Below are 230686 nucleotides of genomic sequence, written 5' to 3'. Positions count from 1 at the left end.
CCAATAATCATTAATGATCGATGGCATTCCTTTTCTTCCTGTTATCCAGCCACTTCTTCCTAAACGTTGAAGCGCCTCACGAATAGTTGGGCGACCAACACCAAATTCTTTCGCAAGCTCTCTTTCCGGCGGTAAAGTGCTTCCTATAGAATAAACACCGGCCAATATGGATTTAATTAATTCGTTCACAATTTTATCTGAGGTGCGTTCCTTTTCTTTCAAGTCATCGTCTCCTTTATTTAATGGTAATACATGTTCAAGACATTGGTAATACCAAAATTATATATTGAATTTGAATTTTCTGTCAATGATAAAGGAGTGAATTTTTATAATTAGGATTGTCGAACTTTCTATATATTTCTATGAAAAGAATAGTTTATTTTCATTGCTTTCGCACTCAACTTCTTTAATTTTAAGAAAATTTATTTATCAATCCGCTATTTTAGAAAAAGGAAAAAACCATCACTATAGAACGAGGAGAAGATCCATTTTATTTATGATTAATGACAATGACAAGATAGAAAATTATGAACTGGAAGGAATATAAAGGGGATGAAAATGATTGTTCCTGCAAAAGGAAAGGACAATGCCTATCAAGTTGTAATTATTGAGGATGTTTTAAATAAAGCTGAATTAGAAAAGATTATACTTTCCATGCTAAATCAAAAAATAGGGTTCTTAAGATAAGTATCTTAAGAACCCTATTTTTTGAAAAGAACTTCTAAATTGGACTGAGGAAATTTAGGATTCCTAAAATAACTAAGATCTAATTAACCATAGAAATATAAAATTCCCATTTTGGGCGTACTTCAGAATATTAGCTTGATAGCGATGGGGGAGCACCCCATCACCATCAAGCTAATATTTTCATATCCCCCTAATTAAAATTTTCTTTCTCTACAGATAGCTATTCTGAGAAGCCGCTCATTTTTTTATTTTGGGGGCATTTCTTTTTCTTAAGTTGATGGGTATGTATTGCAACCTCTATTAGACGATAGTGAATTAACAATTTCGGGGTTCAGTTCAACTTTATTCAAAATAAGATTTTTTTGCAGTAAAATCAATGTTAGTGGAAATTTTTTATCAAATTTTTTTCTAAATTAACATAAATACTTGCAATGTTTAAATTAGTACTATATAGTTCTAGTTATGACAAAGGTAAAATTAATGAATCAAAAACGTGTGATTGAAGTAGCTGCAACATTATTTTTAGAAAAAGGGTTTGCTTATACAAGTATGGATGAATTAGTACGTGTAAGCAAAGTTTCAAAGTCTAATGTGTATTATCACTTTTCTAATAAGGAAGTATTATTAGAAGGGGTCGTTGATTATTGGATTGAAATGTATCAATCTGCAATTGATGACGTACTTTCTCAGAACCAATTTTTAGTTGAAGATCGTATCCAACTGTTTTTAAAGCAATTATCACAAGGAGTTCAATCGAGAGAGTATAAGGGGAGCTGTCCATTTATTACTCTTTATATTCAAAGTCCTAAACAGGCCACGCAAATAAAAGAAAAAATAGTTCTTTTTTTTACAGGATTACAAAAGAAAGTTTCTCTATTACTTAAACAAGGGGTAGAGAATGGAGAATTCAGAAATACGATTCATATTGATGAGGTTGCATCACTGTTTATTACAAATCTTGAAGGAGCGTTATTTATTTCAGAAACATTGAAAGATGCAACTGTAATCACGAAAACAGCAGATCATTTTTTAAAATTGCTTCGATAAAAGAAGCATTTTTTTTACATCAAATTAGTACTGAGTAGTACTAAAAAGGGGGGATTTTATATGAGAACAGTATTTTTAACTGGTGGAACAGGCTTTATTGGAAAGCAATTAGTAAAAGAATTAGCCAAAGAGGATGTTAAAATTCTTCTTTTAGTAAGGTCGAAAAGTAAAGCAATACGCATTTTTCAAGAAAGAGGCATCTTAAAAAAGGCAGTTATGCACTTTATTGAAGGTGATTTGACGAAAATAGATTTAGGTCTAAGTGCTGAAGATAAGGAGAGGGTATTGAAAACGGATGTGATTATTCACGCAGGAGGCCCCATGGATATTCAAGCGACAAGTAAAGAGGCAGCTTCCGTATTTTTAAATGGCGCCAAACATATTAGTGAATTAGCTAAAAGTATTCATCAATTGAAGGGCTTGCAACAATTTATTCATGTTGTAGGTTATATGAGCCCCTTTGATGATAAAAATAGCAAGATTGCAATTGATGTGTTTAAAGAAGGAAACAATTATTTGAAAATAAAAAATCCATATGAGAGAACAAAATTTTTAGCAGATCTTTATATCCGTCACCAGGCATCAGCAGTAGGTTATCCGCTTTCTGTAATTAATCCGCCAACTGTAGTCGGTAGTAGTAAAACAGGGAGTACAGAGCAGATAGCAGGATTAGGTTTGCTTGTGATGAGCATGCGAAGAGGGCTCATGCCAGTGATTCCTGGGGATAAGGGATATAGGTTACCACTTATTTCAAACGATGAGCTTGCGAAGTTTATTGTGCAGGTTTTCAGATTGGAACAACCGACTATTCAAACATATACACTTGTTGAAGACAAACAGCACGATCAGAACATTGCTGAATTATTAAGTATTATGTCGGAAAGTATGAATATGAGGGCACCAAAAATCTCTGTCCCAATGCCACTTATGAAAGCAATTATGAATAGTGGAGTAAGTAAAATAACAAAAATCCCTTCGGATGGACTGAATTTTATTACAAGACGAAAATTTTCAAATGTTCCAGCGAAAAAAATTATGGGAGGAGATTGGTTTAAGAAGACGAGTGTAACGAAATTTTTCCCTGCCGTAGTAGCTGATTTGGATTATCGAATGATGCATCAAAATGGCCAGCATAATCATTTATTTGAACGAACATTATGCGATAACACTACCCTTTATCAATTACAAGGAGAGGGTAAACCGTTTATTTTATTACATGGTTTATTGAGTGATGGAGAGGATTTATTTCCTTTAGCACAAGAGCTTCATGAAAAAACTGGTCAACCTGTATGGATCTTGGATCTTCCAGGTTTGGGACGTTCTCCTTTTAAACAAGAGAAAAATCTTCTAGATATCTATTTGAATGTAGTGAAAAAGTTATTGGAGAAAGCTACTAATGGTGCACATCTAATTGGCCATTCATTCGGTGCGTTTATTCTTCTGGAAGCATTGGTACAAAAGTACATAGATAAGAAGTATTCAATCACTTTACTTCAGCCACCTGTTGCTAAAAAAAATGCTACATCGCTAAATGTTCCCCAATTTATGAACAAATGGACATTAAAATTGGCAACTACTAATTTGATAGGGCGTTATTTATTAAGTAATGGTTTGTTTGAAAGTATGGAGAGCATCCCTGAACATTATATCGAAAAAATAAGTAACAGTTTTACTTCTCCTAGAATTTTAAATACTACGGTTCAGCTTAATAGTTTACTACTGAAAAACAATCAAGGTGATTTCAGTGAAGTAACAAAGTATAATCTTCACATTATTTGGGGGGATTATGACAGAGGCTATTCTGCTCCATCGCATCTTGGTAAGGTTGATTTTGTTCCATATGGCCATCATTTTCCTCTTAGCCATCCGAGTGAAACGGCAACATTAGTAATAAAAAATAGTAATACTAGCAGATGAGAGTGTGGGATAAATAAAAAGTGTGTAGTAAGATCGTTGTGTCTTTGAAATAAAATTGTACTGTTTAGGGCCCCACCCCATCACCATCAGACTAAGAAACGCAAATACCTCAAAACGAAAAAATGAGCATTTTGTTACAAGATAGTACAAAATTTCGTTCTGGGGGTGCTATAAAATTTTAGCTTGATGGCGATGTGGTGCTACCCCATGCCCATCAACTTAAGAATTTAGAACTCCCCAAAAAATTATGATTTTTTTGTTACAAGTTATCACAAAGTTTCGTTTTTGGGGTAGTTTTATTTTCTTGGCTTGATTGCGATGAGCGGTACCCCATAAAGGCCCCTGATACATAATTGATGTTCTGCCATTTGTAGAAAACAATCCACTTATACCATTTTAACAAGAAGAAATATCTCGTCCATGTTGTAATATTGGCTTACGTTAAGCTTGTGAAAAAATCATATTCATGTATAATACAATTGATGTATGATACATTAGTTGTAGGAGGGTGACCTTTTTGAAAAGAGAAGATGCCTTAAAACTAAGGACAGATATTAAGAAAATGATTATAATAACTGGGGTTTTTGAATCTCAAAATTTGCCCAATGGACCATTTGAAAAACCTTTACCAACTTCTCAAATGATGGCGTTAGAGGAACTAGAGGTGGAAAAACTAACTGTTTGGCAACTATCCAATAAACTTAGATTAGAGACTTCAACTGTAAGTAGATTGGTAGATAAGTTAGTAAAAAAGGGGCTTATTTATCGTGAAGTAAATGAAAAAAATAGAAGAGAACTTTTTCTGCACCTCACAGAAAAAGGTCACATAACTGTTAATTGCTTAAGAGAGCAATCCATTACATTTTATCAAAGTATTCTCAATAATTTATCAGAATCAGAACAAAAAATAGTTGTGGATGGTTTTGAATTATTTATTGATTCTATTTCTAAGCCTTTTGATTAGAGTGAGGTAAGTCATAACATTTGGAGGATAAAATGAGTTTGCATTTTGAACGTCCTATTATTGAATTAAAAGAGAAATTTGATGAATTAAAGAAAATTATGAAAGAAAATAATGTAGATTTATCGTCAGAAATTCATGAATTAGAAAAACGTTTAAATAAAATGCAAGATAAAATTTATTCTAATATTACACCTTTTCAACGAGTTCAAATTGCAAGGCTACGTAACCGACCCACGACATTGGACTATATACCTTTATTGTTTACAAACTTTCTCGAACTTCATGGTGATCGATTATATGGTGATGATAAAGCAATGATGGGTGGTATTGCAAAATTTAAAGGAATGCCCGTTACGGTTATTGGTCATCAAAGAGGTAGAAATACAAAGGAAAGTATAGAAAGAAATTTTGGAATGGCACATCCAGAAGGTTATAGAAAAGCGCTAAGACTTATGAAACAAGCTGATAAATTTAATCGCCCTATTATTACATTTATTGATACAATAGGCGCCTATCCAGGGATAGGGTCTGAAGAACGTGGAATTTCTGAAGCGATAGCTCGAAATCTATTTGAAATGACTACACTTAAAGTGCCGATTGTTTGTATTGTAATTGGAGAGGCATCAAGTGGTGGAGCTCTTGGCATTAGTGTCGGTAACCATATCCATATGTTAGAGTATTCATGGTACTCGGTAATTTCGCCAGAAGGAGCAGCATCTATCCTATGGAAGGACGCTAAGTATGCTCCAGAAGCTGCTGAACATATGAAAATTTCAGCAAAAGATTTAAAACATTTAGGAATTATTGATGAAATCATTCCTGAAATTAAAGGTGGAGCACAAAATGATATAAAATCACAGGCAAAAATGATTGAATCTGTAATCGAATCATCTCTAAAAAAATTGATACTATTATCCTCGGAAGAGCTTATACAACAGCGGTATGAAAAGTATAGACAAATAGAGAATTATAAATGAAAATATTTAAAGTCCGTATTACATTTCGGAGGATTCTCGCAAAAAAATTTCGAATATTTTGTAAGTAACCTCTTAAACTGGGATATGCTGATACTATTACTCTACAAAAGATGTGTGATCGGTATGGAAAAGGAAAATTTGTTCAAATGGAAGCATTATCACATACCCATCAACTTAAGAAATTGATTGTTCCCCAAAACGAAAAAATGAGCTGAATTCTCATAAATAACTGTAAAAAGGTGGAAATTTCGTTATAGGGGGTATCTCAAAAGCTTAGGTTGATGGCAATGTGGTACCGCCAACAAGACACGAATTTTGCATGCTAAGCAAAAAAACAATAAGCTGTCCACATGGACAGCTTATTTACATAATTCTCGTTATTGGAAGTAGAATAGGGGTCCTAAAATAATGTATAAGAGATAAAGCCCAAGAAGAACGGCAGTAATTACACGTGATGTTGCCATCAATTTTTGGTTCTCGTATAACTTATTCAAGAAAAAGAAGAAGAGGACTATCCAAATTCCTTTTGAAAAAAACGTATACAGCATATTAAATGTAACATCAAAAAATTGTATGAAATTCATTGAGATTCTCCTTCCGTCTTTCCTTATTATACCATTAGCGAGGAGTAATACATCGTGTGATTTTTTTGTATATGATATACATATTCGGTTAACATAACGTCTCATTATCGGTAGCAAGTTTTTCATAGAATCCTTGTTTTTACTAAATCTTTTGTCTCTATGTCTATCTATCACTTATACAAGATTTTATACATCATTGATATAGCGGAGATTCTAGGGATCTTCGCTATTCTTTTTTGCATAAAATCTTGTATAAAAAAGTAGTTATACTAGTGTGTTTTACTCCGATTCATTTCAAAATATAATTGAAAATCCACCTTTAAATTAAAAAAGAAGGTGTTACCTTTATATATAAATAACTTCGAAATATTGTATAACAGATAATTTTTATCCCGCTTTAATGGGCAGTAAGACCCCCACCTCAAAATGCAGCGAAAGCAAAGAAGTTAGGTGGGGGATCAACTGCCCATAAAAGTCCGATTGGTGAGGGCTAATAATCAGTGGGGGATGAAGAAAACCCCCACTGATTAAAGTTTCACTTTATGCATTATTGATTAGCATTGCTTATGGTGCTAACGAATCAGGATAGTGTGGCGACCGACAAACTAAATAGTTGCTTATCCTCAATTATTAGAAGGAAAGCTCTATCATTTCGAGAATTTATTAGACATAGACGAGTGCTATAATTTTCTATATATACATAAAGAGGTGACTACGCATGAATCAAAGACCGTCAGAAGAAGAGTACGCCGGGAACTCTGGCGAATATATCCGTTTGGTACCGGACGGTAACATCATCGATATTCTGCTCGCCCAGGAAAAGCAAATGACCGAGCTCCTGGCATCGTTGACCGAAAGCCAGGCCGCATATCGGTATGCGGAAGGAAAATGGACGCTGAAAGAAGTCGTGGGCCACATTGCAGACGCGGAACGCGTCATGACCTACCGCCTGCTCCGGTTCGCAAGAGGGGACCAGACGCCTCTGACCGGTTTCGATCAGGAATTGTTCATACCTCCTTTCGGAAGCTGGACAACCGAGCAATTGGCCGAAGACTACCGGGCCGTACGGCAATCAACGATCACATTGCTGCGCGGGCTACCGGCGGAGGAGTGGACCCGCAAGGGCACAGCCAACAACCTAAGCATTACGGTGCGCGCCCTCGCGTACGGCATCGCAGGACACGAACTTCATCACATGGGGGTCATCCGAAATCGGTACTTGAGTTAATCATCGGCTGAGGCCTTTGGAATGGAACTAACACCTCTCATACAACCTTAGATACCGTTCTTATTGGGGGCCCGCCCCACAACCATCAACTTAAGGATTTAGACTATTTTTGAAATTAAAAGCACATTACTATTCTCTTATGTTAATGAGAATAGTAATGTGCTTTTTATGAATATGCAACAAAAACAAGAGTTATCTTTATTTGCCGAAGCGTTATATCGATTTTTTTCATTTGGGGGTATTTGTTTTTCTTAGCTTGATAGTGATGAAGCACTACTCTATAATGGTCAAATTAAAATTTAAAACGGTTATAGAGACTCCATTCCTCGGAAATATTGTAACTATTAAGTTGTAAAAAGAACCGTAGTTTTTTATTTTTGAAAAGGCTATGGTCCTTTTTAGTTGTAGCAAAGATATGACGTGAGGAAGTTTTTATAAATCGAAAAAATTTGATTAATTAGTTGCATAATAAATTAATCAGCATATATACTATAAACATCAAAAAAAATTGATGAAGAGAGAGTGAACTACAGTGGCGCAAGATTTTCAGCTCTATGAGAAAAAGTTTAAAGCGTTGGCGGATCAAAAGCGTTTAGAGATTATGTATGAGCTTTGTCAGCGAGGCCAGACGTGTGTATGTGATTTAACGGAGGTTTTTGAAATGACGCAATCTAAGTTGTCCTATCATTTAAAGATTTTATTAGATGCAGGTTTAATTATAAAAGAAACAAAAGGTACGTGGAGTTATTATGATTTAAATGATGTGGAAGTAAATAATTTATTATCAGAAGAATTGTGCTGTATCTTTAGAAAAACAGGCAAAGGTAGTTGCTGTTAAAATTTTGCGTTATTAATCAAAAAAAATTGATTAATAATATATAAGAGGAGGAATAAGCTATGAGATATGTTCACGTCGGTATAAATGTTACGGATTTAGAGAAGTCTATCGAATTCTACGAAAAGGTATTTGGTGTGTCACCAGTTAAGGTGAAAGTGGATTATGCAAAATTTTTATTAGAGACGCCAGGACTTAATTTTACACTGAACGTAAGAGATGAAGTGAAGGGAAATCAAGTAAATCATTTCGGTTTCCAAGTGGATACAGCTGAAGAAATTACATTGCATAAAGAAAGATTAGAAAAAGAAGGTTTCTTTGCGCGTGATGAGATGGATACGACTTGTTGCTATGCGGTTCAGGATAAGTTTTGGGTAACAGATCCTGATGGGAACGAGTGGGAATTCTTTTATACGAAAGCACAGAGTGATGTTCATACAATAGAAGAGGCATCTTGTTGCACGACTTCAAATGAGGTAGCTAAAAATTCTTGTTGTTAATAGGAGATGGAAAATAAAATGAAACGTTTATCTTTTCTAGATCGATATTTAACACTATGGATTTTTCTAGCTATGGCTGTTGGGATTGGTTTAGGGTTTGTGTTTCCTAGTGTAGTAGACGGACTGAATACATTACAAGTTGGAACAACGTCTATCCCGCTTGCTGTTGGTTTAATTGTCATGATGTATCCACCATTAGCGAAAGTTCGTTACGAGAAAATGGGCCGAGTGTTTAAAGACGTAAAAGTATTGGTTTTATCTTTAGTACAAAACTGGATTATTGGACCTGTACTTATGTTTGTTTTAGCAATTATTTTTCTTCCTGATAAGCCAGAGTATATGGTCGGGCTCATTATGATTGGTTTAGCACGTTGTATTGCAATGGTGATTGTTTGGAACGATCTTGCAGATGGGGATAAAGAGTATGCGGCAGGTTTAGTGGCTTTTAATTCAGTATTCCAAATGTTATTCTTCTCCGTTTATGCATACGTGTTTGTAACAGTCATTCCAGAATGGTTAGGGATTGAAGGAGCTATTGTCGATATTACAATGATAGAAGTAGCGAAATCAGTATTTATCTACTTAGGAATTCCTTTTATAGCAGGCATGTTGACACGCTTTGTACTCGTTAAGTTAAAAGGAAGACAGTGGTATGAAAAGGTGTTTATACCTAAAATTAGTCCACTTACATTGATTGCATTGCTATTTACGATTATCATTATGTTCTCTTTAAAAGGGGAAATGATTGTTAGCGTACCATTAGATGTGGTAAGAATAGCAATTCCGTTATTAATCTATTTTATTGTGATGTTTTTTGTTTCTTTCTTTATGGGAAGAAAAATTGGTGCAAACTATCCGGTAACGACAACGTTAGCATTTACAGCAGGTAGTAATAACTTTGAGTTAGCGATTGCTGTAGCAGTTGGTGTGTTTGGTATTCATTCAGGCGCAGCATTTGCAGCTGTTATCGGGCCGTTAGTGGAAGTACCTGTAATGATTGCACTTGTAAACGTCGCTTTTTGGTTTAAGAGAAAATATTTTAGTGATCAGCCAGTATAATTTAAAAACAAAGGCGGAAAACAACATGGAAAACAAAAAGACAATTTATTTCTTATGCACAGGAAATTCATGCCGAAGCCAAATGGCAGAAGCATGGGGCAAACAATATGTAGGTGATAAGTGGAATGTATATTCTGCAGGTATTGAAGCACACGGAGTAAATCCAAATGCTATTAAAGCGATGAAAGAAGTAAATATCGACATAACAAATCAAACTTCGGATATAATTGATGTAAATATTTTAAATAACGCTGATTTAGTCGTTACCCTTTGTAGTCATGCAGATTCTGTTTGTCCTTCGACACCTCCGCACGTAAATCGTGTTCACTGGGGATTCGATGATCCAGCAGGAAAAGAGTGGTCTGAATTTCAACGTGTTCGCGATGAAATTGGAGAACGTATAAAGCGATTTTCTGATACAGGGGAGTAAATAAAGGAAAGAGCCAATCTTCTATTTTATAGGGATTGGCTCTTTTTTATTGATTTAAACAACTGTTAAAATGAATAGAGAATATTCTGTCATGGTGGTAAAGTTAGAATAGAGCGGTTTCAGGAAGGTGGTTTAACATATGATTTCTGAATTAAACATGAATGATTTTTATAAATGTAACGGTTTAGTAAATGAAAAAGGTCAATTAGAAGTAAAGGCTGTAATTGCAGGGGTGAACCCTGGTCGTATATTTGTAGATAACATCTATTCTCCTAATTCAGGACTTATCTGGTTAGGGAATAATGATGGCTTCTTTTTATAGGAAGTGCAGAAAATGAAAAGTTTAATAATGAAATGAATAGTTTTATTGATAATGTGATAGAACCTGAGGCGAGAAAGGCTGGACTAGATTGCTTTGAAGCAATTGGTAATCATTCAAAGTGGAATAAAACAATCGAAAAAATATTTCAATATCGTAAATTAAAGAGTTGGAATCAAAGGGTGTATACGCTAAAGGAAGAGGATTATGAGGGTAATTATGAACCTAAAATTGAACAAGGGTATACAGTGATAAAAATGAGTAAAGCTCTCTATGAAAATCAGGGGAATGTATTGAAGAATATTGAATTTTTACAATCAAAAATTTTAGAGTTTTGGTCCTCGCTTGATGAATTTTTTAATGAGGGAATAGGCTATTGTATAGTTTTTGACAACCTGATTGTAAGTGTATGTTTTTCAGGGTTCGTTTTTGAAAATATACATTGCATAGATATTGAAACGATAGAAGGTCACCAAGGTAGAAAATTAGCGCAAACGATAGTTCATAGTTTCGTAAAAGAGTGTTTGGAGAATAAGATCATTCCATATTGGGACTGCATGGAATTAAATAAGCCTTCTGTGGCCGTTGTAGAAAATGTAGGTTTTACAAATGTGTTTAATTATGTAGGATATTATTTTCCTTTTGAGTAAATTAAGTGTATGTTACAAACCTATCATCAAAAGTTTTTACATGTAAGGAGAATAGGATGAAACATATAATAAAAGACGTAGTAATAAATTATTTTAAAGAAATTCATGCATTAGTAGTAGAAGAAGAACTACATAAGAACAGTTGGCATACAGATCTACACTATAAAATCATGGTGAATGGGAATCGGTATTCCGCACGGTTTATAAATAGCGATCGAATAATCAATTCGGCCTTTGGGGCGTTATCAAATGAACAATTGAAAGAGCAAGTACGGTTTACGTATTATTTACGAGAGCATGGAATTCCGTTTATGCAGATTAAGGAGAATATGGCGGGGGATTGCTTTACATTACTCACTTGGAATGAGGAACAGTACCGGTTTGTATTGTCTACTTGGATGGAAGGGGAGCATGTTACTTATTGTACAGAAACGATGGCAGAAGTCTTTGGAAAGGAAGCAAGAAAGATACATGATATTTCTAGTATGTTTCAAAGCTCGACTTTTCAAAAGAAATCACATTTAGATGGATATGGTGAGTTTATAAAGCTATTAGAAAATAAGGGTGGTACATGTAAGAAATTAAGAGGGTATATAGATCTCGCTAAGTACCATATAGAATGCGCACATACTAGCGATTTAGAGTTTATAGTACAAACAGATTTAAATCCTTTAAATGTCATATGGGATGCAAATCAATGTGTAAAAGGAATTATAGATTTTGAATCGATTGGATATGTTGATCGTATGGAAGGACTAGCCTTTTTAATAAAGTGGTATTCCCGGACAGAAGGAATAGGGTCACATGTAGTATGTTCGGAAGTTACTAGAGCATTTTTAAAAGGGTATGGAGATAATAACATTTTAACTATAAATGATTATAAAAGACTTTCTTCACTACTATGGTTATCCGGCAGTCTAAATTGGAACTTTGTTAAAAAGACAATGAGTCTATTAGGTGATGAGAGTGAATTAGAGAAACATTTGAGAGTTTATAAAATAAGAGGAGAAAATCTATCTGTATTAGTAAGTAGAGAAAGAGCCAATTCATATAAGTAGGTTTTTTTGTTATATACCAATTATTTTTTCGGGAATGTCTTTTGCACAAATGCATTCGTAATAACAGACTATTTTCGTAAAGGTTATAATTTATAGTATTATAGAGATAGGTTAATATAAAAAAGGGAGGATAACAATGACGAAATTATCTTATAGTGGCTTGAAATATGGAAATAGTGATATGGAAGTAAAATTATTGGTGGATATACAAAATGATAGTTTTGAAATAACACATACTAACGAAGTCTCTCTAGTAATGAATAAATCAAAAGGTGAATATATCGTAGTAAATCGAAACACATTGAAATTTGAGGTTGTTGCATAATACGAATTGAATATGAAACAAATAAACTTTATGTACCTGACTAGAGAAGTCTCTTTATCGTTTGGGAAAATAACAACAATCAATTACTAAAAAACAGCCATATTGATGGCTGTTTTTTAGTAATAAATAATTTTATTATGTTAAGCACTTGGCATCGGCGTTGGAGTAGCTTTTACACCGTCTTTTTTATATTGTTTATCGATGTTTTTTCGAATTTTTAAAGGAGACGCTCCGTTTTGTTTCATTAAAACAGCTTGGAAAGCGATATCTACACACTCTGCGTGATTCATAGCGTGTGAATTCCATGTAACTTGACCATTTTCTTTCATCTCCCGGATAAAACAATCTTTATTACTTGTATGTCCTGAGTTTTCAGCACACCCACAATAACAAGGAATCCATTGTAAGAGTTCGATATCTTTTCCTACCATTCCATAAATTTGTGAGACTTGTCCGTTTTTAGTTGATGATAAGAAAGAAGGAAGAGCTTCTACAGTAGCTGTCGTTTCTAGCGTATCACCTTTAAAATGTGTATCATTATTTTTTGTTTCTTGTAATTGATTTTGTGTGTTGTTGTTCTTAGTAGGTGATGAATCATTAATGGAAATACAGCCAATTAATAGACTTACTAATAAAAATATCGGTACGATCTTTGACATCATACGGTCTCCTCTCTGTAGAGCTACCTTTACATAATGTTTTTATTAATTCGATCTCGTTAACAACATAAACAAAGTAATGAAAGAAAAAGCAATTAACGCTAAGAAGGGGATCGTTATAAAACCTAACCAATTAATATAATCGACATTACAAGGGACACCTTGCACGCACGGGTTAATCTCTGAAATGCCAGGGATTTTTTGTATTGCATAGTGATAAAGTGAAATACTCCCGCCGATAATAGAAATTGGTAATACATATTTTTTCATATTCTTTTCATTATAGAACGTTGCAATGCCTAAAATAATACAGAGCGGATACATCATAATTCGTTGGTACCAGCACAATTCACACGGTATGAACCCAAGAATCTCACTGGAAAATAGACTACCTAGTGTCGCTATCATTGATACAATCCATGCAAAATATAAAGTGTAATTACGCCATTCAAAATGCTTATTTGTTGTATTCATCATTTCTTGTCCTTTAATGCTTTTTCAATTAAATTTTTGATTTGTTCATAATCATAAGGATCAGACAACATCGTTCCATTAATGACAATGCTGGGTGTTTGTTCTACACCGTAATCTTGCGTTAGCTTTTCATCTTTATTTACTTCTTCTTGCGCTGTTTGTTTTTTCAAATCTTCTTCAAGTTGAACGGTATTAATACTTGGTGTATATGTTTTCGCAATTTCTAATAGTTTTTCAGGAGTAATCCATGGATCATCGTGATTTGCTGGCTGTGCGTTAAATAATTCTTTATGGAAGCTCCAATAGGCTTGTGGGTCTTGTTTATAAACAGATTCAGCAGCTAAAGCAGACAATTTAGATTCCGTTCCGTGGAATAAAACATTTACATATGAAAATTTAACTTTCCCTGTATCGATATAGTCTTTTTGAAGCTGAGGGAAGATGCGCTCACCCCATGCTTTACAAGCAGGACACTTAAAGTCGCCAAACTCGATAATAGAGACTGGTGCATCTTCTTTTCCTAAAGTAGGTTGCTTGCCAATAGGGGGTAAATCTTTTATTACTTTATTTGTCGCAACTTTATCTTCTTTATTTAACACGACGAAAGCTGTAACAGCAGCGAAAATGATCAATGTGGCAACGAACAATAATTTGATGTGAGAACTTTGCTTTTTTTCATATAAACACCTCGGATTTTTTAAGTTTAATAGAAACATAATAAGTAGTTTTTAATTAGCGAATTCTTTTAATATCACGGATCATATCTTCATACGGTGTGTTTTGAAGACCTGAATACTTCTTTACAACTTTCCCATCTTTATCTACAAGATAAAAGCTTGTACCATGTATAACTTGTGTATTGTTTTCTGGTTTCGTTACAAGTGTTTGGAAGTTATCTTTTGCAAACTTTTCAATTTCTGGTCGTGTATACCCTATTAAAAAATGAGTTCGCTTCGCATCCATTTCATATACTTTCATAAACTCTGTTATTTTTTCAGGTGTGTCCACTTCAGGATCTACACTAAACGATACAAACTCTACATCTTTAATACCTTCTTTTTGCAACATGTTTTGAAGTTTTGCCATATTAGCTGTCATAGGAGGGCAAACGGTTTCACAACTTGTAAAAATAAAATCGGCTACCCAAACTTTATCCTTCAATTCAGATGAACCAAACTTTTTGCCATTTTGATCTGTAAATGTAAACTTTTCTACATCCCAATCGAGTGAATCTCTTAATTTACTATCACTACATGCTCCTAAAATCGTAATGATAGAAATAAGCATGAGTAATGTAATGACACGCATTTTTTTCATATGTACATCCTTTCAAAATTTATTTAAGGTACGGAGCTACTAGGTAGCCCCGCATCTTATTATTTGTTTCGTAATAAACGCATACTGTTTAGGATTACAATAAGCGCAGCGCCTGTATCACTTAGTACAGCCATCCAAAGAGTAAGCCAGCCTGGGAAGATAAAGGAAAGGGCAATAAATTTAATAATCAATGAGAACCATATATTTTGTTTAATAATGTACAATGCTTTCCGGCTAAGTTTCATCGTATACGGAAGTTTTTCAAGATTATCTGCCATTAATACAATATCTGCCGTTTCCATTGCTGTATCAGTTCCAGCACCGCCCATAGCAATTCCTAGATTTGCAGTAGCGAGGGCAGGGGCATCATTAATACCGTCCCCAATCATAGCTACTGTTTTTCCTTCAGATTGAAGTTGTTTTACAGCATGCACTTTGTCTTCTGGAAGTAAGTTAGCAAAATAACGATCTATTTTTGCTTTCTGTGCAATATGTTCAGCTGTTCCTTCGTTGTCTCCTGTTAACATAACAGTTTCCTGAATACCTGCTCGTTTTAATTCTTGAATCGTTTCATAAGTAGTAGAGCGAATGGAATCTGCTACTGAAATCATTCCTAAAATAACTTTGTTCGTTCCAACAAGTATCACGGTTTGACCAATTCTTTGCATCTCTCGAACTGGTTCATTCCACATTTGAAGCGAAATTCCAAACTCTTCATATAATGCTTTATTTCCAGCGTAGTATGTTTCGCCATCTATTGTGACTTGCGCACCTTTCCCTACAATAGCGCGGAAGTCCGTTCCACTTTGGATAGAAGTTTGATGCTCCTTAGCATATGCTGTAATGGCTTTTGCAATGGGATGATTAGAATATTCTTCAATTGTTGCGGCAATTGATAATAATTCATCTTCCGTACAATGTAAGCTTCGCACATGCATTACTTTTGGTTTTCCTTCAGTCAATGTACCTGTTTTATCAAACGCAATAGCATTTAATGCACCTGCAATTTCTAGTGCAGTACCACCTTTAATGAGTACACCGTTTCTTGCGGCATTTCCTATTGCAGATACGATTGCAACAGGAGTTGAGATAACTAAAGCACAAGGACACGCAACAACAAGAAGTTCTAACCCTTTATAAATCCATTCCATCCATTCGCCCATACCAAGAAGGGGAGGGATGATCATGACACCGATTGCTAATACAAAAACGATAGGTGTATAGATTTTTGCGAAACGATCCACAAATGCTTCTGTCGGTGCTTTCTTTTCCTGTGCTTCCTCTACAAGGTGGATAATTCGAGATAACGTAGTATCCTTAACGAGTTTAGTTACTGTAATCTCAAGTGAACCTTCTTCATTAATCGTCCCCGCATATACGGAATCACCAATTTGTTTATCAATTGGGATAGATTCACCAGTTATCGGAGCTTGGTTTACAGTAGAAGTACCGCCTGTAACTGTGCCGTCTAATGGGATCTTTTCACCAGGTTTTACAACAATTGTTGTACGCACTGCAATATCATCTACAGATTTTTTTATAAGTTCAGTTCCAACTTGTACCCAAGCTTCTGACGGTGCTAAATCAATTAATCCGCGAATAGATTCTCGTGTACGTTCAATTGATTTATTTTGCAAAGTTGCACCTAATGCAAATAACCAAACAACGGTTGCACCTTCTAGCCATTGACCAATTAATGCAGCACCAATTGTAGCTGATATCATAAGAACATTCATATCAAGTGATTTACTTCTAATTGCATAAAAGGCGCTTTTAGCAGGTTTATAACCACCGATACCGATACTCGCCGCATAGAGAAGTGTAATAAGAAGAGGTGATATGTTTGTAAAACTTCCTCCAAACCCTAAAGCTAAAAATAATCCTGAAAGAATTAAAGTTGTATTTTTAGCTTTTTGAACAGGAGCGGACCCTCTGCGGGCTCCTGCTAAGGAAGCCCCAAACCCTGCATTAGACACTTCTTTTATAATGTCATCCACATCGCGGTCATGACGAATATGCATTTTTCCAGTAGCAAAGTTTACTCGAACTTCTTCTACGCCTGAAACATTTTGTAGATGCTTTTCGATTGTTAAGGCACACGCACCGCAATCCATTCCGTCCACTACGTATGTTTGTACACCGTCTCCTACTATTTTCTGAGTAGCACGAGGAGGAGATGGATCTTCGCATGAGTTGTCACTACAGCAAGAAGACTTTGATGTCGTTTGTTCTTTTTCTAGAGCTAATTCAGATGAACAGCAGGAAGAGCTATTTTCTGTTTTTATAGAATCATTGTTACTACTACAACAAGAGGTTTCCTTCGTGATAGGGATAATTGGAATCTCTTTTTTAGAGGAGCAACATGACGAATCTTCTATTTCTTTTTCAGTACTACAACAAGAGGTTTCCTTAGCAATAGGAACAATCAGAATCTCTTTTTTTGAAGAACAACATGATGAAGTTTGTTTTTCCTTCCCGTTCTTATTTGTCATGACAGTTTTCTCCTTTTTGAGATAAACAAGCATCGTTTTTATCACATGACGCTACTTCATTTTGTACTTCATGAAAAACGACATCAAACATAGTGAGTAACTGTTCAATTTGCTTATTGCGTAAGGAATAGTGGACGTATTTTCCTTCCTGTCTACCTAGAATGATTCCGCATCCTTTTAAACAGTTTAAGTGCTGAGATATATTTGACTGATTTCCTTGCGTGATTTCCACAATTTCAGATACTGTTTTTTCACCATCCATCATACATTGAAGAATTTGTAATCTTGTTTTATCAGCAAAGCCACGGATGAACTTGGCTTTTACATCTGAATCATTTGAGTTGCACAATTGTATCCTCTCCATTCGTATTAGTAATTACTAATATGTTATTCTTTAATCATATTAGCATTGGCTAATATGTGTGTCAAAATGAATTGAGAAAAGTTTGATATTTTTGTTTTTTAGAGGCAAGTTTTCACGATATATTCATAAAGTAATAAAAAGCGGTTTACAAATTTGTGTACAGCTTATATAATTTGACTCGTATAAAAAAGTTTCCTTAAGGCAACTTAAGTGTGGATTTCCATTCGCATTATATTTTTTTGTTTAAAAGTTGCCTTAGTGCAAAATAATTATATAGATGAAAAAAATAAAGGGGAATGCATAAAAAATGGATGAGGCTATAATTGTCAAAGATTTGTTTGTATCTTATCAAGGGAATCAAGTAGTTCAAAATGTTTCCTTCGATATTGAAAAAGGGAAACTCGTTGGAATTATTGGTCCAAACGGAGCGGGAAAATCTACTTTAATGAAAGCTGTTCTAGATTTAATCCCAAATGATAAGGGATACGTTCAAGTTCTTGGAGAGGATATTCGGAGCGCTAGAAAACATGTTGCTTATGTACCACAAAGAAGTGATATAGATTGGGATTTCCCGATTACAGTTTTAGATGTGGTGCTAATCGGAACGTATCCATCTTTAGGGATGATGAAAAGACCGAAGAAAGAGCATCGAGATTGGGCTTTTGAATGTCTAAAAAAAGTCGGTATGGAGGAATTTAAGAATCGTCAAATTGGTGAGCTTTCAGGAGGGCAACAACAACGTGTCTTTTTAGCGAGAGCTTTAGCGCAAAAGGCGGAAATCTTCTTCTTAGATGAACCGTTTGTTGGAATTGATGTGACAAGTGAAGAGACAATTATTAAAATTCTTAGAGAATTACGCAAAGAAGGAAAAACGATTGTTGTTGTACATCACGACCTAAGTAAAGCAGAGTCCTATTTTGATAAATTACTATTATTGAATAAGAGCTTAATTCATTACGGAGAAGTAAGGCAAGTATTAGAACCAACTGTTATGTCAAAAGCATATGTGAATCACGGCATATTGTTTAATAATGCAGCGGAGGTACATTCATCATGAAGATTGTAGAATTTATAGATGCATTAATGCAGTACAGTTTTCTGCAGAAAGCGTTATTAACTTCCGTTATGGTAGGCGTTATTTGTGGCGTAATTGGCTGTTTTATTATTTTACGAGGTATGGCTTTAATGGGAGATGCTATTTCACATGCTGTTCTTCCCGGAGTAGCGCTTTCTTATATGATTGGGATGAACTATTTCATAGGGGCTGTTTTAACTGGTGTTATTACTGCAGTTGGAATTGGGTTTGTAAGTCAAAACAGTCGAATTAAACATGATATGGCAATAGGGATTATGTTTACATCTGTTTTTGCCGTAGGGATTATTTTAATTACTTTTATGAAGAGTAGTTCGGATTTGTATCATATTTTATTCGGCAATGTTCTATCAGTTCGCTCTTCCGATATGTGGATGACACTTATTATCGGAGTTGTCATTATTGGTCTTGTGATTTTGTTTTATAAAGAACTACTCGTATCCACTTTTGATCCAACGATGGCGCAAAGTTATGGGTTGCCAAATAAGTGGATTCATTACGGCTTAATGATTCTTCTTACAATGGTTACAGTTGCTTCACTTCAAACTGTAGGAATTATTCTAGTTGTCGCTATGCTTATTACACCGGCGGCTACAGCGTATTTATTAACAAACCGTTTATGGGTCATGATTTATTTAGCAGCAGGTATTGGTGCACTTTCATCTGTAGTAGGGCTATATTTTAGTTTCTCTTATAATCTTGCTTCAGGTGCAACAATTGTTCTCGTTGCAACATTCTTGTTCGCATTGGCATTCTTTTTCTCACCGTCACAAGGTTTGTTTTGGAGAGCTATCAAAATTAGAAAAAATAGAGCAAAGTTGTCATAATTGATTGGAGGATAAAAATGAAATTTAAAAATGTTATACTTTCAATACTTTGTATTTTCGTATTTGCATTAACAGCGTGTTCTAGTAACACAAATGGAAAAGAAGAGGGCAGTGAAAAATTAAAAGTTGTAACTACATACTCCATTATATATGATATGGTGAAGCAAATTGGCGGGGATAAAGTTGAGATTCATAGTCTTGTTCCAATTGGGGCTAACCCGCATGAATATGATCCACTACCAAAAGATGTTATGAAAATGACAGATGCAGATATGGTACTTTACAATGGATTAAACCTAGAAGAAGGTGGAGCGTGGTTTAAAAAGCTATTAAAAACGGCAAATAAATCAGAGAAAGATGCACCTGTGTATAAAGTAAGTGAAGGTGTAGAAGCTATTTATTTAGAGACAAAAGGATTAGAAAAAGAGCCAGATCCACATGCATGGATGAATATTAAAAATGGCATTTTATATGCTGAAAATGTGAAAAAGGCATTAATTAAAGAAGACCCTAAAAATAAAGAATTCTATACTAAAAATGCCGACAAGTATGTAGCAGAACTTCAAAAGTTACACGATGAGACAGTGAACAGAATTCATCAAATCCCTGAGGAAAAACGTTTCTTAATCTCTAGTGAAGGTGCTTTTAAATACTTTGGAAAAGCATATGATATTAAGACGGGATACATTTGGGAAATTAACTCAGAAAACCAAGGTACTCCAGATCAAATTAGAGATGTTGTAAGTGTAATTCAAACAAACAAAGTGCCAGCTTTATTTGTGGAAACAAGTGTAGATCGACGTAGCATGGAAACTGTTTCAAAAGAAACAAACGTACCGATTGCCGGTACAATTTTTACAGACTCACTAGGTAAATCAGGTGAGGATGGAGATACTTATTTAAAAATGATGAAATGGAATATAGATACAATTATTAATGGGTTACAAAAGTAAAATTTGTTTTTTTATGTAGCATAACTATTGAAGTTTTATAAAATAAGAAAAGAAAGAGCCAACTCATACGAGTAGGCTCTTTTATTCATCCCGCCCTTTGCTGCTGGATGATAAGAATCTCACCTTAAAATTAGGCGAATGCGAGGGAGTTAAGTGGAAATCGGGATGCACGAAAAAGCATGATTGGTGTGGGCTATTAATCAGTGGGGGATGGACTCCTACTGATTAAAGTTTTATTTCATAATCTTTCACTTTATTAATAGTAGAATTTATTAGAAAGGATAATCATTTGTTTGATATAATTAATGGATGTGAAGTAGGCAATAGATAGAAAGATACTTCTAGCAATTTTATACTTATAATGTAGGGAGATTGAACAGAGTTATGGGGACAGAAAAAGAAATTAGTTCCGCTAAATTAATATGGAAGATGACGCGCCCGCATACATTAACGGCGACGTTTTCTCCTGTAATTTTAGGGACGGTGGCATCACTTTATGTTGCCGAAATTGATTGGCTTTTATTTATTGCGATGATGGTTGCATGTTTAGCATTGCAAATCGCAACGAACTTATTTAATGAGTACTATGATTTCAAACGTGGATTAGATACAGCTGATTCTGTTGGAATTGGTGGCGGGATTGTCCGTCATGGATTGAAGCCGAAAAATGTTTTAACAGTTGCGCTTTTATTGTACGTAGTAGCAGCTTTTATTGGTATTTATATTTGTATGAATAGTAGCTGGTGGTTAGTGGTCATTGGTTTAATTGGGATGGCGGTTGGCTATTTATATACAGGTGGTCCATTACCTATTGCGTACACCCCGTTTGGAGAATTAGTTTCTGGGTTATTAATGGGGACATGTTTTGTACTCATTGCTTTCTTTATTCAAACGAATACTGTAACAGTTGAAAGTATATTGATTTCCATTCCAATTGGAATTTTAGTCGGTGCAATCAACATGTCGAATAACATCCGAGATATCGAAGAAGATATTAAAGGTGGAAGAAAGACATTAGTAATCCTCCTTGGGAGAGAAAAAGCAATAGTAACACTAGCGGTAGCCTTTTTCATTGCTTATTTATGGATCGCTATAATTGTATTGATGGGTTATATAAGCCCTTGGGCATTAGTGATGTTCTTAGGTTTGAGAAAGCCAATCTCTGCAATTCAAAGTTTCCAAAAAGGGGCAAAGGATCCCGGGTATATGCGCATCGCAATGAAATCAACAGCGGTGACAAATACGATTTTCGGCTTCTTATTATCAGCAGGATTATTAATTAGTTACTTGTTCTAAATAACTTAACCCCAATTTCTTAATTTTAATATGGAGAGATTGGGGTTTTATTTTGAGTTTGTTTAACGTTAAGAACATTTTCATTCGAAGTGAAAATACCAATAAATTGCAACTTCATCATTTGTCATATCCAAACCTTTATAAACAAGAAAATCAAACCCACCAATTACAAATCCGCATTTTTCATAAAATTTACATGCTGTAACATTATTATTTTGCGTTTCAAGCATGATCCCGGGCATGTTGCTTTCTTTTGCCCATTGCTTTGCTTGATCAACTAATCTTTTACCAACTCCGAGTGTACGATATTTTTTATCCACCGTTATATCTTCTATGTAAGCATAGTGATTCCAATTTTTTTTCAATACTATGAATCCGATGATTTGGTTATGTAACAGTGCTATGTAAATTACTTGATTAGGCTTATTTATATACTCATTGTACGCCAGTTCTTCATTATCATTTTGTAAATAACTTTTTTCATAACTCGGAACGTCTTCTATTGTATATTCTATGCGTCTATTTACTTTTGAAAGAGAAAGAATTAACCGAGCATTCACTATAAAACTGTCATCAATCTCTGGGAAATTGTCTAAATCATTTGTCTTTAACTCTCTAATTAAAAGGCTCATCGTGATACCTCCAAATTATATTATTTCTTCTGGTTCTTTATGTAATTCAAATTCATTCCAATTACAAAATTATAATAGAATTTCATTAGTAAGGCTATCATTACAAGTTCTTCCTGAAATCATTAAATTTTATAAAGAGAAAGGGTATGAATTTAGGGTATACAATGATGAGGGGCATTTTCGTTTTAACTTTCAGAAAAATCAACATCTATAGTATAAGCTTATTTCTTTTAAAAGTGTTTTTATTACTAAATCAATAACTAAGACAAAAGTCGATTTACTATTTTATAAAGAAATCGGCCCTTTCGTTTATGTATTACGTTACAAGAGATTTCTTATTTTCTCCGGAATGTTTTTTAGAAATCTGTGCAACAGAGCCTTTTTAGTAGGAGTAACTTGTTGAGGATAATTGAAAAATACTATATTAAAATTACACTATAATATTAAAGAATTCCTGACTACAATTCCTATAAATTCTTCTCAATAATTGAAAATAAAATCAATCCAGATTATTATATTGTTATTGTAATTATAAATGTAATTACATTTTATTGAAGGAGGATACATAGATGAAAAACTCAAAAGGCTCTATTGAATCAGAGATAAGCAAAGCAATTACTCATTGGGAAAAGGACTACCTAGGACGCGGGTCTATATCCGTTAAGACAGATATATTACGGGATATGATTATCGTAAATTTACAAGGTATTTTAACGCCAGCTGAATATACTGTTTGCGAAACAAAAGAAGGTATGCTAACGATAAAGAAAAATCGTTCGGAGCTAGTTGAATCTGGAATTGAAGATCTTAAAGAGATTATACTGGAATTAACTGGAGAAAAAGTGAAGAGTTTTCATACAGATATAAGCTCCCGTACAGGTGAACGAGTAATGATTTTTAAATTGTTTCATAATCTTGAGGAAAAGTTTTAAAAATTAAAACCACCGTAGTGTTAGTGGGAGATAATTAAGAAACCTAAAAGTTTTGCACTTTATTTATATTTATTAACATGATAATAATTAAAAACTTGAAATTATTTACGTATAATGAATTTTGATTGAAATAACGCTTGAAAAAATGGATAAATAAATTGACAACCTGCTTAATATAGTTTATCTTATAATTGTTTTAAAAAATTAATAGATGCTTATTTTAACTGTTTGCTATAATTAAGGCTTTAGCATTTTTTTAATATGTAATATTGACTAAATGAAAAAGTTTCTTAATTGAAAGATAGCGCATAACATAAATTGATATATTGATTGCATAATCTAAGAGATCAGAGATATACTGTTATTTTTAATAGGAGTAATACATACATTACTATCCTCTATAAAATGGGAGCTCTTCAAAAAACTTTATTGAAGTTAGTTGAAGTGAAACCGACAATCTCCATAATTCAATGATGATATAAAATCATTGAATTATGGAAGTTGTCGGTTTTTTTTATGGAAAAAACGATGTACTAAAAAGAGTGAATAAAAATTGAAATTAAAAAACTATCGTAATTAAAAGGAATTTTTATAGGTTATTTTCGTTTGGAAGGGAGTATTTTACATGTTAATTTCGCTAAGTTCATCAACACTGTTAACTTTATTTTTTATGGCACTTAGTGCTTCTTGGCTAAGTGGATTATTGTTTTTAAATGCAAGGATACCTTTACGTTTTGTTCATATCCATATTGGTATCGCTGCTTTGCCTTCATTGGTTTCTTTACTCGCACTTGTTAATAACAATGGAGATAGAGCTGTGGGGCCTTGGCATCTAGATACTTTAGCTTGGTTAATGGCTTTCTTTGTTCTTACAATTGGTTTAATCATTCAGCGTTTTTCTGTACGTTACTTAATGGGAGATCGCTCATATCGAAAATACTTTGCACTTTTTACATTTACTACAGGTGTATCTTCGGTTGCATGGTTAAGTGATGATCTTCGCTTCATGATTATTTGTTGGGGCGCAACTCTTATAGGATTGGTTCTACTCATAGGGCTAAATAAAGGGTGGAAAGTAGTTAGTGAAGCAACTAAAATCTCTGGCTATTTATTTACAATAAGTTGGATTGCTTTGCTATCAGCTATCATTTGGCTGTTTCAAATAACTGGACAGTGGCAGTTAACATCAGTTTTAGCGAATGAAAATGTAGTGCAACATGGAACATTGGAAAGAACAGCAATCAATTTATTAATTATATTGGCTGTGATGATTCCAGCAGCACAATGGCCTTTTCAAAGGTGGTTAATTGAGTCTGCTGTTGCTCCAACTCCTGTTTCTGCTATTATGCATGCGGGGTTAGTAAATGCTGGCGGTATCATGTTAACCAGATTTTCACCTCTTTTTCATGATGATATTGCACAAATCATTTTACTTATTTTCTCTAGTATTTCTGTTTTCATAGGAACAGGAATTAGCCTAGTTCAAGTTGATTATAAACGTCAGCTAGTGGGATCAACTATTGCCCAAATGGGTTTTATGCTTATTCAATGTGCATTAGGAGCCTATTTAGCGGCTGTTATTCATTTAATTTTACATGGTTTGTTTAAAGCTACACTGTTTTTACAAGCTGGTTCTTCAGTAGAACGTTTTGGGGTAGTGAAGCAGTCTAATGAAAAGATGTCCAATTTATGGATGATAGTCGGGCGTGGTTTAGGATTATTTATAGCAATTACTTTCTGGTTTATGACTTCTGGAGAGGGGTATCAACTAGTTAGTGCGTTAATCTTAGGATGGTCACTATACTTTTCGTGGAAACAACTTGTTGTTTTTGGAGAGGGAAGAATGGGACGAATTGCTGGCTTAATTGTTTTGATTGGATTTTCTCTCATTTACTTTACCGTTCATAATTCTCTTTATAAATGGTTGCATACTGATATTTATCAAAGTGTTCAACCTTCAGCTCCAGCCGTTATCTTTGTTATATGTATTTTACTATTTAGTAGTGCTATTAGTACTTTCGTTACTCGTAATCAATCTTCTACTTTATTCGCTGTACTTTATCTTTGGTTAGTTCGAGTAGGTGAGGCGAGAAGAAAGTCAGTAGAAAGTCACCCAAGCTATCTTAAACATTATGTATCAAAGGGAGGTAATTCGTGATGAGCATACCGTCAATATTAAAGAAAGATACAAACATTGATATGCAAGAAAATACTATAAATGATTTAGTTGCATCTGCTAGCCGTGTTATTGCGCCACTTTGGCCTATCTCTACGTTTGCAGCTCATCACCCTTGGATGGGACTTGAAAAGCAATCATTTGAACAAGTCGCAAATTGGTTAAAAGAAGCTCGTAATGTGGATATTTATCCTAGTGCCTCCATGATTCATTCGGCAAAAGCGAAAGGTGAGATTGAGGAATCATTTTTACAAATGAGTTTGTCTCGTTGGCTGGATTCACAATCTTTTCATATTCCGCGAGAGAAAGCAGAGCGATTTTGCCAAGCAGCTTTAAAGTTAGAAAAATTACCTTCTAGTCTATTATCATCGCCAGAATTAAATAAATTGGCAGAAGAAATGAGTTATATAAATACAGGAAGTATGAAAGCCTCTGTTATGCAGCCAATAAGTTTGCTTATAGAGAATCAAAATAGTGAAAACCTATCTGATATTCTTAATTATCATATCATTAAATGGTGTAAATTATATCTTGATGACTCCGGATCAAGTTGGACGATGCCAAATCGAGAGAAAGGTTTTTATCGTGCATGGCACCACCTTATTAAATTTGATCCAGCGCTCAGTAAAAATGAGCGTAAAGTTGTAAAAGATTGGCCACAAGATGCCGAAGTAGCTTTAGCGAGAGCATTATCTGAACTAGGAATTTCTGAATCTAATATACAAGCTTACCTTGAAGGGCACTTACTTTCTTTGCCTGGGTGGGCAGGAATGATACGATGGCGCTCACAACAATCAATTCAGGAACAGGAACTTCTCATAGAATATTTAGCAGTTCGAATTTCTATGGAGCTGGCTATTGCAAAACCTTATTTACCTTTAAAAAATCAAAAGGTTGAGAAAAAAGTTTCGATCGTCCCACTTATAGCTTCTTGGATCTATTGGGGGAATATTTCAATAGAGGAATGGTTACAAATGTCTGCTGCTGAACAAAGTGAATTATTAGTATTCGCTTATCGTTTTGATGAAAATATTCGCAGGAAACTTTGGCTCGAAGCTTGGGAACAGACGCATGCAGAGCAATTAAGGGAGAAGATTGCTTCTAAACAATGTGCAACTAATGATAAAAAGCGTGTATTAGCTCAATTAGCCTTCTGTATTGATGTACGTTCAGAACCGTTTCGTCGCCACCTTGAAAAATTAGGTCCGTTTGAAACATTTGGAATAGCTGGTTTCTTTGGATTACCAATTGCAACTAGTGAATTAGGTAGTAATAACAACCATCCTTCTTTGCCAGTTATACTCAAACCGAAACATCAAATAAAGGAGCTCACAAATGAAAATGAACTTAAATCTTATGAGCAACGTAAGAGGATAGGTAGTTCGGTGCGTTATACATTTAAAACGATGAAACAGAACGTACTAACAAGTATGGCGCTACCTGAGTTAAGTGGTCCATTACTTGGTCTACAGATGGTGACAAGAAGCTTTGTCCCAAGAGGAGTTGGTGGTTTCATTCGTAACCTTCGTAAAACTATGTTACAAAAACCTGATACAACATTCTCGCTTAATCATGTTCATGACACAAAAGGTGAGATACCTATCGGTTTTACGAAAGAAGAAAAAGTGAACTATGTGCGTCAAGCTTTAAAAATGGTGGGACTGACAGAAAAATTTGCTCCTTTAGTTGTAATGTGCGGACACAGTAGTCAAAGTACGAACAACCCTTATGCTGCAGCACTTGAGTGTGGTGCTTGTGGCGGAGCAGCAGGAGGATTCAATGCAAGAGTTTTTGCTACTTTATGCAATCTGCCAGAAGTGCGAGAGGCGTTGTTTGCTGAAGGTATTAAAATTCCTGAGGATACCATTTTTGCAGCAGCTGAACATAAAACAACAGTGGACGAATTGGAATGGATTTACGTCCCAGAACTTTCGGAAACTGCACAAGAAGCATTTGATTGTATCGAGTCGATTATGCCAAATGTGAGCCAACATGCAAATAGAGAGCGTTTAACACAATTACCAAATTTTAAAACGAAAATAAAAAATGCGAGTAAAGAGGCACATCGATTTGCAGAAGATTGGAGTGAAATACGTCCAGAATGGGGATTAGCCCGTAATGCATCTTTTATTATCGGGCAACGAGAATTAACTCAGGATTGTGATTTAGAAGGTAGGGCTTTCCTCCATAATTATGATTGGAAACAGGATGAAAGTGGCGATATATTAGCTAACATTATTGCAGGACCAGGAACAGTAGCTCAGTGGATAAATCTACAATATTACGCTTCAACTGTAGCTCCACATTATTATGGTAGTGGAAACAAAACAACACAAACCGTAACGGCAGGTCTCGGTGTTATGCAGGGAAATGCAAGTGATTTGTTGCCAGGCTTACCTTGGCAATCCGTTATGCAGTCAGATAGTGAGACGTATCATTCACCACTTCGTTTACTAATTGTAATTCAAGCGCCTATTGAATATATAGAGCGTTTGCTAAATAATGATTTCGCATTTCGAGAAAAAGTTCAAAATAGATGGGTTAGACTTGCAAGTATTGATCCAGAGGGACGCTGGAAAAACTGGTAACAATCATGCAATGCATAATCAACTATTGTTACTAGCTTAAAAATTTCATAAATACAATAATGAAGAAGGAGTGCTCCATATGAATTCAAAGAATAAAAAAGTTTTATGGTTAACAGACATTGAACATGGAATAGAGCCTATTATCCAACAAGTAACTAACATTCAACAAGAAAACATGTTGACTATACACAGCTACGATTCTGTAATTGTACATCCTTATGGAGATATAATGAGATCTATTATTATTGCTATTTATCAAGAAAATGTTGAAGAAATTTTTGTTGTAGGAATAGAGGATAAAGAAACTTCTTCAGTTAATCTACAAACTCAACATGATTTCATAAAAGATAATATAGAATTAGACTATCTCTTTAAACATTGCATGCCTGAATTTTCAAGTGGTAGCCTGAATGCATGGCTAAGTGGACAAGAAAATGTTAGTGAAAATATTAAGAAGAGTATAGATATGATTCGTCAGCATCCGTTAGTACCTTCTGATATTAAAGTTCATGGTTTCATGATTGATAGAACAGGTGGAAAAGAAACGGTTGCAAAAGTTTCTGCTAATAAAGTAGTTGAATACATTAACTAATCTATTAGGGACAAATAAATTCTTAGGTATAAATTACTGTTATATAATAAAATTTAATATGTTTTAAGAATTAGAAGGGATAGTTATGCAAAACAAAATTATTGTTATGTTTCAAAAAGATTTTCGCTTATATGATAACCCAGCTTTATTTGAAGCTGCTCAGTCCGGTGAGGTTGTTCCGGTATATGTACATGACGAAACTTTTTCAATGGGAAGTGCATCAAAGTGGTGGTTGCACCATGCTGTAATAGATGTAAAGAAGCAACTTGAGGCATTGGGCTCTACTTTAATAATTCGTAAAGGACGTACGGAGGAAGAAATACGTTCTCTCATAGAACAATTACGTATAACGGCTGTATATTGGAATATTTGCTATGATCCGGACAGATTACAATCTAATCAAAAAATGAAAATGATGTTAGAAGGTAAAGGCATTATTTGTAAGGAATTTAATTCGCATTTATTATTAGAACCGTGGATTATTAAAAAGAAAGATAACACTGAATATAAGGTGTTTACGCCTTTTTACAATGCATTTCAAAAGCAGATAATACCTAAACCTATTAGTAAAGTGCAGAGTATAAAGTGGGGAAACTCTTTACCAGCAAGCTTATCTGTTTCAGAATTACACTTGTTGCCGACTATACCGTGGACATCTCATATGGAAGCAATATGGGATCCGACAGAAGAAGGGGCATACAAAACATTCAAGAAATTTTTCTCTAGCAAATTAGTCTTTTATAGTGAAGGAAGAGATTTTCCAGATCAAAATGTACATTCGATGTTGGCACCGTATCTTTCATTTGGTCAAATATCAGTGAGGTTGATGTATCATTACTTAATAAATAAAAGTACCGAAAGACAATGTAGTCTTTTTGAAAAACAAGTGAATAGCTTTATACGTCAATTAATTTGGCGAGAGTTTTCTTATTATTTACTATATCATTATCCATTTACAGTATATAAACCTCTTAATAAGAGCTTTGAACATTTTCCGTGGAATAATGAAGAGGAGTTATTAACAGTATGGCAGAAAGGTGAAACTGGTTATCCGTTTATTGATGCGGGAATGCGGGAACTGTGGCAAACAGGTTTTATGCATAATCGAGCAAGAATGGCTGTAGCTTCTTTTCTTGTAAAGCATTTATTAATCCCATGGCAAGAAGGAGCAAAATGGTTTATGGATACACTATTAGATGCTGATATTGCAAATAATACAATGGGGTGGCAATGGGTTGCTGGAAGTGGAGCGGATGCATCACCATACTTTCGTATTTTTAACCCGATTACACAAGGAGAAAAGTTTGATAAAAATGGGGAGTATATAAGAAGATGGGTGCCAGAATTAAGAGATATACCGAATAAATATATACATAAGCCGTGGGAAGCACCTGAGCATATTTTACAAAAGGCCAATATACAGCTTGGTCATACATATCCTTTGCCAGTTGTTGATCATAAGGCAGCGCGGGAGAGAGCACTTTGTGCATATAAAAGTATGAAAGAATTTATATAAAATACACGAGTCAATATGAATTTGATATGTAAAGGGTATAATGAAAAGTATAAGAATGTCTATTTGTGTATTAAAGTTGTATTCATTGAAAGAACATACGAATCATATAGAGTTTCTAAAACCTTCTAGTAAAAAAGGAGAATGTTTATGAAAAAATCTAGTATTATAGTGTTCTTACTAACATATGGTTTGTTTTATGTTTCTAGTGTTTTATTCCCTATTGATCGTACTTGGTATAATGCGTTAGAAAAGCCGTCTTGGACACCTCCTGGTATGACAATCGGAATGATATGGGCTGTATTATTTGGACTTATTGCATTATCAGTTGCAATTATTTACAACAACTATGGATTCAAGCCAAAAACATTTTGGTTTTTATTCTTTTTAAATTATATATTCAATCAAGCGTTCAGCTACTTTCAATTTAGCCAAAAGAATTTGTTTTTAGCAACAGTAGATTGTTTACTAGTCGCTATTACTACGTTACTTCTCATTATGTTTTCTTCCAATTTATCTAAAGTATCGGCATGGTTGCTAATCCCATATTTTTTATGGGCTGCATTTGCTACATATTTATCTTGGACAATTTATAGTATAAATTAAAGACGTAAATGAAAACTTGAGCATAATAAAAATGCTCGAGTTTTTATGTTTATCCCGCATTAACGGGCAGTAAGACCTCCACCTCAAAATTCAGCGAAAGCAAAGAAGTTAGGTGGGGATCGGGCTGCCTGTAAAAGCCCGATTGGTGAGGGCTGATAATCAGTGGGGGATGAATAAAACCCCCACTGATTAAATTTTCACTTTATTAATGATAATCTAAAGTATAGAATATACACATCTTAGGGAGGTCATATATGTGAAGAAATGGATAAAAATTGTTCTGTACTCTGTATTAGGTATTTTAATTATCGGAAGTATTACTTTTTTGACTTGGTCTCAGTTTACTTATAAACCAACGAAAGAGGCTTTGTCTCTAGTAGATAATAAAAAAGATGAAGAGAATATAGTTTTTGGAGAGAAAGATGCTAAAATAGGAGTTATTTTTTATCAAGGAGCTAAAGTAGAAGCTGAAGCTTATAGTTATTTAGGAGAAGCTCTTGCAAAAGATGGGCATTTTGTAGTAATGCCTAAGTTACCATTAAATTTAGCGATACTTGGAATCAATGCAGTAGACAGTGTAATGGAACAGTATCCTGAAGTTCAGAAATGGTATGTTGCAGGGCATTCAATGGGCGGAGCTATGATTTCTAAATATGCTTTTCAGCATGAAGAAAAGGTAGACGGAATCATTTTCTTAGGTTCTTATCCCGCAGATGATTTCTCTACCAAATCGATTCCAATGTTATCTATTTATGGAGAAGTAGATGCTTTAGCAACTGTAGAAAAAATAGAGAACAATAAAAAGTTAATGTCAAAGAATACAACTATGCACATGATAAAAGGGGGGAATCATGCTAATTTCGGCATGTATGGCGAGCAAAAAGGTGATAATGCTAGCTTAATTACGTCAAAAGCACAACAAGATGAAACAGTTAAAGTAATGGAAGAATGGTTGTTAAAACAATGATAGACGGGAGAGGTAATAAAGAGCCAACTCATACGAGTGGGCTCTTTTATTTAACTTCTATCTCCAATTTCCCTCTTATTTTCTCCGGAATATCCTTGTCAGAAATAGCCTCGTACGAGTAAACATACCTACCTTTCACATGAATTTTCAAGTAAGTTTTTCTTATAAAATCATTAGGAGTATTCGTTCCTACTGTATACTCTTCTTCATTGCCAGATTCATCAATGCCTTTTAACGAGTACATAGCTCTACCGTTCGTATGATAATCGGGAACACCATACCCTTTCGCAACGGCATATACATGTTTTTCTTCAGCAAGTGGATTAAATCGGTCCACATCCCCGCGTAATATGAACAGTAGTAAGTATATAAGGAGGCCTATTCCTAATATGCAGAGTAAAAATTTCTTCATGATTGTTTCTCCTTTTGTTAATTTACTTATTTTTAAGTATAGGAAAAAATTCTTATGAATATAGAGGGAAATTCCTTAATATTTTCTTAATAAAGTTTGACCGTGTGAAAAAAGACTAACTTGAGCATTAAGCTTACGGAATGAATAACCAAATAACCTGTTTTCTTTATTTTTTGATGGTAGGTTATTTGGTTTTTTATTTTTCTTTTGATTTAATTACCGAAAAAAGTATCTTGTACTCCTTTTGTAACTTTTTCTATATAGAAATTTTCTATAAAATAAAGGGCTTGCCTTCCAAATAAATCGTTATTTGTAACACTTTTATCAAAGCAAAGTTCTCGTGACATCACTTTGATATTCAAAAACATTAATAACCTATTGTATGAAATTTTTCGAAAATTTAGGTTTAACATCTTTAAAATAGGTGTATTACATATTACATAACAACTAAATAAAAAAATAAAAATCTAAAGGAGGAAAAATACCATGCATAAGAATGAACGAAAACCGGTGGTTCATGAATTTGAAAATGAACAGGAAGTAGTTATGAAAGTAAAAGAGCTAGAATTGCAAGGGATTCGCCAAGATGATATTTACGTCTTAACACATGAAAAACATCTAACAAAAAAGATTGCGGATGATACAAACACAAATACGATTGGAGTAAAAGAACAAGGATTGGGCATAAGTATTATTAACTTTTTCTCCCAAAAAGGGGACGAACTCCGAAATCAAATGGAGGAAATAGGGTTGTCGAAGGAGGAAGTTAACTTATATGAAGAAAAACTAGATCAAGGGAGAATTTTACTCCTAGTAACAGCTGAAACACCAACGGCGAGTGATAGGCAGCCGCAAAACTATCATTCTCTCTAATAGATTGCAACATCTGATAAATAGGTAAGATAATTATTTTAGGTTGTAGCATTGAAAAAAATAAAAGTAGAGAAGGATGAGGAAAATGAAACATACGATATTTAAATATGCTGTGATTGGGATTACGACCGGAGTCATGGTCTCCCTATTAAAAAAAGAAAACCGGAAAGCTATACAAACAACAGGAAAAAGCGTAAAAGACAAACTACAAGAAGGAAACATAAAGGAAACATTAGAGAAGGTAACTGAGACAAGTAAAAAATTCTCTGTAACTGCAGCTAATGTTGCAAAACAAACATTACCACAACTGCTTACAGCCACACCGGTTGTCATTTCTACCATTAAAGATTTAACAGAAAACGAAAATAACAAAAAGAAAAAAGATGAGAAGGATTACGAAATAAATGAAAATAGTAAGGACATAGATGGAGAAAAAACGAAAAATGAAAAGAAATATATGAAAGAAGGGAAAGAAGAGAGTGCTTAGATTTAATTCTAAAAAGAGAAAGTGAGGAAAAAAGTATGAGATCTCTGTATGCGATTGATGTAGGAATTGGTTTTACCAAGCGGGCATATCGACAGGATGTAGATTCTGAGGTGACGATTAAGAGTGAAGCTTCCACACTAGCCCCTGTACCTAATCATGCTGAAAGTGAAGATTTAACAAAGGTAAGTTTTATAGACTTAGACTTTGCATACTACATGGGAAATGAAGCACATCAATCTGACGCATCATTTCTTCCTCCATTTGACGAAGAAATAGAAAATTATTATGAAAGCGAACGGTTTAAACAACAAATATTTGGTTGCATTGCAAAGGATTATAAAGAAAATGTCGTGTTACCTTTAGTTGTTACTGGGCTTCCCGTTACTTGTTTTGGTAGTCAGCATGAGCAATTACAACGTGCACTAAAAAAAGAAACTTCCGTGCAAATTGATGGGAAATTTATTAATATTACGGTGGAAAATGCTTTGATTCTTCAGCAACCAGTCGCTTTACATGCCTATTTCTTAAAAGAGGGAATCATTCAGGAACGAGATCGTATCTTAATTATTGATGGTGGATTTCGTACATTAGAAATGACAGATATGAAACAGAATGTCATTTTAAATCATTATGAGACAGAACTAGGATGTAGCAAGCCTTTGAAAAACATTAAGAATATCATGCAGAATCATGGGGGTGAAAGTAATCACTTGCATATTAACGACATGCCAAAAATATTAGAAAAAAGATATGAATGTCGAGAAGAAAATCCTCAGACAAAACAGGTTCATACTTTGATTCAAAAAGAGTTGGATGCACACTTCCAAGACGTCATGCGTGTATTACAAGAACAATTTAAGTTAGAACAGTACGATACTATTATTTGGACAGGAGGAATAGTAGATCTCCACAAAAAACGAATTGAAAAAATGCAAGGTGAAATTTCTTCTTTCCGTATGGTAGACGCTTCGAAAGAGGCTGCACTTCATGGATACTATATTATTGGAAGTCAAGTATTTGAGGACATCACCAATCAATCTGCATATGAATCTAAATTATAATAACGACCGAAATGGAGTTCGTTGAATGGACGTGCCAAATTATGTTGCTTCTTTTCCACATATAATAAATTCTTTATAAGAAAAGATAAAAAGTGCTTGTATAGAGGAAATGTTTAAAATTGAGAATAAAAATAGCTAATATATAGGGGGTCTTCCTTTTAACAGAATAAGACCTCCTATGCCATTTATTTTGTAATTTAGTTGATCAAAAAACTTTTCCTCCAAGACATGAATACCTACATACAAATTTCATATTACGGATATGATTCGATCAAACATAAAACTATTTAGAAAGGAAGAATAATATGGAATGCCTAAAAATGCCGAAATGGAGTTGGTATCATGTGAAAACTAGTGAGCTTGAAAATCTTTCTTCTATAATCCCTCGTGATGTAACATCTCATTTCTCTCAATTTGTAAAGAAAATAAGTTCTCCCTGTGAAAATGGATTATATGTTTATACGTTATCACCAAGTCAAACTTGTGTATATGGTTCATTTTTATATGATCAAGATAAAAAGGACGCCAAAATTCAAAACTTTCTTCATTATTTCGTAGCTCATGGAATACTGATAACGGTCCAAGAAAAAGAGGAAGAGGATTTTCAAAAATTAATACATAATTCCTCTTTTAGTGTAAAAAATTGTAATAGTTCCGCTGAAGGATTATGTGCTATCTTATCAATGTTTATATCTCACTACTTACGAAAGGTTGACTATTTCGAAAACAATTTCAGAAATGTATTATGGGATTTTTATCATTATAATAACATAGCAGTTTTAGAAAAAATTTATCATATTCGTCATGAATTATTTATGAACACACACGTGTTCCGCTTAATACAAGAAGTGTTACAAGGCCTGAAAGAAGCTTGGTTAGAAAACCTAACAAACACCCTTTGTTATAAACAAACACACGTAAAATTAGAGCGTGGATTACAACTTGTTAAAGAGTACCAAGAAGAATTAGACACGATGATTCATTTACAAGAAGTTGTTTCTTCTCATCGTGGGAATGAAATTATGAAAGCTCTTACTGTATTAACTGCTGTGAGTACGCCTTTGACAGCCTTAGGAGCATTGTGGGGGATGAATTTTAAATACATGCCTGAACTAGAATGGAAATATAGCTATTTAATCGCTCTCTTATTTATTATTTTCACAACAGGAGGTATGTATTTGTATATGCGAGTGAAGGGATGGACAGGTGATTTATTACGAGTAAAGAAAAAGAAATCTTTTTTTAAATCCAATTAATCCTTTTTATAAAAAATATGATAGATATTAACCTAGATATATGTTTAGTAATATTTATTAATTGAGGTAGTATCATATCCCCATCAAGTTAAAGTTTTGATGTTCACGCAATGATAAAAATGGTGAATATTTATATGAAAGATTAGAGCTCTTCTTCTTGTAGGAGGGCTCTAATCTTTGTTTAAAAACTATATCATACACATGGGCAGAATCATTATCTGAAATTTGTCCGGATTCAATTTAGAATATAACAAAAGAGAACTTGCGTTAGAAAACAAGCTCTCTTTAAAAGAAATAACGTAATTGAGATACTTATATAGTAACAATTGTTTTCTTCAAATTCCATATGTCTTATGTTGAGAAATAAATTATAAGTGGCTTGATATAGCTAAAATGAATTATTGACATAATATTTTGACGATAATATAATGAATCTCGAATTCAAGATAAGTTGTAAAGGATTGGTAATTACAAGCGTGATTAACGATGAGAGCTTATCTTTAAAGCTATTTGTTATATTATCAAGGGATTTACAGTCAATCACTAAGCGTATTGAAGAGGATATAAAAAGTTATGGACTTAATCCAACTGAATTTGCAGTGCTTAAGCTACTATACAGTAAAGGCGATCAGCCTATACAAAAAATTGGAGACAAAATATTACTTGCAAGTAGTAGTATCACGTATGTAGTGGATAGGTGGGAAAAGAAGAGATGAAAACTATGTCCTAAAGACCGCCGTGTCACGTATGCATCAATTACTTCAGAAGGTATTGGATTGATGGATACTATTTTTCCTCAGCATAAAGAGGGGATTCGGCAAATATTTGGTAGTTTGGACTATATTGAGAAAAAAATGATAATGAAACGGTTGAAAAAGTTAGGATATTACGCACAGAAATTGTAAGTTTGTAGAGGCTATTTCTGTTTAGTAATATCCTAATTACATATAAATTAAATAAATAGGAGGAAAAATTAATAAGTGGTAGTAAATGTATTATAATACAAAATGAATAAATCATATTATTTCAATCAGTACAGTATGGAATAAAGTTGTTATATTAACGTATACATATCGTCCTTTTCATTATAAATCTTTCATAAAGCGGAGAGTGGGTATCAAGAATGGAATTACGTCATTTAGAGTATTTTATTCAAGTTTGTAATAATAATAGTTTTACTAAAGCTGCGGAAGTTCTAGGTATTTCACAGCCGACTTTAAGTCAACAAATCCGTGTGTTAGAAGGTGAACTTGATACACCTTTGTTTCATCGAGTTGGAAGAGGTATCAAAATGACAGAAGCGGGTAAGCTGCTATTTGATAAAGGAAAATTTATCATGCAACAATTTGATGACGTTTATAATGAAATTTTTGAATTAAAGGGTGTACAAAGAGGTGTAATTACTATAGGAGGTTTATTAGAGGATCTCACCTATTTAACACCTTATATTATGAAGTTTCAACAACATTATCCCAACATCGTAGTAAAAATTATAGAATCTGAAGTTGCTGTAAATCAAATCGTTGATAAAAATATTGATATAGGCATCACGCGTAGTGCTCAAATTCCAGACACATTAACAAGCACCCTTTTGTATAGCGAAGAGCTTGTCCTTGCCATTCCAAAAAATCATCCTTTGAATGAAACATCATTTGTTTCTTTTCGAGAATTAGTAGGACTGAGTAGAATAATGGTTTCATGTAGTTGTCGTGAATCTATTAAAATATATTGTGAGAGTTTAGGGTTATCTTTATCTGAAGCAAATATAGAAACAAAATCTTCTATTTCTCTATTGAGTCTTGTATACAATGGACATGGGGTTGCCATAATACCTCTTTCACTGGTTAACTTCGTTAATAATGATACTTTGAGCATAGTTCGTATTATTGAACCAACACCAAGTCAAGATATTAATCTTATTCACTTTGATGATAAATTTTTAAGTTTTGCAGCACGTATCTTTATGCAGAAGTTAAATGAACCTAAAAAAGTATTAGTATAATAGAAATAATAATGATTATAGTGTGGGAATTAAAAATGATACATAATTCTTAGGATAAGACCTAAATTACAGTTAAAGGGCAAGTAGATTTATATGTGTGGTGTAGTCGCTTCAAAAGGGAATACCATGGAATTTTACTTAAGGGGAGAAGGCTGTTAAAAACAAGTCAAGTTAATCAATTAACTCTTCGGTCTTATCGCATAGTAATAGATTCCATTAGGGATATACTGCTATTTCTTTTTACATATTCTTATTGCATAAAGAAAACCACCGGGCATTATACCGGTGGTTTTGACTTAGAAAGCAAAGCAAGTACAACCAATACCCCATTTAGTTCCATCTTTTCCTATTATGGTATGAGTGTGTTGATGGAGAGGGTTACTGCAACTATGTAACTTGTGATCATGGGCATCGTGAGAAAGTAGAGTGTGGGCTAGGTTAGCACCACCATAACCATAAACTCCCGTCGGTGACCAATTAGGTGATGCTGGCGGCAATTCAGGTGATAGCCTTTTAAATTCATCATTTCCATAAACAACCTGCCCACCCATAATAGTGAGTAATGATTCAAGGTTCTTGATTTCTTCTTCTGGCACAGTAAAGTAGTCAGCAGACAATACAGCAATATCAGCAAATTGACCTACTGCAAGGATTCCCTTTTTACCTTCATCACCAGAGAACCACGCACTTCCTTTTGAATATAATTCCAGGGCTACTTTTCTATCAAGTTTATTTTTTTCGTCGTATATCGAAAGACCACCAATGGTTTTTCCGGCAACCATCCAGTAAAGAGCGACCCAAGGGTTATAGCTGGAAACCCTAGTTGCATCACTACCTGCGCCAACAGGTATACCTAGGTCTAACATACGATAAATCGGAGGAGTACGCTTTGCAGCTTCCTTTCCGTATAAATCAACAAAGTATTCACCTTGAAAAGCCATGCGGTCTTGGATAGCAATACCGCCATTTAAAGCCTTAACACGTTCCATACTACGATCTGAGATTGTTTCTGCATGGTCAAACCACCATCGTAGACCATTAAAAGGAATTTCTTTGTTGACTTCCTCAAATACATTTAAGAATCGTGTGATTGACTCGTCATAAGTTGCATGTAAACGGAATGGCCAACGGTTTTCTACCAATAGAGAAATTACTTTCTTTAAGTCAGCTTCCATCATCGTAGCTAGTTCGGGCTGTGGCATTTGAAATTTTTCAAAATCGGCTGCCGAGAATACTAACATTTCTCCGGCACCATTCATTTTATACTTATCATTTCCTTGACCTGGAGAAACAATTTTTGTCCATGAAGCAAAGTCTTCATATTCATGATTTGGATTTTGTGTAAATAGATTATAAGCAATACGCAAAGTTAATTGTTCCTTCTCGGCTAAATGTTCAACAACTTTGTAGTCATCAGGATAATTTTGGAAACCACCACCTGCGTCAATGGCACTTGTAATACCTAATCTATTTAATTCGCGCATAAAATGGCGAGTTGAATTAATCTGGTCGTCAAAATTAAGTATTGGAGCTTTACCCAAACTTGAATAAAGAATAGAAGCGTTAGGATTTGCAATTAAAAGGCCCGTTGGATTACCTCGTTTATCCCGTTCAATTAAACAACCTGGAGGGTCTGGGGTATCTTTTGTGTATCCCAGTGCACGCAGCCCTGCACGATTTACAAGTGCTCTATTGTAAAGATGTAGCACAAAGACAGGTGTGTCTTCAGAAACAGCATTAATCTCTTCCAAAGTTGGCATCCGTCTCTCTTTAAATTGAAATTCAGACCAACCTCCAACTACTCTTACCCACTGAGGAGCAGGTGTACGCCTTGCCTGTTCTTTGAGCATTTCGAGAGCAATGGCAATTGAAGGCACACCTTCCCATCGTAATTCCATATTATAATGAAGACCGCCACGAATAACGTGTATATGAGAGTCATTCAGACCTGGAATAGCTCTTTTTCTTTTAAGGTCTATTTTTTTTGTTTTTTCTGTGGCGCTATCAAGAAGCTCATCTCCACCTATTGCAGTTATTAAACCATCAGTTATGGCGATAGCAGATACCTTAGGTTGAGAGGGATCAAGGGTAGTAATTTTTCCGTTATATAAGATCATATCCGGTAAATTCATATTCACACCTCGTCTACTTCCTATTATTTTGTAACCATGGATGAAATAATTTACCGAAAATCGGCATAACTACCCATGATAGCAAGGACACTATACATACAGAAACAAAAAAAGCGGACATAATAGGGTTCATATGTTTTATGATAGGTCCTATCAATTTAGGAACTAACATGCTAAGAGGCCATACACCCAGAAGGGTAACGATAGACATTTTCCATTTTTGCGGTGGGACTGGCGTTTTCGGAGTAACAAACCAATAAGCCAAACTGCTTTCAGTTTTATAACTTGGATTAGTAACTTGAAATTGTTCTGCCGTTTTTAACAAATCTCGGCGAACATCTGATTCTTGCCAAGCACGTAGATGCTCATACGTATCAAAGCGAAAAATAACAGTATACTCTCTGAATTCGTTATTTGGGACTATTAGATTTACACCTAAATGCCCTGGAAATTTAGTAGCGGCAGCTTCGATTTCATGTCTCCATGTTTCAAACTGTTTTTCTTTACCCTGTTGAATTTCCCATGTAACAATCGTTGTTACTGGATCGGCAGCATCCATCGCGTTCCCTGTATAAGTCTCTTCGACAGCTACTCCTTCTTGTTTCATATTTTCCTGCTTGGAAGCGCACCATGCACCATAGTATATGCGTATTCTACACCTTGACCATAAGCACCAGTGTGTTCCTTTACAATCTCCATTACAGCATCATAAGTATCTTTGTGTGCCCAGTCGCGTTGGTATTCAAGTAAAACTTGAATTGCTGTCACTGGAATTGCACCAGCTTGTTCTACACGACGCATAGCAGCGTTATGTGCTGTCAAACTAGTACCACCTGAAGCATCATCAACTGCATACACCTCATAGCCAGCTTTAATTGCTTCAAGCACAGGGAATGCAAGGCAAACTTCAGTCCAAAGTGCTGCAAATATTAATTTCTTTCTACCTGTTGCTTTAACTGCTTCAACAAATTTTGGATCTTCCCAAGAGTTCATTGAACTGCGTTCTATAATTTCATGGTTTGGGAATATGTCAAGAATTTGTGGCCAAAAATAACCAGAAAAGCTACGTGTCTCAACTGTAGTAAGAATAGTAGGTACGTTAAAAGTTTTTGCTGATTTAGCAAGTAACATAACGTTATTAATCAATGTTTGTCTATCAATACTTGCAACTCCAAAAGTCATTTGAGGCTGAAAATCAATTAAAATTAAGGCACTGTTCTCTGGATTTAACAATTCTAAATTACTCATAATAAAACGCTCCTTTTTTTAATTGTTGAAAATAATATATTTTCAACAATTAAAACTGTAATCGTAAAAAAAAAATTGCTATACCTTTTAATTTAAAAGAGAGTGCTGATTTAATCAGCACTAAATGTATACTATCCATTTTTTTGAAAGTGATTTAAAGTCATTTCTTTGAAATACATTTATGCATTTTGTTTACTAAGATCTCGCTGCGCGCCCATATAGCTTCCAATTATATTTTGATAGCCTGGAAGATTACTAGCAAGCAAATTGCCAAAACCTTCGACATCGTTGCGCCAATCGCGTTGTAATTCGCAAGCTACGCTAAACCAGTTCATAAGTTGTACGCCACTATGTGCCATGCGAGTATTTGCAGCATCTGCAACTTGTTTACTGAAAGTTCCCGAAGCATCAGTAACAGCAAATACTTCATATCCAGCTTTTATAGCGGAAAGTGCTGGGAAAGTAACACAAACGTCCGTAACTACGCCCGCGATGATAAGTTGCTTCTTTCCAGTTTCTTCGATTGCTTTTACAAAATCATCATTATCCCATGCGTTAATTTGTCCAGGGCGAGCTATTTTTTGTGCGTGAGGAAAGAGATCAACCAATTCTTGCATTAAAGGTCCGTTAGGTCCGTTTTCAAAGCTTGTTGTTAAAATAACCGGTAAATCAAAAAACTTAGCAGTATGAGCAAGAGCTAAAACATTGTTCTTAAATTCATCAACACCATAGTCACGTACTAGTCCGGACATAAGACCAGTTTGATGATCTACTAAAAGCAAGACAGCATCATCTTTGTTAATACGAGAATAGAGATCAGTCATTATGTATTCCTCCTAAAAATTAAGTAATCGAAGAAAAGTTAAATAGTCGAATACTATCATAAGTTTCTTCGTTTGTTACGATTCGTTTATAACTAAGCTGACCAATAATATTAGTTATAGCAGCATTCACAGAACATGAAGTGCTATACAAATTTATAGTATTTGAAAACTGATTCGTTGATCAATTCTAAATTATCTATAATTCGTATAGGTCGTAACTATAGTTGTTTTCACTATAAAATAGATTGATTTTACCTATACATTCTATAGATAGAACGATATTGATAGTCACCTATTTTTGTTATTAGAATTGAATAGGAGGAATTTTCAGCAAATACTTCGTGATGAAAAAGGTAGGAGATGGGGAATTGTCCATAAACAGAAAATGAATTCATCGGAACAGTAGAGTTCACAACATAAACATGCATAAATAGGCTATGAGATTCATCCGGATTATTGAAGAAAAGGATATATATTAGAATATTTTTGGAGGTAGAAGAATGGCGAAAATTACTGTAGGAACCGAAAATCAAGCACCAATTGAGATATATTATGAGGATCATGGCACAGGAAAACCAGTTGTACTAATTCATGGTTGGCCGTTAAGCGGTCGATCTTGGGAATACCAAGTTCCCGCTCTTGTTGAGGCTGGATACAGAGTTATAACATATGATCGTCGGGGTTTTGGAAAATCATCTCAGCCGTGGGAAGGGTATGAATATGATACCTTTACTTCTGATTTACATCAACTATTAGAACAGTTAGAGCTTCAAAATGTCACACTTGTTGGTTTTTCTATGGGTGGAGGCGAGGTAGCCCGGTATATTGGGAAATATGGAACTAATAGAGTAGAGAAGGCTGTATTTGCAGGAGCTGTACCACCATTCCTTTACAAGTCAGCAGACCATCCTGAGGGTGTATTAGATGATGTAGCAATTCAAAGTTTTGAAAATGGAGTAAAAAGTGATCGCCTAGCATTCCTTGATGAGTTTACGAAAGGATTTTTTGCTGCTGGAGATCGAACTGACTTAGTTAGTGAACCATTTCGAATTTACAATAGGGATATCGCTGCGGGTGCATCGCCTAAAGGAACACTAGATTGTATCGCTGCTTTCAGCAAAACAGACTTCAGAGGCGATTTAGCTAAGGTTAATATACCTACCCTTATTATTCATGGTGATTCAGATGCAACTGTACCATTTGAATATAGTGGGAAATTAACACACGAAGCAATTCCTAATTCTAAAGTAACGTTAATAAAGGGTGGTCCACATGGGCTAAATGCAACGCATGCCAAAGAATTTAATGAAGCACTCCTATCATTTTTAAAGGACTGATTACAACTATATAATTGTTAATTGATAAATTATAAACAAGTTAAAATAAAGTTTTATAAAAGATGCTCTTGGATAAATCCAGGAGCATCTTTTTAAATGCGGGAGTAGTGCACCACTGTAAACATCCATTACGAAATTTCTACTTATTTTTAAATTTTGATATTGAGACGTTAGCATGAAAAATACTCATTAATTTCGAATTGAATAATCTTCTTAACAGCTAAAATGTATTGATTAGAGTTTTTTAGGTCTCTTAAATGCATTGATATATTACTATCAAGATAATATTTTGAATAATCCTCAAAACAAAGAAACGTACATTTTATTGTTTTGGGTAGTGAAGCCTCTTAAGTTGAGTGGGGGCCCCTATATCTTAATCAAAAAGTGTAGGCTTAAGCCTACAAATATTCATCTCCCACTTAAAATTGTCGTTTTACACCTTCACATTTTTGAGGAAGGAGTATTTTATCAGAAAACAATAAAATCTTATTATTTTTTATAATTAGTAGAATTTTATAGAAATAATCCTCTTAATATATTAAAATAACATCGTATTATGTCAGATTTTAATTAGGGGAGAGAAATTTTATGTTGAAAAAAATCATTCCAGTTGCTTTAGCATTAAGTACAGTTACTTTTACTAGTGTATTTGCTGCGCCTTCAGCCCAAGCAAGTACAGAACAAAACCGCTACATAGATGTGCAAATGCTCGGTATTAACGATTTTCATGGGCAACTAGACACTGTAAAAAAAATTAACAATAAAGATGCAGGGGGAATCGAGTACTTAGGGGCTTATTTACGTGATCGTGAAAAACAAAATCCGAATACATTAAAGGTACATGCTGGCGATGTTGTTGGAGCAAGTACTCCTGTTTCAGCATTATTACAAGACGAACCTACGATTGAATTTCTAAATGATTTGAAATTCGATGTTGGAACTATAGGAAATCATGAATTTGATGAAGGTGTTGAGGAAATGAACCGCCTTATTTATGGTGGATACCATGAGAAAACAGGCAATTTTAAAGGAGCAAAATTCCCATATGTTGCCGCAAATTTTTATAATAAATCCACTGGTCGTTTATTTTTACCACCATTCACTATAAAAAAGGTGCAAGGAGTTCCTGTTGGATTTATCGGAGTCGTAACAACGGATGTTCCTAACCTTGTTATGCCTACTATGCTAAAGAATGTTGAAATTACAGATGAAGTTGAAGCTATTAACAAATCCGTAAAGCAATTAAAAAAACTTGGCGTTAAATCTATCGTTGTTCTTGCGCATAACGGAGGTACAACAGATGGAAACGGCGTAACAAATGGTGATATCGTTCGATTAGCAAATGAGACTGATCCAGAAGTCGATGTTATTTTTGGTGGGCATAGCCACACCTATGTAAATGGAACTGTCAATAATAAACTTGTCGTACAAGCAAATTCTTATGGTATGGCTTTTGCTGATGTTGATGTAAAGATTGATCGTAAGACACAAGATATTGTTGAGAAAAAAGCAGAAATTGTTACAACTTACCATGAAGGCATGGAGCCTGATAAAAAAATAAAGAAGAAGATGGAGAAATATCAAGCAAAAATCGCACCTCTTGTTAATGAAGTTGTAGGTAAGTCTATTGCTCCACTAGATCGCAAACTCAATAAGGCTGGTGAATCTACTCTTGGAAATTTGGTTGCTGATGCCCAGCGTGCAACAATGCAATCCCAAATTGCACTTATGAATCCTGGTGGTATTCGTAATGACTTAGATGCTGGTGATATTACATGGGGAGAGATATATGGTATTCAACCATTCGGAAATCAATTAATAAAAGTAAATTTAACAGGTCAAGACATTCGTGATATTTTAAATCAACAATGGCAAAAAGATATAACAAGAATGCTTCAAATTTCAGGGATCCAATACACTTGGGATGCGAATAAGCCTAATGGAGAAAAAGTAAAAAGTATTCGCTTAACAAATGGAGAAGAAATCATTCCTTCTAAAACTTACAGCGTCGTTGCGAACGCATTTCTAGCTTCAGGTGGAGATGGATTTGTATCCTTTAAAAACGGTAAAGATGCTGAAACAGGACCAACCGATTTTGAAGCACTAGTAGATTATATAAAAAAATCAAAAGAACCAATTCAGTCTATTATTGATGGAAGAATTCAAAAAATAAATTAGTTTTTTATTAATCTCAAAAACAACTAGATTACCTGTGCGTTATACTTTTTAGTGTACAGGTAATCTATTTTTTTGATTTGAATAGTCTAACTGTGGCCAATGGGTATACCGTCTAGATGCAGAGTGCCGAAAAAAATTGAAATAAACAAAAGTTGATATCCTGGACGTACAGGGAGTCTTTTTTGAAAAAACGGGACATAGCGAACATCAAACAGGCTTAACGATGGATGTTAAAAGTATAAATAATGAACTAGAGTTATCATTTGCTAAGACGAAGGAAGGGAAATGGCTGAAAGAAAATGTGCATCGTGCAGGATTTATTATTCGCTATCCAAAGGAAAAAGAGAATGTAATTGGTTATGCGTATGAACCTTGGCACATTCGCTATGTAGGGGATGATGCTGAAAAAATATACAAGGAAAAACTAACTTTAGGGGAATATATGAGATAAGAAGGCTAAAGTGAATTGGAAATCTGTATTTTTTGTTTGGAGAATAGTATTTTATAAAATAGTAGGGTACTTTATTTTAATAGATTGAAAAACTGCCTATCTAAAAATTTGATAGGCAGTTTTTTCTTTTGAGCACTAAGTGAAATGAGTTTATTATGTTCGCACATATGAAAAGTGTAATGTGTAAATATATCCTAAACACCAATTATTGCCCCTCATTATTAGCGATAGGATAGCTACTTAAGGACAAAAAAGAATTGGCTAACTTTTGTGCAAAATGTAATGGAGGCTCTACAGATTGGATATGAATATACATAATTAAGGGATTCATGTAAAGCCAGTGATTATGTAAAGCACTTACAATAATTCCTTGTTGTACAATTGATTTCATAAATGCAGGAGTCTCTTCTTGTAGAATAGCGATTTCGCCTAAATTTAATGCATTACCATTTTGATCCAACGATTCAAAACTTACTCCGACGGGTACTACATAGGTACTCGGTTTTCCTTGAACAAGCACCCTAAAATCGCGGTGAAAAGACACCGAACAACCACCTTGACTTATTTTACTTTTCCCTTTAAGTATTGTAGCAAATTGTTCACAAATGAAATTAAAATTTTGCATAAATTCAATCCCTTTCTCGTACAAAATTATGTAATTAGAGATTTGATTGATGAAATACAGATAAACAATCTTTCTTCAACATTAAAAAAACAGGCTGTAATTTTAATTTATTCAATGTTTATTTTAAAAGAAATGCACGCTATATTATTTAAATATTTAGAATTTATTCGAAAATGATTAGTATATTCGAGTTATTAAATTTATGATTCATGATAGTCCGTTCGAGATATTGTTATAAAAAATCTATAAAGTATGTAATTATACGCTTTTAGTCTATGTAGGTAAGATAAATATGTGTCTAAATTTGAATGATAAAACTAGAAAAACAACGGTGAGAAAATAACCAATAATATTTTATTTTCTATAAAAAGTACTGCTAAATAGTATTTTTTTCGAAATAAGTCTTTCTTATATAAGTATATTGCTACTATGAACATATCTATTTAAAAACAAGACTTTTTTGAATACAAAAGAATGGGTTCTAAAATACCCTGCTTATACAAGAAGAATTCAGTTGTTTCTCCTTGTATCTATTTATATTTTTAAGTATAGAAAAAACCTCTTATGAATATAGAAGGGAATTCCTTATGTTTTTCTTAAACAAATTATTAAATTACGGTTATTTTAACCAAAATTTTCATAGAAATATCTTTTAAAAGAACATTAGTTCGTATATAATAAGAACAAATGTTCCTTATTAGGGGTGATAACCTTGTATGATTATTCTCTTTTACCGAATCGTATTATTCTTTGTGTAGACCTTCGTAGCTTCTATGCAAGTGTGTCATGTATTAAAAAAGGACTGGATCCACGTTATACAAAATTGGCTGTCGTAGGAGATGTAAATCGGAGTGGATCAATCGTATTAGCAGTAACACCGCCATTAAAAGCGTTAGGGATTAAGAAAATGGCAAGGTTGTACGAAATACCGAAGCGGCCAGATATTATTATTGCAAATCCGATTATGCATACGTATATGAAATGTTCAACTTTCATAACTAGTTTAGCTTTGCAATATGTTGCGCCGGAAGATTTTCATCAATATAGTATCGATGAGTTTTTCATGGATATGACTGCAAGTATTCATTTGTTTGCGAGTAATCCGCTCGAATTCGCATTAAAGCTCAAGCGAGAAATATATGAACGTACACGGATTGAAAGTACGATTGGTATAGGGCCTAATTTATTATTGAGTAAAGTAGCGATGGATATTGAAGCGAAAAAGAGTAAAGATGGAATAGCACACTGGACGTATGACGATATACCCGAGAAGTTATGGAGTATTAGACCAATCAGTAAATTTTGGGGTATATCGTACAAAACTGAAATGAAATTGAATCGAAAAGGTATACATACAATTGGAGAATTAGCTCAGTATCCTTTGAAATATTTAAAGCAATCTTTCGGTGTAATAGGGGAAGAATTGCATTTACATAGTAACGGGATTGATTTTAGCAGAATAGCAGAGAAATACGTTCCAGCGACAACATCTATAGCGAAAAGCCAAATATTATTACGGGATTATTCGATAGGAGAGTTCGTAGTTATTTTATTAGAGCATATAGAAGAAGTTTGTTATAGGTTGAGAAGAGAAGAGAAATATGCACAAACAATTCATTTTTCAATTGGGTATAGCAAGGAATACGGTGGGGGAATAAAAAAGGCGCATACGTTAAATCGGGCAACAAATGTAACGATGGATATTTACAATATTTGTACATATTTTTTATATGAGCGCTATACAGGAGAACCGATTAGATCGTTAAGTGTCTCATTAACAAACCTTATTAATGAAGGTGAAGAGCAAATTTCGCTTTTCGATAACATTGTACAAAGGGAAAAAGAAATCCGATTAACGAAAGTTATGGATGAAATTCGAACACGGTTTGGTAAGAACAGTATTTTACGTGGGATTTCCTACACAAGCGTCGCAACATCAAGATATAGAAACACATTATTAGGAGGACATAAATCGTGAAGAATGCTAATATGCCAAAAGGAAGAGGGATGGTAAAGTGGCAACCGTTCGCTAGTATGCCAGAGCAATTCGCAGTTATTAAAGAAATGATACATGTGAAAACGAAAGTCACGCGTCCGATCTTAACAGAGGATGCAAAAGAAGTGCTTGAAAATAAGTTGTTATGTTCCTATTTAGGTGAGGAAGAGATTTTACTTACATATTATAAAGGTGGCTACTTATATAAAAATTACATAACAGTAGTTGATATTAATCCATTAAATGAGACGATTATTTGTACAGATGCTTTTGGGCATAAACGTACTTTTAAATTCGGTGATTTAATTGAAATGGAATAGAATAGCTTTTTTAGCATGGAGGGTCACACTTTAAACACTCTAACGGTTTGTTTAAAGTGTGGACTTCAAGAAATAAAAAGAAAAAATCCCATTGACAATGATAATGAAAATCATTATCATTTATTTGAGAGATAATTTATTTGTATAAAGGGAGATATTGCTTTGAAAAAAAATAATATGAGAGCGTTAGTAGTAGCTACAACATTAGCTATTCCTTTTGCTGTTTATTCTAGCCCAGTGCAAGCAGCGGAAAAAATAGCAGAAAATAAAGCAGGAGTTATGGTAACAGATCGTGTATATAATGTTGAAATCAAAATATATAAAGATCAAAAAGATGAGCCATCCATGGTGTCTCAATACATAAAAGATCCCAAAGTTAAGATTGAAAATGGGAAAAAAGTTGTTACTGCAACAGTACAAGATAGCGATTATTTCCAATATCTTAGAATAGAAGATAGAAATCAACCAGGTGTATTTCACGATGTGAAAGTATTGTCAGAAGATAAGAGGAAAAATGGGACGAAAGTAGTTCAGTTTGAAATAGGAGAATTTTCGAAGAGATATAATATGCAAATGCATATTCGCATTCCTGCTATTGGATATGATCATAAATATCAAGTTCAATTTGAAATTTCAGATCCGACAGCAAATAACAAAGAAACTGAGAAACCAGATGATAATTCTAATGCAGGTGATAAGGAAACGGATCATCAAATTGATAGTCAAAATATGATAACGGACAAAAAATTAAGGGAACTTGTTAATAAAAAAGTATTTAATAGAAAAGATTTAAATACACCAATTACGAAAGAAGAGTTATTACAAGTAAAAAACTTATTTTTAAATACGAATGAGATCCTCGACTATAGTGGATTGAAATATATGCCTAATTTAAAGTCTTTAACAGTTGCTAATGCAAAGATAACAGATCCGTCGTTCTTTGCGAACTTAAAACAATTGAACCATTTAGCTTTGCGCGGTAATGAAATTGTAGATGTAACACCGCTTATTAAAATGGATAATTTAGAATCTCTTGATTTAAGCAATAATAAAATTACGAACGTTGCACCACTAACTGAAATGAAGAATGTGAAAAGTTTATATGTAGCAGGCAATCAAATTGAAGATGTAACAGCATTAGCAAAAATGGGACAATTAGATTACTTGAATTTAGCAAATAATAAAATTACGAACGTTGCTCCATTAAGCTCGTTAAAAAATGTAACATACTTAACTTTAGCGGGTAATCAAGTTGAAGATATTACACCGTTATATGCATTACCTTTAAAAGATTTAGTATTAACGCGTAATAAGGTTAAAGATGTATCGGGCATTGACCAATTGAATCAATTAGATGAATTATGGATTGGGAAAAATCAAATTGAAGACGTGACACCACTTACTAAAATGACTCATCTTAAAGTATTAGATGTACCTAATAATGAGTTAAAGGATATTACTCCATTATCAAATTTAGTAAACTTGCAAAAACTTGATTTAGAGGCAAATTATATTTCTGATTTATCACCAATTAGTCAGTTGAAAAAACTAACGTTTTTAAGCCTTGTAGCGAATGAAATTCGTGACGTTAGACCTGTTATCGAATTAAGTAAGCAAGCATACATTAATATTCAAAATCAAAAAGTCTTTTTAGAGGACGTAGAAGTACATAAAGAAGTGAAAGTACCTATTTATGAAAAAGACGGTGAAATCTCTACAAAAATCCGTTTAAAAAGTGATGGCGGCACTTACAATAATGGTGTAATTACATGGAATACGTTAGGTGAGAAAGTATATGAGTTTGGAGTAAAAGATCCATTTGCTGATACAGGCATCTTTTACACTGGTACAGTAATACAAAATGTTGTGGATAAAGTATCGGGAGAAGTAACAGATCCAAAAGGTGAAGGAACAGATCCAAAAGGAGAAGTAACAGATCCAAAAGGAGAAGTAACAGATCCAAAAGGAGAAGTAACAGATCCAAAAGGAGAAGTAACAGAACCAAAAGGAGAAGTGACAGAACCAAAAGGAGAAGTGACAGAACCAAAAGGAGAAGTGACAGAACCAAAAAGTGAAGTGACAGAACCAAAAGGAGAAGTGACAAAACCAAAAAGTGAAGTGACAGATCCAAAAGGTGAAGGAATAGATCGAGTGAATTCGCAAATTACTAAAAATAACGCATTGAATAAACAAATTGTTAAGAAGGAACAGATATTACCTGCTACAGGACATGATACGAATTGGTTATCCGTTTTTGGTGGGGGATTAATGTTGATAGGAGCTTATTTATATAGAAGGTTAAAGAGAGTTAACTAAAATAAAAACCTTTTTGCTAACTAATGAATTGAAAAATCGAAGTAATCTGTGCGATACAGTTATTTGAAGGGATTATCCTAAATATAGGATTCTTTCTTTGAGCAAAATTAGATGTGCTATCCTGAATTTTTAATAATGGTAACAAAAATAAGAACAGCCATTCAACGAAGAAGGCTGTTCTTATTTTTATTTCAATAGATATTTTTACATTATCAATCTGTCTGGATTGTCTTTTTTCTTTTAGTAACTTTATATTTTAATAAGAAGCTTCTTAAATAAATAATAGTAAGTCAGCTTAGGTGAATCCATTTTTATTTTCTATATCTCTTCCTAACTTAATTATATCATGTAATTAACGTTCGAAATAGACTGTTTATTCTTATTTACTACTGCTAAAATCAAGAACACATGACTAGTAAGGAGAGATGTTAAATGAGTTCTTTCGTTCTCGATTTTCAGGAAATAGAAAAAACGCAGCTTTTTCTCGTTGGTGGAAAAGGATTGAATTTAGGGGAGTTATCAAACATTCAAGGTATACAAGTGCCAGAAGGATTTTGTGTTACAACAGTAGGGTATGAAAAAGCCATTGAACAAATTGAAGTGTTTCATACTTTGTTGAATCAACTAGCCATACTAAAAATTGAGGACCGAGATCAAATTAGTGAAATTAGTAAGAAAATTAGAGAAGCCATTATGGCAGTGGAAATTCCAGTTGATGTAGTGGAATCAGTAGCTCATTATCTCTCGCGTTTTGGAAATGAACATGCATATGCAGTGCGTTCTAGTGCTACTGCTGAAGATTTACCGTATGCCTCGTTTGCTGGTCAGCAAGATACGTATTTAAATATCATCGGAAAAGAAGCGGTTTTGCAGCATGTAAGAAAGTGTTGGGCTTCTTTATTTACAGATCGAGCGGTTATATACCGAATGCAAAACGGCTTTGATCATAATCAAGTTTCTATAGGTGTTGTCGTTCAAAAAATGGTTTTCCCTGTGGCTTCAGGGATTTTATTTACTGCGGATCCGATTACTTCTAATAGGAAGGTGTTATCAATCGATGCCAGCTTTGGACTTGGCGAGGCGCTAGTATCTGGATTGGTTTCTGCCGATAATTATAAGGTAAAAGAAGACGAAATCGTCGAAAAGGTCATCGCAACGAAAAAATTAGCCATCTATGGACGAAAAGAAGGCGGAACAGAGACAAAGAAAATTGCTCCTAATCAGCAAAAAGTTCAAACACTTATTGAACAACAAATTTTACAATTAGCACGCATCGGAAGACAGATTGAAGCTTATTTTGGTTGTCCGCAAGATATTGAATGGTGTTTAGTTGATGATACATTTTATATTGTTCAAAGTAGGCCGATAACGACTTTGTATCCAATTCCAGAAGCGAATGATCAGGAAAATCATGTGTATGTATCGGTCGGTCACCAGCAAATGATGACGGATCCTTTGAAGCCATTAGGAATGTCTTTATTCCAGTTAACATCCTTTGGACCGAGGTTTCAAGCTGGGGGAAGGCTGTTTGTTGATGTTGCACAAAGATTGGCCTCACCTGCTAGTAGAGAATTTTTATTAAATACAATAGGAGAATCAGAGCCGCTTATTAAAGATGCATTAATGACTGTAATAGAGCGAGATAATTTTATTAAATTGTTACCGGATGAAGAAGAAAAAAGTCTTGGAAAAAGTATGCCACCTGCAAGCTCGCAACCACAAATCGAAAACGACCCAGCAATCGTTACGGATTTAATCAAGAACAGTCAAGCATCGATAGAAGAGTTAAAACAAAGTATTCAAACGAAATCAGGATCAGATGTACTTGATTTTATTTTAGAAGATATTCAGCAATTAAAGAAAATATTATTTCACCCGCAAAGTATGGCTGTCATTATGGCAGGTATGAATGCTTTATCATGGATCAATGAAAAGATGGAGCAATGGCTAGGAGAAAAAAATGCAGCAGACACACTTTCTCAATCTGTACAAAATAATATTACTTCAGAAATGGGTTTAGCATTATTGGATGTCGCAGATGTGATTCGTCCGTATCCAGAAGTCATTGCGTATTTACAGCATATAGAAGATGACAGCTTTTTAGATGAACTAGTTCAGTTTAAAGACGGGGAAAAAGTTCGAGATGCAATCGAGGCGTTTCTAAATAAATACGGAATGAGATGCAGCGGCGAAATCGATATTACGAAAACGCGCTGGAGTGAAAAACCAACTACAATTATCCCGATGATTTTAAATAATATAAGAGATTTTGAAGCTGGTGCTAGTAAGCGGAAGTTTGAAGAAGGGCTGCAGGAGGCTTTAAAAAGAGAAGAAGAGTTATTAGACAAATTGCAGTATTTAGCAGATGGCAAACAAAAAGTAGAAGAGACGAAGCGAATGATCAGTATAATTCGGAATTTCGCTGGCTATCGTGAATACCCAAAATACGGAATGATTAATCGCTATTTCATATATAAGCAGGCATTACTAAAAGAAGCCGAGCAACTCGTGCGAAATAACGTTATTACTGAAATAGAAGATATATACTATCTTACTTTTGAAGAACTTCACGAAGTCGTCCGCACGAATAAACTAGATTACAAAGTTATTCATAAACGAAAAAATGAGTACAAATTATATGAAAAACTAACACCTCCGCGTGTTATTACTTCTGATGGTGAAATTATTATAGGTAAATATAAACGAGAAAATCTCCCTACCGAAGCAATAGTAGGTTTGCCTGTTTCTTCTGGAGTGGTAGAAGGGAGAGCTCGTGTTATTTTAAACATGGAAGATGCAAGTTTAGAAGATGGAGATATATTAGTTACGGCATTTACTGATCCTGGCTGGACGCCATTGTTTGTGTCTATAAAAGGGTTAGTTACGGAAGTTGGCGGACTCATGACACACGGGGCAGTGATTGCGCGTGAATATGGATTACCAGCAGTCGTCGGGGTAGAGAATGCTACGAAACGAATAAAAGACGGGCAACGAATTCGGGTACATGGAACAGAAGGATATATTGAGATAGTGTAGTTATATTTTAAATAAAAAGATCGTCCACTAAATATAGCGGACGATCTTTTTATGATTGTAAGCTTGCTGCTATCACCCATCTGAAACTGAAAATTAAAATAAAAATGAGCATATGAATTGGATTTCTTTGAATGCCCCTGTCGTAGAAGGAGACATACATGCTACGATACTCATTCACATGCAAGAAGCAACCATGAAGATTGATGAATTAGAATGTACATCAATCTAAAACAAAGAATATTTTCAAAAATATTACAAATTCAGACAACATATTGTAAATTATCTGAATTTTCATTATTATATAAGCGTTATAACGTATTTAATATTGGGGAGGAATAGGGATGAAGAAAAAGCCTTTTAAAGTGCTGTCTACGCTTGCGGCGGCAGCAGTGCTTAGTTGCACATTTGGGGTAGGTAGTCAATCTGTTTATGCGGCAACGCCGTCTAATGTAGGATCTTTAAGTCCGATTGATGAAAATTTAATTCAAGAGGACCGTCTAGCAGATGCGCTCAAGAAACGCGGTGTAATTAATAATTCTGCGTCGAAAGAAGACACATTAAAAGCTGTTGAAAAATACGTAGAGAAGAAAAAAGGCGAAAATGCTGGGAAAGAACCAGCAACAGGGGATAGTGTCTCGAGAGAAGCGTTTGACTTTTTGAAAAAAGTGAAAGATGCAAAAGCAGATGCGAAAGAAAAAGCTGATCAACCTGCTAGTGGCCCGGTAGTTGGACAAGAGCCGGTTAAAGGGGGATTAAACGGCAAAGTACCAACTACTTCAGCAAAGCAAAAACAATATAATGGTGATGTCCGTAAAGATAAAGTGCTTGTATTGTTGGTGGAGTTTGCTGACTTTAAGCATAACAATATTGATCAAGTACCAGGTTATATGTATTCAAATGATTTTAATCCAGAACATTATCAAAAAATGTTATTTGGTAATGAGCCATTTACACTCTTTGATGGTTCAAAAGTACCAACATTTAAACAATATTATGAAGAGCAATCTGGTGGTAGTTATACAGTAGATGGCACAGTAACAAAGTGGTTGACAGTTCCTGGTAATGCGGCAGATTATGGCGCAGATGCAGGAGATGGCGGCCATGATAATAAAGGACCAAAAGGACCTCGTGATTTTGTAAAAGAAGCATTAAATGCGGCTGTAGAAAGTGGTATTGATTTATCTGAATTTGACGAATACGATCAATATGACAATAATGGTGATGGCAATAAAAATGAACCAGATGGTCTGATTGATCACTTAATGGTCATTCACGCTGGAGTTGGGCAAGATGGAGGCGGTGGTAGACTAGGTGATGATGCAATTTGGTCGCATCGTTGGCACCTTGGAACACCATATCCAATTGAAGGAACAAAAGCAAAAGTTGATAACTGGGGCGGTAAAATGGCAGCGTACGATTACACAATTGAGCCAGAAGACGGAGCAGTTGGTGTATTCGCACATGAATTTGGTCATGATTTAGGCCTTCCGGATGAGTATGATACGAAGTATTCAGGAGCAGGGGAGCCAATTAACTCTTGGTCTGTTATGAGTGGCGGCAGCTGGGCTGGTAAAATTGCAGGTACAACGCCACCAAGTTTCTCTCCGCAAAACAAAGAGTTCTTTCAAAAGAACATGGGTGGAAACTGGGCAAATATTGTAGAGGTAGACTATGATAAATTAAATCGTGGTATCGGTTTTGCAACGTACTTAGACCAAAGTGTAACGAAATCAGCTCGTCCTGGTCTAATTCGCGTTAACTTACCAGATAAAGAAGTGAAAGGTATTCAGCCTGCATTCGGTAAGAAATATTACTATAGTACAAAAGGCGATAATCTTCATACAACATTAGAAACACCAGTGTTTGATTTAACAAATGCAACACTGGCGAAGTTTGATTACAAGTCATTGTATGAAATTGAAACAGATTATGACTTCCTTGAAGTATATGCAGTGACAGAGGATAATAAGAAAACGTTAGTCGATCGAATTGGCGAAAAGAATGTGAAAAATGGTCTAGATACAACGGATGGTAAATGGGTAGATAAGTCATATGACTTAAGCAAATTTAAAGGTCAAAAAGTAAAACTAGTATTTGAATACATTACAGATGGTGGCTTAGCACCGAACGGTTTTACTTTTGATAACGCTACATTAACTGTAGATGGAAATGTTGTCTTCTCTGATGATGCAGAAGGCGAATCGAAATTAAAATTAAATGGTTTCGTTGTAGCAAACGGTTTTGATAAGAAGAAACATAACTACTATTTAGAGTGGAGAAACTACGCTGGTGCTGACCAAGCATTAAAATATAGCAGCGGTGTACCGTATAATACAGGTCTTGTTGTATGGTATGCAGACTCTAGCTTTACAGATAATTGGGTTGGTATTCATCCAGGCGAAGGTTTCTTAGGGGTTGTTGACTCTCACCCAGAGGCAATTGTTGGAACGCTAAACGGCAAACCAACTGTTCAAGGTAGTACACGATACCAAATCGCAGATGCTGCATTCTCCTTTAACCAGACGCCAGCATGGAAAGTTGTATCTCCAACACGCGGAACATATGATTACAAAGGATTACCAGGTGTAACGAAGTTTGATGATTCTAAATTGTATATAAATGATTTAATCCCAGATGCAGGACGTAAATTACCGAAGTTTGGATTGAAATTTGAAGTAGTTGGACAAGCAGATGATAATTCTGCAGGTGCAGTTCGTTTATATCGTTAATAATGGAGAAGCTGTTGAAGGGGATTCCTTTCAACAGCTTTTTTCATAGAAACATAAATTTCATTAAGCAATTAGTTGATGTCCAGATTGATTAAAATATATTTCTATACAGGTTGGCTTACTTCTTTAAACCAGCCGCATAAAACGGGCCGTGAACTGCGATAGTTGATAAAATACGAGCAATTTCCTTAGGTGTTTCTTTTTGGCCATTATTTAACCATTGCTGAATGACACCTATATGAGCAGATGCCATATAAGAAGTTAGGTATTCGCTTGGAACAAGCAAACTCTCTTTATCAATAAGAGCCCCATTCGTATCTTCAAATAGTGTTTTCCACATAAAGTCTTTCAGTTTTGTTTGGAAAGATAAATCTCCTTTTGGACTTAACACAGCTTTCATAAAATCACTATTTTCATTTAGAAATTCAAGAATAGAAGCGATAAGTACAAATGGCGTCGTTGGGGAAGGGTTTGAGCCAAGATCGGCAATCACTTCAGGGAATTTTTGTTTGGCAATGCTAGAAAACTCATGCATAATTTCTTCTTGGCATTTCGTCATTAAATCAAATTTATCTTGATAGTGTGCATAAAATGTACCGCGATTTATGTTCGCTTTCGTTGTAATATCTTTTACTGTAATGGCGTCAAAACCTTTTTCTTCAATAAGCTCCACTAGTGCATTTCGTATGGCCGTTTTCGTACGAATAACACGTAAATCTAAATTACTATCACGCAAAGCATGTCCCTCCTTAATTTTACTCAACACATTTAGAAAAAGTGTCTTATAACCGACACATTCACGATTTTTGATTATTGAATAAGATTTAGCTCAAACATATAATTCAAAATATAAATAAACAACACGTTGTTCATTTATTGTAACGAAAATTAAAGGAGGAGAAAAGAAAATGTTTAAAAACAAACTTTTATTGTTAGCACCAGTTATTGCACTACTTGTTGTTTTTATTTTTTCATTAACATTATTCCCAACTGTTCAACCAAAGCCAAAAAACTTGCCAATAGCAATTGTAAATGAGGATCAAGGTGTAGAAGTTCCAAATCAACCGAAAATGAATATGGGGCAAACAATTGTTGATAATATCAAAAAAACAGCGAAATCAGATGAAGAACCTGCGGTGAAGTGGGTAGAAGTGAAAAATAAGGAAGCAGTTCAAAAAGGTTTAAATAATCAAGAGTATTATGCCGCATTCGTCATTCCGAAAGAATTTAGTATGAAACAGGCTTCATTACGAACACCGCAGCCATCTTCACCAGAAGTAGAAATATTAATTAATCAAGGAATGAATATGGCTGCATCAACTATGGCAGGGCAAATGTTAAATGGTGTAGTGGATAATATGAGCAACAATGTTCGCACACAAATATTAGATGGATTGAAAGCAAGGGGAGCTACTTTAACAACAGATCAAGCTTCGAAATTAGTAACACCTATTGTAAAGCACGTGAAAAATGTGAATGAGGTCGGAAAAAACAGTGCGAACGGTAACTCACCAATGTCATTATTTCAGCCGTTATGGATTGCAAGTTTAGCTAACGCAGCAATTATTTTTATTGCGCTTAGTAAAATGCCGGTACGTACAAGAAAAGAAAACTTTGGATTAAAACTAAAACAAATAGTAGCTGGAGCAGTTGCGACACTTGTAATTGGTTTTGGCCTTACGTGGATTGCAGATGGGATGGTAGGATTAAATATTTCGAATTTCACGGAGACAGCGTTGTTCTTATCCATCACGTCTTTTAGCTTCTTCTTAATGATATCGGCGGTACTTTCATTAGTTGGGCTAAAAGGTATCGGTTTATTCGCACTCTTACTATTCTTCGGGGCACCGTTATTATCATTAGCACCTGAAATGTTGTCGCCATTTTATCAAAATTGGGTTTATTCTTGGTTACCAATGAAATTTATGATCGAAGGACTCAGGGAGATCTTCTTCTTCGGAAAAGGGTTAAGCTGGAATACACCTGTTACTGTGCTCGTTTGGATTGGTGTGGTAAGTATGGTTGTTATACTAGCAACTGCATTGAAGCGTAGTGCAGTAAAGGGACATAAAATGGAATTGAATGCTTAAAAGATAAAAAACGTTTCACTCGTAGTGAAGCGTTTTTTGATGAAATCATTAGGAATCGTTAAGGAAATTAAGCAGCGATAGATAGGGTTTTACAATATGTTATACGTGATTGAAGTATTCGTGTTTGCAGTAATTTTTTTGTATACATGCTCCTACTATTTCAAAGTGCATAAAATGTTATGCGAAATTATGGAGGGGATACGATGTATAATTCGAATTATCATGATTGGTATAGGCAAAATGATAAGTTGATAAGTGATATTGAAAAAGCTATAAACGGAGAATATAGCGCTATAAGCTGCTACGCAAAGTTAGCTAACATGGCTCCAAATCAAGTAGAACGAAATCAGATTCTTGAAATTCGTAATGATGAAATAAAGCATTTCCAAAACTTTGTCCAAATTTATACGAACTTAACTGGCAGGCAGCCTAAACCACAGATTACCGAAGAATGCCCGAATACGTACTTACAAGGATTAGAATTCGCTATACAGGATGAGCAAAGGACAGTAGATTTTTATTTGGAAATTTCAGATGAAACATCGGATGCATCTGTGAAAGATTTGTTACGGAGAATAGCTGCAGATGAACAAAATCATGCGGTTTGGTTTTTATATTATTTTGTGAAGTCGAAGTGAGTATAAAGAATGAGTGGCTGATGTGATGAATATATTAGAAATTGTTTTAAAGCGTAGTGCAACAATTGAATGAAAAACTTAAATATAAGCAGAAAGAAACCGTTTCATAAGTAGTGGGACGGTTTTTCGCGGTGAAATACAAGTTACATAGGTATCGACAAAATATAGTAGTTGAATTTGGTATATAATGTATGAAATGAAAGCGAAAATAAATAAGCTAGGAGCAAATAAATGAAAAGAGGAATTATTGTAGATATTCCAAATGAATATGATAATCTACTTTGGAAAGTGTTAAAGCCGATCGATATTACGTTATTTGATTGGCGAGTGGAAAATGAGGAATCTTATTTCAGATTACCTGATGGATTAGGATCAGAATTATTCTCAGAAGATAACAAGGTAATGAGTGGATTAGAATTGAAAAAATCAATAAAAGACAACATATATTATCTCATTTTTGCAGATTTAAAAGCGTATCCAAAAGGAGAAGTATTAGAAGAGATTGAAACATATGAAGAGTTCACAGAGAGCAAGTGTGAAGTAGTCGTATTAGTAGCGGACGGTGATTATATACACATTTACGCTAAAGACCCAAAAGCGATTGAATTGATGTATGAAAACGCACTGAATCAAGGTTTTTATGTTGAATACGTTACAGACGAAAATGACGGTAGAACGCGTTTGTCAGTATAGTAGTAATTTGAAAGGGGAACGGCAATATGGAGAGAAATACAGTTAAAGAATATACAATACGAACTGCTACTGAAGAGGAGAGCGATACTATTATTACTCTATTAAGAGAAGTAGCAGAGTGGTTACAACATAAAGAAGTAGATCAATGGCAGTATCTGTTAGGAGGAGAGGCTACAGCTGAAATATTAGAATGTATAAGAAATAAATATACGTATATTGTTATGAAAGAAGATGAAATTGTTGGTACGATTACAGCATCTCCTAAACAAAATGAATGGGATGAACATATTTTTGGTAAAGAGGAAGTTTCGGATTCAGTATATATTCATAGATTTGCGGTGAGACGGAAGTATAAGGGGAATGGAATAGGAGAATCGATTTTGCAGTGGGTAGAAGAAAATGTACAGTGTGATAAAGAGTACTTGAAGTTAGATTGTGTGGGACATAATCGTACGTTGAATGATTTTTATAAGAAAAATGATTTTGAGTATGTGGGCAGTACGGATGGGCTTAGTAAGTTTCAAAAGAAAAGGAGCAAATAAATGAATCCAATTAACGTAAGTTTAGTTAAGAAGTTAATACAGAAACAGTTTCCTGAATGGGCACATTTAGAAGTGAAACCTGTAAAGTTTAGTGGGCATGATAATAGAACGTTTCACTTAGGAGATCAGATGAGTGTTAGATTACCAAGTGATGCAGCATATGCACCGCAAGTAGAGAAAGAAAACAAGTGGCTTCCTATATTAAATAAGGAACTTTCTTTACCAATTTCTGCACCAATTGCAAAAGGGCATTCGTCTGAAGAGTATCCGTGGCCATGGTCTATTAATAAGTGGATAGAGGGAGAGACAGTTAAGAAAGAAAATGTTCGTGACTTACATGAATTCGCAGCGGACTTAGGATCATTTCTACTAGAATTGCAATCCATTGATTCTAGTAACGGACCAATAGCTGGAGCGCATAACTTTTACCGAGGCGGGTTTATATCTGTATACGATGAAGAAGCGAGAGTAGCTATTGAAAACAATAAAGACGCTTTTGATGAGTCATTGTTAAAGCACCTTTGGGATTTAGCGCTCCGATCAAAATGGGAACGCACACCAGTTTGGATTCATGGAGATGTTGCGCCAGGGAATTTACTCGTTAAAGATGGAAAGCTTTGTGCCGTAATTGATTTTGGTATACTAGGAGTAGGTGATCCGTCGTGTGACGCGGCGATGGCATGGACATTTTTTGATGAAAATAGTAGAAATGTATTTAAAGAAGTGTTGAGGATGGATGAGGAAACGTGGGATAGAGCGAGAGGATGGGCGCTTTGGAAGGCGTTAATTACATATGATGCGAATAGAAATAGTAATGAAAAAGTAGCTGAGGAAGCATATCGTGTAATCCAAGTGATTGTGGATGATTATAAAATGAGATGAAAATAGTAATGTGTAGCACAAGTTTTGATTGAAGTTATTTGACGTTTACTATGCAATAAAAAGGAGGGAATATAATTGAAAGTCAGGCAAGGGAAATATGAAGAAATAAAATTGCGTGATAGAATTCCAGGTATGGTTGAATATATAGATAGCACAAGACTTCCGGCTGATTTTCACTACTATATCCCTCCACACTGGCATAGAAGTATTGAAATTAGTTTAGTAATATATGGAGACGTTTTTTTGTATGTAAATGGGCAAAAAAAGAAAGTATCAGCTGGCGAGTTTATTTTTGTAAACAGTGGAGATGTGCACGAATTTGAAAAAGTTGAGAATGCAAGTTGTGCAGTAATGATGTTAATAGTTTCGTATGAATTTCTTAAAGAGCTAAATGCTGATTTTGATAAATATAGATTTACTCTACAAGCATCATTTGTGCAGAAAGAAAAGCTCCAACAAATATTTTATGAATTAAAGGAGTTAGTCACAAATTTTGATGAGTTAAGTTATATAAAAATGAATAGTTTAATTTATGAGATTGTTTATATTCTATTGCGCCACTGTAAAGATAGAAAAAAAGAAGATAATGATTTTCAATTTGGAAATAAACAAAAAGAGATAATTACATATATGTATGAACATTATGATGAAAAGCTTAAAATGAAAGATGTAGCGAAACACTTTTTTGTAAGTGAGGAACATTTTTCTCGGATGTTCAAAAAATCTTTCGGATCAAATTTCACCTCTTTTTTAACGAGATACAGGCTTCATAAAGCGTATGAAGATATTATTAGCAGTACGAATTCTATACAAGATATAGCAGTGAAACATGGATTTCCCAATGTGAAGTCATTCATTTCGCAGTTTAAAGGGAAATATGGGGATACACCATTACAGTATAGAAAAAATATCATATCAAAAAATGACAATAATTGAATCAAATATGAACAACAATAAAAATACGTTCCATGTTACATTTTGTACATGGAACGTATTTTTATTTAGTAAATGGAAATGTATACGGTTATATAATTTTTCGGAAAATGAAAGCGTTAAAAAAGAGATGGGGGAATAGTGAATGTCTAGAAAATATAGCTTAGATTTATTAGAAAAGATTCAAGAAAAACAAGAAACCATCAATGTACAAGGCGCAGAAGTAATAGTGAAAAACATACCAGATTGCGATGAAAAGGGAGCAATGGATCCACGTCTTTATAAAGATATGAAGGTTCAAATGAATATAATGAGGTTTATGCCTAAAAATATGATGAAAATGGACGCTTCTGAAAAATCGGTAAAGAATATGAGAAAGCAGTTTAATGGTATTAAAAGCGTTCCAATCGTAACGAAAGATATAAATATTACGAATGAAACGGTTAAAGCGGAAGATGGATATGACATTCCGATAAGGATTTATAATAGTATTTCAAAACAAGAAAACGCGCCAATTTTATATTTTATTCATGGTGGCGGATTCATGGCAGGATCACCAGATGTGGTAGAAGAACTTGTGAAATTAATAGTAGAAAAAACAGATATACTAGCCTTTTCTGTAGATTATCGATTAGCTCCAGAACATCCTTTTCCAAATGGACATACAGATTGTTACACTACTTTAAAATGGATTTATGAGAATGCTGAAGCATTCGGCGGTGATAAGAATAATATTTTTGTTGCGGGTGATAGTGCTGGAGGGAACTTAGCACAGTATTGTACAACGAGAGATATGGAAGATGGTAGAAACTTCGTTAAAGGGCAATTACTTCTGTACCCTACACTTAACATGTGTGACTATGAAGACGAGTTTTATTCTTGGAGTATAGATAAATATGAGATTGCTCCGAAATATAAAAAAGGATTAGAAAAAATGCTTAATATGATGCATGCAATGGTCGGAGGGATGGCAGAAATACTTGGTACGGAAGACATTCATTCGAAGTATTTAAGTCCATACGTTGATGTATCTTCAGATTATCCAAGTACATTTATTACGGTAGGAGAACATGATTTTTTAATGATTGAATGTTTAGCGTATGCAGCTAAATTGAAGAAACAAGGAGTGGATACTGAAACGATTCTCTATCGTGGTTTAGGGCACGCGTATGGAGATAATGTAGGTGTCTATCCTCAAAGTGAAGATTTAGCGATTGAGATGGGGAGTTTTATATTGAAGAATAGTAAGAAAGACTCCTACTTCGAGCAATGATTTTAAACTCTACTTTGTGCTTTAAGTGAGAATATCTAAAAAGTATATAAAAAGCCTAATTTGATCTAAATGTTTCAAATTAGGCTTTTTTATATGATTAAATATTCAAGATCAAAAGAAGGAATAAAACTATATTATACAGAATATTTAGATAATAGGAGGTGTCGGATTTTGAGTGAAATTGAATTAAAAAGTAATGTAATTAAGACAGGAAGAGAGAGGAGTATGATTCTTCGGTTTATACTCGCTAGTCTCGTTGGGGTGTTTATGTTTTTCGTACCTGTTACGATAAATGGAGCTTCTTCTATTATGATTGATCATATCGTATCGTGGATCCGTACTTCAGTTCCGGGCGTAGTACCTTATTATGCATTGTTTGTTATGGTGATTGGTGCGATTTATCCATTTTATACGAAGAAATGGAATGCATCTATCGTAGACATTTGTTTTTCTATTTTAAAAGTAGTTGGTGTTGTTTTTGGCGTATTATATTGTTTTAAAGTGGGACCAGCTTGGTTTTTTGCACCAGATGTTGGGCCGTTTTTGTATGAGAAACTAGTTATATCGGTAAGTTTACTCGTTCCGATTGGTTCGGCGTTTTTAGCGTTATTAGTCGGATATGGGTTGCTTGAATTTATCGGTACATTTTGCCGTCCGATTATGAGACCTTTATGGAATACGCCGGGACGATCGGCAATTGATGCGGTTGCTTCCTTCGTTGGAAGTTATTCACTAGCCTTATTAATTACGAACCGCGTATATAAAGAAGGAAAGTATACGACAAAAGAAGCAGCCATTATCGCTACAGGATTTTCTACAGTATCCGCAACATTTATGATCATCATCGCAAAAACATTAGACATTATGCATTTATGGAATGTTTATTTTTGGACTACACTTGTAGTAACATTCATCGTGACTGCTATCACCGTAAGAATCCCACCTCTTAGTAGAAAGCCCGATACATATATTACGAAAGAAGGGTTCCCAGAGCCCGTTTATAAGGAAAAAATGTTAGAACGTGCTTGGGAAGATGCATTAGAAGTATCAAGATCTGCACCGAGCATTATGAAAAATATTGCAGTGAACTTAAAAGACGGTTTTATTATGACGATGGGAATTTTACCATCTATTATGTCAGTAGGGTTAATTGGTATCGTCTTAGCGAAGTTCACGCCAATATTTGATTGGATCAGTTATATTTTTTATCCATTTACATGGGTTTTACAATTACCAGAAGCAGACTTAGCTGCTAAAGCGGTATCAGTTGGTATTGCAGAAATGTTTTTACCATCATTATTAGTTGTAAGTGCGCCGCTCGTGACAAAGTTTGTCATTGCGGTTATTTCGGTATCATCTATTTTGTTTTTCTCCGCTTCAATCCCTTGTATATTATCGACAGATATTCCGTTAAAAGTATCTGAACTTATTATTTTGTACGTGCAGAGAACGATATTAACGTTGCTTATTATTACGCCGATTGCTTATTTGGTGCTTTAATAGGAAACCCTCGCTTTCTATGTGAGCGAGGATTTTTGTTGTTAAAATCATTATATATAAATTTTGAGATATTTATTCATATGTTATAGTAACAAAAGAAGGGGGCTTACAAATGGAAATCATTCACGAAAGAGCGAAGTTACGGTTAATGGATAGTGGTGATGTCGAAACTTTGTTTTCGATTGTAGAAGGAAATAGGCAAATTTGGGCGTATTTAATCTCTAAAATGGAAACTGTTCAAGATATGCAGCAATATGTTCAAAAAGCGATAAAGAGTTATGGAAAGGGTACACAAATCCCTTGCGCTGTAGTGGATCAACAGACGAACAAGATTGTAGGGAGTACACGTTTATATAATATTTCAGTAGAAGATAAAACAGTGGAGTTAGGGCAGACGTGGTACCATCCAATTGTGCAACGTACGAGTATAAATACAGAATGTAAGTATATGCTTCTCCAGTATGCTTTTGAAAAACTGCATATGCTACGAGTGCAAATTAAGACGGATGTAAGAAATGAAAAAGCACAACGAGCAATTGAAAGGTTAGGCGCGGTAAAAGAAGGTGTGCTAAGAAATGAAAGAAGATTGCCGAGCGGTCATGTGAGAGATGCAGTTGTGTACAGTATTATTGCGAGTGAATGGTCAGGCGTGAAAGGAGAATTGTTAGAAAAATTAGAGTTATACAAAGAAAAGCTATAATTCGTATTTTGTAAGGTATATGATCGTAATTTGCGAATAATATACCTTTTTTTCTTACAAAACACTAACTTATTTAATTTACTTTTGTTTCATCATTCCCTTCTGAGAAAAAATTCGTTACAATGTAGTTGTATGGTAATAAACTAATGAATTAAAATTGTAATGAAAACCGCAAATGAAAAATGAATTGATAATCCTCAATTTTAAATGAAAACCCTTTTATATATAATAAGTAAAATACCTTCTTTTAAACAAACTCAAACAAAACGATTTGATATAAATGTTTTTTTATAGAAGTATGGATGATGTACGGAGGCAATTACAAATGAAAGAAAATAAGAAGAGTAAAAAAAGACGAATCTTTCAAGTGTTTTTATTAATGATTTGTTCTGCTATTTTGTATGTGAGCTATGCAGCTTACGATATTTGGAGTTATCGCTTTAAAACGGATGATGATGTGAAGACAGATGCTGGTATCGTGCTAGGAGCAGCTTCATGGAACGGAAAACCATCTCCTGTATTTAAGGAAAGAATTAATCACGCGATTTCTCTATATAAAAACGGAAACATTAAGAAAATTATTTTTACAGGTGGTACAAAGTTTGAAGCCGAGCTTGAGGAAGCTCGCACTGCTAGAGTATATGCATTGAAACAAGGTGTAAAAGAGGAGGATATTTTAATTGAAACAAAATCCCTTTTCACTGAAGAAAATTTAAAGAATGCGAAGGAAGTTGGAATAGAGAACGGAATACACTCATACACGATTGTAAGTGATCCACTTCATATGAAACGCGCAATGAGAATCGCAAAACATATTAACATTGAGGCATATGCTTCACCGACTCCAACATCAGCATATAAAACGTTAGATACAGAAATTCCATTCTTTTTTAAAGAATTATTCTCGTATATCGGATATGTAACCTCTTTGCCGCTAAAGGCATTGAAGGGGGATTAATATAAGAAAAGGACCTGTTTTTCTATAGGTATTTTTCTTATAATCCAAAAACATTGTATTTTTATCGGAATAGTGAAACAATAGAGAGGTAGCTTCATATAATCATAATGACAAAATGAACGGTTTATGAATCGAGCATTTACGGGCAGCCCGACTCCCATTGAACTTCTTTGCTCCACCTGAATTTTGAGGTGGGAGTTTTACTGCCCGCAAATAGCGGGATAAAGGAGATTATAGTATGGCACTCTCATTTGTTGAAACAGAAGAACAATCTTTCATTATTGAACAAATAAATAAATTGATTCCGAAGTTCATGGAAAGGGAGCATCAATTAAGTGAATTAGGATCATTTCCGTATGAAAATATTAATAATTTAAAAGATATCGGATATACGAAAATAACGTTACCGAAGGAATTTGGTGGTAGTGCGATTTCTTTATATGACTTCGTTTTATTTCAAGGGAAAATTGCAGAAGGCTGTGGAGCTACTGCATTATCGATTGGATGGCATATCGGTATTGTAAAAGAGCTAGCTGAAAATCGCTCTTGGAATGATGGAATGTTCAAATGGTTTTGCGAAGAAGTGCGTAATGGTGCACTCTTTAATCGGGCAGCAACAGAACCGAAAACAGGAAGTCCGACGCGTGGTGGTAAACCAGAAACAATCGCGGTGCAACAAGGCGAGAAGTGGATTATAAATGGAAGGAAAACTTTTACAACGATGGCACCAGTACTTGATTATTTTATTATTTCAGCAAGTATGGAAGGCCGAGAAGAAGTTGGTGAGTTTGTCATTCCAAGAAATACGCTCGGTGTATCAATTGAAGAAACATGGGATAGCGTTGCGATGCGAGGAACTGCTAGCCACGACCTTGTCTTACAAAATGTGGAGATAGAAAACCGCTTCTTTACGAATGTATTGGGCGGGAAAGTGAAACAAAAGGGTATTGGCTGGTTGCTACATATACCAGCATGTTATTTAGGAATCGCACAATCAGCAAGAAATTATGCAGTTCAGTTTGCGGAATCATACAAGCCAAATAGTTTAAACCATTCTATTAGTTTATTACCGAGTGTTAGAAGATTAGTTGGAGAAATAGAGCTTGAGCTTATGCAAGCTCGCGTCTTTTTATATCAAATTGCGAAAAAGTACGATGAGGCAGAAGATAAACTATCACTACAAGCAGAACTAGCGGCAGTGAAATACGCAGTAACAAATGCGGCGATATCTATAGTAGATAAAGCAATGCGTATCGTAGGGGCAAAAAGTTTATCAGAAAAAAATCCACTTCATCGTTATTACTTAAATGTCAGAGCGGGTTTACACAATCCGCCGATGGATGATGCAACATTGTCTATACTGGCGGATGTAGCATTTCGGTCGTGATGTTTTAGGAATAGAGCTTATGAATTTAAATGTTATTGTTTATGGACAATATAGTTGTTTTGAAAGCACGTGTTTGATTAGTAATCGAACACGTGCTTTTTATTTGTTTGCCATCCTAGTTTGAAATGTAGTGTTTTCATATAAATGATTATCATGATTTGATGAATGTTCCTAGATGAAAAATATTTATTGTAATGCCAGTTTGGATGTAAACGGTGATAAGGTGTTTTTTGTTGGGAAGGAATTTGTAACTTTTAATAGAATAATTTATGAAGATGATTAGATAATAAATGTTTACACATAAGGAGATAAAACTATGGAAAAGAACAAATTACTAAGAATGGACAATGTCAGTATCGTTGTAGAATCTCTTGATGACGCAATCTCTTTCTTCGAGGAGATTGGCTTGAAACTAGAAGGGCGAGCTACTGTCGAAGGTGAATGGGCTGGTCGCGTAACCGGACTGGGCTCCCAGTGCGTAGAGATTGCTATGATGGTTACGCCAGATGGCCACAGCCGAATTGAACTTTCGCGATTTCTCACCCCACCTACTATATCAGATCACCGGACTGCTCCTGTAAACGCCCTCGGTTATTTACGCGTCATGTTCACTGTTGAAGACATTGACGAAATGGTATACAGACTCACGACTAAGTGTGGTGCTCAGCTCGTTGGCGAAGTGGTTCAGTACGAGGACTCGTATCGACTCTGTTACATTCGTGGAACCGAAGGGCTTCTAATCGGTTTGGCGGAACAACTCGGTAACAAATAAGAAAGTGACGTTTTATAAAAAAACTTTACTGAAATATATTACTGAAGTGAAAATTGAAACAGAATAGTAGTGTGAAAGTAACTTTAAGAAGTAGGGTACGTCATATAACATAACATGCAAGCGAAAGGACTCTCCGAACCACTTGGTCGCCGGGGAAGAAGCAGGGAAGAGATTCAGGCAACATCTCTGTGAAAACGTTATATGCTAATTCTTCTCAATTTGAAGAAATTTATTATTCAATAAAAGGGCTCTTCTCCAGAGCGACAAAAAAGCCAATTTCCTTAATTTTAATATTGAGAAATTTGGCTTTTAATTTTGGAATTTCTTTAACGTTGTAAATTCGTATTTTCCTGAGCTACCCTATGCTCATCAAACTAAGAAGAGCAACTACTCCAAAGCGAGAAAATTGACATCTCCAGATGAGGATGTACAATTTTTTGTTTTGAGGATGCTCCAAAATATTAGCTTGATAGCAATGGGCAGCATCCCTTGAATAGCTTCGAAGAACTCAATTCTAAAAAATACATCTGAACGAGAGATAATGGAATGTTCTTTTGTAAGATGTATATCTTTTTCTCTTTTTAGTAGTATTGTTCATGAAAAATAGCACATTACAAATAAGTGTTATCAATTGAAAAAATCTTTCTTTTCATTCTTCTTTTTATAGTTTTATAGGAGAAAGCTAGGTTTCTTATTTTTACTAATGTATAATAAGAAAAAAGCACGAAAAGAGGTTATCTCATGCTAGAGGTTATTGCAACATGTTTAGAAGATGTGAAACGAATTGAAAGCGCGGGTGGGAAGCGGATTGAATTAATTTCATCTTATACAGAAGGTGGATTAACGCCGAGTTATGCATTTATTAAAAAAGCGGTAGAAGCAGTAAATATACCGATTCACGTTATGATTCGTCCGCATGCGAAGTCTTTTACATATACGGAAGAAGAAATTGAAATGATGAAAGAAGACATTAGCGTTGCGCAGAAGTTAGGTGCAGCAGGCGTTGTATTAGGCGTATTAAACGAACAAAAAGAAGTTGATAAAGAGAAGCTAGCAGATTTGTTATCTGTTGTAGATGGAATAAATGTAACGTATCACCGTGCGATAGATGATATAGAAAACCTAGTAGAAGCGATGAGAACTTTAAAGGAATTCCATAAAGTGACTCACGTGTTAACTTCAGGTGGACAAGGAAATATAGTAGATAATATTCCAGTGCTTAAAGATATGCAAAAGGTAAGCGATGGTCAAATTCAACTTGTAGCTGGAAGTGGTGTAACGAAAGAAAATATAAAGCAGTTATTAGATGAAACTGGAATTTCGCAAGCTCATGTCGGTACAGCGGTAAGAGAAGGTAAATCATGTTTTTCTGAAATTGATCGAAGTTTAGTGCGAGAATTAGTTGAAATAATAAAATAAGTGCATAAGAAAGAGGAGAAACGATGAAGGAAAATACGAAGAAAGAATTATTCTCTTGGGTTAAAACAATAGGGTTTACCCTTGTACTAATTGTAATTATTCGCGGTGTTTTATTTACACCTTCTTTAGTGCAAGGTGAATCGATGATGCCAACGTTAGAAAATAATGAGCGCGTTCTCGTGAATAAGATTGGTTATAGTATAAGTGGATTAGATCGCTTCGATGTTATCGTCTTCCACGGAAAAGAAGGGTACGACTTAGTAAAACGAGTAATTGGTTTACCAGGTGATACAGTTGAGTATAAAAACGATGTTTTATACGTAAACGGAAAAGCGATGGAAGAACCGTATTTAAAAGAGTTTAAAGAAAAAGCAGCTGGCCGTGTATTAACTCCAGACTTTACATTAGAACAAATCACAGGGAAAACGAAAGTGCCAGAAGGCCAAGTATTTGTTTTAGGAGATAATCGTGAAGTTTCTAAGGACGGTCGCATGTTTGGCTTTATTTCAGAAGATGAAATTGTTGGAAAAGGACAAGCTGTTTTCTGGCCATTGAAACAAGTAAGAGCGTTATAAAGCAAGTATGGGAGAAATGTTCTTCTTGTGGATTTAAATCACATTTTTTGTAAAACTGAATGTTCATTTAAGAAAGACAGAGGTCATTTTGATTATTATTTTTCAAAATGACCTCTGTTTATTTGAAAATAGTGTTGCAAGGAGGGAATTTAAATGATAACGAAAGAAGCAGAAGTTATCTTAAACAGGAAAGGAGCCAGGAAAGTAAACGAAATTCCTAAAGAGGTCTTACAATTACTACAGCAAGGGAAATTAGAAAGTATTAATCTAACAGAATGGCTAGCTATAAATCATATTGAACTACTCAAAAATGTCTTACCTTCAATAGGACTCAAGAATAGTTTGGAAAGCATAGTAGCTGAATTAGAAAAACAGAACGTGGAAACAGGAATGAAAGTCATACGAATAACAGGAACTTTATTGGATGAAATTATACTCAAAGAGAATGAAGGAAACAAGGAAGATTTATTGTTAAAATTATCTAATCATATTTCAGATAGTGTACGATGTTGGGCAGCGTTTATGAATAAAAAATCAAATAACACATTAAAAGATACATTAACGTACATTCGACCTTTTGCAGCGGATCATCATTTTGGTGTTCGAGAAATTGCTTGGATGTCTATTAGAGAAGATCTTTCACAGAATATAGAAAAAAGTGTGGAGTTGTTAGTAGAATGGGCAAAAAGTGAAGATGAGAATATTCGTAGGTTCTCTGTAGAATCTATTCGTCCTCGAGGTGTATGGAGTAAACATATTGAAATATTAAAACAAGAACCTGAAAAAGCACTTCCTATTCTTAATTTACTTAAATCAGATCCATCAAAATATGTCCAAGATTCGGTTGGAAACTGGTTAAATGATACAAGTAAAACGAAACCGGATTGGGTAATGAACCTGTGTGAAGAATGGGAAAAGGATACTGATATAAAATCAACTAGTAGAATTATTAAAAAAGCTAAAAGAACGATTTTGAAAAATAAGTAATATGTACCTAATAGACTTGTTAGTTGAACGAAGGAACAATCAATCAATCAAGTTAAAAAAGAATACTGTGAATAACAATGAGAAGAGCATGTTTTGATCAAAAATTGATTCAAACATGCTCTTTATATTTTCTTTTATAGCAGTGTTATTAATGAAAAGTGATCAAATTTTATTTCAAATCTAAACTTCCGTACTTTTTTATTGTAACTTTTATTCTAATAGTTCGTTCTTCAAGTGTTAAAGTTTTGTCAATCATTCAAGAGCCTTTTATTTTATATAAATCACTTATTATTTGTGTTTTTTTAATAGCGGACAAAATATATCGGATTATGTACGTGAAAAAAATATTGATAGAATTGAAAGAATATTTTATAATTTTAAATTATATCTTTGTTTCGAAAAATGGAATTAAAGTTCCGAAATTCGGAACAAAAAGGAGATAGGATGAGTATAAATAAAACGGCAGTGAAGACAATGGATATTTTAGAGTTATTTTATGAGCATGAAGAGTTAAGTTTAACAGAGATGGTTCAGCTTACAAATATGCCAAAAACATCTGTTTATCGTTTAATCGGTTCGCTAGAAGAAATGGAGCTTTTACAAAAAAATGAGAAGGGGAAATATTGTCTTGGAGTCGTTTTTTTAAGGTTTGGGCAACTTGTTTCACAAAGATTATCAGTAAGAAATATTGCGATTCCATATATGAAAGAGCTTAGAGATAGTTTAGGGCAGGCAGTTAATTTAATTATTCAAGATGGTAATGATGCAATTTACGTTGAAAAGATGGAAGGAGTTCAGCCGGTACGTGTTTATACAGCGGTTGGAAGAAGAGCACCTCTTTATGCGGGGGCATGTCCGAGAATTTTACTATCTTATTTTTCTGAGGAAGAGAAAAGGAAGTACATAGAGGAAACCGATTTAAAACAGTTTGCGGATGGAACAATTGTGAATAAGGAACATTTGCTAGAAGTATTACAACTAGCGAAAAAGGAAGGTTACACAATTAGTTATTCTGAATTAGAAAATCATACAGCAGCTATAGCAGCTCCGATTTTTGCGAATGATGGAACGGTTGTAGCAGGTATTAGTGTTTCAGGTTTAGCAATTGAGTATGGCGAAAGTAACATTTCATATTTTACTGCGAAGGTGAAAGAAACAGCATACCGCATTTCGAAAGAACTCGGCTTTTTGGCATAGAAAGAGGGAATGGGATGAAATTTTCTGCGTTAGGGGATCAAGCAATTATTGTTACGTTTGGTGAAGAAATTAGGATGGATATATACGGAAAAGTGCAGCGATTATTTCAAGCGTTGAAACAACATCCATTTACAGGAATGGTTGAATGTGTGCCATCGTTTACTTCATTAGCAATTTACTATAATTTGTACGAAGTATGGATGCAAAATGAGAGAGGTGAAAGGTCATATGATTACGTTTGCCAATATATACAGGAGCTGTGTGATTCATATAAAGAAGAAGTGAACCAGAAAGTGAAACATATTTCTATACCAGTTTGCTACGGAGGCGAATATGGGCCGGATTTAGAAGAGGTCGCACATTATCAAGGTTTGCAAGTAGAGGATGTTATTCGTATACATAGCGAAACAACATATTTTGTGTATATGTTAGGTTTCACACCAGGATTCCCATATTTAGGGGGACTATCAAAACAATTAGAAACACCTAGAAAAGAAACACCACGGTTACAAATTGCTCCTGGTTCGGTAGGGATTGGTGGAAAGCAAACAGGTATTTATCCGCTTGAAACACCGGGTGGATGGAATATTATCGGCCGAACACCGATTTCATTATTTAATCCAAGAGAAGAATCACCTACCTATATTCAAAGTGGTATGTATTTACGTTTTATCCCGGTAACAAAGGAAGAATACTTATCGCTAGAGGGGGCTAAAGAATGGATGTAGAGGTTTTACATGCGGGGATGCTTACAACAGTCCAAGATTTAGGACGATTTCATTATCAACAGTATGGTGTACCAGTTGGCGGTGCGATGGATAAAAATGCACTTAGGCTAATCAATATGTTAGTCGGTAATGAAGAAAATGAAGCAGGTTTAGAAATGACGATAATGGGACCTAAATTGTTACTAAAGAAAACGACTTTGCTCGCGATTGGCGGAGCGGATTTGGAACCGTTATTGAATGGAGAACGAATTCCGTTATGGCGTCCTATTTTAGCAGAAGAAGGCAGCATGCTTTGTTTTGGAAAAGCGAAACGTGGGTGCAGAGCATATGTAACATTTGCTGGTGGTATTCATATTGATCATACAATGGGAAGTAAAAGTACATATATGCGAGCTGCTATTGGCGGGATTGAAGGAAGGATGCTCAAAAAGGGTGACTATTTTCAAATTGGTACGCACGCAGAAATGGCGAGTCGTTTCATTCAGAACTTACAAAAGGAAGAGAGAATAAAAACAAAATGGGCAATTCGAAATAACGTCTTACCAAAATATAAGAAGCATCCTACGCTTCGCGTCATAACAGATTTTGAATATAATCAGTTTACAGAAAAAAGTAAAGAGTCATTTTTTATGAAAGAGTATAAAGTGTCCAATTATGCTGATCGCATGGGATATAGGTTTGATGGGGAAGTTTTAAATAGAGAAATAGAACAAGAAATTCTATCAAGTCCTGTTACATTTGGAACCATTCAAGTTCCAAATGGTGGGCAGCCTATTATATTAATGGCAGATAGGCAAACGACAGGTGGCTATCCGAGAATCGGAAATGTCATTTCAGTCGATTTACCTCTGCTTGCCCAGCTGAAACCAGGGGACTATGTAACTTTTGAAAAAGTTTCTATAGAAGAAGCGGAGCGATTGTACATAGAGCAGGAAGAAAATGTGAAACTATTAAAGAAGTTCATCGCTTTACGAAGCTGAGAGTAGGAGGGAAATATCGTGACGACAATCGATTTGAATTGTGATTTAGGAGAAAGTTTTGGAGCTTATAAAATGGGGAATGATGATGAGATTCTTCCGTTCGTTTCCTCTATAAATGTTGCTTGTGGTTTTCATGCGGGTGATCCGTTCGTTATGCGTCAAACAGTTGAAAAAGCTTTGAAACATAACGTAGCAATAGGGGCGCATCCTGGATTTCCTGATTTAATTGGATTTGGAAGAAGAAACATGAATGTTTCAGCAAGTGAAGTATATGATTACGTTTTATATCAAATTGGTGCATTAGACGGGTTTGTGAAAGCGGCAGGGGCGAAGATGCATCATGTGAAACCGCACGGTGCCCTATATAATATGGCGGCAACTGACCCAGTAATTGCAGATGCAATCGTAAAGGCAATTTCTCATATGAACCCGGATCTATTACTTTACGGATTAGCAAATAGCGAGGCGTTTATACAAGCTGCAGAAAAATATAAAGTAACATTCATGCAAGAAGTTTTTGCTGATCGTACGTATAAGCAAGATGGGACATTAACAAGTCGTACAGAAAAAAATGCACTTATAACAGATGAAGGCGAAGCGATAAAACAAGTGCTTCAAATGGTAAAAGAAGGATATGTAGAAACGGTGAATGGAGAGAAAGTAACAGTTCAGGCGCAAACAATTTGTTTGCATGGCGATGGAGAGAAAGCGGTACAATTTGCGGAGAGAATATACAGAACATTCGAACTTAATGGTGTTTCTATATGTGCACCGAAATAAAAAATGAGAGGAAGTGCTGGAAATGATTAAATTAATTGGGATACTACTTGTTGCAGTTGGCTTTCTATTTAGGTTAAATACACTATTAGTAGTAATGGTTGCAGGAATTGTTACTGGTATGGTTTCAGGATTAAGTTTTTATGACGTCATCAGCATGTTCGGTAAATTTTTTATAGAAAATAGATATATGTCTATGCCTATTATACTAACTTTACCTGTAATCGGAATTTTAGAGCGTTATGGTTTAAAAGAAAGAGCAGAAGCACTTATAACGAAATCAAAAGGGGCAACAACTGGAAGAGTATTAATGTCATATTTTACAATAAGAGAATCATCAGCGGCACTAGGGCTGAATATTGGTGGTCATGCGCAAACAGTAAGACCGCTCGTTGCACCAATGGCAGAAGGAGCGGCACAAGGTAAATACGGTAAACTTCCGGAAAAATTAAGAGAAAAGATTAAAGCAAACGCAGCTGCTGCAGAAAATACAGCTTGGTTTTTCGGAGAAGATATTTTTATCGCAACTGGTGCGATTTTATTAATGAAAGGATTCTTCGATTCAGTAGGTATGCATGTCGGAGTATGGGATATGGCGCTTTGGGGTATTCCAACAGCAATATCCGCACTAATCGTAAGTTGGATTAGATTCAGAAGGTTTGATAAATATATAGCGAAAACAATGAAGGCAGAAGGAAAACAAGAGAAGGAGGCTATATAAGATGAACATCATAACTATGGATACAATTTATTATGTATTAGGTATAATCGTTGCCTTTATCGCTGTGCGTATCGCATTCGATCGTGAACATCCAAACCGATTCGGTTCTAGCTTATTTTGGGCATTATTCGCAGTTACATTTTTATTCGGAAATGTAATACCTTCGTTTTACGTTGGGTGTATCGTGCTCGCTATGGTCGTGTTAGCTTCATTGAATAAAGTAACAAAATCCGAGGAGAAAGAAGTACCTGTACAAGAACGTGTGAAACATGCTGAGAAATTAAAAAATAAAATTTTCATGCCTGCACTTTTAATTCCTATTTTTACAATTATCGGTACGTTAACGTTAGGGAAAATCAAATGGGGAAATGTATCCCTTGTAGATCCAGATAAAGTAACGTTAGTTGCATTAGCGTTAGGAGCATTACTCGCATTCGTTGCGGCGATGCGTATTACAAAATCGAAAATAACGACGCCTGTTCAAGAAGGAAGTAGATTATTACAAGCTGTTGGTTGGGCAGTTATTTTACCACAAATGTTAGCAGCACTTGGCGGCATTTTTGCGAAGTCTGGTGTTGGACAAGTCGTTTCTGATTTAGTTGGAAAAGTGTTACCGACAGAATATCCATTCGTTGCTGTTATGGCGTACTGTTTAGGAATGATGCTTTTCACAGTTGTAATGGGGAATGCATTCGCAGCGTTTGCAGTAATCACTGGCGGAATCGGATTACCTTTAATTGTTCAAATGCACGGCGGGAATCCAGCGATTATGGCCGCACTCGGCATGTTTGCTGGATATTGCGGAACACTGCTTACGCCAATGGCAGCAAACTTTAATATCGTTCCAGCAATGCTTTTAGAGTTAAAAGATAAAAATGCTGTTATTAAAGCGCAAGTACCCATCGCGCTTTCAATCTTTATCATAAATATGTTTATTATGTACGGCTTAGTATATCGTTTCTAATTAGGAGGGAAAACGATGAAAACAGTATTATTAACAGGGTTCGATCCGTTCGGCGGAGAAAGTATCAATCCAGCTTGGGAAGTCGCAAAAAGCTTACATGAAAAAACAATCGGAGAGTACAAGATTATAAGTAAACAAGTTCCAACTGTATTTCATAAATCAATAAAAGTTTTAAAAGAATATATAGAAGAACTGTCGCCGGAAATGATTATATGTATCGGACAAGCTGGGGGTAGACCAGATATTACGATAGAGCGTGTCGCAATTAATATTGATGATGCAAGAATTGCTGACAATGAAGGGAATCAGCCGGTGGATGTACCGGTTGTTGAGGAAGGACCTGCTGCCTATTGGTCCACGCTCCCAATGAAAGCAATCGTAAAAAAACTTCGCGAAGAAGGCATACCGTCATCTGTTTCACAAACGGCAGGTACATTCGTTTGTAATCACTTATTCTATGGACTTATGTATGAACTAGAAAAACATGATATGAAAATAAAAGGCGGATTCATTCACATTCCGTTCTTACCAGAACAAGCGAGTAGCTACCCAGGGCAACCGAGTATGTCACTTTCTACTATTAGTAAAGGGGTAGAGTTGGCAATCGAAGTAACGACGGAAGTAGAGGTAGATATTGTAGAAATTGGGGGCGCGACGCATTAAGTAAAGTGAAATGTACAACACCTCCTGTAAACAACTGGTATAATAAGTATAGGAATATACATAGAGGTGATTTTTGTGCAATTTGAAGAAGTTCGTTCAATTTTAGAAAAAGCGAAGAAAATTACTGTATTAACAGGCGCAGGAGCCAGTACAGAAAGTGGCATCCCAGATTTCCGTTCAGCAAATGGGTTGTATGCTGATGTGAATGTGGAGATGTACTTATCGAGAGGGTACTATAACAGAAGTCCGAAAGAGTTTTGGAAGCATTATAAAGAAATATTTCAAATTAATACGTTTCATCAATATAAAGCTAATCGTGGACATCGCTTTTTAGCTGAGCTAGAAGAACAAGGAAAAGATATAACAATTTTAACGCAAAATATCGACGGTTTACATCAATTAGGTGGTAGTAAACATGTCATTGATTTACACGGAACACTTCAAACAGCACATTGTCCGAAGTGTAAAACGGGTTATGATTTACAATATATGATTGATCATGAAGTACCGCGCTGCGAGAAGTGTAATTTCATTTTAAATCCAGATGTTGTTTTATACGGAGATACACTGCCGCAATATCAAAATGCGATTACACGTTTATATGAAACAGATGTGTTTCTCGTTATGGGAACGTCATTAAAAGTACAGCCTGTCGCATCTTTCCCGGAAATTGCAAAGAGGGAAATTGGAGCAACAACCATTTTAGTAAATGAAGAGTTAACAGGGCAGGAATATAACTTTGATTTTGTTTTTCGACAAAAGATTGGTGAATTTGTTGAAGGGTTATCTTCAAATAAATAAGTTATCGTAAAAAAACTGAGGTGCAATGTATCTACCTCAGTTTTTTGTATTCATGATATTGTATTGTAAGGGGAATGGTAATAAATAGGATGTAAAATCCGAAAACTGAAAATTAAATCTTTTCTTTCTTTTGTAACTAATATAAAATTCTATATATATCATATAAATAAATTTGATACATAATGAGTTATCCCGTTATTTGCGAGCAGTAAGACTCCCATCTGAAAAATTCGGCACAGGCGAAGAAGTTAGGTGGAAGGGAAGATTACCTGCTTGTAAAAGCCCGATTGCTGTGGGCTAATAAACAGAGAACCACTCTGTTTAAAGTTTCAATTTATGCGTAGAAGTTAATAGAATGAAGCGAGGGAGCGAAATGAGACAGAACAAGGAAAAAAAGAAACAGCCGAAAAAGAAAAAGACTCATATTCCATTTCGGTTAAATGTACTATTTTTTATCGTCTTTCTTTTATTTTCAGCTATTATTATTCAACTAGGTAAAGTGCAAATCATTGATGGAGAAACGTATCGAAATGAAGTGAATAAAAAGGAAGATGTGACGGTGAGCACGCCTGTTCCTAGAGGGAAAATGTTTGATCGAGAAGGCAAAGTGATTGTAAATAACAAACCACTACGAACCGTTACATATACGAAAATGAAAGGAGTAGACTCGAAAGAAGTTTTAAAAGTAGCGAGAGAGTTAGCAGGGCTAATTGAAATGTCGCAAGAGGATATGGATAAGTTAACAGAGACAGATAAAAAAGATTTTTGGATGCAGTTAAATGAAAAAAGGGCTGCAGAAAAAGTAACGAAAGCAGATGAGAGTAAATTTAGGAAGCAGGAAATAGAAGGGAAAGAATTAGATAAAAAAGTAGAAGAGTTGCGTCGGGAGAGAATTACACAAGAAGAATTAAAGGAGCTTTCAAAAGATGATTTAGAAGTATTAGCAATTAAAAGTAAAATGAATACGGGATATAAAATGACGCCGCAAATCGTTAAAAAAGATGTAAGTCAAAATGAATATGCAATCGTTAGTGAAAGATTAGCAAGCTTGCCGGGGGTAGATACGACAGTAGATTGGGAACGTGAATATCCAAATGATAAAATCCTTCGTTCTATACTTGGTAGCGTTTCTAATGAAAATGAGGGATTGCCAAGAGAACAATTAGAGTATTATTTAGTTCGTGATTACAACCGAAATGATCGTATTGGTAAGAGTTACATCGAAAAGCAATACGAAGATGCATTACATGGAATGAAAGAACAATCTAGAAATATTACAGATAAAGCAGGGAATATTATTCGGACTGAAAAAGTGACTGAAGGAAAAAGTGGAAATAACTTAATGTTAACGGTTGATATGGATTTGCAAAAAAAGGTAGAGGAAAGTCTTGAAAAAAATTTACGAGCGTTTCATTCTTCAGAACCGATGATGGATCGTGCTTTCGTTGTAATGATGAATCCGAAAAACGGTCAAATTTTATCAATGGCAGGAAAGAAAATTGTAAATAAAGATGGCGTGATGCAAATAGAAGACTACGCATTAGGGACGATGACAAGTTCCTATGAGTTAGGATCAACTGTGAAAGGGGCTACTTTATTATCTGGATACCAAGCAGAAGCGATTAAACCGTTTACGCATTTCTTTGATGCGCCAATGTACTTTAAAGGAAGTACTAAGCCGAAAAAATCATGGAAAGATTTTGGTGATATTGATGATTTAAGAGCTTTACAAGTTTCGTCGAACGTTTATATGTTTAATACAGCATTAAAAATGGCGGGGATTAATTATGTGCCAAACAATCCGTTAGATATTAAACAAGAGACATTTAATAAAATGCGTTACTATTTTAGACAATTTGGTTTAGGTGTATCGACTGGTATTGACTTGCCAAATGAATCAATTGGTCAAATGGGTAGAACTGATAATATACCAGGCTTTTTACTTGATTATGCAATTGGACAATATGATACATATACACCGCTACAGCTTGCTCAATATATTTCAACAATTGCAAATGGCGGTTACCGAATGAAACCACAAATTGTGCAAGAAATTAGAGAGCAGCCAAACCGCCCAGAGGATGTCGGAAAAGTTATTCGATCAATTGAACCGGTTGTTTTAAATCGAGTGGATATGGACACGTCATACATTAATCATGTAAAAGAAGGGTTTAGAAGAGTTTTTCAAGAAGCTGACGGAACAGGTACAGGAACGTTTAAAGGCTTACCGTATAAACCAGCTGGAAAAACAGGAACAGCTGAGACGGTATATGGTGGAGAAAGTGATATTGGAAGAGATGAGAACTATAACCGAAAAAAATGTTATAATTTAACTCTTGCCGGCTATGCGCCATATGATGCTGATCCGGAAGTAGCTTTTTCAGTTGTTGTACCATGGGTGAATAATGATAAATCAGGGGTTAATTCCGCGATTGGTAAAGAAATTTTGGATGCGTATTTTGACTTGAAAGCGAAAAGATCAAATGCAAATTCAGTCCCGGTAGAACAGCCGAACAAGGCCCAGTAAAAATAATATCACTGCACAGGAATATATTGTGCAGTGATATATTTTTTGAGTTATTTTATAAGGTGGGAATGGATATGAAAGAGGAGATTAAGAGAGGTTGGGGGAAGTACATACTATTTATACTTGTTATGGTAATAGCCTATCATTCTTTTACGTTATGTAAGGTAGAAGGGAAATCCATGCAGCCGACTTTAAATGAAGAAGACTACGTATTTGTAAATAAAGCAGCAGTACATTTTTCTAACATACAGCACGGGGAAATTGTCATTATTAAAGAAGAGGACGAATCGAAATATTATGTGAAAAGGGTAATAGGGCTACCTGGTGACGTAATTAACATAACGAATGGAACTGTATATGTAAATGATAAAAAACAAGTAGAGCCGTATACAAATAAAGATTTATTCAACAATACACAAGTATTTTACAATTTCCAAAAGACAAAGATTCCACCAAATAAGCTATTTGTCATGGGAGATAACCGTGAACTTAGTAGGGATAGTCGCAATGGCTTAGGATATATTGAAGAAGATAACGTGATAGGAAAAGTAGAATTTGTGTATTATCCTTTTTCAAAAATGAAAATTATAGAATAAGTGGGGAATTCATAAAGCCCCACTTATTAAAGTTTCACTTTATTTTCTTTAAAAAACCTTTTGGATTAAAAGATATGAAAAATTTATGTTTAGATTCATCGATTATGAAATTGTTATTTTTAGCTAAAAACTCTTCCACGGCTTCCATCGGGCCAGGGCCCCAATCTGGAAGGAGAGGATTTCCGTTAATACATGTATCCTCTACAATAATGTAACTACCAGTGGTTACAATAGATTTATAAAGTAAGAGTTCTTTTGATACATGTTCTTTACTATGATCAGAATCTAAAATAACTAAAATCACATCATCAGGTTTGCGCATACTTACTATTGTTTGGACGGCCTGCACAGAAACAGAAGATGCTGTTAAATACGTAATCCGATTATGTGATGGCCGATTTGGCTGCGGAGTTATATCGATAGTAAGTACGTGACCTTTTCCGATTAAATCTAACATAGAAGCTAAATACAGTGCACTACCACCATGAAAAGTCCCGCATTCAATAATTAAATCGGGCTTTAATTCATAAATGATTTCTTGATACAAAAAGAGATCAGAGGGAAGTTTGCAGATGGGAACACCGAACCAGTAGGTATCTTTTAACCAAACGTGGCTGTCGTAATACTGTTTTAAAAATTCACTGCTTGTAGTATCGATTTTAAATGCTCCTTTCTAAAAAGGATTCTTTCGTTTGACGTAAAGTATTTACGTATGAAAGTTGTACTATATATTATGTGATAAGGAATTGTAAGGCGAGTGTTTTCACTTGAAAATAAGCAAAATAACTCATGTGGAAAATCAATTGCTTACAAAAGAAGGTGTAATTGAAAGGAAATGATAGTATGTATACATACACAATTTGCTTCATTAGAAAAGGAAATAAAATACTCTTACTAAATAGAAATAAAAAGCCGAATATGGGAATGTGGAATGGTGTTGGGGGAAAAATTGAAGATAATGAAACGCCATATGAAGGAATAATTAGAGAAACGCTTGAGGAAACGGGCATAGATCTCCAAAGTGTAACGTATAAGGGGAATGTTGGTTTTAAAGATAAAGACGAGCCTCTGGCTAGTGAAGGAATGTATGTATTCCTTGCTGATTTGCCAGAGGGAGTACAAATGGATACACCGTTAAGTACTGATGAAGGTATATTAGAGTGGAAGGAAATTGGATGGATATTAGATGAGAATAATAGAGGTGTAGTTAGTAATTTACCAAAATACTTACCGCTAATATTAACAGAAGAAAATATGTTAGAGCATATATTCACGTACGATAACCGGAATATTATTAATTACACAACTGCATTTTTGACAGAAGATGATGCGAACAAACGATATGAAAAACAACTCGTTTCTCAATAGAAGATAGGATGAAAAACTACACTTATACTTTAGTTGAAAAAATATATATGTTAGGTGATTACATGCTGAAAAAATATACTTTATTAGCCAAAGTTGTAACACAAACTTTCGTTACTTAAATTAAAACAAAAAAGAGATGGCATATCCATCTCTTTTTTGTTTTCGTATGCTCCATGATTAGTTGCGAATCGCTTTAATGATAAAGCGATGTTGCTTCACATCAAAATAGCCTTTTTGCAACATAATCTCATGTATGCGATATAATTCCTCATAATACCTTTCGACAGTAAAATCAGGAATTTGCCACGGAATCGCTTTTAAATAATAGACGATAGCGCCAATATCATAAAAGCGTTGAAGAGGGAATTCTTCCTTTGCATCTAAAATAGTAAATCCATTTTCCTTTAGCTCATTACAGGCAGTTTCGAGTGACCAACTTGCAAATTCGCTATTTAGTGGTGTGCCAAACTGCTTATTAAGTTCTGCGCAATCAAGACCACCAGCTTGTTGTGTAAGAAATATTCCATTAGGAGAAAGGATTCGGTTTACCTCAGAAGCAGCATAGGATTCATGTTGGTTCACAATTAAATCAAATTGAGCATCTTGAAGCGGTAGGGCATCATCATCCTTTACTTCTACAACAATAACCCCTAAAGGCTCTAATTTCTTTCGGGCAATTGGCACGTTTGGAGCGTAGCCCTCAGTAGCATAAATAGTTGGCGGGAACGGTTGTAACATAGATAAAAGCTCTCCACCGCCAGTGCCCATATCTAGCATTGATTTTGCGTGTTGTATAAGCTGGAAAGCAGTGCTACCGTACGACCACGATAAAGGCTCACTTTTCATTCGACCCGTTTCTGAAATGAAAGAAAAATCCCAGCCGCTAAAATTTGTATTTGCACTGTCTAATAAAGTTAAAAATAATGGATCACGTTTCATAATTGTACCCTCCTATTTTGTAAATGAATGATATGATGAGAAAAGTAAAAAGGAGGACCTCTTATAAAAGTGAAACGGATTTACGTTTCGTGTTCGAATAGATGCATATAAATTCGCTCCTTGCGAGAATGATTATTTATATATTCGGGATTTTTGAGTGGAATTCCTTTGAAATATAAAGAGAAGGTAGATATTTAATGAAAAATTGGATTGAGTTTACAGATAAAGAGTACGATCGAATTTGGGATAAAGTATATAGTGACTATGAATTTTCACCAAGTGTTTCAATATTTCCATCGTTTAAGGTACCAGGACCGTTTATCACATATGACATCTCTCATTATTTTGGAGAATCGGTAGATTTAAATGTATATGATGAACTTGAAGAAAAAGCATTAAAAGTTTTCAAAGAGAATACAGCATTGAATGAATATATGATGGCACTAGATTGGCAACATGAGTGTTATTGGGTAAATCCACACTTAGAGTTTGAAAGAAATGAATTTTATGAGTGGCGTATACCAATATTTCCGAATGGTGATTACTATTTCTTTATTCAGAAAGACTTTAAGTGGGGGTATTTAGGCCATCCTTGGGAGAAGAGTATAACGATATTTGGAAAAGAAATAATAGAGAGTTTTAAACAAAATAAACCGGAAATGTTTCAAAATATTTTAAGGCAGGGATAATGTTTTAAAGAGAAAAAACGCTTATACTTCATTCTTGAAGCATAAGTGTTTTTGTTTTGGCCGTTTTCATTTAAAAATACTTAAAAATAAAAATCTTTTGGTAAAGTACCATTTTTTATCACCGTTCTTAACCCATGTTTTATAATCCAAGGGTTAACAGGATGCTGTTTATCACGTAATTGCTGCAACCATTGAAAAACGAGTTCTTTATCTTCCTTCGTAATATCGTTAATATGATTGGCTACAGATTTTTGAACATACTTAGAAGGGTCATTCATTAATGGTTCAAGAAGCTGTAAATTGTTCTTAAAGTTACCTTTTAGAGCTCCTGTTTTTTTTGCCCAAGGAAGTCTTGGTCTTGTACCTTCAGAAATTAGTCTCCTAATGTGGCTGTTTTCGTCATGAATCCACTGTTGTAAAATATTTAGTGTGTCTTCATGGTACGTTTCAAGAAAAGGCCGAATGGCATATTCAGCAGTATTCCTTTTTGTTATTTCATACATTGCATGGAATGAGGAGTCAAAATCGTTAAGCCCATATTTTTCAACGTATTTTGCGATAGGCATGTACATATAGCCGTTTGTAAATGTACCTACTTCTGTTGTATTTTCTGGTCCCAATGTTTTCAGTAATATATGTATTGCTTCATTAAAATCTTTTTGTAAAGCATTGTGTAATTCATCTGCTATTACTTCAATCCGTTGCTTTAACTCTAAACCTTCAACTTTACATGTTACGGAGGCTATAAAGTTTTTTTTAGAGAAAGTAGAATCGTGTTTACAAATAGAATCAGCCATTTTTTCTGCTAATTCATCATTAAATAAAAATTTTAATGGAACGTATTTACCCATTTTTCCACCTCATTGGTCAGTTGAAAATAATTTTTATTTTTTAATCGACAATCCATAAACTAACGTCTCACTAGGAGTCGTAATACTAAAACCAGTCGTCTTATAATCAAGTTTCACTGTATCACCAGTGTAATCTTTCGTGAATGATTCCATTTGTACAATAAGCATTTCATCCTCATATACAATATCATCTGCATTGTATGTATCCCAAACTAAATCAACATCAACGAAAATGCTACAAGAGTTTGTCATTGTTCCTCTAATGCGAATGATCTTTTTATCTGCACGTTCTAATCTATGTATAGCTGCCTTTGCTTCATCAGTAATACGAATGTTCATTGTATCCCAACCTTTATTTTTATTTCTTTTATTATTGCAAAAACAAAAGAAATAGGGAAGTAAAGAGAATTGTAAAAAAAACGAGCAAACAAAATTGTTTGCTCGCTCTACTTTATTTTAGTTCACATTTATCAAGTGGAATCACTTTTGTTTTCTTTGTAAATTTATATCCTAACCATAGTACTAAGAAGAGCGGTAAACCGATGTAAGAAACGAGTACGCCGTTCCAATCGATTGATTCACCCATAAATGCGCCGTAGTTTTGTCCTAAAATTACGATGACGCAAAGTGTAAATGCGAAGATTGGACCGAATGGGAACCATTTTGCTCTATATGGTAAGTCTTTTAAATCTTTTCCTTGTGCGATATATGCTTTACGGAAGCGGTAATGACTAATTGCAATACCAACCCATGCGATAAAGCCAGACATACCAGAAGCGTTTAATAACCAAATATATACAACACCGTCACCGAATAAAGAAGCGATGAAAGCGACGCTACCAACTACTGATGTTGCGATTAGAGCGTTAACAGGTACACCACGGCTATCTAATTTGCCTAAAAACTTCGGTGCTTTTCCTTGACGAGCTAAATCCCAAAGCATACGAGTTGATGCGTACATGCCAGAGTTACCAGCAGATAAAACTGCCGTTAAAATAACAGCGTTCATAACAGAAGCAGCAAAGGCAACGCCCGCTTTTTCAAATACAAGTGTAAATGGACTTACTGTAACATCACTTGCTGCAAGACTTTCAGTTGTATAAGGAATTAATAAACCGATAACGAGAATTGCAAGGATATAGAATAAAAGAATGCGCCAAAAGATCGAACGAATTGCTTTTGGGATATTGCGTTCTGGATCAGACGTTTCACCAGCAGCTACACCTAATAATTCAGTTCCTTGGAAGGAGAAACCAGCAGCCATAAATACACCGATAATTGCCATGATACCGCCGTTAAATGGAGCATCTGCAACAGTGAAGTTTTTAAAGCCGACAGATTCGCCGCCCATAATTCCAAAAATCATCATGAAGCCGACAACTAAGAAGATAATAATAGTAACTACTTTAATAAGTGCGAACCAATATTCAGATTCACCAAAACCTTTAACAGATAAATAGTTTAAGAGAAAAATAATAGCTAAGCATAATCCACTCCAAATGAGGGAAGGGGTATCAGGGAACCAAAATTTCATAATTAATGTTACGGCCGCTAGTTCTGCCGCAATTGTAATCGCCCAGTTATACCAATAGTTCCATCCAAGTGCAAAGCCAAGTGATGGATCAACAAATTTTGTTGCATACGTGCTAAAAGATCCAGTAACAGGCATGTAAGCTGCAAGTTCAGCTAAGCTTGTCATTAAGAAATACACCATAATTCCAATTGCGGCGTATGCGATTAGTGCACCGCCAGGACCAGCTGAATGGATTACACCACCGCTGGCAAGAAATAGTCCGGTACCGATTGTACCACCGAGAGAAATCATCGTAAGGTGACGAGATTTTAATCCGCGTTTTAATTCACCTTGTCCTTGTGTAGTTTGCGTTTTAGAGGTAGATTGATTTGTTGCGCTATTCATGTTCAACACTCCTTTTCTTGTAGGTTAGGAAGGAGCGGGGGAGAAAAATACAAAAAACCGCCAAAGGAATTAGGCGGAACGTTTCACAAATAACCACCCCATCATACCCTTCCGTTAAGATAGCACCCCACGTTTACACGGTAATTTTGTAAACGTGACAGTTCTGTTCCTTTCGGAGACAGCCCCAGCTCATACTTCCAGAGAAGAAATACAAACTTCGGCAACTTTTCCTTTCAAACGGAGTCAGTGACATTCTCTGTGTCTCGTCCGTTTTACTTTTAAAAGTCGCAACCTCTACCTCATCGGATTGATGAGGATTTATATATTGCTAAGATATTTAACATATGGCAATTGTAATGAGTTTCTGAATATATTGCAAGGAATTTTGTTAGGAAAAGTCAAAAAATATCGGTTATTGTATAGGAAACGCTTGCATAACTCCACCCGAACCTACTATTATGTAGCAATAAACAAAGAAAAAATTGTTATACAAATGTTTCGCAAAAAATAATGAAAAACCCTTTAAAATTAAAAGAAAATTCAGAAAATATAATTCGACATAACGATTGAAGGGTATCACTTCTTTTATTTTGTTCTAAAGAAAAAACATATGTGCAAATTAAAAGATTGAATATTCTTTCTTTTTTGTAGTAAAATTGAAGTACTGTTTAATTAAAAAGGGGACATCGTTATGAAATTAGAAACAGAAAGATTAAATATTATCCCGTGTACGGAAGAATGGGTTCAGATTGCGAAGAATCAAGGATACAATAGCGGCCCGCATATTGCAGGGCATGTAGAAAGTGTAAAACAAGACGCAGCTTTATTACCTTGGGGTGCGTGGTATGTCATTCGAAAAGAAGATGACATCGTACTAGGGGATATAGGATTTAAAGGGAAACCGAACGAGAAACGTACAGTAGAAATTGGTTACGGTTTTATTGAGAAATATTGGAATAAAGGGTATGCTACAGAATCTGTAGATGAATTAATAAAGTGGGCTTTCCAGACAGGAAAGGTAGATACAATTATTGCGGAGACACTCCTTGAAAATGCTAGTTCGATTCGTGTATTAGAGAAATTACATATGAAGAGAGTAGATACAACAGATACGATGATTAATTGGAAAATAGAAAAATAAAAAATACCGCTCGATATAGTTCGAGCGGCATTTTTTATCATTATGGTAGCATTTGTTTTTGATCTTTCGGATAGCCGCCTGTTGATGGGTTAGAACGATTGGAATGATTACGGACAGCAATGAAAATAGAAATAATAACGACAAGACCAACTGCCACGTAAGAAAGTGAAATAATAGTTGGATCCACTTTAAATGTTGTAAGTAGTGTACGAATATTCGTAAAGATAATAAGGCCACCAACTAATACCCCAAGTAAATGAGGTGGAACGATACGTACTAACCATGCGGCAATTGGAGCTGCGAAAATACCGCCAAGCATTAAGGCGAATACCCAAACCCAGCTTACTTGTTCCCAGCCAAGTGAGATGAAGAAACCAATTGTTGCAGCGAGCGAAACAGGAAACTCACTCGTATCTACAGATCCAATAACTTTTCTAGCTTCATTTCCTCTTGCTAGCAGTACAGGTGTCGTAATTGGACCCCAGCCACCGCCACCAGTTGAATCGACGAATCCAGCGAATAAGCCGAGTGGCACAAGTTGTTTGGCAGACATACGCTTTTTGGAAGTAACAATTTGTTTTTGAATAATGAATCGTAATAAAATATAAACGCCTAAAGTGAATAAAAATATTGAAATGTACGGTTTAATCACATCGCCAGGTAAATTACTTAAAAAACATGCCCCAACAAATGCCCCAATTGCTCCGGGTAATGTTAATCTGGAAACTGTATATTTATCAACGTTTCCAAATTTGATGTGCGATGCACCAGAAGCTGCGGTTGTAACGACTTCAGCTAAGTGAACAGATGCGGATGCTACAGCTGGTGCAATACCAAACATTAATAATAGTGAGGTAGATGTTACCCCATACGCCATTCCAAGTGCCCCATCAATCAATTGAGCGAAAAATCCAATAATAGCAAAGACAATTAATTTCTGCATAAATAATCCCCCTGTAATAATAAATGAAAAAAGCACTTTTCCCGTATGAGAAAAGTGCCTTTGGTTTTTCCAATCAGCAATAATTAAATTTGTTTCATTATAATACATATTAATCATATAAATCAACTAGGTTTTGAAGTTTTTTGAATTGAATGAAAGAAAAATAAAATATACAATAAAAGGATGGAGAGAAAGGGGAGAAGGACTATGTTACGATTTGATCATCTCGTTCACGCAGTGCCTTGTACACCGAAGGAAGCAGCAAAACAAATGCAAGCGAGTGGATTTCATACTGTATTAGGCGGAGAGCATACTACTTGGGGAACTTGGAATAGTTTATGTTATTTTGATTTATCATACATAGAATTTTTAGCTGTGCAGCATGAAGAAAAAGCGAAAGAAGCAGAAAATCCATTAGTACAAGAAACGGTGGTGAAATTACAAAATGGAGAAGGAATGCTACAAATTGCAATTCGAACAGATGCCATTGAAGAATTAGCAGATAAATTTAGTAAATACGGTTTACAAACAATAGGACCATTTGAAGGGAAACGTATGAGAAAAGATGGTCGGCTTTTAGAATGGAAAATGTTATTTGTAAAGCAAGAAGAAAGCGGGCCGAGATTACCTTTTTTTATACAGTGGAATGAAACCGATGAAGAAAGAAGAAACGACTTACGCAACATAGGGACGATCACGGAACATAAAAACAAAGTGCAACACATTGAAGTGATCCATTATGCAGTGAAAAATGTTCGAGACACAGTGCGAAAGTGGAAAGAAGTAATGGGGCTAACTGCAAGTTCAGTCACAAAAAATGAAAAATGGAATGCTGAGTGCCAAAGTGTAGCGTTTGGTGACATTCATGTACAGTTTTGTGAACCGATTGGGGAAGGGCTAGTGAAAGAACACTTGATTAGGAATGGTGAATATCCTTTTGCAGTGGAGTTTAAAGGGGAGAATAAACGAGAGTATGAAGTGTTAGGTAGTTTGTACATATATGAATAGAGGGGATGTTTTGGAAGAAATAGTAAGAGAGATAGAAAGAAAACTAGAGTGGCCCTGTATTGTAAAATGTATAGCCATTACAAAAGGTTTTTCGCATGAGGAAAAATATAAAATTGAACTAGAGAATCGTGAAACGTATTTTGTAAAAGTGTGTGATTCTGCTAATTATGAACGAAAACTAGAAGAATATACGTATATGAAACAAATAGAGTTATTACATATTCCAACGCCCAAGTTAATTCATTTTATAAAACTTGAAGAATTAAATAAATGTGTTCAAGTATTTGAATGGATTGACGGAGTAAATGGTGAAGAGAGCTTACGGAAGTTATCGGTGGAAGAACAGTATGATGTAGGAAGAAAAGCAGGAGAAGTATTAAGGAGAATTCACTCAATTGAAAGAGAAAGTGCAAGTAATAAATGGGAAACATTTAGATGGAATAAATACGAAAGATACATAGAGGCACTAGCAGACTACGAGGTGAATTTTCTGGATTTGAAGCCAGTATTAACCTTTGTAGAAAACCATAAAGACTTATTAAAAAATCGTCCAATCACATTTTTACACGATGATTTCCATCCAGCAAATAGTATGATTCATAACAAGGAGTTTATCGTTATCGATTTTGGTGGATATGATTTTGGCGATCCAATACACGATTTTTATAATGTAGCGATTTTTACTACAAGAATAAGCAAACCATTTGCGGTTGGACAAGTTCACGGTTATTGCGGAGGCGAACCGTCACTTCACTTTTGGCAGCTGTACTCCTTATATGCAGCAATGACATTCCCGGCTGATATCGTTTGGACAAACCGAAGCACACCGCACCTAGTAGATGATATGAAGGAAAGACTAAATGGAATTTTAGAAGAACATAATCATTTTTCGTCCTATGTTCCAAGATGGTATCAATCCTATCATATGGATATAATGAAAAATAAATAACGGAGGGATTCATTTGGATAAAATAGCGGTAATTTCAGATATTCATGGTAATATTCCGGCATTAGAATCTGTGCTGAAAGATATTAAATTAAGAGGAATCGAGCGCATTATTTGTCTTGGAGATTTAGTAGGAAAAGGCCCTCATTCAAGCGAAGTAATTGAAATCATTCGTAAAGAATGCGAAGGCGTTGTAATGGGGAATTGGGATGATTTCATTACAAAACCGACTGAATTTGAAGCGTTAAAATGGCATCAAAAACAATTATCGGAAGAACAAAATGAATATTTAAGAAGCTTACCATTTTCGATCGAATTTTTTATGAGCGGAAAACTCATTCGTATGTTCCACGCCTCACCAAGAAGTTTATATGAAAGAATTCAACCACACGCTTCAAGAGAAGAACGTATTAGTATGTTCGAAAATAGTGATCTCACAGAGAATATAGAAGGGGAAAGAACACCAGATGTCGTTTGCTACGGTGACGTTCACCAAGCGTTCGTTCAAAATTTCAGAGGGAAAACGTTATGTAACGCTGGTAGTGTAGGAAATCCTCTTGAAATTACACAAGCATCCTATTTAATCTTTGAAGGAACGTACAATGAAAAAGAAGCCGCAAGCTTTTCTATTCAACTCGTACGTGTACCGTATGATATTGAATTAGCTATCAGACTAGCAGAAGAACTCGATATGCCAGAAATTGAAGAATACAAACAAGAATTACGGACTGCTTTATATCGAGGGTTTAAGGGGAAGTAAGCTAATAATATATCAACGATTTTTCAAATATATCTATCATAACTTAAAATATATCAACGATTCGACAAAGGATATCGATTTACCGACAAATAGTGACACGGATTATTACTTATAATTATATTATGTAAACTAATTATAAAGGGAGATATCATGAACCGAAAACAACGAATCAAAGAAATTGCAGATCATATTGTAAAGCTAAACTTAACCTATCCAACAAGAGTTGGAGTAAGTGGTATTACAGCATCAGGAAAAACAACATTTGCAAACGAACTAGCGGAAGAAATAAAAAAACGAGGATTACCAGTAACACGCGCCAGCATTGATGATTTTCATAATCCAAGAGTGATTCGCTATGCAAAAGGAAAAGAATCTGCAAGAGGGTATTATGAAGATGCACACGATTATACAGCTTTCAAAGAAAGATTATTAATGCCTTTAGGACCTAACGGGAATTTACAGTATGAAACGATTTCTCATAACTTAATAACGGATATGCCTGTACATAATGAGCCGCTATTGGCCACACAAAATATGATATTAATAGTAGATGGAACGTTTCTATTGAAAAAAGACGTTGCACATTTATTTGATTACAAAATCTTTGTAGATACAGATTTTGAGATTGCGAGAAAACGTGGTGCTAAGCGGGAAACTGAAGCTTTTGGAGGTTATGAAGAAGCAGAGAAGATGTTTTTAAACAGATATCATGCGGCCTGTAAGATGTATATAGATGAGCATAATCCGAAAGAGTGTACGGATGTTATATTTCAGAATAGTGATTTAGGAAATCCAGAAGTTATATTTCATGAAAGGGCGTAATACATAACAACAAATATATGTATAGCCTTATATTTGTTGTTATAATTCTTGTATAATGAAATTAATTTTATGAAGTGAACAATAGGGGATAAGGCAATTAAAAAACGTAAAAAGGGGACAGGAAATATAATGAATGAAATACTAGAATTAAAAGAAGAACTACAACAAATTAAACATAATAATTATGCTGTACCAGAGGATGTGGACGCATATCCATATGCACAGTGGATGCTAGATTATATCGGATCACCAGATGCTGAATTACGCGATGATTTGATTTATAGTACGCTTCACACATGGATTACAAATGATGTATTTAGACAAAAAGAGTTACGAGGATTAATGCTACAAGCAATTAGTCCTGATTATTTATTTTATAAAATTGGAGAAAAAGGAACAGACTCTGTGTTTAAACGCGCGTTCTCCGTTTTAATTCCACCACTTATTTTATCTGTTCATGAAAGAGAACCGCTGTTATCTGAAGAACAACTGTACAGTGTGGCAGAACAAGTACTGGAATATGTATATTTAGAAGAAGATGTAAGAGGCTACATAGAAGGAAAAGGCTGGGCACATTCTACAGCGCATGCGGCTGATGCGCTAGATGCTTTAGCACGTACAATACGAAATCGTGAGTTTTCATATGCAATACTAGCTGCCGTTCGTCAGAAGGTACGATTGAATGATTACGTATATGTACACTTTGAGGATGAGAGATTAGTAAAGCCAATTATGTCTTTACGTAGCCAAAATCTATTAACTGAAGAAGAGTGGAGCAATTGGCTACATAGTATAGCAACTGTTGAAGACATCCGACATCCACAGCATGCTATTTTAGTACAAAATATTAGAACTTTCCTAAGAAGTTTATATTTCATAGCTTTAGAGAAGGAGGGAAGCAATGCCTTTACAGATGATATATTGGAGACTTTGAAGGAAGCACGTAGGTATTAAAAAGGTCCATACTTAGAAAAAATAAGTAGATATTAATATTGAAAAATTTATTAGAAATTTATTTTTACATTGTACCCTTTCAGTATAGGCTGAAAGGGGTGTCAAATGAAAAAAATATTGAAGATAGGAAAGATAATATTTTTTGTTTGTATTAGTATGATTTTTCTTGGAACTGGCGCTGTATTCATATATCATAACTATCAATTAAAAATGGAATCGAAATTAATGAACAATAAAGGTGAACTTATTAATTTCAATAATAAAAAAGTGAATGTTTATAATGAGGGGAGCGGGGAGGAGACGTTTGTATTTATGGCCGGATCTGGAATTGCCGCTCCTGTGTATGAATTGAAAGGCTTATATAGTGAATTTTCAAAAGAAAACAAGATTTCTGTAATTGAGAGAGCTGGTTATGGATACAGTGATGTTTTTCAAGATGATAGAGATATTGATACGATATTAGAACAAACGAGAGAAGCGCTTATTCGAAGTGGAAATAAACCACCTTACATTTTAATACCACACTCTCTATCGGGTATAGAGGCTATTTATTGGGCACAAAAATATCCAAGTGAAGTAAAAGGGATTATTGCGTTAGATATTGGTTTACCTAAACAGTACGTAACTCATAAAATAGGTATGGTTGATTCATTAAAAATAAAAGGGATGAATATTTTAACGAAAATTGGTTTTCAGAGATTAGCTCCCTCTATTACTTATAATCCCGAAGTCATTCGTCAATCCTTTTTAAACGAACAGGAAAAAGATATTTATAAAGCGCTTACGTATAAGAGGGCTTTTAATGATGATATGAAGCAAGAACTTTTACAAAGCTACAATAACGGTAAAAAATCAAATTCTTTATCGATCCCAAAAGAAACACCTATGTTATTTATAGATGCGATTGCTAGGCAATATAAAGATTCGAAGTATACAAAGCAAAAAAACGAAGATTATAAGGAGTTTGCTAGCAAGTTATTAATAGCTGATGTAAAAATAATTGAAGGTACGCATAGTATTTATTTATACGCTCCTGATGAAATATACAAAATTGCTATGGATTTTGTTAAGAATAAAGTAGTGAAGAACTAAACAATTGTAACTTTAGCGATGAAAGGCTTACATAATGAAAGTATATAACATATTAATTGTTGAAGACGATTTGATTATAGGAGATTTATTACAAAAAATTTTACAGCGTGAGAAGTATAATGTGTGTTGGGAGAAAGAGGGAAGGAAAGTTCTTGATATAATTCATGAAATAGATTTAGTCGTAATGGATGTTATGTTACCAGGCGAAGATGGTTATCAAATTACAAAGAAAATAAAAAATCTAGGATTAAATATTCCAATTATATTTCTATCAGCAAGGAATGATATGGATAGTAAACTAAAAGGTTTGACTATTGGAGAAGAATACATGATAAAACCTTTTGACCCTAGAGAGTTGTTGTTAAGGATTCAGAAAATGTTAGATAATCAATATGGTACGTTCACGCAAATTAACCATTTATTTATAGATGCAGAATATAAAAGAGTTTTTATTAATGATTTGCGTAATGAAGTTGCTTTTACAGCAATTGAACGAAAAATATTCTTCTATTTATATGAAAATAGAGATAGAACTTTATCTAAAGAACACTTCTATGATTACCTATGGCAACTCGAAGATAGAAATCAAAATATCATGAACGTACATATAAAGAAAATCAGAACCAAAATTGATGATAAAACAGGTGATATTATTCAAAATATTTATGGAGAAGGGTATAGACTAAATACCTATATGAAGAAATGAACTTAAAGAAAAAATATCAGTTACTACTATTCTCCGCTATTGTTAGCGTACCTCTGTTATTGTTGTCGATTAGTATTTTTGTATCAGTTATTTATAATGTTGCCTTTAAAACTAAAAATCAGAACATTCCTTTTCACGAATCCTTTGCATATCCTACTATGTTAATCATATTTTTATTATTACTATTAGTATTAGCTTTTGTATTTTCAAAATCGATAAACTCATTATTAAATAAAATTAATGTATTAAATCAAACGATTCGAGATTTAGCTAGTGATAAAAAAATCCCTAATATAATAGATGTCAAAAGTGATGATGAGATGGGAGAACTGATTAGGTCAGTAAACCTGCTTATAGAAAGAACAACTTATCGAGAATTAGAACTACAACAACAGGAACAAATAAAAAAAGAGCTATTAAATAAATTACGGCATGATATTAATACACCCTTAACTGCAGTTAGATTACAATTATATTATTTAGAAGGCGAATACAAAGCACAAGCGCCAGTACTTGAATCACTGTATGAGCAGATACAATATATAAGTGATTTAACTAACGAATTTAATATTCAATCTACAGAGACCTTAGAGAATACTTATATTGTGAATGATGAAGTGAATATACATAATTTAATAGAAAATATGATTAAAAAATGGAGCTATTTGTATAGCATTCATAAAATTGAATTAGTATATAATCCACAAGATAAAGAGTTGATATGGAATAGTAATGAGTTATGGATTCAAAGGTTATTTGATAATATTTTTCAAAATGTCCTTAAACATTCAAAAGCTAAAAAACTCAAAATTATTATAGATGAAGATATTGTTTCCTTTAGAGATAATGGGATTGGGTTTGATATAAATAGTAAAGGTACAGGACTTGGTTTGAAAAATATTGAAGATATATCAAAGATGTTCGATATAAAATACACTTTACAATCAAATAGTGAGGGTACTATGTTTTCATTTGAAAATACAAAAGTTTAGAGCAAATTACATAAAACCAACACCTCCCAACCATACTAAAAAATGTGTTGGAGGTGAATGTTATGGACAATAAAGACTTTGAAAAAGTTTATAATGATTACTTACATCAAGGAGAAGAGCAAGCTCAATTTGAAGTAGACAATGAAGTCAATTCAGGAGCAGAACAAATTGTTGCCGTTCGTAAAAATGATGATGGTGATTTAATAGCGTTTAAAACAAGTAGCGGGAGAGAGTTAGATTATATGACTGCTCTTAGTGAAGCAAAATCAGGGAAGTTAGCTCATGTGGACGTATTTCATAAGTATGGCAGAGATATTATACGTAGTGAACCTGATGGTATAAAGGAAAATAACTTAGATAATTTACCATCATTTTAAACGGGTAAACTCCAAGAAGAGAATGTTCATTTTGATATTCTCTTCTTTTTGTTACAAAGCTTTCCCTACAAATAGAAGGTTCATTTCTAAAGTGAAATTATACTTTTAAAGAGCTCTCTAAATTTCTCTTTATCTTCTGCTGTAAATGGTTTCGGTCCCTTTGTACGCTTACCACTTTTTCGAACCATTGCACTTAAATATCGTGTTTGTAACAATTGTTCAATGTTATCATTCGTATACTTATAGCCTTTATGGTGTAGAACGATACAGCCTTTTGCTAATGCAAGCGAAGCAAGACCATAATCTTGTGTTACGATTAAATCTTCTTTTTTTGCTAATTGCATAATTCGGTAATCTGCAGCATCTGCTCCGGAATCAACATATATTGTTTCCACACCTTTTGGTTGTTCCGCATTAGAATAATGAGAAAAGCTAGTAACGAGGGTTACAGGGATTTCTGCATTCGTAGCTTCAAAAATAATTACATCTTTTACAGGACAAGCATCTGCATCAACGTAAATTTTCATTTTTATCACTCCTATAACTAGGTTCGTGTTGATAATAATGGTAGATTTTTCTTTTGTCAAACGATAAAGCTTTATGTAAAGTCATTTTCCACAAACTAAAATAGCTTCTCGCAAACGAGAAATACCTTCCTCAATTTGATTAATATTCACTTTTCCATAAGATAAACGAATATAACCATCTTTCGCACCGAAAATACTACCGGGCATAAAGGCGATTTCTTGTTTTAAACTTTGCATAATAAGTTGTTTTTCGTTTATCGATTCTTTTAATTTTCCCCATATGTATATACCACCAGTAGGATTAGAAAAAGAGATTTTGTCGTGAAGTTGCTCATTTAAGGCGCGAACGATAACGTCTCTTTTTTCCAATAATTGTTTTCGTAACGGTACGATATGAGACTGAAATGGTACGGTTTCGAAAAATTGCTGCATAAGCCACTGCGGGAAAATGCTCATACCTAATTCCATTTGATGCCTTGCGTCGGATAACCTTTCTACTACAGACTGCGGGGCGACGAGCCAGCCGACTCGTAATCCTGGTGCAATCATCTTTGATAAGGAATGTACATAAATGACTGTTCCATTTTCATCAATCGATTTCAAAGTAGGGCAAGGTTGTTTCTTTTCTAACGTAAGCAAGCTGGATGGATCATCTTCAACGATTGCAATTCGTAAATCTGCGCAAAGTGATAATAGTTTTTTTCTACGGTTTGGATGAAGCATCGTTCCCGTAGGGTTTTGGAAATTTGGATTTAAAAAGATCATTTTAATACGGTGTTTTCTATATAACTCCTGTACATCATCTGGGTTAATCCCATGTTCATCGACAGGTAATGGGAAAATACGAATACCTGCTGATTGGAATAGAGGCAGGGAATAACAGTGTGAAGGACTTTCGAAAGCAACAGCATCACCTGGATTTAATAAACATTGTACGATAAGATGAAGTGCTTGTTGAGCGCCGGATGTAATCATAATGGATTGTTCAGTCGCTTCCACTTTTAAATATTCCTTCATATATTTTACTACCGCTTGTCTCAATGGGAGATAACCTTGCGGGTGATCATAACTTAATGAATGCGTTAACGGTTGTTCTCGCAAAATCGCTTGTAGTTGATCATGAGGATAGAGATTACAACCGAGTTCTCCGTTTGCAAAATCTATAATATTTTCATTTTGTTGTACTTCTGCCCGAATATGGCGAAGTAACGGTAAGTTTGGTAAAAACGTACCACCTTCTACGAAGTTTCTCCAGTTTGGTGTTAATGTTGGAGAAACACCCCACATATGTGTACTTACACGTGTACCTTTACCAGTTGTACTTTCTACAATTCCCATAGCACGTAGTTCATTATAAGCAGTCGTTACTGTACTTCGGTTTACATTTAACTGTGTAGCTAATTTCCGTTCGGAAGGGAGGAAGCTACCTGGAGGAAGTTCTCCATATGTAATACGTTTTTCAATAAAGTCAACAACTTGCTGATAAATAGGGATTTTACTGTCACTATCTAGCTTCCATTCCATAAAAATGCCTCCGTATCTTTTATATAAATCCAGTATAGCAAATTGGCTGGGTAAAAAAACAGCCAATTGGACGGTGTTATATCCAGCCAATTTTACTATGCTAAATATGGAAGGGGAGATTCGGATGAAAAGATGGCAAATGGAATGGCTCCTAGTATCAGTAGCATTAGTATGGGGAGCAAATTATACAATTGGAAAGTATGGCGTGGCATTTATGTCATCCATTCAATTTAATAGTTTACGATTTTTAGTAGCATCACCGGTATTATTACTTATTACATTTTTAATGGAACGCTCATTACGTATTGAAAGAAATGATTGGTTACGATTAGTAGCAGTCGGCATCGTTGGAACGACAATGTATCAAACGATGTTTATGTTATCTGTGAAATATACTTCAGCAACGAACGCCTCATTATTAATTGCGATGTCACCTATTTTTACAGGGATATTAGCGGTATTACACAAACAAGAACGTTTTTCGATGAAAGTACAAATTGGTTCAATAGTAGCGTTTATTGGTGCAGCATTCGTTTTATTAACAGGGCATACAGGAGGAGCTACTTACGAGTATGCGTGGCTTGGAAATATAATTGGATTAGTCGCAGCAATTGCGTGGGGATGGTATCCAATTTTAGCACAACCTCTTATTACAAAATACTCTGCAATGAGAGTTACATCATGGTCTACATTAATTGGAATTGTACCACTAGTTATATATTGTTTATTCAACGTAAACACATTAACGTGGCCAGTAGACATGCCAAGCTGGGGTTCACTAGCATATTCAATCATCTTTGCGACAATCTTCGGACTTGCGATGTGGTATGTCGGCATTAGTAAAATAGGCTCAACAAAAGTAATGGTTTATATGTATCTCGTACCATTATTCGCAGTGATCTTTGCAGCTGTAACAATTGGAGAGCAAATCAATATGATGCAACTTGTTGGCGGACTTATAATATTTGTGGGTTTATATGTTGTAAAAAAAGGCGGAATCAAAAAGCCAGCTCTCAATTTGAAAAAAGTAAGTTAACAGTAAAAATGATCTCTTTCATATAGAAGGAGATCATTTTTGTTTTCGTAATAAAAGAGCTTGTTCAATGGCCCATTTTTGATGATCATGAAGTAGAAATTCTACAGCATGCAATGGAGATATCCACCTTAGAACATGATCCTCCTCACAGTTTTCAGTTTGTTTCTGCACCATGTTTGTAATATAAAAGAACCCATCATTCAAATAATATGTATCTTCCTTTTCTGCATAAAAATATCGAGCTGCATTACCAATATATTGATTAATTTCAATTGTCCATCCTAATTCCTCTAGTAGTTCGCGGTGCAAACATTCTTCTTTTGTTTCATTACCTTCCATACCGCCACCAGGTAAAAAGTAACGGTCTCCTTTTTGGATAACAGCAATCATTAAAGAAGATGAATGGAAAATAACCGCATAGCAACTAGGCTGTAATACATAATGAACAGTGGGATTTTTAGAACCAAATGTAAGCTTTGAAATCATAAAACACGACCTTTCTCTATAAAATACATAAAAGGGATAATAAGGTAAATGACGAATTGTATTAAGGTAATCCTTGTTGATTGGAGTGATATCAAAATGATAAATCGAAAATGTTCAAGGTGTAAAGATATAACGGGTACAATACATGGGGGTAAAAAAATTAAGGAAGAATTTTTGTGTGAAGATTGTCTTCAAAAAGGAATTGCGAGCGGGGAAATCGAATTATCACAAGTGGAGAAAGGACAAAATTCTTATCTTTCTATAAAAATATTAAAAATAATGAGTGTTATTTATTTAATCGTATCTATTATAACAGCTTTTTCTGCCGGAGCACTTATACAGGATCCAGGACTTGGCGGAATAACATTTTCAATAACAGGTGCAGTTGGTGTTATGATAATTGGATCGATATTCCAGTCTGTTCTTGTATTTTGCGGGATATGGGTATTCATCCTATTAGTAGAAACAGTCATTAAAATTTATGAAAAAATGAAGTGAGTGAGAGGGAGAAACATATGCGAGTAAGAAACATCCAAGGGGAAGATTATGTAAAGATTCATTCTGTTTTAAATGAATGGTGGGGCGGGAGAGACATGGCTGCTATGTTGCCAAAATTATTTTTCGTTCATTTTCAAGAAACGAGTTTTATCATTGAAGAAGATGGCGAAACGTTAGGTTTCTTATGCGGATTCTTTTCACAAACACATAAAGAGGAAGCGTACGTTCATTTTATCGGTGTCAATCCGAAATATAGAAGAAAAGGAATTGCATCGACATTGTATTCTTATTTCTTTGATGTCACTCGTGCAAGCAACCGTAAAGTTGTAAAAGCAATCACGTCACCAGTAAATAAAAAATCGATACTATTTCATCAAGAAATCGGCTTTCGAATTGAGGCTGGGGATGATGAAATAGAAGGTGTATCCGTACATACAAATTATGATGGGAATGGCGGGAGTAGAGTTTTATTTTTAAAACATGTGTAAAGTAGGCTAGCGCGAAGTTAGCCTTTTTGTTGTGAGGAGGAAAGTATATGGAGAGTGTTCAAAGTAAAGATGAGTACTTACGTCGCATCTATAAAGTGCAAGATTATATAGAATTACATATAAATGATGCACTTTCAATTGAAGCGTTAGCCGATGTAGCAGGATTTTCAAAGTTTCATTTTCATAGAATTTTTAAAGGGATAGTAGATGAGCCGTTATCTCGGTATGTAAATCGCTTGAAACTAGAAAGGGCAACTCACCTTATTACATATCGTCCGGATATGACGATCACAGACATTGCGTATCACTTCGGTTTCACAGATTCAGCAGTTTTCTCCCGTACATTTAAAAATTATTACGGAGTAAGTCCATCTCAATATCGAAACTACAATAGCAAGAATTGCAAAGACGTAAGTGAACCTTCTCAATACAATGAATGTAAGAAGGTTCGAGGAAATGTTGAAATTGTAACAGCGGACGATAGAAACGTCGCATACATAAGACATATCGGTACATATGAAGAGTTAACTATAGTTTTTCCAAAAATGATAGAGAAATTATTTCGTTATGCAGCGGAGCAAAACTATCATATATTTGGGGATACGAAAGTATTAACAATTTACCATGACCATCATGAATTTACTGAGGACTATCATTTAAGAACAAGTTTATGTATAACAATTCCAGATGAATCCGCAGTAGGAACGAGTGATATTGGAATAATGGTAATACCTTCAGGGAAATATGCGGTAGGCCATTTTGAAATACGTCAAGATGAATATAAAGGTGCATGGGACTTTTTATACGGCGAATGGCTCCCAAATAGCGGATATAAACCGAGAGATGCGTATCCTTTTGAAGTATATAGAAATGATCCAAGAAAGCATCCAGAACATAAACATATAGTGGATATATATGTACCGATCGAACCTTTTTAATCATAGATTAAGGGGGAAAAATGATGAAAACTTTTGAAGAGTTGGATTACAAGATAAAAGAAGACTATAAAAATATAAACGGTATGTTAGTAGTGCATAAAGGTAATGTTGTTTTTGAAAACTATTATAATGGTTACGGTCCAGATGATGCATACCATGTAGCGTCTGTCACAAAAACGGTAATCTCTGCGCTCATTGGGATATGTATAGATAAAGGCTATATAAAAAGTGTTGATCAAAAAGTAATAGAGTTTTTTCCTGAATATAACGTTAAGTCATCAGAAGTAACAGTGCGACACCTACTTACAATGACAGCTCCATATCCTTTTGTAGACTGGCAGGAACCGTTAGAAGAACTATGCACACAACAGAATTGGGTACAGTATACACTTAATAGAATGGGGAACGGCGGAGAAATTGGATCTTTTAAATATTCTTCTGCAGGAGCACATGTACTATCAGCAATTATTTCGAGTGCAACAGGAAAAAGTGCGCGTGAATTTGCGAATGAACAGCTATTTCAGCCACTCGGTATGAGAGAAATTCCAAACTACAATATGAAAGCATTTGGATTTGATGACTTATTCGGAAAAGATGTAAAAGGATGGGTTCACGATCCAAACGATATTACAACTGGCGGATGGGGACTGACGTTAACGGTTAGGGATATGGCTAAGTTTGGACGTTTGTATTTGAATGAAGGTACTTATAATAGAAAGCAAATTCTTTCAAAGTCGTGGATACAAGAATCAACGGCGATGAATCCAAATCGATATGGTTACTTATGGTGGTTACGAGAAGAGGGTGGTATCTTTTCATACTGTGCCATGGGCGATGGTGGAAATGTGATTTGTTGTGTACCGGAGAAGGAATTGGTTGTGGTGATTGCTTCTGAAGTCATACCGAATGCAGAGGATAGATGGAAGTTAATTAAAGAGTCCATATTTCCTTATTTAAAAGATTAATATGGTTATTTTTATAAAAATAAGAATAAAAGGTTAAGTTATACTTGTTATATTCTCCATGATTGAAATAAGTGTTGTGAGAAAAAAGTTGTTCAACTATAGTTAGAAAACTTCAACACCTATACGATTATTGAATAATTGCAAGGTGTTGAAGTGCTTTATAATTTGTTTAGGCACTTTTAACTATTTTTTAACTTTTCGATGTATTAGATAAATCATGCAAAACATAATTGCCAGCAAGCTAAATTTAACTAATTCCATTAGGCTAATATCGCATTTTGTTTCTACTCCATCTGTTAAATAAAATACATTGAACATGCCATGTAAAATTGCAGGTGTTATCACAGAATGGCTATACTCTCTCGTATACGTCAAAATTATAGATAAAATAAATAATAACGAGAGATAGCTTAATATTCCTACAAACCATAATTCATAGTTTTTATAAAAGATTGATACTGGTAAATGCCATAAAGACCAAAGCGATGCAGTAATGATTGCTGTTTGTTTTAATGAATATTTTTTTCGTAAATGGTAATGAAAATTTCCGCGCCATATGATTTCTTCTAAAAATGCAGACAAAGCAGCAATTGTAAGACCAATGAGTAGGAGAAATCCCAATTCATTACAATGATTAAATAAGAATTTTATATTATAAATATAAAAATAGAAATGTAGACATAGCCCTAGAAGTAGTGGCAATAATATGGAGAAAATTAATGGTTTTATTTTTGGACGTGAAATTCCAAATGTATGAACCATTTTTTGTTTCTTATATAATTTCTGATATAAAATAGCAGCTAAAAGCGGAATAACCATCGTAAACCCTAAATAATTACGACCATTTTCTATGTTCAGTAAGATGATATATACAAACGATGTAAGAAAATAAATACATAGAGTTGAATGATAAACTATATTTCTATTTATATTTTTCACCTACTTACATGTATAAGTGATTAATCAAATATCCGATATTTTAATTATATATGAAATGGAAATTACATATGTTGAACTTGTGGAAAAAGTTAGACCAATCCCGTAACTTTTCACAACAAAAATTCGTTTAACAAAAGAAAGGATTTTCAATCACGAATGGGGGAGAACTATGAAGATTTTAATTCTAGGTGGTACGCGATTTTTAGGAAGAGCTTTTGTAGAAGAGGCTTTAAAAAGAGGGCATGAAGTTACATTATTTAATCGCGGAACAAATAAAGAAATTTTTCCTGAAGTAGAGCAGTTAATCGGTGACAGAAATAATGATGTCTCAAGTTTAGAAAATCGAAAATGGGACGTTGTCATAGATACGTGTGGGTTTTCTCCGCACCATATTCGGAATGTTGGCGAAGTATTAAAAGATAATGTAAAGCATTATATATTCATCTCAAGCCTTTCCGTATATAAAGATTGGATTCTGCATCATATAAAAGAAGACTATATATTACAACCTGAACCAACAAGTGATCGGATAAAGGCTGTAGAGAATGGTGAAATATCGCCTTATGAGCATTATGGTGCGCTAAAGGTATTATGTGAAAAAGAAGCAGAGAAGTATTGGCCGGGGCGTGTTTTACATGTAAGAGCAGGACTTCTTTCGGGAATGTTTGATTATACAGATCGCCTTCCATACTGGGTTCAGCGTGTAGCAAAGGGCGGGAAAGTGTTAGTACCAGGAAGAAAAGATCGTCCAGTGCAATTAGTTGATATAAAAGACGTCGCAAGCTTTGGACTAAACATGGTAGAAAATAATAAAGCCGGTACATTCAATATAACAGGTCCAAATGATGAATTGACGATGGAAGAGCTATTAAATACGTGTAAAAAGGTTACGAATAGTGATGCTGAATTCGTTTGGGTCGATGAATCTTTTATGAAGGAACATAAAGTACAGCCTTGGACAGAGATGCCTTTATGGCTTCCGGAAACTTTTCCATTAGAAGGGGAAACGAAGCCGTGGAAAGGTGGATTTTCTATTAGTATTGAGAATGCTGTTAAAGCAGGGCTTACTTTTAGAAGATTAGAAGATACTGTTACAGATGTGTATGACTGGGTGAATGAAATGAAAGAGAGGGGATTAAAGGCAGGTATTTCAGTTGAAAGGGAGAAAGAATTATTAGAAAAGTGGAATGGATAGTTTTTATAGATAATAGGAATGGAGAGAAATATGATACGTCAATTAAAAAAGGTTAGAAAAAGGACGACAATTTCAACAGTTATAATGCTCTTGCTAACGGTCATTCTCGTAGGAAATAGTACGTGGTATATCTCTCATTCCTTTTCTTCTGAATTTTTTCAATTGCCGATGCCTTTGGATAGTAAGCTAATTAAAGATTATGAAGCAGATGAGAAGAATTGGATTGAATTAGCAAATGGCGGATATTGGGAAGTGGTAGCGAATCGTGTTATAGAAACGAAGCAATCGAAGGCAGAAGTAATCTCATTCTATCAAAAAAAAGGGAAGTTAAAGTATCCAAATTCTAACGAGGCTGGTGTAGAAATTCAGCTCTATTTTTTAGATGATAGTACAGTAGTAGAAACCGAAAAGGGGAATTATTACCGAGATAAGATAGGAGATACTCGTTATGTAAATGAATATGATATTAGAGATAAAAAGAAGGAAAAACAACCTAGTGATCCAGAGATAATAACATATATAATCCAAGTACATACCCAATTTGATTATTGGTATAAACTTGATTGAACATGAAGGACTATAGGAAGGATAAAAGGTTATGTGGAAAAATATCATTCGAAGTATTTCTTTAAACTTAAGTATGAAAAACCCAGCAACGAAGGATGAACTTGCTGATATACAAAAATGGTTACACGTGGAGTTACCTAATGAGTTATATCAATTATTACAGGAAACAAACGGTATAGAAGGTGAGTACGGGGACTTTATATGGTCAGCTTCAAAAATTAAAACTGAAAATATGAATATGAGAAATATAGTGGATTTTAAAGATTTATATATGCCTTTTGACTGTTTATTATTTTTTGCTGATGGCGGAAATGGTGATTTGTTTGGCTATTCTATTTTGAATGGAATGGTACAAAGAGATGATATATATGTGTGGAATCATGAAAATGATAGTAGAACGTGGATTGCTCCTTCTTTAAAGCCTTTTATGGAGTGGTGGGAGAGTGGGAAGATAACAATTTAAACATAGTATCAATAAAAAACGCCTTGTTACTAAAAAAACAAGGCGTTTTTCGTATGTAAATCTACCACTCAATCGGTTCTTCTCCGTACAGTTCCCACAGCTTAGGAAACATCTTTTTCAGACCTTCTTCGTCATCTTGATCCCAGTCGAATTCAATGTCGTCATTATGAGCTCTTTCATCAGTTAGTACATGGTAAAGTGTAAAGTAAGTGTCTTCTTCATCTCCAGTTTTTTCTGCATATACAGTGAAACCGAAATATAGAGAAAGTTCTTCAATGTTTGGTACGTCATACTCACTCAAATTTTCTAATACATGTATTAACCGTTCTGGATCTTCAATACACGCTTCGTAAGTTTCTTTTCCTTGATATAATAACCACCCGCGGAAATAATCAAAACAATCATCCGAACAACCGCCTAAAATAATATAGGCTGCTGCCCATAAGCGAGATGTATAGGAAGCTTTTAATATATGATGCATATGTGTATCAAAAGCAACAATTTCATGTACTGTACGCTTAGAGAGATGAGAAGTAAGCCATCCTATTTGTTCTTCCTGGTCTTCACCTTTCGTTTTAGCGCGAGCGAGTAGCCCCCAAAATTCTTCTTCTGTTATCGTTTTTTCTTTTATATAATCTTCCCCAGGGCACGGGTCTGTATATCCTTTTTTACGTTTGGAAGCAACTAGTTTGTTAGCTTCTTTTATGCACTCTTCTTCTGTTTCAAACTCTTTCGCTTTCACGCTACCAGCTGTGCCAATTTTCCCGTAAAACACAACGTAGTCGCTTTCTTTCACAACGATTTTCCAAAACTTATTTGATTTCTCAGTTTGCTGGATTAATAACGTTTCCATTCGTACCCCCATCATATTTTTCTAGTATGCAATGTGATTGTAACATATGTATATACACTTGTAATGATGAAAAATAAGCGTTTGGAAAATTCGAAAATGATTGAATGAAGTGGATAAATTTAGTAACCTTATCTTTACAGTAATTACATAATTGTTTTGCAATAATTCGATATTTAATAAATAGGGGGAATTCGGGATGGACCTTACGTTTAAAGTAGAGGAAACATGTTTTAATTACCGAGTCGGAGCAATTTGTAAACATGATAATAAAATACTCATTCTGCAAGGTGACGGTGAAGATTTTTGGTATGTACCAGGCGGAAGAGTGAAAATGCTAGAAAATAGTGAAGATGCGTTAAAACGAGAGCTTGCTGAAGAACTAGCTGTTCCAATTGAAGTAAAGAGATTAATATGGTCAGTAGAAAATTTCTTTACACTTTCTGAGCGAAAGTTCCATGAAATTAGTTTTTACTATGAAGTAGAGCTGAAAGAATTACCTGCAAATGGGGCAGATCAATATATTCTGAATGAAGAGGATAGAACATATATGTTTAAGTGGGTGCCGATAGAAGAGTTAGATGCATACAACTTACAGCCAGCGTTTATAAAAGAGAAAGTAAAGGATTTACCAGTTCAGACAGAACATATCGTTTTACAAAAGTAAACGTATCTGGAGGGAAAACGGTGAAGGGGACTAAAAAAGAGATACATATAGATGATAAAGTCATTCGTTACACACATATCGAAAAGGGTTCCAGTGCGGTATGCTTTATGTTCTCAGGTTCAGGCTATAATTATGACAAGCCTTTATTTTATTATGCAACAATGTTAATGCTTGAACATAAAATAGATGTAGTATATATTCATTATTCCTACGATGGACAATTAATGGAAAAACCAATGGAAGTAGTAACGAAAGTAATGATGGATGATATTAACCCTATCATTAATGAAGTGCTAAAAAGTGGACAATACAACGATTCGATGTTTTTAGGAAAATCACTTGGAACAATTCCAATTGCGAATGATTTAATGAAGAGAGAAGAATTTTCACAGTCAAAAATGATATTACTTACACCATTGTTAACTTTTAATTCGATTTTTGATTCTATCTTACATAGTCGACACGAAGGGCTGTTGGTAATTGGGGATAGAGATCATCAATACAATGCAGATCAAATTGAGCAATTAGATCATTCGAATCTAAAGATTGAAATTGTCAATAATGCAAACCATTCTTTACATGTTGGGGAATATGAAACAGAGAATTCAATTGAAGCTATAGCGAAAGTAATAGAAACACTTAAAGAAGTTGTTAGGACAAACTAATTTAAGTTTCAATACATGCAAAAAGAGGTGCAATTTGCACCTCTTTTTTATTTAATAAGCCTTCAACACATGAAGCAAATAATCCTTTCGATTCAGCGGATTAAAGTCAACGCGTTTTCGAGTAGGGAAGGGGGCCGTAAGCTTTGTGAAACCAGCTGGCTTCGTTGTAAAGATTCCTTCTCCTTCTGTAAATGAATGGAGCATTTGTTTAAAATTTTCTGTTTTCGCAATAGGTAACGATCCAGTTAAGTGATAAGAATCATTATGCAATATAAGTTCTGTGAAAGTTGCTGGAATGGCTGCGAGCTTATACATTGCGGTACTAATTGCGTGCTCTGGTACAGTTAATTCAAATTCGTTTAATGGCTCAAATACACATGTTTCAGCTAGCTGTAAAGCATCCATTAAAACGAGCGGTGTTAAGTTTCTAAAGTCACTCGCTGTTGTAACAGGGCTTGCATAACCAGTATGTGTTAACGTGACGATAATGTCCGTAACTTCCCATCCGTATAAACCTTGTTTTAACGTTTGAAATACCGTATCTTCAATCGCTTTATGAAATGCTAAAGGTAGTGATCCAAGTTCAACACCTAAGTTGTACGTTATGCCAGAGTTATGCTTCCCACGTTCAACTTTGAAACCGATTGTTGCGTAAAATGGATTCTCTTTTTCACCCATTACTTCAACACTATTTCCTATGCCAATTGGTTTTTCAATACACACAACTCGTGTATTTGAAAAAGTAACCTGTAAATTATATTTCTCATGAAGTGTCGTTTCAATCACTTCTTTTTGCACCTCACCGAAAAGGCGAATGTATAGTTCATTATGAACATCGTCTTTCCACACTTTAATGAGCGGATCTTCTTCGCATAGTTCCATAAGTGCAGCGTATAAATCATGAATTCGTTCTTTTGGTACTGCATCAATGGCAGTTTCCATTTGCGGTTCGGCAAAGTGAATATCTTTTATATAATCCGTCCGTTCACCAATAATATCACCAATTTTAATATCACTCAGTCCCCACACTTTACAAAATTCTCCGCTAGGAACGGTAGAAGCTTGAACTGCATTTCCGTTATGAAACATGCACATTTTTTTAATTTTTTCTTTATGTGATTGAGACTTACTTCGCTGAATATCAACATATTTTCTAACGTGTAGACTACCAGAAAAAACTCTTACATAAGCGATTTTTTCACCAGAAGATTCACGTTCGATTTTAAACACAACACCAGATAATGTTCCATCTTGTGCCGATATTTCAGCTGGAATTAGGGCTGAAATATTTTCAAGTAGTTCAGTTACTCCCATACCTGTCATTGCTGAGCCGAAAAAGATTGGATACACATTTGCTTGCTGTATTTGTTTTTCTAGTTCTTTTCTTAATCGCACGTCGGGTACTACTTCATTATTTACATATGATTCAAGCAACGTTTCATTATATGGTGCTACTCGTTCCATACAATCGTCATATGATTTGTATTCAATGATCCGGGCTTCTTTCGTTCCTTCGTTTAGAACAGAGTAGAAGGGGAATGCTTCATTTGAAAGAACCTCTTTTATTTGTTTCATAACTTTTTCAGTGTTTGCGCCACTACGATCAATTTTATTAACGAATAAAATTGTCGGTATGTTTAGTTTCTGTAATGTTCGCATTAAAATTTTTGTTTGTGCTTGCACACCTTCAACGGCAGAGATAACTAAAATCGCACCGTCTAGAACGCGGAATGATCGCTCCACTTCAGCGATAAAATCAGCGTGTCCAGGTGTATCAATGACATTTACTTTTACATCATCAATACAGAAAGAAACGACAGATGCTTTAATTGTAATTCCGCGCTGTCTTTCTAATTCCATTGAGTCAGTTTGCGTATTACCACTATCAACTCGGCCAATTTCTTTAATCACATTCGTTTCATAAAGAATACGCTCAGTCAAACTCGTCTTGCCAGCGTCTACGTGCGCGACAATCCCTATATTTATTGTTGTCATATATAAATATCCTCATTTCATTTTCCATTTTCATTTCCTCATTTCTATTTGTGTATTGCCGCATTACAATCACACTCCAGTCATTTAAATTATTACTATTATAATGTAATTTACATTTTTTGTAACGCTACAAAGCGCCTTATTTTGGAAAAAATAGAATGAAAACAAAATGCTTGCATTCTAAATCGATATAGATTATATTAATTGACATATCAACTATTGATACATCAAATGTTTTTGATTTGGATGTAAAGGAGGGGTAATTTGACAAGTTCATGCTCAAAAGAAGCGATTATTTTATATAAATTACACTTTCTAAATAAAGAAGTAAGTTCGAAGTTTGAAGGGTGTACGGGTATGAGCCAGTCTCGATTAGAGCTTATACTTCAGTTATATGAAGTAGGTGAAATTAGTCAAAAAGCGCTTCAACAAGAAGTGAATATTGATAATGCTGCGATAACAAGGCATTTAAAGCAGCTTGAGGCCAATGAAATGATTGTAAGACGTAAAAATCCAGATGATAACAGAATTACGTTAGTTTCTCTTACTGAAGAGGGACGAAATAAAATTCAGGCGTTTCAAGAGGAAAAAGAACGTTTTGCAGCATCTGCATTTAAAGGATTAAGTGAGGAAGAACGCGATAATCTTTTAAATATTTTAAATCACATTCAAGAAAATATAAAAGAATTATAAAAAAGGGAGAATACAACTATGACTAACTCAGTAAAAACAAATGATTTTAACGAAATTTTAACAGGACGTCGTTCAATTCGTAAGTACGACCCTTCAGTGAAAATTAGCAAAGAAGAAATGACAGAAATTCTTACAGAAGCAACACTTGCACCATCTTCAGTAAACATGCAACCATGGAGATTCGTAGTGATTGAAAGTGACGAAGCGAAAGCAACACTTGCGCCACTTGCGAAATTCAATCAATCTCAAGTAGAAACATCTTCAGCAATGATCGCTTTATTTGGTGATTTAAACAACTTCGATAACGCAGAAGAAATTTACGGTACAGCAGTAGAGCGTGGACTTATGCCAGCAGAAGTAAAAGAAGATCAAATGAAAAAACTTTCAGCTTACTTCTCTATGGTTACACCAGAAGTAATGAAAGATACAGTATTAATTGATGGTGGTCTTGTAGCGATGCAATTTATGCTAGCAGCTCGTGCGCACGGTTATGACACTTGTCCAATTGGTGGATTTGAAAAAGACCAAATTGCAGAAGCTTTCGGATTAGATAAAGAACGCTACGTACCAGTAATGCTAATTTCAATCGGGAAAGCTGCTGACAGTGGTTACCAATCAGTGCGTCTTCCAATTGAAAAAGTTGCAGAGTGGAAATAATTTTATAAAAGAACTTCAATAAGTGAAAGATGAGAGGGGAAGCACCATGATTATTATTCACGCAATATTTCAAGTAGATCCAGCGAAACAACAAGCATTTTTAGAAGAAATTCAGCCACTCATTCACGGTTCAAGAGAAGAAAGTGGAAATGAATCTTATGACTTATATAAAGATTCAGAAAAAGAAAGTGTTTATACGATGGTAGAAGTATGGAAAAATGAAGCGGCAGTTGCGAGCCATAATACGAGTGAACACTTCACATCTTTCGTTAGTAAAGCAGCACAATTTTTAACTGCTCCGCTTGATATAAAAGCTTATAATGGAGAGTTAGTGAAATAATAAGTTAGAAAAAGATGACTTTAGCGAATGGCTGAGGTCATCTTTTTTTGTATAAGTGGAAGCGACTCTCGAAACAGTTATGTTGAAAGATAAGTGTTGCTTTTCTCCTTACTAACATCGATGAATTGAATGTCAAGTTCGAACATTCAGTTTATTAGAATATTTTTCCATGGTATAATTTTCTTGTGGATAAAAGGTAGAGGAGAGTAAGTGATGGGAGAATTTCAAAGTAATTTGCATAGAGCAACGCAACTTGCAACGAAAATGAGAACTGCTTCAAATAGAATGCAAAGTGCTACTAGTCGCTCTATAAATAAGGCAACGCGTACTACACTATCTGTGAACTTCAAAGCACAAGAAGCAAATCAACAAAATTTGCAGATCACGAAACAATTTTGTGCTGCTTTTCAACAAACAATTGATAATATCCATTCCGTAGCAAATGAATTTGAGAAAATGGATACAGGACTTCAAAAGACTTTTCAATAATGTAACAGCCTACGTAAAGGGGAAAAGGTAGGGAGAAAAGATGAGTCAAGAAATTGAAACGAGAATGAGTCAATGTAATCAAAAATTACGAATTATATTTGAAGAACAAAATGAAAACCGAATTGCGCTGCAAAATCAAGAACGAGCTGAGGCTAGTTTTCATGAATGGAAAAATAGAAGCAATCGTTTATTTAACCGAATACTAGAAACTTGGCACGGCGACAAAGAAGTGTTTCATCTTTTTACGAATATGCGGCAAGAAATCGGACAGTATGAAAGAAAACTTACATTCGAATTAGAAAATGAAAAAGAGACGTTGCTTAAAGAAAAACGGCATCTCAGTGAGAAAGAAAACGACCTTTCCTATGAACAGCAGCAACTACAAAGGGAGGCCAATACATGAGTTTAAACATGTATTTGGGAGAAGTACAAAGTCAAACTCAAAGTATGAACGCTATATGTAATGCTACGATTGAAAGTATGGAACAAGCCATTCAATCTATTGATGCATTTGCGGTAGATACAGTACTACAAGGACAAACATACAGTAGTGCAAAAGCCTACCTTGTCCAAACATTTCGGCCATTAGCACAAGGAATCATATGCTTATGTGAAGAATTAATTCGCCAAAACGAAGCATTTCCAAATGATTTTCAAGCAAAAGTTGCTTCGACAGATGTGATCGAACAAGAAATAAGAGAACAAATACGGGGAATTAATCAATCGATTACAAGTATAGAAGCAATAGAAGTACTTACACCAATGCCCGGAGTAAATGCGAGTGTAACGGTATTTGGTGCAATGAGAAAAAAACTGGAAGAAAAACTTGAGCATTTATATGAATTCAATCATTCATCCAGCAACAACTACAGTACCGCCCTCCAATTAGCAGCTAGCATCACAGCCGGACTCGCTGAAGTGCAAAGCGGGAAAGGATTTAGTCCTGTGAGTGGTACGTTTAGTACACAAGGGTTGAATATGGATTGGGTGAGTTCTATTCAGGGGATTATAGAAGAAACAGCCCGAAAAAATGATCAGTCAATTAAAGATATAGAAACAAATAACATAATTGAGGAGAAATCTCCGGTTAGAAATGCTTGGGACGATGCGGCAGACAGTATAGTTGGCACGTTTGAAACAGCGAAAAAGATGTGGGAAGCTATTCAAAGAGGAGCGGGGAAAGCTATTGGTGATGAAATCGAGTCCGCAATAGCTTTAAGTAATATGGACATAGGAACTTTTATTAATGTAACCTATGCACTTTTCCATTTGGATGAAACTGCAAAAAATATGTGGCATGCATTTTCAAATAAAATAAAACGAGATATGATAGAGGGAGATGCAGAGAGTCGTACAGAATTGACTACCTATGGATTAACACAAATAGCTACCACAATATTAGGCGATAGGGCACTAAATAAAGTAGGCCATATCACAAAAGGAGCAAAAGCATCAAGTGGAGTAAGTACATTTGCTAATGCAGTAAAACTGGCAAAAGAATTGAAGCCTACGTTTGAAATGTTACAATCATTTAAGAGAAATGCTTCCTATGCATTCTCTAGTGTTGGTGGAACTATTGTAACCAAAATACCTCAAGGCGAATTAATAGAAGCTTATTATAAGTTTGCGAAGTCTAAAGATGGTGGTAAGGGTACGGGTAAAACTGTAAGCAATTATCTTGATGATATAGTCGAGGCTGGTGGTACCAGAATAGAAATAAATTCTAAACTTCGAAATCCATTAGATAATCCTAAGATAGCAAAGGAGATTGAGGGAAATACTGAAGCTGTATATGGATATTCACCTAAGAAGGAATCTGCCTTAAATAAGTTTGGGGTAGACTGGACAAATGGTGATGAAGTAGGTTATGCAAGAAGCGAAAGAATAAAGTATCATGAAAAAATACAACAAAAAAGAATACAACTAGAACAAGATATTAAAAATCTTCAAAATGATGGACTATCTATGGAGGAAATTGCTAGATTGAAAGTTGAAGAGCGAAATCAAGGAAGAATGGAAACGTATATAAAATCTAATAATTTAGATGGATTGAATGCAATGAAAGAAAGAAATATTCTTGAATATGGCAGGGCAGAAGGACCTACACCTGAACAACTTTATAAAAAGTATGGTTCATGGGAAGATGTGATATATGGCAGTTTAAAAACAAATCCAGCAATGGATGTCTTGACAGGATTATTTCATAGTATGGGAGGAAATTAATTATGAAAGAAGAAAAAATACAAGGTAATATAAAGTGGATTGCATACAATAATTTAAGATTTAGAATAGAGAAGGTTAATGATGATTCATCCGTAATTTGGGTTTCTGATAATTTTGTAAATTTATGTTTTACCTTAGTAATGAATGACTTTTTAAGTAAATGTGAGGATGAGTTGAATATAAATATCGAAATTGATTTGACTTGGAATAATCATAGAGGTTTGATTATAAAAAATCATGATATAAATCTAATTTTAGGAGAAATAATTAATTTTATTAGCGAATGGGAGTTAGAAGGAAATTCAAATGCTGATAATTTTTCTACGGAAGAGTGGTATTCAGCATAAGCTTGCAGGGTATGCTAGCTTTCCATCATTTTTAGGAATTTAAAAATATGGAGGGAAATTTAAATTTAATGTATGTTTAGGGGATATTGAATGTGAATTGAAACTAAAGAGTTAGATAAATATTTTAAGCAACTAGTGAGGAATGAATTCTGTATAGTAAAGAATTCATTCCTTTTAAGTTTGTTTTAATTTACTTGTAATTATAGTAGTTAATATTTGAAGAGGCAATCACCCTAAGTCATAAAGACACGAAAGCCTATACTCAAAGTAAGATTTCAAAGCTTTAGGAAGAAATTGGTTGAGTTAAAGGGGCTAAGGATGATACTTAGGATACGGCTAACGGTAAACCTAGCAGTAGTAAAAATACAACTGTAGATAATTTTGATGCAAAAACAGCTACAAATAAGCAAAAAGGTAATTATGGTGAAATAAAATCAAGTGACAATTTATTGAATAATCAAAGTTTAAAAGATGCTGGATTTGATTTAAAGCCAGTCGGAAAAAGTGCAACATCAGGCATAAATGATAAAATAGTAAAAGGAATTGATGGATTATACGAAAATACAAATGCAGAATCAAAGATCAAATATGTTATTGATGAAGCTAAATTTGGCAGTTCACAATTAGGGAAACTAAAGATGGACGACAAATGTCGGATGATTGGTTGACAGGTGTGAAGACTGAAAAAAGTAGAATATTGAAAGCTGTTGATGGAGATAAAAGATTAGCAGATAAGATTACGAAAGCGTTGGAGAGAGATAAGGTAGAAAGAGTATTATCAAAAGTCGATAGTAGTGGAAAGGTTAAAACATTTAAGATAGATGCAAAGGGTAACATCGTTGGAGAGTGGCCATAATTTAGAAGCGAGGAGGAATTGAATGATATGAGAAATTATTTATGTATAGAAGAAAAATGTAGAGAAGGAATTGAATATAATAAAGAGTTTATAGAGGAAAATAGAGAAGATATTAAAAGTTTAGAAGAAGATACTAAAAATGGAATTCAAAGATATTCTAAAGATAATAAGAGTATTATAGAAGGGACCTATCTAGCCAATTTTAGATATGAGATGGAGGATATTAGGGCAAAGTATTCTTTAGGGGAAGAAATTAGTGTAATAGAAGAATATTTTCATAATGCAATTTATGATTTAGAGAATACAGGGAGTAGGGAAATTGGATATTTAAGTCTAATTTGGATGATTTCCTTAGGAATTTTGTTAGAAACGGATAAAAAGAATATAGAAAGATTAAAAAAGATAGTTGATACAAAAAATATGAACGACGCAGTAATTGATTTCCTCTTATGCGCTAGTGATATCGGATACATAAAAATGACGAACAGATATTATAAAGAAAATCCATATGCAAAAACGAGAGAGATTATAGAACTTGCACAAACAGATAAAAAAGAAGCGTCTAAAAGATTACAAACGTATATGGAGAAAGAATGGTTTAAAGGCCATTATGATTATGAATGGAAAAATGCACATAAAGAACCTGGATATGTAGGGTACTGGAGCTTTGAGACAGCTGCACTAGTAAAGATACTCGAACTTGATGATACAAGTTTAAAAGATAATAACCATTATCCATATGATTTGGCACATTATAAAAATGAAATGAAATACAAGCATATAGACCTAAGTGAATATCACTATGAAGATGAGACAGAAGAAATCGAGGATATAGTAGAAGGAATTGAAAATAATCCTGCATTGGAAAACATTATTCCTCCAAAATGGCATTCATTGGTCAATGAATTGATCCATGACTATGAGAATATGGGTGATAGTAGTTTTTATGAAAAATACAAAAAAACGATAGGAATAGGTCAAGTGTGGTTCTTACCACAAGAGTATGAAGAAGAAAACGAGCAAAAAAATCTATTAGGAAGTTTAATTGTGTTTGCCCTGACATTAAGAGATTATATATTACAATTGGACTATAAAGAAGATTTAGAGGACTACATTGATAATCTTAAAAATTTCTGGAATGTTTCAGAAACAAAGTTAGTTCAATTTATGTTAGAAAATGATCAAAATTATTATGCATGGGTACCAAAAGAAGCAAACATCCCAAATATGTATGAAGTAAAGATAGAGAGTGTCGATGTAGAGGAAGTTCTATAACGATAAAATAGAAATGGTTTTCATTATATGTAATATTAGAATGCATTTTACTAGTTAATTGAAAACAATGCATGCGTGGGAGAAAAAAGGATGTATTGTTACTAAAAATTAGAGGGAAAGAAAGCTGTTGGATTGAGTTAAGCACCTCATTGTCAATATACGACAATAGGTGCTTTTTTGCGTGCAATGAAGAAAAAATAAAAGATTCATTTTCACTCTATTTCATCTTTGAAATACATGTTATAATTTGGAAAAAATATATTCTTAATTTTTAGATAATTAAAAGGTGGTAGATTACTATATGAGTACATTAAAGAAAATTACTAACAATATTTCGAAAGTTATTATAGGAAAAGACGAATCGATAGAACTAGCAGCCATTGCTCTAATAGCAAGAGGACACATTTTATTAGAGGATGTACCTGGGACAGGAAAAACAACGTTAGCGAAAAGTTTGGCTAAAAGTGTGGACGCTAAATTTCAAAGAATACAATTTACAGCGGATACTTTGCCTGGAGATGTTATTGGTCTTGAATATTTTGATGTGAAGGAATCGGATTTTAAAACGAGGTTAGGCCCCATTTTTGCAAATATCGTATTAGTGGATGAAATTAATCGAGCTGTACCGAGAACACAATCTTCGTTACTTGAAGTTATGGAAGAGCGTACTGTTACAATTGCGAAACAGACACATTCATTACCAGAACCTTTTTTAGTTATAGCAACGCAAAATCCACTCGAATCAGCGGGCACATTTCCGTTACCAGATGCTCAGTTAGACCGGTTTTTACTCACAATACGCCAAGGTTATCCTACGAGAGAAGCTGAAAAGGAAATGATGAATCGGTTTCAAATGAATGATCCGTTAGAAACGTTACATTCTATTATTTCAAGTGAAGAAATTATTACGATGCAAAAGCGTGCAAGAGAAGTGTTAGTAGGGAATGATGTGCAAGATTATCTCCTTGAAATTATTGAAGTAACTCGTAACCATGAGTTAATTGAAATTGGTGTAAGCCCTCGGGGAACGTTGGCATTTATGAGGGCGATTCAAGCACGGGCAATTTTAAATGAAAGAGATTATTGTACGCCAGATGATATAAAACTACTCGCTGCATCTGTCTGTGCTCATCGTTTAACGTTAACGATTGAAGGAGAGATGAAAACGACGAAAGAACAAATCATGAAAGAAATTCTTCATACGATTAGTGTGCCAGTGGAGAATGTACGATGAATCAACAGCTTGTGTATACACCTTTAGCGGAGCCTTTCGTAATGGGGGTTATGTCAGTTGTAGCCGTTATTTTAAGTGTATTTTCAAGTAATCTACTGTTTTTATCTCTCGTATTTTTATATGTAATTTTAATAGGTGCTATGCATGTATATATACGTAAAGTATCTCGTGTTCAATGGGAATACAGTCAAGGGAATTCGAACGTTTTTATAGGTGAAACGAATATGTGCAAAATGAAAATTTCAAACAAGTCGATATTTCCTATTCTTAATATCGTATTTCGATTTAAATGTGAAAATAAGCTAACTTGGAATCATGATGAAATAAACAAAAATCATAGTACAGGTTCAAATTATTATATGAATTTTAATTTAAAAGGAAAGGAGTCAGTTTCATTTGATTTGCAAGCTGTAGCGTTAAAAAGAGGCATCGCGAAATGGGAAGAAGTTGAAATTGTGATTACCGATCTCTTTGGATTTATAACGAACAATATAACATATAAACAAGTTGATACGCCGTCTTATTTAGTTTTACCAGCTGTTCCGAAAATACAAGTTCCTGAATTACAAGAATGGTCACGAGGATTTCGAAAAGCGATGTCTTCACCCTTATATGATGAAACGAAAGTAATGGGAGTAAAGTCTTATGAAAATGAAGATTTTCGTTCCATCCACTGGAGTGCAACGGCGAAAACAGGGACGATAACTGCGAAAAAGTATGAGCGAACACAATGTGATAAATACGCGATTTATCTCAACTTGCAAAATAAAAGTGGTGTTTCTTTGCGAAATGATACAGAGGAACTAATTGAATTAACGGCGGGTATATGTAAACAATTGCTCATGCAAAACTGTTCATTTGAAGTATGGATCAATAGTGTAAAAGATAACGGTTTGCTACATATAAAAAATGGGGATAATCGGAAACATTTGCAAAATGTATTAAGGATACTTGCCTCGATATCAGACCAAGATACGCCTATATCTTCTTCTTACTTTTACACAGCTGGTTTTCGTCGAAAGGAACTGGATGCGGTTCCTTTAATTATTGGTACTTCACCAAAGAAATGCAGTAGAACGAATAAATGGATTGTAATGAAAGAATAAGAAGGGGCTTATGTCATGGTAAATAAAAAGCGGCATATGAAAGTGAAGTTATGGAGTGTAAGAACCTTAATCATACTTTTCTTTGCGATTAGTGCGATAACGTTATCACAAGGTGTTGTGTATGTACAAGATATAGTAAAAGAGCGTTTTTTTAGTGAAAAGAAACCTGAAAAAATTTATAAGGAAACTATAAACTACGGTGATACTGAAGGTTATGGAACACCTTTAGAAGAGAAAAAAGTAGGAGATAATGGTGAGAGAACGACAACGGGTAAAAAATTTAAAGGTTTTGAAAAGGAAAGTTCATGGAGAAACGTATTTTCGGTGCTTTCAAATTCATGGATTAGTATAGTTTTTTATGTAGTTATTGCAGTGGTAATTATATATTTTCTCTACAAATCTATTAGGAAAAAGTTAACGAAATCAGAAATAGAACAGGAGAAACAATCGGTAACAAAAGAAGATACGGTAAGAAACGTAAAGAATGAAAAAGTCATTCATCGGTCAGAGCATTCGTTACCTACAGATAAAATAAGGAAAAGCTTAGTTAAATGGGAAAGAACTTTACCATTTCATGAACAGAGAAGGTCCTATGAAACGATGCAACAATGGCTAGAGAGAATTTGTAGATCGAGAGATATTATTCCGTTATATGAGTCAGTTCGGTATGGGGAAAAGGCGTATACGGAGTTAGATATAGAGAAGACTATACAGTGGATAGAACGGGATGGAAAAGGGCGGTATGAATAGCAGAATGTACTATTTCAAAATAAAAAAGATGGCGTAATTAATCTAAATATAAAAATTATATAAGTGAATGAAATTAATTGTAAATTAATTTTATTTACTTATATTTAATTGCATGTTAATGTATACTTAATTTTTTATATCTCTACCAATGGAAGAATATATAAGCTATATGTAACTCTTTGTATAGTATTGCTTCTTAAATTATTTATGAGTGTATCTTTGTTTTATTAATATAAAATGAAAAAAAGATGCACTAAAACTAAACAATTAATGGGTAGCATGTTAATAAAAAAATTACATGAGTTTAGTAAAAACTTACAATTTATTTTTAAGGATGTGAAAATATAATGAAACTGGTATTAAAAAGCATACTTATTTCCTTTATTTTTTCTGCAGTAGGTATGTGTTGGTTGATGTTCTTGTTATTTAGAGGTGGCGGGGACTGGTTATTGTCTTGGGTAGGTGTATTAATGGCATATTTATCTTTATTCACTTTAATAGATTTATATTGTAAAAATACATATGAAAAAACATTAAATAAATTGCTTATAAAATCAACAGTTACTACCTTTAGTTTTGGGGTATTAGGAATCATATTTGGTATAATACACGAGCTATTAACACCATGGAGTCTCAGTTTAATGGTTTGGTATTGGTTGCTAATTCTATTTTTATTTTTAACGACCATAATATTATTATTTATTTTAGTATTGGTAAATCGTAAAAATAATAATTTTACCGTGGGATATAGAATACTTATACTTCTAAATATATTTCTTACGTTAGGGCCAGTACTGTGGCCATTATTTCTTACTATTATCGGAAATGGTATGAACGCCAGTGCAGGATGGTAAAAGTGAAAAAAGATTAGTTGTTTAAAGAATAGAATAAAAAGTTGATATAGAATTTTAAATGTTTATGAGAACATGTTTACATAAAAAATGAAAACATGTTCTCTTTTTATTTGCATGCATAACTCTTCCTCAGTTTACCGTATTTAAATTTAAACGTAAGTATTTCGTAAGGAATGGATAAGAAAAAAGAGAGATTTATCATATAGGATGAAAGTATAGCTTGAATCAATCCGATATTAATGGAGGAGAGAAAGCCTTATGAAAAAATGTAATTCAATTAAGTTAGCAAGTTTTGCAGTTTTATTAGCGGGTACTGCTCTATTCACACCTGATTTTACTGTGACTGCAGAGTCAACTCAAAATATTTCTAGTTCGTCACAAGTACATGATCAAAAGAATCGTAATGGCTGGAAACAAGTAATGCAGGAAACAGTACAGCTTGGCGCTCCAGGGATATTAGCTAAGGCGTATAATAACGGAAAAACGAGTAGTTATACTGCTGGCGTAGCAGATTTAAGTACAAAGAAACCGGTGAAATCAGATTATCGCTTTCGGATTGGTAGTGTGACGAAAACTTTTACTGCCACGACTGTTCTACAATTAGTTGGAGAAAATCGCGTTCAACTTGACGATTCAATTGAAAAGTGGCTACCGGGCCTCATTCAAGGAAATGGGTATGATGGTAATCAAATTACGATACGCCAACTTTTGAATCATACGAGTGGTATAGCTGAATATTTAAAGTCAAAAGATGCTGACATAATGAATTCGAAAAAAACGTATACAGCAGAAGAAATAGTGAAAATAGGCCTTTCTCTGCCTCCAGATTTTTCGCCAGGTAAAGGCTGGTCGTATTCAAACACAGGATACGTAATACTAGGAATGCTTATTGAAAAAATAACTGGTAATAGTTATGCGGAAGAAATCGAAAAGCGAATTATTGAACCTTTGGACTTGTCAAATACGTTTTTACCAGGTAATTCACCTGTCATCCCAGGAAAGAATCATGCTCGTGGGTATGTGAAAACCGAAGGAACGAGCGAGTTGAAAGACATTACGTATTATAATCCGAGTTTAGCTAATTCAGCTGGAGATATGATTTCTAATGCGGATGATTTAAATAAATTCTTTTCATCTTTACTCAGTGGTAAGTTATTGAAGGAACGAGAGCTAAAAGAAATGCTTACTACAGTTCCTGTAGAAGGAAAAGCGGTTGGTGATGGGTATGGTCTTGGAATCTATGAGACTAAACTTCCAAACGGTGTTTCAGTTTGGGGTCACGGAGGAGGAATTCCCGGATTTACAACTTTTGCTGGCGGAGTAATTGGTGGTAAACATACATTGGCTGTCAGTATTAACTCTTTAGATGAGGTCGATATTGTTTCGCAGTTTAATAAAATGATGCAAATTGAATTTAATAAATAGATGAAAAGAAAATGAATGGAATTTTGTTATAGTTGTATATAAAAGAGGTACTTTGTTAAATGCGCAACTATGGACAGTAGTAGCATTTATGATAGGGCATCAAGTATATTTCAAAGTGAAAATCAATCGTATAGCTTACGATAAAAATAAAAAGGATGTCAGTTACATGACATTCTTTTTATTTTGGATAAAAGAGGTATGTGTATGATTCTGAAAATTGTTATTTTTGAAATCATTCCATATAATGAAGGATATAGGGGCACCAATAGGGGAGTTATGAATAGAAAATACTTTAGTTAGTTAAGTATTTCTCGTTTTAATCAAAATAATTATGAGTTGATTTGGAGTTGAATAAAATGGAACAAAATCATTTTAAATGGACTAATAAGCAATTACGAGAACATGTTGAAGTACTAGATGATAAGAGAAGTCCACACATATTATTAAAGAATGCAACATATTTAAATTCCTATATGCGCGAGTGGATGACAGCGAATATTTGGATATATAATAATCGAATTGTATACGTAGGAGAGCAGCTGCCAAAGCAACTAAGTGAATGTGAAGTGATTGATTGCGATGGAAAGTATGTAGTTCCTAGTTACATAGAACCACATGCACATCCATATCAATTGTATAATCCAGAGACGTTAGCGAATCATGCGATGCAATTTGGGACGACAACTTTTATTAATGATAATTTAACTTTATTTTTCACATTACAACGTGAAGAAGCATTTCGTTTATTAGATGAATTTAAAAAGATTCCGGCAAGTATGTATTGGTGGTGTCGTTTTGATGGACAAACTGAGCTGCAAAACGGGGAATCTGTATTTAATAGTGAAGAAATAATAGAGTGGCTAAAGCATGAAGCAGTTCTTCAAGGCGGTGAGTTAACAGCATGGCCAAAACTATTACATGGCGATGATGAAATGTTAACTTGGGTGCAGGAAACGAAGCGGTTACAGAAAAAAGTAGAAGGACATTTTCCAGGGGCATCTGAAACGACTTTAGCGAAGTTAAAGTTGTTAGGTACGGATTGCGATCATGAAGCGATGACAGGACAGGAAGCTTTCACTCGTCTTATGCAAGGTTACACTGTTTCCCTTAGAAATTCTTCAATCCGTCCAGATTTAGAAGTTTTATTGAAAGAATTACTAGAATTAGGTGTTAAGCAATTTGATAGATTCATTTTTACAACAGATGGTTCACATCCGTCATTTTATGAAAACGGAATGACGAATAGATTGATAGAAATAGCGATTGAGCAAGGAATTCCGGCAATAGATGCTTACCATATGGCAAGTTATAACATTGCTCGTTATTATAATATGGAGCATTTACATGGCTCCATTGCGACAGGGAGAATCGCCAATATTAATATTTTGGAAAGTAAAGAAAATCCGGTGCCAATTAGTGTAATTGCAAAGGGAAAATGGGTGAAGCGTGACGGAGTAAACAAAAATAAATCATTACATATAAACTGGAGTGAATTTAAAGTAACCCCATTATCATTAGACTGGTCTATAGAAAAAGAACATATGATTTTTTCTAATAAAACGGGTATACACTTGTTAAACAATGTTATAACAAAACCATATGTTAGCGAAATCGACTTAGACTGTGATGAACTTTCCATGGAACATGATGAATGTTTTCTAATGATGATTGCCCGCGATGGTACTTGGCGAGTGAATACAGTTGTGAAAGGTTTTGTAAATGAATTAGGAGGTCTTGCAAGTTCTTATTCTGGTACAGGCGACATCATTCTTATCGGAAAAAGGAAAGAAGATATGTTTACAGCTTTTCGTAGAGTAAAAGAGCTCGGTGGTGGAATGGTCATAGCAGAAAACAATGAAGTGTTACACGAAATTGCATTACCTTTACTCGGGATTATGTCCGATTTAAAAATGAGCGAATTAATACAAGAAGAGAAAAAGATGGTGAAATTACTACAAGAGCGAGGCTATGTTTATAACGATCCGGCATTTACCATTTTATTCTTTTCTGCGACGCACTTACCTTTTATACGAGTAACACCTATAGGATTATATGATGTGAAAAGTAGTAAGGTAGTTGCCCCGCCCGTGAATTTGATAAAGCAATATTAAAAGGAAAGATCCTATAAAAATTTTATTTTATAGGATCTTTCTTATTATTAGCATAAGAATATTGTAAGCCTCAAATGATATAGTATCTAAATCATTTGAGGTGATATGTAAATATGAAAAAAATATTTTACATTTTAAGCATATTTATTCTGTGTGTATCGATACAACACGTTGTACATTCCCAATCAGATGCACCAAGGTTATCTTCGGATTGTCTTGAAGAAAGGAAAATTCGAGATGAAAAGTATGTGAAGAATATAATACAGGACATTAAATCCACATTTAATTTAAATATTGATGAACATAGTTTTTGGGAAGTAAGTAAAAGAGATTTGGAGGCTGCCCATTTGATGTATGGTGGAAAGGAAAATGATTCTTATTATAATTCGCTAACTAAAATTTATGATAGTGGTGGATTTAGCGAGCAGCCGAGCTTATTTGTAAGGGCGCAAGAGGCATTTTTACTTTATAAAGAAAACGATAATATCAATGTAATGAAACGCCTAAAACTAGACGTTGAAAAAGGGGAATGGCTCGTTATAAAAACGAAAAAGAAGAAAGGGAAAAAAGTGAAATTCAAACCGTTACAATGTGAAAAAGATTATATGAAAAAGAGAAATGAATAACAAAATACGTATTAATGCTGCTTTTATTCAACGATATCTTGCTGTTGATTTGAAATCGGAAAAGGTAAACAAACATATTAGCTTTATGGAATATGTTTGTTTACCTTTTTTGAGAGATTTAAAAATTTGCGATGTTGTTAGTTGAAAATTATGTACTTGCTAATGAACTTATAACATTCAATGAATTTGTTCTTCATAAAAATTAGATTTTGTGTCAAATGATTTATACATTGTCGAACCACCTATGTATATTTTATTCTACAGTATTTATAAAAGAATATTGGCTATTCATAAGAAATATGATTGGCACAGTTTTTGCTTGTATTACATGTAAGGAAGGGAGATTGTATGTAAGGAATCTGTACTCGTAATAGTATAAAACAAGCTACTATTGCATTATTGATCATAGTTGTATTTATAGCGGAACTGTAAATACATACAAATAAGTGTTTTTTTGATTTTAAAATTCAGAATTTTCTTTTAAATTATTAGGGGGCAATGATATGGTTAAATATTCGAAAATTTCTAAGTGGATTCTTGGTGTTGGATTAGTGACAATAACATGTAATGGTTTGCAAATTCAAGCAGAGACAAAAGAGAAAAATGTGAAGAAAGTATTACAAATGGAGCCGGTAGGAATACAGAAATCTGTTGATGAATTGGCGCATCCTTCAAAAGTAAAAGAAAATGCATCTTTTACAAAACGGTTAAAATTAGCGGATTTATCGCAGCGTCCACTAGCACCAACCGATAATATTAAACCGTTAGCTGAAGAAAAAAAGTATTCGATGGCTGAGTTAAATCAATTAAATAACAAACAATTAACTGATCTTCTTGTGACAATTAAATGGTATCAAATTCCAGAATTATTTCAGTTTAATAGTGATAGTCTTAAATTCTATCAAGATGATAGTCGAATGCAAGCGATTATTAATAAACTAGCAGAACAAGGACAAGCTTATACGAAAGATGATTCAAAAGGGATTGAAACATTAGTAGAAGCTCTACGTGCAGCATTTTATTTAGGTTTTTACCATGATGAATTAAGCAAACTAAATGAGCGTAGCTACCATGATAAATGTTTACCGGCTTTAAAAACAATTGCAAAAAATCCAAATTTCAAACTTGGTACATCGGAACAAAATAAAGTTATTTCATCATATGGAAAATTAATTGGAAATGCATCGGCTGATGTTGAAACGGTTTTATATGCAGGTGAAATTTTTAAACAATATAACGATAATCTTGCAACTTTCATTGAAGACCGAACAAAAGGAGACGCAATATATGAGTTGATGAAGGGAATTGACTTTGATATTCAGACGGATATGTACACGACTGGAAAAGAGCCGAAAGATACGATGTGGTATCGAAATATCGATAACTTTATTAATGAAGTAAGTCGTTTCGCACTAATTGGTACTGTAACAGATAAAAATGGATGGTTAATTAATAACGGAATTTACTATGCTGGCCGATTGGGCAAGCTTCATAGTACGCCGACAAAAGGACAGCAAGTTGTTACAGACGCAATGCGAATTTATCCATATTTAGGAGAGCAATACTTTGTTGCGGCAGAACAAATTACTACAAATTACGGAGGAGTAGATGCGAACGGAAAAACAATAAATTTAGATCAAATTCGAGACGATGGTAAAAAGAAATATTTACCGAAAACATATACGTTTGATGATGGAGCAATTGTCTTTAAAGCTGGGGATAAGGTTAGTGAAGAGAAAATTAAGCGACTATACTGGGCAGCGAAAGAAGTACGTTCTCAATTTTATCGTACAGTTGGTAGCGATAAACCACTTGAAAATGGACATGCGGATGATGTGCTAACGATGGTTATTTATAATAGTCCAGATGAGTATCAATTTAATCGTCAACTGTACGGATATGAAACGAATAATGGTGGAATTTATATTGAAGGAACGGGAACTTTCTTTACATATGAACGTACACCAGAGCAAAGTATTTATAGTTTGGAAGAATTGTTCCGCCATGAATTTACACACTACTTACAAGGAAGGTACGAGGTTCAGGGATTATGGGGCCAAGGGGAAATGTATCAAAATGAACGTTTAACATGGTTTGAAGAAGGAAATGCAGAGTTCTTTGCAGGTTCAACGCGATTAAATAGTGTAGTACCGCGAAAAAGTATAATTGGTGGGTTATCTAATGATCCTGCAAAACGTTATACAGCATCACAAACATTAAATGCGAAATATGGAACGTGGGATTTTTATAACTATTCGTTTGCATTGCAATCATATATGTATAATAAACGTCCTGAAATGTTCGATAAAGTGCATGATTTAATTCGTGCAAATGATGTTTCAAGTTACGACGCATACCGTTCTGCATTAAGCAAAGATAATAACTTAAATGAAGAATATCAATCTTATATGCAAATGCTTATAGATAATCGCGATAAGTATACAATCCCACAAGTATCAGATGAGTACTTAGCGCAGCATGATCGAAAATCGCTTTCGGACATTACTTCAGATATTACGAATGAAGCGAAATTAAAAGATGTGAAAGTAACAAAGAATAAATCACAATTCTTTAATACATTTACACTACAGGGGACATATACTGGAAGTTCAGCAAAAGGAGAGATTGAGGATTGGAAAGTAATGAATGAAGCAACAAATGATATGTTGAAACGTATTTCAGGAAAAGAGTGGACTGGATATAAAACATTGACTGCTTATTTTATAAATTACCGTGTTAATCATGCTGGACAATTTGAATATGATGTTGTGTTTAGCGGAGTAAATACGGAAGAAGGTACGGCTGTAGAAAAAGAGCCGAATAATTCATTTGAAACAGCCAATCCACTATTTTTAAATACGTTATTAAGAGGAAACTTAAGTGATCAAGATCAGGGAGATAAATTTGTTATCGATGTAAAGGATCAAAAAGATTTACAGATTTCTGTTACGAACGAACAAAACATTGGACTAAACTGGGTATTATATTCTGAATCAGATCTAAACAATTACGTAACTTACGCAACAAAACGTGATGGAAACAAATTGCTTGGAAATTATAATGCGAAGCCAGGAAAATATTATTTAAGTGTATATAAATATGGCGGGGGAACAGGGAATTATACAGTGGAAGTAAAATAGTTTACTATAGCTAGTTTAAGAGACTGCTAGTTGTATTTTTTAGCGAAGTAAAGCATGTAATGTTAAATATTAAACTACTTTACATATACCCCGTTTTAATTTGAGAATGGGGGTATATGTATTTTTCATTTTTTTAATTTTCATAACTTCACTTGGTTTTGAAAAGAAAACAATGCATATAAATTTGAATTTCTGCCCGTAAACCATGTATGAATTCATCTTCTTAATGCTCTTTCATTTTAGCCTCAATGCTTGCTTTCAAATTAGTTGATACCTTATCGAAATACCCCATAACCAACTTTTTAATATCATCAGATCTACCTTTCAAATCATTAGCTAAATTTTCAGCAAGATATTCTTTTTCTATTGGCTTTAACTGCGTATAAAATTCACCAGCCTGCGTAAAGTCATCCTGTTTCGTTATAGGAGCTCTTTCAAGTTTACCTTCAACATACCTTCCATCACCGCTTGTTATTTGATTAGCAGGTGTCCAATTTTGCTGTTGGTTAATCGCTAATTTTCGAAATTCGGGTCCAATTCTTCTTCTTTGAGAATCGCTATAAATGTTAGCACGCCCTTGCAACATTTTATCATCAGATAGTTCTGCACCATCTAGTAAATTAGAAGGGGAGAAGGCGACTTTTTCTACTTGTTCCATATAATTTTCAGGGTTTTTATTTAATACCATTTTACCTACTGGTATAAGAGGGTACATCTTTTCATCCCATACTTTTGTATCATCTAGCGGATCATAAGAAAGATGTACTTCATCTTTTGGATCCATGAGCTGGACATATAAACCATACTCCACTGATTTACCAGCCTCAATTGCATCATATAAATCTTTCCCACTATAATCTGGATTTTCAGCAGCTAGTTTAGTAGCTTCCTTACTAGTAATGAATTGTACACCTTCAAAAGGATACCAATGATACTTTACGTACTTTCGATTGCCTTCAGCATTTATCCAAACGTATGTATTTACACTATGTCCTGGGATGTGACGAAGACTTTTTACCGTACCGACATTAGAGTATAAACGGACAACAAAATGAATGGATTCGGGTGCTTTAGCGACAAAATTCCAAAATCTATCCGGATCTATTAAGTTATTTTTAGGTGAAGGCAACAACGCTTTAATCGTTTCAGGGAAACGTATCGGATCACGAACGGAAAAGACAGGAATGTGATTACATAAAAGATCGAAAACGCCTTCTTTTGTATAAAATTTTGTGGAAAAGCCGCGTACATTTCTAGAAGTATCTGGTGTTCCTTTCGTACTAACAGCTAACGAAAACCGTACCATAACAGGAACTTTCTCATTAGAATGTTGTAAAAAACTTAGCTTTGTATGTTCAGACATCGGATAGATCGTTTGAAAATAACCGAATGCCCCAAAACCTTTTACATGAACAGGTCTTTCTACAATTTTTTCATGTATAAATTCTTGTAACGTTTCATGCAGTACACTATCTTGCTTGAGAACAGGTCCACGTGAACCGACTGTTTGAGAGTGAAGTGTAGCTTGTTCATTAAGTTCTCGATTTTGATTAAGGTCTTCTCCTAATAAGGGTTGCCTCTTTTTATTATATTTTTCATTCATCGATATAGCCTCCAAATTTTTTCTTCGATTGTTACTAAATATGATTCTATAGCCTTGATTATGTATTACATACAAAGTTCAAAGTAGTAACGTACCGCTAGATGAAAAAAACGCATATAGAGTGGACCTGTTGAAATAAAAGAAATTATGGAAAAATGAATATCGGAAAGAGAAAACACACTATTAAAATTTTAATCTTAAAAATTAATTGATAAATAACTTTATAGATAATGGCCATTAAAAAAATAGTAAAAATAACTAGGAGGAAATGAACATGTCGGATTGGTTTCAATTAGATAAAGAATATATGATGCCTACGTATTGCCGTACGGAGGTTGCAATAGAAAGAGGGGAAGGTTGTAAACTGTATGATGTGAATGGAAAAGAGTATTTAGATATGTTTTCTGGCGTAGGAGTAAACGTATTAGGATACAATCATCCTAAAATTGTGCAAACGACAATGGAGCAAGTTACGAAATCGTTGCATCTTCCATTTCACTTTTTAAACCCAGTTGCGATTGAGTATGCAAAGAAATTAGTTGAGTACTCTTTAAAAAACGGCAAAGTATTTTTTACAAACTCTGGTACGGAAGCGACAGAAACAACGTTGAAATTAATTGATAAATATAGATCTATTACGAATGAAGAGCGAGAAGGTGTCGTTGTGCTCAAAGGTAGTTTCCACGGGCGAACGTTAGGGGCACTTCATTTTACGAGACAAGAAAATGTATATCAAAGTTTCCCTAAAACATCTATTCCTGTATACGAAGTAGAGCGTGAGAATATAGAGCAATTAGAAGAAACAATTTTAAATGAAAAGCCTATTGCAATTATGTTAGAGCCTGTATTAGGAAGTGGCGGGATATATCCTTTATCAAGTGAATATTTATATGGTGTTCAACATCTTTGTGATAAGTATAATGTGCTGCTTATCGTTGATGAAGTACAAAGTGGTATGGGTAGAACGGGGAAATTGTTCGCTTATCAAAATTCTAATATTACACCGGATATTATTCAAATTGGTAAAGGCGCAGGAGGAGGGATACCGCTAGGGGGAATTATTGTAGGTGAAAAGCTATGCGATGTATTTTCACCAGGAGATCATGGCACAACATTTGCTCATTCATCAATGGGAACAGCTTTAGGTTTAACGGTATTAAATACATTACTTGATGATGGGTTAATGCAAGAAGCTTATGAAACGTCACTATATTTGAATGATAAACTGCAAGACATTCAGAAAGAAAATTCTTATTATATTCAGGAAGTTCGTCATGTGGGGATGATGTTTGGGATAAGTGTGAATGACACGAATGAAAATGTGAAGAAATTACAGATTGAGCTAATGAATAAAGGAATGTTAGTCGATGTAACACAAGGGAATATTATTCGATTACTTCCGCCGTATATTATTACGAAAGAGGAAATTGACGCATTCACTTATGAGTTTATTTCCTGTGTTCATAGCATAGCAGCTACAGCAAGTATTTAAAAAAATATAAAAAAATATAAAAAGCTGAAGAAGGCGCTATTTTAGCGCCTTCTTCAGCTTTTTAAAATAGTAAATTACTTAACATAGAGAGCATCTCATTGGACAAATAATTAATTATGTGAAACAATAATAACAGATAAGGAGACATTAATTTTCCTTAAGTGCTTCGAATTAATTTTATTCAATAAGAGAAGGTGTGCTTAAAGAAGTTAAATTAAACAAGGAGCTGTTTTATTATATGCAACAAAATAATGATTTAAATTTTGAACCTCAAGACGTTAATATTGTCAATCCTAAACAAGCCAGGAAAGCAGTGGTTGCTACTGGTATAGGGAATGCAATGGAGTGGTTTGACTTCGGATTATACGCGTATTTAGCGGTAATTTTAAGTCAATTATTCTTCTCAGGTGTTAATAATAGTGGTTTGCAGCTTGTACTTACATTTGGTACATTTGCAGCGGCCTTTCTCGTTCGACCAATCGGAGGTGTATTCTTTGGTAGAATAGGAGATAAGTATGGCCGAAAAATCGTATTAAGTACTACTATTATTTTAATGGCACTTTCTACATTATTCATCGCATTACTACCAACCTATGAACAAATTGGTGTATGGGCACCAATACTACTTTTAGTTGCCCGAATGATTCAAGGCTTCTCTACAGGCGGCGAATATTCAGGAGCAATGGTTTATATCGCAGAATCTTCTCCAGATAAAAAGCGTGGTATACTCGGTAGTGGTCTTGAAATTGGAACACTCTCAGGTTACATTGCTGCTTCGGTAATTGTTACCATTTTAACGTTATTGTTAACAGATGAGCAAATGCTCAGCTGGGGCTGGCGTATTCCTTTCTTAATAGCTGCACCAATAGGCTTGGTCGGTTTATATTTACGCCGTCATTTAGATGAATCTCCCATCTTTGAAGAGATGGAAAAAGCACAAGAGGAATCTGAAGACAATGAACAATTTTCATTTATGGATATTATTAAATATCACAAAAAAGACTTCTTATTAAGCACAGTAATTGTCGCCTTCTTTAATATTACGAATTATATGATTCTTTCGTATATTCCTTCTTATTTAACTCAAGTACTTAAAGTCAAAGAAACAACTGGCTTATTAATTATTTCAATTACGATGGCACTTATGATTCCATTAGCACTTTATTTCGGTAAATTAAGTGATAAAATTGGTAATAAACGCGTCGTGCAAATTGGTTTACTTGGTTTAAGCGTATTTGCAATTCCAGCATTTTTACTAATAGGTAACGGACATATTGCAGCTATATTTGCAGGTATTTTCGTATTAGGTTTCTTCCTAAGTGTGTATGAAGGAACACTACCTTCGTTATTACCATCACTCTTTTTCACCGATGTACGTTATCGAGCACTCTCGATTTCCTTTAATATTTCTGTATCTATATTCGGTGGAACAACACCGCTCGTATGTTCATACTTAGTTCATGCAACCGGTAATCCGCTCGCACCAGCATTTTATTTAGCAGGTGTAAGTATAATTGGATTAGTCGTATTTAGTGTACTATTCGTTACAACATCAGGACGTGCGCTAAAAGGTTCATATCCTACAGTAGAATCGAAAAAAGAAGCACGCCAAATCGCTAAAGAGGATCCGGAAGAAACACTTTGGTGGCATGAAGAATCTTTAGAAATTGAAGCAGGAAAAAAAGCATAATTTGTGAAAAGTGAAGTGCACCCCAATTGTTAGACACATAATTAACAATTGGAGGTGCACTTTTTATGGCTAAATTTTCTTCAAAAGATAAAATACAAGCAGTAAAACGATATCTAGAAGGTACAGAAGGCGGAAAAACCATTGCTAATTCTAAAGGGGTTCATCCTAGAGAACTTTATCAATGGATTAAACGGTTTGAATTTTCAGGGGAAAAGGCGTTTGAAAAACGCTATACAACTTACTCTCTCGAGTATAAACTAGATGTAATTCATTATATGAATGAAAATGGGACATCTCTGAGAGAAACAGCTGCTTTTTTTAATATTCCTTCTTGCGAAACACTCCGAAAATGGAAAGTAGCTTATGAAACAGAAGGATTAGATGCCCTAAAATCAAAGAAAAAGGGGCGTCTAACCATGGCCAAAGAAAAAGCTAAGCTACAACATTTAAAACAAAACGAAGTATCTCTTGAAGGTTCTATAGAAGCGCTACAAGCAGAGAATGAACGTCTGCGTATGGAAAATGACTATTTAAAAAAGTTAAATGCCTTAGTTCAAAAGAAGAAAACATCACAGACCAAGACAAAGCGCAATTGATTTATGAATTAAGGCATAAATACAAGGTCGTTGACCTTGTGAAAGTCGCTAATATCGCTCGTAGTACGTATTATTACTGGATGAAACAAGCGAAACGTCCAGATAAATATAAGAAAGTTAAAGAATTAATTAAAGAGATCTTTAGTGAGAATTTTGGGAGGTATGGTTATCGTCGTATTACATTGGAATTACGTAATCGAGGCCATGCATTAAATCATAAAACCGTTCGACGTTTAATGAATATCCTGGGATTAAAATGTCTTGTTCGATTAAAAAAATATCGTTCATATAAAGGGACTGTCGGGAAATTCGCTCCTAATATTTTAAAACGTAATTTTCACGCATCAAAACCAAATGAAAAATGGGTAACAGATGTGACGGAGTTTCACTTACATGGTAAAAAACTATATCTATCACCCATTTTAGACTTATATAACGGAGAAATTATAGCTTACAATATAGAACATAGACCTGCCTATTCCCTTGTTTCTAAAATGTTAAATAAGGCGTTTCAACGTTTGAATGATAAGGAAACTCCTATTTTACACTCGGATCAAGGTTGGCATTATCAAATGCGACAATATCATCAGTCGCTTAAAAAACATAGCGTTATCCAAAGTATGTCCCGTAAGGGAAATTGCTTAGATAATGCAGTCATGGAAAATTTCTTTGGCTTATTAAAGTCTGAATTACTTTATCTTAAAGAGTTTGAAAGTATGGAACAATTTAAGCAAGAACTAGAAACTTATATTCATTACTACAATCACAAAAGAATTAAAACAAAACTAAAAGGATTGTCCCCTGTGCAATACAGAGTTCAATCCTTAGTAGCTGCTTAATATATTTGTCTAATTTTTGGGGTTCAGTTCATTAATAGGAGTCTTTTTGTATACATCATTTTCTCTTTTTCTTCAAACTCTTCTCATACGCATAAAGCTTATGAACCTCTTCCTTAAATTCATTCAGAAGTACAGTGTTTTCATCATTTGAATAACGTACTGCATTATACGCATCTATAATAATATCCCTCTGAATATGTATACCTTCATCATCATGAATTCTTTCTAACCACGCTTCAACTGTTTCTCCTCGTTCCCGGTTTAAAGTAGGGGATAATTTACTTTCAAGTTTGAAAATTTCTTTTCGAATTTCATTATGTGGTGGTTTATTTCGCTTCATTTGTTTTTGGCTCATACCTTCTTTATCAGTAATGATTGTAGATTCGAAGACTGGTATATTTGGTAAACTTAAATGTTTTCGATGTTTTATTATTTTCCAAACGATATAAATGGCGATGGTGGTACAGACTATTATGGTTATGCTATTTATAAGAGTTGGATCAAAAGGAAGTGGCTCCAGATCATCTTTAATAGTAGGATCTTTTAGATTCCCTTTATTCGACCAAAAATCATCTGTTTCTTTTAATGCAGCTGCCGAAAACAACGGATTGATAGCGTATCCGAATCCTAACGCAACTACTTGAACGATATAAGAAAAAACAAGACGAATATAAGGGAATACCGGAATAAGTAAAGCACTAATTGTTCCAATAGCAATAATAGAAGTGAAACGTAATAGCTGTTGATTACGATTTGAACCTGTTTGCCAAAATGTAATCATAATGTGTAAAACTAATAATAACAATTTCCATAACGGTGGAAAAGGGGCATGAAATATAGCTGAAAATACAAACCATAAAATACCGCTTAACGACTTTTGCACCGGATACCCAGGTCCAATTGCATGTACGATAAAGAAGAAAAGCGGTAACATAATTGTGCCAAAAAGAGAAAAAGGTAGGATGAAAGAACAACCGACTATTTGAGCAACTAACAGTATTACAAATCCTGTTGTTTTTTTCTTCATTAATTTATTAATAAGAAGTACTCCTACATAACCGGTCGCTAAAAATATAGCAATACCAACTATTTCGTCTCTTTCCGTTAATAACGAAAGGAGAAGTAGCAGAATAAAGTCATTAACGTGATAGAGCCAAGTTTTCAACTGCTTCCACCATCCCTTCAATATTTATGAGAAATGTAGGTTGCGTTAGAAGAGGGAGCTCATTCTTCTGTATACCGATGTAAATCATCGTAGACGAGCGTTCTCTTTTTCTCGTTACATAGTGAAGAAATCCTTGTTTTGGAAGAAGTGTACTATCATCTGAAATACGTGCCAATTCCTCTAATGCCTTCCCATAATGTATTTGTCCTTCGTTTAATGGTAAGTGCAGAGGGCCACCTTCTGCTAATACACTAATAAACAATTCAAACGGAATTTGCTGCTTCGTTGCGTACTGGCAAATATATGTTGCATATGAAATAAGTTCTTCTACATCATCTCTCCAACCAAACCCGCGATTAGCAGCTAAAGAAAGACAAATCGTCCAGCTATAATTTTTTACTGGTTCATATTGTTTTGCTTGTAATTCCTGCATTTTAGCAGATGCTTTCCAATGAATAGAGCGGAATGATTCACGTTCATATCGTTTCACACCGATAATAGATGTTTCATCATTGTAAAAAGAAAAATTCGTTCGATATGAACCATTTAATAGTTGCTGAAGTTCTTGCAAACCTGCTACTTCTTTAGGAGAAGGATACACAATAATTTCGGTCTTTAATTTATCAAAAACAGGTAAATGTACATTCAATTGATGAAATGGATCTTTTAATACACATTCGAACTGTTCAATTTGAAACACACCACGCTTCGTCGCAGTTAATGTTAAATCCCATTTTTGCGCTGAATGTGCAGGTTGTGAAAATGGAAAGGAGAATAATGTCTTTGAAATTTGTTCAATTCCTTGATCTTTATGCGGTATAAGAGATGAATGTAAATGAAAATAACAAACCCCGTTCACGAGTGGTATGCTTGCTCCATTTTTTAAATGAATAAAAAATTGTCCAGTTTCATCAGGAAATAGCCGAGTCGTCTGTTTCTCATTTATAACTTGAAACTTTTTCTCTATGAAAGCGACGTATTTATAAATGAAAATCGCAAATAAATAATAGAAGAAAAAGAGAAACATAAACATTCGTTGCGGGAAAAAGAATGTGAAAAGTAACGCGACTGGCACAGTTAATTGAATAATATGAAGCTGGAAAAATAAAGGTACAGTTACAACTCGTTGACCATTCATGCTTGTTCAATCTCCACAGGTACATCAACTTCTTTTAAAATCCTTTGCATAATTTCATTTTTTGTCGTGCGTAATGCACCTTCCATTGATAAGACGATACGGTGATTCCAAACAGAAGGAACTAAAAATTGAATATCTTCAGGCGTACAATATTCTCTGCCACGTAAAAAGGCTAATGCTTGAACTGCGCGCACTAAAGCTAAAGTGGCACGTGGGCTTACACCGTTAGCAATGTAATCGTGATTTCGAGTAGCTTGCGCAAGTTTAATTATGTAATGTTCTAACGGTTCTGATACGAAAATTTCTTTTACTTGTTTCTGCGCTTCTAAAATGTCTTCTAAAGAGATAACAGATGTAACACTTTCTAATGGTGTATCGTTACGAAAACGTCGCATCATTTGTAGCTCATCTTCTGGAGCCGGATAACCGATTGAAATTGTCATTAAAAAACGATCGAGCTGTGCATCAGGAAGAGGGAAAGTTCCTTGTGATTCAATTGGATTTTGCGTCGCAATAACAAAGAACGGTTTCGGAAGAGGAGTGGACTTCTTTTCAAGCGTCACTTGTCGTTCTTCCATCGCTTCTAACAAACTAGACTGTGTTCTCGGCATAGCACGGTTAATTTCATCTGCTAGTAAAATGTTCGTTATAACTGGTCCAAGTCTTAATTCGAATTCGCTCGTTTTTGGGTTGAAATATTCAATACCTGTTACATCACTCGGAAGTACATCAGGGGTAAATTGAACACGAGAGAAATTACCACCAATACTTTTTGAAATTGTTTTCGCAAGTAACGTTTTCCCAGTACCAGGCACATCTTCAAGCAGTACATGTCCATCAGCAAGTAGAGAAACGAGTAGTAGATCAATAACATTTTCCTTACCAACAAACACAGACCTTATATTTTCTTTTAATTTATGAATCATATGTATCATTCCTTTCAGTATAAAAGAGTTAATGTTTCTACATTTTAACAAATTATTCTGAAAATTGGTAGTATTTTTCAATTTAAAGAAATGGATATTTAATTATTAAATTATACTTGTATATTTTGGAATATGATTATACAATATCGTTATACGATGTATCGTAAATCGATATATCATAAGACGATGTATCGGAGGTAGGTATAATGAATGCAAAAGCACAAAAATATATTCCGTTAACAGAGGCGACGTATTACATACTTTTGTCATTAGTGAAACCAATGCACGGATATGGAATTATGCAAATGGTTGAAGAGATGACAAAAGGGGAAGTAAAGCTCGGTCCTGGTACTTTATATGGGAATACGACGAAGTTACTAAAAGAGAAGTTAATTGTTGAAGTGGCCTCTACAGACAGAAAGAAGTGCTATGAGTTAACGTCGTTTGGGAGAGAAGTGTTAGAGCTAGAATATAACAGGTTACAGAGATCTGTAAGGAATGGAAATAGGATATTAGGGGAGTGAATGGAAGATGGAGACAAAGAAGGTATTTAAATTTTTCGCTGGATGGAGTTTAGAAAAAGAGGAAGCCTTTTTAAGAAAAATGCATCAACAAGGTTGGGCATTACAAAAATATAATATAATGTATACGTTTAAGGAAACAAAACCGAAAGATGTAATATATAAAGCAGATTTTAGATTAGATTATAAAGATACAAAAGAAAAACAAAAAGAATATATTGAAATATATGAAATGTGTGGGTGGAAACATGTAACGAGTTTTGCGAAATGGAATTATTTTTGTAAAGAAGTAGAAGAGGAAAATAAGTTGCCTGACATATATTCAGACAAGGAAACGAGGGTACAAAAACTTACTGAGTTGTTACAGTTCGTTGCGATTATGTTTGTAACGTTAATGCCAGCGCTTTACTTATGTTTTCTTGGTATATCAGAATCTGGATTATATAAAGGTATGGTAGGCTTTTTTGGTTTCGTATATGTATATATACTTATTAATTTATATTGGAAGATTAAAAAGTTGAAAAAGGAAATATTATAACAAAGAGTGATATTATTAGAGAAGATAATTATTGTCTAGGAATCATCTTCTCAAATCTTTATATATATTTATTTTGTTCATTCTTTTTTACATAATAAAAGACGACCTTTTTAAGTCATAGAATTAAAAGTTACAAAGATAACTACCAGTAACAATACCTAAAAAAATCATAAATGAAGAAGAAATAATTAATAATAACGAACTAGCAATTAATATCACTTTATTAGATTTTTGATTTTTAAAATGGTAATAAAGTAAAAGACCACAAATAGTAGAAAGAATCCATATTGTTAGACCGTAAGAAGTCGTTATTTTCTTCCAATCGAAGATCCAAAAGTAAAAGATTACTATGTGACAAGTTAATAGTAGAAATGTAGATGGAATCATTCACTTGTTATTTAAAATCATTTGTTTTAATTCTCTTCTGTAAATATTACTAAAAGGGTATGAGGTTTAACATATAATAAGGAAGGAATACGTTTTTTGTTACCATATTAAACGGAAAAATCCCTTATAGAAAAGTCTATTTCTACAAGGGACAATCATGTTTTTATTAGAAAGACTGATTTTGCGCGGGTTTAATAAATTGTTCAGGGTTTTCAACAAGTCCGCATACAGCGCATTGGACTCGGTATGTAGGTCCTTGATAAGCCATATGAAAAGCATTCATCGTTTCATTAGTATACTCTTCTTCTACTTGACCAGTTTGAGGATTTAACTTTACTGGTTTTACTTGTTGCTCAAGAATGTTAAAGCGAGTACGATTTGTTTTACAGCTTGGACAAAGCATTGGTTCCATATGTATACACCTCCATTTGTAGCATTTCTTAAACAGTATAATTTTATGCAAGTAAAAAAACTTTCTCAATATAAATAGGTGTTTAAAGTATTTAAAATTCAGAAAAAATAAAATATAATAAAAGTACGAACTGGTTATGTCCAAACCAAATCTCCTGTTTTATGCCAATAAGCTGGGAGGCCGAGAAATCGGCCTCATTTTTTTATGTTCATTTGTAGGAAGAACAAGGTTTTTTGTAGTTTTTGTCGAATTTTTAGGGATGAATACAAAAGGGGGATGTAACATGAATTTAAAAATGAAATATATCATTTTATATGTAGAAAAGTTTGAAGAATGTTTAAGATTCTATAAAGATACTTTACAGTTACCTATAAAAGCTGAGCATGGTACATATATTGAATTTAATACTGGATCTACAATATTAGCGATGAATACACGAGAAGACGTGAAAGAATTAACAGGACTACCGCTTACAGAAGGTGAATTACAATCTTCTCACTTCGAATTAGGATTCGTAGTTGAGAATGTACAAGAAAAAATTGAGCAATTCAGAGAGCAAGGCATTAAAGTTTTAGTTGAGCCAATTGTGAAACCGTGGGGACAAACAATTGCCTATATTGCTGATCCAGATGGAAATTATATTGAAATTTGCAGTTCATTAGAATAGAGGGAGAAAAAGAGATGGGATTTCCGAAACTAGAAACAGAACGTTTACTTTTAAGAGAACTTACACTATTAGATGCAGAAATGATGTTCCAATATTTTGCGAAAGAATCTGTTATACGATATTTCGGAATGGATTCTTTCGAAAATATTGAGCAAGCGAAAACAACGATTCAAACGTTTAAAAATCGTTATGAAGAAGGCAATGTGTTTCGCTGGGGAATAGAGAAAAAAGGGACGGACCAATTAATCGGAACGTGCGGATTTCATTTAATTAACAATCATCATAAACGAGCTGAAATTGGTTATGAATTAGATGATATATATTGGGGAATGGGATATGCATCCGAAGCATTACAAGCCATTTTAACTTACGGATTTGAAACGTTACAGCTCATAAGAATCGCTGCTGTCGTATATGTGGAAAATGAAGCTTCTCAAAAATTGCTAAAAAAAGCAGGGTTTCAAGAAGAGGGATTACTTCGAAAACATATGATCCAAAATGGAGTTGCTCATGATACCATTTTATTTTCTTTATTAAAAGAAGAGTGGAAGAAGCAATGAGTACGAGTGAAATTATAAGTATAATGAAGAAACATAAAGAAAACCGATTCATTATCGGAATAGATGGTTTAAGTCGTTCAGGAAAAACAACATTCGCAACAAAATTAAAAGAAAATATGAAACAAGAAGGCATTCCGTTTCATATTTTCCATATTGATGATCATATAGTGGAGCGTAATAAACGATATCAAACAGGATATGAAGAATGGTATGAGTACTATCATTTACAGTGGGATATTGCATACTTGCGGCAGAAATTTTTTCAAAAGTTACAACATGAAACGAAATTGAAATTGCCTTTCTATTATGATGATACAGATTCATGTGAAATGAAAAAAGTCCAGATCCCTATTGTAGGTGTAATTGTAATTGAAGGAGTTTTTCTACAGCGAAAAGAATGGAGAGATTTCTTTCATTATATGGTGTATTTGGACTGTCCAAGGGAAACAAGGTTTCAGCGTGAAAGCGAAGAGACACAAAAGAAACTTTCAAAGTTTCAAAACAGGTATTGGAAAGCAGAGGAGTATTATTTAGAAATGGAATTGCCGAAGGATAGGGCGGATTTAGTCATACAATGATTCGAAAATAGAAGGGTGAATACAATGAATATTTTGTGGGATTTTGATGGGACGTTATTTGATACGTATCCTGCATATACGAAGATGCTTTCTGAAATATTAGGTGATACAGTAGATGAACAAGAAATATACAAAAACTTGAAAATATCATATTCTCACGCAATTCATTATTATAATATTTCATGTGAGCAGGAAGAAAAGATTAAAATTTTGAAGAAGAAATTTACTCCAAAAGATATGAAGCCTTTTGCTGGTGTCGAAAAGGTTTTGAAATTTGCAGATAAAAATGTAATCATGACCCATAAACATAAAGCAGGGGTTATGGAAATTTTAAAATATTACGGATGGGATAAATACTTCGTCGATATGGTTACAATTGACGATGGTTTCCCTCGAAAACCGAATTCTTTAGCGTATGATCATTTACATAGGAAGTACAATATTGATTTAGCTATTGGAGATAGAGAGTTAGATTTATTACCTGCAAAGGAATTAGGTATTTCAACATGCATGTTTCAAGGGATTTGTGATGTAGCGGAGTATTCTTTGGCACATTACTCGGAATTTTTTAAGGTAGTGGTTGATAGAGAGGTTTCTTTATAAATGGTTTGAAAATAACCTTTACTTTTCATACAAAAAGTAGAGGTTATTTTATATGTAGTAGGTTAATTATTTTGGGAAGCTTTTTCAAGAGCTTTATTAGTTTCTTTAAAAGGATTGGCTTTACAGGTTATACATGGTACACCTGCATATATATTAGTAGAAGAAAATTTACTTTCGTTAGTTTCAAATTAAAATAAGATTTTTAATAATGGAGAGGGGTTAAGATATGGACTTTCAAAAAATGTTTAAAAAATATCGAGACGACCATCAACATCCAATGAATAAATTTTTTCACTTTATTGGTATTCCTACAATTATCATTTCTATATTCATTTTATTCGTGAATTGGAAATTAGGGCTATCATTATTTATATTAGGATGGATTTTTCAATTTGTAGGTCATGCAATTGAAGGTAAGAAGCCGACTTTCTTATCAAACCCAGCATATTTGGTAGTAGGTCCAATATATTTTTTAAAAAAAGTATTAAAAAGAAATTAACTCAATAAAAGTGCTATAGGCGGTAAAATAAAACCAAATTATAGTTATTCGTGCTAGTATGAAATCATAGCTATACAGAAGGGGTGGGTTATGATGAAAACCGAAATAGTCCTCAAAAAGAAGTACAGTATAATAAGCTATATATCTTTATTTATTGGAATTTTGTGTTTTTTATTCGTTTTTATAACTCCAACGAGGATAGCGAATGCGGGTAATATAGTGGGAGATTATATTACTATTGCTCTTACAGGCGTAGGTATCATACTTTCAATAATTATAATGACGAAAAAAACAGAGAAGAAGGGGATAGGTATTCTTTCATTCATACTGTCCTCATCATTTTTTATATTTTGGATCATCACGATTATCTTATTGTTTACTGGTCAAATTAATTTCGCACCGTAATATGCAATAAAAAGAGTCCTTCATGTGAGAAGGACTCTTTTTATTCGGTATCTTCAGGTTGATATTCTAAAATATCCCCTGGTTGGCATTCTAATGCTTTACAAATTGCTTCTAAAGTTGAAAATCGAATCGCTTTTGCTTTTCCGTTTTTCAAAATAGAAAGGTTAGCCATTGTAATTCCAACCTTCTCCGAAAGCTCTGTTACACTCATTTTTCTTTTCGCTAACATTACATCAATATTAATTATTATTGCCATATTATTCACCTCAGACCGTTAAATCATTTTCTGATTTTATATTAATAGCATCTTTTAATAGTCTTTGGAGAACGGCAGCAAAGACAGCGATAACCAATGAAGCAAAAATCATAATCATTCCAATAATAATAATGCCCGGGGCGTCATCTCTCTCTGCCACGAGATAGAAAAGTGGCATGCCTAATACATATAATACACTAATTGTTAATGCACTGTTCTTAATATTTTTTAACGCTTTTACAGACAATTTTGAGAATGCGTTGTTTTTGTCAATATAGTTTAACAGCTTAAACGTTTGGTACAGTGCGAAATAGTAAGGTATTGCTGTTGCGTATAAGTTGATAAATACAAGATATTTAATATATGCAATATCAGGATATAATTCTGCTGCAAAATCCCCAATTTTAGGGACCAAAAATATACACATAGCTAGAACAGGGATTCCAATCATAATCACAACGGTTTTTAAAAATAGTGTGGATCCTTGTTTCATAAAAAGCACCTCATTTAATTATTATCTATATAATTTAACATGTAATTTATTGTTTAACAATAAATTTTTATTTCATTTAATCGTGTTTTTATTGATAAACAAATTTTTATATGATGAAGAGAATAATGACACTTTAATAGTAGAGAATTTAGGGCTGTGACATATAACATTATTTAATTAATGAACGAAAGTGACGGTAATTGTTGTTAGCTTTATGACAATAGGGAACTAATAAAAAAGAACATATATAAGTTTGTATAAACGTAATGGAAAATTGGATCTTGTATATAAAAGAATGTGAAGTTTATGGAGGAACAAAAATGATGAAATTGAGTAAAAAAGTGAAGGGGATATTATTAGTATCAACTGTAACATTAAGTGTATTAAGTACTGAAAGCATGATGAATGATCAGGCGGCCGAAGCTAAGGTGAAACAAGTAGAACATCAACCAAAAAATATAATTATGATGGTTATGGATGGAACGAGCTCTTCAGCAACAACGTTAGCTCGCTTGTATAAAGGGGCACCGCTTGCATTAGATGAAATCATAACGGGAGGTGTTCGCACATATTCAGCAGAATCCGCTATTACAGACTCAGCCCCAGCAGCTACAGCTTTAGCAACAGGGAATAAATCAAATTCAGGATATGTAGGTGTATTGCCATCAATTGTGAATTCACCTAGCTTAAAACCAATTAAAGAAGAGGAGAAGCTGCGGCCAGTTGCGAACGTTCTAGAAGGTGCAAAGCGCTCTGGTCGCGCAACTGGAATTGTTGCTACATCTGAAATTCAACATGCTACTCCTGCTGGGTTCTCTGCCCATCATGCTAACCGCAAGCATTTTGACATAATTGCGAAGCAGCAAGTGTATCAAAATATAGATGTCGTATTAGGCGGGGGAAAAGCAGCACTACAGCCTGTGAAAAGAAATGGAATCCGTAAAGATGGTGAAGATTTAGTTAAAGTGATTCAAGATAAAGGATACGACTTAGTTGAAACAAAAGATGCATTATTGAACTCTAAATCTGATAAAATTTGGGGCTCTTTCTCACATAATGCCCTTGCGTTCGATATGGATCGTGAAGTAACAAATCCAGAGCAACCAACACTTTCTCAAATGACGGAAAAAGCAATTCAAACATTATCAAAAGATAAAGATGGCTTCTTTTTATTTGTAGAAGGAAGTAAGCCAGATTGGGCAGCCCATGCGAATGATCCAATTGGGATTATTAGTGATGTATTGGCATTTGATAATGCGGTTGCAGAAGCATTAAAATTTGCGAAGAAAGACGGTAATACGATGCTCATTGCTGTAGCTGACCATGGCAACAGTGGTATCTCTATTGGCAATAGGAATACGACAAAGGGATATAATACTAAACCTGTATCTGCATACATTGCCCCATTGAAAAAGGCGAAAATGACACTTGAAGGGACTACAAATAAAATGAAATCTGATTTATCAAATGTAGAAGGTGTAGCTAAACTATACGGTTTGGACAATCTAACTCATGATGAAAAAGAAAAATTAAAAGCGGCAAAAAAGAAAATGGATGTAGGTCGAATCCTTACTACGTTATTGGCTAATCGTGCAAATATTGGCTTTACGACAGGAGGACATACAGGTGAGGATGTATTCTTATACTCTTATGGACCACAAAAACCAGAAGGCTTAATCCAAAATATAGACATTGCGAAGACGATGGCGAAAGCAATGGGCTTTAACTTAGAAGAAGTAACAAATAAAATATTTTTAGAGAGTGAACAAGCCTTTAAGAGAATTGGTGCCACTGTATCAATCGACAAAACCGATGTAGCAAACCCAGTGCTCGTAGTAAATCATAATAAAGTGGAAGCTCAATTAAGTGTTAATAAAAATATAATTCGTATTAATGATAAAGAGTATGAATTAGGAAGTATTATTGTAGAGAGTAATGGGAAGTTCTATGTACCGGAAGAAGCAATTCAATTATTTGTAAAGCATTCTCGTTAAAAAATTGCCAACTAGCTAACCTTGCTAAGCGAACTGGTTGGCAATATTTTTGTGTTTTGTCCTGTAAATAGTGATGTTTGGATGCTGCCGCAAAATTTTCCGGATGAGACTTATATAAATGCAAAAGGGAAATTTTATTTTTTTCTTAAAATAAAGAATTTCGTTTGTAGAACAGTCTTTCTGCAACTTTATCAATATGAAGTTTATGAAAAAGAACACGCCATTCAGCCTGCATACTGGGGTGGTTATATACGACATAATGTGATTCAACGCAGAGTATATAATCAACAGAAGCAGTTTATAGAAGATCAATATGTAACGGAGAATCACGCTATAATGATGTACGAACCATTTTTAGTTTGTAAAAATGAAAATAGTGAGTAATATGGTAAACGCATAGATTATATAGTATAGCATGTATGTAATTCTTATTTTTATCAAAAAAGTATAAATCCTAAATTTACTTGGTTTTCATTGGAATGAAAATAAGAAACACAGATGTGAAAAAGCACTGTGTTTTTTTTATGTATTTATTGGAAAAAAACTCGAATTCTCGGCACAAATGCTCCTTCTTTCTTATTATAAAAGCTATTTTGGACGTAAGAAATTTGTAAGAAATGAGTAAGAAAAAAGAGATTTTCATTGTATAAAATATTTATTATATCTACACATAACACCTGATACTAATAGTATGCTATAATATGAATTAGCAACATACAGGAAAGGAATTAGAAAAATGACCTTACAAAATACTAAAAATTTAAAAAAACAAGTTGCTCCTTTTGAAAAATCAACGATTAAAAAAAGTGTTTGGCAACTTATCAACACAATAGTTCCATTTATTATTTTATGGTACCTTGCTTATAAAAGTTTGTCAGTTTCTTATTGGTTAACATTAGTTCCATCTCTGTTAGCCGCTGGATTTATGACACGAATTTTCATTATTTTTCATGATTGCACCCATTATTCCTTTTTTAAAAGTCGACGTGCAAATAGAATAGTTGGAACATGTATGGGTGTTTTAACTTTATTCCCATTTGATCAATGGGGGCATGAGCATTCTATTCACCACGCTACGAGTGGTAATTTGGATAAGAGGGGTACAGGGGATATTTGGACGCTTACAGTTGATGAATATGTAGCTGCACCATTTAGACTTCGTTTAGCATATCGTTTATATCGCAATCCATTCGTTATGTTTGGATTAGGTCCGATTTATGTTTTCTTGCTTAAAAATAGATTTAACCGAAAAGGTGCAAGACAGAAAGAACGTATGAATACTTATTTGACGAATATATTAATCGTTGCTTTAATAGGGGTACTTTGCTGGGCAATCGGATGGCAATCGTTCCTTTTCGTACATGGTACTATATTCTTAATAGCAGGCTCAATAGGTATTTGGCTGTTTTACGTACAGCACACATTTGAGGATTCTTATTTTGAAGAGGATAAAGATTGGGAATATGTGAAAGCGGCAGTGGAAGGAAGTTCTTTTTATAAGCTTCCAAAAATTTTGCAATTCTTAACTGGTAATATTGGATTCCATCATGTTCACCATTTAAGCCCAAGAGTACCTAACTATAAACTAGAAGAGGCACATAATAATACGCTTCCGTTAAAAAATGTACCAACGATTACGCTTGCTACAAGCTTACAATCACTACGTTTCCGTCTTTGGGATGAGAAAAGTAACAATTTTGTTAGCTTTAAAGATGTCAAAAATATAATTAAAAATAATGTTTCTGTTCGAGTGAAATCTGAACTATAACTTCATCGCATATGAAAAACTCCCCTTAATCATTTTTGATTTAAGGGGAGTTTTTGTTTAAATAGTAGATGATTGATGAGGAGGGGATTTCAAATTGTAATTACGAAGGATTAGGAAATGTCGTTAAGGATAATTGATTCTCGTTTAAATGAAAATGATGAAGTGAAAATAGAGCCTGCTACAAATTTGCAACAGGAATCTATTATGGATAGCCGAAGACATCGGCTGAACGAAATTATCCGTTATCTTAATAGCGAATGATTACAATCGACTATTTCTCCCAAAGCTCGATGAGTCGTCCTTCAGGATCTTTAATCCAAATAAACTTTCCAAATTCACTAACCGCTTCTTTCTTTTCAAGAGGTATACCAATTTGTTCAAGATGGTGAATAGTCTCATGTAGATTATGTACTTGGAAATTTAACATCACTTGTTGTTCTGTTGGAAAATAATTGTCATCTTCATTGAAGAAAGAAAAGATAGTCTCAGTTCCTGATTCGGGTTTAATCACAGTCCCATTCCAATTTTCTATTTCAATCTTCAATACTTCGCTGTACCATTTTTTTATAACATCAATATTTTTAGTTCTCCAAAATATTCCTCCGAATCCTTTGATCATCTTATATAACTCCTGTCTATTTTAAAATTTTTAATGTGACGTAGTATAAATTTAATATATCAAAACAAAGTGGTAATAGTAAGGAAAAGCATCAACTTATGAACAATAAAAAAATAATAATTGCTAACAGCATTTCCTACATTAATTATACCGACATCATCTTTGAAACCAAAGTAAAGGAAAGGAGTGTAGCAATACTGACCCGTTTGAGGATAACACTTGAACGCAAAAACCTCCTGAACAATTCAAAACACGAAGTGCTATAAATAATCATTTCAATAGTATAGAAGAAATAGGGGAATTGTTCCTGAGAAAATGAATGAAGGAATGATAAAAGACCGCACATGAGGTGAAATCCATGCGCGGTCTTCTCTGTATCGTACAGTACTACAAAGGTTCGCTAATTTTACCTTCTTTATGAGTGCTACTGGTGATTTTTTTCTTAATCTTAAAGTGATAGTAAGTGTAGCAAAAGATGATAAATGGTACAGTACAGTAGATTCCTAGTCTTTGATCGGGGATAAAGATAAGACTTACTAATATAATGCCATACAATCCAAAACCAAGAATGGGTACAAGTGGATAAAGTGGAGTTTTGAATTTTAAGTCTTCTAATTTTCCACCTTCAGCTAAATAGCGTTTACGGAAAAAGAATTGAGAAACACAAATTGACATCCAAACAATGATTGTAATGACTCCAGAAATTGAAATAAGCCATAAATAAACCGTTTCAGCAGCTACCACGCTTGTCAAAAGAGAAAAAGCAGAAATAGCTATCGTCAAGATTAAAGCGTTTAGTGGTATTCCTCGTGATGATAATTTCTTTAAAAAGGCTGGCGCCATTTCATTTTTTGATAATGACCAAAGCATGCGAGTTGCGGCGTACAGTCCTGAGTTTGCGACAGAAAGAACAGCGGTAAGAATAACAAAGTTCATAATATCAGCTGCATACGGAATACCGATATTATCAAAAACAGCAACGAATGGGCTCTTTGTTAATCCTGCTTCTTCCCAAGGAATTAAAGCTACGAGAACAAAAATTGCTAAAACGAAGAAAAACATCGTGCGCCATATAATATTTCTAATAGAACGAGGCAAAGTCTTTGCTGGATCTTCACTTTCACCAGCTGCGATTCCGACAAGTTCTGTACCTTGGAAGGAATAATTGACTGTAACCATTGTTAATAGGATAGCGGCAAGTCCATTTGGGAATAAACCACCGTGATTTATGAAATTTGAAAATAGCGGGGCTGGTTCGTTTCCTTTTAAATCAATAAAACCGAACATAGCGGCGCCGCCAAGAATAATGAAAGCGATAATGGCAGATACTTTAATGCTTGAAAACCAAAACTCTGTTTCTGCATAACTACGAGCAGATAATGCGTTTATAGTGAATATGGTAACACCAAATATTAAACACCAAACCCAGACAGGAATATCAGGAAACCAGCGCTGCATCGTAATTCCGGCAGTTGTAAATTCAAGACCGGTCGTATTCGCCCAGCTTAACCAATACAACCATCCGATTGTAAACCCAGTTGCAGGATTAATGAACTTGGTGGCATATTCCTGGAAAGAACCTGAAACAGGCATGGCTACAGCAAGCTCACCAAGACATAGCATAACGAGATACATTAATAATCCACCGGCCATAAAGGCAAGTACGGATCCGCCAGGTCCAGCTTTACTTATAATAAAACCAGATCCGTTAAATAACCCCGTTCCAATCACACCACCGAGTGCAATTATGAATAAATGTCTACTTTTCATTGTGCGCTTTAATTCATTGTTTGTATTGTTTACTTGCGTCAGTGTTTTCCTCACTTTCAAAATTGGTAGTATGAAAATTGACGTTTTTCCGTATTATGGAATGCATTCCGTGATGTGAAATATTGTTCTAATTTTCAGATAATTAAAAAGAAAAGTCAATATTTTTTTGTTTGCGTTTTCAAAATGTTGATTGCGTATCTTTTGTTTATTTTGAAAATTAAATAAATTGATTGATTTCAGTTTGAATTTTTGATAAATTGATAGTTAATTAGGCTAAACATACTACAAGTAAAGTTGAGGCGAATTATGGTACAGTCCATTGATCGAGCGATAAGTATTATTAAGCTATTAAATTCTACAAATGAAAAAGAGTATTGGGCTATTTCTGATATAGCTGATGGAACACATCTTCCGGTTAGTACAGTACATAGATTACTTAATTCTCTAATGGAGCATGGGTTAGTTACACAAATTTCAGAAACAAAGCAGTACAAGATTGGGCCAATGTGGATGGAAATAGGATTACGTCAATTGGAGAAGGTAGACTATAGATCTGTTGCAAGGGAAGTGATGAAGCGATTGGCCGCTGAAGTGGAAGAAAGTGTCTATTTGAACATTCCAAATGGAACTCATTCTATTATTATTGAAAGAATTGATAGCCCTTTAAAAATTCGGGTTATCGATAACTTAGGGGAACAGATTCCACTTTCGATTGGCGCCGCAAATAAAACGATGCTTGCCAATATGAAAACGAATGAAATGGAATACATTGTAGAACAATTACTTTCTTCTTTACCAGAACAAAAGCAAATTCTTCTTAATCAAATAAAACAAATAGAAAATGAAGGATATGCTGTAAGTTATGGTGAAAAAACAGAAGGGACAGCTTCAGTAGCTGCACCTATTATCGGATTCAATCATAAAGTAGTAGGAGCATTAAGTGTTGGGTTAATTAGTCATCGTATTAATGATGATCGACTATCTTTTCTTATTAGTAAGGTAAAAGAAGCAGCTCATGAAATTTCAATAAAAATCGGCAGTACATCAGAATTATAATTTTGATAACTGTCGTTATTTTTTATTCATATATTGGAATTGATTTTCATAATGCGGAAAAATAGGGGGGTTACTATGTCAAAGTGGCAATCAAAAGAACAATTGATTCAGTTATTAAGCAATCTTGTTGAAATTCCTAGTATTACAGGTTCAGAAGCTGAAGTTATATTACCAGACTTTGTTGTAGAACAATTATCTGACTTACAGTATTTCAAACAAAATCCGCATCATTTGCAAAAAAATCCGACGGGGGATGGACGATATTTTGTTACCGCCCTAGTAAAGAAAAGTGATAGTACGAAAAATACTGTAATTCTTGTTAGTCATTTTGATGTTGTAGATGTACAAGATTATGGAGTGTGGAAAGAAGATGCATTTCATCCTAAAAAGTTAACATCTATGTTTTACTCTCATAAAGATGAACTACCAGATCATGTACGTGAAGATATAGAACAGGGAGATTGGCTATTTGGTAGAGGGACAATGGATATGAAATGTGGTCTAGCTTTACAAATGGCAATGGTTGAGCAAGCTTGTGAAGGAAGATTTGATGGGAATGTTCTTTTATTAGCTGTTCCAGATGAAGAAGTGAACTCCGTAGGGATGAGAGCAGCTGTTCCGAGATTATTAGATTTAGCAAGAGAACATGATTTAGAATTTAAAACGGTTCTAAATTCAGAGCCTATGTTTTCAAGGCATCCTGGGGACCAAAATAAGTATATTTATACTGGTTCTATTGGGAAGGTGTTACCTGGTTTCCTTTGCTATGGAAAAGAGACACATGTAGGTGAACCTTTTGCAGGCTTAAATGGGAGTTATATGGCTGCATTATTAACAGCAGAATTAGAGTTGAATACGGACCTTTGTGATATTGTAGATGGTGAAGCGAGTCCTCCACCAACTAACTTGCTTCAAAGAGACTTAAAAGAGGACTATTCTGTACAAATTCCGCATCGTGCAGTCACACTATTTAATTTGTTTTTACTAGAAAAATCGATGACAGATGTCGTTTCGTTGCTGCGTCAAAAAGTAACGAAAGTAGCAGAGAAAATCGAAGAGTCTTACGAGAAGCAAGCATATCGTTTTTCTAAATATAATCCGTTCATACCTCCTAATCTTAAAGTAAATGTATTAACGTATGAAGAGCTTATCGCGTATGCAATTGAACAACATGGAAAAGAGACAATAAATGATATTCAATCTAATATTATAAAAAATAGAGAAGATAAAGATGATCGTGCAGTAACAATCGATTTAGTTGATAAATTAGCTATATTATGTAAAGAAAAAGCGCCGATGATTGTACTTTTCTTCGCTCCGCCGTACTATCCAGCTGTGAGTTCACGCAACAATCCTTTCATTAAAGAGGTAGTTGTAGAAATGGAAAAGTATGCCCAATACAATCATAGCATTACATTTGAAAATCAAAATTATTTTGGAGGAATTTCAGATTTAAGCTATGTGGGCTTACAGAACCCATTGGATTCAATGAGTTCTCTTGTAGACAATATGCCATTATGGGATAAAGGCTATTCAATTCCACTTCAGGAATTAGAAGAGTTTGACGTTCCAGTATTAAATATGGGGCCGGTAGGAAAAGATGCACATCAATGGACAGAGCGTCTAGACGTAAATTACGCATTTGAAACGCTATTCGATATGTTACCGATATGTATTGAAAAATTACTTGTATCTAATAAAATTACTCAGTCATAGTTAGGTGTGTATAAAAGTGAATGAATGGAAAACATAACATTCAGAAGGTATAGAAATAGAAGCCAAAAAGAGGATTTGAATATAATTATTTTAATATAATAAAAACAAAACGGGCAAACTCAATCATTTATGAATTTGTCCGTTTATCTTTTGGCGAAAATAGGGGTATGTAAACTACATGTGTATATAGTCAAAAACAGTTTGTAATTAGTGTTTACTTTTTAGTTTGATTAGATAATTCAATAGACTTTTGCGTGCAACGTTGCATAGCTGAAATGATGGCTGTTCGCAAGCCTTTTTCTTCTAATGTTGCTACAGCCTCTATTGTCGTTCCGCCTGGGGAACAAACCATATCTTTCAATGCACCTGGATGTATTCCTGTTTCCAATACCATTTTTGCAGAACCTAACACAGCTTGAGCTGCGAATTTATATGCTTGATTTCTTGGCATACCATCTAGTACAGCAGCATCTGCCATCGCTTCTATAATCATATATACGTATGCTGGCGAAGAACCACTTACAGATGTTACAACATCCATTAATTTTTCGCTTACGATCTCTGTTTGACCAAAACTATTGAAAATGTTTAGTACATCTTCTAAATCTTTTTCTGTAACCATTTCGTTAGGGCATAAAGCAGACATTCCTTCTCCAACAAGAGCAGGAGTATTAGGCATTACTCTCACAACCTTTAATTTTTTATCAAAGGCATCTTCAGTACTATTAATGCTTTTCCCTGCAGCGATTGTTACGACGATAACGTCGTTTTTGATTACTTCTTTTATTTCATTAATTACGGAGGAGTATAAGTCTGGTTTGATTGATAAAATTAAAATATCAGCATTTTTAGCTACTTCATTGTTGTCAGTAGTTGTAGTTATCCCGTATTTTTCACTAGCATTTTTTAAATTCATAGTGTTCAAATCTGAACACATGATTTTATTTGAAGATACTATATTATTGTTTATCATACCGCCAATTATAGCCATCCCCATATTTCCGCATCCGATGAATCCAATTTGTTTGTTCATAATAACTCGATCTTGCTCCTTTTATAATTAATTATATCGGTTTGATATTATTATCTTAGAATAAGAATAACATCCCTGTGCAATATAAAGAAACATTCTAAGAGAATATATTCCTTTTTGCAACACTAAAAGATAAAAATTAATTATATTCGACATTATGTAAATATATACACTATAATTTAAGGTTTTATGCTTATGAATATGAGTTAAACTTATATCAATTTTTATTTTCATTCAGTAGGGCGATAATTTCATACAAGTAACTTGCGGCTCTATTTATTTTTAAAAACACCTCTTGACACCGAATCGAACTATATCGCATAATATAAAAAAATCAGATCGAAAATCGTTGAAGGGAATTAGTACATATGTCTTCTTACGAAAGAGAGTGGAATTCACCGGCTGAAAGATTCCTCGTATAGAATGTATCGAACCTATCCCTGAGTCTTAAATGAAAGTTTAGGCGTTCGCCTGCGTTATAGGCGTCAAGTGGATATCTATGTATATCAATCAAGGTGGTACCGCGGAACAATGACCGTTTCGTCCTTATTATTTTATTAAGGGCGAAGCGGTCATTTTTATTTTGCTCTTTCATACTACAGGGCAGCATGGATGAGAATAAATATAGCTGCAAACTGAATGAATAGAAGTGTAATGTATAAAAACTTTGATTTTAGACTTGGGGGTTACAAAAGTGAAAAAACAACGAATTGTTGTAAAGATAGGGAGTAGTTCCTTGGCAGATAGTCATGGAGGCATTTCTAAAGAACAACTTTCAGATCACGTTGCCGCATTGGCACGACTGAAACAGGAAGGGCATGAAGTTTTGTTAATTACATCTGGAGCCGTCGCAGCAGGTTTTTCTGCTCTTGGGTATCCTAGCAGACCAGTGACAACTAAAGGGAAACAGGCTGCAGCAGCTGTCGGACAAAGTTTATTAATGCAGGCGTACACAGAGGAGTTCCGTAAATATGATATTGTTACTGCACAACTTTTATTAACGAGAAGTGATTTTTCTAGAAAAGAACAATACAGTAACGCGTACGCTACTTTAGGAGAGCTACTAAACCGTTCCGCTCTTCCTATCATCAATGAAAATGATTCCATTTCTTTAGAGGAGCTGACGTTCGGTGATAATGATATGCTGTCAGCTTTAGTAAGCGGACTTGTGTCGGCAGATATGCTTATGATTTTTACGGATGTGAACGGTTTATATGACAAAAATCCTCAAAAAAATACGGATGCGAAAAAATATTATTTTCTTCCTGAAGTTACGGAAGAAATCGCTTCTCTTGCTGGAGATGCTGGTTCAAAACTTGGAACTGGCGGTATGAAATCAAAAATCGATGCTGCAAAGACGGCACTATCTCTTGGAGTGAGTGTATTTATCGGAACAGGACGTGGACAGGAAAAGTTTTTAGATGTTTTGAAGGGCAAAGGTGATGGAACGTATATCGGTAATGCTCCTCAAAAAGTAATTAAAATGAACAAGCAATGGATCGCCTTGCATTCGCTTGTTAGCGGTCAAATTGAAGTAGATGCCGGGGCAGCTACTGCTATCATTCAACATGGAAAGAGCCTTCTTCCTGCTGGTGTTACAAATGTGTCAGGATTTTTCCAAGTGGGTGAAGTCGTGGAAGTAATTACGCAACAAGGGCGCGTAATAGGAAAAGGACAATGCACATATAGCGCGGAGGAACTAAGGAATTTAAAAGGTATGAAAAGCCAAGATATTCAAGCAAGAGGCGAAAGGCATAATTATGAAGTCATCCATAGAGATCATTGGGTTTCATTTTAAGAAAAGAGAGCACGCAAATTTGAATGGGCAGGTAAGTTTTAGATACTCGTGTTAAATGGTTCTCAAATAATATACTGATTAACCTTTAAAAAGGAGGAAATAAAAATGAATGAAGTGTTGGCAAAGGGGAAAAAAGCGAAAGAGGTTGCTAGAGAACTTGTGCTTACATCTACAAATCAAAAAAATGAAGCACTTACCGCAATTGCTGATCAGTTGATAGTAGAAACAGCTTATATTGTAGAGGAAAACAAACGGGATATTGAAGAAGGTAAGGCAAAAGGATTTTCTGAGTCACTCCTTGATCGTCTTATGCTGAATGAACAACGTATCATTGATATGACTGAGGGAATTAAGCAGCTAATTGATTTACGTGATCCTGTTGGGGAATGTGTAAGTGCATGGGAAAGACCAAATGGACTATCTATTCAGGAGATGCGAGTACCACTTGGTGTTGTCGGGATGATTTACGAGGCAAGGCCGAATGTGACAGTAGATGCTGCTACAATTTGTTTGAAAACAGGAAATGCAGTCATATTGCGTGGTAGTTCTTCCGCTATCCATTCTAATAAAGCGATCGTTGCTGTAATTCACCGAGCGCTCAAACAAACGAGCTTGCCTCAAGAAAGTGTACAGCTCATAGAAGATACGACGCGAGATAGCGCGAAGCAGTTATTTACATTAAATGACTACTTGGATGTTCTTATCCCAAGAGGTGGCAAGCAATTAATCGATACTGTAGTAAGAGAAGCGTCTGTTCCAGTACTTGAAACAGGTGCGGGAAATTGTCATATTTTCATTGATGAAACAGCGGATAAACAAATGGCATTTAATATTATTATAAATGCAAAAACGCAGCGTCCATCTGTATGTAATGCAATTGAAACGATTATACTTCATGAAAAGTGGGCGCAGCAATTTGGTAGCGAACTGTTTTCTTTATTGAAGGAAAGAGGCGTGGAGCTACGTGGTGATAAGAAAGCATTGGCAATTGATTCTTCTATTGCATTCGCTTCAGAAGAGGATTGGGAAACTGAGTTTTTATCTCTCACGCTAGCAGTTAAAGTCGTTTCTACAGTAGAAGAAGCGATTCATCACATAAATACGTATGGATCTATGCATTCTGAAGCGATTATTTCAGAAAACGAGGAAAACGTCAGCAAGTTTTTCACATCCGTTGATGCCGCAGCACTTTATCATAATGCATCGACTCGTTTTACGGATGGATCTGAATTCGGATTTGGCGCAGAAATTGGCATCAGTACGCAAAAGCTACACGTAAGGGGACCAATGGGGCTTCCTGCATTAACTTCTACAAAATATGTGATTCGTGGGAATGGACAGATTCGGGGATAAAAATCATAAAAGAAAAAGTGAAATAATAACGAAAGACACCCAATTTCATTTAGGTGTCTTTCGTTATTATAAGTATTGATTTACCACACAAAAAGCCCCACGAGCATAGCGCTTAACAAGGAAACAGCCATTCCGCTAACAAGAAGCTTCCAAACATTTTTACCGATTATTGATGATTTTTCTCCGCCAAATAATGAATTGTAAGTTCCGTATATCATACCTACTGTACTAAAGTTAGCAAAAGAGGCTAGAAATGTAGTTGCAACAGCAATCGTATGCGGTTGTAAAGACTTTAAGTTTGATTTTAAATCCATCATGGCAACAAATTCATTCGTTGTGATTTTGATTCCCATTAATTCAGCTACATACATAGCATCTTTACCTGTTAAACCGAGTAAAAAAGCAAAGGGGCTAAAGATAATGGAGAAGATTTTTTGAATTGTTAAACCTGCTACAAAAAAGCTTAAAATACCATTTAAACATGCTGTTAAAGCTACATATCCAATTACCATAGCTAAAATAACGATTACCATATTCATTCCGACTAACATACTGTTTGAAATAGTAGAAAAGAAATCTTTTTTTTCATTTTTTGAAGGTTTATAAACAACATCTTCTTCTTTCGTAACTTCAATAGGATTTAAAACATTAGCTAAAATTAATGCGTTAATACAGTTTAAAGGAATAGCGCTGAAAATATATGTTGCTGGAACCATTGATAGATAAGCACCAAGAATGGATCCGCTGACACTACTCATACTCATAATTCCAAAAGTCAACAAACGATTTTCTTTTAAAACAGATAATTGATCACGAACAACCGCAAGTGCTTCCGTATTTCCTAAAAACATCATTTGAATGGAAAAGAAACTTTCTAACTTTGGTAAACGAGAAATCTTAGAAATAAGTGCACCAACTTTATCAATGATCCAAGTTAAGACTCCAAAGTAGGAAAGGATATCAAAAAAAGTGATAACAAAAATGATAGGAAGTAAGGCGCTAAAGAAGAAATCAACTGTTTGATTTTCCATAGCTGAAGGAAATGCAAAACGAATACCTTCATTCGCGCACGATAGTAGCCAACTGAAAAATGACGCAATTTTATTAATAATAATACTGCCCAATTTGGTGCCTAACATAAACCACGTAATAAAAAGCTCCAATATGATTAGAATAACGATTGGTCTCCATTTTATTTTTCTTTTATTAGGCGAACAAAGGAAGACGATTAATATTACAACAAAAATCCCTAACATATTTAATATGAAATGCATGTCAACAACTCCTTGAGGCTTATTATTTGTATATAAAAAAGCCTCTATTCTTCCAAATTTGGATTATAATCAGGAGTTATGAAGAATGTGAATTATGTTTAGCATTCATCTATTTCAATTAATGTACTACCAATTAATGTTTTCGCTTTATAAAGTATATGTATTAGGAATGTAAAGCAACAAATTAAATCTATTGACGGAACGGAGGATAACTAATAACTGCATCCATTTTTAAATTGTTTAGGCGAAATACCAGTATGTTTTTTAAATACCTTTGTAAAATGACTTTGGTCGTGAAAATTTAGTACTGTAGAAATTTCGGATATAGAATGTCTCGTATATGTCATTAACTTTTTTGACTCATCGACTTTCGCACGCTGAATATATTCATTTAAAGAAATTCCAACTTCTTTTTTGAAAAGGGAAGATAAATAACTAGGGTTTAATGTGACTATTTCTGCAAGGATATTTAGTGTAATATCACCATAAAGATGAGTGAATATATAATTCTGACATACGTTTATATGTTTTGAATGTTGCTGCACTGTACTATTTTTGACACGTTCTGCAAACTCAAGTAACGCATTCTCTAAAAAAGGGGGAATTGCTTCATTTTTATGTATTTCTTCGAGTTTTTGTATAAATAAATCACTAATAGTATATGCGATTTCAGGGAAAACTCCACCTTCAATAGCAGATCTAGTTGCAAGTGTAATAGCTGCAATGGCAGAATTCTTTTGGCTTCGCAGGTGACTTGTCTTTGATAACACCCCAAGTTCTCCTGATTCAGGTAATCTCCTTAGATTTTTAATTAACTCCTCCTTTTTCCCTTGCTTAATACATTCAAATATTTTCCTCTCGGCTAGTGGATCGATATGAGTTAATGTACTTTGTCGTTGCTCTGATATATGTACATCAGGCTGTTCAATTTCGAATTCCGCCTTTTTTATTAGCATGTTTTTCTGCAGTATATCAGCTATGTCCAACTGTTTCTGATATAGCATGTAATAAAGCACTAAACTTACATTTAAAAAACTCATATTATTTAATACGGGTAGAGAACGATAATATCGAATCATTTCTTCTTTGTTTATTTTTAGTTGAAGATCATTAACAATGCCATTAATTGATGTTTCTGATAGCCTGGAATAAAGGACTGGTCCAACAATTATATTCCCACTAATTTGGTCGTTCAAACGCAGATGAATTGCGAAAAAGTTTTCGAGAAAGGCGGTCTCTACTAGTGACGGAAAAGTATAGGAAGGCTGTTCCTTATATAGTTCATTCAGTATTGCCTCTTTGGAAGAATACATAGGGTTATGCAGAATATTGGACGAGATTTCAAATACTAAATCTCCTTTGTTAGTAAGAAAATAGATAGGTGTTTTATGTAGATCAAAGACTAGCTTACAAATATAATATAGATCTTCTCGTTTGGAGCAATTCATTATTTTAACCTCTATTCTTTAAAAAACAGCTAAAATTTTTACAAGTAGTCTAAAAAATATACCATAATATCTGAAAGATAATAACTATAATATCATTAAGAAAGCGTTTACTTATATGTTTTTTAGGAGGGCTATCATGAAAAGAGATATTAAGAAAATCATTTCTGAAATGACGCTAGAAGAAAAGGCAAGTCTATGTTCTGGATTAGACTTTTGGAATACAAAAGGGATTGAACGATTAGGGATTCCATCAATTATGGTAACTGATGGACCACATGGTCTAAGAAAACAGGCAGAGGGAGCAGATCACTTAGGGATTTATAACAGTATTCCATCGACTTGTTTCCCTTCAGCAGTAGGGTTAGCAAGTACATGGAATAAAGACTTAATACATGAAGTAGGAGTTGCATTAGGAGAAGAATGTCAGGCTGAACATGTAGGTGTTCTCCTTGGACCAGGTGCAAATATTAAACGTTCACCGCTATGCGGAAGAAATTTTGAATATTTTTCAGAGGACCCGTATTTATCATCGCAAATGGCTATAAATCATGTTAAAGGCGTCCAAAGTCAAGGCATTGGAACGTCATTAAAGCATTTCGCAGCTAATAATCAAGAGCATCGCAGAATGTCTGTAGATGCAATTGTTGATGAAAGAACTTTACGTGAAATTTACCTTGCAAGCTTTGAAGATGTTATTAAGGAAGCACAGCCTTGGACAGTAATGAGTGCTTACAATAAAGTAAATGGTGAATACGCTTCGGAAAATAACTATTTGTTACATGATATTTTAAAAGATGAATGGGGATTTGAAGGCTTTGTCGTATCTGATTGGGGCGCAGTAAATGAACGTGTTGCAAGTTTAGCGAACGGTTTAGAGTTAGAAATGCCTTCAAGCTTTGGAATTGGTGAGAAGAAAATTATTGATGCAATTCATTGTGGTGAGCTAAGTGTAGAAAAGCTTGATCAAGCAGTTGAGCGTCTTCTTTACATTATTTTTAAAGCTTATGATAATCAATTAGAAAACGCTACGTATAGTAAGGACATGCATCATCAGCTTGCAAGGGAAGTTGCAAGTGAAAGTATGGTTATGTTACAAAATGAAGATTCCATTCTTCCGCTAAAAAAAGAGGGGACGGTAGCGGTAATTGGAGAATTTGCAAAGCAACCACGTTATCAAGGCGGCGGAAGTTCTCATATTAATCCAACAAAGCTTGCAAGTATTTTTGAAGAACTTGAAATGGTATCAGGTGAAAAAACGAACATTTTATTTGCACAAGGCTATGATCTTGCAAGCGATGACGTAGATGAAAACTTGATTAATGAAGCAAAAAAAATAGCTGAGAGCGCAGATACAGCTGTCCTTTTCGTTGGGCTTCCAGATCGTTATGAATCAGAAGGCTTTGATCGAAAACATTTACAAATGCCAGAAAATCACGTGCAATTAATTGAGGCTATTGCTGAAGTTCAAAGTAATATCGTTGTAGTTTTAAGTAATGGTGCGCCAATTGAAATGCCATGGATAGGTAAAGTAAAAGGAATACTTGAAGGCTATTTAGGTGGCCAAGCATTAGGCGGAGCAATTGCTGATTTATTATTTGGTGATGCGAATCCAAGTGGGAAGCTAGCAGAAACATTCCCGGAAGTTTTAAGCGATAATCCTTCTTACTTAAACTTCCCAGGTGAAGGTGATAAAGTAGAATATAAGGAAGGTGTGTTCGTTGGATACCGTTATTATGATGCAAAAAATATTGAACCATTGTTCCCATTTGGCTTTGGGTTAAGTTATACAAACTTTGAGTATAGTAAACTTTCAATAAGTAAAAACGAGATAAAGGATACGGATACTGTTTCTGTTCTTGTAAACGTGAAAAATGCTGGTAGTATAGCTGGGAAAGAAATTGTTCAGCTGTATATAAAAGATGTTGAAAGTAGTATGATTCGTCCTGAAAAAGAATTAAAAGGATTTGAAAAAGTAGAGTTGCAACCGGGAGAAGAAAAAACGGTTAGTTTTACTTTAAATAACAGGTCATTTGCTTATTATAATGTTGAATTGAAGGACTGGCATGTTGAAACAGGTGAATTCGAAATTTTAGTAGGAAAGTCTTCAAGAGAGATTGTTTTACAAGATAACATATTCGTTCAATCAACGACTATAATTAAAAAAACAGTGCATCGGAATACGTTACTAGGGGACATATTTGCGGACCGAATGTTAGCATCAATTGCAAAAGAGCTTATGGAAAAAGCATTAAAAGACAGCCCGTTTGCAAGTATGGCTGAAGGGGATAGTGATGCCTCTGAAATGATGGATGCTATGCTAAATTACATGCCGTTACGAGCGTTAGTAAACTTTAGTGCAGGCGCATTTACAGAAGAAATGTTAAGTGAAATAATTGAGCTATTGAACGATGCGCAAATGAATCAATAAGCGGCGCATGTGAAGAAGTTAGATGGGGGATTACGGTCTGGAAATACCCGATTGGTTTGGGCTAATATTTTATACTATTAATAAACATAGATTTACAAAAAAGCAAATGAGAGCTAGCATCTCATTTGCTTTTTTTGAATTTATTCAGCTAATGTAAAATCAAATAATTGTCCATTATCTATAGCAGGCCCATTTAGTTCTTTGTAATGTGGGACATTGATATAAAAAGGTCCTTCGGTAGATTCCCACTTATTATCTGTAGCAATAAAAGTAATTTTATAAAATCTAACGTTTTCACTTCTTTCGGTTCGTATCTAGACTACCTCTGTTACGATGCTATTTTTCTTATTACTTTATCTTGGGTAATAGTAGTAATTACGGGAGAGAAATTGATGTAACAGTTAACTGCGTTCCATTGTTTGGTGGCATGTTAAACTTAAGCAATTTTAATCATTATTTATAAATAAGAACGATGAGTTGGCCATGAACCTTGGAGTTTCCGAAGTTGTATAATTTGTCCTGTATGATAAGCATCGTGCAAAAGGATATTCATATATTGTTGCCAAACAGGTAGAGAAGGAATCGGTTGATCCAGTTCTGCTTCTTGAAGAGATGTTAATGAAGATTGTAAGGCATCATGTACTTGAAGCGTTCGCTTTACTGTTTGTTGCCAAGTATACTTTTTTAATTCTTTTTTAATAAACATCTTTTGTACTCTTAACTTTAGTAATTGCAAAAATAAACATACGCCTTCTACATTATTTTTCTCCATGTAATACATTCTCCTTTCTCTTCAATATGCCTGCCCTATAGTAGAACAAGAATATGAACTGCAACGTATAAAAGAGCTAAAAAAAGGAACCTCCATTATTAATAAGGTATTTAACAATCGGCGTTTTAATGGAGTAAGGATTAAAAAGATTATCATAGTCTTTAGTTTTCGGTAATTGTAATATAATTCTAAAAATATAGAAGGTATTATTCGATAATTGTAGAATTAAATATATAGCAAATAAGGAGGGGATCAAATGGAAGTCTTTCATGTAACGAGTAGAAAGAGGGAAACGTACCATATTCAAATGAAGTATTCGATACTTTTTGAATGTGCACTTGGCATTGCGGCAATTACTCATAAAAGGTTAATAGACACACTTGAAAAATCCAAAAGCGAATGGGAAGAAATTAGACAATCATTAACAGAAGAAATGAGGGAGCACTTACAGTTTGTAGAAGAGCATAATACGTGGAAAGCGCTGCTTCAGTTGTTGTATGAAGGAGATTTTCAAAATCTATCACAGTTTATTACGAATATCGATTCGCTTTCAGAAGAAGATTTAAAGTATATATGTTTACCCTTTGTAGGAGAGAAGTATGAAGAAAAAAGACGTTTAGCAGGAAATGGAGACGTAACTGCAATACAAAAATTAAAGGAACTGACACAGGATCATCAGTTTTTCTCTACGTATATTAGCTTTATATGTAATAGTGATATACAAGAACTAAAGGACCATTTTATCGCCGTTATGACAGGATGGTATGAGAGTGTTATTAAAAAAGAGGAAGAGCAATTACTTTCTATATTAAAGCGAGACTATGAAGCAAAGAATGAAATGAATAAAAAGATGAAACCGGAAGAGTTTGTCGAGTGGGCGACTGGTGGCGTTAACTATATGCCAGAGCCAAGTGTTCATTACGTACTTCTTATCCCGCAACTGACGTACAGGCCGTGGAATATAGAAGCTGATATTGAAGATACGAAAGTGTTGCATTATCCTGTCGCAAATGAAAGTATACATCCAGAAGATCCGTATGAGCCGAATTATTTTTTAGTTCAAAAACATAAAGCACTTGGGGATGAAGCGAGATTACGAATTGTAAAAATGTTGTTTGAAAAAGAACGTACATTGCAGGAAATTACGGAAAGACTGCAACTTGGTAAATCGACAGTGCATCATCATTTAAAATTATTACGTTCGGCTAAGTTAGTTGATATACATGACGGAAAATATGTATTGAGAAAAAAAGCAGTGCAGTCGTTAGCGAAAGAATTAGATGTATTTTTAAATAGATAATATACAACGAGAATGTACATAAAGGGAGGATTTAAATAGAAAAGTTGGTGAGCTATAGTGAAGAGTGTATTGAAAAATCGTTCATTCTTTTTTATGTGGATTGGTAGCGCAATTTCGGAATTAGGCGGAGCTTTCGGGACGTTGTGTAATTCAATTCTTGTTTATGAGTTAACGGGATCAAAAACAGCATTAAGTAGTATGTGGTTATTATATTTTATCCCATCTCTCATACTGCAACTAATAAGCGGACCATTTATTGATAAATGGAGCCGAAAGTGGATTATGATTTTTTCGCAATGGATGCGGGCATCTGTTTTCTTACTACCTTTAGTCATGGTAGCTACTAGTAATATAGAAGTTTGGCACGTGTATGTCGTTCAAATTATAATTGGGCTCATTACACCGCTTTATACACCTGCAAGTCAAGCAATTACACCGAGCATTGTAAGTAAAGAACAACTTCAAGATGCAAATGCGTATATTGATGGAATGACTCGTCTTATGATGTTTCTTGCGCCACTATTAGGTGGTATCGTTATTACATTCATTGGAATCAAATTAACAATGTTGTTCGTTTGTGTTTGTCTATTCATTAGTGGGGGATTGTTACTTTTCATAAAAGAAAAAAGAGTAAAACAAGAATTGAGAAAAACGTGGCTAGAACAGTTTCTTCACGGTTTTACATACTTTTTCACAAAACCAATCATCGTTTGGCTCGGTGTATTTCTTACTTTCGTACAGTTTGGAGTAGGGGTAACGATGGTTACAAATCTTCCTTATATAAAAGACGAGTTGTCCGCAGGATATGCGGAGTTTGGTTATTTTATGGCTGGTTTCCCGCTTGGCTATGTAGTTGGATCTATACTAGTCGGAAAAGTAACATATAAAAGCCGGCGTATACTTATGCTTGGTGGATTGTTTATAGGAGGGCTCACATACATTTCTCTAGGGTTCAATCATAGTATAATAATTGCGGTAATAACTGAAGTGATTGCAGGTGTTTGCATCGCATTTTTCAATGTTCATAACACAACAATATGCCAACAAACTGTCCCGAACAATATGATAGGAAAAGTATTTTCAGTTCGACTATTTTTCATACGATCCGCTATGCCGTTAGGTGTGTTAGTAGGAGGCATACTAAGTGAAATGTGGGGAGTTAGAGCACTATACCTTATCATCGGTGCGATTATATGTGTCACTTCTTTAATAGGAATATTACTCCCATATTTTAAATTTTTAGATGAGGCAGTTGAAGAGAAAACAGCATAATTCAAAAGATTTAAAACTTTATAATTGAAAATAATTATCATAATCAACTATAATAGAAGAATACTAGTATTCGAATTAAAAAGAGGGAGTGGGATATATGTTTATCGAAACGAAAACATTTACTGTAAAAGAAGGTACATCAAATATAGTTGTAGAACGTTTCACTGGAGAAGGTATAATTGAAAAATTTGAAGGCTTCATTGACTTAAGTGTTCTTGTGAAAAAAGTAAGACGCGGCGATGAAGAAGTTGTCGTTATGATTCGCTGGGAATCTGAAGAGGCATGGAAAAACTGGGAAACGAGTGAAGAACATTTAGCTGGACATAGAGCGGGCCGTGGTAAACCAAAACCAGATCATATCATTAACGTTGAACACGGTGTTTATTATGTGAAATCATCGAAAGCGGCTTATCAGCAGTCGTAAAATATAAGCAGAGGATACATGTTGTAGAAATTAACATGTATCCTCTTTTTTAGTACTGGAGGGATGTAAGTGATAGAAAACCTTTCATTTATTACATATGAAAAACATAAAGAAATAGTGGAAATAATTTTAAACGAATGTTTATCTATAGAAAAAGTAACCGGATTTATGCTCATCGGTTCTGTCGCAAGAGGTGATGCATATCCTGATTCGGATTTAGACTTATATATTCTTTTAGAAGACGGAAAAAAGAAGCGATTTTATTCTGAAATGAGAGAAGATATTTTAGTTGAATATAAGTATGCTGATTTTAATCAAATACAAGTAAACTTTAAAAATAATCAGATGGAACTATATTCATTTTTAGAAGGGAAAATTTTGTTTGATAAAAGCGGTGAATTGAAAGAATTAAAGGCAATAGCAAAACAAAAATTTGAAAACTATCGAGTTGCTAGTGATAAAGTAAAGGGCATTTCTCATTGGTTACATAGTTCGCTAATTAAAATTAAGACTGCTCTGAAAGCAAAAGATGAGTTAAAAGCATCATACATAGTTCAAACATCAACTTGGACATTGTTAGAGGGAATATGGGCTATTAATAACAAGCCAGTACCTTCAGCTGGATCTGTTTTGAAGTATATTGAAACATTATCCAAAGTACCAACTCACTTTGAAGATTTTATAAATAAACTGTTTTTAGGTGACACGACAGAGCGAATCTCTTCAGCAGTTTTCTTGATTGAGTGGATTTTAATTCATTTGGAGAATAAACAATAGAATACGATTGTTAAATTTTATTGGTAAATAGATATTCCGTTTCGAATCGTTCGTATAATTTCATTCACTGTATTTTAAAAGTTGCATTGAAAAAACGTTCTAGACGATAGAAAAAAGTATTAAACTATTAAAAAATGAACACTTGAATACAACCTTAAACATTCGGGTGTTATTAATATGGGTCAATATACTTCTGTATAGCCCCTGTTTAAAAGGAGATGTGTGAATGAAGTTGAATCATTTGAATTTATGTGTTGATGATTTATTAGAAGCGAGACATTTCTTTGAAACTTTTTTTGATTTTCAATTTTTGGAGCAAAAAGGAAAGGCACTTGTAGTGATGAGCGATGAGAGTGGATTTATACTTGTATTAAGTGATCCAAAAGCATTCAAGGGGAATAAGGACGTTACGTATCCAGAAGCTTTTCATATTGGTTTTTTAGTGGAAACTACAAATGAAGTTGATAAATCATATAATCGTTTAGTAGCTGGGGGCATTGAAATAGACAAGGCACCTTATGTGATGAGAGGTAGTAGTTATGGTTTTTATTTTACAATGTTTAATGGATTGTTAATTGAAGTATCGTGCCTTGACTATAAAGATGGTAAGAAAGTTCGATAGCAATAAGAGAAATTGTTTTGAAGCTGTGAATATAGCCCCTTATCCAGTTTGGAAAGGGGCTTGAGCATTTTATTTGTATGATAAGTGAACATCAAAATGTTTATAAACTAGAGGGTATTCCTCTTAAACTAAATATTATAGATTTGAAATAAAGTTTCATAACAAAGTCTATTTTGCAAAGGAATTGCTTATGCATAAAATAGCAATAATGTTTCTTAATGCAAAAGATCTAGAGAATCAAGCAGGTTTCCCATATGGTACAGTACAAAACTATTATAAGTAGTACAGTGATATAAATAGGAGGTTACTACTATGACATCTGTATTTAAAGATATGGCGTTCCATCTAAGAACGGAACGACTCGACCTGAATATGTGGGAGGAATCCGATGCAGTCTGGCTTAGAGAACTAATTGGTGAACGTGGAGTGGAAATGCCAACCGTTGAATCTGTTCGTAACGATCTTATTGAGAAGCGCAAGAAAGCAACCGAAAATGGCATATCCCTTCTCACGATTCGTAGACGAGACGAAGACGATTTCATCGGATACTGTGGCTTAATTATCGGTCGTTCCACGCTTGAAGAGCCGGAGATTGCATATGAGTTGTTCCGCAGTGCTCATCGCATGGGTTATGCGACAGAGGCGGCATCAGCAGTACTGGAGGCTGCGATTGCTACGGGTCGCAAAAGACTTTGGTCAACTGTAGGTGCTTGGAATACGGCGTCCTTCCGGGTATTAGAAAAGATAGGATTTAAGCGGCATCACAGTACGTTTGGTGAACGAGGTGAGATTGTTTGGAACGTACGCGATCTGTAGAAATCGGATTAGATTCGGAACAATTAAAAATGTAAAAGAAAGCCCATATGTTAGATATGGGCTTTTCCTAATAGTAAATATTGATTTTGTATATATTTAAGTGTAATAGTCTATCTTTTACCTTAGTTTTTTACATCATCATATAATTCCAGCGCCTTTTTCACATTCAATCCGTTCTTCACAATACCATGAATCGCTTGAATCATCGCAGCGGGGTGTTCGGATTGCCATATGTTTCGGCCCATGTCTACTCCAATTGCACCTTCTTGCAGTGCATTGTACGTAATGTTTAATGCGTCTTCGATTGAATCTAGTTTCGGTCCACCGGCGATGACGACTGGGGCAGGGCATGTGCTCGTTATTTTTTCGAATCCTTCGCAGTAGTACGTTTTAATAATGTCAGCACCCATTTCAACACATACGCGGGAAGCGAGTGCGAGGAAGCGTGCCTCTCGTTTTTGTAGTTCTTTTGCGACCGCGGTAATGCCGAGAACTGGTAATCCGTAATCATGAGCTTCTGAAACTACGTTTGCGAGATTTGAAACCGTTTGTGTTTCATAGTCTGATCCAACAAAGACAGAAACGCCGACGCCAATTGCGTTTTGTTTTACTGCTTCTTTCACAGGTGTAACAATAGTTTCGTTCGCTAAATCTTTACCGACGACAGTAGCTCCGCCAGATACACGCATAACCATCGGTGTGCTGCAGTTTTCAGGAATACAAGAGCTAAGTACACCTCGCGTTAAAAAAAGGGAATCTGTATAAGGAAGTAAGTTTTTAACTGTTTCTAATGGTTGTTCTAGTCCGTGAATCGGTCCTAAAAAATAGCCATGGTCGATCGCTAACATAACCGCTCTTCCATCAGGTAAAATTGTATTTAATCGATTTTTAAATCCCCAAGTCATTCGAAATCACTCCTTCGTTAAAGTTGGATTTTCTGTTTGTACAGTATCTTTATTTGGTAAATGTGGTGACTTTATAAAAACAGCTTTAAAAGGTTTGTCAGAATGGTTAATAAGATAATGAGATTCATGAGGACGAACTTGTAAGACATCACCTTGTTTAATTGGAACTCTTTCATTATTTACATAGAAGTCTATTTCTCCTTCTAATGCATAAAAGACTTCCTCGCATGTTGTATGGTAATGATTTTGAAACTCTTGCCCAGGCTGAATGACAACAAGGCCAAGATCAATATTTGGACCTTGTATTAAATATTTCGGCCCGTTATCACCGAAGCGATAGGAGAAATCATTTTCATTCGCTTTTCGCATACATTTCACTCCTTTATGTAATGTGTTACAGTGCACCTGGTGCGATCCACATATGTGATGTAAGTCCTATATCAGCTAAAGTGAGCTGACTGTCATACACAGTTTTCCAAGTTTCATAGAACGCCTTATATAGTTCGTGATTTTCAGTAACTGGTTCGAATGTGTTTTCCCACTGTACAAACTGTTCGGCAGTCTCTCCTATAGATGAATATATGCCAACACCAACACCAGCAGCAATCGCAGTTCCTAAAGCAGCTGCTTCTTTCACAACAGGTACTTTAACAGGAATTCCGAGTACGTCTGAAAGAATTTGTGGCCAAAGTTTTCCTTTAGCGGCGCCGCCAGCAAAAATAACTTCAGAAGGGAACGTACCAGTTAGATTTTCTATTAACTTTAAGTTACCAAGTGTAACGAAGGCGGCATTTTCTTCGATAGCGCGGAACATTTCTTTTTTTCCACATTTGTCAGCATCTAAGCTTAAATTTAAAAAAGAAGGTGCGGCATGACGCCAAGAAATGTAGTTCATGACGTTTGAAAAAGTAGGGATAATGCCATGTGAACCGACCGGTACGTCTTTCGCTTGTTCTTCTAACAATTCATAAGCATCTACACCGAGTTTTTCTGCAAGTTTCTTTTCTTCTTGGCAAAAGGCATCTCGAAACCAGCGCATAACGAGACCTGGGAAAAAGGCAATCGTTTCATATTGCCATAGGTTTGGAACGACGTGGCAATTTACGCGAATCGCAGCATGCGGATCTGTTATTGGTTTAGTAATATTCACTTCTTGTTGCCAAAAGCTGCCCCCGCATATTAATGTTTGATTAGGCTTCACGACTCCAGTTCCGAGTGATGCCATTTGAGCATCTCCCCCCCCGGCGATTACAGGAATTCCTTCGCGTAAACCAGTTAATGCTGCACACTCTTTTGTAACATTACCAATCACGGTGCCAGCTTCATTTACTTTTGGTGAAAACGGTAAAGTTATCCCGCACTCTTTAGCGACATCGTTATCCCAAGTTCTATTGTGTAAATCAAAAATTCCGGACGTACAACCGTTTGAAGGGTCGATTTGCAGTACGCCGCTTAATTTATATAAAATCCAATCATTTAACATCGTAAAAGAATGAATATTGCTATAGACTTCAGGTTCATGTTTTTTAATCCAAAGTAGGCGAGGTAAAGCCCCTAATGAAAAAGTTTGCCCAGATCTTGTATATAAATCTTCTTCAAGATGTGACCGAATTTCTTTTAGTTCACTAACTTCAGCGGATGCGCGCCCATCAACATTTGCACAAGCCCATATTTCTTGCCCATCTTTATCATATAAAACAAAACCTTCTCGCATACTAGTAGCGCTAATAGCTTGAATAGAAGAAGGAGAGACATTACTTTTTTGTAGAACTTCTTTCGTGCACTGTTGTACTAGCTCCCAGTTTTCAATTACATCAAAATTCATAGAGCCTGGGTAAAGAGGGTCGGTTTTATGAACCCATTCTTTTTGACTGACCGCAATTTGATTACCGAGTAAATCAAAAAGTACAGCTCGAATACTTCCCGTACCAGCATCAAAAGCTAATAAAGTAGACATTAACAATCACCATCCTTTCGTAATAAGGAGAGGGCTGTTTCCTCATCTGTAATTAATGTATGAATGAACTTTCCTTTTAAGGCACCATAAATTGCATCTATCTTTTCTGTACCTCCAGCAACACCAATGACATGTTTCATATTGCGAAGAATAGAGAGCGGCGTGCCAATAAGACGATTGTGATGCGGAAGCTCCAATAAATCGCCATTCGTATTATAAAACTGTCCTAAAATATCGCCAGTACCGTTTTGGCTACGAATATATGTCATTTCACGTAGTGTTAATTTTTCTTCTCTCACAATGGTAGCATCTTGAGATAACCCTCCAATACCGACAACTGCCGTTTGTGCAAGTGAAGCGACATGAAGCATATCTTTCACACTCGGTTCTGATAAAATACTTTTTGCCATTTCAGTAGTAGATGCAAGAAAAGGAGTGGGGATAATATGAAGATCACCTTGCATGTAATGTAAATAATTTTGTTTTCTTGGGAGATAGTGGTTGACTCCGCCTGTTAGCGTTACGATTGAAAGATTAATAGAACTTTCAAAATGAATGTTTTCTAGCATTTTGCTAATCGTTTCTCCCCAGCCAATACCGAGTAAATCGCCTTGCTGGAGCTGAGTCTCTAAATATTGTGCAGCAGCTTTTCCGAGAGAAGTGGCATAATTGTCTATTGGAGTAGGGATAATGAAAGCATCTTTTAGGTTGAATTTTTTCATTAGGTCACGCTCAATGCTCAAACAGTGTAAACCAGTCCCTTTTACGTGAAAAGTAACGATTCCTTCACTGCGCGCCTTATCTAATAACCGAACCACTTTATTTCTTGAAATGTGAAGAAGTGAAGCGATTTCTTGTTGTGTTAATTGATCTTTATAATAGTACCAAGCGACTTTTGTTAACAAATTTTCTTCAAAGTTCAGCTGTGGCATACTCTTCATCCCTTTCAACAATTGACCAATGCTTAAACATATGTGCCACATATGTTGTTTATTCCAGTTGAAACGATGAAACGTCTGGTGAAAAAAGTGTTCTAGATATGAAAAAAGGAATATACAATGCTACAAAACAAGTAGAACAAATAATCATTTTCTCAAAAAATGTTCTGCATAAAGTGAAACTGTAATTAGTGGGGGTTTTATTCATTCCACTGATTTTCAGCCCGCACCAATCGGGCATGAACGGGTAGTAAATAGCGGGATAAAGGCAGGTGACATCATGTGGAGAACATACCCTTATTACAAGTAAAGAAAATGAGTAAGGCGTTTTCAAATCAACTTGTGCTAAAAGAAGTGAACTTACAAGTAGAGCGTGGAGATATATACGCTTTAGTTGGGGGAAATGGTGCTGGAAAATCAACATTAATGAAAATATTAACGGGGTTATATTCGTATGATAGTGGAGAAATGTATGTAAAAGGAAAGAGGCAACAATTTTCAAATCCGTCAGAAGCACATCGAGAACGTATGTATTTAATACCACAAGAACCACTCATTTTTCCGCATATGACTATTGAAGAAAATATATGTATTGGGCTAAACAGAAAGAAAAAGGAACTGAAAGTAAAGATTCAGCAATTAATGGACAGTTTAGGTTGGGATATTGCCCTTTATGAGCTAGGAGCATCGTTATCCATTGCGCAGCAACAATTAGTAGAAATCGTTAGGGGATTAATACGAGAAGCCGAGATTCTTATTTTAGATGAGCCAACATCGACATTAACAACTCACGAAATGAAGAGTCTTTTTGTGTTGATGAAAAGTTTACAAGAAAAAGGAATTGGGATGATATACATTACGCATCGTTTTCCAGAAATCTTTGAAATTGCTAATAAAGTAGCGATATTACGTGATGGAATGATTATAAGCCAAGGGGATGTATGTGACTATACTTATGACATGCTGATGGAGGGACTATTGCCAAAAGGATATAAACAGGAAGAAAAAAGAGAAGTAGTTCAAGAGATAGAAAGGACGAAAAAAATATTAGAAGTAACGAATGTAACTGGCCACGCATTTTCAAATATATCATTCGCTGTACACGCTGGAGAAATTGTAGGTATTGCTGGCATCGTTGGATCAGGTAGAACTGAATTAGCAGAAGCGATATTTGGATTGAAATCTATAAAAACAGGGTCTATTTTATTAGAAGGAAAATCTATTGATACATTTTCTTTGCATAAAAGGCTAGGCGAAGGAATCGTTTATGTGCCAGAGGATAGGGCGAGGAATGGGATTTTCTCAATCGCATCTGTTACAGAAAATATTACAGCAGCATGTTTACAGCAAAATAATCGTTTTTTTATTAGCCGAGAAAAAGAAAGCGCTTTAGTGAAGTCGTATATAGACCAGTTTCGAATTGTTGTGCCAAACATGAATGAAGAACTGGCATCTTTATCAGGAGGTAATCAGCAAAAAGTCGTGCTTGCGAAATATTTAGCATGTAACCCAAAAATTATTATTCTCGATGAACCGACGCGCGGAATTGATGCAAAAGCAAGACTTGAAGTGTATGGGGCGATAGAAAAAATGAAAGGGGAAGGACTCGCCATATTAATGATTTCTTCAGATATTGAGGAAATTGTCCAATTTTCTAACCGTGTATATGTAATGCGAAATGGTCAATTTGTTTCTCATTTAGAGAAAGAACAAATGAGTGTAGGTGAAGTTACACGTCTTGCATACGGGGGTGTAACGGAATGAAACGCATGTATAAAATGCACGAAACGTCTATCATACTGTTACTACTTATGTATATAGCCATTGTCGGAATGATAAATCCTAGTTTTGTTCAGTTTAACTCGTTATCTTTAATGATGAAATCAAGCGTTATTTTAGTCGTTCTAGCAATTGGCCAATCTTTCGTCTTATTTACGAAAAATATAGACGTATCAGTTGGCTCGATTATGGGATTAAGCGCAGCGGTTTGCGGAATGTTGTTAACGAACGGGTATAGTGCATTCTTTTCAATTGTTGCTACTATGATACTTGGCACTATTATCGGTTTCTTAAACGGGATTGGCGTTGCGAAGTTTCGGGTACCAGCCATTATTATGACATTAGGCATGCTAGGAATTATTAGAGGTGCAACGTTAATCTTCACAGGCGGGAAGTGGATTGAAGATATTCCAAACGATTTTAAGCAGCTGTCATCTATCGTCATACTTGGTCTACCGATAACTGTATGGATTGTTCTTATTATTTTACTACTACTCTATTTCTTTTTAATGAAAGTGCCGTACGGAAGATACTTTTATGCGGTAGGTGATAATGAAAATGGTGCAAGACTCATTGGGATACCTGTTAATAAAGTGAAGATAAATGCGTTTATTATATCGAGCTTAAGTGCGGCACTTGCTGGTTGCATTTTTGTTATGAATATCGGGTTCGTTCCAAATCAAACAGGTACAGGAATAGAACTACAGGTTATCGCAGCTGCTGTGCTAGGAGGAATTCATTTAAAAGGGGGAACAGGTTCTATATTTGGGGCCGCATTAGGTGCATTATTTTTAGAAGCAATAAGCAGTTCACTCGTCTTTTTAAAAATACCAGCATTTTGGAATAATGCTATTTCAGGATTTTTACTATTACTTATTATTATATTAGACAGTGTAATGAAAAAGTGGAGAGCAGAAAGGAGGATGAATATATGAAGCATGTTTACAGATGGGAAGGTGTTCTAATCGTATTCCTTCTTATAGAATTCATTCTCTTTAGTTTTCTAAATAGTGATTTCTTCAACGTTAGTAATCTCCTTTTTAGTACAAATGATTTCCTATTTATCGCAATCGCGGCGATACCAATGACTTTCGTTATTGTAACAGGAGGAATTGATGTATCGGTCGGCTCAATAATGGGGCTCACTTCGATTTTGATTGGTGTACTTTGGATGAGCGGAATACCTATTTTGTTTGCTGTCATAATCGCCCTAATAATAAGTTGCTTAGCAGGCGCTTTAAACGGAATCATTATAAAAATGACAGGTGTAGAACCACTTGTCGTTACACTCGGAACGATGTTTTTATACGGAGGAATTGCACTCGTCATTTCAGGAGGTGCGGGCGCTTCTGGATACGAAGGAATAAGTGGTTTACCTGATGCGTATGTGCAACTGGCAAATGGTAGTTTAGTAGGAATACCTAATCTATTATGGATCCTAATCGTATTAACTGTTTTATGCACTGTATTGTTTCATCGTACCATATATGGGCGCCACGTAAAATTAACAGGCGCAAACGAAAATGCAGCGAAATACACCGGAATCAAAACGGAGAAAGTAGTCATCATCGCTTATATAATTTCTGGGTTAGGAGGTGGATTAGGGGGAGCTTTCTTAACTGCATATTTTGGTTCCGCACGTGCTGATATGGGAAGTGAAACAATTTTACCGATCATTACAGCAGTCGTATTAGGCGGGACACTTATTACAGGGGGAAAAGGAAGTATTATCGGTACTGTACTAGCGAGTGTATTTATAGGACTAATGCAGTATGGCTTGCAAATGACAGGCTTAACTAATGAACAATCCAATGTAGTGATTGGTATTATCCTTATTCTTTCAGTTATTATGAGACATTTCAAAGTACATCCATTCTTAGCGGGAAAAAGAAGAAATTTGCATAAGGGGGAAATGTCATGAAGAGAAAACTGGGGATTGTTATTATTGTATGTATTTGTTTAATCGGTTTAATTGCTTGCTCTAGTCAAACAGCAGATAAGAAAAAGGCTGATGATGTAAAATTTGCATTCATCCCGAAATTAACTGGAGTTGGTTTCTTCACATCAGGTGGTGAAGGCGCGAAAGAGATGGGGGATAAGCTAGGTGTACAAGTAAAATATGATGGACCGTCTGAAGCGAGTGTATCAGGACAAGTAAAATATATAAACAATTTTATTAACCAAAACTATGATGCACTAATGGTTTCTTCTACGTCGGTGGACGGCCTATCACAATCACTGCAACGTGCTAAGAAAAAAGGGATGACAGTGTTAACGTGGGATTCTGATGTGAATCCGAAAGATCGTTCTTTTTATATAAGTCAAGGAACACCAGATCAACTTGCTAATGTATTGATTGAAATGACTTCAAAGCAAATTGGAGATAAAGGAAAAGTAGCATTCTTTTATTCAAGTCCAACTGTAACGGATCAAAACCAATGGGTAACGAAGGCGAAAGAAATAATTAAAAAGAAATATCCGAACTGGGAAATTGTAACGACTCAGTATGGTGAAAATAATGCGCAAAAGTCTTTGTCAGTAGGGGAGAACATATTAAAAACGTATCCTGATATAAACGCAGTCATTTGTCCAGATGCAACAGCACTTCCAGCAATGGCACAAGCAGCAGAAAATTTAAAAATGGATAAAAAAGTAGTTGTAACTGGATTTTCTACGCCGAACGTTATGCGTGATTATGTAAAACGAGGAACAGTACAACAATTTGGATTATGGGATGTAAAACAGCAAGGGGCTCTCGCAACATATGTAGCAAATGAAATTGTTGTAAAAGGGAAGAAGTTAAAAGTAGGGGATAGCTTCGAAGTAAAAGGTATCGGAAAAGTGAAAGTAGAGCCTAACTCCATACAAGGATATGACTATGAGGCAGAAGGAAACGGAATTATCGTATTACCAGAGCGAGTTGTCTTTACGAAAGATAATATTGATAAGTATAATTTTTAATGAAGAAAAAACGTCCGAATATATCGGACGTTTTTATTATGTCATTTTGTGAATGTATTCATTAATTATGAACAGTTTCTTTTTCGTTTAATCCAAGTGTACGTCCAGTTGAAGTGTGTAAATCTTGGAATAGTCTTGGATTTTCAGTAAGAGAAATGCCATAAGAAGGAATCATTTCTTTTATTTTTTCTTCCCATCCTAATATACGATCAGGGAAACATTTTTCTAATACTTCAAGCATGACGTGAACGGCAGTAGAAGCACCTGGTGAAGCACCTAGTAATGCAGCGATTGATCCGTCAGCTGCACTTACAACTTCTGTGCCGAATTGAAGTGTACCTTTACCGCCAGCATCAGTATCTTTAATTACTTGTACACGTTGCCCAGCAACTACAATATCCCAATCTTCACTTTTCGCGTTCGGAATGAATTCGCGTAATTCTTCCATACGTTTTTCATGTGATAACATAACTTGCTGAATTAAGTATTTTGTAAGTCCCATTTCTTTTACACCAGCAGCTAACATCGTTAAGACGTTATTCGGTTTAACAGAACCGATTAAGTCAAGATTTGAACCAGTTTTTAAGAATTTAGGTGAGAACCCTGCGAACGGTCCGAACAGTAAAGCTTTTTTATTATCTATATATCTCGTATCCAGATGAGGTACAGACATTGGCGGAGCACCAACTTTAGCTTTACCGTATACTTTTGCATGATGTTGCTCAATGACTTTTTGATTTTTACATACCATAAATAGTCCACTTACTGGGAATCCACCGATATGTTTTGATTCAGGAATACCTGTCTTTTGTAGTAGAGGTAGGCTACCGCCACCGCCACCGATAAAGACAAATTTTGCAGTATGATGCTCAATTTTACCACTATTCATATCGTGTACTTTTACTTCCCACAAACCATTTTTCGTGCGTTTAATATTTTCGACACTATGTTTGTAGTTTAGCTCGACATTTTTCGTTTGTAAGTAATCAAACAACATACGTGTTAATGCACCGAAGTTAACATCTGTTCCAGAGTCAATCTTCGTTGCAGCCATCGGTTCATTAGATGTACGACCTTCCATAATGAGAGGAAGCCATTTTTTTAATGTTTCAGGAGCATCAGAAAACTCCATTCCTTGAAACAGTGGATTTTTTGAAAGCGCTTCAAAACGATTTTTTAGAAACTCTACATTTTTTTCCCCTTCTACTAAACTCATATGAGGAAGTGGCATAATAAAATCTTGTGGATTACGAATTAATTTGCTTTTTACAAGATATGCCCAAAATTGTCTTGAAAGCTGGAATTGCTCATTCACTTTTACAGCCTTACTAATATCTATAGATCCGTCAGATTTTTCGGAAGTATAGTTCAGTTCGCATAGCGCAGAATGCCCTGTACCTGCATTATTCCATTCGTTAGAGCTTTCTTCCCCGGCACTTGCGAGTTTTTCAAAAACTTTAATTTCCCATTCAGGTGCTAATTCTTTTAGTAATGAGCCTAACGTTGCACTCATAATTCCTGCACCAATTAAGATAACGTCTGTTTTTTGCTGCATGTTGCTCATGATAATCTCTCCATCCCCTATATTGGCAAAAAAGAGTAGGTGTTTTCTATGTCTAAGCCGTAAAAGAGAAACACCGCCTAGGCCCCACCTAGGTGTATACCTTTTTTGTCTCAATTATATAACCATCTCATACTCTATTATAATAATTAATAGACTAAAATATCTAGTGTTATCTGATAATTTTAAACTATTTAACGTTTTATTTGCCAAAATTCTTATTTAACAAGCACTTTTCAGTTAATGAATAGAAAAAAATTACAGTTTGAAATTATCTCGAAAAAGCTTACGTATCCTTAAGTGACTAAATCGAGTACCTTTTTATGGGGTTTTTCTCTCGGTAATGGTAAGATTATTCTGAAAAAAAGGAGGGACTTTAATGCGTACAAAAGAGCAAATTTCAAACTTATTTCGAAACTTTTCAATAAAGGAATGTAAAGGGTCAAGTGATTTATATGAATATTTATCAATGAAAATTGCTGAAGATGAGGAAGTACTTACACTATCGTCCTATGCTCAGGTAGGTCAACCAGTCCCAAACTTATTATTAGGTGCAGTACATTATTTATTGCTTGCAGGGAAAGAACATCATTTAAAAACGTATTATAGTAGTTTAGTTGAAAATGCCGAAACAAATTTAGATAAAGCTTTTGATTATTTTAAAGGTTTCTGTAAAGAATACCGAGAAGAAATCATTACTTTGTTACAAACAAAACTCGTTCAAACAAATGAAGTAAGGAGGTGTGCATACTTATACCCAAGTTTCTGTTACATATTTAACAAAGTGAATAAACCAGTAGCATTAATTGAAATTGGGACAAGCTCTGGATTACAATTGTTCTGGGACCAATACCGTTATTCGTACGGAACGGATGAAATGTACGGAAATGTAAATTCAAATGTGCATGTAACTTCTGAAATAAGAGGGGAGAATGTGCCGCGTTTTCTAAAACAAAGTCCGCCTGTCGTAGAAAGAATCGGGCTTGATTTACATGTGAATGATTTACATAATGAGGAAAATTATTTATGGCTACGTGCACTCATTTGGCCAGAACATAAAGAAAGGCTTGAAATGTTTGACCAAGCAGCGACGCTTGTAAAAGAAAAATCAGTGCAATTAATTGAAGGGGACGGTGTAGCGCTTCTTCCGGCCATTGTAAATCAAATAAGGGAAGATGCTGTTATTTGTATTTTCCATACACATGTGGCAAACCAAATACCTGAAAATGTAAAACATACGCTAGAAAAACAAATGAAAGAAATTGGTGCAAAACGTGATGTATTCCACCTATATAACAACATGTGGGATCGTGATCTTCATATTGATTATTATATTAACGGAAACGAATATCGTGAAACTGTTGGGGAAACGGAAGGGCATGGGAGATGGTTTAGTTGGAAGCTTGGGGATGAGTCGCTTTGTTAATGTAATTCTATAGGAAGGGGACCTTTTGTTTTAGAATTTAAATTATCTGATTAATATGATAATACTTTATGATAAGTTGTATATAAAGATAAGATAAAAAGGATGATAAGCATGCAAAAGAGACCAGACGCAAATGAATATAATCCGTATTATTCAACGTACATAAATTTAATACCAAATGGAGATATCATACGTATTCTAGAGCAACAAATGAAGGAAACAAATCTTTTATTGAAAGATATTTCTGATAGTGAGGGACATTTTCGATATGCTCCTAATAAATGGAGTATAAAAGAAGTAATCGGTCATATTGTGGATACTGAACGTATTATGGCATATCGATTGCTTTCCATAGCAAGAGGCGAGACAGCAGAACTTCCTGGATATAACGATGATATGTATGTTCTTAGAGCAGCTTTTGATAAGCAATCTATGCAAGATCTTCTTGAGAATTTAATAGTTGTTCGCCAATCTACTGTGCATTTGCTTAAAAGTTTAGATAAAGAAGCCTGGTTACAAAGGGGAATCGCGAACAATTCTGAAGTCACGGTTCTTGCATTAGCAAACATTATCGCTAGTCATGAGCTTCATCATCGTCAAATTATAAAAGAACGTTATTTGGGTTCTAATGCATATCCAGCATGTTAAAATAAAAAAATAGTAGTACCTGCAAAAGAAGGAAGAAATGCATACCAAGTGTATATAAACGATAGTATGTTGTCTAAAAAAGAGCTTGAGAAAGTTTTACTTTCGGTGGTGGAATAGTGCGTGGTATGTAGAGACTAAATGAAAAACGGTGAAAGTAATAACTGATTCGTTTTTTATACTCATAATATTATTATGTAAACAAATTTAACGGATGTACATTTGTTAAATGATTCAATATTTTTGATTTTTCTATGGCTGTATCAGTATGATGTTCTTAGGGGGATCATATGTGTAAATACAAAAGGGTCATAGCGATTTCAGGAAGTATTAGGGAAGGGTCATCCAACACAAACGTATTAAAAACTTTAGCAGCATTTATTCCAGAAGGTATAGATTACACTATTTATAATGGGATAGGGGAACTACCTCATTTTAATCCGGATGTAGATCGAGTTGGAGCACCGATTGTTGTTGAAAAATTTCGAAAGACATTAAGTGAGGCACATGCACTTATTATTTGTACACCAGAGTACGCAAAAAGTATTCCAGGAGTTTTGAAGAATGCATTAGAATGGCTTGTTTCATCAGCGGAACTTTATAAAAAGCCAGTTGCTATTATAACAGCTTCACCGTCGATTGCTGGAGGGGATAAAGCTCATGAATCATTATTACTTACGCTAGGTATGCTAGATACAATTGTCGTTCAAAATGGTTCGCTATTAATCTCATCAGCGCGCACTAAATTTAGTAATGATGCAAAGGTAACAGATGAGGATACAAAGGAAGCTCTTATCTCTTTAGTTCAAAGTGTAGTAGACGAGATAAAGAAATAATGATTTAGTTCGTATTAAAGTGAAAATGGACTTTTATAATAATAAAAGATAAAAGCAATGCTACGGTTAGTTCAAATGTAGCACTGCTTTTTTATATAGTTAAATATATGTACTCAAAATCTCCCCAGGCAATCCATCAATCTCGCAAACTTTTTCAGATGTAAAACCGAAGTTTAATAATATTTTACGAGAGGGGATATTATTCGGATCAATAATTGCTTTTAATACGTTTACTTCTGTTTGCTTCGCTATATGCATTAATTCCTTTGCAATCGCACTACCATATCTCTTTCCCCAGTATCCTGGCAAAATCATATAACCAATTTCAGCCTCTTTTTCATTTTCCTCACTGAGTGTAACGTGTCCAAGGCCGATATATTCATTTGTAATAGAGTCATACACTTTATAGGAGCCAAATAGCCGATGCTTTTCGTTGCGCTTTAACAATTTTTCAAAGTCATTTTGTGCCTCATCTAACGGAATGGCACGCTCGGTAATTTGCGCCATCACTTCTTCATTTGATACGAGTTGGAAATATTGATTGAAATCTGTTGCTCCATATTTAGTAAAATATAGCTTTTGCATAATATTCCTCCAAACCAATTTTTATTTGTTCTTCAGAAAAGAAAAAGTAAGCTAAATCGTAATTTCAATTTGATTACCTTCCGGATCGCCTATCACACTTTCGTAATATCCATCTCCAGTGAAACGAGGTCCACTTAATAAAGGGTAACCATCATCTTGTAATGTTGTAGTAAATGTATTTACACGTTCTTCACTACCGACAGAAAAAGCCATATGTGCATAGCCAGTTATATGAAGGTTAGGCTGGTTTTCTATACCTTTTTTACGCATTAGTTCGATCCTTGCTCCAGATTCGAACGTAATAAAATAAGATTCAAATTGTTTCGCTTCATTATGATATAAAGAGTTTGATTTACCGTTAAAGTATTTTATATAAAAATCACGCATTAATTCTAAATCATTTACCCAAATTGCGATATGTTCAATTTTCATAGGTTCCACCAATCCTATCTGTACTAATTAGGCTTTCACTGTATAAAAACTGTATTTATATTACAAGGGATTTGATTTGGCAAAAAAGATAATTTTTAATTTTTAGTTGTGTCCGTACATACAATGTGTAATTAAGTGAATGACTTACATAGGAATTACAGAAAAGGGTGAATGAGGCTTATGAGTCAATTTGAGCAAATGATGTACGCTGGTGTCATTATGTCTATTGTACTTTCCGTAATGATATTGGGGTCTGTATATTATAATCCTCGTCTATCATTAAATGATTATCCGAAAGATATTCAAAAGGTAGTTCTTCCGAAATCAATTCATGAAAAAAAGCAAACGATTTACTTTAATATTGCATACAATATAATTCTTTTCGGTACTCCTTTCGTTTCTACATATATACTACATCAACAAGAAAAATTATTGTATATTGAAGCTTATTTACATACTTTAGGCATTTTAATGATCTTCAATTTAGTAGATTTAATTATAATTGATTGGCTTATTTTTTGCTGGATTACTCCGAGGTTTGTTGTTATTCCTTGTACGGATGGGATGAAGGGATATAAAGATTACATGTTCCATTTAAGAGGGGCTATAGTCGGTACTTCATTTTTAGCAATTGTAAGTTTATTTCTGGCAGGAATTGCAACGACTATTTAGTAAAAAGAAAAAGGATTAGAAACGTTTATATAAGATAAAGAGATTGATAATTTATAGAATTAAAAATGAGAATTTGATACTATTGGAGTAAAGGGTTTTAATAACGGTATATTAGGCAGTATAAATATATCGTTGCAAATGTTTTGATATTCCGTGAAATTACCTAATTTTATGGGAGCATTTCATAAAACCCAAAAAAAGCAATGGAGGCTAATATGAAAAAAATAATTGGCGCAGCAACAGCAACAGTTTTTGGATTGGGGGCTTTTACTACATCTGCTATCGCAGAAACGATCGTAACAGCGGATGTACTCAACGTACGTGAAAAGCCAACTACGGAATCAAAAGTTATCGAAAAAGTAAAAGAAGGACAAAAGTTAAAAGTAATAAATACCGAAGAAGGATGGTCAAAAATTGATTTAAATGGTAAAGAATTGTTTGTAAGTTCGGAGTTTACAAAAGATATTTATCATGTAACAGCAAACTTGTTAAATGTACGCTCTGAAGCAAACACAGAATCAGAAATTCTTGGTAGACTGAAAAAAGATGATGTAATTGAATCAACGCATCAAGCAAAAGACGGATGGCTACAATTTGAGTATAAAGGAAAAACAGCTTATGCAAATGTTTCTTTCCTATCAAGTACAGCACCAAGTGAAAAGAAAGCTGGAGAGAAAACGAAGCAAGTAGCGAAAGTACAAAAAGCGGTAAAAGCTAAGGAAGAAGCCAAAACGCAGAAAGTAGCAAAAATACAGGAAATAGCAAAAACAAAAGAAACAACAAAAATGCTGGAAGAAGTAAAAGTACAAGAAGTAGCAAAAGGTAAGGAAGAAAAGAAAGTGCAAGAAATAGCGAAGCCTAAAGAAGAAACAAAAGTACAAGAAATAGCAAAGGCTAAGGAAGAAGCAAAAGTAAAAGAGGTAGAAAAAGTTAAGGAAGAAGCGAAAGCCCAAGAAATAGCAAAGGCTAAAGAAGAAGCGAAAGCCCAAGAAATAGCAAAGGCTAAAGAAGAAGCGAAAGCCCAAGAAATAGCAAAGGCTAAAGAAGAAGCGAAAGCCCAAGAAATAGCAAAGGCTAAAGAAGAAGCGAAAGCCCAAGAAATAGCAAAGGCTAAAGAAGAAGCAAAAGCCCAAGAAATAGCAAGGGCTAAGGAAGAAGCAAAAGCCCAAGAAATAGCAAAGGCTAAGGAAGAAGCAAAAGCCCAAGAAATAGCAAGGGCTAAGGAAGAAGCGAAAGCCCAAGAAATAGCAAGGGCTAAGGAAGAAGCGAAAGCTCGAGAAATAGAAAAGGCTAAAGAAGAAGCGAAAGCAAAAGAAGAATCTAAAAATAACACACAGTCTGCTAAACGTGAATTAACGGTAGTAGCGACAGCATATACTGCTGATCCAAGTGAAAATGGTACATATGGTGGACGCGTTTTAACTGCGATGGGGCATGATTTAACGGCTAATCCGAATATGAGAATTATTGCAGTTGATCCGAAAGTAATTCCTTTAGGATCTAAAGTATGGGTAGAAGGTTATGGAGAAGCTATCGCTGGAGATACCGGAAGTGCAATTAAAGGTAATCGCATTGATGTTTTAATGGGGTCAAAAAGTAAAGCTATGAATTGGGGAAGACAAACCGTTAAAGTGAAAATTCTATAATATATATAGTTATCTAGATAGAAGTCAGTTCTCTTTATTGAGGCTGGCTTTTATTTTTTGAGTTAGTGTGATTCATTGAGAAATTGACAAGAACAGTATGATGGCAACGAAGGGTTAATATATAATGAAATATATAAATTAAATTATTTGCTAAGCACTTTCACTCATATTCGTGTAATTAAGTTCAAAGGATAGGTGTATTGTATGAAAGAAGTAAGAGAAATTATTGAAACAAAGAAACAAGGTGTATTTGAATTGTATATAAAAGAAACCGAAGAAAAGTTAGGTGTTGTTTTCCCAGCACAATATAGAGATCTTTTTAAATTAGTAAATAACGCTGAAATAGGGGAATGGATATTATATCCTATTAAAGATAATAAAAATGTAGCAAAAACTTGGGATGATGTAGTTAGACAAAATATTGAGTTGAGAGATGAATATATATCTGAAGACCTTATGATAATTGGTGACGATGGTTCAGGGGATAAATTGTGCTTTAAAATACATAACGGAATAGTTTGTGATGAAATATATATTTGGTATCACGAAGATGCGGAAAGGGAAGAAATAGCCCGAAATTTAAAAGGATTTATTATAGAAACTATGCAGGAAGACGATGCTTTTTAGTGTTAATTAATATAATATGGTGGATCACATTTATATAAAGCGAGGATGGAATATGACAACGGAATTATATGGCGCATATTGCAATGAAAAGAAAGGGTATAGAGTAATCGAAGGGAAAGATTTGTATAATCATTATTTCGGCGATCAAGATTGTCATTTACCAGTATGTAAGTTATGTGGTGAGAAGATGCACCAAATCATTTGTTTTGATTTGAATGATGAGCGGCTTGCTGAACTTAAAAGTGGAGAACTAAATATTTTACCATTAGTTTCATGCTTGAATTGTGCAATGGTGTGGGAGCCACAATATTTCCAATTAAGTAATGGAGGTAAAACAGTTCAAATTATACGGCAAGAAAATACAGAAGAATGGGTAATGGAAGAGGAAGATAAGCTTCCAGTTTCATTACCAAAAACAACTGTAAAGCTTATAAATATGAAAAATGAAGATATACCTACTGATGAGAATAGTTACTGGGAAGCTTTTGACTTGTTCGGTTCAGAATATGTTTGTAGATTATTAGGGGCACCATTATATGAAGATCTTCCAGAGGATTTTGCATGTCCAACTTGCTCTAAAGAAATGAAGTATGTTGCTACAATTACACAAGATATTAAGGAACGGAAACTTATTTCAGTAGTTGATTTCCAGTTCGGGGAAATGAATATATATTTTTATTTATGTAAAGATTGTTCAATTATAAAAACCAAAATATAAAGTACATAACGAAAATAAGACTGACATATTCTGTCGGTCTTATTTTTGTATCGTTACATCATTAAGAATCGCATGAAATATATCTTTTTGCGTAAAAGCATCTGTAAAAACAGTCTCCCTATTCACTACAATTGTATCGTGAGGATTGTACCATTTTCGTAATGAATCCTCTCCAAACTCAATTCGTTTTTCTCTTGTATTATGGCGTCTGATCGTTTCCTCTAATGATAAATCGAAGTAGTATGTATACGCGTTTCCATCAAAGTGGTGTATTAATTCTTTCAGCATATTACCGTATCTACGACTGTTTAAAATACCTTCTAAAATAACAAATTCACATTTTCCTTTTCCATACTTTGTAATTTCAAATAGTAAATCATGAGATAAGTTACCCATTGTGTCGTGTACTTTTAGCATATCTCTACGCACGACATCTTGTGAGACTAATAGTGTACCTTGCCCGAAATGTTCTTGCAGTTCCTTTGCGATTGTTGTTTTGCCACTTGCGGAGTTTCCCCGAAGGATAATTAAAGTTGATTTTTGTATAGGATTAGACATCATATATTTCCCCCAACATCTTTGATTGTATAGAAAATTTTAACAAATAAAGTGAGGAAAGTGTATAATCAATATGATAGAAATAAAAAAGGTGAGAGCTAGATGGAAGATACATTAAATAAAGTGCAGCCGATTTGGAATTGAATTTGGTTTCGGTATTTAGGGGCATTTTTAATTGTACAATTCATTTTTATTATTTGTGATGTTACTGAATGGAAACCAAACTTTAGACTGGGCGGAGAGTTTTTTAATAGAGTTTTACATTCTCAATTTTTCACGGAATGGTTCACACCATATAAAATCTCGCAATTGAATGTATTTACAATATTTTTTGCGATAACATTACTACCATATGCACTAGTAGGTGCAAGTAAAGATGTAATAGTAAAGAAAAATATACAGGAACAATAGAGGTGTCACATGCTTTTTCAAAAAGGAGATTTATTGGTTAGGTACGTAATAGAAGATGACGCACCTATCATGTCTAAATGGTTAACAGACCCAGAAGTTTTGCAGTATTACGAAGGACGCGATAATCCGCAATCTGTAGAAATGGTGCTTACTCATTTTATACATAATCCAAACAGCCATGAAAAAAGATGTTTAATAGAATTTGATGAAGTGCCGATCGGATACATTCAAATGTACCAAGTTGATTCTGAATGGAAAGCGTTATATGGATATGAAGAATCGCAAAATATATGGGGGATGGATCAATTTATCGGAGAACCGACCTTTTGGGGAAAGGGAATCGGAACAAAACTCGTTCAAGCAGCGATTACATATATTGTAGAGAACGTGGGGGCGGAAGCAATCGCAATGGATCCAAAAGTAAATAATGAACGTGCGATAAAGTGTTATGAAAAATGCGGATTTAAAAAAGTGAAGATTTTAAAGGAACATGAACTGCATGAGGGGAAATTAGAAGATTGTTGGATGATAGAATATAAACAACTATAGTGAATATCCAATGGCTTATACAAACAAAGGGGATGAGCGAAATGAAAAAAGCATTAATAGTAATTGATGTACAAGCAGGTATGTATACAGCAGGAATACCAGTACATAATGGGGAAAAGTTTTTAGAAACATTACAAGAACTCATTGGGGAATGTCGCTCAAATGATATTCCGGTTATGTATGTCCAACATAACGGGCCAAAAGATCACCCGTTAGAAAAAGGGACAGATGGCTGGGAGGTGCATGCGGCAATTGCACCAAAAGAGGGTGATAGTATCGTTGAAAAGACGACGCCAGATTCATTCCATAAAACAAACTTAAACGAAGTGTTACAAGAAAAAGGAATTGAACATGTTATTATTTCAGGCATGCAAACAGAGTACTGTGTGGATACGACAACGCGCAGAGCATGTAGTGAAGGGTATAAAGTAACGTTAGTAAGTGATGCACATAGTACATTTGATACAGATGTGTTACGTGCTGAAGATATTGTGAAGCATCATAACGTAGTGTTTGGAGCGTTTGCTGATGTTGTGACGTTAAAAGATTTGAAAGTGGCTGCCTCTAAATAAGAGGCAGTTTTTTATTTGAAGATAACATATCAAATATTGTTGGTAAGTCTATATAATTTCATGTACCGAAATGATAGTACAGAAAAAGGAGCCCACATGATTAAAAAGGGAGCTCCTTCATCAAGATGTTACTTCTTCTTATCTTTATCCAATACATTCTGTTCTTCAGCAAACTCCGTACCATATGCAAATCGGCGATTAATATGAATATTATCGTTGTGATGTCTTGTGTGTGAGTTAGAGAAGCGATGTACAATTACTTCTGATAATGTGAAAACAATCGCTGAAAGGATACTTCCCCATGCAATTTGCATGTAGTTGTCTAATAAAATATTACCGAAAATCCAAACGCTTAAATACGCTAATAAGAAATCTGTCATAATGGCACCAGTATTGCCAATGCGATTTAAAATAATTTTATCAACGAACATATAAGATACGATTGTCACAAAAAGACTGAATGAAATAATTTGGACGAACGTTGCAGGGAAAAATAAAGCTAGTCCGATACTAAATGCGATAATGCATGATATGAATTTGATAAGTACTACAGTAAAACCATTCAATAGTTACACCTCCGATTTATACATAGTTTTGCAATAAACTCAGGAGTTCATACATTGTAACTAATATATTTAAATAAAACTTTTTCATGTTCGAATTTATGTCTAAATATTAAAAAAATAACAAAAAAATGTTATAGTAAAATGAGAGTATATGACATTTTTAGGTAAGGGGTGAATCCAAATGTGGATTACTTCAGAAGTAGAAATTCCAGATGAGCTAATCGATCATCTTGAACAAGGAAAGTTAGTATTGTTTGTTGGAGCGGGAGTTTCTATGAAAGGGAAATCAAACTTACCGAATTTTGATGATTTAGTTGATGAAATTGCAAAAACTTTATATGTCGAAAAGCGTGAAATAACAGAACCTCATGATTATTATCTTGGTAAAATTGCGAAAACAAAAGATGTACATCAAGTTGCAAAAGACCTAGTTCATATAGAAACGTCAAAACCAAATCCGCTTCATTTTGCAATTCCGAGGTTGTTTCCTTTAGATACAGAAGTTCGCATTGTAACGACGAATTTTGATCGACATTTTACAACTGCGATGAACGAAATGAATAGAGAATTAAATGTTTATTATGCACCTGCTTTACCTACAGGTAGAGCGTTTAAAGGGCTTGCTTACATACATGGAAATATAGAACAAGAAAAGGAAGCTTTAATTTTAACAGATGGTGATTTTGGAAGGGCTTACTTAACGGAAGGATGGGCGAGAAGATTTTTAGTTGATTTATTCTCCAATTACACCGTTTTATTCGTTGGGTATAGCCATAATGACCCAGTAATGAAATATTTAGCAACTGGTTTACCACCAAGTACAAGGCGCTATGCATTTGTCGCACAAGGAGAAAATACGTATCACTGGGAACATTTAGGGATAAGGCCGATTGTGTATCCGAATAAATCAAATAATCACCAGTCCCTCGTCAAAGCGGTAAAACGCTGGGCGGAATTAATGGGGGATAATTATATTACAAAAAGAATGCGTATTCGTGACATTGTAACAGTGCCACCATCAGTAGAGCAGGAACAATTATCCTACATAAAACAGTCCATTAAAAAAATTGAAACTGTTCGATATTTTGTTGAATTTGCCCGAGATTATGAATGGGTGGAATGGCTTGAAGCAGAGGGGAAATTACGAAATTTATTTTTGCTTACGTCAACCTATGATGAAGTAGATGAATTGCTTGCAGAATGGTTGGTGGAACAATTTCTTTTTAGTCATCAGAAAGAATTATTTCAATTGATTTTTAAAAATCATTCTAAAATATCCCCGTTATTATGGAGAACAATTTGCAGCTATTTAAACGAGACGAAGATCAAAATGGACCCATTGTTGTTTGCAAGATGGACACTCCTTTTATTAGAAACAGCTGAAAAAGATAGTAAATCTATAGAAAAAATCTCTTACTTATTGCAAAAGTGTTCTTTTCCTGAGCATAAAGAAATTGCTTTATTGTTACTAACGTTTATTTTGGACGGAAAACTTAAGTTGAAGCGTGAAAGAAAGTTAGGAAATGATACGCAAGAATCCATTGAACTCGAGGAATCGAGTCGGTTACCGGTGTCTACATTTTCTCATGTGGAGCAAATTTGGAATGAGAAGATGAGACCGCATATTTCTTATTACGCAGTTCCCATTTTGATGATGGGATTAGAGAAGATGCGAATGTTGTCATTAAGACAAACGGCACTGAAAAAAAGAAATAAGGAAAATGTAGAAAAAGAGTTTCATCAAAATGACCTTGCATTTTTAATTCAAATTGTAAAAGAGTGTCTAATCTATTTATGTGAAAACAATGAGAAAAAAGCGAATTATTATATTACAGAAATGATAGAAGCAAATAGTTTGCTTCAAAAGCGAATTGCAATTGATGCGATGAATAAAAATTTATTTGTTAGCGTAGATGATAAAATGAAATGGTTGTTACAGGAAGGGCTTCTTTTAGATGTCACATATAAACATGAGGTGTTTCAACTTTTAAAAAATCATTACGCACATTCTTTAGAAAAAACAAAGGAAGAAGTCATTCAAACTGCAACGAAGCACCTTGCAGAGGAGAGGGCATTTGATGTTTGTTTAGTCTTAGATTTATTATTCACTTGTGATTCAAATAGTCCATCAACAGCACAAGGATACGAGCTAATGAAACAGAAACATCCGCATTTTCATTCTGTTCTATACAGTGTACCTAAAAAAAAGGCTATCGAACAAAGTATTACTTGTAATGTAACTGCCGATGGATTACTGCAGCTGAAAGACGATGAAATCATGAACCAAATTCGGCAATTTTCGAATGACGGTGTTTTTGAACAACGTCATTTTTTAGAGATGTTATCAAAGGCATGTAAATTGAATACAGAGTGGAGTATTTCATTTGCGTACCAATTAGTAGGCATGCATGAAATAAGTAACGAAGTGTGGTTTGTTTGTATTAGAGAGTGGCGAAATAACCGGAGACTGACAAATGGGCAAATCCAAAAAATTATTCCGCTGTTACAGAAATTTGTTAGAAACACTGCGTTTCATTGGTTAATTAGTAGTTTTCTATATGAGATTAGTAATCGATTAGAAGAGTTAGAGGAGAATAGTATACGGTTTGTAAAACGTTTTGCTTTTTCGGTATTTCCTCAAGTTATGAAAAGCGATACAGATTTTAAGATTGGAAAACAAGACTTTTATAATGAGTCGATTCAGCATCCTGTTGGAAAAATGACAGCTGTATTATTAAAACTGTTATCATATGATCATTTATACGATCGCAATGTGTATGAATATTTATTTTTATTTGAAGAACAAGTAAGAGTAAGTTCTGAACGGACAAACTTTATGTTTGCGCGTTTAATAGCAGATATTACATTTTTATATCATATTGAGAAACAATGGTGCCGAAAATATTTGTTACCTTACTTAGAATTAAAGAAAGAAAATGAGATTACGAAATATGCTTGGGCAGGTCTATGTTATACGCAAATAAATTTACCTTTATTTACTGAAATGAAGAGGTTTATTAAGTATGCAGTAGAGCATTTAGAAGTTTTACACCCGCATACGAGGGAAGCTTTCTTGAAGTGGCTTAGTTTTGTATTTATAAAATGTGTGCTGTATTGGGAACAAAAAACAGATTGGCTATATCCGTTGCTTATACGAGAAAATGAAGAGAATAAAATTAAATTTATGCAACATTTATGCTATTACGTTAAAACATTAAGTGTAAAAGAACAACAAAAATTTTGGACAGCTTGGCTCAGTATATTTTTACGAGAACGACCAAAAATGGGTGAGATAACAACGAGAGAATATGTAATGATTTTACGTATTATTTTATACATGGATGAGATTTTAGAAAAAGGATTACGTATTTTGTCGCGTACATTTATAGATGTAAATGGAGAATGTGCAGGAGAGGAAATGAAACAGTTATTTATTGAAATGCTTGAAAAGAAAGAGAGTATGAAAGCGTATAAAGAAATGTATGCAAATGTGTTTTTCACTTTACTGCAAACACGTCAGGAAGCTGATTTTCTTGAAAATGAAATCATACAAATAAAAAAACGATTAGCCCAGTTTGGAATAGAAAAACACGTATTAAACTTAATAGAAAATGAGATGATTCGCATCGGAATTGTAATGGGGAATTTACAAGAAGAAATATAGGACGAAAGTGGAATTTTAAAAAATATATAAAAAACATATTGACAGTGTTTTGAAAAGCGTTCTATAATACGAATCATACTTATTCAATTTCAAAAACATTTGAATAAACAAAGTGCAATGAAGAGATCACAGTAGTGGTTAGTCTTACTGTAACAGAGAGCTGGTGGTTGGTGTGAACCAGTACAGGGATAATCATGAATTACAGTCTTGGAGCATCTTTTTCGTAGTAAAGATAGGATTGTCTTTATGAAGAAAGAGCGGTCAATTGATCGTTAACAGTGAAGAGAGGTAGACGGAAAGTTAGTCTACAACTAGGGTGGTACCGCGATAAATATCGTCCCTACTGATTTATTCAGTAGGGACTTTTTGTATTTTAGTGGTCCAACTTGAAAATAAAATAGTCATGCATTGAAAGGAAAAGCAGTAGTTGTTGTTTCCCTGTAACAGAGAGCTGGTGGTTGGTGCGAACCAGTACAAAAACAAGAGCGAATTACAGTCCTGGAGCATCTTTTTCGTAGTAAAGATAGTATTGTCTTTATGAAGGGAAAGACGGTCACATTGATCGTTAACAAGGAAGAGAGGTAGACGAAAGAAGTCTACAACTAGGGTGGTACCGCGATAAATATCGTCCCTACTGATTGGATCAGTAGGGCTTTTTTGTACAAAAAAAGTGATTTTCAGCTAGTAGCTAGTGTCTTTGTGGTAATTATTAGTTTAAGATAAGAAGAGGTATCGATTCCACTTTAAATTTGTATAATTAACCAGTTCAGAAAATAGAGAATTTTTCATTCTCTTACTATACTTTTAAAACATTAGAGGAGGATTTCCAAATGGCAAATCATGAATTAGATCAATTACGTAAACAGGTAGATGAAATTAACTTACAACTATTACACCTTTTAAACAAACGTGGTGAAATCGTTCAAAAAATCGGGGAGCAAAAGCAAGTACAAGGTACGAAACGCTTTGATCCAGTACGTGAGCGTGAAGTACTTGATATGATCGCAGAGCACAACGAAGGACCATTCGAAACGTCAACAGTTCAACATATTTTCAAAACAATCTTCAAAGCTAGCTTAGAATTACAAGAAGATGATAACCGTAAGGCGTTATTAGTATCACGTAAAAAGAAACAAGAAAATACAATCGTTAATGTAAAAGGTGAATTGATTGGGGACGGAACACAAACGTTCATCATGGGGCCTTGTGCAGTAGAAAGCTTAGAGCAAGTTCGCCAAGTAGGGCAAGCTATGAAAGACCAAGGCTTAAAATTAATGCGCGGTGGTGCTTTCAAACCGAGAACATCTCCATATGATTTCCAAGGTTTAGGAGTAGAAGGGTTACAAATTTTACGCCAAGTAGCAGATGAGTTCGACTTAGCGATTATTAGTGAAATTTTAAATCCGAACGATGTTGAAATGGCATTAGAATACGTTGATGTAATTCAAGTTGGCGCACGTAACATGCAAAACTTCGATTTACTACGAGCTGTAGGTAAAGTTAATAAACCAGTATTACTAAAACGTGGATTAGCAGCAACAATTGATGAGTTCATTAATGCAGCAGAATACATTATTGCGCAAGGTAATGACCAAATTATTCTTTGTGAGCGCGGTATCCGCACATACGAAAGAGCAACACGTAACACATTAGACATTTCTGCAGTACCGATTTTAAAGAAAGAAACACATTTACCAGTTATCGTTGACGTAACACATTCAACTGGACGTAGAGATTTATTATTACCAACAGCGAAAGCGGCACTTGCTATTGGAGCTGATGCAGTAATGGCTGAAGTTCATCCAGATCCAGCAGTTGCATTATCAGATTCTGCACAACAAATGGACATTCCAGAATTCCATAGATTCATGGATGAGTTAAAAGGTTTCAAAAATAAATTATCTTAATTCCATATCATATATGCGCTGAAGAGGAAACAGTAGTGCTTATCTCACTGTTAAAGAGAGCTGATGGTCGGTGTGAATCAGTACAAAGATAAGCATGAATTACAGCCTTGGAGCATCTTTCCCGACAACTTTTGGAGGGGAGGACGGTCAAACGATCGTTAAAGAAGAAGAGAGGTAGACGATAGTTGTCTACAACTAGGGTGGTACCGCGATAAACATCGTCCCTACTGAGCGCTCAGTAGGGACTTTTTTGTACAAAAAAATAGTAAAGGGGCAAAAGAAATGAGATACATTACAGCTGGAGAATCACATGGTCCGCAGTTAACAGTTATTTTAGAAGGTGTACCGGCAGGTTTAACATTAACAGCGGAACATATTAATAAGGAATTATTAAGAAGACAAAAAGGACATGGGCGCGGAAGACGCATGCAAATTGAAACAGATACAGTTGAAATTGTAAGTGGTGTTCGTCACGGGATGACACTTGGCTCACCGATTACGTTAATCGTAAAAAATGATGATTTCAAACATTGGACGAAAGTAATGGGTGCAGACCCGATTTCAGAGCAAGAAAGTAAAGAAATGAAACGCACAATTACAAAACCACGTCCAGGACATGCAGATTTAAACGGAGCTATTAAATACGGTCATCGTGATATAAGAAACGTATTAGAGCGCTCATCTGCAAGAGAAACGACAGTTCGTGTAGCTGCTGGAGCAGTTGCGAAACAAATTTTGAAAGAGTTAGGTGTGGAAATTGCAGGGCATGTGCTTGAAATTGGTGGGGTGCAAGCGAAGCATATTTCCAACTTATCAATTGAAGAGATTCAAACGATAACTGAAAATTCACCTGTTCGATGTTTAGATAAAGAAGTAGAACAAGAGATGATGGATGCGATCGATAATGCAAAAAGTAGTGGAGATTCAATCGGTGGTATTGTCGAAGTCATTGCAGAAGGTATGCCAATTGGTGTTGGTAGTTACGTTCATTACGATCGTAAATTAGATGCAAAACTCGCTGGTGCTATTATGAGTATTAATGCATTTAAAGGTGCTGAAATTGGTGTTGGTTTTGAAGCGGCAAGACAGCCAGGAAGTAAAGTGCACGATGAAATCCTTTGGGATGAAGAAAAAGGATACACGAGAAAAACGAATAATGCCGGCGGTTTAGAAGGTGGTATGACAACGGGAATGCCGATTGTTGTAAGAGGTGTTATGAAGCCGATTCCTACATTATACAAACCGTTAGCAAGCGTTGATATTGATACGAAAGAAGCATTCCAAGCGAGTATTGAAAGATCTGATAGTTGCGCAGTACCAGCAGCAGGTGTAGTAGCTGAATCTGTTGTGGCATGGGAACTTGCAGATGCACTAGTCGAACAATTCGGAAAAGATCGTATGGAATTATTAAAGCAAAACATTACAGAACATAACAAATACGCAAAAGAATTTTAAAAAAGGTGGGTTTAACATGCAAGTAAAAGATCAACTATCATCCTTACAACCATATAAACCAGGTAAATCACCAGAACAAATGAAAGAAGTGTACGGAGATCATTCGTTTGTGAAATTAGCATCAAATGAAAATCCATTCGGTTGTTCGCCACGAGTGTTAGAAGAGTTGCAAAAATCGTGGTTAGAACATGCTTTATATCCTGACGGAGGTGCTACAACGCTCCGTCAAACAATTGCAGAGAAATTACAAGTCCAAATGGAACAAATACTTTGCGGTAGTGGTTTAGATGAGGTCATTCAAATAATAAGTCGCGCCGTACTTCGAGCTGGAGATAACATCGTAACGGCAGGTGCAACATTCCCACAGTACCGTCATCATGCAATTATTGAAGGTTGTGAAGTGAAAGAAGTTGCTTTAAATAACGGTGTATACGACTTAGATGAAATTTCGTCAGCAGTTGATAACAATACGAAAATCATTTGGCTTTGTAATCCGAACAACCCTACAGGCACATATGTGAATGAGCAAAAATTGACTCAGTTCATTGAAAGCATTAGTGAAAATACGTTAATTGTCATTGATGAAGCGTACTATGAATACGTAACAGCAAAAGATTTCCCTGAGACATTACCGCTTCTAGAAAAACATAACAACATTCTTGTACTTAGAACGTTTTCTAAAGCGTACGGATTAGCATCTTTCCGCGTTGGTTATGCGATTGGACAGGAAGAGTTAATCGAGAAATTAAATGTCGTACGTTTGCCATTTAACGTATCTTCATTAGCGCAAAAAGCAGCAACGATTGCTTTTAACGATGAAGCGTTTATTGAAGAAATTGTACGTGTTAATACAGAGGGAATACAACAATACGAAAGTTTTTGTAAGGAAAACGAATTTCCATTTTATCCGTCACAAACAAACTTCATCTTCTTACCGGTAGAGAATGGTGGAGAGATTTATGAAGCTTGTGCACACGCAGGGTTTATTATTCGTCCGTTCCCGAATGGTGTCCGTATTACAGTCGGCACAAGGGAGCAAAATGAAGGAGTGATTTCAGTGTTAAAACAACACTTTGAAAATAAGAAAAATAAGTCTCGAGATGAGGCAAATGTGTAAAAAGGTTGTATTAATTGGAACAGGCTTAATAGGAGGTTCTCTCGCATTAGCAATTAAGAAAGAGCACGATGTAACGATAACAGGTTATGACATATTTCAAGAGCAAGTAGAGCGTGCGAAAGAATTACACGTAGTAGATGAAGTAGCAGTAGATTTACAGCGTGCATGTGAAGAGGCACATTTAATTGTTTTTGCTTCTCCAGTTGAAGAAACGAAGAAGTTATTACACAAATTAGCGTCATTTCGTTTACGAGAAGATGTGATAGTGACCGATGTTGGTAGTACAAAAGGAACAATTATGAACGAAGCGGAAGCTTTATTTTCAAAGGAAATTTCTTTCATTGGTGGACATCCGATGGCAGGTTCTCATAAAACTGGGGTTGAAAGTGCAAAAGCACATTTATTTGAAAATGCATTTTACATTTTAACACCGATGAACCATGTGCCAAATGAACAAGTGGAAGAACTAAAAGGTTGGTTAAAGGGAACGGGGGCTCATTTTCTCGTTTTAAATACAGAAGAGCATGATTATGTAACAGGAATCGTTAGTCATTTTCCGCATCTTATCGCAGCAGGGTTAGTCAAGCAAGTGGAGAAACATGCAGGAGATAATCCGCTCATTCATCAGCTAGCTGCTGGCGGATTTAAAGACATTACACGCATTGCATCTAGTAGCCCGAAAATGTGGAGTGATATTGTAAAGCAAAATCGTGAGCATTTAATGGTATTATTAAAAGAGTGGATCTCTGAAATGGAAGAATTATATGATACTGTTTCTACTGGAGATGCAGGCGAGATTCAAAACTATTTTGCAGATGCGAAAGAATACCGTGATTCTTTACCAGTACGAAAAAGAGGGGCAATTCCTGCCTATCACGACTTATACGTCGATGTTTTAGATAAAGTAGGGGCATTGGCTCATATTACGAGTATTTTGGCGCGTGAAGAAATTAGTATTACGAACTTGCAAATATTAGAAGCGCGAGAAGGATTGCTTGGCGTATTACGCATTAGCTTCCAAAGAGAAGAAGATCGTATGAAAGCGAAACTAGCGCTTGGAGAAGAAGAATACCAAACTTATGAAACAATTTAAATGAGAAGGTGAAAACGTGAAAGAAAGAACGATACAACCTATAAATAGCGGATTGAACGGCAACATTACAATTCCAGGTGATAAGTCCATTTCACATCGTGCTGTTATGTTCGGCGCAATTGCAGAAGGAAAAACGACAATTAAAGGTTTCTTGCCCGGTGCAGACTGTTTAAGTACGATTTCGTGCTTTAAGGAAATGGGAGTAGAAATCACGCAAAATGGTGATGAAGTAACTGTAGTTGGAAAAGGAATTGAAGGCTTACAAGAACCGAAAGCTGTATTAGATGTTGGTAATTCTGGTACAACGATACGATTAATGTCAGGAATATTAGCAAATACACCATTTTTCTCTTGCGTACAAGGTGATGCGTCTATCGCAAAAAGACCGATGAAACGTGTTACAAATCCATTAAAACAAATGGGCGCAAAAATTGATGGCCGAGAAGAAGGAACGTTTACGCCGCTCACAATACGTGGCGGAGATTTAAAAGCAATTGAGTATATTTCTCCTGTTGCAAGTGCACAAGTAAAGTCAGCTATTTTACTTGCAGGTCTTCGGGCAGAAGGTGTAACAGCTGTTACAGAACCACATATTTCGCGTGATCACACGGAAAGAATGCTTGAAGCATTCGGTGTTAACGTAACTCGTGAGGGAAAAACAGTGAAACTTGCAGGTGGACAGAAGTTAACAGCGACAGACGTTCAAGTACCAGGTGACGTATCATCAGCAGCATTTTTCTTAGTAGCGGGAGCAATTATTCCAAATAGTAAACTAGTATTACAAAATGTAGGAATGAATCCAACTCGTACAGGTATTATTGATGTTTTAGAGACAATGGGTGCTACATTTACTGTAGAGCCGATTAACGAAGGGGCATCAGAACCAGCTGCAAACATTACGATTGAAACATCTTCATTAAAAGGAATTGAAATTGGTGGGGATATTATTCCAAGACTAATCGATGAAATTCCAGTTATCGCTTTAGCGGCAACACAAGCAGAAGGTATTACAGTTATTAAAGATGCACACGAGTTAAAAGTAAAAGAAACGAACCGTATTGATACAGTCGTTGCGGAGTTAACGAAACTAGGAGCTCGCATAGAAGCAACTGATGATGGCATGATTATATACGGAAAATCAGCTCTAAAAGGCAGTACAGTAAATAGTTACGGTGATCACCGCATCGGAATGATGCTTGCGATTGCTGGCTGTCTAGCAGAGGGAAAAACAACAATTGAAGATGCAGAAGCAGTAGGTGTATCATACCCTACATTCTTTGAAGAACTTCAAAAGTTAGCAAAATAAGGTGATGAGAAGCAGATACATTATGTATCTGCTTTTTTATGTTAGTTGTTGTAAAATCGATATTTTTTGTTGAAACGTCTGTGTAATTTCACTTACAGAACTACAATAGTAAGAATTATGATACAATTCAATCAGGGAATGGAGGAGAATTATATGAATGTCATACAATTACAAGAAGATAAATTTAGAGAAGCATTACGTTTATCAGAATACGCTTTTCAATATAAAGTAAATGAGGAACGATTGCAGCAGCAAATCACTCGAATGAAAGAAAGTCATGAAATATACGGCATTATGGAAGGGGAAGACTTAGCAGCAAAACTACATCTTATTCCATTTCATATATACATAGGAAAAGAAACATTTAAAATGGGCGGCGTTGCAGGGGTAGCGACGTATCCTGAGTATAGAAGAAGTGGGTATGTAAAAGAGCTACTTCAGCATTCTCTTCAAACGATGAAAAAAGATGGATATACAGTATCGATGTTACATCCATTTTCTGTTTCATTTTACCGTAAATACGGCTGGGAACTTTGTGCGGATCTTCTCGTATGTCATATGACTAAGAGCGATTTAGTTATGAAAAAACAAGTAAATGGCACCGTGAAACGTTTCAATAAGGAAAATCATCCAGAAGAAGTCGAGAAGCTATATGAAACCTTTGCAGAACGTGTTTCAGGTATGTTAGTTCGAGAGAAGAACTGGTGGTTACAAGTAGTTTATGATGATTTAGCATTAGCGATTTACTATGATGAAAATAAAACGGCAGCTGGTTACATGTTATATAAAATAGAAAACTATAAAATGACAGTAGAAGAATTTGTACCACTGCATAATGAAGCACGAAATGGTCTGTGGAACTTTATTTGCCAGCATGATTCTATGATTAAAGAACTTGAAATGACAGTAAGTGAAAACGAACCGTTGTTATATACATTGCAAGAGCCACGCGTGAAGACAGAAGTGAAACCATATTTTATGGGCAGAATTGTAGATGTAGAGCAGTTCTTAAAACAATATGAATTTAACTGGAACGATGTACAGCAAGAAGTGATCTTACATATTACAGATTCATTTGCTCCGTGGAATAACGTAGTAGTGAGACTTGCAAATCATGAATTAACAATTGTAGAAGAAGCAACGGAAAAAGGAATCAAACTGGATATAAATGCACTATCGACAATAATGTTTGGATACAAACGTCCATTAGAACTAAACGAACTTGAATTAATTAGCGGAAGCGAAGAGGCAATGCGGTCATTTGAGAATTTAGTACCAGTGCGTAAGCCGTTTATTTATGATTTCTTTTAATTAATACACTGTGCAATGTGTCATTAAAAAAGTACTATAATGAAAAACAGTTATTATAGTACTTTTCTATTAATAGAATGAAAGCATTATTTTAGGAGGGGAAATAGAATGATTAGGCAAGCTGTAGGCGCAATCATATTCCAAAATAGTGAATTTTTATTGGTACATAAGGTAAAAATAAGCGATATAGAAGGAGAATACAATTTGTCAAAGGGGGAGTGGGATTTTCCTAAAGGCGGATTAAAACATACAGATAATGACTTAGAAAGTGCTATATTGAGAGAGCTTGAAGAAGAAACCGGTTCAAAAAAGTTTATAGTTATGAAACAAATGGAAGATAAAATTTGCTTTGAGTTTCCTGAAGAATTAAAAGTGAAAACTGGATTTGAAAAACAAGAAACAACTATGTTTTATGTAGAATATATAGGTGATAGAACAGATTTGAATCCAAAAGATAATGAAATAAGTCAAGTTCAATTTTTTAAAACACAAGATATATTGAGCATTTTAAGTCACGATGATACAAAGAATTTTTTTGAAGTGTTAATTCAAAAAATGCATTGAAATCTAAGTGAGTGTGTTATTTGAAAATGCTACATTTGCGTAGTCACACACTTGACTTTTAATCCATCTAATTTATAATTAAAAACGGAATGAATTTTCATTCCTGAAAATTGAGGTGAGAAAAATGGCTAAAAATAAACAAGAAGACATTTTTGAAGCAGCTATACAACTATTCGCAGAGCGTGGTTACGATGGTACGACAATTCCGATGATCGCTGAAAAAGCCAATGTCGGCGCTGGTACGATTTATCGCTATTTTGAAAATAAAGAGGCACTCGTTAACTCATTATTTTCAAAAAGTATGTTGCAACTATCTGAAATGATAAAAACAGATTTTCCTGTTGAAGCAAATATTCGTGAACAGTTTAGTCATACGTACAACCGTTTATTTGAATTTGCGAGAAACAATGTGGATGCTTTTCTTTTTACAAATTCTCACTGTGATAGTTATTTTCTTGATGAACAGAGTAAGAAAATATTTGACGATTTTATAGGCTTCTTTATGAATATTATAGAAGATGGAATCGCAAAAGGGTTTCTCCGTCCATTGCCTCCAGTTGCATTAATTATCATTGTATACCAACCGCTAGAAAAATTAACTAAAGTAATGGCAACGGGGCAATTAGAATACTCAAAAGAATTAGTAAAAGAATTGGAAGAAAGCTCTTGGAATGCTATTAGAATCATTTGATTCTATAGCTTTATAAGGACAGGAATGAACATTCATTCCGTTAAAGGTAATTTAATAGAGTGATAGGAATGAATGTTCATTCCGAACTTAACATGAAACGCTAAAAACGGGAGATGATTCAAATGAGCAAGTTAAAAAGTTGGAGAAGTTTATCTTTTCTATTATGGATAGTTATTACTATTACAATGGTCGTAACGATGCCTAATATGGATAAACTAGTGAAGGAAAAAGGGAAAATTACAATCCCTAATACAGAACAAAGCAGTATTGCTGACAAGATGATCAAAGAAATGGATAAAGAAGGAGTTGAAAAATACGAAGTTATCGCCGTATTTAATAGTGACAATAAAACAGCTTTAACTACTGAGCAAAAAGAGGAAATAACAAAAACAATCAACGCTTTGCAAAATGAAAAAGAGCAATTAGGAATTAAGGAAGTTGTTTCACATTTAGATAATAAAGAATTGGAGAAACAATTAGTTTCTAAAGATAATACGACTATTTTAACGCAAATATCAATAGATAAAAAGCATGGTGAAATATCAAAAGTTGCAAATAATCTTCATAAAAAAGTGCAAACGAAAGGAGTAAAAACGTACTTAACAGGAAGTGACTTAATAGCGGGTGATTTTCTTACATCCTCTCAAGAGGGAGTGAAAAAGACTGAAGTTATTTCAATTATTTTCATTCTTATAGTATTAATCATTGTATTCCGTTCACCAATTGTTCCAATTGTTTCTCTTCTTACAGTTGGTATATCGTATTTAGTTTCAATGGGTATTATTGCTCATCTTGTAGATCAATTTAATTTTCCGTTTTCTAACTTTACGCAAGTGTTTGTAGTTGTCGTACTGTTTGGAGTAGGAACAGATTACAACATTTTATTATATACGAGGTTTAAAGAAGAATTAAGTAAACAAGAAAATGCATTTTTGGCCACGAAAGAAACATTTAAATCGGCAGGTAAAACCGTTTTATATAGCGGGATAGCGGTGCTAATTGGTTTTGCATCACTTGCTTTAGCGAGTTTTAAATTATATCAATCTACTTCAGCGGTAGCAATTGGTGTTTTAGTATTACTACTCGTAATAACCACTTTAAATCCATTTTTTATGGTGCTTTTAGGAAAAGGAATGTTTTATCCAGTTAAAACATTTAAAGGTCATGAGGATAGCCGTTTATGGGGATTCTTTGCTAAAAATTCAGTAGCAAGACCATTTGTTGCTTTAATCATCGTATTCGTGATATCGATTCCTTTCGTATTAAAATACTCTAATACACTGAATTACAATGATTTGTTTGAAGTGGATAATAAGTATGAATCAAAAATGGGTATTAATGTGATAGAAGAACATTTTCCACCAGGATTTTCTTCACCAAGTACGTTAGTGATTCAATCTAACAAAAAATTAGATGAAGGAACGTCTCTACAAACTTTAGATGAATTAACTGATAAAATTTCGAAAGTTAAAGGTGTTTCAGAAGTATATGCACCGACGCGTCCAACTGGTGATAAGATAAAAGAATTATATTTAAATAAACAAGCGGGAGAACTAAATACTGGTTTAGGCGATGCCAATGGTGGCATAAAGGAAATTAATGATGGCTTAACGGATGCGAAAGATAAAATGGGTAGTAATGACTCAAATAGTCTTGCAAATGTTCAAAAGTTAATTGATGGAACGAACGAAGCGAAAAATGGAGTATCAGCATTAGGAACAGCTTTAAATCAATTATCCATTGGCATAAACGAAGGTGCACAAGGAGCGCAGCAAATTGAGAGTGGGTTAACTTCAGTAAATGAAAATATAAATGTCCTATCGGGTGCAACGTCACAGCTTCATGCTGGTTATGCACAGTTAGAAAAGGGTTTAAGTTCTTACGATCAATACTTCGGAAGTATTTCTCAAGCGATTGACGGTGCGAAAAAAGGATATGAACAAATTGAAGTGTTAATGACTAATTTCATTCAAACGAAACCAGAAGTAGCAAATGATCCTAATGTACAGCAAACGATAGGAATTGCGAAGGAAGCTCAAAAGCAATTAAGTGGACTTTCAAAAGAATTAAATCAATTAGCAGTGCAACATAAAGCTGCGGTGAATTCATTTAAAGAAGCGAATCAATCATTACTGAAAGTAGATAACGGCATAAAGGAAATGAATAATGGCGTTACCAAGTTACAAAAAGGAGCTGCCGGACTAAAAACTGGATTAAACGAAGGAGCTACAGGTTCAAAACAAATTGCAAACAAATCATCTGAGCTACAATCCGGCTTAACAAAAATAAATGATGGGCAAGGGCAGCTTTTAACTGGATTGAAAGACCTGCAAGAAAAGATGGGGCAATTACAATCCGGCTTATCTAAAAGTACAGAAGGGCTTGGAAAAGTAAGTAACGGCCTAGGGGATGCTCAGAAATATTTAGGCGAGCTTAATGAGTCAAAAAGCTCTGAGAAATTTTATATTCCTAAAGAAGTGTTAGCGGGAGAAGATTTCCAAAAAGCATTGAATACGTACATGTCACATGATAGAAAGACTGCTAAAATGACAATCATTTTAGACGTAAATCCGTATTCAAAAGAAGCGATGCCAATCATTCAAGAAATTAATAAAACGATAGATGGTACGCTAAATGGTACTGAATTAAAAACGGCGAAAAAAGCGATCGGCGGGACAACAGCTAGAAATGTTGATTTAAAAGAAGTAACCGGGCAAGATTTCTTGCGTACAGCTACGATTATGTTGATTGGAATTGCGATTGTATTAATCGTAATTACACGCTCATTACTAAACACAATATTTATTATTGGCTCATTACTATTAGCGTACTTTGCATCACTTGGTATAAGCGAACAAATTAGTGCACATGTATTACATGTAGATTTATTAAGCTGGAATGTTCCATTCTTTAGCTTCATTATGATTGTCGCTTTAGGAGTGGATTATAGTATTTTCGTAATGATGCGCTATAACGAGATAGAAGGGGATTCGGTAACGAAAATTGTAACTGCATCTCGTCATATAGGAGGAGTTGTATTATCAGCGGCGCTAATTTTAGGCGGGACATTTGCCGCATTAATTCCATCAGGTGTATTGACACTTATACAAGTAGCATCAGTTGTTGGCGTTGCACTATTACTATTAGCTTTAATCGTGATACCGATATTGTTACCTGCTTTAATAGGATTAACGAGTAAATTGAAGAGTTATAAAGAGAAAATAATAAATACGAAATAAGAAAAAAATTAAAAATAGGAAATTAATCCAATGTATTACAGAGTGAGAATCGATAAAAACTATCCGATTTCATTGTAGAAAGGTAATCAACCGTTGCTATTCATCCAGCTTCTACTATATAATAGCTATAGTCTACAATAATTGAGTCGTAATATGCGATTTTTTAAGACAATCGGTGAGAAAACGCTGAAATAAGCGGTATTAGTAGGAGGACACAAATGATTACAGTAAGTAACGTTAGTTTGCGTTTCGCGGATCGCAAATTGTTTGAAGATGTTAACATAAAATTCACGCCAGGTAATTGCTACGGTTTAATTGGAGCAAACGGTGCTGGTAAATCAACATTTCTAAAGATTTTATCTGGAGAAATCGAACCATCAACAGGTGACATACATATTACGCCAGGTGAGCGTCTAGCAGTATTAAAACAGAACCACTTCGAATATGAAGAGTTCCCAGTATTAGAAACAGTAATTATGGGTCACACGCAACTTTATAAAGTAATGCAAGAGAAAAATGCTATTTACATGAAAGAAGACTTTAGTGATGAAGATGGTATGCGTGCTGCTGAACTTGAAGGTGAGTTCGCTGAGCTTAACGGTTGGGAAGCTGAGTCAGAAGCTGCAATCTTACTAAAAGGACTTGGTATTGGTGAAGATCTTCATGATAAGAAATTGTCAGAATTAACTGGGGCAGAGAAAGTAAAAGTATTACTTGCTCAAGCTTTATTCGGTAAACCTGACATTCTATTACTAGATGAGCCTACCAACCACTTGGACTTAAAAGCGATTCAATGGTTAGAGAACTTCTTAATGAACTTTGAAAATACAGTAATCGTTGTATCCCATGACCGTCACTTCTTAAATAAAGTTTGTACGCACATGGCTGATCTTGATTTCGGTAAAATTCAACTTTATGTTGGTAACTATGACTTCTGGTATGAGTCAAGCCAATTAGCTTTAAAATTAACACAAGATGCTAATAAGAAAAAAGAAGAGAAAGTAAAAGAGTTACAAAACTTCATTGCACGCTTTAGCTCAAACGCATCTAAAGCGAAACAAGCCACTTCTCGTAAAAAATTATTAGATAAAATTACATTGGATGATATTAGACCATCATCACGTCGTTATCCATTCGTTGGTTTCACACCTGAGCGTGAAATAGGAAATGACTTATTAACTGTTGAAGGACTTTCTAAAACAATTGATGGCGAAAAAGTGTTAGATAATGTGTACTTCACTTTAAATAAAGGTGATAAAGTTGCATTTATCGGTCGTAACGATATTGCGATGACAACATTATTTAAAATCCTTATGGGTGAAATGGAGCCAGATAGCGGTTCATTCAAATGGGGTGTTACAACATCTCAATCGTATTTCCCAAGAGATAACTCTAAATACTTTGAGAACAGTGACTTCAACTTAGTTGATTGGTTACGCCAATTCTCTCCACAAGATGAGTCAGAGAGCTTCTTACGTGGTTTCTTAGGCCGTATGTTATTCTCAGGTGAAGAAGTTAAGAAGAACGTTTCTGTATTATCTGGAGGCGAAAAAGTTCGTTGTATGTTATCTAAAATGATGTTAAGTGGTGCGAATGTAATCACACTTGACGATCCGACGAACCATTTAGATCTTGAGTCTATCACTGCATTAAACAACGGTTTAATTGCATTCAAAGGTACAATGTTATTCACATCTCATGACCATCAGTTCGTACAAACAATTGCAAACCGCATTATCGAAGTAACACCAAACGGTGTAATCGATAAAGAGGCAACTTACGATGAGTACTTAGAAAATGAAGAACTTCAAAAACAAGTAGATGCAATGTATAAAGGTCAATAATATATGATGAAAACCCCTGCTCTTTGTTAGAGCGGGGGTTTTGTTGAAAAGAGATGAAGACTAAGGTATTAAATGAATAATTATTCAAATATAATATTAACGGTGGTAAGAAATTGTAATGTTATGATTGCATAGTTTTTTGGCACATAGATGAGATTTAATGTGTATAGGATTGAAGGAGTTAATTGTAACAGGAGAAGTGTAGTTTGAGTAATAAGGTCAAACTACACTTTTTTGTTATGTGAAAAATGTACCAAAAATGGAGATAGATTAGTTTGCGAAGTAGTGAATAAAGGTTTATAGTATGTGGAGTCATAAGTAGTGGATGGAACTTGGGAGAAAACAGGAAATGTTACAAATTAATTTTGTTAAATAGAAACCAAGGTCACAATGTTTAAAAAGAAATAGTTGAATAAATAAAAGCTTCAATTTATAATTACTAATATTCTTCATGTAGTTAAACAAATAAAATCTATTTGAAGAAGAAAATTAAATACAGAGACGGACTTATAAAAAATAAGCCTTGGATGATTAAAAGAGGTGGAGAGATGAAACAGTTTTTATTAAAGAGCAAAAGTGTGTTAAGTAATCATTTTGGATTCTTTCTGTTTGCCGTTATTTTATTATGGCTCAAAACATATACAGCCTATGTAACGGAATTTAATTTAGGAATTTCAAACACAATCCAAAAATTCTTGCTGTTTTTTAACCCGCTTAGTTCAGCAGTTCTATTTTTAGGACTTGCATTATTTGCAAAAGGGAAACGATCTTATATTTGGGTAATTATTATTAATTTGTTATTGTCGATACTTTTATACGCAAACGTAGTATATTATCGCTTTTTCAGTGATTTTATTACGTTCCCGACATTAACACAAACGAATAACTTTGGTGATTTAGGTGGTAGTATTTTCGCGTTACTACACTTATATGATCCACTATATTTCTTAGATACAATCATTTTAATTGTTTTAGTCGCAACAAAATTTGCAAACCCAAAACCTATTCGTGTTGCGAAACATAAACTATCACTAGTATTTGTAGCAGGTATTTTATTATTCAGTGTGAACCTAGGGCTTGCAGAATCTGATCGTCCTGAATTATTGACAAGAACATTTGACCGTAATTATATTGTGAAATATTTAGGGGCATACAACTATACGATTTATGATGGTATTCAAAGTGCGAAAGCATCAACAGAACGAGCGTTAGCTGATGGAGATAATATGACAGAAGTTAGAAATTATCTTGCATCAACATATGCAAGTCCAAATCCTGAATACTTCGGTAAAGGAAAAGGAATGAACGTAATTTATATTCATTTAGAGTCATTCCAAAACTTTTTAATCGATTATAAATTAAATGGGCAAGAAGTTACACCATTTCTAAATTCATTTACAAAAGATGCGAATACGTTATACTTTGATAACTTCTTCCATCAAACAGGACAAGGTAAAACATCTGATGCGGAGTTCATGTTAGAAAACTCAATGTACGGATTACCACAAGGATCTGTTTTTACAAATAAGGCTCATAACACGTATCAATCAGCACCAGCTATTTTAGGACAACAAGGATACACATCAGCGGTATTCCACGGTAACTATAAAACATTCTGGAACCGCGACGATATTTATAAATCATTTGGTTTTAACAAATTCTTTGATGCGTCATACTATGATATGAACGAAAAAGACGTAGTAAACTATGGCTTAAAAGATAAACCGTTCTTTAATGAATCAATTCCATTATTACAAACGTTAAAACAACCGTTCTATACGAAGTTCATTACGTTATCAAACCATTTCCCTTATCCTATTGATAAAGCGGAAGCAACAATTGAACCAGCGACTACAGGTGATTCATCAGTAGATACGTATTTCCAAACAGCACGATATTTAGATGAGTCTGTAAAAGGGTTCATTGATTACTTGAAACAATCTGGCTTATACGATAACTCGATTATCGTTATGTATGGTGACCATTACGGTATTTCAGATAACCATAATGCAGCAATGTCACAAGTAATGGGTAAAGAAATGAACTCATTTGAAAATGCACAGTTACAACGTGTACCATTAATAGTTCGTGTACCAGGAGTGAAAGGTGGCGTACAACATCAATATGGCGGTGAAATTGACGTTCTTCCTACGTTATTACACTTACTAGGTACAGATACGAAAAATTATGTTCAATTCGGTTCAGATTTATTATCACCAGATCATAAACAAGTTGTTCCATTCCGTAACGGTAATTATGTAAGCCCAACAGTTACGGCATTGAACGGAAAATATTATGATACAACAACTGGAAAACCTGTAGAATTAACAGATGAAATAAAACAAAATGAACAAATGGTTCAAAAATCACTAAAATACTCTGACCAAGTCGTAAATGGTGACTTATTACGATTCTACACACCAGAAGGCTTCACTCCAGTAGATCGTTCGAAGTATAACTATAACCATCGTGATAAAAATAAAACGAAGGTAAAAACGACTGAAGACGGGGAAGCTAAATAAATATGAAAAAGCGCTACTCATATGAGTAGCGCTTTTGTTTGTAACTATAATTACATTAACATTACATAGTACCATCTTTAGTTTTTTGTTTCATCTTTCCGAAGAATACCACACCGATGATGATAATAATGATGAATGCCCATTTTATGAAAGGATTACTTTCGAAAAATCCAGCGAACCATTTCTCATCTACAATCATTTTTGCAGCAGTATAAGCTAAAACAGCTGCTCCAATCGTAATGATGACAGGGAAACGGTCAACCCATTTTAAAATTAATGTACTGCCCCATACGACTACTGGAATAGACACTAATAATCCGATGATTACTAAAGAAAAATTACCATGCGCAGCTCCCGCAACAGCGAGTACATTATCAATTCCCATTAATGCATCCGCTATAATAATGGTTTTAATAGCAGACCAAAATCCTTCTTCAGCTTTAATATCATGATTTTTACCCTCAGCAATTAATTTGTAAGCAATCCATATGAGGAGTACACCACCAATTAGAAGTAATCCTGGTATTTTTAATAACCAAACGACAATTAAGGTAGCGAGGGCTCTAATAGCGATAGCCCCGACAGTTCCCCATATAATAACTTTCTTTTGTTGATCTTTCGGTAATCGCCTTGCTGCTAATCCAATTACGATGGCATTATCTCCAGCTAACACTAGATCAATTACAATAATGGCAAGCAAGGCTGACAAATATTCAGATGAAAGAAAATCCATATACATATCACTCCTTATGATTAATATGTACTTATAAGCTATTCAGTATTAAGAATTCTAACGATTATTTAAAAGCATAACTGTAAAATATAATCTCTTCAAATAGTAATCGAGGATTATAATTATAGTCGTAAGCACTCAAAAAGATGGCTTCGGTATAATTCCGGAGCCATCTTTTAAGTGCTTAATTTTTAACAATCATTTTATGTTTGAAGATTTACTTTCGTATCTTTTGATTACTACTTTTTTGGGCATGAAACTTACGATAATCAAAGCTATAAAAGATAAGACTAACATAAACACGTATGCATCACTTGAGCTGAAGATAGAAGATAATTTTGTTACTTGTGTAGCTGTTATATTTCCATTCCCACTAGATAACTGTGATATGTGTGAAGTAGATTGAATTGTATATACCGTGATGATAACTGCTGTCCCAATCGCACCTGCTAATTGGCGAATTGTATTATTTACTGCTGAACCATGTGAACCCAGTTCTATTGGCAAAGCGTTTAAGCCGGCTGTATTTAAAGGCATTGAAATGAAACTTAACCCAATTCGTAAAATAATGGTACGAACCATTAAATACATATAAGTTGTGGAGTCGGTCAAATCAATTACACCCCACATCGAAATAATGACACAGATTAAACCGGTAATAAAGAGTGGTTTCGCTCCATATTTATCAAACATTTTGCCTGTGATAGGTGATAAGAAGGCGTTAATGACAGCTCCAGGTAATAGAAGTAAACCTGATTCAAATGCAGTAAAACCTCGTCCGTTTTGTAAGTAAATGGGTAATAGAATTAAATCTGCATACATAATCATCGTAATGAGTACGTTAATGACTGAAGTAAGAGTGAAAACTTTATATTTAAATACTGATAAATTCAATAATGGATCATTAGACTTTATTTGACGTAAACAGAATAAAGCTGTAACGATGATACCGATAGTAATTGTTATAATAACAACGGGATGATTCCATCCTTTACTTCCTGCACTACTGAATCCGGATATAACACAACCAAAGCCAATTGTTGATAAAATGACACTTACGATATCTAATTTTGCTTTTGTTGTATTTGCAACATTCATTAAATATTTAATCGCGAGAATAATTACGATGAATATAAATGGAGCTAATCCAATAAATAGCCATCTCCATGATACATATTCAATAATAAAGCCAGATAAAGTTGGAGCGATAGCTGGCGCAAAAATTATAGCGAATCCGATGGTCCCCATAATACTTCCGCGTTTTTCACTAGGGTACAAATATAAAATAATAGTCATCATGAGTGGCATAATAATTCCTGCTCCAACTGCTTGAATCATTCTTCCTGTTAACAAAATGCTAAAATTCATGGCGCATGCACAGAGAACGGTCCCAATAAACAAAGAGAGCATTGAGCTAATAAATAGCTGCCTTGTTGTAAATCGTTTCATTAAAAATGCAGTAATTGGAACTAGAACACCATTTATGAGCATAAAGCCTGTTGATAGCCATTGCACTGTTGCAGCTGTTACATCAAATACCTTCATTAAATTACTCATTGTCACATTTAATAGCGTCTGATTTAAGGTTGATAAAAAACAGCCGGTAATGAGGACAACTAGTATAATTTTTTTATTTCTTTCTGATATTTCCTTTTGCATTGGTAATCTCCTTCATTGTTACCTTGATTTATCGACATTGTGTCGATAAAATTAATGGTAACAAAATACGTTTTCTCTGACCATGAACAGTTTTGTTGAAAATGTTCACTACTCGACAGAGAAGATATGTACTGTCGAGAAAGTAAAGAGAAAATCTATAAAGGAGTTTCAAAATGTCTACACTTAAAAAAGAGGACCCTCGTACAGTTCGTTCAAGAGAAATGTTTAAAAATGCTGTTTTTTCTCTTTTATGTGAGAATCCTACTATTTCAAGCTTAACGGTTCAGAAAATCGCAACAAAAGCAGGATTAAATCGAACAACATTTTACTTACATTATCAAGATATTCAAGATTTACTAGACCAAATCAATAGCGAGATTTTAAATGAGCTTTCTAATAAAATTGTTGATTTAATACATGCAAAAGATTTATCAGAAAAACAAAAGCTAACACAATTGCTAGATTATTTATATATCCACCGGAATTTTTTATTTATATTATTTAAAATGAATCAATTTGAAGAGCAATTATTTTTATTTTTAAAGCAATTAATAGAAACGAGAAGAGAGAATACGAAAAATAAATTACCTGATGATTATGTTGCAGTTGATATTAAAACAGCCTCTTTGGTAGGTATTATCATGTGGTGGATAAGGAATGGACTTCACTTTAGTTCAGATTATATAGCAAATCAAATATATTTAATGTATAAAGAATGATATGTTAGAATCAGTCATGTGTATTAATAAACGAAAATCATTATATTTAAGAATTGAAATTAACAGGAGATAGAAAAATAATTGTCTTGCAAGTAAAGGCTTATATATTTCAAATTTATAAAGTAAAAGTTTTATAGCAAGAAGGGGAGCAATTTATGGATTTTCAAAATGAAAAAGTAGCATTACATTTAGAGGTGGTGAGATACCAATTTAAAGATGCAAAAGAGGAGTGTGATAGAAATTGGCTTATAGTAAAAGCGAAACTGTCAGAAGGAAATAAAGTTTTTGAAACGATGGATCCTTTTCTACAAACTTTCGACTTACAGCATATGAAAAAATGGTTTCAATCATTACCGAATCCTACATATACCGAATTAGATTTCCTAGAGCCTAATATAGCGTTTGAATTAATGGGGAAAAATGAAGGTGAGTTTCAAATTGTAGTCCGATTATCTCAGGAACTTACCCCTTCATGGTGTAAGGAAGAGGAGTACGAATTTTCTATAAGTATTACGCATGAGGACAGAGAAAAGATTATTCGTTTTATTGAAGAGCAACAAAGAAACTTTCCAAAACGTTAAAAAAAGACTTGATATCCTACTAGAGGGAATCAAGTCTTTTCATTACATACGATTATCATGCCAGAAGTTTAATGGGAAGTGTTCGTTCTCATTATAGGCTTCTAATTCATATCCTTTTTCTTTCAGTCCTTTTATAATTCCAGGTACTGCTTTAACTGATTGTGGGTGAATATCGTGCATAAGGATAACTTCTGTTGGATTTGTAGCACCATGTAGAACGTTTTCTACAATTTTAGCTGATGCAGCATCAACTTGCATTTTGTTGTATCTCCAGTCTAAAGAATCAATTGTCCAATCCCAAACTTTCAACCCGTTTTCCACCACTTTGTTGCGAAGTGCTTCGTTTAATCCTGGCATTGAGCCGTATGATGGACGAGTTAATACGGGTGATTTGCCTAGAACGCCAGCGATTAAGCCTTGATCTTCTTTCATTTCATCTACGTAATGTCCTTCTGTGTATAGTTTCTTATAGTTATGAGTCATACTGTGCATCCCAACATAGTGGCCTTCAGCATCTTCACGTTTCACAAGATCAGGGAAAGCTTTCACGTTTGAACCAATTAGGAAGAATGTTGCTTTTGCATTTTCTTTCTTTAACATATCTAAAAGCTCAGCTGTGTATTTTCCAGGACCGTCATCAAATGTTAAGTAAGCGACTTTTCTAACTTGCCCATTATAGTGTTTTGGAGCTTCTTTCGGTGCAAGAGATGTTTGAATTTCACTTACAAATTGAACAGACTTTGCTTCATCTTCTGTACTTGCTAGAGCAGTATGTACCGATCCTAAAGCGGCCTCATATGTAAATAATACCCCAGCGCAAATCAACATAGCCCTTTTTACTAAAGTTGTCATTCGAATTCCATTGTGCATAATTTTCCTTCTCTCTATAAAAGTTCTACTCTACTATATTAGCAATTATAGGTAGGGAAATGCAAAAAAACTTTTTTACAACTGTAAAAAAGTTTGGTCAAAAATATGCAAGATTTTGTATCAACTGCATTCTTGAAAAATTGGAAGGTTTTAAACTTTATTATGAAAATCTTCAAGCATCAAATTTAATTCTTCTAATAATGATGCGGATGCTTTTTTTGGTGAACCTGTATCAAAAGGAGGCTGTGGGTCGTATTCTAACATGAGCTGAACTGCTTTACTCTTTTCATCTCCGAATTCCCAAGCCATCAACTGGAGAGCCATATCAATACCTGCAGATACACCAGCTGCTGTTATGATTTTTTCATGGCGAACGACTCTCTCTTCAGTTGGAATAGCCCCGAGAGAACGAAGCAAGTCAAAAGAGCTCCAATGACTAGTGGCTTTAACACCATTTAGTAGGCCAGTAGCACCTAAGATTAAAGAACCTGTACATACAGTTGTAGTCCATTTAGTAGTTTCATGTATTTGGAGAATCCAATTGAGAGTTTCTTCGTCCTCCATAAGTTGTTTAAAGTTAGGCGGGCGACATCCAGGAATAATAAGGATATCAGCTGAATTAACTTCAGTAAAATTATAATCGGCATGTAAATAGCCCATTTTTGAATCTAATTTAATTAAGCCCGTAGTTTTAGCAACAAACTTTATGTTGTTATTGCTTTCTGCTGCAAATACTTCGTACGGACCAATAGCATCTAATGCAGTAATCCCTTCATAGAGCATAATAACGATTTCCATTATAATCTCCCCTTAAGTTATTACAAATGTAATCTAGTAACGATTAAAAAAGAATTTATTCAATATTCTTTTTTATCGTTACTTTAAATATACTATACCCCAGATGTGTATTAATTTATACTACTGTGTCAAACTTGTGACAAAAACTATGAATAGGTTCATTTATTTCGTATAGAGTTACTCTTTCATGTAATGATTGAAAAATTTAACTTCCCAGAAAGAAGAAATATAAAATATAGTACTTAGACTAAATTCTTAAATAGAAGGGGAATAATCGTACTTTCGTATGACTTCATTTTAGTCACAATTATTGATTTAATTATTTTCGTTTTTTATTAAAATATTGGTAAAGAATCAATTACATTTAAAAAGGGAGTGGGAATATGGTTCATTATATTTGCACGACATGTGGAGTTCAGTATCCCGAAAATAAAGAGGCACCTTCGCGTTGTAAAATTTGTAATGAGGAAAGGCAATATATGAATCCAATGGGGCAGTCATGGACAACATTAGAAACAATGCAACATAGCAATTTATACAAAAATGAAATAATAAAAGAAGAAACTGGTTTGTATAGCATTACTACTAAACCTAAGTTTGCAATTGGACAAACAGCATTTTTAATACAAAGTAAAACTCTAAATGTTTTGTGGGATTGTATTAGTTATTTAGATGATAAAACGATACAACGTATATATGATTTAGGTGGTATTCAAGCAATAGCACTTTCTCATCCACATTATTACTCTACACAAGTAAAATGGGCGGAAACATTTCATATACCTATCTATATTCATGAAGATGATAAAGAATGGGTGGTCCGCCCGAGTAAGCAAATTAAATTTTGGTCTGGGGAACATTTGATATTATCGGAAGAACTTACATTGCATCGGTTAGGTGGCCATTTTAAAGGTGGAACTGTTATGCACTGGAAAGACGGTAATGAGGGGAAAGGTATTTTGTTATCAGGTGATATTATACAAGTAGTTTCGGATCGAAAATGGGTAAGTTTTATGTATAGTTATCCCAATCTTATCCCATTACCAGCGAATAAAGTTAGAAAAATGGCAGAGAAAGTAAAAGGAATCCAATTTAGTCGACTGTATAATGCGTTTCATGGTGTTGTGATGGAAGATGCGAATAGGGCTGTACAAAGATCTGCTGATCGATATATAAAGGCCCTACAAGGAGAATTATTTCATACGTAATAATATATATGGAAGAAATCGTTATTTTATCTCCATATTTGTATAACTAAGTTTATATGAATTTTATACTAAAGTCCTACTATGTATGAACGAATAGGTCTTTCAACTTAAGCAGTTCTCACACTAATGAGGGATATTAAACTAAATATATGTAACTTATAATGGCTACTATAAAGCTTTGGAAAATGAAAAGGAGGAGATTTGCATGAAGAATTGGGTTCAATTTAGAATTGCAAGACCAACAGATAAATTTGAAGAAGTTATAAGTTTTTACGAAACAGGATTAGGGTTAAAACGTATAGGGGAATTTCACAATCATGAAGGATATGACGGGGTTATGTTTGGATTACCGGGTGAAGAGTACCATTTGGAGTTTACTACGCATGTAAATGGAAGCCCATGCCCAGCACCGACAAAAGATAATTTACTAGTTTTTTATATGCCGAATAAAGATGAAATTGAAATAATCGCGAATCGGTTAAGTGAAATGGGCTACCATGAGGTGGAACCGGAAAATCCGTATTGGATAGAGAAAGGTACTACAATAGAGGATCCAGATGGCTGGAGAATTGTGCTTATGAATGCATTTGAATAAAGAAGTTCTTTTCGTATGTAATAGAGTGCAACAAAATGATTTAGACAAAAATCCCTACAACGTTTGTAGGGATTTTTTATAGGAAAATATAGTTAATAGCGTAATTGAAATATAGAAAGTATTTTGACTAAGAACAAATGTTATAAATATGATGTATGACGGAGGTATAAAAGTATGATAGTAAACCATTTTGAAGAGTTTTCTAAAAATGTTGGAAATACCCCTCTCATTAAATTAGAATGCGAAGAAACGAAGAATCTTTCAATCTATGCTAAATGTGAATGGCACAACCCTACAGGATCGATTAAGGATAGAGCAGCACTTGGAATGATCAATAAATATTTACAAGAAGCGAACAAAAAACAACATATTTTAGAGTATAGTGGTGGAAGCTTAGCGAGGTCAATTGGCTATCTTTGTTATTATTTAGGGATTGAATGCACGTTAGTGTTAAGTTCTGCAACTGGTCAATCTCTATTAAATGAACTCGAATATTATGGTGCTAACGTAATCTTAGTTGATAAATGTAAGGGATTTTACGCTGTAATTGAGAAGACAATAGAGATTAGCAAACAAAAACAAGAGTTATACTTTTTGTTCCAACATTATAATAATGCAAATTTATTAAGTCATATAGAAGGAACAGGCCGAGAAATTATTGCACAAATGAACGGAAAACCAATACACGCATGGGTAGCATCCGCTGGTACTGGTGGAACTCTAATTGGGGTCTATAAAGCAGTAAAGAAGTATACAAAAAATGTTGAGCTACATTTAGTAATGCCTGCCGAATTACCATATGGATCTGAACAACCGCCAAATGCTTTAAAGAAATATGCAGGATCAGGTGGATTCGGTCTAGGACGGAAACAACATTTCATAGAAAAGGAAGACAATTTGATAGAAAAGCAATGGACTTATTCATATGAAGAAACCTTGTATGAAATGGCCCGTTTTTATAAGGCTACTGGTATGAAAATAGGAACGTCTGCGGCAGCAAACTTATTAGCTGCAAAACAATTAGGAAAAGAAAAAGGTGCGAATTTTAATGTAGTTACCGTTTTTCCGGATGCAGGTTCTATAGAAGAGTGGTCAGATGTAAAGAGTTTAGCCAAAATATAGCGGAGATAAATTATTGAGAGAACGAACCAAAGGTGGTTCCTTCGTTTATTTCTTATTTTATGGAAATTTGATACCATGAAAAACCTGCATGTTTACAATGTGTAGGTTTTTCATGGTGTGATTGCGTAGTATATTTAAAATTTCACATACCGTATTTTAAAAATAAATATAGGAAAATCAAAAAATAATGTAGAATATATCGTACATACCTATATGAAGTCAACAGAAAACATAAAAGAGGTGGACAAATGCTACTTGAAGAGGTCATGCAGCAACTAGAGAAATATGGAACGGAACAAAATCGAAAAACGTATAAAAATCATGGGGCGAAAGAGCCGCTATTCGGAGTCAGTTTTGCAAATTTAAAATTATTAAAAAAGAAGATAAAAAAAGATCATGATTTAGCAATTTCATTATGGGAAACAAAAAATATGGATGCAATGACTTTAGCAACGTATATTTTAGAACCGAAGAATGTAACATCAGAACAGCTGAATAGTTGGATTAGGGATGTTGATTATTATTGTTTAATGGACGTTCTTATGACAGCTATATGTACGTCGCCAATCGCAATAGAAAGAATGGACGAATGGACGAAATCTGATGATGAATGGATCGGGAGAGCAGGTTGGTCATTATTAGCGAATATCGCAATAAAAAATAAAAAGTTAGACGATAACTTCTTCATGCCGTATTTAGAAGAGATTAAAGTTCATATACATAATGAAAAAAATAGAAAAAGAGAAGCAATGAATAGCGCTTTAATTGCGATAGGGATTCGAAATGAAGCTTTAGAGCAACAAGCAATTGAAATTGCTCGTGAAATTGGAAAAGTAAAAATTGATCACGGTGCAACGTCATGTAAAACACCAGATGCAGAACCGTATATAAAAAAGGCTCGAGAAAGAGCAGAAAAAAGAAAGTAAAATAAGCGAAGGAGAAAAGAAAATGAAACCAATTGAAGCGGCACAAAGCATAATTACATCACAATTTCCGAATTGTGATGTAGCTTTACTGGGAGGAAGCGTTGTACGAGGAGAAGCGACAAAAACATCTGACCTTGATATTGTTATAGTCGATCAAAGTTTGTCATCTTGTTATAGAGAATCCTTCTATAGTAATGGATGGCCCGTTGAAGTATTTGTACATAATTTTGTAACGTATAAAACCTTTTTTAAAATGGATTGTGATCGCGGGCGACCTTCTCTACCTCAATTAGTTTCAGAAGGAATTGTATTAAAAGGGGAAAGTGAAATTGTTGAGAAATTAAAAAAAGAAGCGAACGATTTACTAATTAAAGGACCAGATAAATGGACCGAAGAAACGATGAAACAGAAGCGCTATTTTATTTCGGATACTTTGGATGACTTCATTGGTGCATCAAAAAGAGAAGAAGAACTATTCATTGCTAATTTATTAGCGGAATTAATACATGAATATGTATTAAGAGTAAATGGCCAATGGCTTGGAAATTCAAAATGGTTTATTAGAGTTTTAAGAAGATATGATGACCATTATGCAGAACAATTTGTAGCGGCTTTTGATCATTTTTATAAAAACGGTGATAAAAATGTATTAATTAATTTTACAGAAAAGACGTTAGAACTATACGGAGGAAGAGTGTTCGAAGGATTTTCTATTGGCAAATAAAAAGGGGATAGTAAAATGAAAATACCATTCGTTCAATTAAGGGAATTGACACTAGAGGATGTAGAAGATCGATATCAATGGTCATTAGATACAGAAGTGACAAAACACTTAGTCGTACCAGATCAATATCCTCCGTTCACTCGTGAAGATACGAGAAAATGGATTGAAGCATGCATAAGTCGAAAGAATGGTTATGAACAAAGGGCTATCGTTACAGAAAACAATATACACATTGGCTGGGTAGACCTTAAAAATTTTGACAAAACAAATAAAAATGCGGAACTAGGAATTACGATTGGGGATAAAGAGTATTGGGGAACAGGGTATGGAATAGCATCTCTATATAGTATATTACAACTGGGATTCTTTGATTTCGAATTGGAGAAAGTTTGGCTACGTGTAGATGAGGATAATTTACAAGCTAGAAAGAGTTATGAAAAGGCTGGCTTTGTTTGTGAAGGACTAATGAGAAATGATCGGTTACGTCAAAAGAAGTTCATTCATCGCTATCGTTATAGTATGTTAAAAGAAGAATATCAATCTATAATTAGTGGTTTATAAAAATATTATGTAAATTAAAAAGGGGTAGAGATACATGATTCGATTACTTACGAAAGAAGATGCAAAAAAATATTGGGATTTACGTTTACAAGCATTACAAGTAAACCCAGAGGCGTTTATAACAACTTATGAAGAGGCGATTCGTCAGGAAAATCCTATTGAGCGAGTTGAAGGGAATTTAACATCTACTATTAGTTGTACACTTGGCGCGTTTAATGAAGAAAAATTAATTGGTGTAGTCACTTTACTAACGGAAGAGAAAGTAGCATATAAGCATAAAGGCCATATCGTTGCGATGTATGTAGACGCACAAAACAGACGAAACGGGTTGGCACGTGAGCTAATTGCAAATGCAATTCAAAGAGCGCGGGATATACAACTAGAGCAATTGACATTAGGTGTTGTATCTACAAACGAACCAGCAAAAAATTTGTACGAATCAATGGGCTTTAAAACATATGGAATTGAAAAAAGGGCTATAAAGATTAATGGTGCGTACAGTGATGATGAACATATGGTGCTGTTCCTTTAAAGGACGGAGTTTATCATGAAAGATCTTTATTTAGAAAAAAACATGAATCCGCAAGTAGCAATTTTGTATGCAACGGTTCGAGATACATATATACGATTGCGAAATTTAGTAGAAAGTACTGAAGAGAAGGAATTATCTTTTAAAGGGTCTGAAAATAATGAAAATAGCATCGGACAGCTACTTCAGCATTTAGCAGTTGTCGATTTACATTGGGTGTATCGCTTAAAGGGAGAAGAAGTTCCACTGCACTAAAAAATAAATATGGGCCTATGTTGAATGAAGTGGGAGAACTGCCAGTTTTAAGAAAACACACGTTACAAGAGTTAATGCAAGATTATGAAGCAGTGCAACAATTGTTTTATCCCGCATTAACGGGCAGCCCGATTGGTTAAACTAATAATCAGTGGGGGATGAACAAAACCCCCACTGATTAAAGTTTCACTTTATGAAGAATGTATGAAACTAACAGAAAATGATTTAACACGGGAAGTTTTTTATGAAAAGGGCGAAAATGCGACAATAAGATGGGGCATATGGCATATAGCTGATCATAATCGGTATCATCAAGCGCATATTGGTCAGTTAAGAAAATTATATAGAGCTAGATTACATGTAAGTTAAAGTGCGTGAATTTTAATTATATTCATTTTGTTGTATAGTATTAAGAAGAAACTAAACAAGGGGTTTTATAATGAAAGCAATTGCAATAGGGATATTGGCATCATTTTTCTTTGCCTTTACCTTTGTTTTAAACCGGGCGATGGACTTAGAAGGTGGAAGTTGGATTTGGAGTGCATCATTACGGTATTACTTTATGGTACCAATGCTACTACTTATTGTCATGTATAGAGGCAACTTAAAGCAACTCTTTCAATATATGAAAAACAATCCGAAAGAATGGTTGGTATGGAGTATTGTAGGTTTTGGTCTTTTTTATGCACCACTTAGTTTTGCTGGCGCATTTGGACCAGGGTGGCTTGTTGCATCAACATGGCAAATTACGATAGTCGCAGGGATTTTGTTAACACCATTTTTTGCGGTAGACCCATTACATAAAAAACTTCCGATGAAAGAATTAGTAATGTCGGGTATTATTTTATTCGGTGTTGTACTCATGCAAGTAGAACATGCTTCTTCTTTAGGAATTCGTGAAACTATTTTATGTGTAGTTCCTGTTCTCATTGCGGCGTTTGCGTACCCACTTGGAAATCGAAAAATGATGCAAGTATGTAAAGGGGAATTAGATGTATTCCAGCGAGTTCTCGGGATGACATTAGCAAGTTTACCATTTTGGTTTTTACTATCTGGTTACGAAGTATCAACAGGTGGATTACCGTCAAGTAGCCAAGTTTTTCAATGTTTTATTGTAGCAGTTAGTTCAGGTTTAATCGCGACAGTATTATTTTTCTTTGCGACAGATCTTGTGAAAGATGATCCGCAAAAGCTAGCAACGGTTGAAGCGACACAATCCGGTGAAGTTTTATTTGCTTTAGTAGGAGAGCTTATTTGGCTTTCTGCTCCAATTCCATCATCTTTATCTTGGGTTGGAATGAGTCTCGTTATTGTCGGAATGATACTGCATAGTTATGTGGCGGTCGTTGTGAAAAAAGAAGAAAAGATAACAGCGTAATGAGATTAGCTCTTTTTTATAAAGAGCTAATCTTTTTTCATAGAAAGGGATGAAGATATGAATTTGCAACGTGTTGAACAAATTGGAAGGGATTCAATTTTAAATGTGCTACAGTATGCAGTCGGTCCAAGTGAAACAAGCTTAAAGAAAGCGGTAGTATTTTATCAAAGCAATAAAGGTAGATTATATAAATATGAAAAAAAGGCTTGTATAGGTATTGAAATAATCGGAGCAAATGAAGCGAGAATATGCCACATAGCAGTCGTTCCAGAATATCGTCATACAGGAATTGCGTTTCAAATGATAAGGGAAGTAGTAAGAATGCATCAATTGACTTATGTCGAAGCTGAGACAGACAATGAGGCAGTAGAATTTTATAAGAAAATTGGTTTTAAGGTTAAAAGTTTAGGAGAAAAATATCCAGGGATAGAAAGATTTCATTTGTATTTTAAAAATAAAACATATTGAAATAATCTGAGAATATAATATCCGGAATAGGAATTGAAGAGATAGTTCGTTTTTTATTTATCTGTTCTATTTTTAATAGAAGATCTTTCTTAGTTTTTGACGAAAACTTAAGAAAGATTGGAATGTTCATTTGATGTTAAGGAAGGAAGTAAAATATGGATAGATCAATAAATGATAGAACAATTGAAAAAAAGCGTGCAGTCTCATTGGATTTAGCAAGAGGCACTATGCTACTGTTAATCGTACTTGCTCATGCACCGCTTTACTTGTATGCAGCAGATCCTGGAATTATGCATAGAGTGGAAAGCAGTAGTTTCTTTGATCAAATTGTAAATCTTTTTGGTATATTCATAATTGATAACCGTGCAAGAGCAATGTTTGCCGTATTATTAGGCTACGGTTTAGTTTTAGCATTTGAAGGGCAAATATCAAAAGGGAAAAATGAAATTCAGGCTGTAAAAATAGTAAGAAAACGCTCCTTGTATTTAATACTGTTTGGGATTGTGTTAGCGGTCTTAATTGGAGGGCAAGATATTCTTATGGCCTATGGTTTAGCGGGTATTTTTGTTAGTTCACTATTAAAGTGTAAAATGAAAACATTAATTCGAACGTTTATAATTATCGCTATATTGTATACCATTTTTATTCCAATAATATGGGGACTTAATATGCAATCAATAGGTGATTATGGTTTTTCACCAGATGTTTCGGCAAAAGACACGTATCTTAGTACTACAATGATACGATTACTTTTCTTTCCTATTATACCTGTACTCATCCATTTTATGTTCCCAATTCTTCCTTCTATAATTCTTGGTTTGTGGATTGCTAGATATAAGTTATTAATAAAACCAGAGCAACAGTTAAAAAAATTATATTTTATAACAACTATAGGATTAGCAATTTCTTTAATAGGTGCTTTGCCTTTATCTTTTATAGGGACTATATGGTATCCAACTGTATTTACAGCTGGAATGATAAATGGAATCCATATTTTAACTGGAATTGCTGGAGGATTAGCATATGCAACAGGTTTCGGGATAATAGGGAGTAGATTGAAAAATCCAGGGTACTTTAGCCTTGCATTAATCGCTCTAGGAAAACGTTCATTAACATTTTTTGTTTTAAATGAAGCACTACTTGTTATATTTTTATCACCAGTAGCATTTGATTTAGGAGGGCATGTAAGTAACGCTTTTGCTGCATTGATAGCAATATGTATTTGGATATTGTCTGTCATAGTAGCTTTAATAATGGAAAAAAATAATCTTAATGGACCATTAGAAATTTTATTGAGACGTTTAGTATATAAAAAATAAATAAAGTGAAAGACGACATAATACAAAATCGTCTTTCACTTTATTTAGGTGTACAGATAGACAATTCGGCTATTATAATATTTCATTTTCATTTAGGGAATAAATAGCATGAAAATATGTAAATATGCATATTGAGTATAGTTTGTAAAAAGTGATATTTGCATTATATAATATAGTTAAATGGAAAAATATAGATAAAAGAAATTAGGTGTATAGCACATGAGAATGGAAAAAAATAAATTTTTGAAAGTCGCTGCTTCAATTGGCGTGTCATCTTTTTTATTAACAGGTTGTGGTGACTATGAAGAAGAAAATGTACAACAAGAAAATACCGCTGTTAAAACGGATGGTGGGAAGCAAGGGAGCGAACAAGAACCATTAAATTGTGATGATAGAGCCCCAACTACTGAAAATGTAGAAAAAGATGAGTTATGCAAGGAAAATAATCCATCATTTTCATCGTATCAAGAAAACTCTCACTTACCGATATTACCGTTCGTAGCAGGATATTTATTAGCAAGTAAAACCTCAAATATGAACTATACAGTCAAACCAAATGTAATGAAGAAACCATATACAAACAATGCTCTTTCTTATCGTGAAAAAGATGAACGGAGAACTGGTGGCAGCGGTGGCGGAGGTTATTACGGCGGAACTACTAGCAACAACGATTCTTCAAAGAAAGTGGATTTAAATAAACAACAGCACAATCCATCAAATAAAGTGACGCCAGATACAAATACATCTAAATCATCTACGACACAAACGCCGAAAGTAAATTCTGGTTCAAGTGGAATTGGGAACGCAAAAGCGCCGGCCGGATCATAAAGAGAAAGGATAATAGAGTCATGTATACAGAACAAGAACAGAAAGAGTATATGAAAATATGGTTTTCACTTGCGGAAGAGGCTGGTAGGAATGGTTTTACGTGGCCGAGTCTATTAGAGAATGAAGAGTGGAATCAGTATATGGCAACAGGGATGTTTCGTATGTCGGTAAACACATATACCGCTATTTCGAAAGCGACAGAAGAAATAATGTATGTGTTATATAGAACGTATCAATATATTGTACATACGACAGAAGATTTTCAAAAACTCGGATTCCCGCCTGAAACGTGGGAGATTGCGAGAATGAAACATACTGGTTTGTTTTCTTATTTTACAAGGCTCGACTTTATCGTAAATGGTGATGTTATTAAATTAATAGAAGTGAATTGTGATACACCAACAGGATATTTAGAACCTTCTGTTGCAAATGAAGTGTTGTGCCGTTATCACGATGTGAATCACCCGAATCATATTGAGGAGCATATTGTACAGGCATGGGAACAAATTAAACATGACTATAATATTGATCCTGAAGAAACGATATATTTTAGTAGCTATGATTGGCACGATGAAGACCATCAAACAGTCCAGTTTTTAAGAAGTTATTGCCTAAATCAGCCCACGGAATATGTAGGAATTCAAGATATTGTAGTTACAGATGATGGAATATATACGCCAAATGGCAAGCGAATTCATTATTTATATCGACTGTATCCAATTGAATATTTAGTTACAGATGTTGATAAAAATGGAAAAAGAATTGGTCTGCAGTTTTTAAATCATATAGCGCAAGGAAGAGTGAAAATTATTAATCCACCAGCCGCATTCGTAATGCAAAATAAAAATGTGCTTGCATTAATTTGGAAGCTTTATGAAAAAGCGGTTTTCTTTGAAGAAGAAGAGCGTGTTATTATTAATAAATACTTCTTACCAACATATTTTACAAATAAGCCATTTAAAGAAAGAAATGAATCATTTGTTTCTAAACCTTTATATGGACGTGAAGGTGGGGGCGTATCTATATACGAAAATGATGAACTATTAGCTGAAGATAAAACGGAATATTACTTTGAACAACGGAAAATATATCAGCAATACATAGAAATGCCTGACTATACCATTGATACATGGGATGGTCCGTATACTGGTAAATTATTAATTGGCTCACATTGTATTAGTGGGAGAGCGGCAGGGTTATTTTTACGAGTTGGTGAGAAAATAACGGGAAACTTATCGATGTTTACTGGGGTTACGATTGAAGGATAAAATGAAAAGAAAAGCCCATCATTTTGAAGTGCACCCCAATTGTTAGACACATAATTAACAATTGGAGGTGCACTTTTTATGGCTAAATTTTCTTCAAAAGATAAAATACAAGCAGTAAAACGATATCTAGAAGGTACAGAAGGCGGAAAAACCATTGCTAATTCTATAGGGGTTCATCCTAGAGAACTTTATCAATGGATTAAACGGTTTGAATTTTCAGGGGAAAAGGCGTTTGAAAAACGCTATACAACTTACTCTCTCGAGTATAAACTAGATGTAATTCATTATATGAATGAAAATGGGACATCTCTGAGAGAAACAGCTGCTTTTTTTAATATTCCTTCTTGCGAAACACTCCGAAAATGGAAAGTAGCTTATGAAACAGAAGGATTAGATGCCCTAAAATCAAAGAAAAAGGGGCGTCTAACCATGGCCAAAGAAAAAGCTAAGCTACAACATTTAAAACAAAACGAAGTATCTCTTGAAGGTTCTATAGAAGCGCTACAAGCAGAGAATGAACGTCTGCGTATGGAAAATGACTATTTAAAAAAGTTAAATGCCTTAGTTCAAAAGAAGAAAACATCACAGACCAAGACAAAGCGCAATTGATTTATGAATTAAGGCATAAATACAAGGTCGTTGACCTTGTGAAAGTCGCTAATATCGCTCGTAGTACGTATTATTACTGGATGAAACAAGCGAAACGTCCAGATAAATATAAGAAAGTTAAAGAATTAATTAAAGAGATCTTTAGTGAGAATTTTGGGAGGTATGGTTATCGTCGTATTACATTGGAATTACGTAATCGAGGCCATGCATTAAATCATAAAACCGTTCGACGTTTAATGAATATCCTGGGATTAAAATGTCTTGTTCGATTAAAAAAATATCGTTCATATAAAGGGACTGTCGGGAAATTCGCTCCTAATATTTTAAAACGTAATTTTCACGCATCAAAACCAAATGAAAAATGGGTAACAGATGTGACGGAGTTCCACTTACATGGTAAAAAACTATATCTATCACCCATTTTAGACTTATATAACGGAGAAATTATAGCTTACAATATAGAACATAGACCTGCCTATTCCCTTGTTTCTAAAATGTTGAATAAGGCGTTTCAACGTTTGAATGATAAGGAAACTCCTATTTTACACTCGGATCAAGGTTGGCATTATCAAATGCGACAATATCATCAGTCGCTTAAAAAACATAACGTTATCCAAAGTATGTCCCGTAAGGGAAATTGCTTAGATAATGCAGTCATGGAAAATTTCTTTGGCTTATTAAAGTCTGAATTACTTTATCTTAAAGAGTTTGAAAGTATGGAACAATTTAAGCAAGAACTAGAAACTTATATTCATTACTACAATCACAAAAGAATTAAAACAAAACTAAAAGGATTGTCCCCTGTGCAATACAGAGTTCAATCCTTAGTAGCTGCTTAATATATTTGTCTAATTTTTTGGATTCAGTTCATTTTTGATGGGCTTTTTCGTCTATCTATAAAGTGTAAATTGAAATGGTAACTTTTTATTGCTGTGATGTAACACTTTCATCTTTCTTCATTTCAAAGATTTTCTTTCCATCTTCATCTACAATTTTAATAGTATTTCTAAGTTTTGGTGCACCAATATATAAAACGGGATTTTCATCTTGCCCTTTATCTTTTTCAATATGTAATACGATAACAGATGTGTCTTTTTCGTCTTGTACTTCTTTTACTGTAATTTTATCGTTTTTATACTTTTTTCCAAATGCTACATACACCATTCTTTTTCCTTCACTAATACTACCATTTGAGTAATGAATCATAGTTGGATCTTTTTGTGCTTTTTCATATAAATTTAATGGCCCATATCCGCCTTCATTATATCTGGATTTTTCTAATACCCAATACCCCTCATAGTCATTGTTAATAGAAACACATGCATGTAAAGAAATGAGCCCAAATAGTAGAAAAGGAAATAGAATTTTTTTCATTTGTTCACCTTCTTTTAGTAATTCAAATGAATATACCATAATTTAACTATTTTTTACGTAATAATACTACCATTTTTTTGTAGTATTGAATACGATCAAGTTAAAAATTAAGAAAAATATGATAATATATTTATATAAAAGTTTAAATTTTAATATACGTGGTTAGTGGGGGAACCGTTATGAAAATGAATGAAATAGTTGAGAGTACACAATTTCCGAATACAATTCAAACAATTACAAACGATTTAAAAGCACTAGGAGTCGAAAAAGGAATGACAATTATTGTTCATTCATCATTAAGTTCTATCGGCTGGATATCTGGCGGAGTGGTTGCAGTAGTAGAAGCTTTAATGAAAGTCGTTACAGAAGAAGGAACAATTATAATGCCAACACAATCTTCGGATTTATCTGATCCGAAACATTGGTCAAGGCCGCCTGTACCTGAAGATTGGTGGCAAATTATACGTGATAGCGTCCCAGCATTTGATCCACGTATAACACCAACAAGAGGAATGGGGAAAATAGTTGAATGTTTTCGTACATACCCGAATGTAGTACGAAGTAATCATCCATTAGGAAGTTTTGCTGCATGGGGGAAACATGCAGAGGAAATAACAATGAATCATTCGCTATCGATGAGTTTGGGAGAGGAATCACCATTAAAAAAAATATACGATTTTGATGGGTACATATTATTAATTGGTGTTGGCTATGACTCGAATACGTCTGTTCATTTATCTGAAGTACGTTCTGGTGCATGTGAATTAATAAAAGTAGGAGCACCAATTATAGAAAACGGTGAAAGAGTATGGAAAGAATTTGTTGAAATGGATTACGAATCAGATACGTTTGTGGAAATTGGTGTAGAGTTTGAGCGAAAAGGAACTGTAACAATGGGGAAAATAGGTAATGCAACGAGCCGTCTTATGAAGCAACGTGATATAGTTGACTTTGGAACAGAATGGTTTCTTAAGAAAAATCAGTAAGGGATGGTTACAATGAAGGGGAAAAAGGTATTAATTACAAGCGGTGGTTGTTTAGAAAAATGGGATCAAGTACGCGGACATACGAATATGGCTAAAGGTACGATTGGAAGAATAATCGCAGAAGAACTTATAGCTAAAGGGGCACACGTTATATATTTACACGGTTATTTCGCTGAGAAACCGAACGATGTAAATAGAGGATTAGAATTACATCCATTTGAGGGAATTGTTGATTTGCAAGATAAAATGAAAAGTATCATTACGCATGAAAAAGTCGATGCGGTTATTATGGCAGCGGCTGGATCAGATTGGGTTGTGGAAAAGATTTGTGATCAAGATGGCAATGTTCTTAATATGAATGGGAAAATTTCAAGTGATATAGCACCAATTATACATTTTCAAAAAGCTCCAAAAGTTTTGAAGCAAATA

Annotated in this window: 222 protein-coding genes, 9 pseudogenes, 1 riboswitch and 4 other annotated features (2 of these 236 cut by a window edge); of the genes and pseudogenes, 174 read left to right on the top strand and 57 right to left on the bottom strand. The window is 34.5% G+C overall.

Translation table 11 applies throughout. The annotated features are described in order from the left end of the window. On the bottom strand, window positions 1–222 hold the 5' end (the start) of the coding sequence (locus F0362_RS15590; protein ID WP_000659655.1) for a GntR family transcriptional regulator. Its footprint begins 462 nt before the window's first position; the window shows 222 of its 684 coding nt (coding positions 1–222); it begins with the start codon at window positions 220–222; the stop codon falls past the left edge of the window. 336 nt (window positions 223–558) lie between these two features. On the opposite strand from F0362_RS15590, the gene F0362_RS31250 reads away from it, so the two are divergent. The 5 genes from F0362_RS31250 to F0362_RS15570 all read left to right on the top strand — a co-directional run bounded on the left by F0362_RS31250 (window position 559) and on the right by F0362_RS15570 (window position 5592). Then, window positions 559–687, top strand: a complete 129-nt coding sequence (locus F0362_RS31250) for a hypothetical protein (RefSeq protein ID WP_002093597.1) — start codon at window positions 559–561, stop codon at window positions 685–687. Between the two features lie 480 nt (window positions 688–1167). Beyond that, entirely contained in the window at window positions 1168–1734 is a 567-nt protein-coding gene (locus F0362_RS15585) for a TetR/AcrR family transcriptional regulator (protein WP_001072321.1), read from the top strand. A 60-nt stretch (window positions 1735–1794) separates the two neighbouring features. After that, window positions 1795–3651, top strand: coding sequence for an alpha/beta fold hydrolase (locus F0362_RS15580; protein WP_001261129.1), 1857 nt, complete (start codon window positions 1795–1797; stop codon window positions 3649–3651). A gap of 517 nt (window positions 3652–4168) precedes the next feature. Continuing rightward, entirely contained in the window at window positions 4169–4615 is a 447-nt protein-coding gene (locus tag F0362_RS15575) for a MarR family winged helix-turn-helix transcriptional regulator (RefSeq protein ID WP_000817662.1), read from the top strand. 32 nt (window positions 4616–4647) lie between these two features. After that, window positions 4648–5592, top strand: a complete 945-nt coding sequence (locus F0362_RS15570) for an acetyl-CoA carboxylase carboxyltransferase subunit alpha (RefSeq protein WP_000052091.1) — start codon at window positions 4648–4650, stop codon at window positions 5590–5592. Between the two features lie 377 nt (window positions 5593–5969). Here F0362_RS15570 and F0362_RS31440 read toward each other — a convergent pair whose 3' ends face one another. After that, window positions 5970–6176: a hypothetical protein gene (locus F0362_RS31440; protein WP_001009379.1), complete on the bottom strand. Its 207-nt coding sequence runs from the start codon at window positions 6174–6176 to the stop codon at window positions 5970–5972. Between the two features lie 718 nt (window positions 6177–6894). Here F0362_RS31440 and F0362_RS15560 point away from each other — a divergent pair. The 8 genes and pseudogenes from F0362_RS15560 to F0362_RS15525 all read left to right on the top strand — a co-directional run bounded on the left by F0362_RS15560 (window position 6895) and on the right by F0362_RS15525 (window position 12580). Further along, on the top strand, window positions 6895–7404 hold the full coding sequence (locus F0362_RS15560) for a DinB family protein (RefSeq protein WP_001076297.1): 510 nt from the start codon (window positions 6895–6897) through the stop codon (window positions 7402–7404). A 532-nt stretch (window positions 7405–7936) separates the two neighbouring features. Next, on the top strand, window positions 7937–8242 hold the full coding sequence (gene arsR / locus F0362_RS15555; protein WP_000046017.1) for an arsenical resistance operon transcriptional regulator ArsR: 306 nt from the start codon (window positions 7937–7939) through the stop codon (window positions 8240–8242). A gap of 59 nt (window positions 8243–8301) precedes the next feature. Then, a complete protein-coding gene (locus F0362_RS15550; RefSeq protein ID WP_001270995.1) occupies window positions 8302–8739 on the top strand; it encodes an ArsI/CadI family heavy metal resistance metalloenzyme in 438 nt (145 codons plus the stop codon). Between the two features lie 18 nt (window positions 8740–8757). Beyond that, a complete protein-coding gene (gene arsB / locus F0362_RS15545) occupies window positions 8758–9798 on the top strand; it encodes an ACR3 family arsenite efflux transporter (RefSeq protein WP_000826584.1) in 1041 nt (346 codons plus the stop codon). Between the two features lie 25 nt (window positions 9799–9823). Continuing rightward, complete coding sequence (gene arsC / locus F0362_RS15540) at window positions 9824–10228, top strand: arsenate reductase (thioredoxin) (RefSeq protein ID WP_000428368.1); 405 nt, start codon at window positions 9824–9826, stop codon at window positions 10226–10228. Between the two features lie 139 nt (window positions 10229–10367). Beyond that, window positions 10368–11197: pseudogene (locus F0362_RS15535) on the top strand (GNAT family N-acetyltransferase). A 56-nt stretch (window positions 11198–11253) separates the two neighbouring features. Next, window positions 11254–12255 carry a phosphotransferase gene (locus tag F0362_RS15530; RefSeq protein WP_000680486.1) on the top strand — a complete coding sequence of 334 codons (1002 nt, stop codon included), beginning with the start codon at window positions 11254–11256 and terminating at the stop codon, window positions 12253–12255. 136 nt (window positions 12256–12391) lie between these two features. Continuing rightward, window positions 12392–12580 (top strand): hypothetical protein, encoded by a 189-nt coding sequence (locus tag F0362_RS15525; protein ID WP_000164171.1) that lies wholly within the window; start codon window positions 12392–12394, stop codon window positions 12578–12580. Between the two features lie 140 nt (window positions 12581–12720). Here F0362_RS15525 and F0362_RS15520 read toward each other — a convergent pair whose 3' ends face one another. From F0362_RS15520 to F0362_RS15495, 6 genes are read right to left on the bottom strand one after another with little or no spacing between them, the layout of a single operon-like run. Continuing rightward, complete coding sequence (locus tag F0362_RS15520) at window positions 12721–13239, bottom strand: PCYCGC motif-containing (lipo)protein (RefSeq protein ID WP_000036751.1); 519 nt, start codon at window positions 13237–13239, stop codon at window positions 12721–12723. A 45-nt stretch (window positions 13240–13284) separates the two neighbouring features. Further along, complete coding sequence (locus tag F0362_RS15515) at window positions 13285–13716, bottom strand: disulfide oxidoreductase (RefSeq protein WP_000982255.1); 432 nt, start codon at window positions 13714–13716, stop codon at window positions 13285–13287. Continuing rightward, window positions 13713–14429, bottom strand: coding sequence for a DsbA family protein (locus F0362_RS15510; RefSeq protein WP_000479383.1), 717 nt, complete (start codon window positions 14427–14429; stop codon window positions 13713–13715). Before F0362_RS15510 ends, F0362_RS15515 begins: the two co-directional genes overlap by 4 nt. A gap of 16 nt (window positions 14430–14445) precedes the next feature. Next, entirely contained in the window at window positions 14446–15030 is a 585-nt protein-coding gene (locus F0362_RS15505) for an SCO family protein (protein ID WP_000738794.1), read from the bottom strand. A gap of 59 nt (window positions 15031–15089) precedes the next feature. Then, entirely contained in the window at window positions 15090–17522 is a 2433-nt protein-coding gene (locus F0362_RS15500; RefSeq protein WP_149889865.1) for a heavy metal translocating P-type ATPase, read from the bottom strand. Continuing rightward, window positions 17512–17871 (bottom strand): ArsR/SmtB family transcription factor, encoded by a 360-nt coding sequence (locus tag F0362_RS15495; RefSeq protein ID WP_000336202.1) that lies wholly within the window; start codon window positions 17869–17871, stop codon window positions 17512–17514. Before F0362_RS15495 ends, F0362_RS15500 begins: the two co-directional genes overlap by 11 nt. 322 nt (window positions 17872–18193) lie before the next feature. Between F0362_RS15495 and F0362_RS15490 the strand changes: the two genes are divergently transcribed. The 4 genes from F0362_RS15490 (at window position 18194) to menA (ending at window position 22055) form a co-directional block, all read left to right on the top strand. Beyond that, window positions 18194–18943 (top strand): metal ABC transporter ATP-binding protein, encoded by a 750-nt coding sequence (locus F0362_RS15490; protein ID WP_000343002.1) that lies wholly within the window; start codon window positions 18194–18196, stop codon window positions 18941–18943. Next, on the top strand, window positions 18940–19806 hold the full coding sequence (locus F0362_RS15485) for a metal ABC transporter permease (RefSeq protein ID WP_000706180.1): 867 nt from the start codon (window positions 18940–18942) through the stop codon (window positions 19804–19806). Before F0362_RS15490 ends, F0362_RS15485 begins: the two co-directional genes overlap by 4 nt. Window positions 19807–19823: 17 nt before the next feature. Continuing rightward, window positions 19824–20759, top strand: coding sequence for a manganese ABC transporter substrate-binding protein/adhesin MntA (mntA, locus tag F0362_RS15480; protein WP_000669589.1), 936 nt, complete (start codon window positions 19824–19826; stop codon window positions 20757–20759). 384 nt (window positions 20760–21143) lie between these two features. Further along, entirely contained in the window at window positions 21144–22055 is a 912-nt protein-coding gene (gene menA / locus F0362_RS15475) for a 1,4-dihydroxy-2-naphthoate polyprenyltransferase (protein ID WP_000536356.1), read from the top strand. Window positions 22056–22135: 80 nt separating this feature from the next. Here menA and satA read toward each other — a convergent pair whose 3' ends face one another. Next, window positions 22136–22687 (bottom strand): streptothricin N-acetyltransferase SatA, encoded by a 552-nt coding sequence (gene satA, locus F0362_RS15470; protein ID WP_000054747.1) that lies wholly within the window; start codon window positions 22685–22687, stop codon window positions 22136–22138. A gap of 97 nt (window positions 22688–22784) precedes the next feature. Here satA and F0362_RS30975 point away from each other — a divergent pair. The 8 genes and pseudogenes from F0362_RS30975 to F0362_RS15430 form a co-directional block, all read left to right on the top strand. Further along, window positions 22785–22901: pseudogene (locus F0362_RS30975) on the top strand (peptidoglycan N-acetylglucosamine deacetylase); the annotation flags it as partial. A 355-nt stretch (window positions 22902–23256) separates the two neighbouring features. Next, window positions 23257–23619, top strand: coding sequence for a Na-translocating system protein MpsC family protein (locus F0362_RS15460; protein WP_000798167.1), 363 nt, complete (start codon window positions 23257–23259; stop codon window positions 23617–23619). Between the two features lie 625 nt (window positions 23620–24244). After that, window positions 24245–25777, top strand: a complete 1533-nt coding sequence (locus F0362_RS15455; RefSeq protein WP_149889864.1) for an NADH dehydrogenase subunit 5 — start codon at window positions 24245–24247, stop codon at window positions 25775–25777. After that, window positions 25777–28383: a DUF2309 domain-containing protein gene (locus F0362_RS15450; RefSeq protein ID WP_097882204.1), complete on the top strand. Its 2607-nt coding sequence runs from the start codon at window positions 25777–25779 to the stop codon at window positions 28381–28383. The genes F0362_RS15455 and F0362_RS15450 overlap by 1 nt, the downstream gene beginning before the upstream one ends. A 79-nt stretch (window positions 28384–28462) precedes the next feature. Beyond that, window positions 28463–28975, top strand: coding sequence for a carbonic anhydrase (locus F0362_RS15445; protein ID WP_149889863.1), 513 nt, complete (start codon window positions 28463–28465; stop codon window positions 28973–28975). An 85-nt stretch (window positions 28976–29060) separates the two neighbouring features. Next, window positions 29061–30491, top strand: a complete 1431-nt coding sequence (locus tag F0362_RS15440; RefSeq protein ID WP_001179960.1) for a cryptochrome/photolyase family protein — start codon at window positions 29061–29063, stop codon at window positions 30489–30491. A 147-nt stretch (window positions 30492–30638) separates the two neighbouring features. After that, window positions 30639–31094, top strand: a complete 456-nt coding sequence (locus F0362_RS15435; RefSeq protein ID WP_000749758.1) for a TspO/MBR family protein — start codon at window positions 30639–30641, stop codon at window positions 31092–31094. 256 nt (window positions 31095–31350) lie between these two features. After that, window positions 31351–32061, top strand: a complete 711-nt coding sequence (locus F0362_RS15430; RefSeq protein WP_000758850.1) for an alpha/beta hydrolase — start codon at window positions 31351–31353, stop codon at window positions 32059–32061. A gap of 46 nt (window positions 32062–32107) precedes the next feature. Here F0362_RS15430 and F0362_RS15425 read toward each other — a convergent pair whose 3' ends face one another. Together F0362_RS15425 and F0362_RS30970 are read right to left on the bottom strand one after the other, a co-directional pair. Then, a complete protein-coding gene (locus F0362_RS15425) occupies window positions 32108–32473 on the bottom strand; it encodes a YxeA family protein (protein WP_000714079.1) in 366 nt (121 codons plus the stop codon). A 212-nt stretch (window positions 32474–32685) separates the two neighbouring features. After that, window positions 32686–32841, bottom strand: coding sequence for a hypothetical protein (locus F0362_RS30970; protein ID WP_002093610.1), 156 nt, complete (start codon window positions 32839–32841; stop codon window positions 32686–32688). Window positions 32842–32959: 118 nt separating this feature from the next. Between F0362_RS30970 and F0362_RS15415 the strand changes: the two genes are divergently transcribed. From F0362_RS15415 to F0362_RS15390, 6 genes and pseudogenes are all read left to right on the top strand, one after another. Beyond that, complete coding sequence (locus F0362_RS15415; protein WP_000549418.1) at window positions 32960–33346, top strand: YflT domain-containing protein; 387 nt, start codon at window positions 32960–32962, stop codon at window positions 33344–33346. A gap of 85 nt (window positions 33347–33431) precedes the next feature. Next, window positions 33432–33833 carry a hypothetical protein gene (locus F0362_RS15410; RefSeq protein WP_000683231.1) on the top strand — a complete coding sequence of 134 codons (402 nt, stop codon included), beginning with the start codon at window positions 33432–33434 and terminating at the stop codon, window positions 33831–33833. 35 nt (window positions 33834–33868) lie between these two features. Then, complete coding sequence (locus tag F0362_RS15405; protein ID WP_001257274.1) at window positions 33869–34894, top strand: ParM/StbA family protein; 1026 nt, start codon at window positions 33869–33871, stop codon at window positions 34892–34894. 305 nt (window positions 34895–35199) lie between these two features. After that, complete coding sequence (locus F0362_RS15400; protein ID WP_000388991.1) at window positions 35200–36150, top strand: magnesium transporter CorA family protein; 951 nt, start codon at window positions 35200–35202, stop codon at window positions 36148–36150. Window positions 36151–36578: 428 nt separating this feature from the next. Further along, a pseudogene (locus F0362_RS30965) lies at window positions 36579–37055 on the top strand (MarR family winged helix-turn-helix transcriptional regulator). 218 nt (window positions 37056–37273) lie between these two features. Further along, window positions 37274–38152, top strand: coding sequence for a LysR family transcriptional regulator (locus F0362_RS15390; RefSeq protein ID WP_000423209.1), 879 nt, complete (start codon window positions 37274–37276; stop codon window positions 38150–38152). A 296-nt stretch (window positions 38153–38448) separates the two neighbouring features. Here F0362_RS15390 and F0362_RS15385 read toward each other — a convergent pair whose 3' ends face one another. From F0362_RS15385 to ycaC, 4 genes are all read right to left on the bottom strand, one after another. Beyond that, window positions 38449–40284, bottom strand: a complete 1836-nt coding sequence (locus tag F0362_RS15385; protein ID WP_142346327.1) for an amidohydrolase — start codon at window positions 40282–40284, stop codon at window positions 38449–38451. 13 nt (window positions 40285–40297) lie between these two features. Beyond that, entirely contained in the window at window positions 40298–40891 is a 594-nt protein-coding gene (locus F0362_RS15380) for an antibiotic biosynthesis monooxygenase (RefSeq protein ID WP_000806845.1), read from the bottom strand. Further along, the gene (locus F0362_RS15375) at window positions 40888–41532 is read right to left on the bottom strand and encodes a hydrolase (RefSeq protein ID WP_000067162.1); all 645 of its coding nucleotides are present in this window, start codon (window positions 41530–41532) and stop codon (window positions 40888–40890) included. The genes F0362_RS15380 and F0362_RS15375 overlap by 4 nt, the downstream gene beginning before the upstream one ends. Window positions 41533–41711: 179 nt before the next feature. Then, a complete protein-coding gene (gene ycaC, locus F0362_RS15370; RefSeq protein ID WP_098146815.1) occupies window positions 41712–42356 on the bottom strand; it encodes an isochorismate family cysteine hydrolase YcaC in 645 nt (214 codons plus the stop codon). A gap of 500 nt (window positions 42357–42856) precedes the next feature. Between ycaC and F0362_RS15365 the strand changes: the two genes are divergently transcribed. The 3 genes from F0362_RS15365 (at window position 42857) to F0362_RS15350 (ending at window position 46322) form a co-directional block, all read left to right on the top strand. Continuing rightward, complete coding sequence (locus F0362_RS15365; protein WP_001074316.1) at window positions 42857–43693, top strand: alpha/beta fold hydrolase; 837 nt, start codon at window positions 42857–42859, stop codon at window positions 43691–43693. A 588-nt stretch (window positions 43694–44281) separates the two neighbouring features. Continuing rightward, window positions 44282–45871 (top strand): bifunctional metallophosphatase/5'-nucleotidase, encoded by a 1590-nt coding sequence (locus tag F0362_RS15355; RefSeq protein WP_000913767.1) that lies wholly within the window; start codon window positions 44282–44284, stop codon window positions 45869–45871. A 223-nt stretch (window positions 45872–46094) separates the two neighbouring features. After that, the gene (locus F0362_RS15350; protein WP_002039015.1) at window positions 46095–46322 is read left to right on the top strand and encodes a M15 family metallopeptidase; all 228 of its coding nucleotides are present in this window, start codon (window positions 46095–46097) and stop codon (window positions 46320–46322) included. Window positions 46323–46527: 205 nt separating this feature from the next. On the opposite strand, the gene F0362_RS15345 is transcribed toward F0362_RS15350, so the two are convergent. Continuing rightward, complete coding sequence (locus F0362_RS15345) at window positions 46528–46947, bottom strand: DUF1259 domain-containing protein (RefSeq protein WP_001178952.1); 420 nt, start codon at window positions 46945–46947, stop codon at window positions 46528–46530. A gap of 712 nt (window positions 46948–47659) precedes the next feature. On the opposite strand from F0362_RS15345, the gene F0362_RS15340 reads away from it, so the two are divergent. The 6 genes and pseudogenes from F0362_RS15340 to F0362_RS15320 all read left to right on the top strand — a co-directional run bounded on the left by F0362_RS15340 (window position 47660) and on the right by F0362_RS15320 (window position 57344). Then, entirely contained in the window at window positions 47660–48925 is a 1266-nt protein-coding gene (locus F0362_RS15340) for a Y-family DNA polymerase (RefSeq protein ID WP_000272634.1), read from the top strand. Then, on the top strand, window positions 48922–49263 hold the full coding sequence (locus tag F0362_RS15335; RefSeq protein ID WP_000786246.1) for a YolD-like family protein: 342 nt from the start codon (window positions 48922–48924) through the stop codon (window positions 49261–49263). The genes F0362_RS15340 and F0362_RS15335 overlap by 4 nt, the downstream gene beginning before the upstream one ends. 162 nt (window positions 49264–49425) lie before the next feature. Continuing rightward, a pseudogene (locus F0362_RS15330) lies at window positions 49426–51135 on the top strand (leucine-rich repeat domain-containing protein); the annotation flags it as partial. Next, window positions 51130–51579 (top strand): LPXTG cell wall anchor domain-containing protein, encoded by a 450-nt coding sequence (locus F0362_RS31435; protein ID WP_367396590.1) that lies wholly within the window; start codon window positions 51130–51132, stop codon window positions 51577–51579. The pseudogene F0362_RS15330 and the gene F0362_RS31435, both read left to right, overlap by 6 nt. Window positions 51580–52011: 432 nt before the next feature. After that, complete coding sequence (gene ppsA, locus F0362_RS15325) at window positions 52012–54615, top strand: phosphoenolpyruvate synthase (protein WP_000094173.1); 2604 nt, start codon at window positions 52012–52014, stop codon at window positions 54613–54615. A 341-nt stretch (window positions 54616–54956) separates the two neighbouring features. Further along, the gene (locus F0362_RS15320) at window positions 54957–57344 is read left to right on the top strand and encodes an immune inhibitor A domain-containing protein (protein WP_000728984.1); all 2388 of its coding nucleotides are present in this window, start codon (window positions 54957–54959) and stop codon (window positions 57342–57344) included. A gap of 118 nt (window positions 57345–57462) precedes the next feature. Here the strand turns inward: F0362_RS15320 and F0362_RS15315 are convergent, their stop codons facing one another. Then, on the bottom strand, window positions 57463–58080 hold the full coding sequence (locus F0362_RS15315; protein WP_001205673.1) for a TetR/AcrR family transcriptional regulator: 618 nt from the start codon (window positions 58078–58080) through the stop codon (window positions 57463–57465). A gap of 172 nt (window positions 58081–58252) precedes the next feature. Here F0362_RS15315 and F0362_RS15310 point away from each other — a divergent pair, with 172 nt between their 5' ends. From F0362_RS15310 to lepB (F0362_RS15185), 25 genes are all read left to right on the top strand, one after another. Beyond that, entirely contained in the window at window positions 58253–59434 is a 1182-nt protein-coding gene (locus F0362_RS15310) for a YhgE/Pip domain-containing protein (protein WP_000475853.1), read from the top strand. Between the two features lie 203 nt (window positions 59435–59637). Next, window positions 59638–60072 carry a ferritin-like domain-containing protein gene (locus F0362_RS15305; RefSeq protein ID WP_000282814.1) on the top strand — a complete coding sequence of 145 codons (435 nt, stop codon included), beginning with the start codon at window positions 59638–59640 and terminating at the stop codon, window positions 60070–60072. A gap of 231 nt (window positions 60073–60303) precedes the next feature. Then, window positions 60304–60765 carry a DUF2691 family protein gene (locus tag F0362_RS15300; RefSeq protein WP_149889861.1) on the top strand — a complete coding sequence of 154 codons (462 nt, stop codon included), beginning with the start codon at window positions 60304–60306 and terminating at the stop codon, window positions 60763–60765. 26 nt (window positions 60766–60791) lie between these two features. After that, window positions 60792–61307, top strand: coding sequence for a GNAT family N-acetyltransferase (locus F0362_RS15295; protein ID WP_000440855.1), 516 nt, complete (start codon window positions 60792–60794; stop codon window positions 61305–61307). Next, window positions 61308–62189: an aminoglycoside phosphotransferase family protein gene (locus tag F0362_RS15290; protein WP_001068238.1), complete on the top strand. Its 882-nt coding sequence runs from the start codon at window positions 61308–61310 to the stop codon at window positions 62187–62189. Between the two features lie 75 nt (window positions 62190–62264). Further along, window positions 62265–63125 carry an AraC family transcriptional regulator gene (locus tag F0362_RS15285; RefSeq protein ID WP_085450350.1) on the top strand — a complete coding sequence of 287 codons (861 nt, stop codon included), beginning with the start codon at window positions 62265–62267 and terminating at the stop codon, window positions 63123–63125. Window positions 63126–63267: 142 nt separating this feature from the next. After that, complete coding sequence (locus F0362_RS15280) at window positions 63268–64395, top strand: alpha/beta hydrolase (protein WP_000088547.1); 1128 nt, start codon at window positions 63268–63270, stop codon at window positions 64393–64395. Window positions 64396–64566: 171 nt separating this feature from the next. Beyond that, on the top strand, window positions 64567–65895 hold the full coding sequence (locus F0362_RS15275) for a YjiH family protein (protein WP_001289430.1): 1329 nt from the start codon (window positions 64567–64569) through the stop codon (window positions 65893–65895). Window positions 65896–66007: 112 nt separating this feature from the next. After that, window positions 66008–66595 carry a GNAT family N-acetyltransferase gene (locus F0362_RS15270; protein ID WP_000402592.1) on the top strand — a complete coding sequence of 196 codons (588 nt, stop codon included), beginning with the start codon at window positions 66008–66010 and terminating at the stop codon, window positions 66593–66595. Window positions 66596–66920: 325 nt separating this feature from the next. Further along, the gene (locus tag F0362_RS15265) at window positions 66921–67553 is read left to right on the top strand and encodes a YdcF family protein (RefSeq protein WP_000662220.1); all 633 of its coding nucleotides are present in this window, start codon (window positions 66921–66923) and stop codon (window positions 67551–67553) included. A 238-nt stretch (window positions 67554–67791) separates the two neighbouring features. After that, complete coding sequence (locus F0362_RS15260; RefSeq protein ID WP_001218351.1) at window positions 67792–68940, top strand: acyl-CoA dehydrogenase family protein; 1149 nt, start codon at window positions 67792–67794, stop codon at window positions 68938–68940. A gap of 316 nt (window positions 68941–69256) precedes the next feature. Beyond that, window positions 69257–69712: a VOC family protein gene (locus F0362_RS15255; protein WP_000414361.1), complete on the top strand. Its 456-nt coding sequence runs from the start codon at window positions 69257–69259 to the stop codon at window positions 69710–69712. 741 nt (window positions 69713–70453) lie between these two features. Next, a complete protein-coding gene (locus F0362_RS15250; RefSeq protein WP_000895104.1) occupies window positions 70454–71131 on the top strand; it encodes a copper homeostasis protein CutC in 678 nt (225 codons plus the stop codon). A gap of 23 nt (window positions 71132–71154) precedes the next feature. Further along, window positions 71155–71706 carry a signal peptidase I gene (lepB, locus tag F0362_RS15245; RefSeq protein ID WP_000662506.1) on the top strand — a complete coding sequence of 184 codons (552 nt, stop codon included), beginning with the start codon at window positions 71155–71157 and terminating at the stop codon, window positions 71704–71706. 153 nt (window positions 71707–71859) lie between these two features. Continuing rightward, window positions 71860–72693 carry a DNA alkylation repair protein gene (locus F0362_RS15240; protein ID WP_149889860.1) on the top strand — a complete coding sequence of 278 codons (834 nt, stop codon included), beginning with the start codon at window positions 71860–71862 and terminating at the stop codon, window positions 72691–72693. Window positions 72694–73137: 444 nt separating this feature from the next. Beyond that, window positions 73138–73890, top strand: coding sequence for an IclR family transcriptional regulator (locus F0362_RS15230; protein ID WP_000026373.1), 753 nt, complete (start codon window positions 73138–73140; stop codon window positions 73888–73890). Between the two features lie 14 nt (window positions 73891–73904). Next, a complete protein-coding gene (gene pxpB, locus F0362_RS15225) occupies window positions 73905–74618 on the top strand; it encodes a 5-oxoprolinase subunit PxpB (RefSeq protein WP_000672291.1) in 714 nt (237 codons plus the stop codon). Beyond that, the gene (locus tag F0362_RS15220; protein ID WP_000382263.1) at window positions 74609–75598 is read left to right on the top strand and encodes a 5-oxoprolinase subunit C family protein; all 990 of its coding nucleotides are present in this window, start codon (window positions 74609–74611) and stop codon (window positions 75596–75598) included. The genes pxpB and F0362_RS15220 overlap by 10 nt, the downstream gene beginning before the upstream one ends. An 18-nt stretch (window positions 75599–75616) precedes the next feature. Beyond that, window positions 75617–76378: a 5-oxoprolinase subunit PxpA gene (gene pxpA / locus F0362_RS15215; RefSeq protein ID WP_000207306.1), complete on the top strand. Its 762-nt coding sequence runs from the start codon at window positions 75617–75619 to the stop codon at window positions 76376–76378. Window positions 76379–76400: 22 nt separating this feature from the next. Continuing rightward, window positions 76401–77096, top strand: coding sequence for a DUF969 domain-containing protein (locus F0362_RS15210; protein WP_000593386.1), 696 nt, complete (start codon window positions 76401–76403; stop codon window positions 77094–77096). A gap of 1 nt (window position 77097) precedes the next feature. Next, the gene (locus F0362_RS15205; RefSeq protein ID WP_001021657.1) at window positions 77098–78060 is read left to right on the top strand and encodes a DUF979 domain-containing protein; all 963 of its coding nucleotides are present in this window, start codon (window positions 77098–77100) and stop codon (window positions 78058–78060) included. 15 nt (window positions 78061–78075) lie between these two features. Then, the gene (pcp, locus tag F0362_RS15200) at window positions 78076–78723 is read left to right on the top strand and encodes a pyroglutamyl-peptidase I (protein WP_000859721.1); all 648 of its coding nucleotides are present in this window, start codon (window positions 78076–78078) and stop codon (window positions 78721–78723) included. A gap of 75 nt (window positions 78724–78798) precedes the next feature. Then, window positions 78799–79524 carry an NAD-dependent protein deacylase gene (locus F0362_RS15195; protein ID WP_001159151.1) on the top strand — a complete coding sequence of 242 codons (726 nt, stop codon included), beginning with the start codon at window positions 78799–78801 and terminating at the stop codon, window positions 79522–79524. Window positions 79525–79897: 373 nt separating this feature from the next. After that, a complete protein-coding gene (locus F0362_RS15190; protein ID WP_002093621.1) occupies window positions 79898–82051 on the top strand; it encodes a peptidoglycan D,D-transpeptidase FtsI family protein in 2154 nt (717 codons plus the stop codon). Between the two features lie 74 nt (window positions 82052–82125). Then, entirely contained in the window at window positions 82126–82647 is a 522-nt protein-coding gene (lepB, locus tag F0362_RS15185) for a signal peptidase I (protein WP_000656825.1), read from the top strand. A gap of 34 nt (window positions 82648–82681) precedes the next feature. Here the strand turns inward: lepB (F0362_RS15185) and F0362_RS15180 are convergent, their stop codons facing one another. After that, window positions 82682–83305 (bottom strand): cephalosporin hydroxylase family protein, encoded by a 624-nt coding sequence (locus F0362_RS15180; protein ID WP_073990597.1) that lies wholly within the window; start codon window positions 83303–83305, stop codon window positions 82682–82684. Between the two features lie 185 nt (window positions 83306–83490). Between F0362_RS15180 and F0362_RS15170 the strand changes: the two genes are divergently transcribed. Then, entirely contained in the window at window positions 83491–84015 is a 525-nt protein-coding gene (locus F0362_RS15170; RefSeq protein WP_023440973.1) for an NUDIX hydrolase, read from the top strand. 177 nt (window positions 84016–84192) lie between these two features. On the opposite strand, the gene F0362_RS15165 is transcribed toward F0362_RS15170, so the two are convergent. Further along, window positions 84193–84954, bottom strand: a complete 762-nt coding sequence (locus F0362_RS15165) for a class I SAM-dependent methyltransferase (RefSeq protein WP_000817557.1) — start codon at window positions 84952–84954, stop codon at window positions 84193–84195. A 197-nt stretch (window positions 84955–85151) separates the two neighbouring features. On the opposite strand from F0362_RS15165, the gene F0362_RS15160 reads away from it, so the two are divergent. After that, complete coding sequence (locus F0362_RS15160; RefSeq protein WP_000800378.1) at window positions 85152–85643, top strand: DUF2716 domain-containing protein; 492 nt, start codon at window positions 85152–85154, stop codon at window positions 85641–85643. A gap of 80 nt (window positions 85644–85723) precedes the next feature. Here the strand turns inward: F0362_RS15160 and F0362_RS15155 are convergent, their stop codons facing one another. The 3 genes from F0362_RS15155 to F0362_RS15145 all read right to left on the bottom strand — a co-directional run bounded on the left by F0362_RS15155 (window position 85724) and on the right by F0362_RS15145 (window position 88412). Beyond that, entirely contained in the window at window positions 85724–86494 is a 771-nt protein-coding gene (locus tag F0362_RS15155) for a DNA alkylation repair protein (RefSeq protein WP_000521685.1), read from the bottom strand. Between the two features lie 33 nt (window positions 86495–86527). Further along, on the bottom strand, window positions 86528–86833 hold the full coding sequence (locus F0362_RS15150; protein ID WP_001026169.1) for an iron-sulfur cluster biosynthesis family protein: 306 nt from the start codon (window positions 86831–86833) through the stop codon (window positions 86528–86530). Between the two features lie 112 nt (window positions 86834–86945). Next, window positions 86946–88412: an amino acid permease gene (locus F0362_RS15145; RefSeq protein ID WP_001083390.1), complete on the bottom strand. Its 1467-nt coding sequence runs from the start codon at window positions 88410–88412 to the stop codon at window positions 86946–86948. 112 nt (window positions 88413–88524) lie between these two features. After that, window positions 88525–88717, bottom strand: a riboswitch (Lysine riboswitch). Window positions 88718–89103: 386 nt separating this feature from the next. Here F0362_RS15145 and F0362_RS15140 point away from each other — a divergent pair. Beyond that, a complete protein-coding gene (locus F0362_RS15140) occupies window positions 89104–89553 on the top strand; it encodes a GNAT family N-acetyltransferase (protein ID WP_149889859.1) in 450 nt (149 codons plus the stop codon). A 40-nt stretch (window positions 89554–89593) separates the two neighbouring features. On the opposite strand, the gene F0362_RS15135 is transcribed toward F0362_RS15140, so the two are convergent. After that, window positions 89594–90604 carry a sulfite exporter TauE/SafE family protein gene (locus F0362_RS15135; RefSeq protein ID WP_149890061.1) on the bottom strand — a complete coding sequence of 337 codons (1011 nt, stop codon included), beginning with the start codon at window positions 90602–90604 and terminating at the stop codon, window positions 89594–89596. A gap of 99 nt (window positions 90605–90703) precedes the next feature. On the opposite strand from F0362_RS15135, the gene F0362_RS15130 reads away from it, so the two are divergent. The 9 genes from F0362_RS15130 to F0362_RS15090 all read left to right on the top strand — a co-directional run bounded on the left by F0362_RS15130 (window position 90704) and on the right by F0362_RS15090 (window position 98153). Next, window positions 90704–91504: a VOC family protein gene (locus F0362_RS15130; protein ID WP_000943366.1), complete on the top strand. Its 801-nt coding sequence runs from the start codon at window positions 90704–90706 to the stop codon at window positions 91502–91504. A 10-nt stretch (window positions 91505–91514) separates the two neighbouring features. Next, window positions 91515–92453 (top strand): aminoglycoside phosphotransferase family protein, encoded by a 939-nt coding sequence (locus F0362_RS15125; protein ID WP_002038986.1) that lies wholly within the window; start codon window positions 91515–91517, stop codon window positions 92451–92453. Between the two features lie 13 nt (window positions 92454–92466). Continuing rightward, the gene (locus F0362_RS15120) at window positions 92467–93210 is read left to right on the top strand and encodes a metallophosphoesterase family protein (protein WP_097861035.1); all 744 of its coding nucleotides are present in this window, start codon (window positions 92467–92469) and stop codon (window positions 93208–93210) included. Window positions 93211–93360: 150 nt separating this feature from the next. Further along, window positions 93361–94032, top strand: a complete 672-nt coding sequence (locus F0362_RS15115) for a nucleoside/nucleotide kinase family protein (protein ID WP_001080559.1) — start codon at window positions 93361–93363, stop codon at window positions 94030–94032. 129 nt (window positions 94033–94161) lie between these two features. Then, window positions 94162–94986: a DUF2785 domain-containing protein gene (locus F0362_RS15110; protein ID WP_001002764.1), complete on the top strand. Its 825-nt coding sequence runs from the start codon at window positions 94162–94164 to the stop codon at window positions 94984–94986. A 105-nt stretch (window positions 94987–95091) separates the two neighbouring features. Then, complete coding sequence (locus F0362_RS15105; RefSeq protein ID WP_016108689.1) at window positions 95092–96078, top strand: alpha/beta fold hydrolase; 987 nt, start codon at window positions 95092–95094, stop codon at window positions 96076–96078. Window positions 96079–96112: 34 nt separating this feature from the next. Continuing rightward, window positions 96113–96784, top strand: a complete 672-nt coding sequence (locus F0362_RS15100; RefSeq protein WP_000870356.1) for a response regulator transcription factor — start codon at window positions 96113–96115, stop codon at window positions 96782–96784. Then, window positions 96781–97776: a sensor histidine kinase gene (locus tag F0362_RS15095; protein ID WP_001049599.1), complete on the top strand. Its 996-nt coding sequence runs from the start codon at window positions 96781–96783 to the stop codon at window positions 97774–97776. The genes F0362_RS15100 and F0362_RS15095 overlap by 4 nt, the downstream gene beginning before the upstream one ends. A 62-nt stretch (window positions 97777–97838) precedes the next feature. Then, the gene (locus F0362_RS15090; protein ID WP_000368864.1) at window positions 97839–98153 is read left to right on the top strand and encodes a DUF3892 domain-containing protein; all 315 of its coding nucleotides are present in this window, start codon (window positions 97839–97841) and stop codon (window positions 98151–98153) included. A gap of 86 nt (window positions 98154–98239) precedes the next feature. On the opposite strand, the gene F0362_RS15085 is transcribed toward F0362_RS15090, so the two are convergent. Further along, window positions 98240–98680, bottom strand: a complete 441-nt coding sequence (locus tag F0362_RS15085) for a YaiI/YqxD family protein (protein ID WP_000708763.1) — start codon at window positions 98678–98680, stop codon at window positions 98240–98242. Window positions 98681–98761: 81 nt separating this feature from the next. Next, a complete protein-coding gene (locus F0362_RS15080; RefSeq protein WP_016514018.1) occupies window positions 98762–100204 on the bottom strand; it encodes a MocR-like pyridoxine biosynthesis transcription factor PdxR in 1443 nt (480 codons plus the stop codon). Window positions 100205–100328: 124 nt separating this feature from the next. Here F0362_RS15080 and F0362_RS15075 point away from each other — a divergent pair, with 124 nt between their 5' ends. Then, entirely contained in the window at window positions 100329–101240 is a 912-nt protein-coding gene (locus F0362_RS15075) for a DMT family transporter (protein WP_000832950.1), read from the top strand. A gap of 33 nt (window positions 101241–101273) precedes the next feature. On the opposite strand, the gene F0362_RS15070 is transcribed toward F0362_RS15075, so the two are convergent. After that, window positions 101274–101726: an NUDIX hydrolase gene (locus F0362_RS15070; protein WP_000624014.1), complete on the bottom strand. Its 453-nt coding sequence runs from the start codon at window positions 101724–101726 to the stop codon at window positions 101274–101276. Between the two features lie 96 nt (window positions 101727–101822). On the opposite strand from F0362_RS15070, the gene F0362_RS15065 reads away from it, so the two are divergent. Genes F0362_RS15065 through F0362_RS15050 form a run of 4 tightly spaced genes read left to right on the top strand, consistent with a single transcriptional unit; the run spans window position 101823 to window position 104615 of the window. Next, complete coding sequence (locus tag F0362_RS15065; RefSeq protein ID WP_002038991.1) at window positions 101823–102224, top strand: DUF3980 domain-containing protein; 402 nt, start codon at window positions 101823–101825, stop codon at window positions 102222–102224. Between the two features lie 17 nt (window positions 102225–102241). Then, window positions 102242–102712, top strand: coding sequence for a GNAT family N-acetyltransferase (locus F0362_RS15060; protein ID WP_001266068.1), 471 nt, complete (start codon window positions 102242–102244; stop codon window positions 102710–102712). A gap of 47 nt (window positions 102713–102759) precedes the next feature. Then, a complete protein-coding gene (locus F0362_RS15055) occupies window positions 102760–103650 on the top strand; it encodes an AraC family transcriptional regulator (protein ID WP_000446743.1) in 891 nt (296 codons plus the stop codon). A 23-nt stretch (window positions 103651–103673) separates the two neighbouring features. After that, the gene (locus F0362_RS15050; protein ID WP_000846445.1) at window positions 103674–104615 is read left to right on the top strand and encodes a serine hydrolase domain-containing protein; all 942 of its coding nucleotides are present in this window, start codon (window positions 103674–103676) and stop codon (window positions 104613–104615) included. A gap of 183 nt (window positions 104616–104798) precedes the next feature. Here the strand turns inward: F0362_RS15050 and F0362_RS15045 are convergent, their stop codons facing one another. After that, a complete protein-coding gene (locus tag F0362_RS15045) occupies window positions 104799–105554 on the bottom strand; it encodes a CPBP family intramembrane glutamic endopeptidase (protein ID WP_002048464.1) in 756 nt (251 codons plus the stop codon). Window positions 105555–105723: 169 nt separating this feature from the next. Between F0362_RS15045 and F0362_RS15040 the strand changes: the two genes are divergently transcribed. From F0362_RS15040 to F0362_RS15030, 3 genes are read left to right on the top strand one after another with little or no spacing between them, the layout of a single operon-like run. Further along, on the top strand, window positions 105724–106749 hold the full coding sequence (locus tag F0362_RS15040) for an SDR family oxidoreductase (RefSeq protein ID WP_000697709.1): 1026 nt from the start codon (window positions 105724–105726) through the stop codon (window positions 106747–106749). A gap of 30 nt (window positions 106750–106779) precedes the next feature. Further along, complete coding sequence (locus tag F0362_RS15035; RefSeq protein ID WP_000621041.1) at window positions 106780–107316, top strand: hypothetical protein; 537 nt, start codon at window positions 106780–106782, stop codon at window positions 107314–107316. Between the two features lie 31 nt (window positions 107317–107347). Then, complete coding sequence (locus F0362_RS15030; RefSeq protein ID WP_000265757.1) at window positions 107348–107779, top strand: SMI1/KNR4 family protein; 432 nt, start codon at window positions 107348–107350, stop codon at window positions 107777–107779. Between the two features lie 61 nt (window positions 107780–107840). Here the strand turns inward: F0362_RS15030 and F0362_RS15025 are convergent, their stop codons facing one another. After that, the gene (locus tag F0362_RS15025) at window positions 107841–108632 is read right to left on the bottom strand and encodes a DUF4240 domain-containing protein (RefSeq protein ID WP_000449136.1); all 792 of its coding nucleotides are present in this window, start codon (window positions 108630–108632) and stop codon (window positions 107841–107843) included. A 196-nt stretch (window positions 108633–108828) separates the two neighbouring features. Here F0362_RS15025 and F0362_RS15020 point away from each other — a divergent pair, with 196 nt between their 5' ends. Both F0362_RS15020 and F0362_RS15015 read left to right on the top strand, forming a co-directional pair. Beyond that, window positions 108829–109296 carry an NUDIX hydrolase gene (locus F0362_RS15020; RefSeq protein WP_000366234.1) on the top strand — a complete coding sequence of 156 codons (468 nt, stop codon included), beginning with the start codon at window positions 108829–108831 and terminating at the stop codon, window positions 109294–109296. Window positions 109297–109316: 20 nt separating this feature from the next. Continuing rightward, window positions 109317–109961, top strand: coding sequence for an alpha/beta family hydrolase (locus tag F0362_RS15015; protein ID WP_000679122.1), 645 nt, complete (start codon window positions 109317–109319; stop codon window positions 109959–109961). 51 nt (window positions 109962–110012) lie between these two features. Here the strand turns inward: F0362_RS15015 and F0362_RS15010 are convergent, their stop codons facing one another. Beyond that, window positions 110013–111956: an elongation factor G gene (locus tag F0362_RS15010; protein WP_000207785.1), complete on the bottom strand. Its 1944-nt coding sequence runs from the start codon at window positions 111954–111956 to the stop codon at window positions 110013–110015. A gap of 264 nt (window positions 111957–112220) precedes the next feature. Here F0362_RS15010 and F0362_RS15000 point away from each other — a divergent pair, with 264 nt between their 5' ends. The 17 genes and pseudogenes from F0362_RS15000 to colA all read left to right on the top strand — a co-directional run bounded on the left by F0362_RS15000 (window position 112221) and on the right by colA (window position 130082). Continuing rightward, the gene (locus F0362_RS15000) at window positions 112221–112649 is read left to right on the top strand and encodes a MarR family winged helix-turn-helix transcriptional regulator (protein WP_000204170.1); all 429 of its coding nucleotides are present in this window, start codon (window positions 112221–112223) and stop codon (window positions 112647–112649) included. 18 nt (window positions 112650–112667) lie between these two features. Next, window positions 112668–113306 (top strand): nitroreductase family protein, encoded by a 639-nt coding sequence (locus F0362_RS14995; RefSeq protein ID WP_000185391.1) that lies wholly within the window; start codon window positions 112668–112670, stop codon window positions 113304–113306. Between the two features lie 46 nt (window positions 113307–113352). Next, window positions 113353–113646, top strand: a complete 294-nt coding sequence (locus tag F0362_RS14990; protein ID WP_149889858.1) for a putative quinol monooxygenase — start codon at window positions 113353–113355, stop codon at window positions 113644–113646. A gap of 213 nt (window positions 113647–113859) precedes the next feature. After that, window positions 113860–114135 carry a TIGR04197 family type VII secretion effector gene (locus F0362_RS14985; RefSeq protein ID WP_000503631.1) on the top strand — a complete coding sequence of 92 codons (276 nt, stop codon included), beginning with the start codon at window positions 113860–113862 and terminating at the stop codon, window positions 114133–114135. A gap of 40 nt (window positions 114136–114175) precedes the next feature. Then, the gene (locus tag F0362_RS14980) at window positions 114176–114538 is read left to right on the top strand and encodes a DUF3958 family protein (protein WP_000076600.1); all 363 of its coding nucleotides are present in this window, start codon (window positions 114176–114178) and stop codon (window positions 114536–114538) included. Beyond that, window positions 114535–116358 (top strand): LXG domain-containing protein, encoded by a 1824-nt coding sequence (locus F0362_RS14975; protein ID WP_098688863.1) that lies wholly within the window; start codon window positions 114535–114537, stop codon window positions 116356–116358. The genes F0362_RS14980 and F0362_RS14975 overlap by 4 nt, the downstream gene beginning before the upstream one ends. A 2-nt stretch (window positions 116359–116360) precedes the next feature. Beyond that, a complete protein-coding gene (locus F0362_RS14970) occupies window positions 116361–116705 on the top strand; it encodes a hypothetical protein (protein WP_000656836.1) in 345 nt (114 codons plus the stop codon). Window positions 116706–117043: 338 nt separating this feature from the next. Further along, a pseudogene (locus F0362_RS31430) lies at window positions 117044–117561 on the top strand (cytoplasmic protein); the annotation flags it as partial. A 27-nt stretch (window positions 117562–117588) separates the two neighbouring features. Next, window positions 117589–118836, top strand: coding sequence for a PoNi-like cognate immunity protein (locus tag F0362_RS14960; protein WP_098651844.1), 1248 nt, complete (start codon window positions 117589–117591; stop codon window positions 118834–118836). 301 nt (window positions 118837–119137) lie between these two features. Further along, complete coding sequence (locus tag F0362_RS14955; protein ID WP_061530628.1) at window positions 119138–120070, top strand: AAA family ATPase; 933 nt, start codon at window positions 119138–119140, stop codon at window positions 120068–120070. Beyond that, on the top strand, window positions 120067–121176 hold the full coding sequence (locus tag F0362_RS14950; RefSeq protein ID WP_001075951.1) for a DUF58 domain-containing protein: 1110 nt from the start codon (window positions 120067–120069) through the stop codon (window positions 121174–121176). The genes F0362_RS14955 and F0362_RS14950 overlap by 4 nt, the downstream gene beginning before the upstream one ends. Before the next feature lie 15 nt (window positions 121177–121191). Further along, window positions 121192–121926, top strand: a complete 735-nt coding sequence (locus F0362_RS14945; RefSeq protein ID WP_000247502.1) for a hypothetical protein — start codon at window positions 121192–121194, stop codon at window positions 121924–121926. Window positions 121927–122273: 347 nt separating this feature from the next. Then, the gene (locus F0362_RS14940; protein WP_000780146.1) at window positions 122274–122780 is read left to right on the top strand and encodes a DUF3902 family protein; all 507 of its coding nucleotides are present in this window, start codon (window positions 122274–122276) and stop codon (window positions 122778–122780) included. Between the two features lie 258 nt (window positions 122781–123038). Further along, window positions 123039–124205 (top strand): serine hydrolase domain-containing protein, encoded by a 1167-nt coding sequence (locus tag F0362_RS14935; protein ID WP_000710625.1) that lies wholly within the window; start codon window positions 123039–123041, stop codon window positions 124203–124205. 356 nt (window positions 124206–124561) lie between these two features. Next, complete coding sequence (locus F0362_RS14930; RefSeq protein WP_000437101.1) at window positions 124562–126316, top strand: adenine deaminase; 1755 nt, start codon at window positions 124562–124564, stop codon at window positions 126314–126316. A 113-nt stretch (window positions 126317–126429) separates the two neighbouring features. Further along, on the top strand, window positions 126430–126942 hold the full coding sequence (locus F0362_RS14925) for a hypothetical protein (RefSeq protein ID WP_000719364.1): 513 nt from the start codon (window positions 126430–126432) through the stop codon (window positions 126940–126942). A gap of 503 nt (window positions 126943–127445) precedes the next feature. Then, window positions 127446–130082 carry a collagenase ColA gene (gene colA, locus F0362_RS14920; RefSeq protein ID WP_149889857.1) on the top strand — a complete coding sequence of 879 codons (2637 nt, stop codon included), beginning with the start codon at window positions 127446–127448 and terminating at the stop codon, window positions 130080–130082. A gap of 223 nt (window positions 130083–130305) precedes the next feature. Here the strand turns inward: colA and F0362_RS14915 are convergent, their stop codons facing one another. Next, entirely contained in the window at window positions 130306–131685 is a 1380-nt protein-coding gene (locus F0362_RS14915; RefSeq protein WP_001003629.1) for a catalase, read from the bottom strand. Window positions 131686–131959: 274 nt separating this feature from the next. Here F0362_RS14915 and F0362_RS14910 point away from each other — a divergent pair, with 274 nt between their 5' ends. The 3 genes from F0362_RS14910 (at window position 131960) to F0362_RS14900 (ending at window position 136302) form a co-directional block, all read left to right on the top strand. Further along, complete coding sequence (locus F0362_RS14910) at window positions 131960–133177, top strand: aspartate aminotransferase family protein (protein ID WP_001286449.1); 1218 nt, start codon at window positions 131960–131962, stop codon at window positions 133175–133177. Window positions 133178–133415: 238 nt separating this feature from the next. After that, a complete protein-coding gene (locus F0362_RS14905) occupies window positions 133416–134867 on the top strand; it encodes an MFS transporter (protein WP_001186948.1) in 1452 nt (483 codons plus the stop codon). 65 nt (window positions 134868–134932) lie between these two features. After that, window positions 134933–136302, top strand: a protein-coding gene (locus F0362_RS14900; protein ID WP_149889856.1) for an IS3-like element ISBth167 family transposase whose coding sequence is annotated in 2 segments (ribosomal slippage) — window positions 134933–135398 and window positions 135398–136302 — 1371 coding nt in all. Because the reading frame shifts where the segments join, the coding sequence is not laid out codon by codon here. Between the two features lie 55 nt (window positions 136303–136357). Here the strand turns inward: F0362_RS14900 and F0362_RS14895 are convergent. The 3 genes from F0362_RS14895 to F0362_RS14885 are packed head-to-tail and all read right to left on the bottom strand — an operon-like array spanning window position 136358 to window position 139531. Further along, window positions 136358–137467: a DUF4018 domain-containing protein gene (locus F0362_RS14895; RefSeq protein WP_000860516.1), complete on the bottom strand. Its 1110-nt coding sequence runs from the start codon at window positions 137465–137467 to the stop codon at window positions 136358–136360. Further along, complete coding sequence (locus F0362_RS14890; RefSeq protein WP_098071160.1) at window positions 137442–138605, bottom strand: DUF58 domain-containing protein; 1164 nt, start codon at window positions 138603–138605, stop codon at window positions 137442–137444. Before F0362_RS14890 ends, F0362_RS14895 begins: the two co-directional genes overlap by 26 nt. Then, window positions 138602–139531 carry an AAA family ATPase gene (locus F0362_RS14885; protein WP_149889855.1) on the bottom strand — a complete coding sequence of 310 codons (930 nt, stop codon included), beginning with the start codon at window positions 139529–139531 and terminating at the stop codon, window positions 138602–138604. Before F0362_RS14885 ends, F0362_RS14890 begins: the two co-directional genes overlap by 4 nt. Before the next feature lie 206 nt (window positions 139532–139737). Between F0362_RS14885 and F0362_RS14880 the strand changes: the two genes are divergently transcribed. Together F0362_RS14880 and F0362_RS14875 are read left to right on the top strand one after the other, a co-directional pair. Further along, window positions 139738–140055 carry a PadR family transcriptional regulator gene (locus F0362_RS14880; RefSeq protein ID WP_000991886.1) on the top strand — a complete coding sequence of 106 codons (318 nt, stop codon included), beginning with the start codon at window positions 139738–139740 and terminating at the stop codon, window positions 140053–140055. A gap of 7 nt (window positions 140056–140062) precedes the next feature. After that, window positions 140063–140590 carry a DUF2812 domain-containing protein gene (locus F0362_RS14875; RefSeq protein ID WP_000448414.1) on the top strand — a complete coding sequence of 176 codons (528 nt, stop codon included), beginning with the start codon at window positions 140063–140065 and terminating at the stop codon, window positions 140588–140590. A gap of 110 nt (window positions 140591–140700) precedes the next feature. Here the strand turns inward: F0362_RS14875 and F0362_RS31425 are convergent. Continuing rightward, window positions 140701–140977: pseudogene (locus F0362_RS31425) on the bottom strand (hypothetical protein). A gap of 166 nt (window positions 140978–141143) precedes the next feature. Next, window positions 141144–141389: a hypothetical protein gene (locus tag F0362_RS14865; protein WP_000433609.1), complete on the bottom strand. Its 246-nt coding sequence runs from the start codon at window positions 141387–141389 to the stop codon at window positions 141144–141146. 283 nt (window positions 141390–141672) lie between these two features. Here F0362_RS14865 and F0362_RS14860 point away from each other — a divergent pair, with 283 nt between their 5' ends. The 6 genes from F0362_RS14860 to F0362_RS14830 all read left to right on the top strand — a co-directional run bounded on the left by F0362_RS14860 (window position 141673) and on the right by F0362_RS14830 (window position 144701). After that, window positions 141673–142056, top strand: a complete 384-nt coding sequence (locus tag F0362_RS14860) for a VOC family protein (RefSeq protein ID WP_001049856.1) — start codon at window positions 141673–141675, stop codon at window positions 142054–142056. Window positions 142057–142070: 14 nt separating this feature from the next. After that, window positions 142071–142616: a GNAT family N-acetyltransferase gene (locus F0362_RS14855; RefSeq protein ID WP_000506649.1), complete on the top strand. Its 546-nt coding sequence runs from the start codon at window positions 142071–142073 to the stop codon at window positions 142614–142616. After that, window positions 142613–143194: a kinase gene (locus F0362_RS14850; protein ID WP_000107735.1), complete on the top strand. Its 582-nt coding sequence runs from the start codon at window positions 142613–142615 to the stop codon at window positions 143192–143194. The genes F0362_RS14855 and F0362_RS14850 overlap by 4 nt, the downstream gene beginning before the upstream one ends. Window positions 143195–143218: 24 nt before the next feature. Next, window positions 143219–143797, top strand: a complete 579-nt coding sequence (locus F0362_RS14845) for an HAD-IA family hydrolase (RefSeq protein ID WP_149889854.1) — start codon at window positions 143219–143221, stop codon at window positions 143795–143797. A 226-nt stretch (window positions 143798–144023) separates the two neighbouring features. Then, window positions 144024–144296, top strand: coding sequence for an Mpo1-like protein (locus F0362_RS14835; RefSeq protein WP_000347330.1), 273 nt, complete (start codon window positions 144024–144026; stop codon window positions 144294–144296). A gap of 93 nt (window positions 144297–144389) precedes the next feature. Then, complete coding sequence (locus tag F0362_RS14830) at window positions 144390–144701, top strand: hypothetical protein (protein WP_000845544.1); 312 nt, start codon at window positions 144390–144392, stop codon at window positions 144699–144701. A 40-nt stretch (window positions 144702–144741) separates the two neighbouring features. Here F0362_RS14830 and F0362_RS14825 read toward each other — a convergent pair whose 3' ends face one another. Continuing rightward, window positions 144742–144957 (bottom strand): helix-turn-helix domain-containing protein, encoded by a 216-nt coding sequence (locus tag F0362_RS14825; protein ID WP_000974611.1) that lies wholly within the window; start codon window positions 144955–144957, stop codon window positions 144742–144744. 10 nt (window positions 144958–144967) lie between these two features. Next, window positions 144968–145450 carry a DUF2975 domain-containing protein gene (locus tag F0362_RS14820; RefSeq protein WP_000809129.1) on the bottom strand — a complete coding sequence of 161 codons (483 nt, stop codon included), beginning with the start codon at window positions 145448–145450 and terminating at the stop codon, window positions 144968–144970. Window positions 145451–145770: 320 nt separating this feature from the next. Between F0362_RS14820 and F0362_RS14815 the strand changes: the two genes are divergently transcribed. From F0362_RS14815 to F0362_RS30575, 4 genes and pseudogenes are all read left to right on the top strand, one after another. Continuing rightward, complete coding sequence (locus F0362_RS14815) at window positions 145771–147444, top strand: alkaline phosphatase (RefSeq protein ID WP_149889853.1); 1674 nt, start codon at window positions 145771–145773, stop codon at window positions 147442–147444. Between the two features lie 168 nt (window positions 147445–147612). Next, window positions 147613–147828: pseudogene (locus F0362_RS14810) on the top strand (vancomycin resistance protein); the annotation flags it as partial. 352 nt (window positions 147829–148180) lie between these two features. Next, complete coding sequence (locus F0362_RS14805; RefSeq protein ID WP_000174972.1) at window positions 148181–149212, top strand: Delta(5) desaturase DesA; 1032 nt, start codon at window positions 148181–148183, stop codon at window positions 149210–149212. Window positions 149213–149329: 117 nt separating this feature from the next. After that, complete coding sequence (locus tag F0362_RS30575) at window positions 149330–149473, top strand: hypothetical protein (RefSeq protein WP_000058621.1); 144 nt, start codon at window positions 149330–149332, stop codon at window positions 149471–149473. Window positions 149474–149483: 10 nt separating this feature from the next. Here F0362_RS30575 and F0362_RS14800 read toward each other — a convergent pair whose 3' ends face one another. Both F0362_RS14800 and F0362_RS14795 read right to left on the bottom strand, forming a co-directional pair. Then, window positions 149484–149831 carry a VOC family protein gene (locus tag F0362_RS14800; RefSeq protein WP_000589582.1) on the bottom strand — a complete coding sequence of 116 codons (348 nt, stop codon included), beginning with the start codon at window positions 149829–149831 and terminating at the stop codon, window positions 149484–149486. A 387-nt stretch (window positions 149832–150218) separates the two neighbouring features. After that, window positions 150219–151643, bottom strand: a complete 1425-nt coding sequence (locus F0362_RS14795; protein WP_149890060.1) for an amino acid permease — start codon at window positions 151641–151643, stop codon at window positions 150219–150221. Between the two features lie 264 nt (window positions 151644–151907). On the opposite strand from F0362_RS14795, the gene F0362_RS14785 reads away from it, so the two are divergent. Together F0362_RS14785 and F0362_RS14780 are read left to right on the top strand one after the other, a co-directional pair. Beyond that, window positions 151908–152657 (top strand): IclR family transcriptional regulator, encoded by a 750-nt coding sequence (locus F0362_RS14785; protein WP_000250754.1) that lies wholly within the window; start codon window positions 151908–151910, stop codon window positions 152655–152657. Window positions 152658–152732: 75 nt separating this feature from the next. Further along, window positions 152733–154373: a M20/M25/M40 family metallo-hydrolase gene (locus F0362_RS14780; RefSeq protein WP_000049536.1), complete on the top strand. Its 1641-nt coding sequence runs from the start codon at window positions 152733–152735 to the stop codon at window positions 154371–154373. Between the two features lie 214 nt (window positions 154374–154587). Here the strand turns inward: F0362_RS14780 and proC are convergent, their stop codons facing one another. Then, window positions 154588–155406 (bottom strand): pyrroline-5-carboxylate reductase, encoded by an 819-nt coding sequence (gene proC / locus F0362_RS14775; RefSeq protein ID WP_001041316.1) that lies wholly within the window; start codon window positions 155404–155406, stop codon window positions 154588–154590. Window positions 155407–155746: 340 nt separating this feature from the next. Further along, window positions 155747–155957, top strand: a binding site (T-box leader). 143 nt (window positions 155958–156100) lie between these two features. Between proC and proB the strand changes: the two genes are divergently transcribed. Continuing rightward, window positions 156101–157204, top strand: a complete 1104-nt coding sequence (gene proB, locus F0362_RS14770) for a glutamate 5-kinase (RefSeq protein ID WP_000744732.1) — start codon at window positions 156101–156103, stop codon at window positions 157202–157204. A gap of 105 nt (window positions 157205–157309) precedes the next feature. Continuing rightward, on the top strand, window positions 157310–158557 hold the full coding sequence (locus F0362_RS14765; protein ID WP_001006647.1) for a glutamate-5-semialdehyde dehydrogenase: 1248 nt from the start codon (window positions 157310–157312) through the stop codon (window positions 158555–158557). An 80-nt stretch (window positions 158558–158637) separates the two neighbouring features. Here the strand turns inward: F0362_RS14765 and F0362_RS14760 are convergent, their stop codons facing one another. Both F0362_RS14760 and F0362_RS14755 read right to left on the bottom strand, forming a co-directional pair. Beyond that, the gene (locus F0362_RS14760; RefSeq protein ID WP_000545491.1) at window positions 158638–159831 is read right to left on the bottom strand and encodes a nucleoside transporter C-terminal domain-containing protein; all 1194 of its coding nucleotides are present in this window, start codon (window positions 159829–159831) and stop codon (window positions 158638–158640) included. A 212-nt stretch (window positions 159832–160043) separates the two neighbouring features. After that, complete coding sequence (locus F0362_RS14755) at window positions 160044–161279, bottom strand: helix-turn-helix domain-containing protein (protein WP_000995839.1); 1236 nt, start codon at window positions 161277–161279, stop codon at window positions 160044–160046. A 136-nt stretch (window positions 161280–161415) separates the two neighbouring features. Between F0362_RS14755 and F0362_RS14750 the strand changes: the two genes are divergently transcribed. Continuing rightward, window positions 161416–163707 (top strand): glycoside hydrolase family 3 C-terminal domain-containing protein, encoded by a 2292-nt coding sequence (locus tag F0362_RS14750; protein WP_053446588.1) that lies wholly within the window; start codon window positions 161416–161418, stop codon window positions 163705–163707. Window positions 163708–164164: 457 nt separating this feature from the next. Here the strand turns inward: F0362_RS14750 and F0362_RS14745 are convergent. Continuing rightward, window positions 164165–164467: pseudogene (locus tag F0362_RS14745) on the bottom strand (serine/threonine protein phosphatase); the annotation flags it as partial. Between the two features lie 268 nt (window positions 164468–164735). Between F0362_RS14745 and F0362_RS14740 the strand changes: the two are divergent. From F0362_RS14740 to F0362_RS14715, 6 genes are all read left to right on the top strand, one after another. Next, window positions 164736–165779, top strand: a complete 1044-nt coding sequence (locus tag F0362_RS14740; RefSeq protein ID WP_000451624.1) for an ArsR/SmtB family transcription factor — start codon at window positions 164736–164738, stop codon at window positions 165777–165779. A gap of 57 nt (window positions 165780–165836) precedes the next feature. Further along, window positions 165837–167051, top strand: a complete 1215-nt coding sequence (locus tag F0362_RS14735) for an MFS transporter (protein ID WP_000843816.1) — start codon at window positions 165837–165839, stop codon at window positions 167049–167051. Between the two features lie 97 nt (window positions 167052–167148). Next, complete coding sequence (hmoA, locus tag F0362_RS14730) at window positions 167149–167475, top strand: heme-degrading monooxygenase HmoA (RefSeq protein ID WP_000469501.1); 327 nt, start codon at window positions 167149–167151, stop codon at window positions 167473–167475. 69 nt (window positions 167476–167544) lie between these two features. Continuing rightward, the gene (locus F0362_RS14725; protein ID WP_149889851.1) at window positions 167545–168252 is read left to right on the top strand and encodes a nucleotidyltransferase family protein; all 708 of its coding nucleotides are present in this window, start codon (window positions 167545–167547) and stop codon (window positions 168250–168252) included. Window positions 168253–168478: 226 nt separating this feature from the next. Further along, window positions 168479–168874 carry a VOC family protein gene (locus F0362_RS14720; RefSeq protein WP_000773071.1) on the top strand — a complete coding sequence of 132 codons (396 nt, stop codon included), beginning with the start codon at window positions 168479–168481 and terminating at the stop codon, window positions 168872–168874. Window positions 168875–169186: 312 nt separating this feature from the next. Beyond that, window positions 169187–169690 carry a GNAT family N-acetyltransferase gene (locus F0362_RS14715; protein ID WP_000204929.1) on the top strand — a complete coding sequence of 168 codons (504 nt, stop codon included), beginning with the start codon at window positions 169187–169189 and terminating at the stop codon, window positions 169688–169690. 122 nt (window positions 169691–169812) lie between these two features. Here F0362_RS14715 and lsrF read toward each other — a convergent pair whose 3' ends face one another. The 4 genes from lsrF to F0362_RS14695 are packed head-to-tail and all read right to left on the bottom strand — an operon-like array spanning window position 169813 to window position 173502. Then, on the bottom strand, window positions 169813–170595 hold the full coding sequence (gene lsrF / locus F0362_RS14710) for a 3-hydroxy-5-phosphonooxypentane-2,4-dione thiolase (protein ID WP_000219779.1): 783 nt from the start codon (window positions 170593–170595) through the stop codon (window positions 169813–169815). A 6-nt stretch (window positions 170596–170601) separates the two neighbouring features. After that, window positions 170602–170964: a cupin domain-containing protein gene (locus F0362_RS14705; protein ID WP_001224016.1), complete on the bottom strand. Its 363-nt coding sequence runs from the start codon at window positions 170962–170964 to the stop codon at window positions 170602–170604. Window positions 170965–170989: 25 nt separating this feature from the next. Further along, entirely contained in the window at window positions 170990–172552 is a 1563-nt protein-coding gene (gene lsrK, locus F0362_RS14700; protein ID WP_000105708.1) for an autoinducer-2 kinase, read from the bottom strand. Then, window positions 172552–173502 (bottom strand): sugar-binding transcriptional regulator, encoded by a 951-nt coding sequence (locus F0362_RS14695; protein WP_002048403.1) that lies wholly within the window; start codon window positions 173500–173502, stop codon window positions 172552–172554. The genes lsrK and F0362_RS14695 overlap by 1 nt, the downstream gene beginning before the upstream one ends. A 270-nt stretch (window positions 173503–173772) precedes the next feature. Here F0362_RS14695 and F0362_RS14690 point away from each other — a divergent pair, with 270 nt between their 5' ends. Genes F0362_RS14690 through lsrB form a run of 4 tightly spaced genes read left to right on the top strand, consistent with a single transcriptional unit; the run spans window position 173773 to window position 178230 of the window. Beyond that, the gene (locus F0362_RS14690; protein WP_000427975.1) at window positions 173773–175254 is read left to right on the top strand and encodes a sugar ABC transporter ATP-binding protein; all 1482 of its coding nucleotides are present in this window, start codon (window positions 173773–173775) and stop codon (window positions 175252–175254) included. Next, a complete protein-coding gene (locus F0362_RS14685) occupies window positions 175251–176204 on the top strand; it encodes an ABC transporter permease subunit (RefSeq protein WP_149889850.1) in 954 nt (317 codons plus the stop codon). The genes F0362_RS14690 and F0362_RS14685 overlap by 4 nt, the downstream gene beginning before the upstream one ends. Next, window positions 176201–177190, top strand: a complete 990-nt coding sequence (locus tag F0362_RS14680; protein ID WP_000683486.1) for an ABC transporter permease — start codon at window positions 176201–176203, stop codon at window positions 177188–177190. Before F0362_RS14685 ends, F0362_RS14680 begins: the two co-directional genes overlap by 4 nt. Beyond that, on the top strand, window positions 177187–178230 hold the full coding sequence (lsrB, locus tag F0362_RS14675) for an autoinducer 2 ABC transporter substrate-binding protein LsrB (RefSeq protein WP_000823645.1): 1044 nt from the start codon (window positions 177187–177189) through the stop codon (window positions 178228–178230). The genes F0362_RS14680 and lsrB overlap by 4 nt, the downstream gene beginning before the upstream one ends. 61 nt (window positions 178231–178291) lie before the next feature. Here the strand turns inward: lsrB and F0362_RS14670 are convergent, their stop codons facing one another. Then, complete coding sequence (locus F0362_RS14670; protein WP_000069153.1) at window positions 178292–179794, bottom strand: malate:quinone oxidoreductase; 1503 nt, start codon at window positions 179792–179794, stop codon at window positions 178292–178294. 376 nt (window positions 179795–180170) lie between these two features. On the opposite strand from F0362_RS14670, the gene F0362_RS14665 reads away from it, so the two are divergent. From F0362_RS14665 to F0362_RS14655, 3 genes are all read left to right on the top strand, one after another. Next, the gene (locus F0362_RS14665; RefSeq protein WP_001259294.1) at window positions 180171–181217 is read left to right on the top strand and encodes a DUF2332 domain-containing protein; all 1047 of its coding nucleotides are present in this window, start codon (window positions 180171–180173) and stop codon (window positions 181215–181217) included. Window positions 181218–181328: 111 nt separating this feature from the next. Continuing rightward, complete coding sequence (locus tag F0362_RS14660; RefSeq protein ID WP_149889849.1) at window positions 181329–181865, top strand: DinB family protein; 537 nt, start codon at window positions 181329–181331, stop codon at window positions 181863–181865. A gap of 287 nt (window positions 181866–182152) precedes the next feature. Next, entirely contained in the window at window positions 182153–182698 is a 546-nt protein-coding gene (locus F0362_RS14655) for an NADPH-dependent FMN reductase (protein WP_000335421.1), read from the top strand. Between the two features lie 99 nt (window positions 182699–182797). Here the strand turns inward: F0362_RS14655 and F0362_RS14650 are convergent, their stop codons facing one another. Beyond that, window positions 182798–183283: a GNAT family N-acetyltransferase gene (locus tag F0362_RS14650; RefSeq protein ID WP_001171007.1), complete on the bottom strand. Its 486-nt coding sequence runs from the start codon at window positions 183281–183283 to the stop codon at window positions 182798–182800. A 51-nt stretch (window positions 183284–183334) separates the two neighbouring features. Beyond that, complete coding sequence (locus F0362_RS14645; protein ID WP_000687538.1) at window positions 183335–183715, bottom strand: VOC family protein; 381 nt, start codon at window positions 183713–183715, stop codon at window positions 183335–183337. Window positions 183716–183895: 180 nt separating this feature from the next. On the opposite strand from F0362_RS14645, the gene F0362_RS14640 reads away from it, so the two are divergent. The 4 genes from F0362_RS14640 (at window position 183896) to F0362_RS14625 (ending at window position 187378) form a co-directional block, all read left to right on the top strand. Further along, complete coding sequence (locus F0362_RS14640) at window positions 183896–184387, top strand: hypothetical protein (RefSeq protein WP_000077241.1); 492 nt, start codon at window positions 183896–183898, stop codon at window positions 184385–184387. Between the two features lie 215 nt (window positions 184388–184602). Then, the gene (gene entB, locus F0362_RS14635; RefSeq protein WP_149889848.1) at window positions 184603–186033 is read left to right on the top strand and encodes a cell wall-binding protein EntB; all 1431 of its coding nucleotides are present in this window, start codon (window positions 184603–184605) and stop codon (window positions 186031–186033) included. Between the two features lie 204 nt (window positions 186034–186237). Further along, window positions 186238–186660, top strand: coding sequence for an SMI1/KNR4 family protein (locus F0362_RS14630; protein ID WP_000665933.1), 423 nt, complete (start codon window positions 186238–186240; stop codon window positions 186658–186660). 52 nt (window positions 186661–186712) lie between these two features. Further along, the gene (locus tag F0362_RS14625) at window positions 186713–187378 is read left to right on the top strand and encodes a hypothetical protein (RefSeq protein WP_000206092.1); all 666 of its coding nucleotides are present in this window, start codon (window positions 186713–186715) and stop codon (window positions 187376–187378) included. A gap of 39 nt (window positions 187379–187417) precedes the next feature. On the opposite strand, the gene F0362_RS14620 is transcribed toward F0362_RS14625, so the two are convergent. Then, a complete protein-coding gene (locus F0362_RS14620) occupies window positions 187418–187939 on the bottom strand; it encodes a kinase (RefSeq protein WP_000987481.1) in 522 nt (173 codons plus the stop codon). A 141-nt stretch (window positions 187940–188080) separates the two neighbouring features. Here F0362_RS14620 and F0362_RS14615 point away from each other — a divergent pair, with 141 nt between their 5' ends. Genes F0362_RS14615 through F0362_RS14605 form a run of 3 tightly spaced genes read left to right on the top strand, consistent with a single transcriptional unit; the run spans window position 188081 to window position 189468 of the window. Beyond that, entirely contained in the window at window positions 188081–188347 is a 267-nt protein-coding gene (locus F0362_RS14615) for a YfzA family protein (protein WP_225988035.1), read from the top strand. A 9-nt stretch (window positions 188348–188356) separates the two neighbouring features. Continuing rightward, a complete protein-coding gene (locus F0362_RS14610) occupies window positions 188357–188896 on the top strand; it encodes a GNAT family N-acetyltransferase (protein WP_000898791.1) in 540 nt (179 codons plus the stop codon). A 41-nt stretch (window positions 188897–188937) separates the two neighbouring features. After that, window positions 188938–189468, top strand: coding sequence for a cysteine hydrolase family protein (locus F0362_RS14605; protein ID WP_000709520.1), 531 nt, complete (start codon window positions 188938–188940; stop codon window positions 189466–189468). Between the two features lie 128 nt (window positions 189469–189596). Here the strand turns inward: F0362_RS14605 and F0362_RS14600 are convergent, their stop codons facing one another. After that, a complete protein-coding gene (locus tag F0362_RS14600) occupies window positions 189597–190034 on the bottom strand; it encodes a YndM family protein (protein ID WP_001013100.1) in 438 nt (145 codons plus the stop codon). Window positions 190035–190215: 181 nt separating this feature from the next. Between F0362_RS14600 and F0362_RS14595 the strand changes: the two genes are divergently transcribed. The 12 genes from F0362_RS14595 to F0362_RS14540 all read left to right on the top strand — a co-directional run bounded on the left by F0362_RS14595 (window position 190216) and on the right by F0362_RS14540 (window position 210747). After that, on the top strand, window positions 190216–193698 hold the full coding sequence (locus F0362_RS14595) for a DUF4020 domain-containing protein (protein WP_000265201.1): 3483 nt from the start codon (window positions 190216–190218) through the stop codon (window positions 193696–193698). A 108-nt stretch (window positions 193699–193806) separates the two neighbouring features. Further along, window positions 193807–194043: a binding site (T-box leader), on the top strand. Window positions 194044–194097: 54 nt separating this feature from the next. Next, window positions 194098–194334: a binding site (T-box leader), on the top strand. A 194-nt stretch (window positions 194335–194528) separates the two neighbouring features. Further along, on the top strand, window positions 194529–195605 hold the full coding sequence (locus F0362_RS14590; protein ID WP_001273577.1) for a bifunctional 3-deoxy-7-phosphoheptulonate synthase/chorismate mutase: 1077 nt from the start codon (window positions 194529–194531) through the stop codon (window positions 195603–195605). A gap of 9 nt (window positions 195606–195614) precedes the next feature. Then, window positions 195615–195834 (top strand) — a binding site (T-box leader). Between the two features lie 53 nt (window positions 195835–195887). Further along, a complete protein-coding gene (gene aroC, locus F0362_RS14585; RefSeq protein ID WP_001269419.1) occupies window positions 195888–197060 on the top strand; it encodes a chorismate synthase in 1173 nt (390 codons plus the stop codon). Between the two features lie 16 nt (window positions 197061–197076). After that, window positions 197077–198177: a histidinol-phosphate transaminase gene (gene hisC, locus F0362_RS14580; protein ID WP_001197267.1), complete on the top strand. Its 1101-nt coding sequence runs from the start codon at window positions 197077–197079 to the stop codon at window positions 198175–198177. Next, window positions 198170–199270, top strand: a complete 1101-nt coding sequence (gene tyrA / locus F0362_RS14575) for a prephenate dehydrogenase (RefSeq protein WP_149889847.1) — start codon at window positions 198170–198172, stop codon at window positions 199268–199270. The genes hisC and tyrA overlap by 8 nt, the downstream gene beginning before the upstream one ends. Before the next feature lie 16 nt (window positions 199271–199286). Next, a complete protein-coding gene (aroA, locus tag F0362_RS14570) occupies window positions 199287–200576 on the top strand; it encodes a 3-phosphoshikimate 1-carboxyvinyltransferase (protein ID WP_000664599.1) in 1290 nt (429 codons plus the stop codon). Window positions 200577–200729: 153 nt separating this feature from the next. Next, window positions 200730–201887, top strand: a complete 1158-nt coding sequence (gene eis, locus F0362_RS14565; RefSeq protein WP_001100940.1) for a GNAT family N-acetyltransferase — start codon at window positions 200730–200732, stop codon at window positions 201885–201887. Window positions 201888–201995: 108 nt separating this feature from the next. After that, complete coding sequence (locus F0362_RS14560) at window positions 201996–202451, top strand: NUDIX domain-containing protein (protein WP_000620963.1); 456 nt, start codon at window positions 201996–201998, stop codon at window positions 202449–202451. Between the two features lie 124 nt (window positions 202452–202575). Further along, a complete protein-coding gene (locus F0362_RS14555) occupies window positions 202576–203142 on the top strand; it encodes a TetR/AcrR family transcriptional regulator (RefSeq protein ID WP_001107311.1) in 567 nt (188 codons plus the stop codon). A 122-nt stretch (window positions 203143–203264) separates the two neighbouring features. Further along, the gene (locus F0362_RS14550; RefSeq protein WP_000040292.1) at window positions 203265–206381 is read left to right on the top strand and encodes an MMPL family transporter; all 3117 of its coding nucleotides are present in this window, start codon (window positions 203265–203267) and stop codon (window positions 206379–206381) included. Between the two features lie 218 nt (window positions 206382–206599). Then, complete coding sequence (locus F0362_RS14545; RefSeq protein ID WP_000633859.1) at window positions 206600–208225, top strand: ABC-F family ATP-binding cassette domain-containing protein; 1626 nt, start codon at window positions 206600–206602, stop codon at window positions 208223–208225. A gap of 548 nt (window positions 208226–208773) precedes the next feature. Then, entirely contained in the window at window positions 208774–210747 is a 1974-nt protein-coding gene (locus tag F0362_RS14540; protein WP_000808783.1) for a lipoteichoic acid synthase, read from the top strand. A 61-nt stretch (window positions 210748–210808) separates the two neighbouring features. On the opposite strand, the gene F0362_RS14535 is transcribed toward F0362_RS14540, so the two are convergent. Together F0362_RS14535 and F0362_RS14530 are read right to left on the bottom strand one after the other, a co-directional pair. After that, the gene (locus F0362_RS14535) at window positions 210809–211480 is read right to left on the bottom strand and encodes a TerC family protein (RefSeq protein ID WP_000346960.1); all 672 of its coding nucleotides are present in this window, start codon (window positions 211478–211480) and stop codon (window positions 210809–210811) included. Window positions 211481–211678: 198 nt separating this feature from the next. After that, window positions 211679–213139, bottom strand: coding sequence for a DHA2 family efflux MFS transporter permease subunit (locus tag F0362_RS14530; RefSeq protein WP_149889846.1), 1461 nt, complete (start codon window positions 213137–213139; stop codon window positions 211679–211681). A 173-nt stretch (window positions 213140–213312) separates the two neighbouring features. Here F0362_RS14530 and F0362_RS14525 point away from each other — a divergent pair, with 173 nt between their 5' ends. Both F0362_RS14525 and F0362_RS14520 read left to right on the top strand, forming a co-directional pair. Beyond that, window positions 213313–213858 carry a TetR/AcrR family transcriptional regulator gene (locus tag F0362_RS14525; protein ID WP_000105642.1) on the top strand — a complete coding sequence of 182 codons (546 nt, stop codon included), beginning with the start codon at window positions 213313–213315 and terminating at the stop codon, window positions 213856–213858. Window positions 213859–214013: 155 nt separating this feature from the next. Next, window positions 214014–214439 (top strand): WapI family immunity protein, encoded by a 426-nt coding sequence (locus F0362_RS14520; RefSeq protein WP_053446582.1) that lies wholly within the window; start codon window positions 214014–214016, stop codon window positions 214437–214439. 42 nt (window positions 214440–214481) lie between these two features. Here F0362_RS14520 and F0362_RS14515 read toward each other — a convergent pair whose 3' ends face one another. Continuing rightward, window positions 214482–215309: a peptidoglycan-N-acetylglucosamine deacetylase gene (locus tag F0362_RS14515; protein ID WP_000551438.1), complete on the bottom strand. Its 828-nt coding sequence runs from the start codon at window positions 215307–215309 to the stop codon at window positions 214482–214484. 150 nt (window positions 215310–215459) lie between these two features. After that, on the bottom strand, window positions 215460–216107 hold the full coding sequence (locus F0362_RS14510) for a DJ-1/PfpI family protein (protein ID WP_000407027.1): 648 nt from the start codon (window positions 216105–216107) through the stop codon (window positions 215460–215462). 383 nt (window positions 216108–216490) lie between these two features. Here F0362_RS14510 and F0362_RS14505 point away from each other — a divergent pair, with 383 nt between their 5' ends. From F0362_RS14505 to F0362_RS14440, 14 genes and pseudogenes are all read left to right on the top strand, one after another. Then, entirely contained in the window at window positions 216491–217315 is an 825-nt protein-coding gene (locus F0362_RS14505; protein ID WP_000233816.1) for an MBL fold metallo-hydrolase, read from the top strand. A 205-nt stretch (window positions 217316–217520) separates the two neighbouring features. Continuing rightward, window positions 217521–217910 carry a VOC family protein gene (locus F0362_RS14500; protein WP_000800673.1) on the top strand — a complete coding sequence of 130 codons (390 nt, stop codon included), beginning with the start codon at window positions 217521–217523 and terminating at the stop codon, window positions 217908–217910. 174 nt (window positions 217911–218084) lie between these two features. After that, window positions 218085–219032 (top strand): PLP-dependent cysteine synthase family protein, encoded by a 948-nt coding sequence (locus F0362_RS14495; protein WP_000636772.1) that lies wholly within the window; start codon window positions 218085–218087, stop codon window positions 219030–219032. A 248-nt stretch (window positions 219033–219280) separates the two neighbouring features. Further along, window positions 219281–219958 (top strand): DNA alkylation repair protein, encoded by a 678-nt coding sequence (locus F0362_RS14490; RefSeq protein WP_000923467.1) that lies wholly within the window; start codon window positions 219281–219283, stop codon window positions 219956–219958. A gap of 22 nt (window positions 219959–219980) precedes the next feature. After that, window positions 219981–220682, top strand: coding sequence for a nucleotidyltransferase domain-containing protein (locus tag F0362_RS14485; protein ID WP_000802436.1), 702 nt, complete (start codon window positions 219981–219983; stop codon window positions 220680–220682). A gap of 15 nt (window positions 220683–220697) precedes the next feature. Then, complete coding sequence (locus tag F0362_RS14480) at window positions 220698–221243, top strand: GNAT family N-acetyltransferase (RefSeq protein ID WP_000701132.1); 546 nt, start codon at window positions 220698–220700, stop codon at window positions 221241–221243. A gap of 34 nt (window positions 221244–221277) precedes the next feature. Continuing rightward, window positions 221278–221775 carry a GNAT family N-acetyltransferase gene (locus F0362_RS14475; protein WP_000620331.1) on the top strand — a complete coding sequence of 166 codons (498 nt, stop codon included), beginning with the start codon at window positions 221278–221280 and terminating at the stop codon, window positions 221773–221775. Between the two features lie 15 nt (window positions 221776–221790). Continuing rightward, window positions 221791–222396 (top strand): annotated as a pseudogene (locus F0362_RS14470) (DinB family protein). Between the two features lie 70 nt (window positions 222397–222466). Then, a complete protein-coding gene (locus F0362_RS14465; protein ID WP_000643649.1) occupies window positions 222467–223405 on the top strand; it encodes a DMT family transporter in 939 nt (312 codons plus the stop codon). 57 nt (window positions 223406–223462) lie between these two features. Then, entirely contained in the window at window positions 223463–223873 is a 411-nt protein-coding gene (locus F0362_RS14460) for a GNAT family N-acetyltransferase (protein ID WP_001053326.1), read from the top strand. Between the two features lie 155 nt (window positions 223874–224028). Beyond that, window positions 224029–225192 (top strand): DUF418 domain-containing protein, encoded by a 1164-nt coding sequence (locus F0362_RS14455; protein WP_149889845.1) that lies wholly within the window; start codon window positions 224029–224031, stop codon window positions 225190–225192. Between the two features lie 219 nt (window positions 225193–225411). Next, window positions 225412–226020 (top strand): hypothetical protein, encoded by a 609-nt coding sequence (locus F0362_RS14450; protein ID WP_149889844.1) that lies wholly within the window; start codon window positions 225412–225414, stop codon window positions 226018–226020. Between the two features lie 20 nt (window positions 226021–226040). After that, window positions 226041–227288, top strand: a complete 1248-nt coding sequence (locus tag F0362_RS14445; RefSeq protein ID WP_000287862.1) for a glutathionylspermidine synthase family protein — start codon at window positions 226041–226043, stop codon at window positions 227286–227288. Between the two features lie 78 nt (window positions 227289–227366). Continuing rightward, window positions 227367–228736, top strand: a protein-coding gene (locus tag F0362_RS14440; protein WP_098706280.1) for an IS3-like element ISBth167 family transposase whose coding sequence is annotated in 2 segments (ribosomal slippage) — window positions 227367–227832 and window positions 227832–228736 — 1371 coding nt in all. Because the reading frame shifts where the segments join, the coding sequence is not laid out codon by codon here. 85 nt (window positions 228737–228821) lie between these two features. Here the strand turns inward: F0362_RS14440 and F0362_RS14435 are convergent. Further along, entirely contained in the window at window positions 228822–229271 is a 450-nt protein-coding gene (locus tag F0362_RS14435) for a hypothetical protein (protein ID WP_000721816.1), read from the bottom strand. A gap of 185 nt (window positions 229272–229456) precedes the next feature. Here F0362_RS14435 and F0362_RS14430 point away from each other — a divergent pair, with 185 nt between their 5' ends. After that, window positions 229457–230257 (top strand): AAC(3) family N-acetyltransferase, encoded by an 801-nt coding sequence (locus F0362_RS14430; RefSeq protein ID WP_131202461.1) that lies wholly within the window; start codon window positions 229457–229459, stop codon window positions 230255–230257. A 12-nt stretch (window positions 230258–230269) separates the two neighbouring features. Next, window positions 230270–230686: the 5' portion of a phosphopantothenoylcysteine decarboxylase domain-containing protein gene (locus F0362_RS14425; protein WP_000676697.1), read on the top strand. The gene runs 273 nt beyond the window's last position; 417 of the gene's 690 nt are visible here — the first part of the coding sequence; the start codon lies at window positions 230270–230272; its stop codon lies beyond the right edge, outside the window.

Source organism: Bacillus sp. BS98 (assembly GCF_008432245.1).
Taxonomy (GTDB): Bacteria; Bacillota; Bacilli; order Bacillales; family Bacillaceae_G; genus Bacillus_A; species Bacillus_A toyonensis.
This window is presented reverse-complemented; position numbering and strand designations above follow the sequence as displayed.

Bases quoted from the DNA above. Each gene is read 5' to 3' on its own strand.
- F0362_RS31250 (WP_002093597.1), top strand. From the start codon at position 559: ATGATTGTTCCTGCAAAAGGAAAGGACAATGCCTATCAAGTTGTAATT.
- F0362_RS15585 (WP_001072321.1), top strand. From the start codon at position 1,168: ATGAATCAAAAACGTGTGATTGAAGTAGCTGCAACATTATTTTTAGAA.
- F0362_RS15580 (WP_001261129.1), top strand. From the start codon at position 1,795: ATGAGAACAGTATTTTTAACTGGTGGAACAGGCTTTATTGGAAAGCAA.
- F0362_RS15570 (WP_000052091.1), top strand. From the start codon at position 4,648: ATGAGTTTGCATTTTGAACGTCCTATTATTGAATTAAAAGAGAAATTT.
- F0362_RS31440 (WP_001009379.1), bottom strand. From the start codon at position 6,176: ATGAATTTCATACAATTTTTTGATGTTACATTTAATATGCTGTATACG.
- F0362_RS15560 (WP_001076297.1), top strand. From the start codon at position 6,895: ATGAATCAAAGACCGTCAGAAGAAGAGTACGCCGGGAACTCTGGCGAA.
- F0362_RS15550 (WP_001270995.1), top strand. From the start codon at position 8,302: ATGAGATATGTTCACGTCGGTATAAATGTTACGGATTTAGAGAAGTCT.
- arsB (WP_000826584.1), top strand. From the start codon at position 8,758: ATGAAACGTTTATCTTTTCTAGATCGATATTTAACACTATGGATTTTT.
- arsC (WP_000428368.1), top strand. From the start codon at position 9,824: ATGGAAAACAAAAAGACAATTTATTTCTTATGCACAGGAAATTCATGC.
- F0362_RS15530 (WP_000680486.1), top strand. From the start codon at position 11,254: ATGAAACATATAATAAAAGACGTAGTAATAAATTATTTTAAAGAAATT.
- F0362_RS15525 (WP_000164171.1), top strand. From the start codon at position 12,392: ATGACGAAATTATCTTATAGTGGCTTGAAATATGGAAATAGTGATATG.
- F0362_RS15520 (WP_000036751.1), bottom strand. From the start codon at position 13,239: ATGTCAAAGATCGTACCGATATTTTTATTAGTAAGTCTATTAATTGGC.
- F0362_RS15515 (WP_000982255.1), bottom strand. From the start codon at position 13,716: ATGATGAATACAACAAATAAGCATTTTGAATGGCGTAATTACACTTTA.
- F0362_RS15510 (WP_000479383.1), bottom strand. From the start codon at position 14,429: ATGTTTCTATTAAACTTAAAAAATCCGAGGTGTTTATATGAAAAAAAG.
- F0362_RS15505 (WP_000738794.1), bottom strand. From the start codon at position 15,030: ATGAAAAAAATGCGTGTCATTACATTACTCATGCTTATTTCTATCATT.
- F0362_RS15500 (WP_149889865.1), bottom strand. From the start codon at position 17,522: ATGACAAATAAGAACGGGAAGGAAAAACAAACTTCATCATGTTGTTCT.
- F0362_RS15490 (WP_000343002.1), top strand. From the start codon at position 18,194: ATGGATGAGGCTATAATTGTCAAAGATTTGTTTGTATCTTATCAAGGG.
- F0362_RS15485 (WP_000706180.1), top strand. From the start codon at position 18,940: ATGAAGATTGTAGAATTTATAGATGCATTAATGCAGTACAGTTTTCTG.
- mntA (WP_000669589.1), top strand. From the start codon at position 19,824: ATGAAATTTAAAAATGTTATACTTTCAATACTTTGTATTTTCGTATTT.
- menA (WP_000536356.1), top strand. From the start codon at position 21,144: ATGGGGACAGAAAAAGAAATTAGTTCCGCTAAATTAATATGGAAGATG.
- satA (WP_000054747.1), bottom strand. From the start codon at position 22,687: ATGAGCCTTTTAATTAGAGAGTTAAAGACAAATGATTTAGACAATTTC.
- F0362_RS15460 (WP_000798167.1), top strand. From the start codon at position 23,257: ATGAAAAACTCAAAAGGCTCTATTGAATCAGAGATAAGCAAAGCAATT.
- F0362_RS15455 (WP_149889864.1), top strand. From the start codon at position 24,245: ATGTTAATTTCGCTAAGTTCATCAACACTGTTAACTTTATTTTTTATG.
- F0362_RS15450 (WP_097882204.1), top strand. From the start codon at position 25,777: ATGAGCATACCGTCAATATTAAAGAAAGATACAAACATTGATATGCAA.
- F0362_RS15445 (WP_149889863.1), top strand. From the start codon at position 28,463: ATGAATTCAAAGAATAAAAAAGTTTTATGGTTAACAGACATTGAACAT.
- F0362_RS15440 (WP_001179960.1), top strand. From the start codon at position 29,061: ATGCAAAACAAAATTATTGTTATGTTTCAAAAAGATTTTCGCTTATAT.
- F0362_RS15435 (WP_000749758.1), top strand. From the start codon at position 30,639: ATGAAAAAATCTAGTATTATAGTGTTCTTACTAACATATGGTTTGTTT.
- F0362_RS15425 (WP_000714079.1), bottom strand. From the start codon at position 32,473: ATGAAGAAATTTTTACTCTGCATATTAGGAATAGGCCTCCTTATATAC.
- F0362_RS30970 (WP_002093610.1), bottom strand. From the start codon at position 32,841: ATGTTTTTGAATATCAAAGTGATGTCACGAGAACTTTGCTTTGATAAA.
- F0362_RS15415 (WP_000549418.1), top strand. From the start codon at position 32,960: ATGCATAAGAATGAACGAAAACCGGTGGTTCATGAATTTGAAAATGAA.
- F0362_RS15410 (WP_000683231.1), top strand. From the start codon at position 33,432: ATGAAACATACGATATTTAAATATGCTGTGATTGGGATTACGACCGGA.
- F0362_RS15405 (WP_001257274.1), top strand. From the start codon at position 33,869: ATGAGATCTCTGTATGCGATTGATGTAGGAATTGGTTTTACCAAGCGG.
- F0362_RS15400 (WP_000388991.1), top strand. From the start codon at position 35,200: ATGGAATGCCTAAAAATGCCGAAATGGAGTTGGTATCATGTGAAAACT.
- F0362_RS15390 (WP_000423209.1), top strand. From the start codon at position 37,274: ATGGAATTACGTCATTTAGAGTATTTTATTCAAGTTTGTAATAATAAT.
- F0362_RS15385 (WP_142346327.1), bottom strand. From the start codon at position 40,284: ATGAATTTACCGGATATGATCTTATATAACGGAAAAATTACTACCCTT.
- F0362_RS15380 (WP_000806845.1), bottom strand. From the start codon at position 40,891: ATGAAACAAGAAGGAGTAGCTGTCGAAGAGACTTATACAGGGAACGCG.
- F0362_RS15375 (WP_000067162.1), bottom strand. From the start codon at position 41,532: ATGAGTAATTTAGAATTGTTAAATCCAGAGAACAGTGCCTTAATTTTA.
- ycaC (WP_098146815.1), bottom strand. From the start codon at position 42,356: ATGACTGATCTCTATTCTCGTATTAACAAAGATGATGCTGTCTTGCTT.
- F0362_RS15365 (WP_001074316.1), top strand. From the start codon at position 42,857: ATGGCGAAAATTACTGTAGGAACCGAAAATCAAGCACCAATTGAGATA.
- F0362_RS15355 (WP_000913767.1), top strand. From the start codon at position 44,282: ATGTTGAAAAAAATCATTCCAGTTGCTTTAGCATTAAGTACAGTTACT.
- F0362_RS15350 (WP_002039015.1), top strand. From the start codon at position 46,095: ATGGATGTTAAAAGTATAAATAATGAACTAGAGTTATCATTTGCTAAG.
- F0362_RS15345 (WP_001178952.1), bottom strand. From the start codon at position 46,947: ATGCAAAATTTTAATTTCATTTGTGAACAATTTGCTACAATACTTAAA.
- ppsA (WP_000094173.1), top strand. From the start codon at position 52,012: ATGAGTTCTTTCGTTCTCGATTTTCAGGAAATAGAAAAAACGCAGCTT.
- F0362_RS15320 (WP_000728984.1), top strand. From the start codon at position 54,957: ATGAAGAAAAAGCCTTTTAAAGTGCTGTCTACGCTTGCGGCGGCAGCA.
- F0362_RS15310 (WP_000475853.1), top strand. From the start codon at position 58,253: ATGTTTAAAAACAAACTTTTATTGTTAGCACCAGTTATTGCACTACTT.
- F0362_RS15305 (WP_000282814.1), top strand. From the start codon at position 59,638: ATGTATAATTCGAATTATCATGATTGGTATAGGCAAAATGATAAGTTG.
- F0362_RS15300 (WP_149889861.1), top strand. From the start codon at position 60,304: ATGAAAAGAGGAATTATTGTAGATATTCCAAATGAATATGATAATCTA.
- F0362_RS15295 (WP_000440855.1), top strand. From the start codon at position 60,792: ATGGAGAGAAATACAGTTAAAGAATATACAATACGAACTGCTACTGAA.
- F0362_RS15290 (WP_001068238.1), top strand. From the start codon at position 61,308: ATGAATCCAATTAACGTAAGTTTAGTTAAGAAGTTAATACAGAAACAG.
- F0362_RS15280 (WP_000088547.1), top strand. From the start codon at position 63,268: ATGTCTAGAAAATATAGCTTAGATTTATTAGAAAAGATTCAAGAAAAA.
- F0362_RS15270 (WP_000402592.1), top strand. From the start codon at position 66,008: ATGGAAATCATTCACGAAAGAGCGAAGTTACGGTTAATGGATAGTGGT.
- F0362_RS15265 (WP_000662220.1), top strand. From the start codon at position 66,921: ATGAAAGAAAATAAGAAGAGTAAAAAAAGACGAATCTTTCAAGTGTTT.
- F0362_RS15260 (WP_001218351.1), top strand. From the start codon at position 67,792: ATGGCACTCTCATTTGTTGAAACAGAAGAACAATCTTTCATTATTGAA.
- F0362_RS15255 (WP_000414361.1), top strand. From the start codon at position 69,257: ATGGAAAAGAACAAATTACTAAGAATGGACAATGTCAGTATCGTTGTA.
- F0362_RS15250 (WP_000895104.1), top strand. From the start codon at position 70,454: ATGCTAGAGGTTATTGCAACATGTTTAGAAGATGTGAAACGAATTGAA.
- lepB (WP_000662506.1), top strand. From the start codon at position 71,155: ATGAAGGAAAATACGAAGAAAGAATTATTCTCTTGGGTTAAAACAATA.
- F0362_RS15240 (WP_149889860.1), top strand. From the start codon at position 71,860: ATGATAACGAAAGAAGCAGAAGTTATCTTAAACAGGAAAGGAGCCAGG.
- F0362_RS15230 (WP_000026373.1), top strand. From the start codon at position 73,138: ATGAGTATAAATAAAACGGCAGTGAAGACAATGGATATTTTAGAGTTA.
- pxpB (WP_000672291.1), top strand. From the start codon at position 73,905: ATGAAATTTTCTGCGTTAGGGGATCAAGCAATTATTGTTACGTTTGGT.
- F0362_RS15220 (WP_000382263.1), top strand. From the start codon at position 74,609: ATGGATGTAGAGGTTTTACATGCGGGGATGCTTACAACAGTCCAAGAT.
- F0362_RS15210 (WP_000593386.1), top strand. From the start codon at position 76,401: ATGATTAAATTAATTGGGATACTACTTGTTGCAGTTGGCTTTCTATTT.
- F0362_RS15205 (WP_001021657.1), top strand. From the start codon at position 77,098: ATGAACATCATAACTATGGATACAATTTATTATGTATTAGGTATAATC.
- pcp (WP_000859721.1), top strand. From the start codon at position 78,076: ATGAAAACAGTATTATTAACAGGGTTCGATCCGTTCGGCGGAGAAAGT.
- F0362_RS15190 (WP_002093621.1), top strand. From the start codon at position 79,898: ATGAGACAGAACAAGGAAAAAAAGAAACAGCCGAAAAAGAAAAAGACT.
- lepB (WP_000656825.1), top strand. From the start codon at position 82,126: ATGAAAGAGGAGATTAAGAGAGGTTGGGGGAAGTACATACTATTTATA.
- F0362_RS15170 (WP_023440973.1), top strand. From the start codon at position 83,491: ATGTATACATACACAATTTGCTTCATTAGAAAAGGAAATAAAATACTC.
- F0362_RS15165 (WP_000817557.1), bottom strand. From the start codon at position 84,954: ATGAAACGTGATCCATTATTTTTAACTTTATTAGACAGTGCAAATACA.
- F0362_RS15160 (WP_000800378.1), top strand. From the start codon at position 85,152: ATGAAAAATTGGATTGAGTTTACAGATAAAGAGTACGATCGAATTTGG.
- F0362_RS15155 (WP_000521685.1), bottom strand. From the start codon at position 86,494: ATGGGTAAATACGTTCCATTAAAATTTTTATTTAATGATGAATTAGCA.
- F0362_RS15150 (WP_001026169.1), bottom strand. From the start codon at position 86,833: ATGAACATTCGTATTACTGATGAAGCAAAGGCAGCTATACATAGATTA.
- F0362_RS15145 (WP_001083390.1), bottom strand. From the start codon at position 88,412: ATGAATAGCGCAACAAATCAATCTACCTCTAAAACGCAAACTACACAA.
- F0362_RS15140 (WP_149889859.1), top strand. From the start codon at position 89,104: ATGAAATTAGAAACAGAAAGATTAAATATTATCCCGTGTACGGAAGAA.
- F0362_RS15135 (WP_149890061.1), bottom strand. From the start codon at position 90,604: ATGTATTATAATGAAACAAATTTAATTATTGCTGATTGGAAAAACCAA.
- F0362_RS15130 (WP_000943366.1), top strand. From the start codon at position 90,704: ATGTTACGATTTGATCATCTCGTTCACGCAGTGCCTTGTACACCGAAG.
- F0362_RS15115 (WP_001080559.1), top strand. From the start codon at position 93,361: ATGAACCGAAAACAACGAATCAAAGAAATTGCAGATCATATTGTAAAG.
- F0362_RS15110 (WP_001002764.1), top strand. From the start codon at position 94,162: ATGAATGAAATACTAGAATTAAAAGAAGAACTACAACAAATTAAACAT.
- F0362_RS15105 (WP_016108689.1), top strand. From the start codon at position 95,092: ATGAAAAAAATATTGAAGATAGGAAAGATAATATTTTTTGTTTGTATT.
- F0362_RS15100 (WP_000870356.1), top strand. From the start codon at position 96,113: ATGAAAGTATATAACATATTAATTGTTGAAGACGATTTGATTATAGGA.
- F0362_RS15095 (WP_001049599.1), top strand. From the start codon at position 96,781: ATGAACTTAAAGAAAAAATATCAGTTACTACTATTCTCCGCTATTGTT.
- F0362_RS15090 (WP_000368864.1), top strand. From the start codon at position 97,839: ATGGACAATAAAGACTTTGAAAAAGTTTATAATGATTACTTACATCAA.
- F0362_RS15085 (WP_000708763.1), bottom strand. From the start codon at position 98,680: ATGAAAATTTACGTTGATGCAGATGCTTGTCCTGTAAAAGATGTAATT.
- F0362_RS15080 (WP_016514018.1), bottom strand. From the start codon at position 100,204: ATGGAATGGAAGCTAGATAGTGACAGTAAAATCCCTATTTATCAGCAA.
- F0362_RS15075 (WP_000832950.1), top strand. From the start codon at position 100,329: ATGAAAAGATGGCAAATGGAATGGCTCCTAGTATCAGTAGCATTAGTA.
- F0362_RS15070 (WP_000624014.1), bottom strand. From the start codon at position 101,726: ATGATTTCAAAGCTTACATTTGGTTCTAAAAATCCCACTGTTCATTAT.
- F0362_RS15065 (WP_002038991.1), top strand. From the start codon at position 101,823: ATGATAAATCGAAAATGTTCAAGGTGTAAAGATATAACGGGTACAATA.
- F0362_RS15060 (WP_001266068.1), top strand. From the start codon at position 102,242: ATGCGAGTAAGAAACATCCAAGGGGAAGATTATGTAAAGATTCATTCT.
- F0362_RS15055 (WP_000446743.1), top strand. From the start codon at position 102,760: ATGGAGAGTGTTCAAAGTAAAGATGAGTACTTACGTCGCATCTATAAA.
- F0362_RS15050 (WP_000846445.1), top strand. From the start codon at position 103,674: ATGAAAACTTTTGAAGAGTTGGATTACAAGATAAAAGAAGACTATAAA.
- F0362_RS15040 (WP_000697709.1), top strand. From the start codon at position 105,724: ATGAAGATTTTAATTCTAGGTGGTACGCGATTTTTAGGAAGAGCTTTT.
- F0362_RS15035 (WP_000621041.1), top strand. From the start codon at position 106,780: ATGATACGTCAATTAAAAAAGGTTAGAAAAAGGACGACAATTTCAACA.
- F0362_RS15030 (WP_000265757.1), top strand. From the start codon at position 107,348: ATGTGGAAAAATATCATTCGAAGTATTTCTTTAAACTTAAGTATGAAA.
- F0362_RS15025 (WP_000449136.1), bottom strand. From the start codon at position 108,632: ATGGAAACGTTATTAATCCAGCAAACTGAGAAATCAAATAAGTTTTGG.
- F0362_RS15020 (WP_000366234.1), top strand. From the start codon at position 108,829: ATGGACCTTACGTTTAAAGTAGAGGAAACATGTTTTAATTACCGAGTC.
- F0362_RS15010 (WP_000207785.1), bottom strand. From the start codon at position 111,956: ATGACAACAATAAATATAGGGATTGTCGCGCACGTAGACGCTGGCAAG.
- F0362_RS14995 (WP_000185391.1), top strand. From the start codon at position 112,668: ATGACTAACTCAGTAAAAACAAATGATTTTAACGAAATTTTAACAGGA.
- F0362_RS14990 (WP_149889858.1), top strand. From the start codon at position 113,353: ATGATTATTATTCACGCAATATTTCAAGTAGATCCAGCGAAACAACAA.
- F0362_RS14985 (WP_000503631.1), top strand. From the start codon at position 113,860: ATGGGAGAATTTCAAAGTAATTTGCATAGAGCAACGCAACTTGCAACG.
- F0362_RS14980 (WP_000076600.1), top strand. From the start codon at position 114,176: ATGAGTCAAGAAATTGAAACGAGAATGAGTCAATGTAATCAAAAATTA.
- F0362_RS14975 (WP_098688863.1), top strand. From the start codon at position 114,535: ATGAGTTTAAACATGTATTTGGGAGAAGTACAAAGTCAAACTCAAAGT.
- F0362_RS14970 (WP_000656836.1), top strand. From the start codon at position 116,361: ATGAAAGAAGAAAAAATACAAGGTAATATAAAGTGGATTGCATACAAT.
- F0362_RS14960 (WP_098651844.1), top strand. From the start codon at position 117,589: ATGAGAAATTATTTATGTATAGAAGAAAAATGTAGAGAAGGAATTGAA.
- F0362_RS14955 (WP_061530628.1), top strand. From the start codon at position 119,138: ATGAGTACATTAAAGAAAATTACTAACAATATTTCGAAAGTTATTATA.
- F0362_RS14950 (WP_001075951.1), top strand. From the start codon at position 120,067: ATGAATCAACAGCTTGTGTATACACCTTTAGCGGAGCCTTTCGTAATG.
- F0362_RS14945 (WP_000247502.1), top strand. From the start codon at position 121,192: ATGGTAAATAAAAAGCGGCATATGAAAGTGAAGTTATGGAGTGTAAGA.
- F0362_RS14940 (WP_000780146.1), top strand. From the start codon at position 122,274: ATGAAACTGGTATTAAAAAGCATACTTATTTCCTTTATTTTTTCTGCA.
- F0362_RS14935 (WP_000710625.1), top strand. From the start codon at position 123,039: ATGAAAAAATGTAATTCAATTAAGTTAGCAAGTTTTGCAGTTTTATTA.
- F0362_RS14930 (WP_000437101.1), top strand. From the start codon at position 124,562: ATGGAACAAAATCATTTTAAATGGACTAATAAGCAATTACGAGAACAT.
- F0362_RS14925 (WP_000719364.1), top strand. From the start codon at position 126,430: ATGAAAAAAATATTTTACATTTTAAGCATATTTATTCTGTGTGTATCG.
- colA (WP_149889857.1), top strand. From the start codon at position 127,446: ATGGTTAAATATTCGAAAATTTCTAAGTGGATTCTTGGTGTTGGATTA.
- F0362_RS14915 (WP_001003629.1), bottom strand. From the start codon at position 131,685: ATGAATGAAAAATATAATAAAAAGAGGCAACCCTTATTAGGAGAAGAC.
- F0362_RS14910 (WP_001286449.1), top strand. From the start codon at position 131,960: ATGTCGGATTGGTTTCAATTAGATAAAGAATATATGATGCCTACGTAT.
- F0362_RS14905 (WP_001186948.1), top strand. From the start codon at position 133,416: ATGCAACAAAATAATGATTTAAATTTTGAACCTCAAGACGTTAATATT.
- F0362_RS14890 (WP_098071160.1), bottom strand. From the start codon at position 138,605: ATGAATGGTCAACGAGTTGTAACTGTACCTTTATTTTTCCAGCTTCAT.
- F0362_RS14885 (WP_149889855.1), bottom strand. From the start codon at position 139,531: ATGATTCATAAATTAAAAGAAAATATAAGGTCTGTGTTTGTTGGTAAG.
- F0362_RS14880 (WP_000991886.1), top strand. From the start codon at position 139,738: ATGAATGCAAAAGCACAAAAATATATTCCGTTAACAGAGGCGACGTAT.
- F0362_RS14875 (WP_000448414.1), top strand. From the start codon at position 140,063: ATGGAGACAAAGAAGGTATTTAAATTTTTCGCTGGATGGAGTTTAGAA.
- F0362_RS14865 (WP_000433609.1), bottom strand. From the start codon at position 141,389: ATGGAACCAATGCTTTGTCCAAGCTGTAAAACAAATCGTACTCGCTTT.
- F0362_RS14860 (WP_001049856.1), top strand. From the start codon at position 141,673: ATGAATTTAAAAATGAAATATATCATTTTATATGTAGAAAAGTTTGAA.
- F0362_RS14855 (WP_000506649.1), top strand. From the start codon at position 142,071: ATGGGATTTCCGAAACTAGAAACAGAACGTTTACTTTTAAGAGAACTT.
- F0362_RS14850 (WP_000107735.1), top strand. From the start codon at position 142,613: ATGAGTACGAGTGAAATTATAAGTATAATGAAGAAACATAAAGAAAAC.
- F0362_RS14845 (WP_149889854.1), top strand. From the start codon at position 143,219: ATGAATATTTTGTGGGATTTTGATGGGACGTTATTTGATACGTATCCT.
- F0362_RS14835 (WP_000347330.1), top strand. From the start codon at position 144,024: ATGGACTTTCAAAAAATGTTTAAAAAATATCGAGACGACCATCAACAT.
- F0362_RS14830 (WP_000845544.1), top strand. From the start codon at position 144,390: ATGAAAACCGAAATAGTCCTCAAAAAGAAGTACAGTATAATAAGCTAT.
- F0362_RS14825 (WP_000974611.1), bottom strand. From the start codon at position 144,957: ATGGCAATAATAATTAATATTGATGTAATGTTAGCGAAAAGAAAAATG.
- F0362_RS14820 (WP_000809129.1), bottom strand. From the start codon at position 145,450: ATGAAACAAGGATCCACACTATTTTTAAAAACCGTTGTGATTATGATT.
- F0362_RS14815 (WP_149889853.1), top strand. From the start codon at position 145,771: ATGATGAAATTGAGTAAAAAAGTGAAGGGGATATTATTAGTATCAACT.
- F0362_RS14805 (WP_000174972.1), top strand. From the start codon at position 148,181: ATGACCTTACAAAATACTAAAAATTTAAAAAAACAAGTTGCTCCTTTT.
- F0362_RS30575 (WP_000058621.1), top strand. From the start codon at position 149,330: ATGTCGTTAAGGATAATTGATTCTCGTTTAAATGAAAATGATGAAGTG.
- F0362_RS14800 (WP_000589582.1), bottom strand. From the start codon at position 149,831: ATGATCAAAGGATTCGGAGGAATATTTTGGAGAACTAAAAATATTGAT.
- F0362_RS14785 (WP_000250754.1), top strand. From the start codon at position 151,908: ATGGTACAGTCCATTGATCGAGCGATAAGTATTATTAAGCTATTAAAT.
- F0362_RS14780 (WP_000049536.1), top strand. From the start codon at position 152,733: ATGTCAAAGTGGCAATCAAAAGAACAATTGATTCAGTTATTAAGCAAT.
- proC (WP_001041316.1), bottom strand. From the start codon at position 155,406: ATGAACAAACAAATTGGATTCATCGGATGCGGAAATATGGGGATGGCT.
- F0362_RS14765 (WP_001006647.1), top strand. From the start codon at position 157,310: ATGAATGAAGTGTTGGCAAAGGGGAAAAAAGCGAAAGAGGTTGCTAGA.
- F0362_RS14760 (WP_000545491.1), bottom strand. From the start codon at position 159,831: ATGCATTTCATATTAAATATGTTAGGGATTTTTGTTGTAATATTAATC.
- F0362_RS14755 (WP_000995839.1), bottom strand. From the start codon at position 161,279: ATGAATTGCTCCAAACGAGAAGATCTATATTATATTTGTAAGCTAGTC.
- F0362_RS14750 (WP_053446588.1), top strand. From the start codon at position 161,416: ATGAAAAGAGATATTAAGAAAATCATTTCTGAAATGACGCTAGAAGAA.
- F0362_RS14740 (WP_000451624.1), top strand. From the start codon at position 164,736: ATGGAAGTCTTTCATGTAACGAGTAGAAAGAGGGAAACGTACCATATT.
- hmoA (WP_000469501.1), top strand. From the start codon at position 167,149: ATGTTTATCGAAACGAAAACATTTACTGTAAAAGAAGGTACATCAAAT.
- F0362_RS14720 (WP_000773071.1), top strand. From the start codon at position 168,479: ATGAAGTTGAATCATTTGAATTTATGTGTTGATGATTTATTAGAAGCG.
- F0362_RS14715 (WP_000204929.1), top strand. From the start codon at position 169,187: ATGACATCTGTATTTAAAGATATGGCGTTCCATCTAAGAACGGAACGA.
- lsrF (WP_000219779.1), bottom strand. From the start codon at position 170,595: ATGACTTGGGGATTTAAAAATCGATTAAATACAATTTTACCTGATGGA.
- F0362_RS14705 (WP_001224016.1), bottom strand. From the start codon at position 170,964: ATGCGAAAAGCGAATGAAAATGATTTCTCCTATCGCTTCGGTGATAAC.
- lsrK (WP_000105708.1), bottom strand. From the start codon at position 172,552: ATGTCTACTTTATTAGCTTTTGATGCTGGTACGGGAAGTATTCGAGCT.
- F0362_RS14685 (WP_149889850.1), top strand. From the start codon at position 175,251: ATGAAACGCATGTATAAAATGCACGAAACGTCTATCATACTGTTACTA.
- F0362_RS14680 (WP_000683486.1), top strand. From the start codon at position 176,201: ATGAAGCATGTTTACAGATGGGAAGGTGTTCTAATCGTATTCCTTCTT.
- lsrB (WP_000823645.1), top strand. From the start codon at position 177,187: ATGAAGAGAAAACTGGGGATTGTTATTATTGTATGTATTTGTTTAATC.
- F0362_RS14670 (WP_000069153.1), bottom strand. From the start codon at position 179,794: ATGAGCAACATGCAGCAAAAAACAGACGTTATCTTAATTGGTGCAGGA.
- F0362_RS14665 (WP_001259294.1), top strand. From the start codon at position 180,171: ATGCGTACAAAAGAGCAAATTTCAAACTTATTTCGAAACTTTTCAATA.
- F0362_RS14660 (WP_149889849.1), top strand. From the start codon at position 181,329: ATGCAAAAGAGACCAGACGCAAATGAATATAATCCGTATTATTCAACG.
- F0362_RS14655 (WP_000335421.1), top strand. From the start codon at position 182,153: ATGTGTAAATACAAAAGGGTCATAGCGATTTCAGGAAGTATTAGGGAA.
- F0362_RS14650 (WP_001171007.1), bottom strand. From the start codon at position 183,283: ATGCAAAAGCTATATTTTACTAAATATGGAGCAACAGATTTCAATCAA.
- F0362_RS14645 (WP_000687538.1), bottom strand. From the start codon at position 183,715: ATGAAAATTGAACATATCGCAATTTGGGTAAATGATTTAGAATTAATG.
- F0362_RS14640 (WP_000077241.1), top strand. From the start codon at position 183,896: ATGAGTCAATTTGAGCAAATGATGTACGCTGGTGTCATTATGTCTATT.
- entB (WP_149889848.1), top strand. From the start codon at position 184,603: ATGAAAAAAATAATTGGCGCAGCAACAGCAACAGTTTTTGGATTGGGG.
- F0362_RS14630 (WP_000665933.1), top strand. From the start codon at position 186,238: ATGAAAGAAGTAAGAGAAATTATTGAAACAAAGAAACAAGGTGTATTT.
- F0362_RS14625 (WP_000206092.1), top strand. From the start codon at position 186,713: ATGACAACGGAATTATATGGCGCATATTGCAATGAAAAGAAAGGGTAT.
- F0362_RS14620 (WP_000987481.1), bottom strand. From the start codon at position 187,939: ATGATGTCTAATCCTATACAAAAATCAACTTTAATTATCCTTCGGGGA.
- F0362_RS14610 (WP_000898791.1), top strand. From the start codon at position 188,357: ATGCTTTTTCAAAAAGGAGATTTATTGGTTAGGTACGTAATAGAAGAT.
- F0362_RS14605 (WP_000709520.1), top strand. From the start codon at position 188,938: ATGAAAAAAGCATTAATAGTAATTGATGTACAAGCAGGTATGTATACA.
- F0362_RS14595 (WP_000265201.1), top strand. From the start codon at position 190,216: ATGTGGATTACTTCAGAAGTAGAAATTCCAGATGAGCTAATCGATCAT.
- F0362_RS14590 (WP_001273577.1), top strand. From the start codon at position 194,529: ATGGCAAATCATGAATTAGATCAATTACGTAAACAGGTAGATGAAATT.
- aroC (WP_001269419.1), top strand. From the start codon at position 195,888: ATGAGATACATTACAGCTGGAGAATCACATGGTCCGCAGTTAACAGTT.
- hisC (WP_001197267.1), top strand. From the start codon at position 197,077: ATGCAAGTAAAAGATCAACTATCATCCTTACAACCATATAAACCAGGT.
- tyrA (WP_149889847.1), top strand. From the start codon at position 198,170: ATGTGTAAAAAGGTTGTATTAATTGGAACAGGCTTAATAGGAGGTTCT.
- eis (WP_001100940.1), top strand. From the start codon at position 200,730: ATGAATGTCATACAATTACAAGAAGATAAATTTAGAGAAGCATTACGT.
- F0362_RS14560 (WP_000620963.1), top strand. From the start codon at position 201,996: ATGATTAGGCAAGCTGTAGGCGCAATCATATTCCAAAATAGTGAATTT.
- F0362_RS14555 (WP_001107311.1), top strand. From the start codon at position 202,576: ATGGCTAAAAATAAACAAGAAGACATTTTTGAAGCAGCTATACAACTA.
- F0362_RS14550 (WP_000040292.1), top strand. From the start codon at position 203,265: ATGAGCAAGTTAAAAAGTTGGAGAAGTTTATCTTTTCTATTATGGATA.
- F0362_RS14545 (WP_000633859.1), top strand. From the start codon at position 206,600: ATGATTACAGTAAGTAACGTTAGTTTGCGTTTCGCGGATCGCAAATTG.
- F0362_RS14540 (WP_000808783.1), top strand. From the start codon at position 208,774: ATGAAACAGTTTTTATTAAAGAGCAAAAGTGTGTTAAGTAATCATTTT.
- F0362_RS14535 (WP_000346960.1), bottom strand. From the start codon at position 211,480: ATGGATTTTCTTTCATCTGAATATTTGTCAGCCTTGCTTGCCATTATT.
- F0362_RS14530 (WP_149889846.1), bottom strand. From the start codon at position 213,139: ATGCAAAAGGAAATATCAGAAAGAAATAAAAAAATTATACTAGTTGTC.
- F0362_RS14525 (WP_000105642.1), top strand. From the start codon at position 213,313: ATGTCTACACTTAAAAAAGAGGACCCTCGTACAGTTCGTTCAAGAGAA.
- F0362_RS14520 (WP_053446582.1), top strand. From the start codon at position 214,014: ATGGATTTTCAAAATGAAAAAGTAGCATTACATTTAGAGGTGGTGAGA.
- F0362_RS14515 (WP_000551438.1), bottom strand. From the start codon at position 215,309: ATGCACAATGGAATTCGAATGACAACTTTAGTAAAAAGGGCTATGTTG.
- F0362_RS14510 (WP_000407027.1), bottom strand. From the start codon at position 216,107: ATGGAAATCGTTATTATGCTCTATGAAGGGATTACTGCATTAGATGCT.
- F0362_RS14505 (WP_000233816.1), top strand. From the start codon at position 216,491: ATGGTTCATTATATTTGCACGACATGTGGAGTTCAGTATCCCGAAAAT.
- F0362_RS14500 (WP_000800673.1), top strand. From the start codon at position 217,521: ATGAAGAATTGGGTTCAATTTAGAATTGCAAGACCAACAGATAAATTT.
- F0362_RS14495 (WP_000636772.1), top strand. From the start codon at position 218,085: ATGATAGTAAACCATTTTGAAGAGTTTTCTAAAAATGTTGGAAATACC.
- F0362_RS14490 (WP_000923467.1), top strand. From the start codon at position 219,281: ATGCTACTTGAAGAGGTCATGCAGCAACTAGAGAAATATGGAACGGAA.
- F0362_RS14485 (WP_000802436.1), top strand. From the start codon at position 219,981: ATGAAACCAATTGAAGCGGCACAAAGCATAATTACATCACAATTTCCG.
- F0362_RS14480 (WP_000701132.1), top strand. From the start codon at position 220,698: ATGAAAATACCATTCGTTCAATTAAGGGAATTGACACTAGAGGATGTA.
- F0362_RS14475 (WP_000620331.1), top strand. From the start codon at position 221,278: ATGATTCGATTACTTACGAAAGAAGATGCAAAAAAATATTGGGATTTA.
- F0362_RS14465 (WP_000643649.1), top strand. From the start codon at position 222,467: ATGAAAGCAATTGCAATAGGGATATTGGCATCATTTTTCTTTGCCTTT.
- F0362_RS14460 (WP_001053326.1), top strand. From the start codon at position 223,463: ATGAATTTGCAACGTGTTGAACAAATTGGAAGGGATTCAATTTTAAAT.
- F0362_RS14455 (WP_149889845.1), top strand. From the start codon at position 224,029: ATGGATAGATCAATAAATGATAGAACAATTGAAAAAAAGCGTGCAGTC.
- F0362_RS14450 (WP_149889844.1), top strand. From the start codon at position 225,412: ATGAGAATGGAAAAAAATAAATTTTTGAAAGTCGCTGCTTCAATTGGC.
- F0362_RS14445 (WP_000287862.1), top strand. From the start codon at position 226,041: ATGTATACAGAACAAGAACAGAAAGAGTATATGAAAATATGGTTTTCA.
- F0362_RS14435 (WP_000721816.1), bottom strand. From the start codon at position 229,271: ATGAAAAAAATTCTATTTCCTTTTCTACTATTTGGGCTCATTTCTTTA.
- F0362_RS14430 (WP_131202461.1), top strand. From the start codon at position 229,457: ATGAATGAAATAGTTGAGAGTACACAATTTCCGAATACAATTCAAACA.